General features: G+C 55.4%; 196 protein-coding genes, 6 tRNA genes, 3 rRNA genes, 1 other RNA gene, 5 pseudogenes and 1 other annotated feature (2 of these 212 running past the window's edge). Of the genes and pseudogenes, 132 read left to right on the top strand and 79 right to left on the bottom strand.

Annotated features, from left to right (window positions below):
- Together ACMGGM_RS08470 and srlA are read right to left on the bottom strand one after the other, a co-directional pair.
- Positions 1 to 338 carry the 5' end (the start) of a PTS glucitol/sorbitol transporter subunit IIB gene (locus ACMGGM_RS08470; protein ID WP_014884986.1) on the bottom strand. It extends 622 nt beyond the left edge of the window, so 338 of the gene's 960 nt are visible here — the first part of the coding sequence; the start codon lies at positions 336 to 338; its stop codon lies beyond the left edge, outside the window.
- Positions 335 to 898 (bottom strand): PTS glucitol/sorbitol transporter subunit IIC, encoded by a 564-nt coding sequence (srlA, locus tag ACMGGM_RS08465; protein WP_023331154.1) that lies wholly within the window; start codon positions 896 to 898, stop codon positions 335 to 337. Before srlA ends, ACMGGM_RS08470 begins: the two co-directional genes overlap by 4 nt.
- A gap of 252 nt (positions 899 to 1,150) precedes the next feature.
- Here srlA and mltB point away from each other — a divergent pair, with 252 nt between their 5' ends.
- From mltB to ACMGGM_RS08370, 19 genes are all read left to right on the top strand, one after another.
- The gene (gene mltB, locus ACMGGM_RS08460; protein WP_023331153.1) at positions 1,151 to 2,251 is read left to right on the top strand and encodes a lytic murein transglycosylase B; all 1,101 of its coding nucleotides are present in this window, start codon (positions 1,151 to 1,153) and stop codon (positions 2,249 to 2,251) included.
- Positions 2,252 to 2,516: 265 nt separating this feature from the next.
- The gene (locus tag ACMGGM_RS08455) at positions 2,517 to 3,170 is read left to right on the top strand and encodes a metal ABC transporter ATP-binding protein (RefSeq protein WP_023331152.1); all 654 of its coding nucleotides are present in this window, start codon (positions 2,517 to 2,519) and stop codon (positions 3,168 to 3,170) included.
- Entirely contained in the window at positions 3,167 to 4,027 is an 861-nt protein-coding gene (locus ACMGGM_RS08450; RefSeq protein WP_014884981.1) for a metal ABC transporter permease, read from the top strand. The genes ACMGGM_RS08455 and ACMGGM_RS08450 overlap by 4 nt, the downstream gene beginning before the upstream one ends.
- Positions 4,028 to 4,041: 14 nt before the next feature.
- Entirely contained in the window at positions 4,042 to 4,920 is an 879-nt protein-coding gene (locus tag ACMGGM_RS08445) for a metal ABC transporter substrate-binding protein (RefSeq protein ID WP_032629455.1), read from the top strand.
- Positions 4,921 to 5,050: 130 nt separating this feature from the next.
- Complete coding sequence (pncC, locus tag ACMGGM_RS08440; RefSeq protein ID WP_023331148.1) at positions 5,051 to 5,548, top strand: nicotinamide-nucleotide amidase; 498 nt, start codon at positions 5,051 to 5,053, stop codon at positions 5,546 to 5,548.
- A gap of 89 nt (positions 5,549 to 5,637) precedes the next feature.
- On the top strand, positions 5,638 to 6,696 hold the full coding sequence (recA, locus tag ACMGGM_RS08435; protein ID WP_014884978.1) for a recombinase RecA: 1,059 nt from the start codon (positions 5,638 to 5,640) through the stop codon (positions 6,694 to 6,696).
- Positions 6,697 to 6,764: 68 nt separating this feature from the next.
- Positions 6,765 to 7,265 (top strand): recombination regulator RecX, encoded by a 501-nt coding sequence (gene recX / locus ACMGGM_RS08430; RefSeq protein ID WP_014884977.1) that lies wholly within the window; start codon positions 6,765 to 6,767, stop codon positions 7,263 to 7,265.
- 131 nt (positions 7,266 to 7,396) lie between these two features.
- Positions 7,397 to 10,024 (top strand): alanine--tRNA ligase, encoded by a 2,628-nt coding sequence (gene alaS / locus ACMGGM_RS08425; RefSeq protein ID WP_023331147.1) that lies wholly within the window; start codon positions 7,397 to 7,399, stop codon positions 10,022 to 10,024.
- Positions 10,025 to 10,265: 241 nt separating this feature from the next.
- The gene (gene csrA / locus ACMGGM_RS08420; RefSeq protein ID WP_000906486.1) at positions 10,266 to 10,451 is read left to right on the top strand and encodes a carbon storage regulator CsrA; all 186 of its coding nucleotides are present in this window, start codon (positions 10,266 to 10,268) and stop codon (positions 10,449 to 10,451) included.
- 342 nt (positions 10,452 to 10,793) lie between these two features.
- Positions 10,794 to 10,886, top strand: a tRNA-Ser gene (locus ACMGGM_RS08415).
- 4 nt (positions 10,887 to 10,890) lie between these two features.
- Positions 10,891 to 10,967, top strand: a tRNA-Arg gene (locus ACMGGM_RS08410).
- Between the two features lie 64 nt (positions 10,968 to 11,031).
- Positions 11,032 to 11,108, top strand: a tRNA-Arg gene (locus tag ACMGGM_RS08405).
- 29 nt (positions 11,109 to 11,137) lie between these two features.
- Positions 11,138 to 11,214 (top strand) — tRNA-Arg (locus tag ACMGGM_RS08400).
- 29 nt (positions 11,215 to 11,243) lie between these two features.
- Positions 11,244 to 11,320, top strand: a tRNA-Arg gene (locus ACMGGM_RS08395).
- Between the two features lie 258 nt (positions 11,321 to 11,578).
- Entirely contained in the window at positions 11,579 to 12,145 is a 567-nt protein-coding gene (yqaB, locus tag ACMGGM_RS08390; RefSeq protein ID WP_014884975.1) for a fructose-1-phosphate/6-phosphogluconate phosphatase, read from the top strand.
- A complete protein-coding gene (locus ACMGGM_RS08385; protein ID WP_014884974.1) occupies positions 12,142 to 12,570 on the top strand; it encodes a YqaA family protein in 429 nt (142 codons plus the stop codon). Before yqaB ends, ACMGGM_RS08385 begins: the two co-directional genes overlap by 4 nt.
- An 83-nt stretch (positions 12,571 to 12,653) precedes the next feature.
- Positions 12,654 to 14,198, top strand: coding sequence for a glutamate--cysteine ligase (gene gshA / locus ACMGGM_RS08380; RefSeq protein ID WP_014884973.1), 1,545 nt, complete (start codon positions 12,654 to 12,656; stop codon positions 14,196 to 14,198).
- 152 nt (positions 14,199 to 14,350) lie between these two features.
- Positions 14,351 to 14,866 (top strand): S-ribosylhomocysteine lyase, encoded by a 516-nt coding sequence (gene luxS / locus ACMGGM_RS08375; RefSeq protein WP_014884972.1) that lies wholly within the window; start codon positions 14,351 to 14,353, stop codon positions 14,864 to 14,866.
- Between the two features lie 53 nt (positions 14,867 to 14,919).
- Positions 14,920 to 15,684 (top strand): AraC family transcriptional regulator, encoded by a 765-nt coding sequence (locus ACMGGM_RS08370; protein ID WP_045281713.1) that lies wholly within the window; start codon positions 14,920 to 14,922, stop codon positions 15,682 to 15,684.
- Here the strand turns inward: ACMGGM_RS08370 and leuA are convergent.
- The 13 genes from leuA to ACMGGM_RS08305 form a co-directional block, all read right to left on the bottom strand.
- Positions 15,671 to 17,326 (bottom strand): 2-isopropylmalate synthase, encoded by a 1,656-nt coding sequence (leuA, locus tag ACMGGM_RS08365; RefSeq protein ID WP_414149166.1) that lies wholly within the window; start codon positions 17,324 to 17,326, stop codon positions 15,671 to 15,673. The two genes, ACMGGM_RS08370 and leuA, sit on opposite strands and share 14 nt — an antisense overlap.
- 166 nt (positions 17,327 to 17,492) lie before the next feature.
- Positions 17,493 to 19,040: a multidrug efflux MFS transporter permease subunit EmrB gene (gene emrB, locus ACMGGM_RS08360; protein WP_014884969.1), complete on the bottom strand. Its 1,548-nt coding sequence runs from the start codon at positions 19,038 to 19,040 to the stop codon at positions 17,493 to 17,495.
- A 16-nt stretch (positions 19,041 to 19,056) separates the two neighbouring features.
- Positions 19,057 to 20,229, bottom strand: a complete 1,173-nt coding sequence (gene emrA, locus ACMGGM_RS08355) for a multidrug efflux MFS transporter periplasmic adaptor subunit EmrA (RefSeq protein WP_014884968.1) — start codon at positions 20,227 to 20,229, stop codon at positions 19,057 to 19,059.
- Positions 20,230 to 20,355: 126 nt separating this feature from the next.
- Positions 20,356 to 20,886: a transcriptional repressor MprA gene (gene mprA, locus ACMGGM_RS08350; RefSeq protein WP_014884967.1), complete on the bottom strand. Its 531-nt coding sequence runs from the start codon at positions 20,884 to 20,886 to the stop codon at positions 20,356 to 20,358.
- A 314-nt stretch (positions 20,887 to 21,200) separates the two neighbouring features.
- Entirely contained in the window at positions 21,201 to 22,385 is a 1,185-nt protein-coding gene (locus ACMGGM_RS08345; protein WP_014884966.1) for an MFS transporter, read from the bottom strand.
- Positions 22,386 to 22,606: 221 nt separating this feature from the next.
- Complete coding sequence (gene proX, locus ACMGGM_RS08340) at positions 22,607 to 23,602, bottom strand: glycine betaine/L-proline ABC transporter substrate-binding protein ProX (RefSeq protein WP_014884965.1); 996 nt, start codon at positions 23,600 to 23,602, stop codon at positions 22,607 to 22,609.
- A 9-nt stretch (positions 23,603 to 23,611) separates the two neighbouring features.
- The gene (gene proW, locus ACMGGM_RS08335) at positions 23,612 to 24,682 is read right to left on the bottom strand and encodes a glycine betaine/L-proline ABC transporter permease ProW (protein WP_014884964.1); all 1,071 of its coding nucleotides are present in this window, start codon (positions 24,680 to 24,682) and stop codon (positions 23,612 to 23,614) included.
- A complete protein-coding gene (gene proV, locus ACMGGM_RS08330; protein ID WP_014884963.1) occupies positions 24,666 to 25,877 on the bottom strand; it encodes a glycine betaine/L-proline ABC transporter ATP-binding protein ProV in 1,212 nt (403 codons plus the stop codon). Before proV ends, proW begins: the two co-directional genes overlap by 17 nt.
- Before the next feature lie 333 nt (positions 25,878 to 26,210).
- A complete protein-coding gene (nrdF, locus tag ACMGGM_RS08325; RefSeq protein ID WP_014884962.1) occupies positions 26,211 to 27,170 on the bottom strand; it encodes a class 1b ribonucleoside-diphosphate reductase subunit beta in 960 nt (319 codons plus the stop codon).
- 9 nt (positions 27,171 to 27,179) lie between these two features.
- The gene (gene nrdE / locus ACMGGM_RS08320; RefSeq protein WP_414149165.1) at positions 27,180 to 29,324 is read right to left on the bottom strand and encodes a class 1b ribonucleoside-diphosphate reductase subunit alpha; all 2,145 of its coding nucleotides are present in this window, start codon (positions 29,322 to 29,324) and stop codon (positions 27,180 to 27,182) included.
- Positions 29,297 to 29,707: a class Ib ribonucleoside-diphosphate reductase assembly flavoprotein NrdI gene (nrdI, locus tag ACMGGM_RS08315; protein ID WP_014884960.1), complete on the bottom strand. Its 411-nt coding sequence runs from the start codon at positions 29,705 to 29,707 to the stop codon at positions 29,297 to 29,299. The genes nrdE and nrdI overlap by 28 nt, the downstream gene beginning before the upstream one ends.
- Positions 29,704 to 29,943, bottom strand: coding sequence for a glutaredoxin-like protein NrdH (gene nrdH / locus ACMGGM_RS08310; protein ID WP_014884959.1), 240 nt, complete (start codon positions 29,941 to 29,943; stop codon positions 29,704 to 29,706). The genes nrdI and nrdH overlap by 4 nt, the downstream gene beginning before the upstream one ends.
- 246 nt (positions 29,944 to 30,189) lie before the next feature.
- Positions 30,190 to 30,516, bottom strand: coding sequence for a DUF883 domain-containing protein (locus ACMGGM_RS08305; protein WP_023308924.1), 327 nt, complete (start codon positions 30,514 to 30,516; stop codon positions 30,190 to 30,192).
- Between the two features lie 160 nt (positions 30,517 to 30,676).
- Here ACMGGM_RS08305 and ACMGGM_RS08300 point away from each other — a divergent pair, with 160 nt between their 5' ends.
- A complete protein-coding gene (locus tag ACMGGM_RS08300) occupies positions 30,677 to 31,021 on the top strand; it encodes a DUF2002 family protein (protein WP_006811693.1) in 345 nt (114 codons plus the stop codon).
- A 32-nt stretch (positions 31,022 to 31,053) separates the two neighbouring features.
- Here the strand turns inward: ACMGGM_RS08300 and alaE are convergent, their stop codons facing one another.
- Positions 31,054 to 31,503 (bottom strand): L-alanine exporter AlaE, encoded by a 450-nt coding sequence (gene alaE / locus ACMGGM_RS08295; RefSeq protein ID WP_023331140.1) that lies wholly within the window; start codon positions 31,501 to 31,503, stop codon positions 31,054 to 31,056.
- Positions 31,504 to 31,998: 495 nt separating this feature from the next.
- On the opposite strand from alaE, the gene stpA reads away from it, so the two are divergent.
- Positions 31,999 to 32,403: a DNA-binding protein StpA gene (stpA, locus tag ACMGGM_RS08290; protein ID WP_014884956.1), complete on the top strand. Its 405-nt coding sequence runs from the start codon at positions 31,999 to 32,001 to the stop codon at positions 32,401 to 32,403.
- Positions 32,404 to 32,441: 38 nt separating this feature from the next.
- On the opposite strand, the gene ACMGGM_RS08285 is transcribed toward stpA, so the two are convergent.
- From ACMGGM_RS08285 to ACMGGM_RS08275, 3 genes are all read right to left on the bottom strand, one after another.
- Positions 32,442 to 32,621 carry a hypothetical protein gene (locus ACMGGM_RS08285; protein WP_047343679.1) on the bottom strand — a complete coding sequence of 60 codons (180 nt, stop codon included), beginning with the start codon at positions 32,619 to 32,621 and terminating at the stop codon, positions 32,442 to 32,444.
- A gap of 79 nt (positions 32,622 to 32,700) precedes the next feature.
- Positions 32,701 to 33,222, bottom strand: a complete 522-nt coding sequence (locus ACMGGM_RS08280; RefSeq protein WP_014884954.1) for a rhodanese family protein — start codon at positions 33,220 to 33,222, stop codon at positions 32,701 to 32,703.
- A 9-nt stretch (positions 33,223 to 33,231) separates the two neighbouring features.
- On the bottom strand, positions 33,232 to 33,531 hold the full coding sequence (locus ACMGGM_RS08275) for an ArsR/SmtB family transcription factor (RefSeq protein ID WP_014884953.1): 300 nt from the start codon (positions 33,529 to 33,531) through the stop codon (positions 33,232 to 33,234).
- A gap of 178 nt (positions 33,532 to 33,709) precedes the next feature.
- Here ACMGGM_RS08275 and ACMGGM_RS08270 point away from each other — a divergent pair, with 178 nt between their 5' ends.
- Positions 33,710 to 33,868 (top strand): YqaE/Pmp3 family membrane protein, encoded by a 159-nt coding sequence (locus ACMGGM_RS08270; protein ID WP_014884952.1) that lies wholly within the window; start codon positions 33,710 to 33,712, stop codon positions 33,866 to 33,868.
- On the opposite strand, the gene ACMGGM_RS08265 is transcribed toward ACMGGM_RS08270, so the two are convergent.
- Complete coding sequence (locus ACMGGM_RS08265) at positions 33,865 to 34,794, bottom strand: LysR substrate-binding domain-containing protein (RefSeq protein WP_014884951.1); 930 nt, start codon at positions 34,792 to 34,794, stop codon at positions 33,865 to 33,867. The two genes, ACMGGM_RS08270 and ACMGGM_RS08265, sit on opposite strands and share 4 nt — an antisense overlap.
- Before the next feature lie 320 nt (positions 34,795 to 35,114).
- Here ACMGGM_RS08265 and ACMGGM_RS08260 point away from each other — a divergent pair, with 320 nt between their 5' ends.
- The 7 genes from ACMGGM_RS08260 to ACMGGM_RS08230 all read left to right on the top strand — a co-directional run bounded on the left by ACMGGM_RS08260 (position 35,115) and on the right by ACMGGM_RS08230 (position 43,544).
- Complete coding sequence (locus tag ACMGGM_RS08260; RefSeq protein ID WP_014884950.1) at positions 35,115 to 35,720, top strand: ankyrin repeat domain-containing protein; 606 nt, start codon at positions 35,115 to 35,117, stop codon at positions 35,718 to 35,720.
- Between the two features lie 107 nt (positions 35,721 to 35,827).
- Positions 35,828 to 37,369, top strand: coding sequence for an acyl-CoA synthetase FdrA (gene fdrA, locus ACMGGM_RS08255; RefSeq protein WP_414149164.1), 1,542 nt, complete (start codon positions 35,828 to 35,830; stop codon positions 37,367 to 37,369).
- Positions 37,369 to 38,784 carry a DUF1116 domain-containing protein gene (locus tag ACMGGM_RS08250; protein WP_176690535.1) on the top strand — a complete coding sequence of 472 codons (1,416 nt, stop codon included), beginning with the start codon at positions 37,369 to 37,371 and terminating at the stop codon, positions 38,782 to 38,784. Before fdrA ends, ACMGGM_RS08250 begins: the two co-directional genes overlap by 1 nt.
- A gap of 11 nt (positions 38,785 to 38,795) precedes the next feature.
- Positions 38,796 to 40,349, top strand: a complete 1,554-nt coding sequence (locus ACMGGM_RS08245; RefSeq protein ID WP_048996630.1) for a hypothetical protein — start codon at positions 38,796 to 38,798, stop codon at positions 40,347 to 40,349.
- The gene (locus ACMGGM_RS08240) at positions 40,346 to 41,302 is read left to right on the top strand and encodes a carbamate kinase family protein (protein WP_058690779.1); all 957 of its coding nucleotides are present in this window, start codon (positions 40,346 to 40,348) and stop codon (positions 41,300 to 41,302) included. Before ACMGGM_RS08245 ends, ACMGGM_RS08240 begins: the two co-directional genes overlap by 4 nt.
- Before the next feature lies 1 nt (position 41,303).
- Complete coding sequence (locus ACMGGM_RS08235; protein WP_014884945.1) at positions 41,304 to 42,683, top strand: amidohydrolase family protein; 1,380 nt, start codon at positions 41,304 to 41,306, stop codon at positions 42,681 to 42,683.
- Between the two features lie 126 nt (positions 42,684 to 42,809).
- Positions 42,810 to 43,544, top strand: a complete 735-nt coding sequence (locus tag ACMGGM_RS08230) for a class I SAM-dependent methyltransferase (RefSeq protein WP_014884944.1) — start codon at positions 42,810 to 42,812, stop codon at positions 43,542 to 43,544.
- Here ACMGGM_RS08230 and ACMGGM_RS08225 read toward each other — a convergent pair.
- The gene (locus ACMGGM_RS08225) at positions 43,538 to 44,140 is read right to left on the bottom strand and encodes a short chain dehydrogenase (protein ID WP_014884943.1); all 603 of its coding nucleotides are present in this window, start codon (positions 44,138 to 44,140) and stop codon (positions 43,538 to 43,540) included. The two genes, ACMGGM_RS08230 and ACMGGM_RS08225, sit on opposite strands and share 7 nt — an antisense overlap.
- 97 nt (positions 44,141 to 44,237) lie before the next feature.
- Between ACMGGM_RS08225 and ACMGGM_RS08220 the strand changes: the two genes are divergently transcribed.
- The 4 genes from ACMGGM_RS08220 to ACMGGM_RS08205 all read left to right on the top strand — a co-directional run bounded on the left by ACMGGM_RS08220 (position 44,238) and on the right by ACMGGM_RS08205 (position 47,094).
- Positions 44,238 to 45,125, top strand: a complete 888-nt coding sequence (locus ACMGGM_RS08220; RefSeq protein WP_014884942.1) for a LysR family transcriptional regulator — start codon at positions 44,238 to 44,240, stop codon at positions 45,123 to 45,125.
- Positions 45,126 to 45,145: 20 nt separating this feature from the next.
- On the top strand, positions 45,146 to 46,327 hold the full coding sequence (locus tag ACMGGM_RS08215; protein WP_014884941.1) for a PLP-dependent aminotransferase family protein: 1,182 nt from the start codon (positions 45,146 to 45,148) through the stop codon (positions 46,325 to 46,327).
- 85 nt (positions 46,328 to 46,412) lie between these two features.
- Entirely contained in the window at positions 46,413 to 46,931 is a 519-nt protein-coding gene (locus tag ACMGGM_RS08210; RefSeq protein WP_032629446.1) for a DUF6622 family protein, read from the top strand.
- Between the two features lie 10 nt (positions 46,932 to 46,941).
- On the top strand, positions 46,942 to 47,094 hold the full coding sequence (locus ACMGGM_RS08205; protein WP_226882784.1) for a helix-turn-helix domain-containing protein: 153 nt from the start codon (positions 46,942 to 46,944) through the stop codon (positions 47,092 to 47,094).
- On the opposite strand, the gene nudI is transcribed toward ACMGGM_RS08205, so the two are convergent.
- The 5 genes from nudI to ACMGGM_RS08180 form a co-directional block, all read right to left on the bottom strand.
- A complete protein-coding gene (nudI, locus tag ACMGGM_RS08200) occupies positions 47,057 to 47,482 on the bottom strand; it encodes a nucleoside triphosphatase NudI (protein WP_023331130.1) in 426 nt (141 codons plus the stop codon). The two genes, ACMGGM_RS08205 and nudI, sit on opposite strands and share 38 nt — an antisense overlap.
- 279 nt (positions 47,483 to 47,761) lie before the next feature.
- The gene (locus ACMGGM_RS08195; protein WP_086527819.1) at positions 47,762 to 48,931 is read right to left on the bottom strand and encodes an HlyD family type I secretion periplasmic adaptor subunit; all 1,170 of its coding nucleotides are present in this window, start codon (positions 48,929 to 48,931) and stop codon (positions 47,762 to 47,764) included.
- A 10-nt stretch (positions 48,932 to 48,941) separates the two neighbouring features.
- Entirely contained in the window at positions 48,942 to 51,140 is a 2,199-nt protein-coding gene (locus ACMGGM_RS08190; RefSeq protein WP_250365889.1) for a type I secretion system permease/ATPase, read from the bottom strand.
- Positions 51,137 to 52,540: a TolC family outer membrane protein gene (locus tag ACMGGM_RS08185; RefSeq protein ID WP_250365888.1), complete on the bottom strand. Its 1,404-nt coding sequence runs from the start codon at positions 52,538 to 52,540 to the stop codon at positions 51,137 to 51,139. The genes ACMGGM_RS08190 and ACMGGM_RS08185 overlap by 4 nt, the downstream gene beginning before the upstream one ends.
- A gap of 77 nt (positions 52,541 to 52,617) precedes the next feature.
- Positions 52,618 to 63,255 (bottom strand): BapA/Bap/LapF family large adhesin, encoded by a 10,638-nt coding sequence (locus ACMGGM_RS08180; protein WP_414149163.1) that lies wholly within the window; start codon positions 63,253 to 63,255, stop codon positions 52,618 to 52,620.
- A gap of 764 nt (positions 63,256 to 64,019) precedes the next feature.
- Between ACMGGM_RS08180 and ACMGGM_RS08175 the strand changes: the two genes are divergently transcribed.
- The 3 genes from ACMGGM_RS08175 to ACMGGM_RS08165 are packed head-to-tail and all read left to right on the top strand — an operon-like array spanning position 64,020 to position 65,873.
- On the top strand, positions 64,020 to 64,547 hold the full coding sequence (locus ACMGGM_RS08175) for a tetratricopeptide repeat protein (RefSeq protein ID WP_014884932.1): 528 nt from the start codon (positions 64,020 to 64,022) through the stop codon (positions 64,545 to 64,547).
- Between the two features lie 7 nt (positions 64,548 to 64,554).
- Positions 64,555 to 65,085, top strand: coding sequence for a sigma-70 family RNA polymerase sigma factor (locus tag ACMGGM_RS08170; protein WP_048996643.1), 531 nt, complete (start codon positions 64,555 to 64,557; stop codon positions 65,083 to 65,085).
- The gene (locus tag ACMGGM_RS08165; RefSeq protein WP_176260318.1) at positions 65,082 to 65,873 is read left to right on the top strand and encodes an anti-sigma factor family protein; all 792 of its coding nucleotides are present in this window, start codon (positions 65,082 to 65,084) and stop codon (positions 65,871 to 65,873) included. The genes ACMGGM_RS08170 and ACMGGM_RS08165 overlap by 4 nt, the downstream gene beginning before the upstream one ends.
- Here ACMGGM_RS08165 and ACMGGM_RS08160 read toward each other — a convergent pair.
- The 4 genes from ACMGGM_RS08160 to ACMGGM_RS08145 form a co-directional block, all read right to left on the bottom strand.
- Positions 65,865 to 66,425, bottom strand: coding sequence for a YceI family protein (locus ACMGGM_RS08160; RefSeq protein ID WP_176260319.1), 561 nt, complete (start codon positions 66,423 to 66,425; stop codon positions 65,865 to 65,867). The two genes, ACMGGM_RS08165 and ACMGGM_RS08160, sit on opposite strands and share 9 nt — an antisense overlap.
- A gap of 104 nt (positions 66,426 to 66,529) precedes the next feature.
- Positions 66,530 to 66,886, bottom strand: coding sequence for a hypothetical protein (locus tag ACMGGM_RS08155; protein WP_014884928.1), 357 nt, complete (start codon positions 66,884 to 66,886; stop codon positions 66,530 to 66,532).
- 491 nt (positions 66,887 to 67,377) lie between these two features.
- On the bottom strand, positions 67,378 to 67,845 hold the full coding sequence (locus tag ACMGGM_RS08150) for a hypothetical protein (protein WP_176260320.1): 468 nt from the start codon (positions 67,843 to 67,845) through the stop codon (positions 67,378 to 67,380).
- A 26-nt stretch (positions 67,846 to 67,871) separates the two neighbouring features.
- Positions 67,872 to 68,372, bottom strand: coding sequence for a hypothetical protein (locus ACMGGM_RS08145; RefSeq protein ID WP_176260321.1), 501 nt, complete (start codon positions 68,370 to 68,372; stop codon positions 67,872 to 67,874).
- 175 nt (positions 68,373 to 68,547) lie between these two features.
- Here ACMGGM_RS08145 and ACMGGM_RS08140 point away from each other — a divergent pair.
- Positions 68,548 to 69,053 (top strand): annotated as a pseudogene (locus ACMGGM_RS08140) (phage polarity suppression protein).
- A gap of 261 nt (positions 69,054 to 69,314) precedes the next feature.
- Here the strand turns inward: ACMGGM_RS08140 and ACMGGM_RS08135 are convergent.
- The 4 genes and pseudogenes from ACMGGM_RS08135 to smpB form a co-directional block, all read right to left on the bottom strand.
- Positions 69,315 to 72,527 carry a KAP family NTPase gene (locus tag ACMGGM_RS08135; protein ID WP_261660103.1) on the bottom strand — a complete coding sequence of 1,071 codons (3,213 nt, stop codon included), beginning with the start codon at positions 72,525 to 72,527 and terminating at the stop codon, positions 69,315 to 69,317.
- Positions 72,527 to 73,733, bottom strand: a pseudogene (locus ACMGGM_RS08130) (integrase domain-containing protein). Before ACMGGM_RS08130 ends, ACMGGM_RS08135 begins: the two are co-directional and overlap by 1 nt.
- A gap of 194 nt (positions 73,734 to 73,927) precedes the next feature.
- Positions 73,928 to 74,291: a transfer-messenger RNA gene (gene ssrA / locus ACMGGM_RS08125) on the bottom strand.
- An 89-nt stretch (positions 74,292 to 74,380) separates the two neighbouring features.
- Positions 74,381 to 74,863, bottom strand: coding sequence for an SsrA-binding protein SmpB (gene smpB / locus ACMGGM_RS08120; protein ID WP_008502505.1), 483 nt, complete (start codon positions 74,861 to 74,863; stop codon positions 74,381 to 74,383).
- A 156-nt stretch (positions 74,864 to 75,019) separates the two neighbouring features.
- Here smpB and ACMGGM_RS08115 point away from each other — a divergent pair, with 156 nt between their 5' ends.
- On the top strand, positions 75,020 to 75,457 hold the full coding sequence (locus ACMGGM_RS08115; RefSeq protein ID WP_014832955.1) for a type II toxin-antitoxin system RatA family toxin: 438 nt from the start codon (positions 75,020 to 75,022) through the stop codon (positions 75,455 to 75,457).
- Positions 75,447 to 75,734, top strand: coding sequence for an RnfH family protein (locus tag ACMGGM_RS08110; RefSeq protein ID WP_014884884.1), 288 nt, complete (start codon positions 75,447 to 75,449; stop codon positions 75,732 to 75,734). The genes ACMGGM_RS08115 and ACMGGM_RS08110 overlap by 11 nt, the downstream gene beginning before the upstream one ends.
- A gap of 104 nt (positions 75,735 to 75,838) precedes the next feature.
- Here the strand turns inward: ACMGGM_RS08110 and bamE are convergent, their stop codons facing one another.
- The 3 genes from bamE to nadK all read right to left on the bottom strand — a co-directional run bounded on the left by bamE (position 75,839) and on the right by nadK (position 78,941).
- A complete protein-coding gene (gene bamE, locus ACMGGM_RS08105) occupies positions 75,839 to 76,177 on the bottom strand; it encodes an outer membrane protein assembly factor BamE (RefSeq protein ID WP_014884883.1) in 339 nt (112 codons plus the stop codon).
- Positions 76,178 to 76,315: 138 nt separating this feature from the next.
- Positions 76,316 to 77,977 carry a DNA repair protein RecN gene (recN, locus tag ACMGGM_RS08100; protein WP_063614187.1) on the bottom strand — a complete coding sequence of 554 codons (1,662 nt, stop codon included), beginning with the start codon at positions 77,975 to 77,977 and terminating at the stop codon, positions 76,316 to 76,318.
- 85 nt (positions 77,978 to 78,062) lie between these two features.
- Positions 78,063 to 78,941, bottom strand: a complete 879-nt coding sequence (gene nadK / locus ACMGGM_RS08095) for an NAD(+) kinase (protein WP_008502500.1) — start codon at positions 78,939 to 78,941, stop codon at positions 78,063 to 78,065.
- Positions 78,942 to 79,063: 122 nt separating this feature from the next.
- Here nadK and grpE point away from each other — a divergent pair, with 122 nt between their 5' ends.
- The gene (gene grpE / locus ACMGGM_RS08090; protein WP_014884881.1) at positions 79,064 to 79,657 is read left to right on the top strand and encodes a nucleotide exchange factor GrpE; all 594 of its coding nucleotides are present in this window, start codon (positions 79,064 to 79,066) and stop codon (positions 79,655 to 79,657) included.
- A 51-nt stretch (positions 79,658 to 79,708) separates the two neighbouring features.
- On the opposite strand, the gene ACMGGM_RS08085 is transcribed toward grpE, so the two are convergent.
- Both ACMGGM_RS08085 and ACMGGM_RS08080 read right to left on the bottom strand, forming a co-directional pair.
- Entirely contained in the window at positions 79,709 to 80,995 is a 1,287-nt protein-coding gene (locus tag ACMGGM_RS08085; RefSeq protein WP_032629440.1) for an HlyC/CorC family transporter, read from the bottom strand.
- Between the two features lie 18 nt (positions 80,996 to 81,013).
- The gene (locus tag ACMGGM_RS08080; protein WP_014884879.1) at positions 81,014 to 81,805 is read right to left on the bottom strand and encodes an inner membrane protein YpjD; all 792 of its coding nucleotides are present in this window, start codon (positions 81,803 to 81,805) and stop codon (positions 81,014 to 81,016) included.
- 166 nt (positions 81,806 to 81,971) lie between these two features.
- Between ACMGGM_RS08080 and ffh the strand changes: the two genes are divergently transcribed.
- The 7 genes from ffh (at position 81,972) to ACMGGM_RS08045 (ending at position 87,389) form a co-directional block, all read left to right on the top strand.
- Positions 81,972 to 83,333, top strand: a complete 1,362-nt coding sequence (ffh, locus tag ACMGGM_RS08075; protein ID WP_014884878.1) for a signal recognition particle protein — start codon at positions 81,972 to 81,974, stop codon at positions 83,331 to 83,333.
- A gap of 116 nt (positions 83,334 to 83,449) precedes the next feature.
- Positions 83,450 to 83,698, top strand: coding sequence for a 30S ribosomal protein S16 (rpsP, locus tag ACMGGM_RS08070; RefSeq protein WP_003863133.1), 249 nt, complete (start codon positions 83,450 to 83,452; stop codon positions 83,696 to 83,698).
- A 15-nt stretch (positions 83,699 to 83,713) separates the two neighbouring features.
- Complete coding sequence (rimM, locus tag ACMGGM_RS08065; protein ID WP_003863136.1) at positions 83,714 to 84,253, top strand: ribosome maturation factor RimM; 540 nt, start codon at positions 83,714 to 83,716, stop codon at positions 84,251 to 84,253.
- Between the two features lie 31 nt (positions 84,254 to 84,284).
- Positions 84,285 to 85,052 carry a tRNA (guanosine(37)-N1)-methyltransferase TrmD gene (gene trmD, locus ACMGGM_RS08060; protein WP_014884877.1) on the top strand — a complete coding sequence of 256 codons (768 nt, stop codon included), beginning with the start codon at positions 84,285 to 84,287 and terminating at the stop codon, positions 85,050 to 85,052.
- 43 nt (positions 85,053 to 85,095) lie between these two features.
- On the top strand, positions 85,096 to 85,443 hold the full coding sequence (gene rplS / locus ACMGGM_RS08055) for a 50S ribosomal protein L19 (protein WP_002914145.1): 348 nt from the start codon (positions 85,096 to 85,098) through the stop codon (positions 85,441 to 85,443).
- A gap of 132 nt (positions 85,444 to 85,575) precedes the next feature.
- A complete protein-coding gene (locus tag ACMGGM_RS08050; protein ID WP_176261220.1) occupies positions 85,576 to 85,980 on the top strand; it encodes a DUF2946 domain-containing protein in 405 nt (134 codons plus the stop codon).
- A gap of 38 nt (positions 85,981 to 86,018) precedes the next feature.
- Positions 86,019 to 87,389, top strand: a complete 1,371-nt coding sequence (locus ACMGGM_RS08045) for a PepSY-associated TM helix domain-containing protein (RefSeq protein ID WP_176261219.1) — start codon at positions 86,019 to 86,021, stop codon at positions 87,387 to 87,389.
- 2 nt (positions 87,390 to 87,391) lie between these two features.
- On the opposite strand, the gene ACMGGM_RS08040 is transcribed toward ACMGGM_RS08045, so the two are convergent.
- The 4 genes from ACMGGM_RS08040 to ACMGGM_RS08025 all read right to left on the bottom strand — a co-directional run bounded on the left by ACMGGM_RS08040 (position 87,392) and on the right by ACMGGM_RS08025 (position 90,167).
- Entirely contained in the window at positions 87,392 to 87,877 is a 486-nt protein-coding gene (locus ACMGGM_RS08040; protein WP_023331110.1) for an OmpA family protein, read from the bottom strand.
- 12 nt (positions 87,878 to 87,889) lie between these two features.
- Complete coding sequence (dgcN, locus tag ACMGGM_RS08035) at positions 87,890 to 89,110, bottom strand: diguanylate cyclase DgcN (protein WP_014884873.1); 1,221 nt, start codon at positions 89,108 to 89,110, stop codon at positions 87,890 to 87,892.
- Positions 89,103 to 89,591: a YfiR family protein gene (locus ACMGGM_RS08030; RefSeq protein WP_072169712.1), complete on the bottom strand. Its 489-nt coding sequence runs from the start codon at positions 89,589 to 89,591 to the stop codon at positions 89,103 to 89,105. Before ACMGGM_RS08030 ends, dgcN begins: the two co-directional genes overlap by 8 nt.
- 201 nt (positions 89,592 to 89,792) lie before the next feature.
- Positions 89,793 to 90,167 (bottom strand): DUF2799 domain-containing protein, encoded by a 375-nt coding sequence (locus ACMGGM_RS08025; RefSeq protein WP_045281752.1) that lies wholly within the window; start codon positions 90,165 to 90,167, stop codon positions 89,793 to 89,795.
- 214 nt (positions 90,168 to 90,381) lie between these two features.
- Here ACMGGM_RS08025 and aroF point away from each other — a divergent pair, with 214 nt between their 5' ends.
- The 3 genes from aroF to ACMGGM_RS08010 are packed head-to-tail and all read left to right on the top strand — an operon-like array spanning position 90,382 to position 93,517.
- Positions 90,382 to 91,452, top strand: a complete 1,071-nt coding sequence (gene aroF, locus ACMGGM_RS08020; protein WP_014884870.1) for a 3-deoxy-7-phosphoheptulonate synthase AroF — start codon at positions 90,382 to 90,384, stop codon at positions 91,450 to 91,452.
- A 10-nt stretch (positions 91,453 to 91,462) separates the two neighbouring features.
- Positions 91,463 to 92,584 (top strand): bifunctional chorismate mutase/prephenate dehydrogenase, encoded by a 1,122-nt coding sequence (tyrA, locus tag ACMGGM_RS08015; protein ID WP_023337646.1) that lies wholly within the window; start codon positions 91,463 to 91,465, stop codon positions 92,582 to 92,584.
- A 60-nt stretch (positions 92,585 to 92,644) separates the two neighbouring features.
- Positions 92,645 to 93,517, top strand: coding sequence for an SMP-30/gluconolactonase/LRE family protein (locus ACMGGM_RS08010; RefSeq protein ID WP_023331107.1), 873 nt, complete (start codon positions 92,645 to 92,647; stop codon positions 93,515 to 93,517).
- On the opposite strand, the gene pheA is transcribed toward ACMGGM_RS08010, so the two are convergent.
- The 4 genes from pheA to bamD form a co-directional block, all read right to left on the bottom strand.
- Positions 93,514 to 94,674 (bottom strand): bifunctional chorismate mutase/prephenate dehydratase, encoded by a 1,161-nt coding sequence (pheA, locus tag ACMGGM_RS08005; protein WP_023331106.1) that lies wholly within the window; start codon positions 94,672 to 94,674, stop codon positions 93,514 to 93,516. The genes ACMGGM_RS08010 and pheA overlap by 4 nt on opposite strands.
- A gap of 30 nt (positions 94,675 to 94,704) precedes the next feature.
- Positions 94,705 to 94,830 (bottom strand) — a sequence feature (Phe leader region).
- Complete coding sequence (pheL, locus tag ACMGGM_RS08000; RefSeq protein WP_100249759.1) at positions 94,782 to 94,829, bottom strand: pheA operon leader peptide PheL; 48 nt, start codon at positions 94,827 to 94,829, stop codon at positions 94,782 to 94,784. Its footprint overlaps the feature before it by 48 nt.
- A gap of 103 nt (positions 94,831 to 94,933) precedes the next feature.
- On the bottom strand, positions 94,934 to 95,275 hold the full coding sequence (gene raiA / locus ACMGGM_RS07995) for a ribosome-associated translation inhibitor RaiA (protein WP_045269716.1): 342 nt from the start codon (positions 95,273 to 95,275) through the stop codon (positions 94,934 to 94,936).
- Positions 95,276 to 95,542: 267 nt separating this feature from the next.
- The gene (gene bamD, locus ACMGGM_RS07990) at positions 95,543 to 96,280 is read right to left on the bottom strand and encodes an outer membrane protein assembly factor BamD (protein WP_014884865.1); all 738 of its coding nucleotides are present in this window, start codon (positions 96,278 to 96,280) and stop codon (positions 95,543 to 95,545) included.
- Between the two features lie 131 nt (positions 96,281 to 96,411).
- On the opposite strand from bamD, the gene rluD reads away from it, so the two are divergent.
- The 8 genes and pseudogenes from rluD (at position 96,412) to ACMGGM_RS07950 (ending at position 107,736) form a co-directional block, all read left to right on the top strand.
- The gene (gene rluD / locus ACMGGM_RS07985) at positions 96,412 to 97,392 is read left to right on the top strand and encodes a 23S rRNA pseudouridine(1911/1915/1917) synthase RluD (RefSeq protein WP_014884864.1); all 981 of its coding nucleotides are present in this window, start codon (positions 96,412 to 96,414) and stop codon (positions 97,390 to 97,392) included.
- Positions 97,389 to 98,119 (top strand): annotated as a pseudogene (gene yfiH, locus ACMGGM_RS07980) (purine nucleoside phosphorylase YfiH). Before rluD ends, yfiH begins: the two are co-directional and overlap by 4 nt.
- 130 nt (positions 98,120 to 98,249) lie before the next feature.
- Positions 98,250 to 100,823 (top strand): ATP-dependent chaperone ClpB, encoded by a 2,574-nt coding sequence (gene clpB, locus ACMGGM_RS07975; protein WP_014884862.1) that lies wholly within the window; start codon positions 98,250 to 98,252, stop codon positions 100,821 to 100,823.
- 429 nt (positions 100,824 to 101,252) lie between these two features.
- Positions 101,253 to 102,792: ribosomal RNA gene (locus ACMGGM_RS07970) — 16S ribosomal RNA — on the top strand.
- A gap of 85 nt (positions 102,793 to 102,877) precedes the next feature.
- Positions 102,878 to 102,953 (top strand) — tRNA-Glu (locus ACMGGM_RS07965).
- A 192-nt stretch (positions 102,954 to 103,145) separates the two neighbouring features.
- Positions 103,146 to 106,051: ribosomal RNA gene (locus ACMGGM_RS07960) — 23S ribosomal RNA — on the top strand.
- A 63-nt stretch (positions 106,052 to 106,114) separates the two neighbouring features.
- Positions 106,115 to 106,230: ribosomal RNA gene (gene rrf / locus ACMGGM_RS07955) — 5S ribosomal RNA — on the top strand.
- Together the 16S, 23S and 5S rRNA genes with 1 tRNA gene alongside form the textbook arrangement of a ribosomal RNA operon.
- Positions 106,231 to 106,440: 210 nt before the next feature.
- Entirely contained in the window at positions 106,441 to 107,736 is a 1,296-nt protein-coding gene (locus ACMGGM_RS07950) for an MFS transporter (protein WP_023331104.1), read from the top strand.
- On the opposite strand, the gene ACMGGM_RS07945 is transcribed toward ACMGGM_RS07950, so the two are convergent.
- From ACMGGM_RS07945 to trxC, 5 genes are all read right to left on the bottom strand, one after another.
- A complete protein-coding gene (locus ACMGGM_RS07945; protein ID WP_014884860.1) occupies positions 107,733 to 108,056 on the bottom strand; it encodes a YfiM family lipoprotein in 324 nt (107 codons plus the stop codon). The two genes, ACMGGM_RS07950 and ACMGGM_RS07945, sit on opposite strands and share 4 nt — an antisense overlap.
- 45 nt (positions 108,057 to 108,101) lie before the next feature.
- Positions 108,102 to 109,457 carry a CDP-diacylglycerol--serine O-phosphatidyltransferase gene (gene pssA, locus ACMGGM_RS07940; protein WP_023331103.1) on the bottom strand — a complete coding sequence of 452 codons (1,356 nt, stop codon included), beginning with the start codon at positions 109,455 to 109,457 and terminating at the stop codon, positions 108,102 to 108,104.
- A 110-nt stretch (positions 109,458 to 109,567) separates the two neighbouring features.
- Positions 109,568 to 112,231, bottom strand: coding sequence for a bifunctional acetate--CoA ligase family protein/GNAT family N-acetyltransferase (locus ACMGGM_RS07935; RefSeq protein ID WP_045135189.1), 2,664 nt, complete (start codon positions 112,229 to 112,231; stop codon positions 109,568 to 109,570).
- A 35-nt stretch (positions 112,232 to 112,266) separates the two neighbouring features.
- Complete coding sequence (tapT, locus tag ACMGGM_RS07930; RefSeq protein WP_045135188.1) at positions 112,267 to 112,965, bottom strand: tRNA-uridine aminocarboxypropyltransferase; 699 nt, start codon at positions 112,963 to 112,965, stop codon at positions 112,267 to 112,269.
- A 69-nt stretch (positions 112,966 to 113,034) separates the two neighbouring features.
- Positions 113,035 to 113,454, bottom strand: a complete 420-nt coding sequence (gene trxC, locus ACMGGM_RS07925; protein WP_014884856.1) for a thioredoxin TrxC — start codon at positions 113,452 to 113,454, stop codon at positions 113,035 to 113,037.
- 204 nt (positions 113,455 to 113,658) lie between these two features.
- Here trxC and ACMGGM_RS07920 point away from each other — a divergent pair, with 204 nt between their 5' ends.
- Positions 113,659 to 114,789, top strand: a complete 1,131-nt coding sequence (locus ACMGGM_RS07920) for a tRNA/rRNA methyltransferase (RefSeq protein WP_014884855.1) — start codon at positions 113,659 to 113,661, stop codon at positions 114,787 to 114,789.
- Positions 114,790 to 114,829: 40 nt separating this feature from the next.
- Here the strand turns inward: ACMGGM_RS07920 and ung are convergent, their stop codons facing one another.
- Complete coding sequence (ung, locus tag ACMGGM_RS07915) at positions 114,830 to 115,519, bottom strand: uracil-DNA glycosylase (RefSeq protein ID WP_014884854.1); 690 nt, start codon at positions 115,517 to 115,519, stop codon at positions 114,830 to 114,832.
- A gap of 314 nt (positions 115,520 to 115,833) precedes the next feature.
- Between ung and grcA the strand changes: the two genes are divergently transcribed.
- Positions 115,834 to 116,217, top strand: coding sequence for an autonomous glycyl radical cofactor GrcA (gene grcA, locus ACMGGM_RS07910; protein WP_014884853.1), 384 nt, complete (start codon positions 115,834 to 115,836; stop codon positions 116,215 to 116,217).
- A 52-nt stretch (positions 116,218 to 116,269) separates the two neighbouring features.
- Here the strand turns inward: grcA and srmB are convergent, their stop codons facing one another.
- Entirely contained in the window at positions 116,270 to 117,598 is a 1,329-nt protein-coding gene (srmB, locus tag ACMGGM_RS07905) for an ATP-dependent RNA helicase SrmB (protein WP_014884852.1), read from the bottom strand.
- Positions 117,599 to 117,730: 132 nt separating this feature from the next.
- On the opposite strand from srmB, the gene trmN reads away from it, so the two are divergent.
- On the top strand, positions 117,731 to 118,468 hold the full coding sequence (gene trmN, locus ACMGGM_RS07900) for a tRNA(1)(Val) (adenine(37)-N(6))-methyltransferase TrmN (protein WP_045135187.1): 738 nt from the start codon (positions 117,731 to 117,733) through the stop codon (positions 118,466 to 118,468).
- On the opposite strand, the gene nadB is transcribed toward trmN, so the two are convergent.
- The gene (nadB, locus tag ACMGGM_RS07895; RefSeq protein ID WP_023331098.1) at positions 118,453 to 120,072 is read right to left on the bottom strand and encodes an L-aspartate oxidase; all 1,620 of its coding nucleotides are present in this window, start codon (positions 120,070 to 120,072) and stop codon (positions 118,453 to 118,455) included. The genes trmN and nadB overlap by 16 nt on opposite strands.
- 343 nt (positions 120,073 to 120,415) lie before the next feature.
- Between nadB and rseD the strand changes: the two genes are divergently transcribed.
- From rseD to acpS, 12 genes are all read left to right on the top strand, one after another.
- Positions 120,416 to 120,499 (top strand): rpoE leader peptide RseD, encoded by an 84-nt coding sequence (gene rseD, locus ACMGGM_RS07890; protein ID WP_223605340.1) that lies wholly within the window; start codon positions 120,416 to 120,418, stop codon positions 120,497 to 120,499.
- Positions 120,496 to 121,071 carry an RNA polymerase sigma factor RpoE gene (gene rpoE / locus ACMGGM_RS07885; RefSeq protein WP_006176728.1) on the top strand — a complete coding sequence of 192 codons (576 nt, stop codon included), beginning with the start codon at positions 120,496 to 120,498 and terminating at the stop codon, positions 121,069 to 121,071. The genes rseD and rpoE overlap by 4 nt, the downstream gene beginning before the upstream one ends.
- Before the next feature lie 31 nt (positions 121,072 to 121,102).
- Positions 121,103 to 121,753 carry an anti-sigma-E factor RseA gene (gene rseA / locus ACMGGM_RS07880; protein ID WP_014832926.1) on the top strand — a complete coding sequence of 217 codons (651 nt, stop codon included), beginning with the start codon at positions 121,103 to 121,105 and terminating at the stop codon, positions 121,751 to 121,753.
- Positions 121,753 to 122,706 carry a sigma-E factor regulatory protein RseB gene (gene rseB / locus ACMGGM_RS07875; protein WP_023331097.1) on the top strand — a complete coding sequence of 318 codons (954 nt, stop codon included), beginning with the start codon at positions 121,753 to 121,755 and terminating at the stop codon, positions 122,704 to 122,706. Before rseA ends, rseB begins: the two co-directional genes overlap by 1 nt.
- Complete coding sequence (gene rseC / locus ACMGGM_RS07870; protein ID WP_045135186.1) at positions 122,703 to 123,176, top strand: SoxR-reducing system protein RseC; 474 nt, start codon at positions 122,703 to 122,705, stop codon at positions 123,174 to 123,176. The genes rseB and rseC overlap by 4 nt, the downstream gene beginning before the upstream one ends.
- A 188-nt stretch (positions 123,177 to 123,364) precedes the next feature.
- On the top strand, positions 123,365 to 125,164 hold the full coding sequence (gene lepA, locus ACMGGM_RS07865) for a translation elongation factor 4 (protein WP_014884847.1): 1,800 nt from the start codon (positions 123,365 to 123,367) through the stop codon (positions 125,162 to 125,164).
- Positions 125,165 to 125,180: 16 nt separating this feature from the next.
- Positions 125,181 to 126,155, top strand: a complete 975-nt coding sequence (gene lepB, locus ACMGGM_RS07860) for a signal peptidase I (RefSeq protein WP_014884846.1) — start codon at positions 125,181 to 125,183, stop codon at positions 126,153 to 126,155.
- Between the two features lie 222 nt (positions 126,156 to 126,377).
- Positions 126,378 to 127,058, top strand: a complete 681-nt coding sequence (gene rnc, locus ACMGGM_RS07855; protein ID WP_010434072.1) for a ribonuclease III — start codon at positions 126,378 to 126,380, stop codon at positions 127,056 to 127,058.
- Positions 127,055 to 127,960 carry a GTPase Era gene (gene era, locus ACMGGM_RS07850; protein WP_006176722.1) on the top strand — a complete coding sequence of 302 codons (906 nt, stop codon included), beginning with the start codon at positions 127,055 to 127,057 and terminating at the stop codon, positions 127,958 to 127,960. The genes rnc and era overlap by 4 nt, the downstream gene beginning before the upstream one ends.
- An 18-nt stretch (positions 127,961 to 127,978) precedes the next feature.
- Entirely contained in the window at positions 127,979 to 128,686 is a 708-nt protein-coding gene (recO, locus tag ACMGGM_RS07845; RefSeq protein ID WP_023331096.1) for a DNA repair protein RecO, read from the top strand.
- A gap of 54 nt (positions 128,687 to 128,740) precedes the next feature.
- Complete coding sequence (gene pdxJ / locus ACMGGM_RS07840; RefSeq protein WP_023331095.1) at positions 128,741 to 129,472, top strand: pyridoxine 5'-phosphate synthase; 732 nt, start codon at positions 128,741 to 128,743, stop codon at positions 129,470 to 129,472.
- Positions 129,472 to 129,852, top strand: coding sequence for a holo-ACP synthase (gene acpS, locus ACMGGM_RS07835; protein WP_014884843.1), 381 nt, complete (start codon positions 129,472 to 129,474; stop codon positions 129,850 to 129,852). Before pdxJ ends, acpS begins: the two co-directional genes overlap by 1 nt.
- On the opposite strand, the gene ACMGGM_RS07830 is transcribed toward acpS, so the two are convergent.
- Both ACMGGM_RS07830 and ACMGGM_RS07825 read right to left on the bottom strand, forming a co-directional pair.
- A complete protein-coding gene (locus tag ACMGGM_RS07830) occupies positions 129,849 to 130,109 on the bottom strand; it encodes a YfhL family 4Fe-4S dicluster ferredoxin (protein ID WP_014884842.1) in 261 nt (86 codons plus the stop codon). The two genes, acpS and ACMGGM_RS07830, sit on opposite strands and share 4 nt — an antisense overlap.
- 56 nt (positions 130,110 to 130,165) lie before the next feature.
- A complete protein-coding gene (locus ACMGGM_RS07825; protein ID WP_014884841.1) occupies positions 130,166 to 131,014 on the bottom strand; it encodes a MurR/RpiR family transcriptional regulator in 849 nt (282 codons plus the stop codon).
- Positions 131,015 to 131,132: 118 nt separating this feature from the next.
- On the opposite strand from ACMGGM_RS07825, the gene murQ reads away from it, so the two are divergent.
- From murQ to tadA, 4 genes are read left to right on the top strand one after another with little or no spacing between them, the layout of a single operon-like run.
- Positions 131,133 to 132,026, top strand: coding sequence for an N-acetylmuramic acid 6-phosphate etherase (murQ, locus tag ACMGGM_RS07820; RefSeq protein ID WP_176260677.1), 894 nt, complete (start codon positions 131,133 to 131,135; stop codon positions 132,024 to 132,026).
- Positions 132,027 to 132,037: 11 nt separating this feature from the next.
- The gene (locus tag ACMGGM_RS07815; protein WP_014884839.1) at positions 132,038 to 133,399 is read left to right on the top strand and encodes a PTS transporter subunit EIIC; all 1,362 of its coding nucleotides are present in this window, start codon (positions 132,038 to 132,040) and stop codon (positions 133,397 to 133,399) included.
- Between the two features lie 3 nt (positions 133,400 to 133,402).
- Complete coding sequence (yfhb, locus tag ACMGGM_RS07810; RefSeq protein ID WP_023331092.1) at positions 133,403 to 134,038, top strand: phosphatidylglycerophosphatase C; 636 nt, start codon at positions 133,403 to 133,405, stop codon at positions 134,036 to 134,038.
- 24 nt (positions 134,039 to 134,062) lie between these two features.
- Positions 134,063 to 134,602 (top strand): tRNA adenosine(34) deaminase TadA, encoded by a 540-nt coding sequence (tadA, locus tag ACMGGM_RS07805; protein ID WP_014884837.1) that lies wholly within the window; start codon positions 134,063 to 134,065, stop codon positions 134,600 to 134,602.
- On the opposite strand, the gene mltF is transcribed toward tadA, so the two are convergent.
- Complete coding sequence (gene mltF / locus ACMGGM_RS07800) at positions 134,490 to 136,040, bottom strand: membrane-bound lytic murein transglycosylase MltF (protein WP_014884836.1); 1,551 nt, start codon at positions 136,038 to 136,040, stop codon at positions 134,490 to 134,492. The genes tadA and mltF overlap by 113 nt on opposite strands.
- A gap of 268 nt (positions 136,041 to 136,308) precedes the next feature.
- On the opposite strand from mltF, the gene purL reads away from it, so the two are divergent.
- From purL to glnB, 5 genes are all read left to right on the top strand, one after another.
- Positions 136,309 to 140,196, top strand: a complete 3,888-nt coding sequence (gene purL, locus ACMGGM_RS07795; RefSeq protein WP_023338679.1) for a phosphoribosylformylglycinamidine synthase — start codon at positions 136,309 to 136,311, stop codon at positions 140,194 to 140,196.
- A 532-nt stretch (positions 140,197 to 140,728) separates the two neighbouring features.
- Complete coding sequence (qseE, locus tag ACMGGM_RS07790) at positions 140,729 to 142,156, top strand: two component system sensor histidine kinase QseE/GlrK (RefSeq protein ID WP_014884834.1); 1,428 nt, start codon at positions 140,729 to 140,731, stop codon at positions 142,154 to 142,156.
- 1 nt (position 142,157) lies between these two features.
- Entirely contained in the window at positions 142,158 to 142,895 is a 738-nt protein-coding gene (gene qseG / locus ACMGGM_RS07785) for a two-component system QseEF-associated lipoprotein QseG (protein ID WP_023337635.1), read from the top strand.
- On the top strand, positions 142,882 to 144,219 hold the full coding sequence (gene glrR / locus ACMGGM_RS07780; RefSeq protein ID WP_014884832.1) for a two-component system response regulator GlrR: 1,338 nt from the start codon (positions 142,882 to 142,884) through the stop codon (positions 144,217 to 144,219). Before qseG ends, glrR begins: the two co-directional genes overlap by 14 nt.
- A 65-nt stretch (positions 144,220 to 144,284) precedes the next feature.
- Positions 144,285 to 144,623, top strand: coding sequence for a nitrogen regulatory protein P-II (glnB, locus tag ACMGGM_RS07775; protein WP_003860685.1), 339 nt, complete (start codon positions 144,285 to 144,287; stop codon positions 144,621 to 144,623).
- 82 nt (positions 144,624 to 144,705) lie between these two features.
- On the opposite strand, the gene hmpA is transcribed toward glnB, so the two are convergent.
- Complete coding sequence (hmpA, locus tag ACMGGM_RS07770) at positions 144,706 to 145,896, bottom strand: NO-inducible flavohemoprotein (protein WP_014884831.1); 1,191 nt, start codon at positions 145,894 to 145,896, stop codon at positions 144,706 to 144,708.
- A 304-nt stretch (positions 145,897 to 146,200) separates the two neighbouring features.
- Between hmpA and glyA the strand changes: the two genes are divergently transcribed.
- Entirely contained in the window at positions 146,201 to 147,454 is a 1,254-nt protein-coding gene (glyA, locus tag ACMGGM_RS07765; RefSeq protein ID WP_008502165.1) for a serine hydroxymethyltransferase, read from the top strand.
- Between the two features lie 54 nt (positions 147,455 to 147,508).
- Here the strand turns inward: glyA and ACMGGM_RS07760 are convergent, their stop codons facing one another.
- A complete protein-coding gene (locus ACMGGM_RS07760; RefSeq protein ID WP_014884830.1) occupies positions 147,509 to 147,931 on the bottom strand; it encodes a DoxX family protein in 423 nt (140 codons plus the stop codon).
- A gap of 172 nt (positions 147,932 to 148,103) precedes the next feature.
- Here ACMGGM_RS07760 and ACMGGM_RS07755 point away from each other — a divergent pair, with 172 nt between their 5' ends.
- The gene (locus ACMGGM_RS07755) at positions 148,104 to 149,243 is read left to right on the top strand and encodes a 3-phenylpropionate MFS transporter (RefSeq protein ID WP_014884829.1); all 1,140 of its coding nucleotides are present in this window, start codon (positions 148,104 to 148,106) and stop codon (positions 149,241 to 149,243) included.
- On the opposite strand, the gene csiE is transcribed toward ACMGGM_RS07755, so the two are convergent.
- Complete coding sequence (gene csiE / locus ACMGGM_RS07750) at positions 149,244 to 150,521, bottom strand: stationary phase inducible protein CsiE (RefSeq protein ID WP_023337632.1); 1,278 nt, start codon at positions 150,519 to 150,521, stop codon at positions 149,244 to 149,246.
- 125 nt (positions 150,522 to 150,646) lie between these two features.
- Between csiE and ACMGGM_RS07745 the strand changes: the two genes are divergently transcribed.
- Positions 150,647 to 151,285 (top strand): DUF1007 family protein, encoded by a 639-nt coding sequence (locus ACMGGM_RS07745; RefSeq protein WP_014884828.1) that lies wholly within the window; start codon positions 150,647 to 150,649, stop codon positions 151,283 to 151,285.
- A complete protein-coding gene (locus tag ACMGGM_RS07740) occupies positions 151,276 to 152,256 on the top strand; it encodes a nickel/cobalt transporter (RefSeq protein ID WP_045135180.1) in 981 nt (326 codons plus the stop codon). Before ACMGGM_RS07745 ends, ACMGGM_RS07740 begins: the two co-directional genes overlap by 10 nt.
- A 40-nt stretch (positions 152,257 to 152,296) precedes the next feature.
- Here the strand turns inward: ACMGGM_RS07740 and suhB are convergent, their stop codons facing one another.
- Positions 152,297 to 153,100, bottom strand: coding sequence for an inositol-1-monophosphatase (suhB, locus tag ACMGGM_RS07735; RefSeq protein WP_003860668.1), 804 nt, complete (start codon positions 153,098 to 153,100; stop codon positions 152,297 to 152,299).
- 131 nt (positions 153,101 to 153,231) lie between these two features.
- Here suhB and trmJ point away from each other — a divergent pair, with 131 nt between their 5' ends.
- The 11 genes and pseudogenes from trmJ to sseB all read left to right on the top strand — a co-directional run bounded on the left by trmJ (position 153,232) and on the right by sseB (position 162,040).
- Positions 153,232 to 153,957 (top strand): tRNA (cytosine(32)/uridine(32)-2'-O)-methyltransferase TrmJ, encoded by a 726-nt coding sequence (gene trmJ / locus ACMGGM_RS07730; protein WP_008502159.1) that lies wholly within the window; start codon positions 153,232 to 153,234, stop codon positions 153,955 to 153,957.
- 304 nt (positions 153,958 to 154,261) lie between these two features.
- Complete coding sequence (iscR, locus tag ACMGGM_RS07725) at positions 154,262 to 154,753, top strand: Fe-S cluster assembly transcriptional regulator IscR (protein ID WP_008502158.1); 492 nt, start codon at positions 154,262 to 154,264, stop codon at positions 154,751 to 154,753.
- A gap of 116 nt (positions 154,754 to 154,869) precedes the next feature.
- Positions 154,870 to 156,084 carry a cysteine desulfurase gene (gene iscS / locus ACMGGM_RS07720; protein ID WP_008502157.1) on the top strand — a complete coding sequence of 405 codons (1,215 nt, stop codon included), beginning with the start codon at positions 154,870 to 154,872 and terminating at the stop codon, positions 156,082 to 156,084.
- A gap of 24 nt (positions 156,085 to 156,108) precedes the next feature.
- On the top strand, positions 156,109 to 156,495 hold the full coding sequence (iscU, locus tag ACMGGM_RS07715) for a Fe-S cluster assembly scaffold IscU (protein WP_003860661.1): 387 nt from the start codon (positions 156,109 to 156,111) through the stop codon (positions 156,493 to 156,495).
- 13 nt (positions 156,496 to 156,508) lie between these two features.
- Positions 156,509 to 156,832, top strand: coding sequence for an iron-sulfur cluster assembly protein IscA (gene iscA, locus ACMGGM_RS07710; protein WP_003860659.1), 324 nt, complete (start codon positions 156,509 to 156,511; stop codon positions 156,830 to 156,832).
- Between the two features lie 76 nt (positions 156,833 to 156,908).
- Positions 156,909 to 157,424 carry a co-chaperone HscB gene (hscB, locus tag ACMGGM_RS07705; protein ID WP_003860657.1) on the top strand — a complete coding sequence of 172 codons (516 nt, stop codon included), beginning with the start codon at positions 156,909 to 156,911 and terminating at the stop codon, positions 157,422 to 157,424.
- Positions 157,425 to 157,438: 14 nt separating this feature from the next.
- Positions 157,439 to 159,289: a Fe-S protein assembly chaperone HscA gene (hscA, locus tag ACMGGM_RS07700; protein WP_014884825.1), complete on the top strand. Its 1,851-nt coding sequence runs from the start codon at positions 157,439 to 157,441 to the stop codon at positions 159,287 to 159,289.
- 1 nt (position 159,290) lies between these two features.
- A complete protein-coding gene (gene fdx / locus ACMGGM_RS07695; protein ID WP_003860652.1) occupies positions 159,291 to 159,626 on the top strand; it encodes an ISC system 2Fe-2S type ferredoxin in 336 nt (111 codons plus the stop codon).
- Position 159,627: 1 nt separating this feature from the next.
- Entirely contained in the window at positions 159,628 to 159,828 is a 201-nt protein-coding gene (gene iscX / locus ACMGGM_RS07690; RefSeq protein ID WP_014171178.1) for a Fe-S cluster assembly protein IscX, read from the top strand.
- A 53-nt stretch (positions 159,829 to 159,881) separates the two neighbouring features.
- A complete protein-coding gene (pepB, locus tag ACMGGM_RS07685; protein ID WP_023331086.1) occupies positions 159,882 to 161,168 on the top strand; it encodes an aminopeptidase PepB in 1,287 nt (428 codons plus the stop codon).
- Between the two features lie 96 nt (positions 161,169 to 161,264).
- Positions 161,265 to 162,040: pseudogene (gene sseB / locus ACMGGM_RS07680) on the top strand (enhanced serine sensitivity protein SseB).
- Between the two features lie 16 nt (positions 162,041 to 162,056).
- Here sseB and ACMGGM_RS07675 read toward each other — a convergent pair.
- From ACMGGM_RS07675 to ACMGGM_RS07660, 4 genes are all read right to left on the bottom strand, one after another.
- On the bottom strand, positions 162,057 to 162,827 hold the full coding sequence (locus tag ACMGGM_RS07675; RefSeq protein WP_045135178.1) for a MurR/RpiR family transcriptional regulator: 771 nt from the start codon (positions 162,825 to 162,827) through the stop codon (positions 162,057 to 162,059).
- Positions 162,827 to 163,675, bottom strand: coding sequence for a 3-mercaptopyruvate sulfurtransferase (gene sseA, locus ACMGGM_RS07670; RefSeq protein ID WP_045135177.1), 849 nt, complete (start codon positions 163,673 to 163,675; stop codon positions 162,827 to 162,829). The genes ACMGGM_RS07675 and sseA overlap by 1 nt, the downstream gene beginning before the upstream one ends.
- A 90-nt stretch (positions 163,676 to 163,765) precedes the next feature.
- A complete protein-coding gene (locus tag ACMGGM_RS07665) occupies positions 163,766 to 165,133 on the bottom strand; it encodes a 6-phospho-alpha-glucosidase (protein ID WP_023331083.1) in 1,368 nt (455 codons plus the stop codon).
- Between the two features lie 12 nt (positions 165,134 to 165,145).
- Positions 165,146 to 166,690, bottom strand: a complete 1,545-nt coding sequence (locus ACMGGM_RS07660; RefSeq protein ID WP_023331082.1) for a PTS transporter subunit EIIC — start codon at positions 166,688 to 166,690, stop codon at positions 165,146 to 165,148.
- Between the two features lie 287 nt (positions 166,691 to 166,977).
- Between ACMGGM_RS07660 and ACMGGM_RS07655 the strand changes: the two genes are divergently transcribed.
- The 17 genes from ACMGGM_RS07655 to ACMGGM_RS07575 all read left to right on the top strand — a co-directional run bounded on the left by ACMGGM_RS07655 (position 166,978) and on the right by ACMGGM_RS07575 (position 191,314).
- Positions 166,978 to 171,930: an alpha-2-macroglobulin family protein gene (locus ACMGGM_RS07655; RefSeq protein WP_063614193.1), complete on the top strand. Its 4,953-nt coding sequence runs from the start codon at positions 166,978 to 166,980 to the stop codon at positions 171,928 to 171,930.
- Position 171,931: 1 nt separating this feature from the next.
- Positions 171,932 to 174,259 (top strand): peptidoglycan glycosyltransferase PbpC, encoded by a 2,328-nt coding sequence (gene pbpC / locus ACMGGM_RS07650; RefSeq protein WP_063614195.1) that lies wholly within the window; start codon positions 171,932 to 171,934, stop codon positions 174,257 to 174,259.
- A gap of 88 nt (positions 174,260 to 174,347) precedes the next feature.
- Positions 174,348 to 176,726 (top strand): DMSO/selenate family reductase complex A subunit, encoded by a 2,379-nt coding sequence (locus tag ACMGGM_RS07645; protein ID WP_063614196.1) that lies wholly within the window; start codon positions 174,348 to 174,350, stop codon positions 176,724 to 176,726.
- Positions 176,723 to 177,352: a DMSO/selenate family reductase complex B subunit gene (locus tag ACMGGM_RS07640; protein ID WP_032635853.1), complete on the top strand. Its 630-nt coding sequence runs from the start codon at positions 176,723 to 176,725 to the stop codon at positions 177,350 to 177,352. The genes ACMGGM_RS07645 and ACMGGM_RS07640 overlap by 4 nt, the downstream gene beginning before the upstream one ends.
- Positions 177,345 to 178,133, top strand: coding sequence for a dimethyl sulfoxide reductase anchor subunit family protein (locus ACMGGM_RS07635; RefSeq protein WP_063614198.1), 789 nt, complete (start codon positions 177,345 to 177,347; stop codon positions 178,131 to 178,133). Before ACMGGM_RS07640 ends, ACMGGM_RS07635 begins: the two co-directional genes overlap by 8 nt.
- Positions 178,133 to 179,008 carry a 4Fe-4S binding protein gene (locus tag ACMGGM_RS07630; protein WP_248235095.1) on the top strand — a complete coding sequence of 292 codons (876 nt, stop codon included), beginning with the start codon at positions 178,133 to 178,135 and terminating at the stop codon, positions 179,006 to 179,008. Before ACMGGM_RS07635 ends, ACMGGM_RS07630 begins: the two co-directional genes overlap by 1 nt.
- Before the next feature lie 121 nt (positions 179,009 to 179,129).
- Positions 179,130 to 179,561, top strand: a complete 432-nt coding sequence (ndk, locus tag ACMGGM_RS07625) for a nucleoside-diphosphate kinase (RefSeq protein WP_003860625.1) — start codon at positions 179,130 to 179,132, stop codon at positions 179,559 to 179,561.
- A gap of 169 nt (positions 179,562 to 179,730) precedes the next feature.
- Positions 179,731 to 180,897, top strand: a complete 1,167-nt coding sequence (locus ACMGGM_RS07620) for a bifunctional tRNA (adenosine(37)-C2)-methyltransferase TrmG/ribosomal RNA large subunit methyltransferase RlmN (RefSeq protein WP_014884812.1) — start codon at positions 179,731 to 179,733, stop codon at positions 180,895 to 180,897.
- A gap of 292 nt (positions 180,898 to 181,189) precedes the next feature.
- Positions 181,190 to 182,197: a cytoskeleton protein RodZ gene (rodZ, locus tag ACMGGM_RS07615; RefSeq protein ID WP_023338666.1), complete on the top strand. Its 1,008-nt coding sequence runs from the start codon at positions 181,190 to 181,192 to the stop codon at positions 182,195 to 182,197.
- Positions 182,198 to 182,223: 26 nt separating this feature from the next.
- Positions 182,224 to 183,342, top strand: coding sequence for a flavodoxin-dependent (E)-4-hydroxy-3-methylbut-2-enyl-diphosphate synthase (gene ispG, locus ACMGGM_RS07610; RefSeq protein ID WP_023337626.1), 1,119 nt, complete (start codon positions 182,224 to 182,226; stop codon positions 183,340 to 183,342).
- 80 nt (positions 183,343 to 183,422) lie between these two features.
- Complete coding sequence (hisS, locus tag ACMGGM_RS07605) at positions 183,423 to 184,697, top strand: histidine--tRNA ligase (RefSeq protein ID WP_014884809.1); 1,275 nt, start codon at positions 183,423 to 183,425, stop codon at positions 184,695 to 184,697.
- A gap of 13 nt (positions 184,698 to 184,710) precedes the next feature.
- Positions 184,711 to 185,331, top strand: coding sequence for a YfgM family protein (locus ACMGGM_RS07600; protein WP_014884808.1), 621 nt, complete (start codon positions 184,711 to 184,713; stop codon positions 185,329 to 185,331).
- 10 nt (positions 185,332 to 185,341) lie between these two features.
- Positions 185,342 to 186,520 (top strand): outer membrane protein assembly factor BamB, encoded by a 1,179-nt coding sequence (gene bamB, locus ACMGGM_RS07595; protein WP_014884807.1) that lies wholly within the window; start codon positions 185,342 to 185,344, stop codon positions 186,518 to 186,520.
- Between the two features lie 112 nt (positions 186,521 to 186,632).
- Entirely contained in the window at positions 186,633 to 188,105 is a 1,473-nt protein-coding gene (der, locus tag ACMGGM_RS07590; RefSeq protein WP_014884806.1) for a ribosome biogenesis GTPase Der, read from the top strand.
- 299 nt (positions 188,106 to 188,404) lie between these two features.
- Positions 188,405 to 189,949 carry a peptide MFS transporter gene (locus tag ACMGGM_RS07585; protein WP_023331072.1) on the top strand — a complete coding sequence of 515 codons (1,545 nt, stop codon included), beginning with the start codon at positions 188,405 to 188,407 and terminating at the stop codon, positions 189,947 to 189,949.
- Positions 189,950 to 190,007: 58 nt separating this feature from the next.
- Positions 190,008 to 191,042 carry a hypothetical protein gene (locus ACMGGM_RS07580; RefSeq protein WP_023331071.1) on the top strand — a complete coding sequence of 345 codons (1,035 nt, stop codon included), beginning with the start codon at positions 190,008 to 190,010 and terminating at the stop codon, positions 191,040 to 191,042.
- Positions 191,043 to 191,092: 50 nt separating this feature from the next.
- Complete coding sequence (locus tag ACMGGM_RS07575; RefSeq protein WP_014884803.1) at positions 191,093 to 191,314, top strand: zinc ribbon domain-containing protein; 222 nt, start codon at positions 191,093 to 191,095, stop codon at positions 191,312 to 191,314.
- Here the strand turns inward: ACMGGM_RS07575 and ACMGGM_RS07570 are convergent.
- From ACMGGM_RS07570 to xseA, 3 genes are read right to left on the bottom strand one after another with little or no spacing between them, the layout of a single operon-like run.
- Complete coding sequence (locus tag ACMGGM_RS07570) at positions 191,311 to 191,661, bottom strand: protealysin inhibitor emfourin (protein ID WP_014884802.1); 351 nt, start codon at positions 191,659 to 191,661, stop codon at positions 191,311 to 191,313. The genes ACMGGM_RS07575 and ACMGGM_RS07570 overlap by 4 nt on opposite strands.
- Positions 191,662 to 192,681 (bottom strand): M4 family metallopeptidase, encoded by a 1,020-nt coding sequence (locus ACMGGM_RS07565; protein ID WP_014884801.1) that lies wholly within the window; start codon positions 192,679 to 192,681, stop codon positions 191,662 to 191,664. It abuts the gene before it with no gap.
- 58 nt (positions 192,682 to 192,739) lie between these two features.
- Entirely contained in the window at positions 192,740 to 194,113 is a 1,374-nt protein-coding gene (gene xseA, locus ACMGGM_RS07560) for an exodeoxyribonuclease VII large subunit (RefSeq protein ID WP_023331070.1), read from the bottom strand.
- Between the two features lie 159 nt (positions 194,114 to 194,272).
- Between xseA and guaB the strand changes: the two genes are divergently transcribed.
- From guaB to ACMGGM_RS07530, 6 genes and pseudogenes are all read left to right on the top strand, one after another.
- Complete coding sequence (gene guaB, locus ACMGGM_RS07555) at positions 194,273 to 195,739, top strand: IMP dehydrogenase (RefSeq protein ID WP_014884799.1); 1,467 nt, start codon at positions 194,273 to 194,275, stop codon at positions 195,737 to 195,739.
- Between the two features lie 69 nt (positions 195,740 to 195,808).
- Positions 195,809 to 197,386, top strand: coding sequence for a glutamine-hydrolyzing GMP synthase (gene guaA / locus ACMGGM_RS07550; RefSeq protein WP_006811514.1), 1,578 nt, complete (start codon positions 195,809 to 195,811; stop codon positions 197,384 to 197,386).
- Positions 197,387 to 197,521: 135 nt separating this feature from the next.
- The gene (locus ACMGGM_RS07545; protein WP_063943778.1) at positions 197,522 to 198,880 is read left to right on the top strand and encodes an AAA family ATPase; all 1,359 of its coding nucleotides are present in this window, start codon (positions 197,522 to 197,524) and stop codon (positions 198,878 to 198,880) included.
- Positions 198,880 to 199,827, top strand: coding sequence for a DUF4435 domain-containing protein (locus ACMGGM_RS07540; protein WP_063943776.1), 948 nt, complete (start codon positions 198,880 to 198,882; stop codon positions 199,825 to 199,827). Before ACMGGM_RS07545 ends, ACMGGM_RS07540 begins: the two co-directional genes overlap by 1 nt.
- Positions 199,828 to 200,080: 253 nt before the next feature.
- Positions 200,081 to 200,367: pseudogene (locus ACMGGM_RS07535) on the top strand (DUF3750 domain-containing protein); the annotation flags it as partial.
- Between the two features lie 327 nt (positions 200,368 to 200,694).
- The gene (locus ACMGGM_RS07530) at positions 200,695 to 203,031 is read left to right on the top strand and encodes an SEC-C metal-binding domain-containing protein (RefSeq protein WP_414149162.1); all 2,337 of its coding nucleotides are present in this window, start codon (positions 200,695 to 200,697) and stop codon (positions 203,029 to 203,031) included.
- A gap of 306 nt (positions 203,032 to 203,337) precedes the next feature.
- On the opposite strand, the gene ACMGGM_RS07525 is transcribed toward ACMGGM_RS07530, so the two are convergent.
- Both ACMGGM_RS07525 and ACMGGM_RS07520 read right to left on the bottom strand, forming a co-directional pair.
- A complete protein-coding gene (locus tag ACMGGM_RS07525; protein WP_414149161.1) occupies positions 203,338 to 204,666 on the bottom strand; it encodes an IS4 family transposase in 1,329 nt (442 codons plus the stop codon).
- Between the two features lie 111 nt (positions 204,667 to 204,777).
- A complete protein-coding gene (locus tag ACMGGM_RS07520) occupies positions 204,778 to 205,608 on the bottom strand; it encodes a MurR/RpiR family transcriptional regulator (protein ID WP_008502123.1) in 831 nt (276 codons plus the stop codon).
- Positions 205,609 to 205,886: 278 nt separating this feature from the next.
- Between ACMGGM_RS07520 and ACMGGM_RS07515 the strand changes: the two genes are divergently transcribed.
- The 10 genes from ACMGGM_RS07515 to iolB all read left to right on the top strand — a co-directional run bounded on the left by ACMGGM_RS07515 (position 205,887) and on the right by iolB (position 219,012).
- Positions 205,887 to 207,392, top strand: coding sequence for a CoA-acylating methylmalonate-semialdehyde dehydrogenase (locus ACMGGM_RS07515; protein WP_045268334.1), 1,506 nt, complete (start codon positions 205,887 to 205,889; stop codon positions 207,390 to 207,392).
- Positions 207,393 to 207,403: 11 nt separating this feature from the next.
- Positions 207,404 to 209,329, top strand: coding sequence for a 3D-(3,5/4)-trihydroxycyclohexane-1,2-dione acylhydrolase (decyclizing) (gene iolD / locus ACMGGM_RS07510; protein WP_250365876.1), 1,926 nt, complete (start codon positions 207,404 to 207,406; stop codon positions 209,327 to 209,329).
- 298 nt (positions 209,330 to 209,627) lie between these two features.
- Positions 209,628 to 210,614, top strand: coding sequence for an inositol 2-dehydrogenase (gene iolG / locus ACMGGM_RS07505; protein ID WP_023294280.1), 987 nt, complete (start codon positions 209,628 to 209,630; stop codon positions 210,612 to 210,614).
- 31 nt (positions 210,615 to 210,645) lie between these two features.
- Complete coding sequence (locus tag ACMGGM_RS07500) at positions 210,646 to 211,575, top strand: sugar ABC transporter substrate-binding protein (RefSeq protein WP_008502118.1); 930 nt, start codon at positions 210,646 to 210,648, stop codon at positions 211,573 to 211,575.
- Positions 211,576 to 211,629: 54 nt separating this feature from the next.
- A complete protein-coding gene (locus ACMGGM_RS07495; RefSeq protein WP_014884793.1) occupies positions 211,630 to 213,177 on the top strand; it encodes a sugar ABC transporter ATP-binding protein in 1,548 nt (515 codons plus the stop codon).
- Positions 213,178 to 213,188: 11 nt separating this feature from the next.
- On the top strand, positions 213,189 to 214,217 hold the full coding sequence (locus tag ACMGGM_RS07490) for an ABC transporter permease (RefSeq protein WP_014884792.1): 1,029 nt from the start codon (positions 213,189 to 213,191) through the stop codon (positions 214,215 to 214,217).
- A gap of 8 nt (positions 214,218 to 214,225) precedes the next feature.
- On the top strand, positions 214,226 to 215,359 hold the full coding sequence (locus ACMGGM_RS07485) for a Gfo/Idh/MocA family protein (RefSeq protein WP_014884791.1): 1,134 nt from the start codon (positions 214,226 to 214,228) through the stop codon (positions 215,357 to 215,359).
- 12 nt (positions 215,360 to 215,371) lie between these two features.
- Positions 215,372 to 217,276, top strand: coding sequence for a bifunctional 5-dehydro-2-deoxygluconokinase/5-dehydro-2-deoxyphosphogluconate aldolase (locus ACMGGM_RS07480; protein ID WP_047344887.1), 1,905 nt, complete (start codon positions 215,372 to 215,374; stop codon positions 217,274 to 217,276).
- Positions 217,277 to 217,287: 11 nt separating this feature from the next.
- Entirely contained in the window at positions 217,288 to 218,178 is an 891-nt protein-coding gene (iolE, locus tag ACMGGM_RS07475) for a myo-inosose-2 dehydratase (protein ID WP_023338642.1), read from the top strand.
- Between the two features lie 9 nt (positions 218,179 to 218,187).
- On the top strand, positions 218,188 to 219,012 hold the full coding sequence (gene iolB / locus ACMGGM_RS07470) for a 5-deoxy-glucuronate isomerase (RefSeq protein WP_023331063.1): 825 nt from the start codon (positions 218,188 to 218,190) through the stop codon (positions 219,010 to 219,012).
- A 49-nt stretch (positions 219,013 to 219,061) separates the two neighbouring features.
- On the opposite strand, the gene ACMGGM_RS07465 is transcribed toward iolB, so the two are convergent.
- Genes ACMGGM_RS07465 through ACMGGM_RS07455 form a run of 3 tightly spaced genes read right to left on the bottom strand, consistent with a single transcriptional unit; the run spans position 219,062 to position 221,563 of the window.
- A complete protein-coding gene (locus ACMGGM_RS07465) occupies positions 219,062 to 219,805 on the bottom strand; it encodes an alpha/beta fold hydrolase (protein WP_023331062.1) in 744 nt (247 codons plus the stop codon).
- A gap of 11 nt (positions 219,806 to 219,816) precedes the next feature.
- Positions 219,817 to 220,284: a DUF6130 family protein gene (locus ACMGGM_RS07460; protein WP_014884786.1), complete on the bottom strand. Its 468-nt coding sequence runs from the start codon at positions 220,282 to 220,284 to the stop codon at positions 219,817 to 219,819.
- A gap of 49 nt (positions 220,285 to 220,333) precedes the next feature.
- Positions 220,334 to 221,563, bottom strand: coding sequence for an MFS transporter (locus tag ACMGGM_RS07455; RefSeq protein ID WP_045135495.1), 1,230 nt, complete (start codon positions 221,561 to 221,563; stop codon positions 220,334 to 220,336).
- A 95-nt stretch (positions 221,564 to 221,658) separates the two neighbouring features.
- Here ACMGGM_RS07455 and ACMGGM_RS07450 point away from each other — a divergent pair, with 95 nt between their 5' ends.
- Complete coding sequence (locus ACMGGM_RS07450) at positions 221,659 to 222,549, top strand: LysR family transcriptional regulator (protein ID WP_014884784.1); 891 nt, start codon at positions 221,659 to 221,661, stop codon at positions 222,547 to 222,549.
- Here ACMGGM_RS07450 and ACMGGM_RS07445 read toward each other — a convergent pair.
- A complete protein-coding gene (locus tag ACMGGM_RS07445) occupies positions 222,546 to 222,734 on the bottom strand; it encodes a YfgG family protein (protein WP_028014036.1) in 189 nt (62 codons plus the stop codon). The two genes, ACMGGM_RS07450 and ACMGGM_RS07445, sit on opposite strands and share 4 nt — an antisense overlap.
- A gap of 353 nt (positions 222,735 to 223,087) precedes the next feature.
- Here ACMGGM_RS07445 and ACMGGM_RS07440 point away from each other — a divergent pair, with 353 nt between their 5' ends.
- Entirely contained in the window at positions 223,088 to 225,328 is a 2,241-nt protein-coding gene (locus ACMGGM_RS07440) for an EAL domain-containing protein (RefSeq protein ID WP_014884782.1), read from the top strand.
- A 4-nt stretch (positions 225,329 to 225,332) separates the two neighbouring features.
- Here ACMGGM_RS07440 and ppx read toward each other — a convergent pair whose 3' ends face one another.
- The 4 genes from ppx to purM all read right to left on the bottom strand — a co-directional run.
- A complete protein-coding gene (ppx, locus tag ACMGGM_RS07435; protein ID WP_014884781.1) occupies positions 225,333 to 226,871 on the bottom strand; it encodes an exopolyphosphatase in 1,539 nt (512 codons plus the stop codon).
- Positions 226,872 to 226,874: 3 nt separating this feature from the next.
- Positions 226,875 to 228,935, bottom strand: coding sequence for a polyphosphate kinase 1 (gene ppk1 / locus ACMGGM_RS07430; protein ID WP_014884780.1), 2,061 nt, complete (start codon positions 228,933 to 228,935; stop codon positions 226,875 to 226,877).
- A 200-nt stretch (positions 228,936 to 229,135) separates the two neighbouring features.
- Positions 229,136 to 229,777: a phosphoribosylglycinamide formyltransferase gene (gene purN, locus ACMGGM_RS07425; RefSeq protein ID WP_014884779.1), complete on the bottom strand. Its 642-nt coding sequence runs from the start codon at positions 229,775 to 229,777 to the stop codon at positions 229,136 to 229,138.
- Positions 229,774 to 230,686, bottom strand: the 3' portion of a protein-coding gene (gene purM / locus ACMGGM_RS07420; protein ID WP_023331057.1) for a phosphoribosylformylglycinamidine cyclo-ligase. Its footprint extends 125 nt past the window's final position; only the last 913 of its 1,038 coding nucleotides appear in the window; its start codon lies beyond the right edge, outside the window — the gene reads right to left on this strand; the stop codon is at positions 229,774 to 229,776. Before purM ends, purN begins: the two co-directional genes overlap by 4 nt.

Genomic DNA, 230,686 nt, shown 5'->3' with positions numbered 1-230,686 from the left:
TTCACGCCCGACACATAGATGTCTTCAAGGATGTACTGTGCCAGCGGGCCGGATTTGCCGGTGGAGTGGATATTCACCGTCGGAATACGCCGCTTCGGATAGATGCCGCAGCGCAGCGTGCCGCCGCAGTCGATCACCGCCACGCCGATTTCCGCTTCCGGCGGCTCACCCTCTTTAAAGCCATCGACGGCTTCCCAGCCGGTCAGCTCACGCAGCTTATCGACGATCGCCGGGCGCGTGCCTGCGGTGATGTAAACGATCTTTTTGCCTTCGGTAGCGTCGAACTCCAGCGGGCCGCCCCAGCCACCCGTGCCTTTCTCAATGCGGATCCGGTTCATGCTGTGGCTCCTGAAAGATGGACTTTTTGTTCAAGCTGGATACCCATTTTTTTCTCGAAAATGGCGGTGGTGAGGTCTGTGACCCAGCCGCGGAAGAAGTTGGTCACCAGGCCAACCAGCAGGTAACTGACCGCCAGCGGGCCGAGCGGCAGACCAAGGGTGGTAAGGCCGCTGGCGATACCGAGGTAAACAAACAGCTCTCCTGGGTTGATGTGCGGGAACAGGCCGTTCATCGAATGGCAGCTGTAGGAGGCGGCGGCGTAATAACTCGGCTTGTACTTTTCTGGCATAAAGCGGCCGAGGCTTAAGGTCATCGGGTTGCAGAACACGAAGGTGCCGATGAACGGCAAAATCAGGTAGCGGGACAGCGGGTTCCCGGCGCAGCGCTGAGCGAAGCGTTCAATGCGATGCTGGCCGATAAAGTTAATCAGCGCGTTCATGATCACCAGCAGGCTGATCAGCAGGGGCAGGATCCCGGTCACCATGCCGGTGAACACTTCTCCGCCTTTCTGAAACAGCCCGATGAACCACTCGGCGCCGTGGGTGATGGTTTCTATCATTGTTCTCTCCTGTGGGGCTTTTTTGTTTTGTATTACTGGGGCTAATAATAATCACTTTGAAAGGTTTTAAAGTGTTAGTTGGATCTCACAATGAAAGAAAAATGGATTATTTTGAAAGTTAATTGATGTGATGAATGATTTCCGGTGGAAAAAAGCACGGATTTGCGTCGGGGAGGTGCGTACCGCTTCCTTGAGGTGTTACGGATGCTTTACCATACTGGGTTCTTATCGAACCCGTTAAATGGATGTCTCATGTTCAAGCGTCGTTATGCAGCGCTGTTGCCAGCGCTTATTCTGCTGTCTGCCTGCAGTAGCAAACCTAAGACCGAAGCTGTTCAGCAAACGGCTGGCGCCCCTTCCGGAGGGTTCCTGCTGGAGCCGCAGCACAATATGATGCAGATGGGTGGCGACTTCGCGAATAACCCGGCGGCCGAGCAGTTCATTGATAAAATGGTGAGCAAACACGGCTTTGACCGCCAGCAGCTGCACGAAATTTTGTCCCAGGCAAAGCGTCTGGACTACGTGCTGCGCCTGATGGACAGACAGGCACCGACGGCACAGGTCCCTACCGGGCCAAACGGCGCATGGTTGCGCTATCGCAAACAGTTTATTACCCCGGACAACGTGCAAAACGGCGTGGTGTTCTGGAATCAGTATGAAGATGCCCTTAATCGCGCGTGGCAGGTATACGGCGTGCCGCCGGAGATCATCGTCGGGATTATCGGCGTGGAAACCCGCTGGGGCCGCGTAATGGGCAAAACCCGCATCCTCGATGCGCTGGCGACGCTCTCCTTTAACTACCCGCGCCGCGCGGAGTATTTCTCTTCCGAGCTGGAAACCTTCCTGCTGATGGCGCGCAACGAGCAGGACGACCCGCTCGATCTGAAAGGTTCGTTTGCCGGTGCGATGGGCTACGGCCAGTTTATGCCATCCTCCTATAAACAATATGCCGTCGACTTCAATGGCGATGGTCATATCAACCTGTGGGATCCGGTGGATGCCATCGGCAGCGTGGCAAACTACTTCAAAGCGCACGGCTGGACGCCAGGTGGTCAGGTAGCCGTGCAGGCGAACGGCGAGGCATTTGGTCTGGAAAACGGCTTTAAAACCAAATACAGCGTCGCGCAGCTGACGGCGGCAGGCTTAACGCCAACGCAGCCGCTGGGCAATGTTGACCAGGTAAGCCTGCTGCGTCTGGACGTGGGAACCGGTTATCAGTACTGGTACGGCATGCCGAACTTCTACACCATCACCCGTTATAACCACAGCACTCATTATGCCATGGCCGTATGGCAGCTGGGGCTGGCGGTCTCGCAGGCCCGCGTGCCGGCGGCGTCACCGTTTAGTCAGTAAGTCGCTCTGACGGGCAGGCCTGATGCCCTCACCCTGACCCTCTCCCACGGGAGAGGGTCGTTTTACAGAAACATTTCGCCACACTCCCTTTTCAAACCCGCCATTTACATCTCAATCACCTTTCATTATTGTTATGTTATAACATTTAACGTGGTGTCGAGATGTCAACGTCCCTTTTCTCTCTGTCTGCTCCGGTTCGGCTTTTACTGGCGCTGGTGCTTATTGTTTTTATCGGGCTGGCCGTGCGCTGGGCGGTGGCGCTGCCATGATCCTGATGAACGAACTGGTCGCGGGCTATGACCGCCAGCCTGTAACGCGGCCCCTCTCAGGCACGATTGAGCGCGGCAGTATGACGGCTATCGTCGGCGCCAATGGCTGCGGAAAATCCACGCTGCTGAAAACGCTCGCCGGGTTTATTCCTCCCGTGGGCGGCAGCTTTCGCTGGCAGGGTAAGCGCCCGGTGATTGGCTGGCTGGCACAGCGCCACGCACTCGAGGCGCAATTTCCGCTCACCGTTCAGGACGTGGTGAGTATGGGCTGCTGGCCGGGCATATCGCTCTTATCCGGGTTTCGTCGGGAAACGCGGTTACGCATTGCCAGCGCGCTGGAGCGGGTCGGGCTGGCGTCGATGGCGCTTTCCACCATTGATGAACTCTCCGGTGGGCAGTTTCAGCGCATGTTATTTGCCCGCGTTTTAGTGCAGCAGGCACCGCTTGTGATGCTCGATGAGCCTTTCACCGGCGTCGACGAAGCGACCTGCAACGTGCTGATGGATCTAATGCTGGAGATGTATATGCAGGGCCAGACTCTGCTTGCGGTATTGCATGACAGCGAGCGTGTGGCACGCCACTTCCCGCAAACATTAATGCTGGATGCTGACATTCCCCACTGGAAAACCGAGCGGGTGAGGGTGGCATGATTTGGCATCTCTTTTTCCAGCCGTTTATTGAGTACGGCTTTATGCGTCGTGCGCTGGTGGTCTGCCTGGCCCTTTCTGTCAGTACAACCGCACTCGGCGTATTCCTCCAGCTGCGCCGGATGAGCCTGATGGGTGATGCCCTTTCTCACGCCATTTTACCCGGTGTCGCCGTAGGGTATTTGCTCAGCGGTATGTCGCTGCTGGCGATGAGTATCGGTGGTTTTATTGCCGGCATTACCGTGGCGCTGGTGGCCGGCCTGGTCAGCCGACGCACGCCGCTTAAAGAGGATGCCAGCTTTGCCGGATTTTACCTTGGCTCACTGGCACTGGGCGTCACGCTGGTGTCGCTGCGCGGGTCGAATGTCGATCTGCTGCATCTGCTGTTTGGTTCCATTCTTGCGGTGGACAACGATGCGGCGCTGTTTGTCACGGGCGTTTGCATGTTCACCCTGATAACGCTGGCGATTTTCTATCGTGGGCTGGTGACCGAAGCCTTTGATACCGCCTGGTTGCAGGTCAATGCCCGCGGGTTGCCCGGCCTGCTCCACGGACTGTTTCTGGCGCTGCTGGTGCTTAACCTGGTGGCCGGTTTTCAGGTGCTCGGCACGCTGATGGCCGTCGGGCTGATGATGCTCCCGGCGGTGGCGGCACGCTGCTGGGTGCGCACATTGCCAGGTTTGCTTTTGATGGCCGGCATCAGCGGAATTTTCTGCGCGTGGCTGGGCTTAAGTTTGTCCTGGGCAATCAGTCTGCCCGCCGGACCGTCCATTGTGCTGACCGCCAGCGCGTTGTTCTTTATTTCTGTTTTATTTGGCACGCGAAGCAGGCTGGCTGGCAGTCTGCGCGCGCTTTTTTAAGGCAAGGGGAAACGATGAAACATACAGGATTAGTGATGGCGCTTGCGCTGGGTATGCTGTCGAACGGCGTGATGGCGAAAACGCTGAATGTGGTGACCAGCTTTTCGATACTGGGAGATATTACGCAGGAAGTGGGCGGCGACCATGTGAACGTGACGACGCTGGTCGGGCCGGACGGCGATCCGCATACCTTCGAACCGTCACCTAAAGACAGCGCGGCGCTGAGCAAGGCTGACGTGGTGGTGGTCAACGGCCTGGGGCTGGAAGGGTGGCTCGACCGTCTTGTGAAAGCCTCCGGTTTCAAAGGGCAGCTGGTTGTGGCCTCAACCGGGGTAAAAACGCACACGCTCGAGGAAGATGGAAAGACCGTGACCGACCCGCATGCCTGGAATAGCGCGGCGAACGGTGCGCTGTATGCACAAAATATTCTGAACGGGCTGGTGAAAGCAGATCCAGAGGATAAAGCGGCACTGGAGGCTTCAGGCCAGCCGTATATCGCGCAACTGACGCAACTGGACGGCTGGGCCAAAACCCGCTTTAGCCAGATCCCACAGGAAAAACGTAACGTGCTGACCAGCCATGACGCATTCGGCTATTTTAGCCGCGCGTATGGCGTCACCTTCATGGCACCGCAAGGGCTCTCTTCAGAGAGCGAGGCCAGCGCAGCGCAGGTCGCTGAGATTATCAATCAGATCAAAGCCGATGGCGTGAAAACCTGGTTTATGGAAAACCAGCTCGATCCGCGTCTGGTGAAGCAAATTGCGACGGCGACAGGCGCGCAGCCGGGAGGCGAACTTTACCCGGAAGCCCTGTCGGCAAAAGGTGGGGTTGCTGATACCTACGTTAAGGCATTTCGCCACAACGTGAACACCCTCGCTGACAGTATGAAATAACCTCCCCCATAGCCGGTGCGCCCGCATCGGCTTTTTTCTGAAGCCCCCTCGTAAAACCCGAAGCGCATCCCCATATTTGACGAGAAAGTGCTATCTTGTGCTGCACGTTTTTCTGAAGCCTGGAGCGAGAATGACTGACCATGAATTGATGCAGCTTAGCGAGATAGTCGGACTGGCGCTTAAGCAACGCGGGGCGACCCTTACCACCGCGGAATCCTGCACCGGCGGCTGGGTGGCGAAAGCGATTACCGATATTGCCGGCAGTTCCGCCTGGTTTGAACGCGGCTTTGTGACCTACAGTAACGAAGCTAAAGCACAGATGATTGGCGTGCGTGAATCCACGCTGGAACAGCACGGCGCGGTCAGCGAGCCGGTGGTGATCGAGATGGCCATTGGCGCGCTAAAAGAGGCGCGGGCAGATTACGCGATTTCAATCAGCGGCATCGCGGGCCCGGACGGCGGCAGTGACGTGAAGCCCGTAGGCACCGTCTGGTTTGGTTTTGCGACCTCAAAAGGTGAAGGGATCACTCGCCGGGAGTGCTTTAGCGGCGACCGTGAAAGCGTGCGTCGTCAGGCAACGGAATATGCGTTAAAAACGCTCTGGCAACAATTTCTACAAAACACTTGATACTGTATGACCATACAGTATAATTGCACCAACAGAACAGAAATCCACGGTGAAGCACAGTCGCTTCTCCCGGCATGACAGGAGTAATAATGGCTATCGACGAAAACAAACAGAAAGCGTTGGCGGCAGCACTGGGCCAGATCGAAAAGCAATTCGGTAAAGGCTCCATCATGCGCCTGGGTGAAGACCGTACCATGGATGTTGAAACGATCTCCACCGGTTCGCTTTCTCTGGACATCGCGCTGGGCGCGGGCGGTCTGCCAATGGGCCGTATCGTAGAGATCTACGGGCCAGAGTCCTCCGGTAAAACCACCCTGACGCTGCAGGTGATTGCTGCGGCACAGCGCGAAGGTAAAACCTGTGCGTTTATCGATGCCGAGCACGCGCTGGATCCTGTTTATGCGCGTAAACTGGGCGTGGACATCGACAACCTGCTGTGTTCTCAGCCGGACACCGGTGAGCAGGCGCTGGAAATTTGTGACGCGCTGGCGCGCTCTGGTGCTGTTGACGTTATCGTGGTCGACTCCGTTGCTGCACTGACGCCAAAAGCGGAAATCGAAGGTGAAATCGGCGACTCTCACATGGGCCTCGCGGCACGTATGATGAGCCAGGCGATGCGTAAGCTGGCAGGTAACCTGAAGCAGTCCAACACGCTGCTGATCTTCATCAACCAGATCCGTATGAAAATTGGTGTGATGTTCGGTAACCCGGAAACCACAACCGGTGGTAACGCACTGAAATTCTACGCCTCTGTCCGTCTGGATATCCGCCGTATCGGCGCGGTGAAAGAGGGTGAAAACGTCGTTGGTAGCGAAACGCGCGTGAAGGTTGTGAAGAACAAAATCGCCGCACCGTTCAAACAGGCTGAATTCCAGATCCTCTACGGCGAAGGGATTAACTTCTTCGGTGAGCTGGTTGACCTGGGCGTGAAAGAGAAGCTGATTGAAAAAGCGGGCGCCTGGTATAGCTATAACGGTGACAAAATTGGTCAGGGTAAAGCGAATGCGATTTCCTGGCTGAAAGAGAACCCGGCTGCGGCGAAAGAGATTGAGAAGAAGGTGCGTGAGCTTCTGCTGAGCAACCAGGACTCTAAACCTGATTTCGTGGTGGATGCTGCGGATGCTGAAGAAACCAACGAAGACTTTTAAGTCTCTCGTGTAAAGATGAAGGGCTGCTGATGCGGCCCTTTTTGCATTTCTGAATCTGCAGGTTTTATATGAGTGAACCGACCACACGCCGACCCGCCTACTCGCGCTTGCTGGACCGTGCCGTACGTATTCTTGCCGTGCGTGACCACAGCGAACAGGAGCTAAGACGAAAACTGTCAGCGCCTGTCATGAGCAAAAACGGGCCGGAAGAGATTGATGCCACTGCCGAAGATTATGACCGCGTGGTTGCCTGGTGCTATGAACATCATTACCTCGATGACGAACGCTTTGCCGCCCGCTTTCTCGCCAGCCGCGGACGTAAAGGCTACGGTCCTGCACGCATCCGCCAGGAACTGAATCAGAAAGGGGTAGCCCGGGAATCGATTGAAAAAGCGATGCGTGAATGCGACACAGACTGGTGTGAACTGGCGAAAGAGCAGGCGATTCGAAAGTACGGCGAACCGCTGCCGCGTGATTTTTCAGATAAAGTCAAAATCCAGCGCTTTTTGCTCTACCGCGGCTTTCTGATGGAAGATATTCAGGATATCTGGCGCAATTTTGTGGATTGAACGCATGCGGGATTTTACTTCCCACCAAAGAAAACTTATCTTATTCCCACTTTTTCCAGTAGCTGGTCTGTCCAACGGTTTATCGATACAGGCTGGCTGCGACATTTCGTTAGCTTGATTTCAGGATAATTATGAGCAAGAGCACCGCTGAGATCCGTCAGGCGTTTCTCGATTTTTTCCATAGTAAGGGACACCAGGTTGTTGCCAGCAGCTCCCTGGTACCGAACAACGACCCGACTTTACTGTTTACCAACGCCGGGATGAACCAGTTCAAGGATGTGTTCCTTGGTCTCGACAAGCGTAATTATTCCCGCGCCACAACCTCACAGCGTTGCGTGCGTGCGGGCGGTAAACACAACGACCTGGAAAACGTCGGTTACACCGCGCGTCACCACACGTTCTTCGAAATGCTGGGTAACTTCAGCTTCGGCGACTATTTCAAACACGATGCCATTCAATATGCGTGGGAACTGCTGACCGGTGAAAACTGGTTCAACCTGCCGAAAGAGCGTCTGTGGGTTACCGTCTATGAAACCGATGACGAAGCCTACGAAATCTGGGAAAAAGAGGTCGGTATCCCGCGCGAGCGCATTATTCGCATCGGTGATAACAAAGGCGCGCCATACGCGTCTGACAACTTCTGGCAGATGGGTGATACCGGTCCTTGCGGTCCGTGCACCGAGATCTTCTACGATCACGGCGACCACATCTGGGGTGGACCTCCTGGCAGCCCGGAAGAAGACGGCGATCGCTATATTGAGATCTGGAACATCGTCTTCATGCAGTTCAACCGTCAGGCAGACGGTACCATGGAGCCGCTGCCGAAACCGTCCGTTGATACCGGTATGGGCCTGGAGCGTATTGCCGCCGTGCTGCAACACGTTAACTCCAACTACGAAATTGACCTGTTCAGCACCCTGATCAAAGCCGTTGCGGAAGTGACCGGTGCGACCGATCTGAACAACAAATCGCTGCGCGTGATTGCAGACCACATTCGTTCCTGTGCGTTCCTGATTGCCGACGGCGTAATCCCGTCGAATGAAAACCGTGGCTATGTGCTGCGTCGTATCATTCGTCGTGCGATCCGTCATGGCAACATGCTGGGCGCGAAGGACACCTTCTTCTACAAACTCGTTGGGCCACTGATTGGCGTGATGGGTGCAGCCGGTGACGAGCTGAAACGCCAGCAGGCGCAGGTCGAGCAGGTTCTGAAAACCGAAGAAGAGCAGTTTGCCCGTACGCTGGAGCGCGGTCTGGCGCTGCTGGATGAAGAACTGGCAAAACTGAAGGGCGACACGCTGGATGGCGAAACCGCTTTCCGCCTGTACGACACCTACGGCTTCCCGGTTGACCTGACGGCGGACGTTTGCCGTGAGCGTAACATCAAAGTTGACGAAGCGGGCTTCGAAGCCGCGATGGAAGAACAGCGTCGTCGTGCGCGTGAATCCAGCGGTTTCGGCGCAGACTACAACGCGATGATCCGCGTTGATAGCGCGTCTGAATTCAAAGGCTACGACGCACTGGAGCTGACCGGTAAAGTGACCGCCCTGTTTGTTGACGGTAAAGCCGTAGACAGCATCAGTGCAGGTCAGGATGCGGTTGTCATTCTGGACAAAACGCCGTTCTACGCAGAGTCCGGCGGCCAGGTTGGCGATAAGGGCGAACTGAAAGGCAATGGTTTCAGCTTCAGCGTAAGCGACACCCAGAAATTCGGTCAGGCGATTGGTCACCAGGGCAAACTGGTTTCCGGTTCGCTGAAAGTGGGCGAGGGCGTGCAGGCGAATGTTGATGAAGCACGCCGTGCGCGTATTCGTCTGAACCACTCTGCAACCCACCTGATGCACGCTGCCCTGCGCGACGTGCTGGGCACCCATGTTGCACAGAAAGGTTCTCTGGTTAATGACAAAGTACTGCGTTTCGACTTCTCGCACTTTGAAGCGATGAAACCGTCGGAAATCCGTGCGGTGGAGGATCTGGTGAACGCTCAGATCCGTCGTAACCTGCCGATCGAGACCCATATCATGGACCTCGAGGACGCGAAGAAAAAAGGTGCGATGGCGCTGTTTGGTGAGAAATATGACGAACGTGTTCGCGTACTGAGCATGGGCGACTTCTCGACCGAACTGTGCGGTGGTACTCACGCATCGCGCACCGGTGACATCGGCCTGTTCCGCATCGTTTCCGAGTCGGGTACGGCGGCTGGCGTGCGTCGTATTGAAGCGGTAACCGGTGAAGGCGCAATTGCCAGCCTGCATGCGCAGAGCGATCAGCTGCACGACATCGCGCAGCTGCTGAAAGGCGATAGCCAGAATCTGGGCGAGAAAGTGCGTGTTGCGCTGGAGCGAACCCGTCAGCTGGAAAAAGAGCTCCAGCAGCTGAAAGAACAGGCTGCGGCGCAGGAGAGTGCAAACCTCTCCAGCAAAGCGGTAGACATTAAGGGCGTCAAACTGCTGGTCAGCGATCTGGCGGGAGTTGAGCCTAAGATGCTGCGTACTATGGTCGACGATCTCAAGAACCAGCTTGGTTCTACCGTTATCGTGCTGGCGACAGTGGCAGAAGGTAAGGTTTCTCTGATTGCGGGCGTCTCTAAGGATGTGACCGACCGCGTAAAAGCAGGGGAACTGATTGGTATGGTCGCCCAGCAGGTGGGTGGCAAGGGAGGCGGTCGTCCGGACATGGCGCAAGCCGGTGGTACGGATGCGGCGGCACTTCCGCAAGCTTTGGCCAGCGTAGAAAGCTGGGTGAGCGCGAAACTGTAATAACTACAAAGCACAATCAGACGCCATAGCGGCAACGTTATGGCGTCTTGTTCACTGTGCTATCGATAACGATAAAGTCAGGTTGAGTTTGTGTATATCGGCTAAACTTACGTTTAACAGAATGTGATGCCGTGACTGCTTACACTTTACGTGTTTGTCATCGCTTACTTTTTGGCGTTATATGATGGATAATGCCGGGATACAAGAGACCCGACTCTTTTAATCTTTCAAGGAGCAAAGAATGCTGATTCTGACTCGTCGAGTTGGTGAGACCCTCATGATTGGGGATGAGGTCACCGTGACAGTTTTAGGGGTAAAGGGTAACCAGGTACGTATTGGTGTTAACGCTCCTAAAGAAGTATCTGTCCACCGTGAAGAGATCTACCAGCGTATCCAGGCTGAAAAATCCCAGCAGTCCAGTTACTGATATTGTCGCGTCTCGCTGTCGGGCGAGACGCAACCCTCCTGTCATTTTTCCTGCTCAACGTTACCGTTTCATTTCAACCGCTCTCTTTTTAACCACTCTACTATTCTTAACGCGCCCCAACCCCAGCCTTTCTACAAACGTTTTTTGAGAAGTTCGATGCAAAATCCGCTTATAAAACACCCTCTTTGCGGGTTTTACATGCGAATTGCGTGTGATTTGTGCAAACGATAAAAGCTTTTGGAAAATTGTTTGACTTATAAGTCCCAGAAAGTAATATATGCGCCACGCAGCGACGAGAAGCTCTTAACGAGTTACTCGAAGCACTCGAAAGAGGCGTTGTGTGGTGAGGTGGCCGAGAGGCTGAAGGCGCTCCCCTGCTAAGGGAGTATGCGGTCAAAAGCTGCATCCGGGGTTCGAATCCCCGCCTCACCGCCATTTTGCATCCGTAGCTCAGCTGGATAGAGTACTCGGCTACGAACCGAGCGGTCGGAGGTTCGAATCCTCCCGGATGCACCATCTATTACTTCATATTGCTTTCGAAGTGATATGAATATCGAGCAGTACAGTAGTAAATCCCGATGCATCCGTAGCTCAGCTGGATAGAGTACTCGGCTACGAACCGAGCGGTCGGAGGTTCGAATCCTCCCGGATGCACCATTTACTATTTCTGAAAGCAGTTCCCTGATGCATCCGTAGCTCAGCTGGATAGAGTACTCGGCTACGAACCGAGCGGTCGGAGGTTCGAATCCTCCCGGATGCACCATTTACTGTTTCTTAAAGCATTTCCCTGATGCATCCGTAGCTCAGCTGGATAGAGTACTCGGCTACGAACCGAGCGGTCGGAGGTTCGAATCCTCCCGGATGCACCATATTCTCCGAGATAACAGCCATACTGTTGTTTCAAGGTCTGCGAGTTAAACGCAAGCACCAGGGAGGATAACGTTGCTTCAGCAACGGCCCGTAGGGCGAGGCGTAGCCGAGTAATCCTCCCGGATGCACCATCTCTTCTTATCGTCTCCTTCGATGTTTAGTTCTTAATCACTCTCATTGTTATCACTTCGCAATCAGCGACAAAAACCACCATTTACGATAAAGTAATGCTTTGTTAATCGTTTAGCGAGAGCACGATGTACGCACAGTATGACGGTTTGATCTTCGATATGGATGGCACCCTGCTGGATACCGAACCCACGCATCGTCAAGCCTGGACCGAGGTCCTGGGCCGCTACGGTATGCGTTTCGACCTGCAGGCGATGATAGCCCTCAACGGATCCCCAACCTGGCGTATTGCGCAGGCCGTGATTGAACTGAATCAGGCCGATCTCGACCCCTACCTGCTCGCGCGCGAAAAAACCGATGCGGTTAAAGCCATACTGTTAGACACCGTACAACCTTTACCCCTTATCGACGTGGTTAAAGCGTGGCACGGACGTCGCCCTATGTCTGTCGGCACGGGCAGCGAGAGCGCGATTGCAGAAGCCTTGCTCAACCATCTTGGCCTGCGCCACTATTTTTCAGCTGTCGTCGCTGCCGATCATGTTAAGCGTCACAAGCCAGCACCGGACACCTTCCTGCTCTGCGCAGAATTAATGGGCGTACCGGCGGCAAAATGCGTCGTGTTTGAGGATGCCGATTTTGGTATCCAGGCCGCACGTGATGCCGGAATGGATGCGGTGGATGTGCGCTTACTGTGAGTGACGCATTGTCACTTGCCTCATTATTCGCCAGCAGTTTTTTAAGCGCCACGCTGTTACCGGGAAATTCGGAAGTGGTGCTGGTGGCGATGTTGTTGTCCGGCGTCAGTCAGCCCTGGCTACTTGTATTAATAGCAACAATGGGTAATAGCCTTGGAGGGCTGACTAACGTTATTCTTGGGCGTTTCTTTCCGCTGCGCAAAACGTCGCGCTGGCAGGAAAAGGCAGTTGGCTGGCTAAAACGCTATGGCGCTGCCACGCTGTTATTAAGCTGGATGCCTGTAATAGGCGATTTACTGTGTCTGCTGGCGGGATGGATGCGCATCTCCTGGGGACCGGTGCTCTTTTTTTTGTGCCTTGGCAAGGCGTTGCGCTATGTTCTCGTGGCGTGGGCAACACTACAGGGTATGACGTGGTGGCACTAATTGGTGGAATGAATACGCGACCTTCAATCGTCAACCATTACAATTATGCTGAGTAACATTACTTTGACAGGCGGGAGGTCAATTTGATCCCGGACGTATCTCAGGCGCTGGCCTGGCTGGAAAACCACCCTCAGGCTCTGAAGGGTATTCAGCGTGGTCTTGAGCGTGAAACGCTGCGCGTTAACGCGGACGGTAGCTTAGCGACGACGGGTCACCCGAAGGCGTTAGGCTCGGCGCTGACACATAAATGGATCACAACCGATTTCGCTGAAGCGCTGCTGGAGTTCATCACGCCGGTGGACGGCGATATTGATCACATGCTGACAATCCTGCGCGATATTCATCGCTATACGGCGCGCAATCTTGGTGACGAGCGTATGTGGCCGCTCAGCATGCCGTGCTATATCGAACAGGGCCAGGAGATTGAGCTGGCGCAGTACGGCACGTCAAATATCGGTCGGCTGAAAACGCTCTATCGCGAAGGTCTGAAAAATCGCTACGGCGCATTGATGCAGACCATCTCTGGCGTGCACTACAATTTCTCGCTGCCGATGGCGTTCTGGCAGGCGAAAGGGGGAGAAACGGACAAAGAAGCGATCTCAGCCGGGTATTTCCGTCTGATCCGCAACTATTACCGTTTCGGCTGGGTGATCCCGTATCTCTTTGGCGCGTCACCTGCCATTTGCTCTTCGTTCCTGCAGGGGAAACCCACCACGCTGCCGTTCGAAAAGACCGAGTGCGGCATGTACTATCTCCCGTACGCGACGTCTCTTCGCATGAGCGATCTGGGCTATACCAATAAATCGCAAAGCAATCTCGGTATTACGTTTAACGAATTGCACGAATATGTGGCAGGATTGAAGCGGGCGATCAAAACCCCGTCGGAAGAGTACGCGAAAATCGGCCTCGAAAAAGACGGCAAACGCCTGCAAATCAACAGCAACGTGTTGCAGATTGAAAACGAACTGTATGCGCCGATTCGTCCTAAGCGCGTGACGCGCAGCGGTGAAACCCCGTCGGATGCGCTACAGCGCGGCGGCATTGAATACATTGAAGTACGTTCGCTGGATATCAACCCGTTCTCACCGATTGGCGTTGATGAGCAGCAGGTTCGCTTCCTGGATCTGTTTATGGTCTGGTGTGCGCTGGCGGATGCGCCGGAAATGAGTGCAGACGAACTGCTTTGCACCCGTACAAACTGGAATCGCGTGATTCTGGAAGGGCGTAAGCCGGGTCTGACGCTGGGTATTGGCTGCGAAACGGCACAGTTCCCGCTGACCAAAGTGGGTAAAGATCTGTTCCGTGACCTGAAGCGTGTTGCCCGGACTCTGGACAGCATTGACGGCGGCGACGCCTACCAACAGATCTGCGACCAGTTGGTAGAGTGCTTCGATAACCCGGAACTGACATTCTCAGCACGCATTCTGCGTTCTATGATTGATCAGGGCATTGGTGGTACCGGGCGCGCACTCTCCGCGGAGTACCGTGAGATGCTGATGCAGGAGCCATTAGAGATCCTGCGCGAAGCGGATTTTGAAGCAGAACGCGATGCGTCCGTGGTGCGTCAGAAAGAAGTTGAAGCGGCGGATACGGAGTCGTTTGAAGCGTTTCTGGCGAAACAGGCTTGAACCAAAAGAAAAAGGCCACATCGCTGTGGCCAAAATATACATCTCTGAATTCAGGGATGATGATAACAAATGCGCGTCTTTCATATACTCAGACGCGCATTGTGTAGAAGAGTTCAGTTTATTTTAAAAAAAATCACTATCGGAGGTGACGTATGCCGTTATTAGATAGCTTTACTGTCGACCATACCCGTATGGAAGCACCTGCAGTCCGCGTGGCAAAGACCATGCACACCCCGCACGGCGACACGATCACCGTCTTCGATCTGCGCTTCTGCGTGCCGAACAAAGAAGTGATGCCAGAGAAAGGCATTCACACGCTGGAGCACCTGTTCGCCGGATTTATGCGCGACCACCTGAACGGTAACGGCGTTGAGATTATCGATATCTCTCCGATGGGCTGCCGTACCGGTTTCTACATGAGTCTGATCGGTCAGCCGGAAGAGAAACGCGTTGCAGACGCGTGGAAAGCAGCCATGGAAGACGTGCTGAAGGTGAAAGAGCAGAACCAGATCCCAGAGCTGAACGTTTACCAGTGCGGGACTTACCAGATGCACTCTCTGGAAGAAGCGCAGGACATCGCTCGTCACATCATCGAGCGTGATGTTCGCGTGAACAGCAACGAAGAGCTGGCCCTGCCGAAAGAAAAACTGCAGGAACTGCACATCTAGTGCACCTTTTCCCTCTCCCTCCGGGAGAGGGTAGGGTGAGGGTTGTTTAGCCCATGACCACAACCTCAACGTTCTCCTTTACCCATCGTCCCCTTGTTCCGTTTGCCCATGATTACGTTCATGGCGACAGTGAGCCATGGCACCAGCACGATTGCGCGCAGCTGCTGCACAGCCTGACGGGCGTCGTGCGGGTCGAAACGGCATCTGGCTGTTGGGTGGTACCACCCGGGCGCGGCGTCTGGCTTCCTGCGGGGACACAACACGCCCTGCGCATCACCGGTAGCGTAGCGGCGCGAACGCTGTTTATCGATCCACTGGCGCGAGCCGATCTCCCGGCCACGTGCCAGATCGTGCAGATCTCGCCCCTGTTGCGCGAGCTGATCCTCTCCGCCCTCTCACTGCCTGAATCGTACTCACCGGGAAGCCGTGACGAGCGCGTGTATGAACTCATTCTGGATGAGCTTCGCATCATGCCGGTGCTGCCGTTTCATCTGCCGGAGCCGGAAAGTAAACCGTTACGCCAGCTGTGCCGACAGATCCGTCAGTCGCCAGGAGAGAGCTGGAACAGTCAACAGAGCGCGAGCGCGCTTGGCATGAGCGAGCGCACGCTGAACCGTCATTTTCAGCAGCAGACGGGATTACGCTACAGCGAGTGGGTGAGAAGGGCGCGGCTGCTGGAAGCCTTAGTGCGGCTGGCGCAGGGCCAGCCGGTATTAGGTGTGGCGCTGGATCTGGGTTACGGCAGCCACAGCGCCTTTACGGCCATGTTCCGCCGGGTGATGGGTATCTCACCCAGCGATTATTTTAAGAACGACTGACCGCATTAAAGAGCGCCTGAAGCGATGCGCGTGCAACGTCGCTATCAATGCCTACGCCCCAGCGGCTGGTACCGTCCTGGAACAGACAGCGAATGTATGCCACCGAGCGGCTGTCGCTGCGTTCACCCAGCGTGTGTTCGTGATAATCCTTAATTACAAACGGCGCGTTGATCCAGCGGCTCAGACCATGAGCGGCAGCGGATAGCAAGCCATTCCCGTGTCCCTCAAGCTGACGCGTCCCCCCCTGCGTTGCGACGCTTGCCGTTAAACGCAGCTGGCCATCCTGTTGACTGTCGCTGCGGTACGATTGCAGCGCAAACTGCGGTGTTTCCACCAGACCGTAGCGGGTGCGGAACAGCTGCCACAGTGCATTTTGCGTCATCTCTTTTCCGTGGCGGTCGGTTTCCTGCTGCACGTGCTGGCTGAAATCCTGCTGCAGGGCGCGGGGCAGTTTCAGCCCATGATTTTGCTCGATAAGCCACGCGCTACCGCTTTTCCCTGACTGGCTGTTCACGCGGATCACCGCTTCATAGGTGCAGCCGATATCCTGAGGGTCAACAGGCAGGTAGGGCATCTCCCAGCGCTCGCCAGGCTTGCGGGCATCAAAGCCTTTTTTGATCGCGTCCTGGTGCGAACCGGAGAAGGCGGTGTAGGCCAGCCGTCCTGCCCACGGATGGCGCGGGTGTACCGGCAGCTGGTTGCAGGTTTCCACCACTTCCACCACCCGGTTCATATCGCTAAAGTCCAGGCCGGGGCTAACGCCCTGGCTGTAGAGGTTCATCGCCAGCGTCACCAGGCAGACGTTGCCCGTCCGCTCGCCGTTACCAAACAGACAGCCCTCGACGCGGTCAGCCCCGGCCATGACGGCCAGCTCCGCGCTGGCGACGCCGGTGCCGCGGTCGTTATGCGGATGCACGCTGATGCAGACGTCGGCGCGGCGGCTGAAGTGACGGCAGAAATATTCAATCTGATCGGCATAGACGTTTGGCGTACTGACTTCAACGGTGGCCGGTAAGTTGATGATCATCGGATGCGCATCGCACGGCTGCCAGATCTCTGCCACGGCCTCACAAATTTCCAGCGCAAACTCCGGCTCGGTAAAACAGAAGGTTTCCGGTGAATATTCATACTGCCAGTGGGTATCCGGGTTCTCTTCACACAGCTGACGAATAAGGCGGGTGGAGCGCGTAGCCAGCTCGACGATTTGCGCCTTCTCCATGCCAAACACCAGACGACGGAACAGCGGGGCGGTGGCGTTATAAAGATGTACCGTGGCCTGCTTTGCGCCGCGCAGGGACTCAAAGGTGCGGACGATCAGATCTTCCCGCGCCTGCGTGAGCACCTGAATGGTGACGTCATCCGGGATGCGGTTCTCTTCAATCAGCTGGCGAACAAAGTTGAAGTCCGTCTGTGAGGCGGAAGGAAAGGCGACCTCAATCTCCTTAAAGCCGCAGCTCAGCAGAAGTCCCCAAAACTGGAGTTTGCGGGCGCTGTCCATCGGCTCGGCCAGCGCCTGGTTGCCGTCGCGTAAGTCGGTTGAGAGCCAGCGCGGCGCGCGGGTGATGCGCTGCTCCGGCCAGCGGCGATCGGGCAGAGAGAGAGTAGGGTAAGGCGTGTATTTGTCTGCGGGTGTGTTCAGCATGGTGCGCTCCTGTTGTCTTTTCACTATCGTGACGAGATTTCAGGCGCGCTGCTTTATCGGAAATGACAATTGCTATCGCGTTTTGGACAACCGGGCCTGCGGATGGCGGCCCGGTTATCGTAGGCCGGGTAAGGCGTAGCCGCCACCCGGCAACCGCCGCACAGGACTAGTGCGCGCCACCGCCCCCGCCACCGGCACCAAACGGTGGTCTGGCAAACCACACCAGCCCCAGCAGGACGATGAAGATCCCTGCCGAAATCCAGAAAATCTCGTTGGCCGAGATAATCAGTCCCTGGCTGGTGATCTGCTGGGCAATCCAGCCGGATGCCTGCTGCTCCGTCATCCCCATGCCCTGCAGCTGGCTGTACATCTGCTGGGCATTCGGGTTGTACGGATTCACCGCTTCGGTCAGCTGGGCATGGTGCATCGATTCACGGTTCGTCCACAGGGTGGTGGTGATCGACGTCCCGATGGAGCCCGCCAGCGTTCGGGTGAAGTTCGACAGGCTCGACGCCGCCGCCAGACGCTCAGGGGGTAAGCCGGAGAGCGTGATGGTGGTTAGCGGCATAAAGAAGCACGCGACCGCGAAGCCCTGAATAAACTGCGGCCACGCCGAGGCGCCAAAGTCCATTCCCGGCTCGAAGGTATACGCACGCCAGTAGAAGCACACCGCGTACATGATGAAGCTGAACGTCACCAGACGACGCATGTCGAGCTTATGGGCGAAGCGGCCAATGATCGGCGACAGCAGAACCGGGATCACTCCAACAGGTGCAGACGCCAGCCCCGCCCAGGTTGCGGTATAGCCATACACCTCCTGCAACAGCTGTGGCAGCAGAACAATCGCGCCGAAATAGAGCATATAGGCGAGGCTGATACACAGACAGCCGATGGTGAAGTTTCGCGACTTAAACAGCGAGAGATCGACTATCGGGTTGTCGTCCGTCAGCTCCCAGACAATCAGGAAGCTGAGCGACACCACCGCGACAATGGTCAGGATGACGATCTCCTGCGAGTTGAACCAGTCGAGCTCTTTACCCCGGTCGAGCATGATCTGCAGGCTACCGATACCCAGGATCAGCAGCGCCAGCCCGATGCTGTCGATACGCCGCTGTTCGGTGCGCGTCTCTCGTCCCCGCAGCGATTGCAGCGTCATTAATACCACGACGGCGCCAATCGGTACGTTGATGAAGAAGATCCAGCCCCAGTGATAGTTATCGCTGATGTATCCGCCGAGAATGGGTCCGCAGATAGGCGCGACGATCACGGTCATTGACCAGAGCGCCAGCGCGACGGAGCGTTTCGCAGGGGGATAGTTGCTCAGCAGCAAACTCTGGGAAAGCGGGATCAGCGGCCCGGCGACAATCCCCTGAATGACGCGGAAGAAAATCAACATCGTCAGGCTGTTTGACATGCCGCATGCCCAGGAGGCCAGCACAAACGCCACCGTAGACCACAGGAACAGCTTCACCTCACCGACGCGCTTTGCCAGCCAGCCGGTGATCGGAATGGAGATGGCGTTTGCCACCCCGAATGAGGTAATGACCCAGGTCCCCTGGCTCAGCGACGAGCCAAGGTTACCGGCGATGGTCGGGATCGCCACGTTTGCGATGGTGGAGTCCAGCACCTGCATGAATGTCGCCAGCGACAGCGCAATGGTCATAATGACCAGCTGCGCGCCTTCCAGCGGTTTTTGCGGCTTTTGCTGTTGCATAACGCTCACCTTCGGATTAACCGGCGTTTGCCTTCACGATGTCATCGATCAGCTTGTTGACCGGATCGAGGCTAATTTCACGGGCGTTACTTTCATAAGCCGGGCTGCTACGCACCTGGCTTGCCAGGATCTGACCGTCGCGGTTCGCGGTGTCAACCGTCACAAGCGTTGAGAGGCCGATACGCAGCGGGTGATCCGCCAGCTGTTTTGCATCCAGTTCAATACGCACAGGCAGACGCTGAACCACTTTGATCCAGTTACCGGTGGCGTTCTGCGCAGGCAGCAGGGAGAAGGCGCTGCCGGTACCCATGTCCAGGCCAACCACTTTCCCGGTGTACTTCACGTCATCGCCGTAGATGTCGCTGACAACCGTCGCGGTCTGGCCGATACGCATATGGGCAAGTTGCGTCTCTTTAAAGTTAGCGTCTACCCACAGATTGTCTGCCGGAACGACCGCCATCAGCGGCGTGGTCGGGCTGATCTGCGCCCCAGGCTGAACGGAACGGCGGGAGACATAGCCGGTCATCGGGCTGACGATTTTGGTACGCTGCAGGGCTAGCCATGCGTTACGCACTTCAGTCGCCGCCTGCTGCACGGCGGGCTGGTTTTCAAGGCTGGTGCCCAGCACCATTGCCTGGTTGGCATTGTATTGTTGAATCGCCACATCCAGCTGCGCCTGAGCGCTGGCAACGGCATCGCGGGCGTGTTGCAGCTCTTCACGGCCAATCAGGTTGGCGGTGCCGAGCGGTACGCGGCGGTTGAGGTCGCTCTGCGCCTGGGCGAGTGCAGTTTTCTGCACGTCGATATTGGCCTGCAGCTGTTTGCTGTTGATCATCAGCTGGCGGGTCTGACGAACGCTGGAGGCCAGCGCGGTCTGGGCTTTCTCAAATGCCTGCTGCGCGTCAGTCGGATCGAGGGTGACCAACACATCGCCTTTTTGCACAAAGTCGGTATTGTCAGCCCAGACTTTCGTCACGCTGCCCGACACCTGCGCCATAATCTGTACCTGGTTCCCTGCCACGTAGGCGTCGTCTGTCTCTTCAGCATGACGCAATACTAAAAACCAATAGATCCCATATGCCACGGCAATAATAATAAAGAGCAAGGTCAACAGAAGAAGGGCACTTTTACGTTTGCCTTTCTTGTTGGCCGGTTGCTGCGGGTTAGTGCTCTCCGCATTTGCGCTCATTGTTGTTCTCCACGATCTTCTTATTTTCACATCGGCTGAGCCGACCTGTTGTCAGAAAGGCCAGCAGTGTGACGTGCTGGCCTGTCGGTTTTCTTATGAATCTGGATTGTTGAGCGTGTCGTCGCGTTAGCGCAGCGCCTCAAGAATGGCGCCATCTTCATCCATCTGATCCAGACGGGTGAGCAGCTTGCGCGTGATGTGCTCAAGCTGGTCGCGCTCGGCGGTGCTGAGGGCAGACCAGAGTTTGTGCAGGCAATTGTGCTGAGGTGGCAGTACCTCACGCAGGAATTCGTGACCTTTGTCGGTCAGTTGCAGATGCAGGCAACGACGATCGTTGTCGCTTTCACGGCGTTCAATCCAGCCGCGCTTTTCCAGCTCATCGGCAATACGGGTTGCGTTGGTACGGGAAGAGCCCAGCGCGCAGCTCAGCTCAGAAGGCTGAATACTGTGGTTTTCCTGAGACTCCAGCGTAATCAACGCCATAAACAACGTCTCGTTAATCCCTTGAGCTTTCAGCATCTTATTACGGTTTTCCAGTAGCTTACCCTGCATGTGCATGCACAGGCGAGTCAGCAGGATTTCCTGATACGGGAAGTCCTCATGGCGACTGGCGCGGAATTTAAGCATTTGTTCAATGGGCGTAAACGAACTATCCATTTGGGCATAACCTCATTAATTACAGCCGATATAGTAACGACAGTGACAAATAATGTAAATGAATTATTTGTGCGGTTATATCCGCCAAATGAATGTCACCGTCAGAAAGCGCCGGGTAAGTCCGTGACCCGGTGAGCACAGAAAGAGTAGGGTGTGAACCCGTAGAAGAGAGGATGTGAGGACGGGGGTCTGAACTATTCATGCCAATTGTAGATATGTCACCCACATTAAAATTTCTGGGATAAATGATTACGTTTACATTAACAGACTGCAGGGCCCCTTTATACCCTAAGAGGCCCAAAGCAATGTAAAACTTAGTGAATCGCCTCCTGGCGATGGTAGCCGCGCCACCATACAAGAAGGTTGAGCGCGGCAACGATGGCCCCAATCCCACACACGCCCGACCAGCCAGCATGCTGCCACGCCGACGCTGAAATTAATGAACCGGCAGCACCACCAATGAAGTAGCTGGTCATGTATCCGGCGGTGAGGCGGTTACGCGCTTCGGGTTTCACGCGATAAATCACGGTCTGATTAGTAATGTGGACACCCTGTACGGTGAGGTCGAGTACCAGAATACCGACGATCAGCGCCAGCACCGAGACGTGTCCATACCAGATCGCCGCCCAGGAGAGCAGGAGCAAAACCAGCCCGGCGGTGGTGGTCAAATGTGATTTGCCTTTGTCGGCCAGCCCACCCGCCGGACGCGCGCCCAGCGCGCCCGCAGCACCGGCCAGGCCGAACAGACCAATGACGCCTTCAGAATAGTTAAACGGCGGAGCCGCGAGCAGAAACGCCATTGAGGTCCAGAGAATACTGAAGTTGGCGAAGGTCAAACATCCAAGCAGAGCGCGGGTGCGCAGGAGTTTATCCTGAGTGAACAGGCTGAACACGGAGGCCAGAAGCTGCGGATAGTTAAGATGGTTCTCTTGCTTCACCTTCGGCAGGCCGCGCCACAGCGCCAGCGCCATCACCACCATTAACACGCTCGCCACCCAATAAACGGTGCGCCAGCCGCCGAGGCTTGCCAGTAGTCCTGCCACGGTACGCGCCAGCAAAATCCCCAGCAGCAGGCCGCTCATGATGGTGCCCACTACCTTGCCACGTTTGTCCGGTGAGGCCAGCGTCGCGGCGAGGGGTACCAGGATTTGCGCGACGACGGAGAACAGCCCTGTCAGCGCGGTACCGACGATCATCATCGTCAGCGACTGGCTGCTGGCGGTGATCAGCATGCCACCTGCCGCCAGCAGCGTCATCGAAACAATCAGCATCCGGCGTTCAAACATATCGCCAAGCGGCACCAGGAACAGCAACCCGGCGGCGTAGCCGAGCTGTGCCGCCGTCACGATGAAGCCAGCGGAACTGGCAGAAAGGTTGAACGCGCGGGCGATGGTGTCGAGAAGGGGTTGCGCGTAATAGTTGCTGGCGACGGCCAGACCCGTTGCCACGGACATTAAAAGGATAAGTGCGGGGCTAAGCCCTGGAGTTGTTTTTGTCATGAGTTTCAGGAATCGTTCGTTAAGTGATTATTTTTCCGGAAACCATAATAGCGAATGATTGTTAAGGTGGGGGGATTGTTGGGTGATGGATTGTGCGGTTTAGGGGGATCGTACGGTCTGGTGCCCCCTCACCCCGGCCCTCTCCCCAAAGGGGAGAGGGTGTATCACGTCCCCTCTCCCCTTTGGGGAGAGGGTTAGGGTGAGGGGTAAGGCTTTGTGCTCTACTTCTGCGCCGCAAGCGCCTCTTTCACCCAGCCGTCAAACTGCTGCTGATGGGCTTTGATCCAGCCGTCGACGTGACCTTTGACATCCGCTTCAGACGATTTGCCCGCATGCATCATGGCGTTCTGAGCATTGATATCCGCCAGCGGCAGTTTCATTACCGAGAACAATTTTGCTGCCGCCGGGTTTTTCTCGGCCCAGGCTTTGTTCGCCACAATGTGCATGGTATTCACCGGGAAGCCATAGTTCATGCCGTTCGGCAGTTTGGTGTCGATATTCTTCTGCTCGCCCGGCAGGGAGGAGAATGGCACCTGCAGCCACACCACGTCTTTACCCGGCTTCAGCACGTCGCTCACCCAGTACGGCGTCCAGGTGTAGTAGATCACCGGTTTACCCTCTTTGAAGCGGGCAATGGTGTCGGCCATCATCGCCGAATAGTTGCCGTGGCTGACATCAACCGTCTTCGCCAGATCATAGGCTTTGTTCTGGTGATTAATCACCGCTTCACAGCCCCAACCCGGTGAGCAACCCATCATGTCTGCTTTACCGTCACCGTTGGTGTCGAACAGTTTGGCGATCTTCGGATCTTTCAGCTGTTCAATATTGGTGATGTGGTACTTATCGGCGGTTTTCTTGTCGATCAGATAGCCCTGCGCTGCACCGGTTACGAAGGTGCCTTCACGATAGAATTTCTTGTCGCCACCGGCGGCGGCATACATATCGTCGTGCAGCGGCTGCCAGTTCACCGCGGTAAAGGTGGCATCACCGGAGGCAATCGAGGTATAGCCCACGTTGTAATCCACTTCGCTCGGCGTGTTGACCGTGTAGCCCAGTTTTTCCAGGGCTCGGCTGACGATGAGCGTCTGGAAGCTCTCTTCCGAAATGGTGCTCTGCACCGGCTGCACGGTGATGCCTTTACCCGGCAGGTCAGCTGCAAACGTGCTGGTGGAGACAAGGGTGGCAAACGCTGTGGCAAAAAGTACGTTATGTCGCATCGTTGTTCCTTATTTTGATTTCGTGAAAGGGCGGGTGAATAACCCGACAGGGCCGGTGGTATACCAGCGACGGTTGCCGCGACTGCGTGAATCACGACCGACAGCCTGTGTCAGGCGGTCAAGAATAATGGCGAGGATCACAATGCCCACGCCGCCGACGGTAGCCAGCCCCATGTCGAGACGGCCAATACCGCGCAGCACCATCTGGCCCAGACCGCCCACGGCGATCATTGAGGCAATGACCACCATCGACAGCGCCAGCATCAGCGTCTGGTTAACGCCTGCCATGATGGTCGGCATCGCCAGCGGGAGCTGAACCTTAAACAGCATCTGACGCGGGCTGGCACCAAACGAGCGTGACGCTTCGATCAGATCGGCCGGCACCTGGTTAATGCCCAGGATGGTCAGACGAATAATCGGCGGCAGGGCGAAGATAATGGTTACCACCACGCCCGGCACATTACCGATACCGAACAGCATTACGATAGGCACCAGATAGACGAATGCCGGTGTGGTCTGCATCGCATCCAGCAGCGGACGAATGATCTTCGCCGCCCGCGGGCTACGTGCCAGCCAGATCCCCATCGGCAGGCCGATGACAATACAGAAGAGCAGGGCGGTCAGCACCAGTGCCAGGGTGATCATCGCCTGCGACCAGGCGCCAATGGCGCCAATGGCTATCAGCGAAATCAGCGTGGCGATCCCCATTCCTGCGCTACCGAACTGCCAGGCGATCAGCGAGAACAAAACGATCGCGACCGGCGCTGGCATACCGAGCATCAGCTGCTGGAAGCCGTTGAGGATGTAATCCACCGGGACGCGGATCCCCTGAAAGAGCGGACGAAAATGCGTTACTACCCAGTCGATCCCCTCCGTGACCCAGCTATCGAGTGGGATCAGCGTTTTATGGAACGGATCCATAATGTTGAAGTGTTCTGGCGCAGGCGCAGGTGCGCTGTTGAGCCAGTCCGCCGCGCCACCGCCATCGGCAGGTGCTGGCGTGGAGCCCCACGCATCGGCAGATTGCGCAGCGCTGTCCGCTGCTTCAGTGGTGCCCCACGGGTTAGATTGATCGGTCATTGTTTGCTCCCTCGCGATCTAAAGCCTGCAGCAACATGCGTTTTGAGATGATGCCGACGTACTGTTGTTCTTCCCCGACGACCGGAACGGCACACGGTGCCTGGCCGACGTGGGAGAGCAACTCGCTGAGCGGCGTTTCGGCGTCCACGGCAAGGGGAGCGTCAATTAACGCCGCATCGATTCCCTGATTTTCGCTAAGGGCGGTTTTCAGGGAGTCGATGGAGACAATGCCGACAAATTTATTGCCGCGTTCAACCAGATAACCGTATTCACGGTCTTCGTCCTGCAGAAGCTTAAGCGCGGAGCGTGGGCCGAAACCTGGCGTTTTACGGATAATGCCGTTTGGCGTTCGACGGGCAATATCTTTCGCGCTAAACACATGGCTAATATCCACGCCGCGGAAGAAGGTACGCACGTAATCATTTGCCGGATTATTCAGTATTTCATCCGGCGTGCCGACCTGCACCACCTCACCATTTTGCATAATGGCAATTCGGTCGCCAATACGCATGGCTTCATCTAAATCATGGGAAATAAAGACAATGGTTCGCTGATGTTTTGCCTGTAATTTTACCAGCTCATCCTGCATCTCGGTGCGAATTAACGGGTCGAGCGCGGAGAAGGCTTCATCCATTAATAATATGTCTGGATTAATGGCTAATGCGCGGGCTAAGCCCACACGCTGACGCATCCCGCCGGAAAGTTCATCCGGGTAGGCGTGAGCATAATTTTCGAGCCCAACCTGACGCAGCGCATCAAGCGCTTTTTCCTGACGTTCTTGCGCAGCAACGCCCGCTAATTCCATACCGAAAGCGGCATTATCCAGCACCGTCATATGCGGCATTAGCGCGAATGACTGGAACACCATTGCAATCTTCTTTCTGCGCACCTCGCGGAGCTCTGCGTCTGATATTCTGGCGATATCCACGCCGTCAATCAGCACCTGTCCGCGGGTGGGTTCAATCAGGCGATTGAGAAGGCGAACCATAGTGGATTTACCCGAACCGGATAACCCCATGATGACAAAAATCTCGCCTTCTTCAATGGCCAGACTGGCGTCTTTAACGCCAAGCGATAGCCCGGTTTTTTCCAGAATTTGCTCTTTCGTAAGGCCTTTTTCAATATATTTGAATGCGCGCTGTGGATGCTCGCCAAATACTTTATAAAGATTTTTCACTTCTAATTTAATTGCCATGCAATAGAGAGTGTCCTGTTATTTGTTTATGCCAATATGATTACCATGGTAAATTGTTAACGGGCATAACCCTAACATACTGAGAATCTGAGACAACCCTGCGTTTGCTTATGGTGGGGATTTTCAGGTAAGCGAAACGGCTGAATTTCCCATGAGTAAAGGGCTGAGCGTCATTTGAGTTTTTCTTAAATTTTTGCTGCTGCATCGGGGAATTTCGCCTGAATCGGTATGATTCAGGCGAATATGACGGAGGAATTACAGTGTAGTTCCCAGGGAAATATTCTGGTAGAAATAAAGGGATTTATATTTAATTAATGAACGTTAATTCACTCATTAAAAATCCCAGTCTTCGTCTTTCGTCTCCACCGCTTTGCCCATCACATACGATGAACCGGACCCGGAGAAGAAATCGTGGTTTTCGTCGGCATTAGGCGACAGCGCCGCCAGAATGGCCGGGTTCACTTCCGCCATCTCCGGCGGGAACAGCGCCTCGTAACCAAGGTTCATCAGCGCCTTGTTGGCGTTGTAGCAGAGGAACGCTTTGACGTCTTCTTCCCAGCCCGTTCCGGCGTATAGCTCTTCGGTATAGCTCAGCTCGTTATCGTACAGATCCATCAGCAAATCGAGCGCAAACCCTTTTAGTTCATCGCGTTTTTCCGTACTGATTTTCTCCAGACCTTTCTGGTATTTATAGCCGATGTAATACCCGTGCACCGCTTCATCCCGAATGATGAGCCGAATCAGGTCGGCGGTGTTGGTGAGCTTGCCCCGGCTCGACCAGTACATTGGCAGCCAGAAGCCAGAGTAGAAGAGGAAGGATTCCAGAAACACGCTGGCGACCTTCTTTTTCAGCGGCTCGTCGGCCCGATAATACTCAAGCACCAGCGCAGCCTTGCGCTGCAATGACGCGCTCTCTTCACTCCAGGCGTAAGCCGCATCCACGTCTTTGGTCTGGCACAGCGTGGAAAAAATCGAGCTGTAAGAGCGGGCGTGCACCGCCTCCATAAAGCTGATGTTCGACATCACCGCCTCTTCATGCGGTGTCAGCGCGTCAGCCATCAACGCCGGGGCACCAACGGTGTTCTGGATGGTGTCCAGGAGCGTCAGGCCGGTAAAGACGCGGATCGTCAGCTGTTGCTCGGCGTGGCTCAGGGTTTGCCAGGCCGGAATATCATTGGAGAGCGGGACTTTTTCCGGCAGCCAGAAGTTGCTGGTCAGGCGGTTCCATACCTCCAGATCTTTATCGTCCTGGATTTTGTTCCAGTTAACGGCATTCACGCGTGACAGTTTCATCCTTTCTCCTTACAGCGCGCAGGACACGCAGCCTTCGATTTCGGTGCCTTCCAGCGCAAGCTGGCGCAGGCGAATGTAGTAAAGCGTTTTGATGCCTTTCTTCCAGGCGTAGATCTGCGCTTTGTTGATATCCCGCGTGGTGGCGGTATCCGGGAAGAAGAGCGTCAGCGACAGCCCCTGATCCACGTGTTTTGTCGCTTCGGCGTAGGTATCGATGATTTTTTCCGGGCCGATTTCATACGCATCCTGATACAGCGCCAGGTTGTCGTTGGTCATAAACGGGGCAGGGTAGTAAACGCGTCCGGTCTTGCCTTCCTTGCGAATTTCAATTTTCGACACAATCGGATGAATGCTCGACGTGGCATGGTTGATATACGAGATAGACCCGGTTGGCGGCACGGCCTGGAGGTTCTGGTTATAGATACCGTGGCGCATCACGTCATCACGCAGCTGCTGCCACATCTCGCGCGTCGGCAGGGTTATCCCCGCGCGGGCAAAGAGATCGCGCACTTTTGCGGTTTTCGGCTGCCACTCACCTTCAAGATACTGGTTAAAATATTCCCCGCTGGCGTAGCGCGACTGTTCAAATCCCGCGAACCGCTGGTTGCGCTCGCGCGCCAGCATCATTGAGGTGTGCAGCGCATGCCAGGTGATGGTATAGAAATAGAGGTTAGTAAAATCCAGCCCTTCCGGACTGCCGTAGGCGATGCCTTCGCGTGCCAGGTAGCCGTGAAGGTTCATTTGTCCCAGGCCGATAGCGTGCGATGCGGCGTTACCCGCTTCGATGGAGGGCACGCTGCGGATGTGGCTCATGTCCGATACCGCCGTCAGTCCGCGAATGGCCGTCTCCACCGTGCGGCCGAGGTCAGGGGAATCCATGGTGTGGGCGATATTCAGCGACCCGAGGTTACAGGAGATATCCTTGCCGATAGCCGCGTAGTCCAGGTTCTCGTCGTATGTTGACGCGCTGTTGACCTGCAAAATCTCCGAGCACAGGTTGCTCATGTTGATGCGTCCGGCAATCGGGTTCGCGCGGTTTACCGTATCCTCGTACATGATGTACGGATAGCCAGACTCAAACTGGATTTCTGCCAGCGTCTGGAAGAAATCGCGGGCGTTGATGGTTTTTTTGCGGATGCGCTCGTCGGCTACCAGCTCCTCGTAGCACTCGCTGATGGCTACGTCGCCAAAGGCTTTGCCGTAAATACGCTCAACGTCATACGGCGAAAAGAGCGCCATCTCGGCATTCTCTTTGGCCAGTTTAAAGGTGATATCCGGGATCACCACCCCCAGCGACAGGGTTTTGATACGGATTTTTTCGTCGGCATTTTCGCGTTTGGTATCCAGAAAACGCAGAATATCGGGATGATGCGCGTGCAGGTAAACCGCCCCGGCGCCCTGGCGTGCGCCAAGCTGGTTGGCGTAGGAGAATGCATCTTCCAGCATCTTCATCACCGGGATCACGCCGGAAGACTGGTTTTCAATGCGTTTGATCGGCGCGCCCGCTTCACGCAGGTTCGAGAGCAGAAACGCCACGCCGCCGCCGCGTTTGGAAAGCTGAAGCGCCGAGTTTACCGCACGGCCAATCGACTCCATATTGTCTTCGATGCGCAGCAGGAAGCAGGAGACCAGCTCGCCGCGCTGGGCCTTACCGCAGTTGAGAAACGTTGGCGTGGCGGGCTGGAAGCGCCCGGCGAGGATCTCCTCCATCAGCCGTTCAGCCAACGCTTCATCGCCCTGGGCAAGGGTCAGCGCAACCATCACGACGCGATCTTCAAAATGCTCCAGGTAGCGTTTACCGTCGAAGGTTTTCAGGGTGTAGCTGGTGTAATACTTCCACGCGCCGAGGAAGGTCTGGAAATGAAAACCGCTCGCATGCGCGCGCTCGAAAAGCTTCACCACGAAGGCGCGGTCGTAGCGGGTCAACACGCGCTCCTCGTAATAGCCCTCTTTAACCAGAAAGTCGAGGCGTTCCTGCTGGCTGCCAAAAACGACGCTGTTTGGACGGACGTGGGCGGCGAAAAAGGCCTCCACCGCCTCATGATCTTTGCCAAACTGAATGCGCCCCTCCCGATCATAGAGGTTAAGCATTGCGTTTAATGCGTGGTAATCAGGTGTTGCCTGGATTATCCGTTCTGCGGTTGTCGTTGCCAAAATTCGTTCACTCCTTTTCGCACATTTTCTACGTCCTGCTGTGTCCCCATCAGTTCGAAGCGATAGAGATACGGCACGCCGCATTTTTGAGAGATGACATCCCCGGCGCGGCCAAAGGCATCGCCGAAATTACGATTGCCTGCCGCGATCACGCCACGGATAAGCCTGCGGTTATGCGGATCGTTAAGAAAGCGGATCACCTGGCGAGGCACGGCGCCTGCCGTACCGCCACCGCCATAGCTGGGCACCACCAGAATGTAAGGTTCGTCTACCTGAATACGTTCCCGCTCATTAAGCGGAATACGCACCGCAGGCAGCCCGACGCGCTCGATAAAGCGAAGCGTGTTTTCCGAGCTGCTGGAGAAGTAGACCAGCCCACTCATGCGCTGGCGGCCTGGGCGCTCAGACGGTTAATCATGTCCGGGCGAAAGCCGGACCACCGGGTTTCACCGGCAATGACCACCGGGAGCTGACGGAATCCCTGCGCCCGAAGGGTCTCAGCGGCCTCAGGCTGCTGGTCGATATTCACCATCTCAAAAACCATTCCACGGCTTTCCATCGCCCGTTTGGTGGCGTGGCACTGAACACAATTGTTACGAGTGTAAATAATAATGCTCATGATTCGTATTTCCATTTAAAATGAGAGAGCGGCGCGAGTCATCGCGTCAGGTTGTGTGTGTCTTGCTAAAGGGGATACTAGATGTAGTTATCTTAAGTTTCAACCATACAAGATATGGGAAATTCAGATTGATGTTGCCCTGGTGATGAGCTCAGCGGGGCAGGGCGGGCTGCACGGGTTTTTCAAAGGATAAGGCAAAGAAAAGCCCCGGCGCCTGAGGCCACCGGGGCTGATGAGAAGCCGCACTTATTTTCGCAGGCTGAGCAGGGCGCCGACAAAGATGCCGACCGCTGCGACCGTTCCCAGCGTACACAGTGGCTTTTCACGTACGAAGGTCGTTGCACAGCTTGCCATGTCGCAGGCAGCCTGCGTGGCGCGTGAACGTCCGTTCATTCTGGCGCGGGTTTCACGGAGCAGAGACTGAGCCTTACGTTTTGCGGCATCCGCTTCGTCCTTCGCGTCAGATCCCCAGGACTTCAGCACCTCTTCCAGCGTGTCCGCTAATTGGCTGACATCATTACGAATATCCTGCGCGTCGTCGTTAATATCGTTTCGGTTCGGTCTGTTAAACATACGATCCTCCGTAAATTTGCGTTCCCGATCAGTTTAGTTCAGAAATTTAATATCTGAAGCGCGTCACGCGTTATCCGGCAGTTTATGGACTATTCTGAAAGCCCTGCTAATGCTGAATACTGTAAGGTTGCCGGGCAGGAAAAGATAACGAGGAAAAGATATGTATTTACGACCTGACGAGGTGGCACGCGTTCTTGAAAAAGAGGGATTCACCATGGATGAGGTGACGTCAAAAGCGTATGGATATCGCCGCGGTGAGAATTATGTGTATGTTAATCGTGAAGCCAGAATGGGACGTACTGCTCTCATTATTCACCCGACGCTGAAAGACAGAAGTCTGTCATTTGCTGAGCCTGCCTCGGATATTAAAACCTGCGATCATTATCAGCAATTCCCGCTCTATTTAGGCGGAGAAACGCATGAGCATTATGGTATTCCGCATGGCTTCAGTTCGCGCATGGCGCTGGAGCGGTTTCTGAAGGGACTGTTTGGCGACGTACAGTAAACTGGCGACTGGCATTCGCCAGTCGCTTCACATCACGCTTTCGCCTGGCTGTACTGACTGACTTTGAACAGACGGCGGCAGTAGTCGAGGAAATAGCCGTATACGGCGCCCATCAACATCGAAATAACGATATTCGAACTGACCGCCGCGACGATCTGGTGCCAGTCTGCGCCCACGGTTAACAGAATAGCCACATATACCGGAGACTGGAACGTCACATAAGCCAGCACGTCCGCCAGGTTTTTTACCCAGCCTGCGGGGCTGATACGACGGGCGAAACGCATGACCGCATCGCGGTATAACCCGTATGGCCATGCGATAATAATGTTGACCGGGATGGCCACCAGACGCGAAGAAAGTGACTGCTCAAAGGTCATTCCTGAGAGGAATATTTCAATCAGCATGTTCACGACGGAACAGTAAACAACCATCGCAAAAGTATCCGCCACAGCGTGGCGCAGGCGAGATTGCGGCGAGAACATGTCTGAACTCCTTGAGAAGAACACAGTGGAAACGATTTCCCTTCGGCGATTAGTGCTTTAGGTTGCTTTGTTTGACGTGTATAGCGTATCTCTCTGTGTTTGAACTAACAACTAGTGATTAATTTTTATTTAATCGCCTTTTGTCCACAAAATTCTCTAAAATTGAGTGTTTTTTGTTCTGCTCGTTATAATCTGTCTTGTTAAGGTTCTTTTTCATAAAAAACAAAGGCTTGATTTTCGAGGCGGCCAGGGTGAGTCATCCTTGTCTGGATGGCGGCGCAGTATGCTGTAATTTGAATTAAAGTTGACCATTTATATTGATGTGGTGATTAGATTCGCACCAGGCTCGCCGGCATCCTGCGTTATTATTAACGTTAATATTTAAATATATTTACACTGATGCCCCTGCGGACCCTTGGGTAGATATTCTGGCCGAAATGAATTATTCTGTGGGTGATTTATCTATTTACCCCAAAGAAAAGGTTTTCAAATAATATGTCTTTGACGTTACAGAATCTTAATAATATCCGAACCCTGCGCGCGATGGCGCGTGAATTATCCCTGGACGTTCTTGAGGAAATGCTGGAAAAGGTCAGGGTCGTTACTGAAGAGAAACGCAGTGAGCTGGCGGAATTAGAGCAGCAGCGTGCTGAGCAGCAGGAGAAAATTAATGCCCTGCTGGAGCTGATGAAAGCCGATGGTATTTCACCGACCGATCTGCTGGGTTCCGAGCTGGCGCAGACGGGTAAACCGACTAAAAAGCGTAAACCGCGTGAAGCGAAATATCGCTTTATTGATCAGAACGGTGAAGAGAAAACGTGGACCGGCCAGGGCCGCACGCCGAAGCCTATTGCCAGCGCGCTGGCAGAGGGTAAATCGCTGGATGATTTTCTGATCTAATGCGTAAGCCGGGCGGTAATCGCCGCCCGGTTGTCTGTTCAGCAGACGCCAAAATCACCTTCTTCAGTATACGGCGCCAGATCGGCCGCTTTCAGGGTATATTTTTCGCCTTGTTCATTACTGGCCTGAACCGCCACAACGCTTTCACCATTCACTTCGAGCACTTTCAGCTTCGGGCCGCCTTTACGCGGTTGCACATAATCACCGACAGAAAACATATTACCTCCTCATCGTTTAAGCGATCTTCACCTTAGCCCACGTATGACGCCGGGTACAGTGACTTTCACAGATTACTGCTTATGAGGTACGCCGGTTCCATGGCATCACCTTGAGCAGTCTCGCCATACCGCAAAATCCCGTTACACCGGCGAACAGCAGCCCGGCGCCCACAAAACCGCTGAGCAGGAAAAAACCGCTGGAGACGCTATAGCCCAGCACCACGCCGCAGAGAATCAACAGCCCGGCCGCGATTTGCACCTGACGCATCAGCGGGAGAGGCTGGGATTTATCTTCAACGGTCAGCAGCCCGGCCTGCTTCCAGCCCTGAATGCCCCCCTCGACCACAAATGCCTGAGCGGGTGACGCCGCCTGGGCCAGGCGGTCAGCATTCCCGGACGTCCTGGCACCGGACTGGCAGTGAAAAAGCACTATTTCACCCGCCCGTGCGTTAAGTCCGCCGGGTAAGGTGGCTAGCGGTACTGACTCTGCCCCGGAAATATGCTCGCGGGCATATTCGTCGGTATCACGAATATCTATGAGTCTGGCGCCCTCGGCCACGCGGGCTTTGGCCTGTTGCGGTGTAATCAGCGGAAGTGACATGGCGACTCCTTACGGACAATAAAGGGTTTTCAGGGTGCTGATGAGCTGAAGCACCGCATCGTTTTTAATGAAATAAAGAATGCGCTGCGCCTCACGGGTGCTGTCGATAAGCCCTTCCTCACGCATACGCGCCAGATGCTGCGACGTGGCGGAAGGGCTCAGCCCGGTGGCACGCGCCAGGTCGCCCGCGCGGGTGCCGGGAGCTCCGCATAATGTGCAGAGGATCAGCAGCCGACGTGGATTACTCATCGCTTTCAACAGGGCGGCGGCCTGCTCAGCGCTGGCCTGGAGTTGTTCAAGTTCAGTCATTTTAGTTTAGTATTTACTTAATTAAGTGAATGCTAAACTATTCCGGTGCGTTACACCACTGCCAAAAGCGTAAAAGAGGGTAAATGGGACGGGTCTGGATGGCAGAAGCCGATAAACTGGCTACGCTTAGAGTCATACTCTTATTTATTTTCAACTGGTTAGCTTGTACGGAGTGCTTATGGGTTTTTGGCGTATTGTCTTTACGATTATTCTTCCTCCGCTGGGCGTGCTGCTCGGTAAGGGGTTTGGCTGGGCGTTTATCCTGAATATTCTTTTGACCTTGCTGGGTTACATTCCCGGTCTTATCCACGCGTTTTGGGTACAAACAAAAAGCTAAGCCCGCCAGAGTAAATCGCTGTAGATGTTCGTCAGCACGCCCGCTGGACCAAACTGTTGTTTGATCCAGCGAGTGACCTGGCCGGTCGCCGCATGTTGTGTGGCAAGCAGCATGCGGGAATCCTGACGCGGATTGTTGATGCGTCGGGTGACCAGTAGCCCGTCTTCTACCGCCTCGCGGGCCATGTATTCCGGCAAAAAGCCAATCCCTTCTCCCAGAATCTGACACTGGCACTTGGTGTTGAAATCCGGCACCAGTATCGCCTCCTGCCCGTGCAGCAGCCAGCCGACCTTCTTATTAATGGTGTGCGCGGTATCTTCCACCATGATGTTGGGATATAGCCGCAGCTGGCTCTCCGCAATCGGCTCGGGGACAAAGGCCAGCGGATGTTCCGGTGCGATAGCAAATACCCAGCGGATGGCGCCAATCTCGGTGTAATCAATGCCGCCGCCGTCGAGCAGGGTGTCCGGCGCACCAATCGCGATATTGGCCTGGTTGTTGATGATGGAATCCCATACGCCGTTATACACCTCGGTGGTCACCGTGATCTGGCAGGTGGGAAACTGCTTTTTCAGCACCTGCAGCAGGCGTGCAGTATGGCGTGGAGTATACAAAAGCTGATTGATACAGATACGCACCCGCGCCTCAATGCCCTGCGAAATGGTATCAATTCCGCGCTTGATGGCGTGAAAGTCGTTCAGCAGGTCGGTTGCCTTGCGGTAAAAGTAAAAGCCAGATTCGGTCAGCTCAATGCTGCGCGTGTTACGCACAAACAGCACCACGTCCAGCCCGGTCTCCATGCGTTTAATGGTGTAACTGATGGCCGAGGTGGTCACGCCCAGCTCGGCGGCGGCTTTGCTGAAACTGCCAAAACGTGCCGCAGTGGTGAAGGCCAGCAGGTTCTCTTCGGTAAAGATGGAATTCATATTACGGCTCCTGGTTGCCATCAGTTTTGAACATATTTTAACAGCGCTGTTACATCACATTTGAAGCCGGTCACAGTTCTGACTATTTGCTCAGGGCCGCGCGGTACAAGGCTTTTTCAGCCATAAGGATAATGCAGCCTGAGGCGCTAAAAAGCGGTAAAACATAAGAAAAAGGTTGCACAGACGCACGTTTTAGCTGAACCGTTGAATTTAACTCAACAATGAATTGCCTGTCGATGAATGAATTTTAAGCGGATTCTTTTATCACCAGGCTGTTGCTATTCTCAGGTCATCAGAAATGAAACATAGGGAGTCTGAATATGTCTGCAACTGCACTGGTGACGGAATTTCTGCTGGCGGCAGAAGAGGGGAACGTCGACGCGCTAAAAGCCTGTCTGGAGAAAGGCGTCGATATTAACGCCACCAACCGCCAGAAAAGAACCGCCATTATTATTGCCAGCCTGAAAAAGCATTATGCCTGTGTGGAATTTTTAATTGCAGCCGGTGCGGATATTGATAAACAGGACCAGACCTGTTTTAACCCCTTCCTGATTAGCTGCCTGACCAATGATTTAACGTTACTGCGCATCGTTCTTCCGGCAAATCCGGACCTGGATCGCCTGACGCGCTTCGGTGGCGTGGGGATTACCCCGGCCAGTGAGAAAGGCCACGTTGAAATTGTGCGCGAGCTGTTGGCAAAAACCGATATTAACGTCAACCACACCAACTTTGTCGGCTGGACGCCGCTGCTGGAGGCCATCGTGTTGAATGACGGCGGCGAGAAACAGCAGGAAATTGTGAAGCTGTTACTGGATAACGGCGCGAACCCGCACATGACCGATAAATACGGTAAAACCCCGCTCGAGCTGGCGCGGGAAAAAGGCTACCACGCGATCGCCGACCTGCTGCTGGCGGCCGGCGCGTAAAAACGACGGTCAGCCTGTTCCGGCTGGCCGCTTAATAAAAAAGCATTTTTACCGACGTGCATTTTGCACGACGGCGGCCCCCTTTTATCCGAAAACAGGTGCAAATAATGCCAACGAAAATCGTGATTAAAAAGAACACTTATTTTGACTCCGTCTCATTAATGTCCGTTTCCACTAAAGCCAATAAATTGCCGGGGGTTGAACAGGCCTTTGTGGCGATGGCGACGGAGATGAATAAAGGCGTATTAAAAAACCTTGGACTGCTGACGCCAGAATTAGAAAACGCGAAAAACGGCGATCTGATGATCGTTATTAAAGGCGATGCGGCGAATGATGAAACGCTGGCGGCCATCGAAGCGTTATTTACGCGCAAAGAGCGTGCAGGCTCCCACGAAGCGCGCTACGCCACGATTGCCAGCGCCAAAACCCATCGCCCGGACAGCAACCTTGCGGTGATCTCCGTCAACGGCACTTTTGCCGCCCGCGAAGCACGTCAGGCGCTGGAAAACGATCTTAACGTCATGCTCTTTTCCGATAACGTGTCGCTCGATGACGAGCTGGCGCTGAAGCAGCTGGCCCACCAGAAAGGGCTGCTGATGATGGGGCCGGACTGCGGCACCGCCATTATCAACGGCGCGGGGCTGTGCTTCGCTAACGCGGTACGTCGCGGGACGATTGGGATTGTCGGCGCATCCGGGACCGGCAGCCAGGAACTCAGCGTGCGCATTCATGAATTCGGCGGCGGTGTGTCGCAGCTGATTGGCACCGGCGGGCGCGATCTCAGCGAGAAAATCGGCGGCCTGATGATGCTCGACGCCATCGACATGCTGGAGGCCGATGAAGGCACCCAGGTGATTGCCCTCATCTCCAAGCCACCCGCACCCGCGGTGGCTGAAAAAGTCCTCGCCCGCGCCCGCGCCTGCCGCAAGCCCGTCGTCGTGTGTTTCCTCGGCCGCAACGTACCGCCCGCTGATGAAGACGGCCTGCAGTTTGCCCGAGCCACCAAAGAGGCAGCCCTGAAAGCGGTACTCCTTACCGGCATCGACAAAGCGTCTCTGGATTTGCACCCGCTCAACTGGCCGCTGATTGAAGAGGTGCGCGCCCGCCTGACCCCGCAGCAAAAATACATTCGTGGGCTCTTCTGCGGTGGGACCCTGTGCGACGAAGCGATGTTTGCGGCGCTGGAGAAGTACGACGACGTCTACAGCAACATCCAGCCGGATCCGGCGAAGCGTCTGAGCGACATCAACGTCAGCCAGGCCCATACCTTCCTCGACTTTGGCGATGATGATTTCACCAACGGCAAACCGCACCCGATGATCGACCCGACCAACCGCATCAGCCGACTGCTGCAGGAGGCGCGCGATCCGCAGGTGGGGGTCATCGTTATGGATTTTGTGCTCGGCTTTGGCGCGCATGAAGATCCGGTTGGCGTGATGCTCGACGCGATCAAAGAGGCGCAGGCGATCGCGGAGGCCGACAGCCGTCCGCTGGCGATCTTAGGCTATGTGCTCGGTACCGACCAGGATCCGCAGAAGCTTGCTCAGCAGTGCCAGCTCCTGACCGATGCGGGCGTCATCTGGGCCAGCAGCAGCACCAATACCGGATTACTGGCTCGCGAATTTGTCTGCAAAGGGGAGAACGCATAATGACCACCTTATTTAACCAGCCGCTGAACGTGATTAACATCGGTATCGCGATGTTCAGCGACGACCTCAAAAAACAGCACGTTCCCGTCACCCAGCTCGACTGGACGCCGCCAGGGCAGGGTAACATGCAGATCGTTGAGGCGCTCGATCAACTGGCCGAAAAATCGCTGGCGGAGAAAATTGCCGCCGCTAACCACATCGCGCTTGAGCGCATTATTCAGTCCCACCCGGTGCTGGTGGGCTATGACCAGGCGATTAACGTCGTGCCGGGCATGACCCGCACCACCATCCTGCACGCCGGTCCGCCTGTCTCGTGGGAAAACATGTGCGGGGCGATGAAAGGGGCGGTCACCGGCGCGCTGGTGTTCGAGGGGCTGGCGGCGGATCTGGAGGAGGCTGCAAGGCTCGCCGCTTCAGGGGAAATCACCTTCTCGCCGTGCCACGAGCACGACTGCGTGGGCTCGATGGCGGGCGTCACCTCCGCGTCGATGTTTATGCACATCGTTGAGAACAAAACTTACGGCAACCGCGCGTTCACCAACCTCAGCGAGCAGATGGCGAAGATCCTGCGCATGGGCGCCAACGACCAGAGCGTGATTGACCGCCTGAACTGGATGCGCGACGTGCTCGGCCCGATGCTGCGCGACGCGATGAAGATCGTCGGTGAAATCGATCTTCGTCTGATGCTGGCCCAGGCGCTACACATGGGCGACGAGTGCCACAACCGCAACAACGCGGGCACCACGCTGCTGATCCAGGCCCTGACGCCGGGTCTGATCCAGGCGGGTTATCCTGTTGAGCAGCAGCGTGAGGTGTTCGAGTTTGTCGCCAGCAGCGACTACTTCTCCGGCCCAACGTGGATGGCAATGTGCAAAGCCGCGCTGGACGCCGCCCACGGCATTGAGTACAGCACCGTTGTCACCACCATGGCGCGCAACGGCTACGAGTTCGGTCTGCGCGTCTCCGGCCTGCCGGGGCAATGGTTCACCGGCCCGGCGCAGCAGGTCATTGGCCCGATGTTTGCGGGCTATAAGCCGGAAGACTCCGGGCTGGATATCGGCGACAGCGCAATTACGGAAACCTACGGCATCGGCGGTTTTGCCATGGCGACGGCGCCGGCGATTGTGGCGCTGGTGGGCGGCACGGTGGAAGAAGCCATCGACTTCTCCCGCCAGATGCGCGAAATCACCCTCGGCGAAAACCCGAACGTCACTATTCCGCTGCTCTCTTTTATGGGCATCCCGACTGCCATCGACATCACCAAAGTGGCAGGCAGCGGCATTTTGCCGGTCATTAATACCGCCATTGCCCACAAGGACGCCGGTATCGGCATGATTGGGGCGGGCATCGTTCACCCGCCGTTCAGCTGTTTTGAAAAGGCGCTGTTGACCTTCCGCGATCGCTACGTTTTATAAGGCATGCATCCATGAAAAACATGAAACTGGAGTGGAAAAGAGGTGACTGGGCGGCTTATTTCGGGTTGATGACCAACAACCTGACCAATTTGCTGACCATGATGGGGCTGCTCATTTTTGTCGTCGGCATCCCGAAGGAGATTGTTTATGGACGCATCGCGCCAGCCTTCGGGCTGGCGGTGCTGGTGGCGAGCATCTGTTATGCCTGGTTTGGCCTGCAGATGGCGCGCGCCACCGGGCGCACGGACGTGACGGCGCTGCCGTCCGGCCCGAGCGCGCCGTCGATTTTTACCGTGACCTTCCTGGTCCTCATGCCGGTCTACCAGCAGACCGGGGATGCGGATTTCGCGATTCAGATCGGTCTGGTGTGGTGCTTTGTGGAAGCAATGATCCTCGCGGGCGGTTCGTTCCTCGGGGAGACCATCCGCAAGATGATCCCGCGCACCGTGCTGCTGTCGTGTCTCTCCGGTTTAGGCCTGCTGCTGCTGGCGATGAACCCGATGCTCCAGGCGTTTGAAGCGCCGACCGTGTCATTCATCGTACTGCTGCTGATTTTTATCAACTGGTTCGGCAAAAAGCCGATTTTCGCCAAAATCCCGACCGGTCTGCTGTTGCTGATTGCCGGTACGGCATTAGCGTGGATCTCGGGGCTGCAAAGCCCGGAAGCCATTAAGGCGTCTATGTCATCCTTCGGCTTTAACCCGCCGGAAGTGCACGTCGACAGCTTTATGCAGGGGCTGCCGCACGCGCTACCGTATCTGGCATCCGCCGTGCCGCTGGGGCTGGCGAACTATATCTTTGACCTGGAGAACATCGAAAGCGCCCACGCGGCGGGGGATGAGTACCCGACCCGTAAGGTGATGCTGGCGAACGGTCTGGCGTCGATGCTGGGCTGCCTGATGGGTAACCCGTTCCCGGTCACGGTCTACGTCGGCCACCCGGGCTGGAAAGCGATGGGTGCCAGCATTGGCTACACGCTGGCTTCCGGGGTGACCATGTTCATCGTGCCGCTGTTTGGGCTGGGGGCATTTATGCTCGCCATCATTCCGATGACTGCCATCGTGCCCATTCTGGTGTTTATCGGCGTCGTTACCGCCAACCAGGTGGTGCGGGAAACGCCGAAAGTAGAGGTGCCCGTCATCTTCATCTGCCTGTTCCCGTGGATCGCCAACTGGGCGCTCACCATGATGAACAGCGTGATGAATGCGGCAGGGACCAGCGCAGCGAAAATCGGCACCGACGTGCTGCACAGCAAAGGGATTTACTACGAAGGGCTGATGCATCTCGGCAACGGCGCGCCGCTTGCCAGCATGCTGTGGGGCTGTATCGCTATCTTCGCCATCATCAACAAGCCGCTGCGCGGGGCCGTTGCGGCCGCGGGTGGGGCGCTGCTGGCACTGTTTGGGGTGATCCACGCCCCGGTGGTGGGCTTTGCCGAAGGCAGTTCCCTGATGTTCGTTACGGCCTACCTGATGATGGGCGGCATGTTTGTGGTGAAGCATTTTCTCGATAGCCGCGAAGCGGCGAGCGCTGCGACTGGTACCGTTGCGAAGGAAAACGTATGAAAGAGCTTATGGTCGTCGCCATCGGCGGCAACAGCATTATCAAAGACAACGCCAGCCAGTCGGTTGAGCATCAGGCGCAAGCGGTCAAAGCGGTGGCAGAGTCCGTGCTCGAGATGCTGGCCTCCGACTATGACATCGTACTCACCCACGGCAACGGCCCCCAGGTGGGGCTGGATCTGCGCCGGGCCGAAATCGCTCACGAACGGGAAGGGCTCCCGCTGACGCCGCTGGCAAACTGCGTCGCGGATACCCAGGGCGGAATCGGCTACCTGATCCAGCAGGCACTTAACAACCGTCTGGCGGGGCGCGGGGAGCAAAAAGCGGTCACGGTCGTCACCCAGGTCGAAGTGGATAAAGACGATCCCGGCTTTACGCACCCGACGAAACCGATTGGCGCTTTCTTCAGCGAGGCGCAGCGCAATGATCTGAAGCAGGCGCACCCGGACTGGCATTTTGTCGAGGATTCAGGCCGCGGCTATCGCCGCGTCGTGGCCTCGCCGCAGCCGCTGCGCATCGTAGAGGCAGATGCCATCAAGGCGCTGACGCAAAAAGGTTTTGTGGTGATCGGCGCGGGCGGTGGAGGCATTCCCGTCGTGCGCTCGGAGCAGGGCGACTACCGCAGCGTCGACGCGGTAATAGATAAAGATCTCTCCACCGCGCTGCTGGCACGGGAGATCCGCGCCGACGTGCTGGTCATCACCACCGGCGTGGAGAAGGTGTGCATTCACTTCGGCAAGCCGAACCAGCAGGCGCTGGATACCGTCAACGTGGCGCAGATGACGCGCTACATGGAGGAAGGCCATTTCCCGGCAGGGAGCATGTTGCCCAAAATCGTGGCCTCGCTGGAATTTTTACACCACGGCGGCAGGCGAGTGATTATCACCTCCCCGGACTGTCTGCCCGCGGCACTGCGCGGGGAAACCGGTACCCATATTGTGAATGAAGGAAAATAAGATGAATGATAATAAAAGCCGCCGCGAATTTATCAGCCAGAGCGGCAAAATGGTCACCGCCTGCGCGCTGTTTGGTGCCACCGGCTCCGTTGCGTATGCTGCGGATACCGCTGCGCCCGCCTGCGAGACCGGTAAACCGATGAACATCACCGCGAAGCATTACTATCTGGACAACGTGCTGCTCGAAGCCGGGTTTACTTTCGACGGCAGCGTGGCGACGAGCACTCGCACCGAGCTGAAAACGCTGGAGATTAAAGACGGCAAGATCGTCGCCCTGCGCGATAACATTAGCCACGCCGACGCGTCTCTGCCTCACTATGACGCGGGTAAAAAGCTGATGCTCCCGGCGATGCGCGACATGCACATCCATCTGGATAAAACCTTCTACGGCGGTCCGTGGCGCTCCCTGAACCGCCCGGCGGGGACCACGATTCAGGACATGATCCGCCTTGAGCAGAAGCTGCTGCCGGAGCTGCAGCCCTACACCCAGGAACGCGCGGAGGCACTTATCGACCTGATTCAGTCGAAAGGTTCCACCATCGCCCGTAGCCACTGCAACATTGAGCCGGTTTCCGGCCTGAAAAACCTGGAAAATCTGCAGGCGGTGTTATCGCGCCGCCAGCCTGGCTTTGACTGTGAAATTGTCGCGTTTCCACAGCACGGACTGCTGCTCTCCCATTCTGAAAAACTGATGCGCGACGCGATGCAGGCCGGTGCGCACTACGTGGGCGGGCTGGACCCGACGAACGTCGACGGCGCGATGGAGAAATCTCTCGATCTGATGTTCCAGATAGCGCTGGATTACGACAAAGGGGTGGATATTCACCTGCATGAAACCAGCCCGGCGGGCGTGGCGGCGGTGAATTACATGGTGGAAACGGTGGAGAAAACGCCGGAGCTGAAGGGCAAGCTGACTATCAGCCACGCCTTCGCGCTGGCGACGCTTAACGAGCAGGAGGTGGATGCGATTGCGACTCGTATGGCGGCGCAGCAGGTGACCATCGCCTCTACCGTGCCGATTGGTACCCTCCATATGCCGCTGAAACAGCTGCGTGATAAGGGCGTGTTTGTCATGACCGGCACCGACAGCGTGATCGACCACTGGTCGCCGTACGGCCTGGGAGATATGCTGGAAAAAGCCAATCTTTACGCGCAGCTGTACATTCGCCCGAACGAGCAGACGCTCTCCCGGGCGCTCGGTATCGCGACCGGTGACGTTCTGCCGCTGAACGACAAAGGCGAACGGGTGTGGCCGAAAGCGCAGGACGACGCCAGCTTTGTGCTGGTGGATGCCTCGTGCTCCGCCGAAGCCGTGGCGCGGATTTCACCGCGTACCGCGACGTTCCATAAGGGAAATCTGGTCTGGGGTACTGTGGGCTAGAGGCGAGCCGGGTGACGGCTTCGCCTTACCCGGCCTACTGAAACCCTCAAATCGTAGGCCGGGTAAGCGCAGCGCCACCCGGCAATGTTTTATACTGGGAGTCACATTCTTAAAGAGGGATCTGCCATGGCACAAAATATCTACGACAACCCGGCGTTTTTCGAAGGCTACGCTCAGCTTCCGCGCTCGGTGCAGGGGCTGGACGGTGCGCCGGAGTGGCCTTCGCTGAAAAGCATGCTGCCGGATTTAACCGGGAAATCGGTTATCGATCTCGGCTGCGGCTACGGCTGGTTTTGTCGCGCTGCGCGCGAACTGGGTGCATCTGACATCACGGGTGTTGATATCTCAGAAAAGATGCTCGCCCGGGCTGCGGAGCTTACCGCTGACCCACAGATTCATTATCAGCGTAGCGATCTGGAGTCGCTGGCGCTCAAAGATAACAGCCTCGACCTGGTCTACAGCTCGCTGGCACTGCACTACCTGCCGGAACTGGATACGTTATTCGCCAACGTTCAGCGCGCGCTTAAACCCGGTGGCAGCCTGGTCTTCTCGATGGAGCACCCCATTTACACCTGCGCCACCCGCCAGGGCTGGCTGACCGACGACAACGGCGAGCGGTTCTGGGGCGTGAATCATTATCAGGACGAGAGCCAGCGCGTCAGCAACTGGCTGGCGGACGGGGTCATCAAGTATCACCGTACGCTGGGCACCACGCTCAACGCGCTGATCAAGGCCGGATTAACGATAAGCGAAGTCAACGAATGGGGGCCAACGCAGGGGCAAATTGCGGCCTGGCCCGCGCTGGCCGAAGAGGCAGAGCGCCCGATGCTGGTGCTGATCGCCGCCCGTAAGGCTCAGTAACCAACCTTATACACCCGACCGCTCTGTACCCCTTCCACGCTGCGGCGATAGGCCTGCGCCACGGTTGCAGCGGGGACGCTCTCAAAGCCGGGGAAGAAACCGTCGTACGCTTCAGCGGATTCCGTCAGGACCGTCGGGCTAATCAGGTTAATGCGGATCCCGCGCGGCAGCTCACAGGCTGCGGCGCGAACAAACCCTTCCAGTGCGGCATTCACGGTGGTGGCGTTTACTCCCTGGGCAATCGGCTCGTGCGCCACAATGCCGCTTATCAGGGTGATAGAGCCACCTTCGTTCAGATAGTGCTGGCCGGTTAGCGCAAGGCGCACCTGTCCCAGAAGTTTATCCTGCAGGCCCTGATTAAAGTCGCTGTCTTTCATGGTCGCAAGCGGGCCAAAGTAGAGGCCACCGCTGGCGGAGACAATGGCATCCACCCGGCCAATTTTCTCGAACAGCGCCTGCACGCTCTCCTGCGAGGTGATATCCACCTGATAGTCGCCCTGGGTACGACCCACGCGGATCACCTCATGACGGCGGCTTAGCGCTTCTGTTACTGCCTGACCGACCGTACCACTGGCACCAATAATCACGATTTTCATATCCGACTCCTCATGTTGTGAGCCCTCATTCTTTAATAAATAAAAAGTCAGATAAACTGGGCTAAAGTTAGAAGATTGCTAACCAGGGGTTCGGAATATGGATAAGCTTCGCGGCATGGAGACGTTTATCGCGGTGGTAGAAAGCGGCAGCTTTACCGGCGCGGCCTCCCGCCTTGAGATGTCGGCGGTCATGGTGGGAAAGTATATTGCGTTGCTGGAGTCCCAGCTTGGCACCCGCCTGCTTGAGCGTAACACGCGTCGTCAGAGCCTGACGGATGCGGGCCGCGTCTATTTTGAAGAAGCCAGACGGGTGCTGGAGCAGGTCTCAATCGCCGAAAACGCGGTTGAACGCCTGCGTGCCACACCGGCCGGAACCCTGCGCGTCACGGCGCCTACGTCGTTTGGCGGCTGCGTGATCGCCCCGCTCACCGCCACCTTTTTACAACGTTACCCGCAGGTGCGCATCGAACTGGATCTGACTAACCGAATGGTCGATCTGGTGGAGGAGGGGGTCGATTTGGCCATTCGCATTGGTGATATTCGCAATGACGATCTGGTGGCGAAATATTTGTGCCCCTACAACATGGTGATCTGCGCCGCACCGGACTATTTAGCGCGACACGGTACGCCGCAAACGCCTGCCGATCTGGTGGATCATCTGTGTCTTTCGCACACGGTATGGACCGCGCGTAACGAGTGGCGGCTACCGGGCGTGGAAGGGGAAGTACGCTGGAAGCGTGATGCCATCTTAAGATGTAACGACGGCTATGGCCTGCGTATGGCGGCACGCGCAGGGGCGGGGCTGTTGCTACAACCGGAAGTGCTGGTGGCGGAAGAGCTGGCAAGCGGCAGGTTGATTCGGGTACTGGAGCCGTTCACCCCCGCGCCGAGGCCGGTGCATTTATTGTGGCGCCAGGATTTACGTCCTCTTCCGAAGCTAACGGAATTTATCGCCCATATTCTGCTAAGATTGGGCACAATATAAAAAAAGAAGGTAATCAAAGAATGTCTGCAAACAAACTCGCCAGCAGCGCGCAGGGCCTGCAATCATCTGCCATCCGTGAATTATTAAAACATAGCAAAATGGCTGGCGTGATTTCGCTGGGCGGAGGGATTCCGAACCCCGATTTGTTCGATCACGAAGGGCTTAAAATAGCCGCGGATGCCGTCTTATCGCAACATTTTGGCGAGGCGTTTCAGTATGGTCTGACCGAAGGTTTTCCAGGACTGCGGGAAGAGATCCAACGCATCTGTGAAGGACGAGGCATTGCCTGTAAAGCCGATGACGTGGTGGTGACGTCCGGTTCGCAGCAGTCTCTCGACGTGCTGGCGCGTGCATTAATTAACCCAGGCGATACCGTCGTCGTCGAGCGTCCAACCTATCTTGCCGCGCTGCAGGTTTTCGGCCTGGCGCAGGCGAATTTTGAATCCGTCGGCACCGACGGCGACGGCATGAAGGTCGACGAACTTGAGGCGCTGGTGGCAAAGAAAACCATCAAAGCGGTTTATATCGTCCCGACCTTTGGTAACCCGGGCGGCGTGACGCTCTCTGAAGCGCGTCGTAAACAGCTGGTGGAATTATCGAAACGCTATGATTTCGTCATTATTGAAGACGACCCGTACAGCGAAATTAACTACACCGATGAGGTCTTCCGCCCGTTAATTGCCCATGCCAAAGATATCGGTAACGAAGAGAACGTGGTCTACACCTCAACCTTCTCTAAAATACTCGCGCCGGGCACCCGCGTAGGCTGGGTGCTGGTGCCGGAGTGGCTGAAGCGTGCGGTGGTGAACCTTAAGCAAACCACCGATCTGCACACCAGCACGCTGTCGCAGTTAATGACGTATGAGTACCTGAAAACCGGTCGCCTGGCCGGGCAGATTAAGATGATCCGCGAAGCTTATCGCCAGAAATACCAGACCTTCGCCACCGAACTGGAAGCGGAGCTGGGTGATGTGATGTCGTTCCACAAGCCTAAAGGCGGCATGTTCCTGTGGGCGAAAATGAACAACGGTATGAATACCACCCGCTGGCTGGAAAAGACGTTAAGCAACGGCGTGGTATTTGTCCCGGGCGAGTTTTTCTACTGCAATGAACCGGACCAGACCACGCTGCGCATGTCGTTTGTGACACCAACAGATGAGCAGCTGAAAGAGGCGGTGCAGCGCCTGAAGAAATCGCTTTAAAAGACCTGCGCATAATGGCATTCCTGCCGTTATGCGCAATACGCGTTCAGGGCGGCACGGGCCGCGATCGTTCATGGTGAGTTCCATGTTTGAATTTCTGATCGGTGTTGTTACGCACACGCCCGCCTGGGTGTGGGTGTTGTTTATCTTCCTTATCTCCCGTGGTATCAAAGCCCGCAGGCCCGCCACCGTTACGCTGGAGAGGCTTGCCATTATCCCGGCGATCTTTCTGGTGTGGGATATTTACGATCTGGTGGTCTATCGCACGTTGACCCCTGCGACTGTCGCATTGTGGACGGCGGGGATCTTCGCCGGTGCCGCGCTGGGGTATCTCCTGATTAAGCGGGCGGTTATCACCCGGGCAGATGCGCCGCGTACGCTTTACCGCCAGGCAGACTACACCGCGCTGCCGTTTATGATGCTGGCGTTTGGCGTGAAGTATGTGCTGGGGGTGATGAGCGCGGTTTCGCCTCAGACGATGCAACAACCTGCCATGAGCGCGCTGGCGATCGTCTCCGGGGGCGTGTTTGCCGGCGTATTTATTGGGAAATTTGCGCGGTATGTTGGGGTGTATAATCGTACCGCACTTCGCCGGGCGGAATGAACTTCGTTAACTGGCGGCAGGGAATCCGGTAGGGTGGATTGCGCTGTCCTGCGGCTACAGCAGCGTCAGCGCATTCATTGAGGTTTTCAGAACATGGACCGGTAAAACGCCGGGGCAGTGGGCGATTAAAGAAGACCCTTTTGCGCGAAGGTCATACGGGTAGCTTCGTTGAGATCCAGATCTTTTAACGATTCCGGATTAACCCAGGCGATCTCCTGAAACTCCTCATTAAACGTGACGTCCCGGTTGGCGCTCATGCAGTCGAAGATCAGATAGATCATATAAATCTCCTCGGTGGTGCCATCGGCGTAGGTTTTTACCCTGATGTCATCGCGAAAAGCCCATGGCGTGACCGAGACGATCTCCAGCGCTTCGCCCAGCTCTTCGCGGATCTCACGGCGCAACGCCTGTTCCATGGTTTCGCCCGGTTCCATTCCGCCGCCGGAAAGGGCCCATTGACCGGGAAACACGCCGCGATCGTCGGCCATTTTACACAGCAGATAGGCACCGTCGTTCTGGATGATGGGGCAGACAATGGTTCGTTGGAGCATGATTTCTTCCTGAAAAATGAATTTGGGCTACTTTAGCAGATAAGGCGGGGGAGGTTATGTTAGGGGGGGATTCTCATCCCTCGGTTTTCCACATTTTGTTGCAGATTCAGCCAGAATTCAGCGCTGATATCGAATGCTTTCGCCCGTTTTAACGCCCTATCGGCGGTGAATTTTTTCTGTGTTGCGGTCTGATGCCCTCACCCCAACCCTCTCCCACAGGGAGAGGGAGAAAACCGCATTCCCCTTAGCTTTAGTGTGTAGGACTGGTAAGGCGATTGACTACCGCTCCCGCAGCGCCTCTTTCGCCCGGTTAAACGGCTTAATCAGATAATCCAGCACCGTTTTCTCGCCGGTCTTGATGTCCACTGTGGCAATCATGCCCGGTACAATCGAGAAGTGTCTGCCCGCTTTATTGACCAGGTAATCCTGGCTGGTGCGGATAAACACCCGGTAATAGAACACTTCCGGCTTGGCTTCGTCCTGGATGGTGTCCGGTGAAATGGTCTCTACCACCCCATGCAGCCCGCCGTAGATGGCGTAATCGTAGGCGGTGATTTTGACAAGCGCCTCCTGGTTCGGGTGGATAAAGGCGATATCGCGCGGCGAGAGGCGGGTTTCAATCAGCAGGTGATCGTCCACCGGCACAATCTCCATCAGCTCGCCGTTAGGCGGGATCACGCCGCCGATGGTGGTGACTTTGATGTTTTTCACGATCCCGCGCACCGGGGATTTTACCGTCAGGCGGGTGACGGAATCCTGGCGGCCTTTAAGGACCGCGGAAACCATATCCACTTCCGCGTTAGCCTTGGATAACGCTTCGCGCGCCTGAACGTAATACTGCGAGCGCACGTCGGTGAGCTTCAACTCCAGGTCACTTTTCTGTCGCTGCAGGCGCAGCACCTCCACATGGCTGGCGGCCCCGGTTTTAACCAGCCTTTGGGTGATCGCCAGCTCTTTATTGGCGAGATCTAACGCGGCGCGCAGCTCCCGTTGGGTATCATCCAGCTGCGCACGGCGGGAGTTGTAGAGTCGCGTTTCGGCGGCAATCAGATCCGGCCATTTTGCCAGCGAAGGCGGGAACGTTAGCGGGAGATCGTTCACCTCGGCATTCAGACGTGCGCTGGAAGCCAGTGACGCGCGGTAGCGCGCTGCACTTTCACCGACGTTCGATTCGGAACGCGTCGGATCAAGCCGCGCCAGCACCTGTCCGGCCTGCACCTGATCGCCCTCATGAACGTTCAGCTCGGTGAGGATCCCGCCGTCGAGCGACTGTAATACCTGTTCGCGCGAGCTGGGAATCACTTTCCCCGAGCCGGTTGAGACCTCATCCAGCACGCCAAACCATGCCCAGACGCCCAGGGCCACAAACATCAGCAACGAGAAGATGACGATTCGACGCGCGCCGGTGTAGCCACTTTCGGATTCAAGCGCGTTATCCAGATCGTCCATTGCGGCAACGTCACGCTGACTGATTTTCATTTTTCCACTCCCGTCCGGTTGCTGCCTGCTGCTGCTGTTGCTGAATGCGGCTGTTGTTAAGCGCCTGCGCTTTTGGCGCGTCCATCACCAGCATCCCTTCTTTCAGTACGACCACGCGCTCCACCAGCTCCAGCACCGGCACGCGGTGGGTGGCGACAATCAAAGTACGGTTGCCGAGCCAGTCGCCCAGACGCTGGATAAACTCCCGTTCAGTGTGCTCATCCAGCGACGCGGTAGGTTCATCCATCAGCACGATATTCGGATCGCGCAGCAGCATCCTCGCCAGCAGAATGGACTGCCGCTGCCCGCCGGAAAGCCCCACGCCGTTTTCCATGATCGGGTAGTCCAGCCCTTTGGGCAGTTTCTGCACAAAGCCCGCTGCGCCGGTCAACTCCAGCGCGGCGAAAATTTCTTCGTCGGTGGCGCGTGGCATGCCAAGGGTGATGTTCTCGCGCAGGGTGCCGTAAAACAGCCGCGCGTTCTGGGTCATAAAGCCGACGTTGCGCCGCACGTCCGCCACGTCGAGATGGGGCAGGCTGAGGTTATCAAGCCGCAATTCGCCTGCCGCCAGATCCATCCCGCCCGCCATGGCCTGGAGCAGTGTCGACTTGCCCGCGCCGTTACGTCCGAGGATCGCCACTTTCTCGCCCGGCTTGATCTCCAGACGGTTAATGCGTAGCGCCATGCGCGGATCGTCCGGTTGATAGCGAAATTGCGCCTGTTCGAAAAGATAGTGTCCGCGCAGGACGTCCTGGCGGATCGGCGTCTCTTCGCGCTGGTTCTCGGTCGGCAACTGCATAATGCTGTCCAGCCCCTCTTTGGCGGCCTTCACCTGCTGCCAGCGGGCCAGCACGCCGCACAGCGTCGCCATCGGCGCGATCATCCGGGAGGCCAGCATCGACGCGGCAACCACCGAACCGGTGGTCAGGGTGCCGTCGATCACCATTGGCGCGCCGACCACAATCACCGCGGCGTAGACCAGGCTCTGGATGGTCATCCCCCAGCTGATCAGGTTCTGCGTCAGTTCGCGGGTGCGCAGGCCGGATTCGGCGGTGATCTGGATATAGCTATTCCACTGCTGCAAAAAGCGGTTCTCCGCCTGCATCAGCTTGATGTCCTCCAGCCCCTGCACGCTCTCCACCAGCACCGCGTTGCGCAGGGTTGATTCATGCGCCGACTGCTTCGCCAGCTCCGCCAGTTTCTTCTGCAGCAGCAGGCCGGGCAGGACCATGATCACCGCCGCGACCGGGGCGATCCACGCCAGCTGCGGCGCGATGATCGCCAGCACCACCACAAACAGGAAGAAAAAGGGCAGGTCGACAATGGTCGAGATGGTGGAAGAAGTCACCATCTCGCGGATCTGCTCCAGCTCGCGCAGCTGGGAGATAAAGCTGCCGGTGGAGCGCGGAATGGCGCTGTGGCGCAGCCGCAGGGCGTGGCCGAACACGCGGTCTGAGACCCGCAGATCCGAGCGTTTGCCCAGCAGATCCATAATGTGACCGCGCGCCACGCGCAGCACAAAACCAAACAGGGTGGCGATCAGCACGCCGATGGTCAGGACGTAAAGCGTCGGGTAGGACTGGGCAGGGATCACCCGGTCATACACCTGCATGGAAAAGACAATGCCGGAGAGGGAGAGCACGTTGATGAACAGCGCCGCCAGCATCACCCAGCTGTACGGGCGCAGGTCGCGCATCACCAGCCGGTAGAGCCAGTCCGGGCGGTATTTTGAGATGTAGGCATCCACGCGGCTGTCCTTCAGCGCGGCCAGCGGGCGTAGGGCAATAACGTGGCGGATGGCGGGCAGCAGCGCGCTCATCGACAGACGGTTGGTATGCGTCTTGTCGTCGAAAAAGCTGACGTCCAGCGTGTCTTCCCCGTCGAAGCTCTCGACCACGCCGATTTTGCCGTCGTTCAGTGCCACCACCACCGGCAGACGCCAGCTGTTGATCGACTGCCGATCGGCCGTGAGCAGCTGGAACGTCAACCCGGCTTCCCGGGCAAGCTGCGTCAGGGCAGGTACCATCGGTTTGCCTTTCAGCCAGGGGGCGCCCGCAATCAGCGCTCCGGGCGAGCAGGCGACGCGGTAGCGCGTGGCAACAAAGCCAAACGCCTGCGCCCACTGCGCCAGCGCCTCATCCGTCATTGTTTCTTCTTGCGGAATTTCGCGTTGCTTCATGGCTGGATCTCCACGGTCTGGATGGTGCGGTTATCAAGATCGAACGCATGACGCAATTGTCCGGTGTTATAGAGGCAGTTGAGCTGTAACTGGTGCAACTGACCGAGGGTCTGTTGCTGGGTGAAGCGTGCCTGATAGACCTCCTGCTCGGCGTTGAGCACGTCCAGCAGCGGGCGCGAGCCGAGATCGAGATACTGCTGCTGGTAAAGCTCGCGTGTACGGGCGCTGAGCGCCTCCTGGCGGCCCTGAATTTGCAGCGTGCTTTGCAGGCTCATCACCTGGCTGCGGGCCTCCAGCAGTTTCTGGCGGACATCAAGACGGGTACGCTGAATGGTCGACTGCGCCGCTTCCACCGCGTGTCCGGCGGCGTTACGCCGGGCGGTGAGGCCGCCGCCCTGATAGAGCGGCATTTGCACCTTCACCCAGGCGGAATATTGCGTGCGATCCCGCGTTTCGCTGCCCGCGTAGCGATCGTTCAGATAGTGACGGACCTCCGGCTCCAGCGAGACGGTTGGCGTCATTTGCGCGTCGGCGTAGTCGAGGTTGGCCTGGGCGACGTTGGCCTGGGCCCAGGCGGCAAGGACAGACGGAACCAGACGATCGTCCGGCTCGGCGATGTCACAGCTGCGGGCCAGCTTTTGCGGAAAATCATTGCTGATCGCGTTCAGGCTGTTCCAGCCGAGAAAGCTCATCAGCGTGGCACGGGCGCTGTCGAGGCTGGCCTGATACTGCATCAGCTGCGCGCGCGCCCCTTCAATACGTGCGTCGGTCTGCACCACGTCAGAAAGCGAGGTCGCCCCTTCGTCGTTACGCTGACGGGTCAGTGTGCCTATTGAGGAGAGGGCATCGAGCTGCTCTTTGGCGGTGTCGACCATCTGCTGCCAGGTTTGCACCTGCACCATGGCGATGGCGGTATCGTGGGCGATGGTGTCGATGCTCACCAGCACGTTGGCCTGCTGCTGGGCAACGCCGGCATTTTCGGCCCGTACCTGGCTGGCCACTTTTCCGAAGTCGTAGAGCATTTGTGAAAGAGAGAGCACCAGCGACGGCGTAAAGCCGTTCTGATCGCCGTCGTGGGAGTACCCGTTGTCCATGCCCGCGTTAATTTGCGGATAGTATTTCGATTTGGCGACGTCGACTTCTTCGCTCTGTTCGTAGAGTTTGCCCACGGCTTCACCGATCGCCGGATGCCAGGTAACGGCACGGTTGACGGCCTCGCCAAGCTGTAATGAACCGGGCGCGGCGTTGCCAGCCGCAGGGGCGACACGGCCATTCAGTGAGGGGAGTTCCTGCGTTTCGCGCAGTTGTCCGGTATTGATGGTCGCCGCCGGACTCGCGCACAGAGCGGGCACAGATATCAGGCAGCACGAGAGCCACCAGTAAGGCATCTTCATTCCCATGTCATGTCCCTAATAAAATAAGTGCAGCTTTATTATTAATCCCCGGGCGCTGTGCGCCCGGGTTAGTACTACAGCTGTTATGTGGTAATGATGTGTTGCTGGTTAACGAGCTCGTCGTAGGTGGTTTGAACGCCATCAAGCGTCACGAGCGTGGTATTAGTGTAGGTGCTCCCTGCACCGTCACGGTCGATGGAGATCACGGTATTACCATTACTATTAGTGACATGGAGGTAGTTCCCGAGCGTGGAGGCGCTACCGTTCCAGCCCACCAGCAGGTCGCTAATGTCGATTTTATCCCCCTGCGCCAGCGAGAAGCCGGTCCAGTGGTCGCCCGCGGTGCTGCTGACGTTCCCCCCCGTGGCATTCCCTACCGTATTGTTCAGCACCTGGTAAATCAGCGTGTCGCCGTAGGCGGTGCCGGTAATGACGTCGTTGTGTTCAGAGCTGATGAACTGCGGCGCCATGTTGATGGTCAGCGAGGCGCTGTCCGTCTTCCCGGTGGCATCGGTCAGGGTGTAGTTGAAAGTCTCCTTCGAGGTCATGGATGAGAGCGATACCCCGCTGTTGAGGGTATAGGTGTAATGTCCGTCAGCGGCAATCGCCAGGGTGCCGTAATGGCCGGTGATATTGACGGTGGCGCTGCCGGTGTACGGATCCAGCGTGGTGGTCACGCCGTTGTAGCCGGTAATACTGACGCGTGTATCCACCGAGTGGAGCTGATCCAGCACGCCGCCCGAGTCGGTGCCGTCAAAGATATTGCCGTTGACGGTGTGAGTACCCGTGGCGTCAAAATCAGTCAGCGAGTAAGTGGTGCCGTTGACGCTTGGGGTAATGGTAATGTTCCCGACGCTCAGCCCCGGTACGCTACCGGTATAGCTCAGCGTGTAGGTCCCGGCGTTGAGATCCAGCCCGGTCAGCGGAACGTCAATACTGCCGTTCAGTAACGAAATGCCGCCGAAGGAGCCGCTGCGGATCACGCCCGAGCCGTCGCTGATTGTCCAGTTCACCGTCAGTCCGCCCAGCGACAGCAGCGAGGCCACGTTAAAGTGCAGCGAGGCGTTATGCAGCGCGGTGTTTGGATCCACCACAAAAGTTCCGCTGCCGCTACCCTGGGTTGACGAGAGCAAGGCCGTCGTCCAGCTTGCCGTACCCACGGTGGTATCGGAGTACGCTGACGTATGGTGTACTGACGTTACATCCATCACGGCGCTAACATCGTTCACCGCATTCATCGGCTGGGCGGTTGGAGTGATGTTGAGCGATGCCGTGTCTTTCGTGCCGTTTGGCGCGGTGACGGTATAGACGAAGGTATCCGGCGTGCTGATATGGTCCACACCGACACCACTCCTCAGGGTATAGGTGTACTGACCGGATGAATTAATGGTCAGCGTGCCGTATTCCCCCTGAATGGTGGTGGTGCCAGTGCCGTTGACCGCCACGCCGTTCACTTCGGTAACCAGCGTGCCTGCTGGAACCGGGTCATTCGCCAGCACGTCGCCCGTGGTCGTCTCGCTGATACTCGATACGCTGTAGACATGATCCTGCAGAACGCTCAGCGTGTAGGCCGTCAGGGCGGTGATCCCGGACGCGGTATTCAGCAGGAACAGGTACTCCCCGGCAGGCAATTGCAGCGTCAGCTGAGGTGACGTGCCGCCCAGCAGCGGGGCACGCAGCCAGCCCGACTCGACGCGTACCTGCTCGAAAGTCTGGGTGGCGTTGTTAAATTTATAGACGTACAAATCAAACACCGACGCCAGCGCCACGCCGCCAACGGAGGCCTGGATGGTCATGGTGCGGGTGGTGCCTTCCTCCACGTTATAGATAATGGGGTTGGTCATATCGTCCAGCAGGTTAAGCCCGAGCGTGTTGCCGAGATTGATACCCACCAGGGTAAAGCCGCCCTGAGACGAGGTGCCGTTATTGATTTCGTGCACGCTGGTGTCGAAGGTCAGGGCGTTGGTATCGTCCACGGCGACAATGCCGTTGCTGACGGTTCCCGTTCCGAGCGACACCACCAGCTGTGCCGAGGCGCTGACGCCGTTATGGGTGATGGTGTAGGTGAAGCTCTCTGTCCGGCCAATGACTGCCGCGCTGGTGTCGGTCAGGGTGTAGGAGTAGCTGCCGTCGCGGTTAATGGTCAGCGTACCGTATTGTCCTGGGACCACCGTCCCGTCGGCATTGATGTTGGTGGTAACACCTTGCGCATTCGTAACGGCGGAGATCGTGGTTCCGGCCGGGGCGTTGTCGCTGCCAGCGGTCGGGTCTGTATCCAGAATCACGTTCCCGTTGAGGCTGGTATCGCCCGTGACCGTGCCCGGACCGGTCTCTTTCACCGCCACGTCGAGGCTGGTGTAGGAGCCGGTCGCCAGCAGGTTGGTGTTATAGCTGAGCACACGGTAGTTGCCGTCAGCCAGCCCGGTCAGGTTCAGCGATACGCCGGTGGCACCGAGGGTCAGCAGGTCAGCAAACTGCGGCTGTCCGGTATCCACCACGGTGGTCCAGGCGCCGTTGACGTAGTGCTGCACCACCAGCTCAAGGGTGTTAAGCAGAGAGAGCACAGCCCCCGTGGCGTTGGCGTTCACCACGATATCCGCGCTCCCGCCGTTGCCCACCGTGAAGTTCACCTGCGCGGTGTCGTTCCCGAGCAGCGTCAGGACGTTGCCCACGGCGCCGACCAGCAGGAAGCCGTAGTCGCTGTACTGGCTGTTGGTGACGGTGGCCGTGGTACTGAGATCCAACTCTTCGACGTTATTGCTGGCGGAGAGCGGCACCACCGGCGCGAGCGCCGAGCCGGGCAGCGAGGTGTTGCCCGCCGCGTCGGTGGCGGTGATCTGCAGCGTCTGGCCTTCGGTCTGTTTATTCGTAAAGGTATAGCTGTAGGTGCCGTTACTGCCCGCAATGGCGGTTACCGTTGAGCCGTCCGCAAGGCGGATACTGACGGTGCTGCCGGCTTCCGCATTCCCGGTCAGCACGCTACCGTCGGCGTTGAAGGTCCCGGTAGGGGCCGTTGGGGCGGTCACGTCGACGATAACGGTTGTCGAGAGCGAGATCGGGCTGGTGCCGGCTGAGTTGGTTGCCGTGGCAGTAAAGGCGTGCGATCCCTCGCTTAATGCCGGGGTCGTAAAACTCCAGTTACCGCTGGCATCCGCCACTACCGTACCCATCGACACGCCATTGTTATACAGCGTGACGGTGGCGTTCGGCTGTGCGGTGCCGCTCAGGGTTGGCGTGGTGTCATCGGTGGTTTTACCGTTGGTCAGCCCTCCGGTAACGCTACCGACGTTATCGTCAATGTTGGCGATAACCGGCGCGTTTGGAATGTTGGTTGATGGCGCAACCACCGAGGCGCTGACGCCAGCGTTACCTGCCTTATCGGTCGCGTAGACCAGCAGCGCTTCACCGTTGGTCTGCGCCGTGGTGAGGGTAGCGCTAAAGTTGCCGTTACCGTCCGCCGTCGCGGTACCGAGCACCGTTCCGGTACCGCTGGTGATGGTGACGGTGCTGCCCGCTTCAGCGGTACCGGTGACCTGGGTTCCGTTAGCGATCACCTGCAGGCTGGTCGGTGCGCCCGGTGCCGTCAGGTCAACCAGGATTGTGGTCACGGTCGATGGCGTGCTGGTATTGCCCGCGGCATCGGTGGCGGTGGCGGTGAAGCTGTGCGAACCTTCCGTCAGCGTGGTGGTGGTTTGCGCCAGCGTCCAGTTGCCGTTGGCATCGGCGGTGACCGTGCCAACCAGCGTGCTACCGTCGTAGATACGCACCGTCGCATTGGCTTCGGCGGTACCGCTCAACGCTGGTCGGGTGTCGTTGGTCGGGTTATTGCCCGTCACCGGCCCGGTAACGCTGCCCACGTCGTCTACAATCGCGCTGATTACCGGTGCGGCTGGCGCGGTGGCATCCACGTTGATCACATACCCGGTGGTGGGTGCGCTGGCGTTGCCCGCCGCATCGGTGGCGGTAAACGTCAGGCTGTGTTGACCATCGCTGAGCGCTGGGGATGGAGTAAAGCTCCAGTTACCGCCGGTGGCGACAACGCTGCCAATCTGCACGCCGTTATCGAAGATTTTCACCGTCGCGCCCGTTTCCGCCGTCCCGGTGAGGGTTGGCTGCGCGTCGTTGGTCAATCCGCCATTGGCGACAGGCGTGGCGGCATTCCCGACGTCATCCACAATGCTGCTCAGCACCGGCTGCGCAGGCGGCGTGGTGTCGATGGTCAGGTTGAAGGTCGCTGACGGCGCGCTGGTGTTACCTGCCGCATCCGTCGCCTGAGCCGTAAAGCTATGTAGACCGGTTGCCAGCGAGGTGGTCAGCAGAATGCTCCAGTTTCCGCTGGCATCCGCGGTACCGGTGCCCACCAGCGTCGTTCCTTCATAAATGTTCACCGTGGCAAACGGCTCGCTGGTACCAACGAGACGCGGAAGGGTGTCGTCGGTGCTTTGTCCAGAGCTGACAGGGCCGATGATCGTGCCCACGTCATCAACCGCCTGGCTGATAACCGGCGCGTTAGGCGCAGTGGTATCCACCACCAGCGTAAAGTCAGGCGATGCGGGGCTGACGTTGCCCGCCGCATCGGTGGCCGTGACGGACCAGGTGTGGCTACCATTCGCCAGCGCTGTGGACGGGGTAAAGCTCCACGCGCCGCTGCCGTCAGTCTGGGCGGTGCCGACCTGCTGCCCGTCCTGATAGACAGTGATGGTCGCGTTGGCCGCGGCTGTGCCGCTAAGGGTTGGGGTGGTGTCGTCCGTACTCTGCCCGGAGGAGAGCGGTGTCTGAACGCTGCCCACGTTATCGCTCGCGGTCAAAATGGACGGCGCTGTCGGTGCGGAGGTATCCACCGTCAGGTTAATCGGTGCCGACGTGCTGCCGGTATTGCCTGCAGTATCGGTGGCGTTGAAGGTGATGGCATGTGGCCCTTCCGTGAGCGCGGTACCCGGGGTGAAGGTCCAGTTCCCTTGAGCGTTGACGACCGCGGTACCAATCTCGCTGCCATCAACAATGATGTGCACCGTGGAACCGACTTCGCCCGTGCCGTTGAAGGTGGGTTTTGTGTCGTTGGTGCTGTTGCCGCTGGTGAGCGTCCCGGTGACCGGACCGACATCGTCAATCACGCTGGTGACCACCGGCGCGGAAGGACCTGCGGTATCAACCGTGAAGACGAAGACCGGCGAGTTGGCTGAGACGTTACCGGCGGCATCGCTGGCGTTGATGCGAATGTTATAGCTGCCATCTCCCAGCGCCGGATTAGGGGTAAAGCTCCAGTTGCCGTTACTGTCTACCGGTGCGGTACCGATTTCCACGCCATTGTTCAGGATGTGGATGGTACTGCCGACAGCGCCTGTCCCGCTGAGCGTTGGCGTGGTGTCATTGGTGACCTGGCCGGTGGTGAGATTACCGACAATCCCGCCCGCCACGTTGTCGCTGACGGTTTCCAGCACGGGGACCGTTGGCGCCGTCAGGTCAACCACCACGCTCCAGGCGTTTGACGACAGGCTGACGTTACCCTGCGGGTCAGTGGCCTTGACGGTGAAGCTGTGTGGCCCTTCGACGAGGGCGGTCTCAGGCGTAAAGCTCCACGCGCCGGTACCGTCCGCCGTGACGATGCCAAGCTGCGTATTGCCATCAAAGATCGTCACCACGCTGTTCGCTTCCGCCGTACCGGAGAGGGTAGGCGTTGCGTCGTTGGTAGTATTGCCGCTGACCACGGTCGTGGCGGTGTTGCCGACATCATCGGTGACGTTAACAATCTCCGGGGTGGTGGAGCTGGTGTCAACCACGATGGTGAAGCCTGCCGATGGTACACTCTGGTTGCCCGCCGGATCGGTTTCACGGATGGTCAGGACGTTATTGCCCTCCGCCAGCGCGGACGGCGTGAAGCTCCAGTTACCCGTCTGGCCGACCACGGTGGTGCCCAGCAGGGTGCCGTTGCTGTAAATGGAGATAGTATCGCCCGCCGTGCCGCTACCGGTCAGGGTTGGGCGGTTGTCATTGGTGGTCTGCCCGTCCGTGAGTGGACCGGTGCCCGGGCCGACATCATCAATAACTGCGCCAATAGCAGGCGCATCAGGGGCGGTGAGATCAACAGTGACGGTCGCCACCGGCGAACGTCCGCTGGTTTCGCCATTCAGCGTGGCGGTGACCTCAAAGGTGTGCGCTCCTTCACCCAGCGGCAGAGCTGGCGTATAGCTCCAGTTGCCGTTTGCATCGGCGGTCACGGTTGGCAGCAGAACCTGCACGCCATCCTGATAGACAGTGATTATGCTGCCTGGCTCTGCCGTCCCGACAAGGGTCGGCGTCGTGTCGTTTGTGGTTTTGTCTTTCACATCGCCCGTGACCGGGGTCGTATCGTCGTTGATGACCGTAATGACGGGCACGTCCGGGAGGTTCGGCTGCGTACCGGTGACGGTATAGGAGGCTTCAGGGCTGAGATTCCCTGCGGCATCCGTGGCGGTGATGGTCAGCGCCGCGCCGTCCTGCTGGGCCGGGCTGAGCGCCACGGAGAAGTTGCCGCCGGAGACCACCCCGGTACCGATCATGTTACCGCTGGCGTCTTTGACGATAATGGTGGCGCCCTCTTCGCCGGTACCGGTCAGCGGCGTCCCCTGTGCGGCCACGCTGATATTGTCCGGCGCTGCCGGAAGCACGGTATCCACCGTGACGGCAAGCGGCGCAGAGTCTCCGGAAGCGTTACCTGCCGGGTCGACCGACGAGACGGTGAAGCTGTGTGGGCCTTCCGCCAGCGTGGTGTCGGCGGTCCAGCTCCAGGTCCCATCCGACTGGACGGTGACCTGTACTGTGGATGGCGTACCGTCCACGCTGACAATCACGGTGGAACCCGGCTCGCCGGTGCCGTTGAGGGTTGGCGTACCGTCGCGGGTGTAGAGCGTCCCGTTGGTGAGCTGGCTGTCTTCAACGCTGTTAATCAGCGGGATCTCAGGATCAGTGGTATCGACGGTGACGGTATAGACCGGGCTGAGTGTGCTGAGGTTACCCGCTGCGTCAACTGCCGCAACGGTGATGTTCAGCGGGCCATCCGTCTGTGTGGGCAGGGTCAAAGACCATTCGCCGTTAACCACAACCACGCTTCCAAGCTCGACTCCGTTGTTGTAGACGATCACCGTTTCACCCGTCACACCGGTTCCGCCGACGGTTGGTGTGGTATCTGTAGTAAAACCGCCATTCGGCTCACCGGCGACGGCGCTAATCACCGGGGTATCCGGTGCGATGGTATCGACGGTGATGGTGATCCCCGTAGAAGGGTCAGAGACGTTACCCGCCTCGTCGGTGGCGGTAGCGGTAAATTCGTGGCTGCCCTCGTCAATGGCGCTTTCAGGACGCCAGCTCCAGTTGCCGTTGCCGTCTACCGTGACATTACCCACGGCGGTTGGCGTGCCGCCATCAACGCTGTCGTAAATGGTAATCACGTCATTCGGCGTGCCGGTCCCACTCAGTACCGGACGCGGATCGTTGATGGTTTCGCCATCGGCAACCGGGCCGGTTATCTGGCTGACGCTGTCGGTAATGACCGGGACCGCGGGCGCAGCCGGCGCGTCGGTGTCGATGGTGATAGTCACCGGCTGGGACGGGGCGCTTTCGTTGCCCGCGCCGTCCTTGTTGGTGACGGTCAGGGTAATGTCATAGGTGCCGTTGGGCAGGTCGGTGGATGGCGTCCAGCTCCAGTTGCCGTCGCCGTCCACCACGGCGTCACCGATTTTGTCGGTGCCGTTGTAAATCGTCACCGTATCGCCCGGATTACCGGTACCGCTCAGCGTCGGCGTGGTATCACGGGTGGTTTCCCCCGGGTTCAGCGACGTGGGTGCTGAGCCATCCGGGTTTACGGTGATGGCTGGCGTGTCCGGTGTGGCCGGTGCGACGGTATCAATCACCAGCTCGAACGGATCCGAAATCGAGGTATTCCCGGCGGCATCTGTGGCATGGATCGTCAGCGAATGCGGGCCGTCGGTGAGCGGCGTGGTAGGGGTAAAGCTCCAGCCGCCGCTGCCGTCGAGCGTTGCGGTACCGAGCAGCGTGGTGCCGTCATACACGGTGATGACCGTGCCATCCGGGGCGCTCCCCTGAAGTAACGGCTGGGTGTCATCCGTGGTATCGCCGCTGCTGAGCGGGCCTTTAACGTCTCCGGCGTCGTCGATGACGGTTGCCAGCGTCGCGACCGGCGGTGGGGTGGTATCAACGGTAAAGGTAAATCCACCGGATACCGGGCTGGTGTTACCGGCGACGTCGGTGGCGATCGCGGTCAGGGTATGCGTGCCGTCGCCAACCGGCGTGGTGGGCGTAAAGGTCCACGCGCCGCTGCTACCGACCACCGCGGTGCCAATATCGACGCCATCCAGACGGATGGTGATCGTTGAGCCGGGTTCACCGGTACCGTTGAGCGTCGGCGTTGCGTCATTGGTGGTGTCGTTGACACCCACCGGGCCGGTGCCCCCAGGGACATTATCGACAAGCTGGGTGATGGCGGGCGCATCAGGCGCCGTTCCGTCAATGGTAATGGTCCAGGCGTTTGAAACGTTACCGTTGCTTGATGTCGCCGTCAGTACATGGGCACCTTCGGCCAGCGGGGTGGATGGCGTAAAGGTCCACTGGCCAGATGATGGAACAACAACCGTGCCGAGGACGTCGCCGCCGCTATGGATGGTGATGGTCGAGCCTGGCTCCGCCGTGCCGTTCAGGGTAGGGGTGCGGTCATTGGTAATCCCATTCTGGCTGATGGGGCCTGTGACGCCGGGTTGATCATCCACCACAGAGAGGATATCGGGTGTTGTGTCCGGTGCGGTGAGGGACGCAGCCGGACTCTGGTTGCCCGCCGCGTCAGTGGCTACCACCGAAAGCTGCTCGCCGTTTGTTTGTGCAGGCGAAAGGGTCGCAACAAAGTTACCGTTGCCGTCAGTGGTGGCGCGGCCAATCACGTCGCCGTTGCTGTTGGTGATGACGATTTTGCTGCCTGGCTCGGCGGTGCCGGTAACCTGGGTTCCCACCGGGTTAATGGCAATAACGGGCAGCGCCGGTGGCGTGGTATCCACGGTAAAGTTCACCGGCTGCGATTCTGCGCTCTGGTTGCCCGCCGCATCGGTTTGTTTAATGGTGATTGAGTGCGGGCCTTCCGCGAGCGGGTTGTCTGGCCTGAGACTCCAGGTGCCGTTTGGCAGCACGGTGGTTTGCCCAATTAGCACACCATTGTCATAGACCTGGATTGTGCCGCCAGGCTCTCCCCGTCCCGCCAGCAGTGGTTCAGAGGAGTCGGTGAACTGGCCAGCGGTAATTGCGCCTTTAATGGCCCCGGTCTCATCGCTCAGTACAATCGCCGTGGGCGTTGCCGGAGGGGTGAGATCCACGGTGAGGGTGAATACCGGAGAGGCGGGTCCGGTGTTGCCAGCGGCATCGGTTGCCCGAATGGTGAACTGGTGGGTGCTTTCACCAAGATTGACCGATGGCGTGAAGGTCCACGTGCCGTTGCTGCCGGTGACCGCCGTGCCAATAGCGACAGAGCCGTCATAGATGGTTACGGTGGAGCCTGGTTCGGCGGTACCCGAGAGCTGAGGACGCGGATCGTTAGTGCTGCCTCCGCTGCTTACTGTTCCTTTGCCGGGATCAATATCGTCCGTTGCGCTGCTAATGGTGGGCGCGCCGGGCGCAACCGTATCGACAACAAAACTGACGGCAGTGGATGCCGGGCTGGTATTGCCTGCCGCATCGGTCGCGGTTGTGGTAATGGTGTGGCTGCCGTTGGCGAGATCGGTGGTGGGGGTAAAGCTCCAGCTACCTTTAGCATCCACCGTAGTGGTGCCAATCTGCTTGCCGTTATCGTAGAGAGTGATGGTGCTGCCTGGCTCGCCGATACCGCTGAAGGTCGGGCGGGCATCATCGGTGCGCTGGCCGTTTTCCAGCGGGCCCGCTTTGTCGCCGGCATCGTCATTTACCAGCAGGATGTCCGGGGCATCCGGCGCGGTGGTGTCCGGAGCGGTTACGGTCGTGCCCGGGCTGGTATTCCCGGAGGAATCCGTCGCGGTGGCGGTAATTTGTTCGCCGTTAGTCAGCGGCGTCCCCAGGTCGATGGTGAATTTACCGTCGCTGCCGGTTTTACCGGTGCCGATGACGTTGCCGTCGGCGTCTTTCAGCGTGATGGTACTGCCCGGTTCGGCGGTACCGGAGACGGTTTTACCATCCGGCGAGAACTGAAGGCCGGATGGCGCATTCGGAGGAGTGGTATCCGGATCGGAAGGGTTTGTCGGCGTGCCGGGGTTGCTGCCGTTGTCATCATCGTCACCCCCCCCGCCACCACCACCGGAGCTTGCCGCCGCCGCGATGCCACCGGCGGCAACAATACCACCCAGCGCCCATGGCCAGATGGCCGCGCCACCGGTATCACTTCCGGATGCCGCAAGCAGCACGTCTGTCGACGCGATAGATTCATACGTGGCGGCCCCGGCAGGATCTTCTATCCACCATAACGCACCGTCGCTGTCCTGGAGTACCAGCTGGCTTACGCCCTGCGCGTCCGTGACGTAGAAATTTTTAAGGGTTATTACTTCCCCTGAGTGCAGTGTCACCACCAGATCGTTACCACTTCGCGCGAAATGGGAGACATCAGCTCGCTCTACATGAAGCTCAACGATAGAGGAATGGCTCAGCGTAACCTGTGTGCCTTCCGTCGTAGTTTCCACGCCAGTAAGTTTTGATATAACAGAGATTTGGCTCATTTCGTTATGACTCCAGCAGAGTTACCGTGAACGGCGAGCAAGACGAGCCATCTCTGTAGAAGGTAAAGGGCGCCCCCGGCGGAGTGACTGTTAATTAAACAGTCCTCACCGTCTTTTTTAGAGCGAACGATGCCCGCCAGAATTCAGAGTGGCAACATCAGAGCGAATCTAATTACATATGAAAGAAATACGTTTTATTTGTGTTTTGCGTCTTTTAAAACCCTGTAATTAATAGAGGAATTCGTTTTGAGGAGATAAAAATGATATAGCCAGAAAACTCTGAATGTGCAAATTAAGCTTGCGTAAATAAAGGGGTAAACAATGAAGAGGGCATTAATGTATTGATGGTGTTTATTGATGTGTTTTTCTATCGTTATGTTTTTAATGTCTTTTTATTTTCCGTGTGTTGTGACTTAGTCATCTTGAAGATGCAGTGTAATTATTGGTGGGAGATGTTTTAAATATAATTTAAATTGTGATTATTTAATCGTGCTTAATGTGTGTTTAAGTTAGGGTAACGTTTTTGATATAAGATATATTATATCACCGGTGTAATAAAATATATTCTTGTAGGGGGTTAAAACTCTGCTAGCGGTTGCAGGATAATAATAATGGGAAGATAGATATAAAATAACCTGATTTATTTTCAATGTGATTACGTCGCAGGCATGATTTTCAGGACGGTAAAAAATCGCGGAAGAATGAATAAAAACCGCCGGTCGGGCGTTTACTGACGTCACTCCCTTCTAACCCAGGAGCTTTATATGAACACGACCTCGTTTCGCCTGATCCCGGTGCTGATTTTTTCCCTGCTGTCTCCGCTGGCGCTGGCAATGGGCGATAATAGTACCGAGAGCAAAACGCCCGACTGTCCTTCCGGACAGGTGTATGACAGCGCCACCCAGAAATGCGTGCCGGACAAGAGCAGCAGCCTCAGCGATCAGGACAAAACCAACTATGCGTACCATCTCGCGAAGAAAGGGGAGTACCAGGCGGCGCTGAATCTGCTTGATTCACTGAAAAATAGCAATACGGCTGAAGCGTGGAACTATCGCGGGTTCGCCACGCGCAAACTTGGCCGTACGGACGAAGGCATTGGTTACTACCAGCGCGCGCTGGCTATCGCACCGGATTATGCCAAAGCCCGGGAGTATCTCGGTGAAGCGTGGATGGTAAAAGGACGACCCGATCTCGCGAAAGAACAACTGAAGGTGATTGCCGGTATTTGTGGCCAGTCCTGCGAGGAGTATCGCGACCTGCAGGCCGCCATCAACGGACATCCGGAATCCTGATTTTCTCGTGGAGGGAAAACTCATCGCAACCAGTGAGGTTCGTCAACAGTTAGCCGCACACCTGTCGCGTCTCTGGCGCTATGGACTGGTGTTGTCACGCAACAGGGATATCGCCGAAGAGCTGGTTCAGTCCACCTGCGTGCGTGCGCTTGAAAAAAGCAGCCAGTATACGCCGGGCACACGCATCGACAGGTGGCTGTTCGCGATCCTGCACTCAATCTGGATCTCTGAACTTCGGGCGCGATACGTGCGTCAGGGGCAGGGATTTGTGGCCAGCGACGAACTCCTCGCGCCGGATACCCGCGAACAGGATGAGACGCGCCTGCATTATCTGAAGGTGATGCAGCGCGTTAACGCCTTGCCCGAAGCCCAGCGTAACGCGGTATTTTTGGTTTATGTCGAAGGCTTTACCTACCAGGAGGCGGCGGACACGCTGGCAGTGCCGATCGGTACCGTGATGAGCCGGCTGGCCACGGCACGGGCTCGGCTTGCCAGGTCCGCCGACGCACTGCCTCCGGTAAAGGAGAAACGTTCTTGAACGCGCACCGTTTTGCACCGCCCTATAACGACGACGCTATCGTGGCATGGATAGATGGCGAGATGTGCCGCGCCGACGCACAGCAATTTGAAGAGCATTTAAACAGTGACGAACGCCTCTCCGAGCGAACCGCCGAACTGATGAAAAGCAGCCAGGATTACGCCGGGGCGTTTGCCTCCCTGCTGGATGATGCGCCTCTTGAGACGATGCAGGCGCGTCTGACGGCGCTTCCTGACCCACGGCCCTCCACGCCGGTTGGCGTCAGCAGGCGGGCGCTGATTGCCGCGTCGGTCAGCTTTTTGATGGTCGGCTCCGGGCTGGGCTACCTGTTGCGGCCCGCTTCCGCGCCAGCGGATGAGAACGCCCATATTCGCGACCTCGAAGCGCAATATATGTCCCTGTACAGCGTCGAGACGCTGCTGGATATGGACAGCGCAGCGCCGGTCCTGCAGCGCGGGCTCGAACGGGCGGCGCAGGATATCGGCATGAAGCTAACTATGTCGCAGCTTATTCTGCGAGGGGCTGAGCTTAAAATGGTGCGCATGCTGCGCTATGAAACGACCTCTATCGCGCAGATTGCCTGGCTCAACGCCGACTACGGCCCAATGGCGTTCTGTATCTCGCCTGTCGATGAGAAGGCGACGGCCTCGCTCCGCCAGGAGCAGCGGCACAGCATGAACCTGGCGTGGTGGCAGGATGCGGGCTATCAGTTTGTCCTGATTGGCCGCAATCCGCCGTCTCACCTGCGGGCAAACGCGGAGCAGCTACAGCGCCTCATCTCAGGATGACGGCACATCGTTCGTCTTGATTGCAATGGCAATGGCTATACGATCGTCCACGACCAGCGCAAACTTATCCATTCCATAGGTTGCGCGCGAGATCGCCGTGGTGGCATCAAGCCGGGGGGACTGTGCATGCGGGTCTTTCAACACGGCCTCCAGGATCACCGGCCGGGCAATGTTTCGTACGATCAGCGTGCCGAATACCCTGAACCGCCCGGCGCTCTGAGCGACCACGCGTGAGCTAATGAACTCGATGGTCGGGTAGCGCTCGGATTCAAAAAACATGTCGCTTTTCAGCTGCCAGGTGAGCAATTTGTTAGAAGCCACCAGAGTTGATACGGGAATGGTGACGTGAATATGGTCGTCGACGTCGTTATCCGGGTTGAGCGTCACGGCACCCGTCACGCCGCTGAACGTCGCCCAGGAGAGAATGCCGCCGAAGGCATGCCACGATAGCCGAATAGCGGTGTTATCGCTGTCGATAAGATAGCTTTTTGGGGCGGCGTACAGGGACGGGCATAACAGCAGGGCGGTCAGAATGGCTAAAAGGCGATACATAGTGGTTTCTCCGATAAACGCGCACTGCGTAAACGCCTGAGGGGCTAATTGTATTCGAAGAAATAAAAAAGGCCGCAAGCGCGGCCTTTTTTTGAGCGTAAAGATTACTCAGTGACTTTCTTTTCCAGCTCGCTGGCACCTTCTTTGGTTTTGTTCCAGCCTTTCTCAGCGCCTTCTTTGGTGGCATCCCACCCTTTCTCGGTGCCTTCTTTGGTTTTATGCCAGGCTTTCTGGGAATCTTCGCTGACCTTGCTGCCCAGGCTCTCGCTTTTACCTTCCGCAGCATGCTGCTGTTTCAGCTTCAGCTCTTCACCTTTGTTCTGCTCTTCGTGCAGTTTTTGCTTCGCCTCATTGGCGTTTGCGTTCGCTGCCGCGACGGTATCATCAGTTGCATGTGTGGTCGCAGCAAATACTGGGGAAGCCAGCAGAACGGCAGATAATGCGATAATTGTTTTTTTCATAATATCCTCATTTAACGTTTTCGGTTATGAGCGTGATTCAGCTTGGCACAGGCGAAGCGGGATGGCTTTAGGAAAAAACTGTAATGAGATCAATGCATCCTGACGCGGGGTATTTTGCCTAAGGATTATCCAAAGGATAAAACGCCTATTTCTGCGAGGGCGGCGAGGGTCAGGAGAATGAAAAGTATGACGGTTATGGGTCTGTACATGGTGGGGTTCCTTCCGGGTGGGGGCGGCTAATCCGTAGCGCTGGGTGGTATTTTTTATTCTGAATCGCGGGAGGGGAGGTGTCGTTGATGTGTGTCAAAGGGAAAGGGGAGCGGGGGGGATGGTACTGAACAGCCCGCAGCGGTTATACCGTGTGGGCTTTCAGGATTTCATCAGATGAATGGGGTTATTACCGATTCTGGTTGGCTATCTGTGTCTGCATAATTCTCAGAAGCATTTATCAAGCTCAGCAGAAAGCCTTTTCATTCTGTTAAATAATGACTTCAGCTTACGTTTTCCGACACCGGTGTGGCAGAAATCGTTATGTACTTTTTCAGACCAGACTCCCGTTTAACACCTTTTGGATCGGAAACAAAAGGAAGCCGCAGGCAAGGTGAATCTGATACTTTCAGTGTCCAGATATTGTCCCCAATAAACGTGAAATCTACGCTATCGTCAGTGACCTGGAGATTCGCAAAACTCCCTGTCGAGTACTCATTTCCTATACGAACAATTTCTTTAAGTCCGTCATGAACGTCAATAAGGGCAATCGTCAGGGATTCCTCGAAAATAATGTCATCCGTAAGAAACAGGATGTAACGCTGCTCATTAACCTGGACCGCTGCTTCAAACACTTGCCCCGGTACAATAATGCCGGTGCTTTTACCATTTAGCACAACGTCAGATTGAGCCTGAGATACATCGGTAGCATCGCGAACCTTAACCAAAGATATTGAATTAACCTGTTGCATAATCAATTCCACAAACGTCCCATTTCCTATGCAGCAAGAGCGCCGCCGACGAAGCCACCGATGAGCACACAAACAGGCGCGCCTGGCCCACACATTAATCCGGCCATTGCGCCACCTGCAGCAGCACCAGCAATATCTGCACCGTTAATAGCTATCTGTCTGCCTGATTCAGAAACCTTATCATCAGCGGTATAAATTTCGTAAACAGAAATCGCGATTGAAAGAACAATCAGGCCCCTTCCAATGCGAGAGAGTTGCATCATTTTCATGTTTACTTGCGGGTTAGACTTGCCTGCGGATTCAACGATACTTGCATATATCTGATTTTTCTGTGTTTCCGAAAGGCTGTTAAAGTTTGCCTGAGGGCCGAATAAAGCTTTCGCTTTTTTCGCTACCAACTCATTAAGCGTTTTACCCTCACTTTTATATGTTCGGCCATTGCCCGTCCAAGTGAAGTGCTGCGCGATCTCACCATATCCATTATAAGATTTCTGGTTGTCTGGGCTTCTTGCGCCGCCTTTTCCCATGAGATCACACCTGCATTGGCCTTTGCCCTTAAGTCAGCGTATCGTCAGTGAATGCTCATCGAATGCTTGGCCACGTTTCGCAAGCTTTAATCCTTTGACAGGGTTATACGTTCACCGGCGACCACCTTTAACCGTGCCAGTGTGTAAGCACGGCCAGCTATCAGGAGAAACATACGTGACCACACTGACGCTACAGAAAGCCTTTGAGGTCTGCCAGGCCAATAAATCCAACTGGATGCAATGCAGGGATGAACTGAAGCAGGTCGAACAGGCATACTGATAACAGCTTGCCAGTAGCGGCCATAGCCTGCAAACGCTGCGCGAGATTATCGACGTGAAAAAGTGGGAAATTAATCAGGCTGCCGGGCGTTATATCCGTTCGCAGGAGGAGGTGCATCAGCATCCGCGACCGTTTAAATGATTTTATGCAGGTGTACGGCGCGGAGCTGGCCGCCCGTTCAGCGCTGCGCCATGCAGTACTCACTCGACTATCTAAGGGAGGCGCTACAGCTCTGGCTGGTCGCCGGTGAAAAAATTAATTATTCGGAGCAGGATAATGCCATTTTAACGGCCATCAGATTCAGGCCTGACGCGGCTTCGCGAGATGATAGTCGTGAAAAATTCACGCCAGCACAGAACCTGAATTACACCCGCCGCCGTGCAGAACTGGCCGTGCGGTAGTCCGCTTAAAAATCCCCGAAAATCCCGCCATTTTTACGTATAAAAGCCATGCATGCATAAGGTGCATGGTTTTGCATGGGTTTTACAGACACTGGATCCCCCGCCTGCACCAGCACTGGCGCGCCCTGAGGCCGGTCATGCACCTGCATTAAAAGCGCCCTCTTAAGCGGGCAGGCGTGGCGGGGAAAACATTGCGCGCATGGATAGAAATAATTAATTTTTAATCCCCCTCAATATCTAAGATTGAGGGGGCTATGCCTTTTAGTCGTTCTCTAAGCTCAATTCCTGAATTTTGATTTTAACGGGGCCCTTTTCCTTAAGGCGAGGGAATAACTCAGCGTTACTCGCGATGATAATTACTACAGACTGTTTATCACTGACATTCCATTTCGAAAAATTTATATTTTGCCGGTCTAGCCATGAAGCTATGTCTGGATTAGTGCCAACTTGATTAAATAGACGAGCAATTGCTCTTGAACCTGATGTTGATTCATCATCTGAATAATTCAAGACGTCTGAAAAATACTTTAATAAAGCGAGTGGTCTTTTAACATCAAGGTCTCTCATGTATATCAAATCACTTAGATCTCTTAATGCTATTTCTTTGGTGTTATCTGATAAGGTATCAAAAATGAGGCGAGGGAGCGGTCTGTCTATAGCGTCAATTTTATATGTTTCATAGAAATTAAAAATGAAATCTTTAGCAAAATCGAAATGCTCAGAATTTTTCTTCGAGAACTCTAGGATCTTCGAGTAGGAAGGGTGGTTTTCATTAGCGATTTTATTGAATTTATCTTGTGTGTCTACCTCACCTTTGAAACTTTCAATCAGCGATCTTGTTAATTCATTAGTTTCTGGGTTATTAACAACGTAATCTATTAGAGAATCATCAATGTCTGTAATGTAGGTATTCTCAATTGCATCGCATAAAGCACTACGATTATTTTGTATAAAGCATTCAATGAAATTATCTGAGAGATACTGTGTCATAACTGAGAAGAAGTCAGCCACAATAGGATTTACATCGCTAATTTTTAGCATTTTATTATTTGCTAATAATTCCAAAGAAGGAACCAAGTATTCATTCAAGGTCTCATTGGTTAACGCTTCAAATATGTGCGTGAAATTAGATATATACTTTAGGTAGCAACTGAAGAAGTAAGTTAAATCGTCTTCGACAGAGATATACTGCTTGTAGCTATCTATTGATGCAATATTTTTACTTGCAATCATGTGTGACATCCAATGTGCAAGACAATTGCTCTTCCAATCAATATTATAATTTATAATTCGCGCGTAATGAGGGTTGAGATTGGCAGAATGCCATTGTGGAGTCAGCACCATCATCTCAAATAATAAAATATTTTGAGGTATGCTGACACTTGTAAAACTGTTAAAGATTGACTCCAATCCAGCCTGCAATCCTTCTTTCAAAACCAACTTGATTCCGTCGCTTTCAAATTCAATATGCTTACTTACATTTTTTTCAGTAAGGTTAAAGTCAACTCCACCTGCGAAGAGTGATTGTAGGCCACCAATGAAATCTTTTGATTCTAATTTAATCTGTTCAATCTCCAAACTCTCAAATGATAGGGGTTTATCTTTGAGGTTAAGTATGTAGAAAACAGTTTTGGGGGCACTTGATAGATCATTTAATACATTGTATCCGATTAATTGTGAAAGCAATTCTCCATGATGTAATGCTTGTTGTATTTCCGTATTGTTTTGACCAAGCTCGATCAACTTATCATCATCACAAGTAATATACTTAGCGATATCTTGTACTATTGTTTTTTGGATGTTGCTTAGATATAAACCATGAACATTAAATCCATCTTTTTTCAAAGAGTTTAATGAAGGCAAGAAATTTTCATTATCCAAAGTTGACGCACCTGATATGTCCATGGAATCTAATGCTTTTATAACCTCAGGCAGTATTTCTTTAATAATTTCGTTCTTTTCAGAAGTCATTTTTGAAAGCGTTATGAACCAATCAGTTGGATCTGTTGAGTCAATAACTCTTCTCCATGCTGATACAAAACCAAACATATTGGAAATTCGCGCTAGCTCCTCTGAGTTATACTGAGTTAGTGCGAGTTTAAGAGGTTCATCAATTAACTCTCCTTCAGCGAGTTGAGCGTTAGTTTGGAAATTTATGCATAGCAATTCATCAATCCATTTCTTACGGTCATTATTATAGATTCGTTGAAGTTTTCTAATGCTCTTTTTATACTTATCCCTTGTCTTTTCATCCAGATCGCTGCTTTCAAAATTATCAATTAAAAGGTATTCGAAAGGAAGGTCATTATGCTTCGTAGTTAAAATATAATATGCACATGTTATGTTTCTTACGTCATAAGGGGTTGATAGCGAAGTTATCTGTATGTCATTGATAAGTTTTTTTAAATATCTTGGGGTTATTGGTTGATAAGCCTTTGGAAGCCAGATTTCAATCAGTTCTGATGTGTCATGGTGCAAATTTTCGGATTCACTTGGAAAACTTTGCTGCCAAAAATGAGAAAAAACATTCCGCCATCCAGCTGATAATATTGGTGGGATTTGGAAACTAATAGGTATTCTCTTGGAAATAAACTCTCTTCCCTCATAAATATCTTGTGATAATGATTTTGCTACATGTTCTGATGAATAGGGTATTAATAGTTTTAGTCTTTTTTCAGATGAATTACTGATTAATTCAATGTCGCTCCATAGCTCTTTAACTTTTTCAGATGGAATTCTATCTAGATTGTCAATAATTAAGAGAAATTTTAATCCAGGTGGTATACATTCCTTAAATCCACTAATGGCATTATGCAACTCAATACTACCTACATCCTTTGAAACAAGCATTTTCTCTGAGATTATATCTACAGAATTTTTTTTAATAATATTCCCGAATTTTAAAGATCTATCCCAAAATGAACGAATGAAAAAAATTGCAGACAGAAGCAATGGTGATGTGAGGAATAAAATAAACAAACCCATGAGCCAATAGCTCATGCTTTCTGATGGTTTACCCCACTCAGTCTGAAGTGGCCGAATTGACTGTGTACATATAAAAAGAGAGAATAAAAAAAGTATAGCCCAAGTGCTTATTTCACTATCTTGAGTCTTCTTATAGGTAACATTGTTCCCAAGAGCGTTATCTTTAAACTCTCTCAGGTTTGGCTTAAGTGAATTAGGTATGTTGGGTTCTAAACCATCGTATATTTTTGTTATTAGAGCTTTTTTTGTTGAACCTTGCTGGTATAACTCTGCATCGAAATTAATAAAATGAAAATTACCATTGGGAAGATTTTTCTCAAGAAGTTTTATAACTGTGGATTTCCCTGAGCCTAATGGCCCGTTTATCCCAACGATATTTACGTCATCTCGCATAAGAGTATTAGCAATTTTTAACGAGATATTATTGTGACTGTTACCATCAATAATGTCTTCAGTAGAAGGTGACTCTGTGTGTAAAATAAATGACATTACCATTCTCCATAACTGTTTTTAATCTTAGTGACCCACCATGCCATAAGATCTCGCCTTTGATTCAGGTATGTACTTCTATTATAAGCCTTGCGCACCTCATTTTTGTCTGTGTGCGCTAGAGCTGATTCTATAACATCTCCATTAAATCCTTCTTCGTTTAAAGTGGTACTGGCGATAGAACGCAGACCGTGTGCAACTAACTTACCACCATATACTATACGCTTTAAAGCGGCATTAGCAGTCTGGCTATTCATCGGTTTTTTTGGATCGTTACTACTCGGGAAAACATGTTCTCGGTGACCACTAATGGATTTCATCACTTCAAGAATATCCAATGCCTGAGGAGACAAAGGAACAATGTGCTCACGTTTAGCCTTCATTCGTTCGGCAGGAATCGTCCAGAGCTTTGAACCTAAGTCAATCTCTGTCCATAGAGTACCAGAAGCCTCCGAAGGGCGAACGAGTGTCAGGAGTTGCCATTCAATCAGGCAGCGAGTCGAAACAGAGAGATTCTACATCATCAAAGAGCGCATTAGCTTCGGCAATTCTTCTGGCCGCAGTGTCGGCATATTTTGCTTCTTGGGTTTCTCAAAGGCCATACCTACACCTGATGCTGGGTTTGCATCAATCAGACCCGTGTTAAACGCATAAATCATTATTTCGTTAATACGCTGTACCAAGCGGCGAACAGTCTCCAGTGCCCCTCGCGCTTTGATTGGCTCAAGTGCTTCAACAATCGTTCTGGCCTTTATCTCCTGTACGGGTATCGCACCGATTGCCGGGAACACGTCTTTATCCAAAGAACGCCAAATATCCTTTGCATAATCCTCTGTGACACTTCTGCTTTTTATCTGGAACCAGTTCAGCCACATTTTGAAAAAATGCTGTCTAACTCAATCTGGCGTTGTTCTGACGCTTATTTCTGTTCCTGTTCTTGTTGTGGATCCATGCCTTGCGCGAGCGCGGTTAAGTGCTTGTCGCGTATCTGACGAGCCGCTGCGAATGTAAGGGCAGGGTATGAGCCGAGACTTAAATTGGTTCGGCTACCACTTACCGGACGTTGATAGCGGAAGCGCCAGAGTTTTTTACCGGTGGTTTTGACGAGCAAAAACAGGCCATCACCATCATGGAGGGTGAAGTCTTTTTCGCGAGGTTTAGCTTTCTGAATTTCGTTGTTAGTGAGGGGCGTGTGATGCGCGCCATGTCTGGCTCCCTTCCATAATTGGTACACGTTTAATGGACCTCAGTATAGCGTGTACCTAGACGTGTACCGAATTTTTCTGGGTTTAGCCGGATGCCCTCGGACAACTACAGACACAAAAAAGCCCGCAGGGCTTGCGCCGTGCGGGCTTTCAGGACTTCATCAGTCGACTCTGGTGATCGCTGATGGAGAATTTTGGTGGAGCTGGCGGGAGTTGAACCCGCGTCCGAAATTTCTACATCCTCGGTACTACATGCTTAGTTTGTCTTTACATTCGCACGCCAGCTGCGGACAGACACGCCACTAACGAACTAGCCTGATTAGTTTTAACGCTTCAACCCCAGGCAGGGCTTCCACGCGATCTCTTTTGGGTTTGACCTCTCTTTGATCCCCGTCTTAAGAGCGGAAGCTAGGGAGAGAGGGCTCAGAGCAGGTTATTAAGCTGCTAAAGCGTAGTTTTCGTCGTTTGCGACTATTTTTTTGCGGCTTTTAACGAGGCAAACCGCCCCTCGGCATGCACCTTGGGTTTCGCAAATCCCGTCGAATCCAGAATCAGCCCCAATAGTGTTGAACTGAGTATACCAGATTTCACTTCCTGGATACCAGCCCGGAACGCTAACTTATTGAATAGTACAATAAGTGTGCAGAATCAACGTCCTGCGTTTTTCATGATGCGCGCTTTATCAAGCTGCCACTCGCGCTCTTTCAGGTCAGTACGTTTGTCATGCTGCTTTTTACCCTTCGCGACGCCAACCTTCACCTTGCACCAGGCGTTTTTCCAGTACAGCGACAGGGCGACCACGGTGAAACCTTCGCGGTTGATGCGTCCGTAGAGAGATTCCAGCTCACGCTTGTTTAGCAGCAGCTTACGGGTGCGCGTTGGGTCACACACATAGTGTGACGAGGCGACGGTCAGCGGCGTAAAGTTCGCACCGAACAGGAAAGCTTCGCCATCTTTCAGGATCACGTAGCTGTCGCCGATATTGGCTTTCCCGGCGCGCAGCGATTTTACTTCCCAGCCCTGCAACGCAAGGCCAGCTTCGAATTCTTCTTCAATGAAATACTCGTGGCGCGCACGCTTGTTGAGCGCAATGGTCGCCGAGCCTGGTTTATGTGCTTTTTTCTTCGTCATAAGTGTCGTAAAGCCGTCGGTAATCTGATTTCAAAAAGTCACCTCATTGCGTCCTGTGAGGTCTAACGCGCTATCTTAGCACGAGATGAGGCTTAGCGTTTTTTTAACAGGTGATAAATGTTATTATTTGTCCGTTGTGTGACCATGGAAAATGCTATGCCTCAGATTAGCCGTACTGCGCTTGTGCCTTACAGCGCGGAACAGATGTATCAGTTAGTGAACGATGTTCAGTCTTATCCAGAATTTATTCCGGGGTGTACCGGAAGCCGCGTTCTGGAGTCTGGCCCGACGCAGATGACCGCGGCGGTGGATGTCTCCAAAGCGGGGATCAGCAAGACGTTCACCACCCGCAATACGCTGACCAGCAATCAGAGTATTTTGATGCATCTGGTCGATGGTCCGTTTAAAACGCTGATGGGGGGCTGGAAGTTTACCCCACTGAGCGCGGACGCCTGCCGTATTGAGTTCCATCTGGACTTTGAGTTTACCAATAAGCTGATTGAGCTGGCGTTTGGCCGCATCTTTAAAGAGCTGGCCTCGAATATGGTTCAGGCATTCACGACCCGCGCCAAAGAGGTTTACAGTGTCGCATAAGATTGCTGTGGAAGTGGTGTACGCGCTGCCAGAGAAACAGTATTTGCAGCGCGTGACGCTGGACGAGGGCGCGACCGTAGAAGCGGCTATCCGCGCGTCCGGCATCCTCGAGCTTCGCAGTGATATCGACCTGGCGAAAAATAAGGTCGGTATTTACAGCCGTCCGGTGAAGCTGGGTGATGTGCTGAAAGAGGGCGATCGGGTGGAGATTTATCGTCCGCTGATTGCCGACCCGAAAGAGCTGCGTCGCCAGCGTGCCGAGAAGGCGAGTAAGTAGTGCTTACAACCCCTCACCCTAACCCTCTCCCCAGAGGGGCGAGGGGATCAACAGAAAACAAAAAAGGTGCTCATTGAGCACCTTTTTGCATTTCTGACGCCTGATTATTTGGTCAGGGCAGGTTTGTTGTCTATGTTGGTCAACACACCGGCGCTGCTGAAAGTCAGCGTCAGGGTCTGCTGGGTCACATCTTCATGGCCTGGCTGCTGACGGAATACATAGAACCAGGTGTTAGTGCCGAACGGATCGGACATCATCGGGGTTCCCAGTGCATAAGCGACCTGCTGTTGTGTCATCCCCACACGGATTTTGGACACATCGTTAGGGGTAAGGTAGTTCCCCTGGTTGATGTCAGGACGGTAAACCACTTTCTCCAGAGTGGAACAGCCTGCGGTCAACATCAGAAGAACCGCTGCGGCAGCGGTCAGCATTTTACAACGCATAGTGATTTGATTCCTTTTCGGGCCCGAGCAGAACGCGGCTCATATGTAATATGCCGATGATAATAGACCTTGCCCCACTTTGAAACCGGTCTGGCGGCGTTTTTGTTGTTCTCTATGACCCTGAGATCCCGAAAAAGTTTATGCCGCCAGCAGTTCTTTCGCGTTCGCGAGCGTATTACGCGTGACTTCACTACCGCCGAGCAGGCGTGCCAGCTCCTGCAGACGTGCACGTTTATCGAGCGGCATCATGTGCGTTTCCGTCATTTCGCCATCGGTTTCTTTGCTGACAATAAAGTGATGATGACCACAGCCCGCAACCTGCGGCAGGTGAGTGACGCACATCACCTGCGTTGATTCGCCTAACTGACGCAGCAGTTTGCCGACAACCGCCGCCGTTGGACCGCTGATCCCGACATCCACCTCATCGAAAATCAGCGCCGGGGTTTCCATTTTACGCGCGGTAATAACCTGAATCGCCAGCGCAATACGCGACAGCTCGCCGCCGGAGGCGACTTTGGAGATAGCCTGAAGCGGTTGGCCCGGGTTGGTGGTGACACGGAACTCAATGCGATCCGCACCTTCCGCCGTCAGGTGATTCTCTTCAAAGCGAACATCAATGGTGAATACACCGTGCGGCATTGCCAGCGTATGCATGCTGTCGGTGATGTGCTGGCTGAGTTCCTGAGCGTAATGCTGACGGATTTCATGCAGCTTTTGCGCTGTGGCCAGCGCCTGTTCATGATGCAGGTTCACCGCCAGAGAAAGGGTTTCCTGCGAGTCAGCCTGATCGTCAAGCTGCTGCTGCTCTTCCAGCAGAGCCTGATAGTAGCCCGGCAGCTCTTCCGGCGTAACATGGTGCTTACGCGCCAGGGCGATCTGACGGGAGATGCGCTGTTCCAGTTCAAACAGACGGTTCGGGTCGAGATCCAGACGCTCACAGTAGTGGCGCAGTTCGTCACTGGCTTCTGAGATTTGAATCGCGGCCTCTTCCAGCATATCCAGTACGCCAGAGAGTTTGCTGTCCATGCCAGCCAGCTCGGTGATCAGCTGACGAACGCTATAGAGCTGGCTCTGCAGGTTCGCGTCTTCGCCATCAGCGAGCATATTGAGCGCATTCTGGCTGGTTGAGAGCAGGTGGCCACTGTTGGCGAGGCGCTTGTACTCCTCGTCGATTTGCTCAAACTCACCCGCCTGCGGATTGAATTCGTTCAGCTCCTTAAGCTGGTACGCCAGCAGCTCCGCACGCGCGGCGCGCTCCTGGCTTTGCTGCTGATGCTGAGCCAGCTCCCGGCAGCTCTGATGCCACAGACGGTAGTGTTCTGCCATGAGCTGAGTAAGCGCGTACTCACCCGCATAGCCATCAAGCAATGCTTTCTGCTGTTCTGGTTTGACTAACTGCTGATGCGCGTGCTGACCGTGGATCTGAATAAGCAGCTGGCCGAGTTCGCGAAGCTGAGAGAGGGGGACCGCCGTGCCGTTGATAAAACCACGGGAACGGCCGTCGCTGCTGATCACGCGGCGAAGTAAACACTCACGCCCATCTTCAAGCTGGTTCTGTTCGAGCCAGCGCTGGGCGGCAGGCGTGTCTTTCAGGGAGAAACGGGCGCACAGGTCGGCGCGATTTGCGCCCCTGCGCACCATGTCTCCCTCGGCGCGGCCGCCAAGGCACAAGCCGAGGGCATCAATGGCAATGGATTTACCCGCACCGGTTTCCCCGGTGATCGCCGTCATGCCGCTGTGGAAATCGATCTCAAGCTCACGAACTATGGCAAAGTTGCTGATGGTCAGTTGTGCCAGCATAATTGTTTTCCTGTATGAAAAACCATGACTGTGTTTTCATACAGTATAAACTGGTTTTTTATACAGTAAAGTCCTGGATGTAAAATCAGAACAATTTTTTTGACCAGCCGAGCTTCGAGCTTAATGTGTTGAAATAGCTGTAATCTTTCGGGTGAATCAGGTTCAGGTGGTAATCGCATCGGCGAATGAGGACATCTTCACCTTCCTGGATCGGCAGCGCAATCTGGCTGTCGCAACTGATCTCCAGGTCGTTACGGCGGTGCGAGAAGCGCAGACGTATCGTGCTGTCACCGTTGATGACCAACGGGCGGGCGGAGAGCGTGTGCGGGAACATCGGCACCAGGGTAATGGCATCCAGCGAGGGCGTCAGAATGGGGCCACCCGCAGAAAGTGAGTAGGCGGTTGAGCCGGTTGGAGTGGAGATAATCAGCCCGTCAGAGCGCTGCGAGAAGGCAAAGATTTCGTCGATATAGACTTCGAACTCAATCATATGCGCCACTTTACCGGGGTGAAGTACGACCTCGTTAATCGCGGTGCTGATGCGCTTCTGGCAGTCCTGCTGGCACACCTGCGCTTCCAGTAAGAAGCGCTTTTCGCTGATATAGTGACCTTCCAGCACGTCAGCCAGTTGCTGTTGCGCGTTGTCCGGATCGAGATCGGTTAAAAAGCCGAGATTGCCTCGGTTGATGCCGATAACCTTGATATCATAGCGCGCCAGCGTGCGTGCGGCACCGAGCATGTTTCCGTCACCGCCCACCACCACGGCGAGATCGGCCTGTTGACCAATTTCCGCCAGCGTGCCGGTTTTGACGCTCTTGAGCTGCAGCTCCTGCGCAATCTGCTGCTCGACCATCACTTCATAGCCTTTGCTACACAACCAGCGATACAACATTTCATGTGTCGTCAATGCGGTAGGGTGACGCGGATGCCCGACGATCCCAATACACCTGAAATGATTATTCATTTTCTGGAGGTCCTTGTGCCTGATGAATGATGACAATCTCTCTTGTTCCCTTGAATCCAGGAAACTGATCCCCATAATAAGCGAAGTTAGCGAGATGAATGCAGAAAAACGCGGAGAAATTCATGAGTAGTAAAGAACAGAAAACGCCTGAGGGGCAAGCCCCTGAAGAAATTATCACGGAACAGCACGATGAAGTTGAGGCAGTAGAGCCAGACGCATCTGCTGAGCAGGTGGACCCGCGCGATGAAAAAATTGCGAATCTGGAAGCCCAACTGGTAGAAGCACAGAATCGCGAACGCGAAAGTGTTCTGCGCATTAAGGCGGAAATGGAAAACCTGCGTCGTCGTACCGAGCAGGACGTTGAGAAGGCGCATAAATTCGCGCTGGAGAAATTCGTCAACGAACTGCTGCCGGTGATTGATAGCCTCGATCGCGCCCTGGAAGTGGCTGATAAAGCGAACCCGGACAATGCGGCGATGATCGAAGGTATCGAACTGACGCTGAAATCCATGCTCGACGTGGTGCGTAAGTTTGGCGTGGAAGTGATTGCCGATACCAACGTTCCGCTGGATCCAAACGTCCACCAGGCGATTGCGATGGTCGAATCTGAAGAGATTGAAGCCGGTAAAGTGCTGGGCGTGATGCAGAAAGGGTATACCCTGAACGGCCGTACCATTCGCGCTGCGATGGTGACCGTGGCGAAAGCGAAAGCGTAATTTGCTACCTGTAGTGCCGGGTGGCGGCGTTCGCCTTACCCGGCCTACATTTTATTCGGCAATACTTTCCCGAAGCGGCGTGACGGGCAGAACCTTCACCTGCTTAATCATATTGTCCTGCACGTCCAGGATATCAATATCGTACTGCTCAATGCGCACCCGCGTGCCTGCCGCCGGGATCTCCTCCAGCGCTTCCAGAATCATCCCGTTAATCGTACGCGCTTCATCTTCCGGCAAATGCCAGTTAAAGGCTTTATTGAGTTCGCGAATGTTCGCGCTCCCGTCAATCAGCACTGAACCGTCGTTTTGCGGGGTGACCTCTTCCGCGAGAGAAGGCGACATTGACGTAGTAAAGTCGCCGACTATCTCTTCCAGAATATCTTCGACCGTCACCAGTCCCTGAATGTCGCCGTATTCATTGACGACCAGGCCGACTTTTTTCTTGTTGCGCTGGAATTTAACCAGCTGCGTGCTGAGCGGCGTTCCTTCCGGCACATAGTAAATTTCGTCGGCGGCGCGCAGCATAACCTCTTTGGTGAACTCTTTTTTCTCGGTCATCAGACGATACGCTTCACGCACGCGCAGCATGCTGATGGCGTCATCCAGCGAGTCGCGATAGAGCACGATGCGCCCGTGCGGGGAGTGCGTCAGCTGGCGGACGATGGCTTTCCAGTCATCGTTGATGTCGATACCGACGATTTCGTTCCGCGGCACCATGATGTCGTTCACGCTCACTTTTTCCAGATCCAGCACCGACAGGAGCATGTCCTGATTGCGCCGGGAAATCTGCGTGCGGGATTCGTGCACGATGGTGCGCAGTTCCTCTTTGCTGAGCGCGCTGCTGATGGTGACATCGGCTTTGATGCCCACCATGCGCATCAGTACGCGCGTCACCATATTCAGCAACCAGACCAGCGGCATCATCAGGATTTGCAGTGGCGCCAGCAGGAAGCTGCTCGGGTAGGCGACTTTCTCCGGGTAAAGCGCGGCGATGGTCTTAGGCAGCACTTCAGCAAACACCAGTACCACAAACGTCAGCACACCGGTGGCGATAGCGACCCCGGCGTTGCCGTACAGGCGCATACCGACGATGGTGCCCAGAGCAGAGGCAAGAATATTGACGAGGTTGTTACCGATGAGCACCAGGCTTATCAGTTGATCCGGCTTGCGGAGCAGTTTTTCAACGCGACGTGCGGCACGGTTACCCTGTTTGGCACGATGACGTAACCGGTAGCGGTTTAGGGTCATCATGCCGGTTTCCGAGCCGGAGAAATAGGCGGAGATGACCACCATGACGATCAGGATAACGATCAGCGTGGTGGTAGAGATGTGTTCCAGGGGGAACTCCTTTGTTTCTTAGCCAGCAAATTGCTGTATGAAGCGGCTGCCAAAATAGGCAAGGGTGAGAATGCCCGCCCCCGCGACGTTGAACCAGACCACGCGGCGACCGCGCCAGCCTTCATGATAATGGCCCCATAACAGGACAATATAGACAAACCACGCGATGATGGAGAGCACCGCTTTATCGATATTCTCCACGCTGAACAGGTTCTTCATGTAGAACAGGCCTGTGCAGAGCGTGAGCGTCAGCAGCACCACCCCGACCTGGGTGATGTGGAACATCTTACGCTCAATGACCATCAGCGGCGGCATTTCATGGTTAAACGCCAGCTTTTTGTTTTTCAACTGGTAGTCAATCCAGGCGAGCTGCATGGCGTAAAGCGCCGCGATGATTAACGTCGCGTAGGCAAACAGCGACAGGCCGATATGCACCAGCATCCCCGGGGTCGCTTCCAGATGCGTAATGAATTCATTGGGCATAAAGGTGGCTAAGGCCAGATTGATCAGCGCGAAGGTATAAACAATCGGTAGCAGCAGCCAGCCGCGATTTTTAGACGCCACGATGGTCATTACCGTACAGATCATCAAACTGACCAGCGAGCCGACGTTGAGGACGCTCAGGTTTTGCACGCTGCCGTCGCCGGGGATGATACGTGATTCCAGCGCAAACGCGTGGCTTATCAGTGCGATCACCGCGGAAAGAATAGCCATGCGCCGCCAGCCGCTGTTTTTTTGCAGCAGTCCGGGAACGATCAGCGCGAGGCTGACAGAGTAGGCAACAAGGGCGATCAGTGCGAAAACAGGCATATAGGCATCGACAGTTGTCTTAATAAGAAAGAGAAGCAGTATAACGTTACGTGACGCCTGCTCCAACCGTTGCATAACAACAAAGACGCCTTCATGTTATACTCCAGCAAAATTCTGTGTATGTGTCGCTCAATGCGGCCCAACGTTTCTACTCAGGCGAGAGACAATGTTTGATAATTTAACCGATCGTTTGTCGCGCACGCTGCGCAACATCAGCGGCCGCGGACGCCTTACTGAAGAGAACATCAAGGAAACGCTGCGCGAAGTGCGCATGGCGCTGCTGGAAGCAGACGTCGCGTTGCCGGTTGTTCGTGATTTTATCAACCGCGTTAAAGAGAAGGCGGTTGGTCATGAAGTTAACAAGAGCCTGACCCCGGGTCAGGAGTTCGTCAAAATCGTTCGTAACGAACTGGTTTCGGCGATGGGCGAAGAGAACCAGGTGCTTAACCTGGCGGCTCAGCCACCGGCCGTGGTGCTGATGGCGGGCCTGCAGGGGGCGGGTAAAACGACCAGCGTCGGTAAGCTGGGTAAATTCCTGCGTGAGAAGCACAAGAAAAAAGTGCTGGTGGTCTCTGCGGACGTCTATCGCCCGGCGGCGATCAAACAGCTGGAAACCCTGGCCGAGCAGGTTGGTGTGGATTTCTTCCCGTCAGACGTGGCCCAGAAGCCTGTCGACATCGTTAACGCCGCGCTGAAAGAGGCGAAGCTGAAATTCTACGACGTGCTGCTGGTGGATACCGCCGGTCGTCTGCACGTTGACGAAGCGATGATGGATGAGATCAAGCAGGTGCATGCCTCTATCAACCCGGTAGAGACCCTGTTTGTTGTCGACGCCATGACCGGTCAGGATGCGGCGAATACCGCGAAAGCGTTTAACGAAGCGCTGCCGTTAACCGGCGTGGTGCTGACCAAAGTGGACGGCGACGCCCGCGGCGGTGCGGCGCTCTCGATTCGCCACATCACCGGTAAGCCGATTAAATTCCTTGGCGTGGGCGAGAAAACCGAAGCGCTGGAGCCGTTCCACCCGGATCGTATTGCCTCCCGTATCCTCGGCATGGGCGACGTGCTGTCGCTGATTGAAGATATCGAGAGCAAGGTTGACCGTGCGCAGGCGGAAAAACTCGCCAGCAAGCTGAAAAAAGGCGACGGTTTCGATCTGACCGACTTCCTTGAGCAGTTGCGCCAGATGAAAAACATGGGCGGCATGGCCAGCCTGATGGGCAAACTGCCGGGCATGGGGCAGATCCCAGACAACGTGAAAGCGCAGATGGATGACAAAGTGCTGGTGCGTATGGAGGCGATCATCAACTCGATGACGTTGAAAGAACGCGCTAACCCGGACATCATCAAAGGTTCCCGCAAACGCCGTATCGCAGCCGGTTGCGGCATGCAGGTGCAGGACGTTAACCGCCTTCTGAAACAGTTCGACGACATGCAGCGCATGATGAAGAAAATGAAGAAAGGCGGCATGGCGAAGATGATGCGCGGGATGAAAGGCATGATGCCACCCGGCTTTCCTGGGCGATAATCGCTTTTGAGATTGCTTTTTGCCCGAAAATGAGTAAAATTTTCGGGCTTTTAATATGACACCCGGGCTCCGTTCCTCGATGGGGCCCGGTTGTTTTATTCACACAAGAGGATGTTATGGTAACTATTCGTTTAGCTCGTCACGGCGCTAAAAAGCGTCCGTTCTACCAGGTTGTTGTCACTGACAGCCGTAATGCACGCAACGGTCGCTTCATCGAGCGCGTTGGTTTCTTCAACCCACTGGCCGCTGGCGCAGAAGAAGAAACTCGTCTGGATCTGGATCGTATCGCTCACTGGGTTGGCCAGGGCGCTACTGTTTCCGATCGCGTTGCTACGCTGATCAAAGCAGCAAACAAAGCAGCTTAATCTGTCACGGTGGTCATGATGAGCAATAAAGCACCTGTTGAACCGATCGTATTGGGAAAAATGGGTTCTTGCTACGGTATCCGTGGTTGGCTCAGAGTGTTTTCCTCCACTGAAGACGCTGATAGCATTTTTGATTACCAGCCCTGGTTTATCCAGAAAGCCGGTAAGTGGGAAGAGGTCGAGCTGGAAAGCTGGCGTCACCACAATCAGGACATCATCATCAAGCTGAAAGGCATTGACGATCGTGATGCCGCGAATGCGCTGACTAATTGTGAAATTGTCGTGGATTCGTCGCAGTTGCCGCAGCTGGAAGAGGGCGACTACTACTGGAAAGACCTTATGGGTTGCCAGGTAGTCACTACCGAAGGCTACAGCCTGGGAAAAGTCATCGATATGATGGAAACCGGGTCAAATGACGTTCTCGTCATTAAGGCAAACCTGAAAGATGCATTTGGCATCAAGGAGCGGTTGGTCCCGTTCCTCGATGGACAGGTTATCAAGAAAGTCGATCTCACTACTCAAACCATTGAAGTAGATTGGGATCCTGGTTTTTAAATTCTCCGGATAAACGGTAAAAGACGGCGCTATGTGGATTGGCATAATTAGCCTGTTTCCTGAAATGTTCCGCGCGATTACCGATTACGGGGTAACTGGCCGGGCAGTAAAGAATGGCCTGCTGAGCATCCAGAGCTGGAGTCCTCGTGACTTCACGCATGACCGGCACCGTACCGTGGACGATCGTCCTTACGGCGGCGGACCGGGGATGTTGATGATGGTACAACCCTTGCGGGATGCCATTCACACAGCAAAAGCCGCGGCAGGTGAAGGCGCAAAGGTGATTTATCTGTCACCTCAGGGACGCAAGCTTGATCAAGCGGGCGTGAGCGAACTGGCGACGAATCAAAAGCTGATTCTGGTCTGTGGTCGCTACGAAGGGATAGATGAGCGCGTAATTCAAACCGAGATTGACGAAGAATGGTCTATCGGCGATTACGTTCTCAGCGGTGGTGAGTTACCAGCGATGACGCTGATTGACTCCGTTGCCCGGTTCATTCCGGGTGTACTGGGCCATGAAGCTTCGGCAACGGAAGATTCCTTTGCCGATGGGTTGCTGGACTGCCCACACTATACTCGTCCTGAAGTGTTAGAAGGGATGGAAGTCCCGGCGGTGTTACTGTCTGGAAACCATGCCGAGATACGTCGCTGGCGTTTGAAGCAGTCGCTGGGCCGAACCTGGCTTAGAAGACCTGAACTTCTGGAAAACCTGGCTCTGACTGAAGAGCAAGCAAAGTTGCTGGCCGAGTTCAAAACTGAACACGCGAACCAGCAGCATGAACATGATGGGAAGGCGTAATACGCTCCCGAATATCAGTTTACCCAGGATAAGAGATTAAATTATGAGCAACATTATTAAGCAACTTGAACAAGAGCAGATGAAGCAGGACGTACCTTCCTTCCGTCCAGGTGACACCGTGGAAGTGAAAGTATGGGTTGTTGAAGGTTCCAAAAAACGTCTGCAGGCATTCGAGGGCGTGGTTATCGCTATTCGTAACCGCGGTCTGCACTCTGCATTCACTGTTCGTAAAATTTCCAACGGCGAAGGCGTTGAGCGTGTCTTCCAGACTCACTCTCCGGTAGTTGACAGCATTGCTGTTAAACGTCGTGGTGCTGTACGTAAAGCTAAACTGTACTACCTGCGTGAGCGTACTGGTAAGTCTGCTCGTATTAAAGAGCGTCTGAACTAAGATTCGCTTAAGCGACATCCTGTTAGAAAGGGCTGGCCAAAAGGCCGGCCCTTTTTTTATCGCATCGCACCTCTCGCATTAACCCTTTTGTCATAAATCATTTACAATGCTTGCCTCTTGAATGGAGGGAAAGTGGGCAACGTACTGCATCAGCACAACTGGAAACGCGCAGCGGCCTTGACCGCGCTGTTTGCGATCCTGCTGATCGTGGTAGCGCCGCTTATCTCCGTCTCCTTGCAGAAAGATCCCATGAGTGCCATGCCGGGCATGCATCATGACATGAGCATGATGTCGATGGACGCGCATCATGGCGATACGCCGCATACGATGCCTGTCGACCATGCGGAAGCGTGCGGTTACTGCGTGCTGTTAGCGCATGTACCTGGCATGATGCTGGCGCTGATCGTCCTGCTCTGCGTGGTGCTGCAACGGCTTCGCCTTAAGCCGCCGCGTCAGGCGGTCAGCTACTGGCACTTTTTCCCCTGGCTTTACCCCGATACCCGCGCGCCGCCGCGGCAGTCTGCTTTCTCCCTTTAAAAAAATATCGATAACTTTTTGCCTTAAAAAGGAAAAGTATGACTACCTGCACACCGCGCGCGGCATGGGGAAACCTGCTGCGTCGCCTCCATTTCTACATCGGGCTGTTTGTTGGCCCGTTTATCTTCTTCGCTGCGTTAACCGGTACGCTGTATGTGGCGACGCCACAGCTGGAAAATGTCCTCTATCGGCACGCGATCCACACCGATTCCGCGGGCGAGCCGCAGCCGCTGGCGAACCAAATTGCCGTGGCGGAAAAAATCGTGGGTTCAGATTTCCGTTTGCACGCCGTTCGTCCGGGGCTGGTTGAAGGCGAAACCACCCGCGTGATGTTTGCTGACCCGACGCTGGGGTCATCGGAAAACCGGGCTATCTTTGTCGATCCGGTAAATCTGGCGGTGCTGGGGGATATGACGGTGTACGGCACCAGCGGGATTTTACCGCTGCGCCAGACCATTGATTATTTGCATACCTCTTTGATGCTGGGTGATATCGGGCGTCTCTATAGCGAACTGGCCGCGTCGTGGATGTGGGTTGCCGCATTGGGCGGTATTGCCCTGTGGTTTTATACCCGACCGAAACGGCGAATTAACAACCGCTTCCAGAACCGTCGTCGTGTGCATGTGGTATTAGGCTGGATCCTGCTGGGCGGAATGCTGTTGTTCTCCGCAACCGGCCTGACGTGGTCGCAGTGGGCGGGCGGAAACGTCGATAAACTCCGGGCACAAATGAACTGGCTTACGCCTCAGGTGAACACCACGCTTTCAGGTGCGCCTGCCATGATGGACGAACACGCGGAGCATCGCGGTCACCATGCTGGCATGATGATGCCTGAAATGGCGATGGATCTGACGCAATTTGATGGCGTATTAAACGCGGCGCGTAAAGCGGGGATTGATGCCAGCAAGCTTGAGATCCGCCCGGCGAAAACGGCGGACCGTGCCTGGACCGTGACGGAAATCGATCGCAGCTGGCCAACTCAAGTGGATGCGGTTGCGGTTGATCCCGGTACGATGCAGGTTCTGGATAGAACCCGTTTTGAGGATTTCCCGCTAATGGCAAAACTGACCCGCTGGGGCGTAGATTTCCATATGGGGATTTTATTCGGGCTGGTGAATCAGCTGCTGCTCGTTGCCTTCGGGCTTGCCCTGTGCGTGCTTATCATCTGGGGGTACCGGATGTGGTGGATGCGTCGCCCGGCACAATCGGCAGTCAATCCGGTACAAACGCTTTGTCAGTGCTGGCTGGCGCTGTCAGGATGGGGAAGAGGTGTTACGCTCATCATCAGCGTGCTACTGGGGCTGGCTTTGCCTGTAATGGGGGTGAGTCTGGCGCTGTTTATTCTGATCGACTGGCTACGCTGGCGAGCGGCAACAGGCGTGTCGCTCGCCGAATCATCCGCTAAATAACCCTATGGCGTGCTGATAACCACTGATACCCGGCGGTTTTCAGCGCGCCCTTGCGCGGTACTGTTGCTCGCAATCGGGTATTTTTTGCCTAATCCCCGGGTGGTGAGATTCTCGCGCGGGATATTCGCTCCCTTCGCCCATGCGTCGGCAACGGCATTGGCACGTTTTAACGACAGCGCTTCGTTGTAACTTTCTTCGCCGTAATTATCCGTATGACCATCCATTCGAGCGTGATTCAGGCCGGTTTTCGCCAGACGAGAGGCCATGGATTGGATCTGTGTTTCACTTTCGGAACGGAGTCTGGCGTCATTTTTATCAAACAGAATGGTATCCGATAATCCCAGGGACCAGTCGCCGTTCAGTTCGTTAAAACCGTAGGACTTCATCGCTGCAATTTGTTCTGGCGTGAATTTACCTTCAGGCGGCGACTGACAGCCTGCCAGAACCAGTGAGGCCAGGACTAACGGCGCGAAGTATCGTTTTAACATAGTATATCCTTTCTAACTTATTGTTTTTGTACGCTGGTTTTTGACCTGGTACATATTGCGGTCGGCTTTTTCCAGTAATGCTTCAACGGACGCATTTTCCCACGCCAGAGCAAAGCCAATGCTGAGTGACATCGATGCTTTTTGTCCGTTATGCAGATCAAACGGACGGATAAACTGCTGCGATAACGCAGCACAAATGTGTTGAACTTCAAGCTCAGAATGAACGCCGTACAGCACCATGGCAAATTCGTCACCGCCAAGGCGATAGGACTGATGGCGCTTATCGCCAAATTCCACCATCCTGCTGGCGACTTCAATCAGCACGCAGTCGCCTGCCGCGTGTCCCCAGGTGTCATTGATAAACTTAAAATTATCACCATCAAGGAAGAGCAGGGCCGAATTTATTCTCGCCGAAGGGTCGTTCATCAGTGCCGCAATGCTGTTACGAAACGCTGCGCGGTTAGCAAGGCCGGTGAGCGGATCGTGCATGGCGGTACGCAATAGTTGGGCATTTTTCGCCTGAAGCTTAAGCTGCCACTCCTCCATCTCATCCAGGAGGCTGTTGAAGTCTTCACCAAACTGGTGAAATTCTTCGATACGCCCATCTTTCACCCGTCGGGAGAAATTACGGTTTGTGCGGACGTCATGCACCACATCGGTGATGTTTTGCAGGGCCGTGACCATGCCGTGATGCAGAGAGTGGGTAATGGCGATCGCGACGACGGTGGCAAAAAGAATACAGCCGGTAAGAACGGCAAACGACATCCAGATGAAGTGGCTAATCAGGCTGTCACGCGCGGTAAGGCGAATTTCGCCGATCATCGAACCGTTATGCATGATTGGCTGTGCAATCGGTACAGGGAAAAGCCAGCGGCTGACCAGCGCCCCCAGCGTGTCGTTATTATCCTTCGGATTCCAGGACCAGTATGCAAAACGCTTTTTGTGTACGTTAATGACTTCTGCTACGGCAAACTGCCCCTGCTTACCCAGGGCTGCGAGGGTTTCGTTGGCGGCCAACGAATCGTTGAAAACCAGAGAGGCTTCAAGACTGTGGCTCATGGTGGCGCCGGTTAATTCGAGATTCTTTTGCGCGTATTGTTTTAACGTCACGACGGAAGCAAAACAGAGTAACAGCCATATAAGCGTCATCGTGATGATGACGCTTATCATGCTGTTTCGCCTCAGCGTTCTTTTAAACGTTGGACGTGGCGTCGAGGTGAAATCTTTATCCATGCTGCTTATTCCGTGCAAGCATTAATACATCGGGATTGACCCTGACACCACTGCGCGTCAATGCATCCAGATTGACGGAAAACCGCACCTGGCCACGTTCGATTATCAGGCAAAAAGCACTGCCAATAACACATTCCGGATTTTGCTCTGAGATTAATAGCAATGCTCTGCCCTGATATTGACTTATTAATTCAAGTTGTTTTGCCGGTGGTTCAGACCCGAAATAAACAGCATCGCACGTCGCGTCCAGGGCTTCCCGATCGTTACGGACAATAACGGGAGTGTAGGGTAACTCGGTATGCCCTTCATTGCCGCTGAGTGCGTGCGTGTAGTGAGAGGTGGCATAAATGCAAAGCCTGGGCTGTCCGGAAAGTGACGGCCATCGCGTATAGCTCACAATCCCCGAGACAATCGAACGTACCGATTTATCCGTCTCCGTGAGCGCGCCTGCCGTCGCCGGGCCCACCATAAGAAACAGCATTAACACCAGAGTGAGTCGGAACAAAGAGATCAAGTATGAATTTCTCACCAGAATCCGCCGTACCGCTCCGGAAATAGATGTCCTTAAGAGATGCGGGCAGAATACCATTGTTTGTCTGAGCCGTCATTATGTCAGAAATAGCCTTCGGCTGACCTAAGCTAAATCCTACAGTGGTTTATTTTCCAGGGGATAAACACAGACTTAATTAAGTCTGCTGGAACGCATACTTTCGTCCATTCCTTTTTGCCATGACGCACGGAGTTTCACAGCATTTTCAACGCTATCACAACTGGCTGGATAAGATTTGCCCGCTAATCCCCAGGCATGAATAAAACCTTCTTCGCACACTTTCTTCTGACCATCAGCGTAGCCGCGGAGATATTCGCTACGATCAACATGAGAGTCATTAAAACTATCGGCCAGGGTCTGGTTATCTTTAACCGGCAGGCCATTCATGGCGTCTTCTTTTCCGGCACTGAACCAGTCCGGACTCGTCCAGTGGGGCTGAAAAGTGTAAGGATTAATCTGGCAGCCCGATAAAAACAGCAACAACAGCACCAGAGCAATTGAGCGCATAGCGATTCTCCTTTTTTCTTCAGCATAGCCTGGCGGAAGAAAAGCGGAGTGTAATTTAAAGTTTACGTATTTAACGGCTGTTTTTTGCTAATAATTAGCTTATGTAAAGTAATATTTACGGATTTTGGATTGAAATCTTTACTTGTTGTGGTATCGTTGCTTCACCTCATCGAGGATAACAACTATCGCAAACGAGCATTACAGGATCGCCATCATGCAAAAAGACGCGCTGAACAACGTACATATCACTGACGAACAGGTTTTAATTACCCCGGATCAACTGAAAGCAGCATTCCCGCTGAGTGCCGCGCAGGAGGCTCAAATTGAGCACTCTCGCCAGACCATTTCTGACATTATCGCTGGTCGCGATCCGCGCCTGCTGGTGGTCTGTGGTCCTTGCTCTATTCACGATCCTGAAACCGCCATTGAGTACGCTCATCGATTTAAAGCATTAGCGGAGGAGGTCAGCGATAGCCTCTATCTGGTGATGCGCGTCTATTTTGAGAAGCCACGCACGACTGTTGGCTGGAAAGGGTTGATTAACGATCCGCACATGGATGGCTCGTTTGATGTGGAAGCAGGGCTGAAGATTGCGCGTCGCCTGCTGGTGGAGCTGGTTAGCATGGGGCTGCCGCTGGCAACCGAAGCGCTTGATCCGAACAGCCCGCAATACCTGGGCGATCTGTTCAGCTGGTCTGCGATTGGTGCGCGGACGACGGAATCGCAAACCCACCGCGAGATGGCGTCTGGTCTGTCGATGCCGGTTGGTTTTAAAAACGGTACCGATGGCAGTCTGGCGACGGCGATCAACGCTATGCGCGCCGCCGCAATGCCGCACCGTTTTGTGGGTATCAACCAGGCGGGCCAGGTGTGCCTCCTGCAAACTCAGGGTAACCCGGACGGTCATGTGATCCTGCGCGGCGGTAAAGCGCCAAACTACAGCCCGGCAGATGTGGCGCAGTGTGAAAAAGAGATGGAGCAGGCGGGACTGCGCCCGGCACTGATGGTAGATTGCAGTCATGGTAATTCGAATAAAGATTATCGTCGCCAGCCCGCGGTTGCCGAATCCGTGGTCGCACAGATCAAAGACGGCAACCGTTCGATTATCGGTCTGATGATTGAGAGCAACATTCATGAAGGTAATCAGTCATCTGAACAACCGCGCAGTGCGATGAAGCACGGCGTCTCCGTGACGGATGCCTGCATCAGCTGGGAAACCACCGATGCGCTGCTGCGTGAGATCCATAAAGATTTAAATGGCCAGCTGGCGACGCGTCTGGCTTAAGAGGTTAGCTATGGTTGCTGAATTGACCGCATTACGCGATCAAATTGATGAAGTGGACAAGGCGCTGCTGGATCTGCTGGCGCGCCGTATGGCACTGGTTGCTGAAGTCGGTGAAGTAAAAAGTAAATACGGCCTGCCGATTTACGTTCCGGAGCGCGAAGCCTCAATGCTGGCTTCCCGTCGCAAAGAGGCCCAGTCGCTGGGTGTTTCGCCGGATTTGATTGAAGATGTGCTGCGTCGCGTAATGCGCGAATCCTATTCCAGCGAAAACGACAAAGGCTTCAAAACCCTCTGTCCGTCCCTGCGTCCGGTGGTGATTGTCGGCGGCGGCGGGCAGATGGGGCGTCTGTTTGAAAAAATGCTGACGCTTTCTGGCTACCAGGTGCGCATTCTGGAGAAAGAGGACTGGGCCCAGGCGCCAGAACTGATGAAAGACGCGGGAATGGTTATCGTCAGCGTGCCGATCCACGTGACGGAGCAGATCATCGGAAAACTTCCGCCTTTACCGCAGGATTGCATCCTGGTGGACCTCGCTTCTGTCAAAAATGGTCCGCTGCAGGCAATGCTGGCCGCGCATACGGGTCCGGTACTGGGTCTGCACCCGATGTTTGGCCCGGACAGCGGCAGCCTGGCGAAGCAAGTGGTGGTTTACTGCGACGGGCGTCAACCGGAAGCCTATCAGTGGTTCCTCGAACAGATTCAGGTATGGGGCGCACGACTGCACCGCATCAGCGCGGTTGAGCACGATCAGAACATGGCGTTTATTCAGGCACTGCGCCACTTTGCGACCTTTGCCTACGGTCTGCATCTGGCGGAAGAGAACGTGCAGCTTGAACAGCTGCTGGCGCTCTCATCACCGATCTATCGTCTGGAACTGGCGATGGTTGGACGTCTGTTTGCGCAGGATCCCCAGCTTTACGCCGACATTATTATGTCGTCCGAAAATAATCTGGCACTGATCAAACGTTACTATCAGCGCTTTGGCGAAGCCATTACGCTGCTGGAGCATGGCGACAAGCAGGCGTTTATCGACAGTTTCCGTAAAGTGGAGCATTGGTTCGGTGATTACGCCACGCGTTTCCAGAGCGAGAGCCGCACGCTGTTGCGCCAGGCAAATGACAGTCGCCAGTAATCCGATGATGTATATACTGAAAGCCAGCATTGCTGGCTTTTTTCATTTTGGGGAACTGTCATGGCTGAACCGCAGCTGCTGTTGAATTACACCGGGCACCTGCCTGAGTGTCCGACATGGAGCGCTGAAGAGCATGCGCTCTACTGGGCCGATATCCTGGAAGGCGAAATCCACCGATATCATCTGCCAACGGCAGAACACACCGTGCTCTCTTTCCATGAGGAAGTGGGCTGTTTTGCGTTGCGTGAACGCGGCGGGTTTATCGTGGCCATGCGCAATGGCATCTGGCTTGCCGATAAGCATGGCCTCCTGCAGCGTAAGGTGTGCGATAACCCCTCTAACCCACAGCTGGCGCGTTTTAATGACGGGGGAACCGACAGTATGGGGCGTTTCTATGCGGGGACGTTCTGGGGGCCGGGGGATTACAACGGCGCGTTGCTGATGCGTATCGACAACGATCTGACACCGAAAGTAATCCAGTGTGATATTCACGGGCATAACGGCTTAGCGTTTAGTCCGGATAAGCGGTGGATGTATACCTCCGATACGCCCAATGGGGTGATCTATCGCACTCCGGTTGATGAGCAGGGTGAACCCGGCAGACGTGAGATCTTTCGTCAATTTAAAGAGGGCGAAGGGATACCGGACGGCGCGGCAGTCGATGTGGAAGGCTGCTACTGGAGCGCACTGTTTGACGGCTGGCGTATCGCACGTTTTTCACCGCAAGGGGAGCAACTGGAAGAGTATCGCTTGCCTGTACGTTGCCCGACGATGGTCTGCTTTGGCGGCGATGATATGAAAACGCTGTTCATTACGACCACGCGGGAAAATATGGATGCAGAAGAGGTGGCTGAGTATCCGCTCTCCGGCGCCATCTTCACCCTGCCCGTAAATGTGGCAGGGATGAAGAAAAGTCGCTTTATCGAACGTTAGCTTGGATCGACAGGCACGACGTTTTCGCTCGGATAGCAGCCCAGCACTTTCATGGAACGGGTTATCTCACCCAGTTCACGCAGGGCCTTCTGCATGGAGGCAGACTCCAGGTTGGCCTGGATATCGAGATAAAACATCTCTTCCCACGGGTTACCGTGAATCGGACGCGATTCCAGTTTGGTCATGATCAGGTTGTGGTTGCGCAGCACCAGCAGGGCTTCAACCAGTGCACCCGCCTGTTGTCCGGTCGCCATCAGCAGCGTGGTTTTCGCTGGTACCTGGTCTGACACATTGATGGACTTGCGCGCCAGCACCACGAAACGGGTAATGTTTTGCGTCTGGTTTGCCAGGTTGCGCTCCAGCACCTGTAAGCCATACAACGCGCCACCCGCCTCGCTACCGAGTGCAGCGACGGCTGGCGAGTTAGCCTGCGCCACTTTTTCCATTGCCGCGGAGGTGCTTTCGGTGTACTCGATTTTCCAGTTCGGATAGCGGTTCAGGAACTGGCTGCACTGCTGGAACGGCTGGGGATGACTGTAGACGGTTTCTATCTTGCTCAGATCGGTTGAGCCGGAGACCAGCACGCAGTGATCGATAGGGATCGTCAGCTCGCCAACCAGCGACAGGCTGGTGTGCTGCAGCAAATCGTAAACGTCGTTGATGGCACCCGAGCTGGTGTTTTCAATGGGCACGACGGCGTAATCCGCCTGGCCGGTCTCGACCTGGTTAAAGATATCGGCAAATTTTGCGCAGCCGCTCTCAATAAATTCTTCGAAATGGCGAGCGGCATACTGACGTGCGGCCAGGTGAGAGTAAGAGCCTTTCGGGCCGAGGAAGGCGATACGCGCAGAATGCGGGTTAGTTTTGTTCAGATGCTGCTGGAGCAGCGCTTGCTGAGTGAGAACGGAGTCTTCAATGATGAGCTGGAACAACCGGGTGATGTAATGGGCATCGAGGTGGTGCGCTTTGCCGAGCTGGATCAGACGTTCCAGCAGATCGCGTTCGCGGTCAATATCACGTACCGGACGATGGGAGTCCAGTTTGGCTTTCCCTACTTCAACGGCGAGCATGCGACGTTCGGCCAGCAGTGCCAGTAATTTCTCATCCAGCGCGCTGATTTTTACGCGCAGGTCCAGTAACGGGTTTTCCGGTGTCATAGTGTCGCCTGTCTCATTTTATCGTTATCAATAAAAAAGGCCCCCCGGTGTGGGAGGCCTTGTTGTTCGTCTTCGCATTCTTTATCACACGACGAAACGCCTCCCGGTCAGGGGAAGGTAAAAAAGAATGCGAAGAAGAACGGCGTAAGTTTCATAACATCATCCTGTGATTGATACCGTTAAAGTACCTGTACTGTTTTCACCCTGTCAATAAAAAACGCGCCCGAAGGCGCGTTGGCGGTACACTCAATTTAAAGGATTACTCTTCTTCAACTTCTTCCGCGAAGCTGGCGTCTTTCACCGAGGATGCGGCGCGACGGGCTTCACCTTTGTGTTGCACTTTATTGAGCTGCCGTTCCAGCTTGTTGATCAAATCGTTAATAGCCGTGTACATATCTTCATGTTTTGCGCTGGCGACCAGATGGCCGTTTGGAGTATTGATAGTTGCGTCAGCGATGAAACCCTTTGGCTCCTTAGACAGAATGATATGCGGGTTAATCAGGTGAGTTTGCCATTTATCCAGTTTGGCGAGACGGTCTGCGACGTGCTGGCGAATTGCCGGAGTAATTTCCATTTGTTTACTGGTAATGTTCATTGTCATAAATTTTACCTCTTGTCTTTCCGTCTTGGTGATTCCAGCATACCCGACCTAATGTCAAAATGTGTGATTTAGATCACGTTATTTTGTCGGTTTTTGTCAGGGAATCTTTTTTGTGAGGCAGGGCAGGAAGAGGTGAGATTTACCTTGTGGAAGGCAAAAATTGCGGTCATAGTTGACGGGATGAGTTGAGATAAAGCGCTTCAGCGAATATCAGAAATGGATACAAAAACGGCAGCCTTCGGGCTGCCGTTTTGCATTGAAGCACTATCAGGTGTTGCTGCTATTCGCGGCGATAATTTTCGCCACTTTTTCAGCCTGAGTGGTCATCTGCATCTGACGGTAAGCATTTTCCATCAGCTTCAGGCCGTCACGCGTTGCCTGAGTATCCGGGTAATCACGCAGCATACCTTCTACGCGGTTAACCACGGCAACCCATGCGCCACGGCGGGTATAGTATTCCGCAACGGAGTATTCATACTTCGCCAGGCGATCTTTCAGGAACACCAGACGTTTGGTCGCGTCGGTCACGTACTGACTGTTTGGATAGCCGCGCACCAGTTTGGAGAAGTCATTGAAGGCATCACGCGCATGCTGGGGATCACGATCGGAACGATCCACGCCGAAGAAGCCCTGCAGAGCACTGTCATCCAGCGCCATGTTGGTCAGACCGCGCATGTACATGACGTAATCGATGTTAGGATGAGTCGGATTCAGACGCATGAAACGATCGATAGTTGCCTGAGCCAGCGGCAGGTCGGCATTTTTGTAGTAGGCGTAGATAAGATCTAACTGTACCTGCTGCGAATACGGACCAAATGGATAGCGATTATCCAACGCTTCCAGTTGCGTTATCGCCTGTTTCCAGTTACCGTCCTGCAACTTTTGTTGTGCAGTCGCATAGATTTCATTCGGCGGATTGTCAGGGACCTGTTCATTCGAACCGGAGCAGCCCACCAAAGCCAGGCTCAACGTGGCCGCTGCCACCAGATATTTCATGCGCGTCATGACGTTTTGACTTTCCTCAAATGTTTGTCCGGGAGAAACTCTGTTCCTGCTCCCGATTAAGACCAGCTACAATAGCACACTATATTAAACGGCAAAGCCGTAAAACCCAACGTTAAACAAAGAAGCAGTTTATGGCACAACGAGTAGAACTCACCGCAACAGTCTCCGAAAATCAGCTCGGTCAACGCTTAGATCAGGCATTGGCCGAATTGTTCCCTGATTATTCGCGTTCACGCATAAAAGAATGGATCCTTGACCAGCGCGTGCTGGTAAACGGCAAGATCTGGGACAAACCAAAAGAGAAAGTGTTTGGTGGGGAAGCTGTTGCCATCAATGCTGAAATCGAAGAGGAAATCCGCTTCGAGCCGCAGGATATCCCACTGGACATCGTCTATGAAGATGATGACATTCTGGTAATCAACAAGCCGCGCGACCTGGTTGTTCATCCGGGGGCGGGGAACCCTGACGGTACGGTACTTAATGCGCTTCTCCATTACTATCCACCGATTGCTGATGTCCCGCGCGCGGGTATCGTTCACCGTCTGGATAAAGACACCACCGGTCTGATGGTCGTGGCAAAGACCGTTCCTGCTCAGACCCGTCTGGTGGAATCACTGCAGCTGCGTGAAATTACCCGTGAATACGAAGCGGTAGCCATTGGCCACATGACCGCTGGCGGCACGGTAGAAGAACCGATTAGCCGTCACCCAACTAAACGCACTCATATGTCGGTGCACCCGATGGGTAAACCAGCGGTGACGCACTATCGCATTATGGAGCACTTCCGTATTCATACGCGCCTGCGCCTGCGCCTGGAAACCGGTCGTACGCACCAGATCCGTGTTCATATGGCCCACATTACCCATCCGCTGGTGGGGGATCAGGTATACGGCGGTCGTCCGCGTCCGCCAAAAGGCGCATCGGATGAGTTCATCAGCGTACTGCGCAAGTTCGATCGTCAGGCGCTTCACGCGACCATGCTGCGTCTCTATCATCCCATCACCGGTATTCAGATGGAGTGGCATGCGCCTCTCCCACAGGATATGGTGGAACTGATTGACGCCATGCGTGCTGATTTCGAAGAACATAAGGACCATGTGGACTGGTTATGACCAAACTGATTGTCCCGGAGTGGCCACTACCTGAAGGCGTGGCCGCCTGCAGCTCAACCCGTACTGGCGGAGTCAGCCAGGGCGCGTGGGAGTCGTTGAATCTCGGCGCACACTGTGGCGATAACCTGGAGCACGTAGAAGAGAACCGCAGGCGTCTGTTTGCAGCGGGGAATCTGCCCTCGAAACCGGTCTGGCTGGAACAGGTTCATGGTAAAGCGGTGCTGAAGCTGACGGAGAACCTTACGCTTCTAAACGCGCAGACGCCTCTTACAGCAATACTCCGGGCACGGTTTGTGCCGTTATGACCGCCGATTGTCTGCCGGTTTTGTTCTGTAACCGGGCTGGTACTGAAGTGGCTGCCGCGCATGCAGGCTGGCGTGGATTGTGTGAGGGCGTGCTGGAAGAGACCGTCGCCTGCTTTAACGATGATTCCGCCAATATCATGGCCTGGCTGGGTCCGGCGATTGGCCCTCGTGCTTTTGAAGTGGGGCCGGAAGTTCGCGAAGCATTCATGGAAAAAGATCCGCAAGCCGCTGAGGCTTTTCAGCCTTCCGGTGAAAAATATCTGGCAGATATTTACCAGCTTGCCCGTCAGCGCCTGAATAGCGTCGGTGTCACGCAGATCTTCGGCGGAGATCGCTGTACTTTCACCGAAAAGGGTGATTTTTTCTCTTATCGCCGCGACAAGACTACGGGTCGTATGGCAAGTTTTATTTGGCTGATATAACCTAAAGAATCAAGACGATCCGGAACGTGCCGTTTTCTTTTCACATAATTCAGATCATTAACCTTGAATAATTGAGGGATGACCTCATTTAATCTCCAGTAGCAAATTTGACCTGTTTATGGGAGGAGTTATGCGTCTGGATCGTCTTACTAATAAATTCCAGCTTGCTCTTGCCGATGCCCAGTCGCTCGCGCTGGGGCACGACAACCAATTCATCGAACCTCTTCATTTAATGAGCGCCTTGCTGAATCAGGAAGGGGGATCGGTACGTCCTTTATTAACGTCTGCTGGCATTAATGCTGGCCAGTTACGCACCGCTATCGATCAGGCACTGAGCCGTTTACCGCAGGTAGAAGGTACCGGCGGTGATGTTCAGCCGTCTCAGGATCTGGTGCGCGTGCTGAACCTTTGCGACAAGCTGGCGCAAAAACGTGGGGACAACTTTATTTCGTCAGAGCTGTTTGTTCTGGCGGCGCTTGAATCACGCGGTACCTTAACCGACCTGCTGAAATCTGCCGGTGCAACCACCGCCAATGTGACTCAGGCGATTGAGAAAATGCGCGGAGGTGAAAGCGTGAACGATCAGGGAGCCGAAGACCAACGTCAGGCTTTGAAGAAATTTACGGTCGATCTGACCGAACGTGCTGAGCAGGGCAAACTTGACCCGGTCATCGGCCGTGACGAAGAGATCCGCCGTACGATTCAGGTATTGCAGCGTCGTACCAAGAACAACCCGGTTCTGATTGGTGAGCCCGGTGTGGGTAAAACCGCCATTGTTGAAGGGCTGGCGCAGCGTATCGTAAACGGTGAAGTGCCGGAAGGGCTGAAAGGTCGCCGCGTGCTGGCACTGGATATGGGGGCGCTGGTGGCCGGGGCGAAATACCGCGGTGAGTTTGAAGAGCGTCTGAAAGGTGTGCTTAACGACCTGGCTAAACAGGAAGGCAACGTCATTCTGTTTATTGACGAACTGCACACCATGGTGGGGGCCGGTAAGGCCGACGGCGCGATGGATGCCGGGAACATGCTGAAACCAGCCCTGGCACGTGGTGAACTGCATTGCGTTGGCGCCACGACGCTGGATGAGTACCGCCAGTACATTGAGAAAGATGCTGCTCTGGAACGTCGTTTCCAGAAAGTGTTTGTTGCCGAGCCAAGCGTTGAAGATACCATCGCGATTTTGCGTGGTCTGAAAGAACGTTATGAGCTGCATCACCATGTGCAAATCACCGACCCGGCGATTGTGGCGGCTGCGACGCTTTCGCACCGTTATATTGCTGACCGTCAGTTGCCGGATAAAGCGATCGACCTGATTGATGAAGCGGCGTCGAGCATTCGTATGCAGATTGACTCGAAACCGGAAGAACTGGACAGGCTCGACCGTCGTATCATTCAGCTCAAGCTGGAACAGCAGGCGCTGAAAAAAGAGTCTGATGAAGCCAGTAAGAAACGCCTCGATATGCTCAACGAAGAACTGGACGACAAAGAGCGTCAGTATTCTGAGCTGGAAGAAGAGTGGAAAGCCGAGAAAGCTTCACTGTCTGGCACGCAGACCATTAAAGCGGAACTTGAGCAGGCGAAAATCGCCATCGAACAGGCTCGCCGTGTGGGCGATCTGGCGCGAATGTCCGAGTTGCAGTACGGCAAAATCCCGGAGCTGGAAAAACAGCTTGAGATCGCCACGCAGTCGGAAGGCAAAACCATGCGTCTGTTACGTAATAAAGTGACGGATGCAGAAATTGCAGAAGTGCTGGCTCGCTGGACCGGTATTCCGGTGGCGCGCATGATGGAAAGCGAACGCGATAAACTGCTGCGTATGGAGCAGGATCTGCATCAGCGCGTGATCGGTCAGGACGAGGCGGTTGAAGCCGTCTCCAATGCCATCCGCCGTAGCCGTGCGGGGCTGTCCGATCCTAATCGCCCGATTGGTTCGTTCCTGTTCCTGGGGCCGACCGGTGTCGGTAAGACCGAGCTGTGCAAAGCGCTGGCTAACTTTATGTTCGATAGCGACGATGCGATGGTGCGCATCGACATGTCCGAGTTTATGGAAAAACACTCCGTCTCGCGTCTGGTCGGGGCGCCTCCAGGATATGTCGGTTATGAAGAAGGTGGCTATCTGACAGAAGCGGTGCGTCGCCGTCCTTATTCCGTCATTTTGCTGGATGAGGTGGAAAAAGCGCACCCGGATGTGTTCAACATTCTGCTTCAGGTGCTGGATGATGGCCGTCTGACTGACGGGCAGGGGAGAACGGTCGACTTCCGTAATACGGTCGTCATTATGACATCGAACCTGGGTTCTGATTTGATTCAGGAACGTTTCGGTGAGCTGGACTACGGCCATATGAAGGATCTGGTGATGGGGGTTGTCAGCCATAGCTTCCGTCCAGAGTTCATCAACCGTATTGATGAAGTGGTGGTGTTCCATCCTCTGGGTGAGAAACACATTGCGTCGATTGCGCAGATCCAGCTGCAGCGTCTGTACAAACGTCTGGAAGAGCGTGGATATGAAATTCACATCTCTGACGATGCGCTGAAACTGCTGAGCGAGAACGGTTATGATCCAGTGTATGGTGCGCGTCCGTTGAAACGTGCTATCCAGCAGCAGATCGAAAACCCGCTGGCGCAGCAGATCCTGTCCGGGGAGCTGATTCCGGGCAAAGTTATCCGTCTGGAAGCCAACGACGATCGCATTGTGGCAGTGCAGTAAGTCACAAAACGCAAAAACGAGCCGCTTGCGGCTCGTTTTTGTTTAAAAACCAGGCGAGAATTGAGGTCTGGGAAGCGTTTTGCCTGGAAAATGAGCAGTCAGTAAATAATTTTCACTTTATCCTTGCAGGTTCGGAATTACTCCCTATAATGCGCCTCCACTGACACGGAACAACGGCACATACGCCGCCGGGTCAGCAGAGAAAAGCAAAATAAACGCTTGACTCTGAAAGAGGAAAGCGTAATATACGCCACCTCGCAACGGTGAGCGAAAGCCGCGTTGCACTGCTCTTTAACAATTTATCAGACAATCTGTGTGGGCACTCAAAGTGACATGGATTCTTAACGTCGCAAGACGAAAAATGAATACCAAGTCTCTGAGTGAACATACGTAATTCATTACGAAGTTTAATTCACGAGCATCAAACTTAAATTGAAGAGTTTGATCATGGCTCAGATTGAACGCTGGCGGCAGGCCTAACACATGCAAGTCGAACGGTAGCACAGAGAGCTTGCTCTCGGGTGACGAGTGGCGGACGGGTGAGTAATGTCTGGGAAACTGCCTGATGGAGGGGGATAACTACTGGAAACGGTAGCTAATACCGCATAACGTCGCAAGACCAAAGAGGGGGACCTTCGGGCCTCTTGCCATCAGATGTGCCCAGATGGGATTAGCTAGTAGGTGGGGTAACGGCTCACCTAGGCGACGATCCCTAGCTGGTCTGAGAGGATGACCAGCCACACTGGAACTGAGACACGGTCCAGACTCCTACGGGAGGCAGCAGTGGGGAATATTGCACAATGGGCGCAAGCCTGATGCAGCCATGCCGCGTGTATGAAGAAGGCCTTCGGGTTGTAAAGTACTTTCAGCGGGGAGGAAGGTGTTGTGGTTAATAACCGCAGCAATTGACGTTACCCGCAGAAGAAGCACCGGCTAACTCCGTGCCAGCAGCCGCGGTAATACGGAGGGTGCAAGCGTTAATCGGAATTACTGGGCGTAAAGCGCACGCAGGCGGTCTGTCAAGTCGGATGTGAAATCCCCGGGCTCAACCTGGGAACTGCATTCGAAACTGGCAGGCTAGAGTCTTGTAGAGGGGGGTAGAATTCCAGGTGTAGCGGTGAAATGCGTAGAGATCTGGAGGAATACCGGTGGCGAAGGCGGCCCCCTGGACAAAGACTGACGCTCAGGTGCGAAAGCGTGGGGAGCAAACAGGATTAGATACCCTGGTAGTCCACGCCGTAAACGATGTCGACTTGGAGGTTGTGCCCTTGAGGCGTGGCTTCCGGAGCTAACGCGTTAAGTCGACCGCCTGGGGAGTACGGCCGCAAGGTTAAAACTCAAATGAATTGACGGGGGCCCGCACAAGCGGTGGAGCATGTGGTTTAATTCGATGCAACGCGAAGAACCTTACCTACTCTTGACATCCAGAGAACTTAGCAGAGATGCTTTGGTGCCTTCGGGAACTCTGAGACAGGTGCTGCATGGCTGTCGTCAGCTCGTGTTGTGAAATGTTGGGTTAAGTCCCGCAACGAGCGCAACCCTTATCCTTTGTTGCCAGCGGTTAGGCCGGGAACTCAAAGGAGACTGCCAGTGATAAACTGGAGGAAGGTGGGGATGACGTCAAGTCATCATGGCCCTTACGAGTAGGGCTACACACGTGCTACAATGGCGCATACAAAGAGAAGCGACCTCGCGAGAGCAAGCGGACCTCATAAAGTGCGTCGTAGTCCGGATTGGAGTCTGCAACTCGACTCCATGAAGTCGGAATCGCTAGTAATCGTAGATCAGAATGCTACGGTGAATACGTTCCCGGGCCTTGTACACACCGCCCGTCACACCATGGGAGTGGGTTGCAAAAGAAGTAGGTAGCTTAACCTTCGGGAGGGCGCTTACCACTTTGTGATTCATGACTGGGGTGAAGTCGTAACAAGGTAACCGTAGGGGAACCTGCGGTTGGATCACCTCCTTACCTTAAAGAACCTGCCTTTGTAGTGCTCACACAGATTGTCTGATGAAAAGTAAATAGCAAGGCGTCTTGCGATTGAGACTTCAGTGTCCCCTTCGTCTAGAGGCCCAGGACACCGCCCTTTCACGGCGGTAACAGGGGTTCGAATCCCCTAGGGGACGCCACTTGCTGGTTCGTGAGTGAAAGTCACCTGCCGTCATATCTCAAAACTGACTTGCGAGTCATGTTTGAGATATTTGCTCTTTAAAAATCTGGATCAAGCTGAAAATTGAAACGACACACATGTTATGTGTGTTCGAGTCTCTCAAATTTTCGCAAACCGATGATGAATCGAAAGAAACATCTTCGGGTTGTGAGGTTAAGCGACTAAGCGTACACGGTGGATGCCCTGGCAGTCAGAGGCGATGAAGGACGTGCTAATCTGCGAAAAGCGCCGGCGAGGTGATATGAACCTTTGACCCGGCGATGTCCGAATGGGGAAACCCAGTGTGATTCGTCACACTATCGTTAACTGAATACATAGGTTAACGAGGCGAACCGGGGGAACTGAAACATCTAAGTACCCCGAGGAAAAGAAATCAACCGAGATTCCCCCAGTAGCGGCGAGCGAACGGGGAGCAGCCCGGAGTCTGAATCAGCTTGTGTGTTAGTGGAACGGTCTGGAAAGTCCGACGGTACAGGGTGATAGTCCCGTACACGAAAATGCACAGGTTGTGAACTCGAAGAGTAGGGCGGGACACGTGGTATCCTGTCTGAATATGGGGGGACCATCCTCCAAGGCTAAATACTCCTGACTGACCGATAGTGAACCAGTACCGTGAGGGAAAGGCGAAAAGAACCCCGGCGAGGGGAGTGAAAAAGAACCTGAAACCGTGTACGTACAAGCAGTGGGAGCCTACTTGTTAGGTGACTGCGTACCTTTTGTATAATGGGTCAGCGACTTATATTCTGTAGCAAGGTTAACCGTATAGGGGAGCCGAAGGGAAACCGAGTCTTAACTGGGCGTTAAGTTGCAGGGTATAGACCCGAAACCCGGTGATCTAGCCATGGGCAGGTTGAAGGTTGGGTAACACTAACTGGAGGACCGAACCGACTAATGTTGAAAAATTAGCGGATGACCTGTGGCTGGGGGTGAAAGGCCAATCAAACCGGGAGATAGCTGGTTCTCCCCGAAAGCTATTTAGGTAGCGCCTCGTGAACTCATCTTCGGGGGTAGAGCACTGTTTCGGCTAGGGGGCCATCCCGGCTTACCAACCCGATGCAAACTACGAATACCGAAGAATGTTATCACGGGAGACACACGGCGGGTGCTAACGTCCGTCGTGAAGAGGGAAACAACCCAGACCGCCAGCTAAGGTCCCAAAGTCATGGTTAAGTGGGAAACGATGTGGGAAGGCACAGACAGCCAGGATGTTGGCTTAGAAGCAGCCATCATTTAAAGAAAGCGTAATAGCTCACTGGTCGAGTCGGCCTGCGCGGAAGATGTAACGGGGCTAAACCATGCACCGAAGCTGCGGCAGCGACGCTTATGCGTTGTTGGGTAGGGGAGCGTTCTGTAAGCCGTTGAAGGTGGCCTGTGAGGGTTGCTGGAGGTATCAGAAGTGCGAATGCTGACATAAGTAACGATAAAGCGGGTGAAAAGCCCGCTCGCCGGAAGACCAAGGGTTCCTGTCCAACGTTAATCGGGGCAGGGTGAGTCGACCCCTAAGGCGAGGCCGAAAGGCGTAGTCGATGGGAAACAGGTTAATATTCCTGTACTTGGTGTTACTGCGAAGGGGGGACGGAGAAGGCTATGTTAGCCGGGCGACGGTTGTCCCGGTTTAAGCATGTAGGCGGAGGTTCCAGGTAAATCCGGTACCTTATTAACGCTGAGGTGTGATGACGAGGCACTACGGTGCTGAAGTAACAAATGCCCTGCTTCCAGGAAAAGCCTCTAAGCATCAGGTAACACGAAATCGTACCCCAAACCGACACAGGTGGTCAGGTAGAGAATACCAAGGCGCTTGAGAGAACTCGGGTGAAGGAACTAGGCAAAATGGTGCCGTAACTTCGGGAGAAGGCACGCTGATATGTAGGTGAAGCCCCTGCGGGTGGAGCTGAAATCAGTCGAAGATACCAGCTGGCTGCAACTGTTTATTAAAAACACAGCACTGTGCAAACACGAAAGTGGACGTATACGGTGTGACGCCTGCCCGGTGCCGGAAGGTTAATTGATGGGGTTAGCGGTAACGCGAAGCTCTTGATCGAAGCCCCGGTAAACGGCGGCCGTAACTATAACGGTCCTAAGGTAGCGAAATTCCTTGTCGGGTAAGTTCCGACCTGCACGAATGGCGTAATGATGGCCAGGCTGTCTCCACCCGAGACTCAGTGAAATTGAACTCGCTGTGAAGATGCAGTGTACCCGCGGCAAGACGGAAAGACCCCGTGAACCTTTACTATAGCTTGACACTGAACACTGGTCCTTGATGTGTAGGATAGGTGGGAGGCTTTGAAGCGTGGACGCCAGTCTGCGTGGAGCCGACCTTGAAATACCACCCTTTAATGGCTGGTGTTCTAACGTAGACCCGTAATCCGGGTTGCGGACAGTGTCTGGTGGGTAGTTTGACTGGGGCGGTCTCCTCCCAAAGAGTAACGGAGGAGCACGAAGGTTAGCTAATCCTGGTCGGACATCAGGAGGTTAGTGCAATGGCATAAGCTAGCTTGACTGCGAGAGTGACGGCTCGAGCAGGTGCGAAAGCAGGTCATAGTGATCCGGTGGTTCTGAATGGAAGGGCCATCGCTCAACGGATAAAAGGTACTCCGGGGATAACAGGCTGATACCGCCCAAGAGTTCATATCGACGGCGGTGTTTGGCACCTCGATGTCGGCTCATCACATCCTGGGGCTGAAGTAGGTCCCAAGGGTATGGCTGTTCGCCATTTAAAGTGGTACGCGAGCTGGGTTTAGAACGTCGTGAGACAGTTCGGTCCCTATCTGCCGTGGGCGCTGGAGAATTGAGGGGGGCTGCTCCTAGTACGAGAGGACCGGAGTGGACGCATCACTGGTGTTCGGGTTGTCATGCCAATGGCACTGCCCGGTAGCTAAATGCGGAAGAGATAAGTGCTGAAAGCATCTAAGCACGAAACTTGCCCCGAGATGAGTTCTCCCTGAGACTTTAAGTCTCCTGAAGGAACGTTGAAGACGACGACGTTGATAGGTCGGGTGTGTAAGCGCAGCGATGCGTTGAGCTAACCGATACTAATGAACCGTGAGGCTTAACCTTACAACGCCGAAGCTGTTTTGGCGGTGAGAGACGATTTTCAGCTGATACAGATTACAGAATTTGCCTGGCGGCTTTAGCGCGGTGGTCCCACCTGACCCCATGCCGAACTCAGAAGTGAAACGCCGTAGCGCCGATGGTAGTGTGGGGTCTCCCCATGTGAGAGTAGGGAACTGCCAGGCATCAATCAAGAAGAACCCCGTACCGTAAGGTGCGGGGTTTTTTGCTTTGGGTTTTTTTCCCCTGGCCTTTCTCTTAATCTCTTACCCTGCTAATGGAATGTGTGATCCCTGTCTCAATGTTATTTATAACAAAATTATAACATTTCATTTACGAGGTAATTGAGTCTCCTGGCTCAATACACCGCTGTTTATGGCAGGAGCATAATCACAATGACAGAAAGTATTACATCAAACGGGACGCTGGCTAACAGTGATACCCGAAGAAGGGTATGGGCAATCGTCAGCGCCTCTTCCGGGAATCTGGTTGAATGGTTTGACTTCTACGTCTACTCATTCTGTTCACTCTACTTCGCACATATCTTCTTCCCGTCCGGCAACACCACAACACAGCTACTACAAACGGCAGGGGTATTTGCCGCCGGATTCTTAATGCGACCCATTGGGGGCTGGCTGTTTGGGCGTATTGCGGATCGTCGCGGGCGCAAGGCCTCCATGCTGATCTCGGTTTGTATGATGTGCTTTGGATCTCTGGTGATCGCCTGCTTACCAGGGTATGAATCGATCGGGACATGGGCGCCTGCGCTGCTTTTGCTGGCTCGCTTATTCCAGGGACTATCGGTGGGCGGTGAATACGGTACCAGTGCGACCTACATGAGTGAAGTTGCCCTGGAAGGCCGCAAAGGTTTTTACGCCTCATTCCAGTACGTCACACTCATTGGTGGTCAATTGCTGGCGATTCTTGTGGTGGTGATCCTGCAGCAGATCCTGACAGACGAACAACTTCACACATGGGGATGGCGAATTCCTTTCGCACTGGGCGCAGCACTGGCGATTGTCGCACTTTGGTTACGCCGTCAGTTAGATGAAACCTCGCAGAAAGAGGTCAGGACGCTAAAGGAGGCGGGAACATTCAAAGGATTATGGCGAAACCGCAAAGCTTTCCTGATGGTGCTGGGCTTCACTGCGGGCGGCTCTCTCAGTTTTTACACTTTCACCACCTATATGCAAAAGTATCTGGTGAACACCACCGGAATGCACGCAAACGTCGCCAGCGTTGTTATGACAGTGGCACTTTTTGTCTTTATGCTCATACAACCGATTATCGGTGCGCTTTCCGATAAGATTGGTCGCCGTACGTCAATGCTGATCTTTGGTGGGCTGTCAGCGCTGTGTACTGTCCCTATTTTGACAGCCCTTCAGCATGTCTCCTCGCCATATGCCGCATTTGCACTGGTGATGCTGGCGATGGTGATTGTCAGTTTCTACACCTCGATCAGCGGAATACTGAAAGCCGAAATGTTCCCGGCACAGGTACGAGCGCTAGGGGTAGGGCTCTCTTATGCGGTAGCCAATGCGCTGTTTGGCGGATCGGCGGAGTATGTAGCGTTGTCTCTTAAATCATGGGGAAGTGAAACGACATTCTTCTGGTACGTGACGGTAATGGGGGCGCTGGCCTTTATTGTCTCCCTGATGCTGCATCGCAAAGGGAAGGGCATTCGTCTTTAATAATGCGCCATCTGCCAGACGGCATAGCCGGTGGTTGCACCGGCGACGTCCCAGGCGAAATCTTTCCAGCTCCAGCCGCTCCCCGCGGGGCGGCTATCCCACAGTTCTTTTGATGCTCCAAGGCTTACTGAGAACATCAATCCTATCGCTGCGCTCCGGTCCCGGCTGTATCCCTGATGCTGTGCATATTCGTTACCGGCTGCAGACAGCATTGCGGAGGCGAGGAAGTGCTGAGCCTTATCCTGTCCGGACCAGCTATCGTTGGCCATATGGCTGCAGCCACTCAGAAAGAGGACGCTCAGTAGCAGAGAAGTACGCATCAACGGGCTCCATAAAAAAGCCCTGCGGGTGACAGGGCTCTGACATTACAGAATACGGCTGATAAGTCGGTCGATACGGATACGACGTAAACGGCGGATCAACTTACGGACTTTCACCGGATAATCGGCAATGCTCTGTAGTTCGCGGTAATGGTTAACCACCGTAGTATGCGTGCGAATCAACTCCAGCTCACGTTCACGCTGGGCGGCTAACTCATGCTGCGGGTCATGGATGAGAATGGCGTTTTCCAGATCCAGTCTCCAGGCGCGTGGGTTAAGGTTGTTACCGGTCAGCAGCATCCACTCATCGTCGACCCACATTCCTTTCAGGTGGTAACTGTTGTCTTCATCTTTCCACAGACGCACAACCAACTGGTCAGTGTTGACGTAGTACTGTAAACGGCTCAGGAAACGACGCAGGTTAATCTCATAAAGATAAGGCAGCGCACCGATGATTTTGAACGGCTGGTCTTCAGGGATGAAAAAGTCGTTTGCTGTTTTATCGCCGACGATAATTTCCACTTTTTTACCGTCGCGCAGTAGCTGAATGATATTTCGCACCAGCACGGCAGGAAGGTTGAAGTATGGCGTACAGATGGTGAGTTTCTGCTCTGCGCATGGCATCAAATGGAAGATCGTTTTGTTCAGCAGGCTTGATTTGCCGAGCCCTACCAGCGGGGTAACAGATAACTCTTCGTTGTTCGCATCGCCCTGAAAATGGTAGACCGCATCGCGCAACTCCTGGCGGAAAGCGCGAACATCATTTTTGATCTCCGGGCTTTTAGGACGCTCAGGATCGTCAAGGCGATTAACCCCACGACCGTGTACCAGGTTTTTATCAACCCAGTTGAACATGATATCGGCCATCTGTGGATTACGAATCAGGTGGTAGCGGTCGTAGCGATATTTATCGAGCTGATGAAGGTAGACATCATTCAGGCTTGCGCCGCTGTACAGGACGCTGTCATCAATGATGAACCCTTTAAAATGAAGGACACCGAGTGCTTCACGGGTATTAACGGGTACGCCATAAACAGGGACATCGACGCCAGGATTTTCCTGCGCCGTGCGGCAATACCAGTCTGCATTAGTATTGGAAGCGGCTGCGCCGATACGGCCACGCTGAGCGCGATGCCAGTCAACCAGTACGCGAACATCCAGTTCCGGACGCTGACGTTTAGCTTCATAGAGTGCGTTGAGGATCGCACGACCGCCTTCATCTTGTTCAAGATACAGGGCCACAATGCAAATGCGTCGCGTGGCGCTGGCAATCTTTTCCAGAAGCGTTTCCCGAAAATGAGCGGGAGCATAAAAGAACTCTACATCATCAACTGACTGAGAAATCTTCGGTAGTTGAGCAAGGTGTTGTTGATGTTTATTACGCTTAAATTTTGACAACATCACAGTGCGTTTCTTCTCTGTTCATTGAAGGGTTGTCTGTACCATGCAAACAACATAAGCGGACAATGATACCACCAGTCCCGTCCAAAGTGGGTAACATTTCCAGTAGGTTACTCGTGTTTGTCTGCTGATGTCAGGACGAGGGACAAGGCAACAATACCTTCCTCCAGCTGAATATCAACGTCAAATCCGAGTTTTCGCGCCAGGGTCACCATACCGCGATTGTTTGGCATAGTAATGCCATTCAGGCGCAACAATCCGTGATCTCGCGTATAACTGATGAGTTTTTCCAGCAGTCGTCTACCCAGCCCCAGGCCTTTAAGATCGGAGCGCACCAGCACGGCAAACTCCGCATCGACATTATCCGGGTCAGAAATGGCTCGCGTGACGCCGAGGATCTCATCATCATGACCTGCACGACGCACGGCAACAAACGCCATTTCTCGATCGTAGTCGATCTGGGTCATATTGGCTAAATCATCGTGGGTAAATTCGTTGATTTCGCTAAAATAGCGGTAGTAGAGATCTTCTTTTGTAACCTGAGAGATAAAGGCCCGCAGCTGGGGTTCATCTTCCGGCAGAATTGGGCGGAACAGGACGCGTTCCCCGTTTTTCATCTCTACCCACTCCTCCAGATGCAGAGGATATGGACGGATTGCCAGGCGGCTCTCTCTGTCCCCTTCGAAGGGCGCGATATCCAGCGTCACGTCCAGCGCCGTAAACTCATTGCCGGAAGCGAGTAGCGGATGGATATCCAGCCGCTGGATCTCGGCACAATCCACGATCAGATTAGAAACCTGCACCAGGAATTGACTTAACCCGGCAATATCGAGCGGACGCAAGGCACTGCGGCCACGGATCTTTTTGCTTTTAATCGCCTGAATGATCAGATAGCGCGCGAGGTTCATGTTCAGCGGCGGTAAAGCAACGACAGCCTGTTCCTCCGGGTGCCACTCTACGCCACCTTCTCCCAGCATAATAAGCGGGCCGAAGACGGGATCGTGCTCTACCACGACTCGTAGTTCCTGAGCGCCTGCGCGGTTAGCCATGCTTTGTACCAGCAGTCCGTGGATCCGGGCCTGCGGCCAGGCCATCTTAACGCGATCAAAAATGGCATCAGCTGCCTGCTGTACCTCCGTTGCCGTACGCAGATACAGCATGACACCCTGAACATCTGATTTATGCGGTATATCGGGAGAGCGCAGCTTAAGAGCGACCGGATAGCCAATCTGCTCCGCAATATGTACTGCCTCGGCGCTGTCGCTGGCGATCCAGGTTGGCAGGGTTTGCATCCCGTAGCTGCCCAGAATGGGCTGCACTTCATGCGTATCAAGCGATGTCGCGCCCTCTTCAATAGCCTGCTGCAAGAGTCGATGAACGTCGACGGTATTCGCCGTCAGGTTACCAGGTAGCGCCGGGGTTTCGCGTAGCTGCTTCTGATTGCGGCGATATTCCACCATATGCATAAATGCGGTGATAGTCCCTTCCGGCGTACGGTAGGTTGGCAGACCGGCTTCGCTGAACAGACGTCGTGCCTCCTGAGATGAAAACTCACCGCACCAGTTTGTCAGCAGAGTGACATATTTGCCGCGCGGATGGTTGCGTACAGCTTCAATTAACGCGCGCGCACTTTCACTGCCCGGCGCGACTGCGCTGGGGGAGTGGATAATCATCAATGCATCGAAGTCCTGACTATCCAGCAAAATTGAGATAGCCCGAATATAGCGATCGCTGCTGGCGTCATCGCGCAAATCAAGCGGATTGCCGGGCATCACGCTTGTCGGAAGCACCTCTCTGAGGCGTCGAAGTGTCTCTTCACCCAGCGTTGCCAGCTTTCCGTTGCGCAGCCACAGTTCATCCAGCGCAAGCGCAGCAGGGGCCGCACCATTGCTGACAATCATTAACTTCTCGCCACGCAGTGGGCGCATGTGGCTGAGTGTCTCAACGGCGGAAAAAAGCTCGTGCGTATCCTGCACCCGCAGTAACCCCGCGCGTTGGATGGCGGCATCCCAGGCGGGATCCATGCCGGAATGAGACTGCAGGAGACGCTGGGCAGCAGGACTGCGACCGCTTTTGATAACCAGGATCGGCTTATTGCGCGAAGCACTTCGTGAAGCCGATACAAAACGACGGGCGTCGCTCAGATGCTCAAGATAAAGGAGTATCGCGCTGGTTTTGCTGTCACGAGCCAGGAAATCCAGAAGCTCATCAACGTCGATATCCAGGCTGTCGCCCAGGGCAATGAAGTAGGAGAAACCCATTTCGCGCTGTTGCGCCCAGTCGAGGATAGTGTTCGATACTGCAGCCGACTGCGAGATAAACGCCAGTTTGCCTTTGCGGATCGGTACCGGGGAGAAACTGGCATTCAACCCCTGCCAGGGGGCGAGCAGGCCCAGGCTATTCGGGCCAAGGATACGCATCTGGTAGCGGCTGGCGTAGGCGAGCAGTTCGGGTTGCTGTTCAGGTGGAGACGAGAGAATAATGCAGGTTTTACACCCTTTCTTGCCAAGTGCTTCCAGCAGTTCCAGATTGCGTTTCGCATTCGTACACAGCACGGCGAGGTCCGGCACAAAAGGCAGGCTCTGCACATCTGGCCATGCCAGCACCCCCTGAACGGCCTTATAAGCCGGCGTGACGGGCATGACGGGGCCATTAAATCCTCCCGCGAGCAGGTTGCGCATCATCAGATAGCCTGCCCGATCCGGTTTCACGGATGCGCCGATAACGGCAATGGATTTAGGACGTAATAGCGCTTCTAACCCTCGCTGGCTCATGCAAGTCTCCCGTGATTGCAAGCGACCTGATGATTTTAAACGCTTTCTGACTCTGTTGCTGTGATGCTGCCCTTATGAATGGTTTTTCCCGCCAGATAGCGTTCCCGGAAACAAGAGAAATGGTTGCCCAGGGCGCCTGCTGCTGCGGTATCCCCGGCTAAATCCAGCAGCGCGATGGCCACCTCGGCGGTGCAATATTGTCCGTCAGCATGCGCTTCACGCAGGCGATAAGCCGAGACGCGGGAAAGATCGACAGAAATGACCGGCAGCGCGTCAAGGTAAGGGCTTTTGCGAAACATTTTCCGCGCTTCGGTCCATGTGCCGTCCAGCATAATAAACAGCGGTGGCTTACCGGATGGTGGCGCCGAAAGCACCTGACGATTGTCGCCTGCGTAAGAGGCCGGGAAAACGACCATCGGCTGATAGTCCGGGTTTGTCACCAGATCGAGCAGGGCCTGTGGCGGCTCGGTGCGGGACCATTGAAACGCGGCAGTATCCGGCAGAATATCGGCAATCAGCCGCCCTGTATTACTGGGTTTCATCGGCTCGGTATCAAACATGACCAGACAAAAACGGCTTTTAGCCGTACTGGGTGCCAGCGTTTCGCACAGGCAAACTTTAAGCGGAAGCAGGCAGCGCTGGCAGCGACGAATGCGATTGCCACGGGCAAGAAAAGGACGAGTGGCGCGCGCAAGGCGTTCGGCGCGTAACAGGAGGACAGCGTTATCGGTCATGGGCGAAGTGAAGGAAAAACGCCATTTTCGCAGAGGCGGGAGCGGGGCACAAGATGTGCCCCGTGAAAGTTACAGTGATTCGTTTAACCAGCTGTCAAACGGCGCTTTCGGTACTGCGCCATTGAGCATGTCGACGACTTCACCGTTTTTAAAGATCATAATGGTCGGGATGCTGCGAATGCGGAAACGTGCGCTAAGCTCGCGTTCCGCCTCGGTATTCACCTTAACAAAACGCATCTTACCGCTGCGCTCTTCGGCCACGTCTTCAAAGATTGGCGCGAAGCTTCGGCATGGACCGCACCACGGTGCCCAGAAATCGACCACCACCGGGAGATCGTCCTTGAGGAGTTTGTCCAGCGTAGCACCCGTCGCGTTAATGACATCGCCATCAAACAGTTCGTGGCCACAACGTCCGCATTTCGCACCATCGTCAATCCGATCGTCCGGAATGCGATTAAGAGCCTGACAGTTGGCACATACGGTATTCATAACTAACCTCTGATAGAGCCGTGGGACAGCGGCAGAACGCCGATAATGTTTCTAATATGTTACATATTATCAATGAGCCTGTTTGAAACAACAATGCGTTTTATTCAATGAGAACAATAGTCACAGGCTTTTGTACGAAATTATGGCTATGCGCTGGCACATCGGGTAATCTGCGCGCTTTGCGCAGCGCTGGTGGAGAAAAGCATGAACGACGAAATGAAAAATAAAAGCGGCAAGGTCAAAGTGATGTATGTCCGCAGTGATGATGACTCTGATAAACGCACCCAAAATCCGCGTACCGGAAAAGGTGGCGGGCGTCCGGCGTCTTCTCGTGCAGACGGTGGCCGTCGCCCCGCCCGCGATGACAGAAACACCCGCGGTGATGACCGCAAACGTGACGATCGCAAACGCGATGACCGTCCGCGTTCCGACCGCCCACGCAGTGACCGTCCACGCGACGATCGTCCGCGTGATGACTTCTCGCGTGACAACGCCTCCCCGTGGCGCACCGTTTCTCGCGCCCCGGGCGATGAGACGCCAGAGAAAGCCGATCACGGCGGTATCAGCGGCAAAAGCTTTATCGATCCGGAAGTGCTGCGCCGTCAGCGTGCGGAAGAGACCCGCGTGTATGGCGAGAACGCCTGCCAGGCGCTGTTCCAGAGCCGCCCTGAGTGTATCGTCCGCGCCTGGTTTATCCAGAGCGTGACCCCGCGCTTTAAAGAAGCACTGCGCTGGATGGCCGCGAATCGTAAAGCCTACCACGTGGTGGATGATGCCGAGCTGACCAAAGCGTCCGGTACCGAGCACCACGGCGGCGTCTGCTTCCTGATCAAAAAACGTAACGGCACCACCGTGCAGCAGTGGGTCAGCCAGGCGGATGCCGATGACTGCGTGCTGGCCCTGGAAGATGTAGGCAACCCGCACAACCTGGGCGCGATGATGCGCAGCTGCGCACACTTTGGCGTGAAGGGTGTGCTGTTACAGGATGCCGCACTGCTGGAATCTGGTGCCGCGATCCGCACAGCAGAAGGCGGAGCGGAGCATGTGCAGCCGATCACCGGCGACAGCGTGCTGGACGCCCTTGAGCAGTTCCGTAAAGCGGGTTATTCCATCGTGACCACGTCGAGCCATGCTGGTACGCCGCTGTTTAAAGCGACGCTGCCGCGTAAAATGGTGCTGGTATTAGGTCAGGAACGTGACGGTCTGTCTGACGCGGCGCTTTCCAGTGCTGATCTGAGCGTCTCTATCGACGGGACAGGTAATGTAGAAAGTTTGAACGTGTCCGTTGCGACCGGCGTACTGCTGGCGGAATGGTGGCGTCAGAATAAGGCATAAGCCTCTCAATGTGCCGGGTCTGACCCGGCACATTCAAATCCTACTCGCTCTCTGCCGGTAACACTGGCATCCAGTCAATTGGCGTTTCGCCACGTTTTTCCAGCCATTCATTCGCCAGAACAAAGTGATTACTGCCGAAGAAACCGCGATGTGCCGACAGCGGAGACGGGTGCGGCGCTTTTAAAACGTGATGGCGCTGACGGTCGATAATCGCCCCTTTCTTCTGCGCGTGAGAACCCCACAGTAAAAACACCACGCCTTCACGATGTTCGTTGATCAGGCTAATAACCTTATCGGTAAAGGTTTCCCAGCCCAGGCTGGCGTGAGAATGTGCCTGACCCGCCCTTACAGTGAGTACCGTATTTAACAGCAGCACACCCTGATGCGCCCAGCTTTCCAGGTAACCGTGGGTGGGGCGGGTGAAGCCAGGAACGGTTCCCTCAAGCTCTTTATACATATTGAGCAGAGAAGGGGGGATAGCCACGCCCGGACGGACGGAGAACGCCAGCCCGTGTGCCTGACCCGGGCCGTGATACGGATCCTGGCCAAGAATGACCACCTTCACATCGCTCAGCTCAGTGTAACGAAAGGCGTTGAACACATCTTTCTGCGGCGGATAAATCGTCTGCCCGGACTGACGTTCAGCTGCAACGGTGCTGAGTGTATTGATAAAATAGGGTTGTTGTTTTTCTTCTGCCAGCACATCGTGCCATGTCAACGGTGTGGTCATCTCGCTCTCCTGCGAATCTCATTCTGTGTCTAGCTTACCTGTTAAACGCCAGTGAGCAAAATGACGCGCTGAAACGTGCGCTAAGTAACTAAATTTATTTTGAAAAGATACACAACCAGTTGAATTGGTAAGGTGCTGAAATTGATCTAAAACAATAAATTCAAACCACACTCTTTATGTGGTTGGTGTTTTTGTTGATTTAAATCAATAAATCGCCGGGGTGCGAGTGATATATATACACACAAGAAACAATGGTTTTACCAATTGGCCGTGTGAGGCCGACACCAGTTAATGTAGCCTAAGGGAGGCAACACATGATTACAGGTATCCAGATTACTAAAGCTGCAAATGACGATCTGCTCAATTCTTTCTGGCTGCTGGACAGCGAGAAAAACGAAGCACGCTGCGTGGTTGCAAAAGCCGGTTTTACTGAAGATGAGATCGTGCCAGTGAGCAAACTGGGCGAAATCGAATATCGTGAAATCCCAATGGAAGTGAAACCGGAAGTGCGCGTGGAAGGCGGTCAGCACCTGAACGTTAACGTTCTGCGTCGTGAAACGCTGATGGATGCCGTTGAGCACCCTGAAAAGTACCCACAGCTGACTATTCGCGTGTCTGGCTATGCGGTTCGTTTTAACTCACTGACCCCAGAGCAGCAGCGCGACGTTATCGCGCGTACCTTTACTGAAAGCCTGTAAGGTTCCAGTTTCGGGGGTGAATAAAAAAGCCGGGGAAATCCCCGGCTTTTTCTTACTCTTCAGTTTTCGTATCCTGCGCGGCAGCGCTTGGCTTACGACGCTTACCAATGTTTTTGGTATCGCGGTGGCGTTGCTTAACGCGCGGCTTCTCTTTTTCTTTCTCTTTTCTCTCAGCGCGTTTTGCGAGTGCTTTCTTGGACGGTTTGCCCGTCATTTTTTCACTCGGCGCGCGGGTAGTTGGGCGCAGGCCGTCAATGACGCGAGATTTCAGCGGCTCATCAACATAGCGACCAATTTTTTGCAGCAGCAGGTGATCGTGCGCTTCAACCAGTGAAATCGCAGTACCTTTACGTCCGGCGCGACCGGTACGGCCAATGCGGTGCAGATAGGTATCACCACTGCGCGGCATATCGAAGTTGATCACGTGGCTCACGTCCGGAATGTCGATCCCGCGTGCGGCAACGTCTGTCGCCACCAGCACGTTCACGCGGCCATCGGTCAGGCGTTTGATGCCTTCGGTACGCTTAACCTGCGCCATCTCACCTTCGAGGTAGCAGTTATTAATGCCCGCATTACGCAGCATTTCTGCCAGCTCGTGCACGCGCTCGCGTTTACGCACAAAGACGATGGTACGCAGAGCATCTTCCTGCTTCAGCAGGTGCTTCAGTAATTCGACCTTGTGCTCAAGGTTGTCCGCACGGTAATACCACTGGTGGATCTTCTTGCGCTCACGCGTAGAGGGCGTCGCAGAGACTTCAACCGGATCTTCCAGCAGACGCTCGGCGAAATCTTTAATCGCGTCCCCTTCAAGGGTGGCAGAGAACAGCATCGTCTGGTTACGCCAGCGCGTCTCGCCCGCAATATGTTCGATATCCTGTGCGAAGCCCATGTCCAGCATACGGTCGGCTTCATCCAGAATCAGCGTTTCTACCGCGCGGCAGTCGAAGTTCTCTTCTTTAATGTACTGCAGCAAACGGCCCGTCGTCGCAACAACGATATCCTGGTTTTCGCTGAACACTTCGGCGTGGTTCATATACGCCACGCCGCCGGTAATAGTGGCGATATCCAGATGGGTGTTAGCCGCCAGCTCACGCGCGTGATCGGCAACCTGCATGGCCAGCTCGCGCGTAGGCGTCAGGATCAAAATACGCGGTGGGCCTGATTTTTTTCGTGGAAAGTCGAGCAGGTGCTGCAACACAGGCAGCAAATAGGCTGCTGTCTTCCCCGTGCCGGTTGGCGCAGAACCGAGCACATCGCGGCCCTCAAGCGCAGGCGGAATGGCCGCTGCCTGAATGGCGGTCGGGCGTGTAAAGCCTTTGCTCTCAAGTGCATTGAGCAGGCTTTCATCGAGTTCAAGTTCGGAAAAAGTCGTTACAGTCATGTTCTACCTCTGTGTGGGGCGCTGATTATAGACGTTACGGCTGTAATCTTCATCTGTTTGTATGGATATCGCTTTGCGGTGCCTTCGCTTTCCCCTATGCTACTCCAGTTTCACTTAGAAGGTTGCCCTGACATGTCTCAACTCAAAGCGCAGTTGCGCCGCGATGGTTTTACGTTTAAACAATTTTTTGTCGCCCACGATCGCTGTGCCATGAAAGTCGGCACCGACGGTATTTTACTGGGAGCATGGGCCCCTGTCGCAGGTGTTAAACGTATTCTTGATATCGGTACCGGCAGCGGGCTGGTGGCGTTGATGCTGGCCCAGCGTACGGAAGAGCATGTCACGATTGATGCCGTTGAGCTCGATGCGCAGGCTGCAGGGCAGGCGAGTGAAAATGCGGCCGAATCCCCCTGGGCAGACCGGATTCGCGTTCAATGTGCGGATGTGCTGGTCTGGGCGCCTGAACAAACTGCGCGTTACGATCTTATCGTCAGCAACCCTCCTTACTACGCGCCCGGTGTCGAGTGTGGTACCCCTGAACGTGAACAGGCGCGTTATACCGGTTCACTCGATCATAAAGCACTGCTTACCAGCGCGGCTGAACTCATCTCTGAAGAGGGATTTTTTTGCGTAGTGTTGCCAGAAAGCACGGGTAATACATTTATTGGTCTGGCGCAGGAGATTGGCTGGACATTACGTTTGCGAACTGACATTTCTGATACGGAAGGACGACTGCCGCACCGCGTGCTGCTGGCGCTCTCGCCAAAAGAAGGTGAATGCTTTAATGACCGTATGGTGATTCGAGGGCCAGACCAGCATTATTCCGAAGATTACACTGCTCTGACCCAGGCATTTTATCTGTTTATGTGAACCTGCGGAGCCAGTATCGACGGGCCGGATTCAGCAAGCTGATCCGGGTAGTCCAGGGTGTAGTGCAAGCCGCGGCTCTCTTTACGCATCATGGCACAGCGAACAATCAGCTCGGCAACCTGCACCAGATTGCGCAGCTCCAGCAGATTATTGGATACGCGGAAATTGGCATAATATTCATCAATTTCCTGCTGCAGCATAGTAATGCGGCGCAACGCACGTTCCAGACGTTTTGTGGTGCGCACAATCCCTACGTAGTCCCACATAAACAGCCGTAGTTCATGCCAGTTGTGCTGGATCACGACCAGCTCGTCCGGGTTATCCACGCGGCTTTCATCCCAGGCAGGTAAGTGCTCAGTCTCGCGGGCGTAAGGCATGCGTTTCGTGATGTCTTCCGCCGCTGACCAGCCGTACACCAGACACTCAAGCAGCGAGTTCGACGCCATACGGTTCGCGCCGTGAAGGCCGGTATAACTCACCTCGCCGATAGCATACAGACCTTCTACGTCGGTGCGCCCGTGATCGTCAACCATCACGCCCCCGCAGGTATAGTGGGCCGCAGGCACAATGGGCACCGGATCGCGGGTCAAATCAATCCCCAGGTTCAGCAGCTTTTCGTAAATCATCGGGAAATGCTGGCGAATGAATGCGGCTGGCTTATGGCTGATATCGAGATACATGCAGTCCACGCCCAGACGTTTCATTTCATGGTCGATGGCGCGGGCAACGATATCGCGAGGGGCCAGCTCGCCACGCGCGTCAAAGTCCGGCATAAAGCGGGTACCGTCAGGGCGTTTCAGATAAGCGCCTTCACCGCGCAGAGCTTCCGTCAGCAGGAAGTTGCGCGCCTGAGGGTGGAACAGGGCTGTTGGGTGAAACTGATTAAATTCGAGATTCGCCACGCGGCAGCCTGCGCGCCAGGCCATGGCGATACCGTCTCCGGAAGCGATGTCCGGGTTAGTGGTGTACTGATACACCTTTGAGGCGCCGCCCGTCGCCAGTACAACGGCCTTCGCCTGACAGGTTTCAACCTTCTCTTTATTACGGTTCCAGACCCATGCACCCACCACGCGACGCGGACCAGGCAGGCCAATCTTGTCGGAAATAATCAGGTCAACGGCATTACTGCGCTCAAGAACCCGAATATTAGGATGGTTAAGCGCTTTACCCACCAGCGTGGTCTCCACCTCTTTACCGGTGGCATCCGCTGCGTGCAGGATGCGGCGGTGGCTATGGCCGCCTTCGCGCGTCAGGTGGTAGCTCTCTTCACCGTTAGGCTGAATCTGGGTATCAAATAATACGCCCTGATCGATGAGCCACTGAACGCAATGGCGGGCATTGCTGGCAACGAACTCTGCGGCGTGCGCATCCACGATCCCGGCGCCGGCAATCAACGTATCTTCTACGTGCGACGCTATGCTGTCGGTCTCGTCAAACACGGCGGCAATACCGCCCTGGGCATAAAATGTGGAACCTTCACTTATCGGTCCTTTACTCAGAACGATAACGTTTTGATGTTCGGCAAGGCGCAGCGCCAGAGAGAGACCGGCAGCGCCGCTACCGATGATCAGGACATCACAATGGAGTTCAGATGTTGTGTTCATGATTGTTGTTTAATTTACTAAACAGTGTTGGGTCAGAATAGCACCTGAGTGCGATTTATCGCACGTTTTTTTTAGAGGTTGTTGCAATGGCTAAACGCGTAAGGCGGAGTAAATAGCGGGTAAAGGAATGAAATTATTTTGCGAAGCAGATCGTTAGCGTCAGATTTTGTGATGAAATAAAGACTGGGTTGCGTTACTCTTCTCGCGGGAAAAAGATGTTTCTTGTCAGAAAGTGGTGCGTATCGTGAACAGACTTATAATGAGAGAAAATGAACAGTCTGCGGCGCGATGAACAAAAACAAAGGCGTTACGGAACTTATTGACGATCGGACACTCTAACTCGGTGCTTGCTCAAAGTGCGGTGTTTTTAGAGTGGCGTTTCGATAACGCGTGGAATTTAGGTTTGGGGAGACATTACCTCGGATGAGCGAGCAGTTAACGGACCAGGTCCTGGTTGAACGGGTCCAGAAGGGAGATCAGAAAGCCTTTAACTTACTGGTGGTGCGCTACCAGCATAAGGTGGCGAGTCTGGTTTCCCGCTATGTACCGTCAGGTGATGTGCCTGATGTGGTGCAAGAGTCTTTTATTAAGGCCTATCGCGCGCTGGATTCTTTCCGGGGAGATAGTGCTTTTTATACCTGGCTGTACCGTATTGCTGTCAATACGGCAAAGAATTATCTGGTTGCTCAGGGTCGTCGTCCGCCGTCCAGTGATGTAGACGCTATCGACGCCGAAAACTTCGAAAGTGGCGGTGCGCTGAAAGAAATTTCGAACCCTGAGAACTTAATGTTGTCAGAAGAACTGAGACAAATTGTTTTTCGCACGATCGAGTCGCTCCCGGAAGATTTACGCATGGCAATTACGTTACGGGAGCTTGATGGTCTGAGCTATGAAGAGATAGCCGCTATCATGGATTGTCCGGTCGGTACGGTGCGTTCACGAATCTTCCGTGCGCGAGAAGCTATTGATAATAAAGTTCAACCGCTTATCAGGCGTTGACGATAGCGGGATACTGGAAAAGGTATTAGGCATGCAGAAAGAAAAACTTTCCGCTTTAATGGATGGTGAGACGCTGGATAGTGAGCTGCTCAACGAGCTGTCTCATTCTCCCGAAATGCAAGAGACCTGGGAGAGTTACCATCTCATCCGTGACACGCTGCGCGGCGATACCGGCGAGGTTCTCCATTTCGATATCTCTGCCCGCGTGATGGCGGCCATTGAGAATGAGCCTGTTCATCAGACCACTCCGCTGATTCCTGAAGCTCAACCTGCACCTCACCAGTGGCAGAAAATGCCGTTCTGGCAAAAGGTGCGTCCGTGGGCCAGCCAGCTCACCCAAATGGGGGTTGCTGCATGCGTATCGCTTGCAGTTATCGTTGGCGTCCAGCACTATAATACTCAGTCTGAAACTAATCAGCAGCCAGAAGCGCCAGTGTTTAACACACTGCCGATGATGGGCAAAGCGAGCCCGGTTAGCCTGGGCGTACCGGCTGATGCTTCCGCCAGCGGCGGTCAGCAACAGCAGGTGCAGGAGCAGCGCCGTCGCATTAATGCGATGTTGCAGGATTACGAGTTGCAGCGTCGTCTGCACTCTGAACAGCTTCAGTTTGAGCAGGCCCAAACCCAGCAAGCTGCTGTGCAGGTGCCCGGAAACCAAACTTTAGGAACGCAATCGCAGTAATGAAGCAACTTTGGTTCGCCATGTCTCTGATGGCGGGTAGCCTGTTCTTCTCTGCCAACGCCTCGGCTGATGTTTCATCCGGGGCGTTGTTGCAGCAAATGAATCTGGCCAGCCAGTCACTCAATTACGAGTTGGCATTTATCAGCATTAATAAGCAGGGCGTCGAGTCGTTACGCTATCGTCATGCCCGTCTTGATAATCAGCCACTCGCCCAGCTTTTACAGATGGATGGTCCGCGTCGGGAAGTTGTCCAGCGAGGCAACGAAATCAGCTATTTCGAGCCCGGCCTGGAGCCTTTCACGCTCAATGGCGACTATATCGTTGATTCTCTGCCGTCACTCATCTATACCGACTTCAAGCGGCTGGCCCCTTACTACGATTTTATTTCGGTAGGGCGTACGCGCATCGCAGACAGACTGTGTGAAGTGATCCGCGTGGTTGCTCGCGATGGCACGCGCTACAGCTATATCGTCTGGATTGATGCGGAAACCAAGCTGCCGATGCGTGTGGACCTGCTTGACCGCGACGGTGAAACGCTTGAACAGTTCCGCGTGATCTCCTTCAGCGTGAACAATCAGGTTGGCAACAGCATGCAGAATCTGGCCAAAGCCAGCCTGCCGCCGCTGCTTTCTGTTCCGGCAGGGGATTCCGTTAACTTCAACTGGGTTCCTTCCTGGATCCCGCAAGGCTTTAGCGAAGTGTCCAGCAGCCGTCGTCAGTTGCCAACTATTGACACGCCCGTTGAGTCGCGCCTCTATTCCGACGGTTTGTTCAGTTTCTCGGTGAATATCAACCGCGCAACGGCAAACAGCTCTGAGCAAATGCTTCGTACCGGACGTCGCACGGTCAGCACCACGGTACGTGATAACGCAGAGATCACGATTGTGGGTGAATTACCTCCGCAGACGGCGAAGCGCATTTCAGACAGCATTAAATTCAGGGCCGCGCAATGATTAAAGAGTGGGCAACCGTCGTCTCGTGGCAAAATGGCGTTGCGCGAGTCAGTTGCGATGTCAAAGCCTCATGCAATAGCTGCGCATCCCGTGCCGGGTGCGGCAGCCGCGTGCTGAATAAGCTCGGGCCGCAAACGTCGCATACTATCTCTGTGCCAAGTGAACAGCCGCTGGTGACGGGGCAGAAGGTTGAACTAGGGATTGCGGAAGGCAGTCTGCTCGGTTCCGCGATGCTGGTCTATCTCTCTCCGTTGGTCGGGTTATTTATCATGGGCGGCCTTTTCCAGACCCTGTTTGGTTCCGATGTGGCCGCCATGTGCGGTGCCGCGTTGGGGGGCATCGGGGGATTCTGGCTTGCTAAGGGTCTCTCACCGAAGCTTGCCGCGCGCGAAGAGTGGCAGCCTGTCATTCTCAGCGTTGGGTTGGCACCAGACCAGCTTCGTGTCGAGACGCTCTCTTCTGAGGCCTGATGATCCATCGGGCTTTATCAATTTTTACGCCCTAATACAGAAAACGCCCTTTCTTCACGCTATACCTGTCTCTAAGTGCATTTCCAGGTAGCGAGGATGTAGTGTAGAATGCTGCGTTTTCGCACTGAAAAACGTCAGGCTAAGAACAGCGGCCTCCAGGAATTCGTAAGGCATAATTATTTAACTATATGAAGAACATACGTAACTTTTCGATCATTGCTCACATTGACCACGGTAAGTCGACGCTGTCTGACCGTATTATCCAGATTTGCGGTGGCCTGTCTGATCGTGAAATGGAAGCCCAGGTTCTGGACTCCATGGACCTGGAACGCGAACGCGGTATCACCATTAAGGCGCAAAGCGTTACGCTGGATTACAAAGCGGCTGATGGTGAAACCTATCAACTGAACTTTATCGACACCCCAGGCCACGTTGACTTCTCCTATGAAGTATCACGCTCGCTGGCGGCCTGTGAAGGTGCGCTGCTGGTCGTCGATGCCGGGCAGGGTGTTGAAGCCCAGACCCTGGCAAACTGCTATACCGCGATGGAAATGGATCTCGAGGTTGTGCCGGTTCTGAATAAAATCGACCTGCCAGCTGCCGATCCTGAACGCGTCGCGGAAGAGATTGAAGATATTGTCGGCATTGACGCGACGGATGCCGTGCGCTGCTCCGCGAAAACCGGTGTGGGCGTGACCGATGTGCTGGAACGCCTGGTGCGTGACATCCCGGCCCCGGAAGGTGACCCGGATGGCCCACTGCAGGCGCTGATCATCGACTCCTGGTTCGATAACTACCTTGGTGTTGTCTCTCTGGTGCGTATTAAAAACGGCACCATGCGTAAAGGCGACAAAATCAAGGTAATGAGTACTGGTCAGGTTTACAACGCTGACCGTCTGGGTATCTTCACGCCAAAACAGGTTGACCGTACCGAGCTGAAATGTGGCGAAGTAGGCTGGCTTGTCTGCGCCATTAAAGACATCCTCGGCGCGCCAGTGGGCGATACTCTGACCGGAGCACGTAACCCGGCAGATAAAGCGCTGCCAGGCTTTAAAAAGGTGAAACCGCAGGTTTACGCGGGTCTGTTCCCGGTCAGCTCAGATGACTATGAAAACTTCCGTGATGCGCTCGGTAAATTGAGCCTGAACGATGCTTCCCTGTTCTACGAGCCAGAAAGCTCAACGGCGCTGGGCTTCGGTTTCCGCTGTGGCTTCCTCGGCCTGCTGCACATGGAGATCATTCAGGAGCGTCTGGAACGTGAATACGATCTGGATCTGATCACCACCGCACCGACCGTTGTGTATGAGGTAGAAACCACCTCGAAAGAAGTGATCTACGTCGATAGCCCGTCCAAGCTGCCGCCGCTGAACAATATCCACGAACTGCGTGAGCCGATTGCAGAGTGTCACATGCTGCTGCCACAGGAGTTCCTGGGCAACGTCATTACACTGTGTATTGAGAAGCGTGGCGTGCAGACCAACATGGTCTACCACGGTAACCAGGTGGCGCTGACCTATGAAATCCCGATGGCGGAAGTGGTACTCGACTTCTTCGATCGCCTGAAGTCTACCTCCCGTGGCTATGCGTCCCTGGATTACAACTTCAAGCGTTTCCAGGCCTCCAACATGGTGCGTGTGGACGTGCTAATCAACGGTGAGCGTGTGGATGCGTTGGCCCTGATCACCCACAACGACAATGCGCCGTACCGTGGTCGCGAGCTGGTTGAGAAAATGAAAGATCTGATCCCGCGTCAGCAGTTCGACATCGCGATTCAGGCGGCCATTGGTAACCATATTATCGCGCGTTCTACGGTGAAACAGCTGCGTAAAAACGTTCTGGCGAAGTGCTACGGCGGTGACGTCAGTCGTAAGAAAAAGCTGCTGCAGAAGCAGAAAGAAGGTAAGAAGCGTATGAAGCAGGTCGGTAACGTTGAGCTGCCACAGGAAGCATTCCTTGCCATTCTTCATGTTGGTAAAGACGGCAAATAACCTTTAAGGAGTTGGCATGGCGAACATGTTTGCCCTGATCCTGGTCATTGCTACCCTGGTGACAGGTCTGCTGTGGTGTCTGGATAAGTTTATCTTCGCCCCAAAACGCCGTGAGCGTCAGGCTGCCGCACAGGCAGCCACTGGCGATCAGCTGGATGCGAAAACCCTGAAAAAAGTCGGCCCGAAACCGGGCTGGCTGGAAACGGGCGCCTCGGTATTCCCGGTGCTGGCCATTGTGCTGGTGGTGCGATCGTTTATTTACGAGCCGTTCCAGATCCCATCCGGTTCAATGATGCCAACGCTGCTGATTGGTGATTTTATTCTGGTAGAGAAGTTTGCCTACGGCATTAAAGATCCTATCTACCAGAAAACGCTGATCGAAACCGGTCATCCGAAGCGTGGCGACATCGTGGTGTTCAAATACCCGGAAGATCCGCGTCTGGACTACATCAAGCGTGCGGTTGGCCTGCCGGGTGATAAAGTGACCTACGATCCGGTCGCCAAGGAAGTTACCGTTCAGCCCGGCTGCAGTTCTGGCACCGCGTGTGAAAACGCACTGCCCATCACCTACTCAAACGTTGAGCCGAGTGATTTTGTGCAGACCTTTGCCCGTCGTAACGGCGGTGAAGCGACCAGCGGGTTCTTCCAGGTGCCAAAAGGCGAAACCAAAGAGAACGGTATTCGTCTGGTCGAGCGCAAAGAGACGCTGGGTGATGTGACTCACCGTATCCTCACGGTGCCAATCGCGCAGGATCAGGTGGGTATGTATTATCAGCAGCCGGGTCAGCAGCTGGCGAGCTGGATTGTACCGCCGGGACATTACTTCATGATGGGGGATAACCGCGATAATTCTGCGGACAGCCGTTACTGGGGATTTGTGCCTGAGGCGAATTTGGTCGGTAAAGCCACCGCAATCTGGATGAGTTTTGAGAAACAGGAAGGCGAATGGCCTACCGGTGTACGCCTGAATCGCATTGGCGGAATCCATTAATTCTCAATAAATGAACGCGTAGCCGCTTTAATTAGCGGCTACGTGAATTATTTCCTCGATAAATCTCTTTGAACTAACGACATCCCCTGTCGTTGTGTATAGAATATTCCCCCGAAGTTTAAGGTTGGCCCTGCAAGGGTGCCACGGCACACGAAACCGCGTTGGTTTTCTCAGGTCGGTTTCGTGTGCTGCATTTTTGACGCATTCATTTATTGGTATCGCATGAACCCCATCGTAATTAATCGGCTTCAACGGAAGCTGGGCTACACTTTTCATCATCAGGAGTTGTTGCAACAGGCATTAACCCACCGCAGTGCCAGCAGCAAGCATAATGAGCGTCTTGAGTTTTTAGGCGACTCAATTTTAAGTTTCGTGATTGCGAATGCGCTTTATCATCGTTTCCCGCGTGTTGACGAGGGGGATATGAGCCGCATGCGTGCCACGCTGGTTCGGGGGAATACCCTTGCGGAAATCGCGCGCGAATTTGAACTGGGCGAATGTCTGCGTCTTGGGCCGGGTGAACTGAAAAGCGGCGGCTTCCGTCGTGAATCTATTCTTGCCGATACGGTCGAAGCATTAATTGGTGGTGTGTTCCTGGACAGCGATATCCAGACCGTAGAAAAGCTGATCCTCAACTGGTATCAGAGCCGTCTGGACGAAATCAGCCCGGGCGATAAACAAAAAGATCCGAAAACGCGTCTGCAGGAATATTTGCAGGGCCGTCATCTGCCGCTGCCATCTTATCTGGTGGTGCAGGTACGTGGTGAAGCGCACGATCAGGAATTTACCATCCATTGCCAGGTCAGTGGCCTGAGTGAACCGGTGGTGGGCACAGGTTCAAGCCGTCGTAAGGCTGAACAGGCTGCCGCCGAACAGGCGTTAAAAATGCTGGAGCTGGAATGAGCGAAGAAAAAACGTATTGCGGATTTATTGCCATCGTCGGACGTCCGAACGTCGGCAAATCCACCCTGCTGAATAATCTGCTTGGGCAGAAGATTTCTATTACCTCGCGTAAGGCGCAGACCACGCGTCACCGCATTGTCGGCATCCATACTGAAGGCGCGTATCAGGCGATCTACGTCGATACTCCGGGCCTGCACATGGAAGAGAAGCGTGCCATTAACCGTCTGATGAACAAAGCGGCGAGCAGCTCGATTGGTGATGTAGAACTGGTCATTTTCGTTGTGGAAGGCACCCGCTGGACACCGGACGACGAAATGGTGCTGAACAAGCTACGTGACGGCAAAACGCCGGTCATCCTCGCGGTCAATAAAGTTGACAACGTGCAGGAAAAGGCTGACCTGCTGCCGCATCTTCAGTGGCTGGGCAGCCAGATGAACTTCCTCGATATCGTTCCGCTGTCTGCAGAGACTGGCCTGAACGTCGATACCATCGCGGGCATCGTGCGTAAGCATCTTCCGGAAGCGATTCATCACTTCCCGGAAGACTACATCACCGATCGTTCTCAGCGCTTTATGGCGTCTGAAATCATCCGTGAAAAGCTGATGCGTTTCCTGGGCGCGGAACTGCCGTACTCTGTGACGGTGGAGATCGAGCGTTTCCAGACCAACGAGCGCGGCGGCTACGACATTAACGGCCTGATCCTCGTTGAGCGTGAGGGGCAGAAGAAGATGGTGATCGGCAACAAAGGTGCCAAGATCAAAACCATCGGTATTGAAGCCCGTAAAGACATGATGGAGATGTTTGAAGCGCCGGTTCACCTGGAGCTGTGGGTGAAAGTGAAATCTGGCTGGGCCGATGATGAGCGTGCTCTGCGCAGCCTCGGTTACGGCGAAGACCAGTAACCTAAGACGACGAGTATGATGGAAGGATGGCAGCGCGCCTTCGTCCTGCATAGTCGTCCCTGGAGCGAAACCAGCCTGATGCTGGACGTCTTCACGGAAGAGTCCGGTCGCGTGCGCCTTGTAGCGAAAGGCGCACGTTCCAAACGTTCTAATCTGAAAGGTGCCCTACAGCCTTTCACGCCGCTGCTGGTCCGCTTTGGTGGGCGAGGGGAAGTGAAAACCCTGCGCAGCGCTGAAGCCGTCTCCCTGGCGCTTCCTCTTTCTGGTATCACCCTGTACAGCGGTCTGTATGTCAATGAACTCATCTCGCGGGTTCTTGAACATGAGACTCGCTTCTCTGAACTTTTCTTTGATTATCTGCACTGTATCCAGGCCCTCGCTGGGGCAACCGGCACGCCTGAACCTGCCTTGCGACGTTTTGAACTGGCGCTGCTGGGGCATCTGGGATACGGCGTCGATTTTCTGCATTGTGCGGGAAGCGGAGACGAGGTCGAAGACGCGATGACCTACCGCTATCGGGAAGAAAAAGGGTTTATCGCCAGTATCGTGATTGATAACAGTACCTTTACCGGGCGCCAGCTTCGGGCGCTTTATGCGCGCGAGTTTCCCGATCAGGACACCCTGCGCGCAGCAAAACGCTTTACCCGGATCGCCCTCAAGCCGTATCTTGGCGGCAAGCCCTTAAAGAGCCGCGAATTATTCAGGCAGTTTATGCCGAAACGTTAACGTTGCCCTCTCCCGGAGAAGGAAGGGAAATGAACCAAAATACCGAGGATTGTCATGGCTGAATTACTGTTAGGCGTCAATATTGATCACATTGCCACGCTGCGTAACGCACGCGGCACGGCTTATCCCGATCCGGTTCAGGCGGCATTTATCGCCGAACAGGCTGGCGCCGACGGCATTACCGTTCACCTGCGTGAAGACCGCCGCCACATCACCGACCGCGACGTGCGTATTCTGCGTCAGACGCTGGATACGCGCATGAATCTGGAGATGGCGGTCACGGAAGAGATGCTGGCCATTGCCTGCGAGACTCAACCCCATTTCTGCTGCCTGGTGCCGGAAAAGCGTCAGGAAGTGACCACCGAAGGCGGTCTGGATGTGGCTGGGCAGATCGATAAAATGCGCGATGCCTGCAAACGTCTGGCGGATGCCGGTATCCTGGTTTCCCTGTTTATCGATGCCGACTTCGCGCAGATCAAAGCCGCAGCGGACGTTGGCGCGCCGTATATCGAAATTCACACTGGCTGCTATGCCGATGCCAAAAACGATGCTGAGCAAGCCAAAGAGCTGGAGCGTATTGCCAAAGCGGCCACCTACGCGGCGAGCCTGGGGCTGAAGGTTAACGCCGGACACGGCCTGACCTACCATAACGTTAAGGCTATCGCTGCCCTGCCGGAGATGCATGAGCTGAATATCGGTCATGCGATTATTGGTCGTGCGGTGATGAGCGGCCTGAAAGAGGCGGTCTCAGAAATGAAACGCCTGATGCTGGAAGCGCGTCAGTAATGGCCATTCTGGGCTTAGGCACTGATATCGTTGAGATAGCCCGCATAGAAGCGGTGATCGCCCGTAGCGGCGAGCGCCTGGCAAGACGCGTGCTCAGCGATAACGAATGGGCCATCTGGGAAGCGCATCAGCAGCCGGTGCGCTTTCTGGCAAAACGTTTTGCGGTAAAAGAGGCGGCAGCCAAAGCGTTCGGTACGGGCATTCGTAACGGCCTGGCGTTTAATCAGTTTGAAGTATTTAACGACGAACTGGGCAAGCCGCGCCTGCGGTTATGGGGCGAGGCGCAAAAGCTTGCGGAGAAACTGGGCGTGAATCACATGCATGTGACGCTCGCGGACGAACGTCACTACGCCTGCGCAACGGTGATTATTGAAAGCTAGAGTTTGTCCGCGTGGTGCAGCAGGACAAACTTATCCCACAGCTGCTCTTCACTCTCAACGTGTGCCGGATCCTTCAGGATGGTATTCGGGATCGGGCACACTTTCTGACAGGTCGGCGTTTCATAGTGGCCGACGCATTCGGTGCAGCGGTCGCTGTTAATCTCATAAATGCTGTCGCCCATCGAAATCGCCTGGTTCGGGCATTCCGGTTCGCACATATCGCAATTGATGCATTTTTTGGTAATTAACAGCGCCATCAGGAAATTCTCAGAAACATCACAAACAGGGCGGGCATTATACGCTCATTCCTTACTCAGACCAGTTTTTTTACCAGCTCTTCACTATGGCGAATGCGCTCTGGCGCCCGCTCTAAATCCTGCTGCACCAGCGCCATAAACAGCAGGTCCGTCAGCATCATTTGCGCACTGGTTGACGAGATCGCCGCGCTGCGCGTGGCCTGCTCTTCGGCAATGGTATACAGACAGCGCGTGGCCCGCTGTTGCAGGGCATTCGGGGTGAACCCGGTGATGGCGAGGATTTTGCCGCCGACGCGCAGCACTTCGTCCGTTGCCATGTTAATCTCGCGGCGCTCACCGGAATAGGAGATGGCCAGCAGCAGATCTTCAGGATCCATCGCCTGCACGGTCGCCAGCAGGGCGTGCATATCCTGCTCGACAATCGCGTTAAAGCCGATTTTGGTCAGCTTCCAGCCAAAATTACGCGCCACCAGGCCGGATGCGCCAATACCGGTTAAAATAATACGCCGCGCCGCTCGCAGCATCGCCACGCTTTCCAGTAACTTCTCTTCGGTATTCACGTCGAGGGTGGCATGCATGGCCGCAACGTTCTCTTTAATCAGCTTTTCCCCGACCACACGCATTGGATCATCCCCGCGGATCTGGTTATGCACCGGCATAGATTGCGGGTTGGGATTACTCACCAGCGCTTCGCTAATTGCCAGCTTAAGGGCAGGGAAGCCTTTAAAACCGATCTTCTGGGCAAATTTCACCACGCTTGACTGACTTACCCCGGCTTCGCTTGCCAGCTGTTGCGAGCTGAGATGACGGGCGCGGTCAGGCTGAGAAAGCAGAAAGTCCGCCAGTTTTTTGTCGCTTTGAGCAAAGCCGGCGTAGCGCTGGCGAATGCGAATTAAACAGTTCATAAGTACTCCCGGCGGAAATGTGATTGTCTACGCAAATACGAATTTTGCTCGCCTGAATGAATTTTATATTCCATTATAGTGTGATTATTATGAATTAAAAATTCTTGAGGTACAAAAAATGAATCTTGGCTCACTTGTTTCTGAAACGCGTAACCCGCAAACCATGGATCTGGATGCGCTCTCTACTCTGGAGCTGGTTAACCGTTTTAATCAACAGGATACGCTGGTCGCTCAGGCAGTGAAAGAGACATTACCTGAGGTAGCGAAAGCGGTCGATGCGGCGGCGGAAGCCCTCAAAGCAGGTGGCCGCATTATCTACATGGGTGCCGGTACCAGCGGCCGTCTCGGCGTGCTGGACGCCTCCGAATGTCCGCCAACGTTTGGCGTGCCGCATGGGCTGGTGGTCGGGTTGATTGCGGGGGGGCCTGGTGCACTGCTGAAAGCCGTTGAAGGGGCGGAAGATAACAAACAGCTGGGTGAGGATGACCTTAAGTCGCTTAATTTGACGGCGAAGGATCTGGTCGTCGGGCTGGCGGCATCCGGGCGCACGCCGTACGTCATTGGCGGTCTGGAATACGCCAACCAGACCGGCTGCACGACGGTCGCCATCTCCTGTAACCCCGGCTCTCCAATCGCTCAGGTGGCCGCCATCGCCATCTCCCCGGTTGTCGGGCCAGAAGCGCTCACCGGCTCCACGCGCCTGAAATCCGGTACCGCGCAAAAGCTGGTGCTCAATATGATCTCCACCGGTGCGATGGTGAAGTTCGGCAAGGTGTATCAGAACCTGATGGTGGATATGCAGGCCACTAACGTCAAGCTGGTGGACAGAGCCTGCCGTATGGTGATGGAGGCGACAGGCGCAAGCCGTGAAGAGGCACAAGCGGTACTCCAACAGACCGATCACGATGTTAAACCCGCCATATTGATGATCTTAAGTGGGCTGGATGCGGCGGCCGCGCGAGCCAGACTCGATGCGCATAATGGCTTCTTACGGGCGGCATTAGAAAACTAACAGAGGCGTGTATGGACAAAACAGCAGCGCTCGCCAGCGATATCCTGCGAGGGATCGGCGGAGAAGAGAATATTCAGCGTCTGGAAAACTGCATGACGCGCGTGCGCGTCGAGGTGCATAACGACGACCAGCTGGATGTGCCGGGCCTGAAGAAGCTTTCCGGTGTCAGCGGTTACGTGAAGCAGGGGCAGCAACACCAGCTGATCGTCGGGCCGGGGAAAGCGGCGCAGGTGGTTGATGCCATGCGCGCGCTGATGGGCGGCGGCGCGAGTGTGACGCTCGACGATGCTGCGCGCACCAAAGCGCAGGCGAAGGCGAAATACAAAGCCCCCATGAGCGACGCGCTACGACAGCTGGCAAATGTCTTTATCCCGCTGATCCCGGCGTTTATTGCTTCCGGCTTGATCACCGGGATTATCAATATTCTCAAGCGTCCGGATATCGTCGGGGACTTTGCCACCCAGTATCCGAACCTGTTGGGTATTCTGGGGATCTTCGGCAGCGCGGTGTTTGCCATTATGAACATTCTGGTCGGGGTGAATACCGCCAAAGTGTTTGGCGGTTCGCTGGCGATGGGGGGCGTGATGGCGGGCATTCTCTCCAGCCCGCAGCTGGCGCAAATTACGCTGTTTGGCGAGGCGCTCCAGCCTGGTCGCGGCGGGGTGATTGCCGTGCTGCTGGTGGTCATCCTGATGTGCTGGATTGAGAAAAGACTTCGCGCGGTATTGCCCGGCTCGATTGAACTCATCCTCAACCCCCTGCTGACCACGTTAATTACCGGTAGTGTGGCGATTGTGGTTCTTCAGCCATTAGGGGGATGGATCTCTGATGCCATCGCTCATGGCGCGTCTCTGGCCATTGACCGCGGCGGTTTGTTAGTGGGGGCAGTGCTGTCAGGCACCTTCCTGCCGCTGGTGCTGACCGGTCTGCATCAGGGACTGGTGCCGATCCACGTCGAACTGGTGCAGGCGCACGGTTACAACGCGCTGTTGCCTATACTCTCAATGGCGGGGGTGGGGCAGGTCGGTGCGGCGATTGCCGTACTGCTGAAAACCCGCAACGCACGCCTGAAAAAAGTGATTAAAGGCGCGCTTCCGGTTGGATTGCTCGGCATTGGCGAACCGCTGATTTTTGGCGTCACGTTGCCGCTGGGTAAACCGTTCCTGGCTGCCTGTCTGGGCGGCGCGGTCGGCGGGGCGCTCATCAGCTACTGGAAAGTTGCTACCGTCATTACGTTTGGTCTCTCCGGTTTGCCGCTGGCGTTAACTATCGTGACCGGAAAAGTGATGCTCTATCTGTTAGGCTATTCTGTAGCGGTGATCGCCGGGTTCCTGTTTACCTGGCTGTTAGGATTCAACGACCCAGAGGAGTAAGGTTTGGCAAATCACGAGCGTCGCGTTGTCTTTTTCGATCTGGATGGAACGCTGCATCAGCAGGATATGTTTGGTACGTTTATGCGCTACCTGCTGCGGCGCCAGCCTCTGAATGCGCTGCTCGTCTTACCGCTGTTACCGGCGATCGGCATCGCGCTGCTGGTGAAAGGCCGGGCGGCGCGCTGGCCGATGAGCCTTCTGCTCTGGGGATGTACGTTTGGCCACAGCGAAGCGCGGCTCAAACAGCTAGAAAAGGAGTTTGCGCACTGGTTTCGCGGTCATGTCGCCGCGTTCCCGGTTGTACAGGCGCGCCTCACCAGTTACCTCGACGCCAACGATGCCGACATCTGGTTGATCACGGGCTCCCCGCAGACGCTGGTTGAACAGGTTTATTTTGATACGCCCTGGCTGCCGCGCGTGAATCTTATCGCCACACAAATTGCCCGTGGTTACGGCGGCTGGGTACTGAGTATGCGCTGTCTGGGGCATGAAAAAGTGGTGCAGCTGGAGAAACGCATCGGCACGCCGCTGCGTCTTTACAGCGGCTACAGCGACAGCAAACAGGACAACCCGCTGCTCTATTTTTGCCAGCATCGCTGGCGCGTCACGCCCGCAGGCGAACTTCAGCAACTCGAATAGTCTTATCTATAGCGGGTGTGTATAATGCCGCCCGCTTTTAGACTGGAGTATCAACCGTTGTGCAACCCTGAACGCGATCATGAATACTGGATGCGCCATGCGCTTACGCTTGCCCAGCGCGCCTGGGACGAGGGAGAAGTGCCCGTGGGTGCCGTGCTTGTCCACAATAACCAGGTGATAGGGGAAGGGTGGAACCGCCCGATTGGCCGTCACGATCCGACTGCGCACGCTGAAATCATGGCCCTTCGTCAGGGCGGAATGGTGCTGCAAAACTATCGTCTGCTTGATACCACGCTGTATGTCACGCTTGAGCCGTGCGTGATGTGTTCCGGCGCGATGGTGCACAGCCGGATTGGTACGCTGGTCTTTGGCGCGCGGGATGAAAAAACCGGTGCGGCCGGTTCTCTGCTGGACGTGCTGGGTCATCCAGGGATGAATCACCAGGTGAAAACTATCGGTGGGGTACTTGCACCAGCGTGTTCGGCGCTATTAAGCGATTTCTTTCGAATGCGCCGTCAGCAGAAAAAGCAACAAAAGGCAGAATTGAAGTTGTCGGACGATTAAGCTCGTCCGGCGCCACAACCGGATAACTCTCAGCCAGCTGTCTTGCCTCTGTCGCCTCTTTTTCTTTCTCGAGCAGATAGCCGACCAGGCTAATCTGATACTTACGGATATTTTCCACGTAGGCGTAGGCTTCATGTCCGCGCGCGTAGCCGTAAGTCAGCTTGTTATACCACGGCTTCTGGCTTAGCAGCGGTAGACGTTGCTTTACGTCTGACCAGCTGTCCGGGTTACCTTTCGTTTTCGCGGTCAGCGCCCGCGCGTCAAGCATATGCGCGTAGCCCATATTGTAGGCTGCCAGCGCAAACCAGATCCGTTCCTCTTCCGGCACCGTTTCCGGCACTTTGGCCATCATATCCTGAAGATAGCGAGCCCCGCCGCTGATGCTCTGTTCCGCATCGGTACGGTCATTCACGCCCAGGCTCAGCGCGGTATTTTTGGTTAACATCATTAAGCCACGCACGCCGGTCGGGGAGGTGGCCTGGGTGTCCCAGTGGGACTCCTGATACGAAATAGCCGCCAGCAGTTTCCAGTCAATCTCCTGGGCGTATTTTTCGAATAATGGCTGCAGGTCTGGCAGGACGCTATCTACCGCGCGCAGGAAGCTGCGGGTGTCAACATAGTCAAAGTCATCACCGTGGCCGAGATATTTTTCCTCCAGCCGCGCCAGCGTGCCGTCTTCATTGATGGTGTTATAGAAATCGAGCATGGCCGCAGAAAGAGTCTGATCGTCATCGAGCTGACTAAACCAGGTCACCGGCTGCTCGTCGGTAACGTCGAGCGCTACGGCAATTTCAGGATGCACGCGCTGGAACAGACTGATCGCAACCGAATCGGCAATGGTGTAGGGCAGTTTCTGATCTTTTACCTGCTCCAGCAGCTCCGTTGTGCCCAGTTTCGGATCAACCTTCCAGCTCAGGTCGGGGTATTTCTTCTCTTTCAGCTCACGCAGATCCTCAATCACCACATGGCCGGGCGCAATGGTCAGCTGTTGATCGTTAATGGAGGCCAGCGTGCGTGGCCGCAGACTCCCGACGCGATAGACCAGCTGTTGCGAAACGGAGTAATAGGTCGGGCCCGGTTGATAGTTTTTGCTACGCTCACTGTTATAGACCAGACCGGCTGCCAGTATGTCGGCATCGTTGTTATCAAGGTCGTCGAACAGCTGGTTGATATTCTGGCGAACGGTAATTTTAAGCTTCACGCCAAGATAATCGGCGAACTGCTGCGCCAGTTCATAATCAAGGCCAATAATTTTGCCGTTAATGTCGCTGTAAATCAGCGGAGAGTTGAGCGTACTGACGCGCAGCTCCCCCCGCTCCTGAATGGCGGCGATACGGTTTTCGGCTTTACCGAACCAGGGGATGGAAGGCCAGAGGGCCACTGCCAGCAGCAACGTAACAATGCCGATGAGCAGATAATTAATCTTTAATTTTTTCAATTAGTTAATTCTCTGCGACGCCGGTTGCCTCAGTATGCTGTAGCCATGTTTGATAATCAGGTTTGCCATTGAATGAGCGGCATTTTGCGTAAACTTGCGCCACTTGGCAACCAATTAGAGAGACAGGTCACATCTATTGCTAAATGTCTCCGCCAATTTTATTTCCACGCAAACGGTTTCGTCGGCGCTCAGGATTCTCTATAATGACGCCCGTTTTCCCCCCTTGCGCACACTGAAAGCGCCCCGGCGCTTCGAAGACGAGAGACTTATGATGGAAATTCTGCGTGGTTCGCCTGCACTGTCTGCCTTCCGTATTAATAAACTGCTGGCACGTTTTCAGGCGGCCGACCTTCCGGTAAGCAATATTTACGCTGAGTATGTCCATTTTGCTGACCTGAATGCCCCCCTGAATGCAGAGGAGCGCGTACAGCTGGAACGCCTGCTCAAGTATGGCCCAAATCTGAGTAGCCATACGCCAACCGGCAAACTGATCCTTGCGACGCCGCGTCCGGGCACCATCTCCCCCTGGTCTTCTAAAGCCACCGACATTGCCCACAACTGCGGCCTGAGCCAGATTAACCGTCTGGAGCGCGGCGTGGCCTACTACGTTGACGCCTCGACCCTGAGCGACGCGCAGTGGCAGGCGGTTGCCGCCGAGCTGCATGACCGCATGATGGAAAGCGTGTTTGCTTCTCTTGATGACGCACAGAAGCTCTTCTCCCACCATCAGCCTGCGCCGGTACAAAGCGTAGACCTGCTGGGGCAGGGCCGTCAGGCGCTGATTGACGCTAACCTGCGTCTCGGCCTGGCGCTGGCAGAAGACGAAATCGACTACCTGCAGGATGCGTTTGTTAAGCTGAACCGCAACCCGAACGACATCGAGCTCTACATGTTCGCGCAGGCCAACTCCGAGCACTGCCGCCATAAAATTTTCAACGCCGACTGGATTATTGACGGCGAACAGCAGCCTAAATCGCTGTTCAAAATGATCAAAAACACCATGGAGCAAACCCCCGACCACGTGCTGTCTGCCTATAAAGACAATGCCGCGGTGATGGAAGGCTCCGAGGTTGGGCGCTATTTTGCCGACCACGCTACCGGTCGTTACGACTTCCATCAGGAGCCTGCGCATATCCTGATGAAAGTGGAAACCCACAACCACCCGACGGCAATTTCCCCGTGGCCGGGTGCGGCCACCGGTTCAGGCGGTGAAATCCGTGATGAAGGTGCAACGGGACGTGGTGCGAAACCAAAAGCGGGCCTGGTTGGTTTCTCCGTCTCCAACCTGCGCATCCCGGGCTTTGAGCAGCCATGGGAAGAGGATTTCGGCAAGCCAGAGCGCATTGTGACCGCGCTGGATATCATGACCGACGGTCCACTGGGCGGCGCGGCATTCAACAACGAATTTGGCCGTCCGGCACTGAACGGCTACTTCCGTACCTATGAAGAGAAAGTGGACAGTCATAACGGCGAAGAGCTGCGTGGCTATCACAAACCGATCATGCTGGCGGGTGGGATCGGCAATATCCGTGCCGATCACGTCCAGAAAGGCGAGATCGTGGTTGGCGCGAAGCTGATCGTGCTGGGCGGCCCGGCGATGAACATCGGCCTGGGCGGCGGCGCGGCATCCTCCATGACCTCCGGTCAGTCAGATGCGGATCTCGACTTTGCTTCCGTTCAGCGCGACAACCCGGAAATGGAGCGTCGCTGCCAGGAAGTCATCGACCGCTGCTGGCAGCTGGGCGACGCGAACCCGATTCTCTTTATCCATGACGTGGGCGCGGGCGGTCTGTCTAACGCCATGCCGGAGCTGGTGAGCGATGGCGGACGCGGTGGCCGCTTCAACCTGCGCGATATCCTGAGCGATGAGCCAGGCATGAGCCCGCTGGAAATCTGGTGTAACGAATCCCAGGAACGTTATGTTCTGGCGGTTGCAGCGGATCAACTGCCGCTGTTTGACGAGCTGTGCCGCCGTGAGCGCGCGCCGTATGCCGTCATCGGCGAAGCGACCGAAGAGAAGCACCTGACCCTGAGCGACACCCATTTCGACAACCAGCCGATCGATCTGCCGCTGGACGTTCTGCTCGGTAAAACGCCGAAGATGACCCGCGACGTGCAAACGCGTAAAGCAGCGGGCAAAGCGCTGGATCGCCAGGGCATCACCGTTGCAGAAGCGGTCAACCGCGTGCTGCACCTGCCGGCGGTGGCAGAGAAAACCTTCCTGGTCACCATTGGCGACCGTACCGTAACCGGTATGGTCTCGCGCGATCAGATGGTCGGCCCGTGGCAGATCCCGGTCGCGAACTGTGCCGTAACCACCGCGAGTCTCGACAGCTACTACGGTGAAGCGATGGCCCTGGGCGAACGCACGCCTGTGGCGCTGCTGGACTTCGCCGCGTCCGCCCGTCTGGCTGTGGGTGAAGCGCTGACCAACATTGCCGCGACGCAGATTGGCGATATCAAACGTATCAAGCTCTCCGCTAACTGGATGGCCGCTGCCGGTCACCCTGGCGAAGATGCGGGCCTGTATGAAGCCGTGAAAGCGGTGGGCGAAGAGCTGTGTCCTGCGCTTGGGCTGACCATTCCGGTGGGCAAAGACTCCATGTCGATGAAAACCCGCTGGCAGGAAGGCAACGAGCAGCGCGAGATCACTTCTCCGCTGTCGCTGATCATCTCCGCCTTTGCGCGCGTGGAAGACGTACGTCACACCGTGACGCCGCAGCTTGCGACCGAAGACAACGCCCTGTTGCTGATTGACCTGGGTAAAGGTCACAACGCGCTGGGTGCCACGGCGCTGGCGCAGGTTTATCGTCAGCTGGGTGATACACCGGCCGATGTGCGTGACGTGGCCCAGTTAAAAGGCTTCTACGATGCAATTCAGGCGCTGGTGGCGCAGCGTAAGCTGCTGGCCTACCACGACCGCTCCGACGGCGGCCTGCTGGTCACGCTGGCAGAGATGGCCTTCACCGGCCACTGTGGTTTGGAGGCGAATATTGCCTCTCTGGGTGAAGACCGCCTGGCAGCGCTGTTCAATGAAGAGCTGGGCGCGGTGATTCAGGTGCGTGCGGCAGACCGCGATGCGGTTGAAGCCATTCTTGCGCAGCACGGTCTGGCAGACTGCGTACATTATCTGGGTAAAGCCGTACAGGGCGACCGCTTTGTCATTGAAGCTGACGGTCATGCCGTCTTCAGCGAAAGCCGCACCACGCTGCGTATGTGGTGGGCGGAAACGACCTGGCAGATGCAGCGCCTGCGTGATAACCCGGAATGTGCCGATCAGGAGCATAACGCGAAGGCTAACGACAGCGATCCAGGCCTGAACGTGAAGCTCTCCTTCGACATCAACGAAGACATCGCCGCGCCGTACATTGCGACGGGTGCACGTCCGAAGGTGGCCGTGCTGCGCGAGCAGGGCGTTAACTCCCACGTTGAAATGGCGGCTGCCTTCCACCGTGCGGGCTTTGACGCCATCGACGTTCACATGAGCGATCTGCTGGCCGGGCGTACCGGTCTGGAAGATTTCCAGGCGCTGGTGGCCTGCGGTGGTTTCTCTTACGGTGACGTACTGGGCGCCGGTGAAGGCTGGGCGAAGTCCATTCTGTTTAACAGCCGCGTGCGCGACGAGTTCGAAACCTTCTTCCACCGTCCGCAAACGCTGGCGCTGGGCGTGTGTAACGGTTGCCAGATGATGTCCAACCTGCGCGAGCTTATCCCGGGCAGCGAAGCCTGGCCGCGCTTTGTGCGTAACCAGTCTGACCGCTTTGAAGCGCGCTTCAGCCTGGTGGAAGTGACACAAAGCCCATCTCTGCTGCTGCAGGGCATGGTCGGATCACAGATGCCAATCGCCGTGTCCCACGGTGAAGGTCAGGTAGAAGTGCGTGATGCAGCACATCTGGCTCAGCTTGAAAGCAAAGGTCTGGTGGCGCTGCGCTTTGTCGATAACTTCGGCAAGGTCACCGAAACCTATCCGGCTAACCCGAACGGCTCGGTCAACGGTATTACGGCAGTCACCAGCGAAAGTGGTCGTGCAACCATTATGATGCCGCACCCGGAGCGCGTGTTCCGTACCGTGAGCAACTCCTGGCACCCGGAAAACTGGGGCGAGGACAGCCCGTGGATGCGTATCTTCCGCAATGCGCGTAAACAGTTGGGTTAAGATGTAAAGCAGGTACCTTCCAGGCCCGGTAAGCGTAGCGCACCGGGCTTTTTTATGTGTGTCGCAAAATTGCGACAAAGACGGTTTGCGACTGTCTCCAAAAGGAGACATTTAACTCATTGATTTATATATGGCAGAACAGGTTCCTGTTAAGGTGTTGCTTAATAGCGACACTTAGCCTGGAAATCATTCAAACGATAATGAACAGGTGAAGTTGGTAAAATGTTTATATATCAATGTGTTAATGTTTTGTTTTGCATTCTGGCACGGGTGTTGCATAATATTAACCGGTGGCTCATTCACCTTCTTATGTCAGCCCCTTCGGGACGTGCTACATAAACTTCGAATGACGCACAAAAAGGTGCCTGCCGTCCAACTACTGATCATAGCGATGCTTTATCAGGCCAGGGCGAAACGTCGAGTTAGGCACCGCCTTATTCCATAACAAAGCCGGGTTTTTACCCGGCTTTGTTGTATCTGAAGGGCAGACTCAGTTACGCTCTGCGTAAACCCCCATGAAGAGAGTAATGCGTTGAAACGCTGGCCCGTTTTTCCCCGCTCCCTGCGACAGCTCGTGATGATGGCCTTCCTGCTAATCCTGCTGCCATTGCTGATCCTCGCCTGGCAGGCGTGGCAAAGCCTTAACGCGCTGAGCGCTCAGGCCGCACTGACTAACCGCACCACGCTTATCGACGCCAGACGCAGTGAAGCGATGACCAACGCCGCGCTGGAGATGGAGCGTAGCTATCGCCAGTACTGCGTGCTTGACGATCGGACGCTGGAAAAGGTTTACCAGAGTCAACGCAAGCGCTACAGCGAGATGCTGGACGCGCATGCGGGCGTGTTGCCCGACGACAAGCTGTATCAGGCATTGCGTCAGGATCTGAACGATCTTGCGCAGCTGCAATGCCACAATAGCGGGCCGGATGCCGCCGCCGCCGCGCGTCTTGAAGCGTTTGCTGCCGCCAACACCGAGATGGTGCAGTCAACCCGCACGGTCATTTTCTCTCGCGGTCAGCAGCTGCAGCAGGAGATAGCCGAACGCGGGCAGTTCTTCGGCTGGCAGGCACTGGTGCTCTTCCTGGTGAGTCTCGGGCTGGTTCTGCTCTTTACCCGTATGATCATCGGCCCGGTGAAGGGCATTCAGCGTATGATCAACCGTCTTGGAGAGGGGAAATCGCTCGGGGATTCGGTTTCCTTTAAAGGCCCGCGCGAGCTGCGCTCCGTTGGTCAGCGTATTATCTGGCTGTCTGAGCGTCTGGCGTGGCTGGAATCCCAGCGTCATCAGTTCCTGCGCCATATTTCCCATGAACTGAAAACGCCGCTCGCCAGCATGCGTGAAGGAACGGAGCTGCTGGCAGACGAGGTGGCAGGGCCGCTAACGCCAGAACAGAAAGAAATTGTTGAGATTCTGGATGCCAGCAGCCGCAACCTGCAAAAGCTGATTGAACAGCTGCTGGATTACAACCGCAAGCTGGCTGACGGGGCGGTCGTTCTTGAAGAGGTCGAGATTGCGCCGCTGGTGGATATGGTGATCTCCGCCCATAGCTTGCCAGCAAGAGCTAAAATGATGCATACCGGGGTGGAGTTGAGTGCGCCTGCCTGTCTCGCTGAACCGATGCTTTTAATGAGCGTTCTGGATAATCTTTACTCCAATGCGGTGCACTATGGTACTGAATCCGGTAACATTTATATCCGAAGTTATACGATGGGTTCCCGGGTGTTTATTGACGTCGCTAACACCGGCACCCCGATCCCTGATGACGAAAAAACCATGATCTTCGAACCCTTTTTCCAGGGGAGTCATCAGCGGAAGGGTGCGGTAAAAGGAAGTGGTCTGGGCTTAAGCATCGCCCGGGACTGCATACGACGCATGCAGGGTGAGCTAAACATTGCCACGGACGAACGTGCGGATGTTTGCTTCCGTATTGAACTGCCCCTGAGCCGGAAAAACCAATAAAATGAATCTAAGTCTGGTGAGTATGTCACACGTCTTTTTCCGCGCCGTACGTGCGGTGTTTTCCAGCAACACATTTCGCCTGGGTTTACCTTGTTTATTTCTGGCAGGGTGCGTTTCCCATGCGCCACAAAGTGCGATAAGCGGTAAACAAGAAGATAAATGGCCGGATAACCAGCTGGCGGATTTCCTCTCTACCCGCTGTGACGACATCTGGAATTTGTCAGGGCATGATGTCGAAAATAATCCGCTGTTCTGGCTGCGCGGAATAGATTGTGCCCAGCGTCTTGCGCCGGTGGACGCCCGTTCGAAAGCGGCGATGCTGGATGACGACACCTGGCAGGACGCTTTCAAGCGGGGAATTCTACTGGCCGATGCGAAAATCACCCCCGTCGAACGCCGGGCTAATGTGACCCGGCTGGATACCTTTACGATCGCGCTCCCGGTACAGGTACGACCGGTATACCAGCTCTGGCGGGATGGTCAGACCTTACAGCTTCAGCTGTCTGAAGAGCGTTCTCGCTACAGCAAGCTCCAGCAGTCCACCGACAGCGAACTTGATACGCTGCGTCAACAGCAACAGCATTTACGCACTCAGCTGGATACCACGACGCGCAAGCTGGAAAACCTGACCGATATCGAAAGACAGCTCTCGTCGCGCAAATATCAGCCTGGTAGCGCATCCGCAGCACCGGACAGCGACACGCAGAAACAAGAGGATGTGAAGCATGACGAGCCGTAAACCTGCCCATCTCTTACTGGTGGATGACGATCCCGGGCTGTTAAAGCTGCTGGGGATGCGTCTGGTGAGTGAAGGCTACAGCGTAGTGACTGCGGAAAGCGGACAGGAAGGGCTGAAAGTCCTTAGCCGCGAGAAAATTGATCTGGTCATCAGCGATCTGCGGATGGACGAAATGGACGGTCTGCAGCTGTTCGCGGAGATCCAGAAGCAGCAGCCGGGCATGCCGGTGATTATCCTGACGGCACACGGGTCAATTCCGGATGCCGTCGCCGCAACCCAGCAGGGCGTATTCAGCTTCCTCACCAAGCCGGTAGATAAAGACGCACTCTACAAAGCCATCGACAGCGCGCTGGAGCACGCGGCACCCTCTGGCGACGACGCATGGCGTGAATCCATTGTGACCCGCAGCCCGATCATGCTTCGTCTGCTTGAGCAGGCGCGGATGGTCGCCCAGTCCGACGTCAGCGTGCTGATTAACGGCCAGAGCGGAACCGGGAAAGAGATCCTGGCGCAGGCGATCCACAACGCCAGCCCGCGCAGCAAAAATGCCTTTATTGCCATTAACTGCGGCGCGCTTCCGGAACAATTGCTTGAGTCCGAACTGTTTGGTCATGCCCGTGGCGCCTTCACCGGCGCGGTAAGCAGCCGGGAAGGGCTGTTCCAGGCCGCGGAAGGCGGCACGCTGTTCCTCGACGAGATTGGTGACATGCCTGCGCCGCTACAGGTCAAACTGCTGCGCGTGCTTCAGGAGCGTAAAGTGCGCCCGCTGGGCAGCAACCGCGATATTGATATTAACGTACGAATTATTTCCGCCACCCACCGCGACTTACCAAAAGTGATGGCGCGCAACGAGTTTCGTGAAGACCTCTACTACCGTCTGAACGTGGTGAATCTCAAAATCCCGGCACTGGCAGAGCGTGCTGAAGATATTCCGCTGCTGGCGAATCACCTGTTGCGTCAGGCGGCCGATCGCCATAAACCATTTGTCCGCGCGTTTTCCACCGATGCGATGAAACGGCTGATGGCGGCCAGCTGGCCGGGTAACGTTCGCCAGCTGGTAAACGTGATTGAGCAGTGTGTGGCGTTGACGTCATCGCCCGTTATCAGCGATGCGCTGGTGGAGCAGGCGCTGGAAGGGGAAAACACGGCCTTGCCGACTTTCGCCGAAGCGCGTAACCAGTTCGAGCTGAACTATCTGCGCAAGCTGCTGCAGATCACCAAAGGCAACGTGACCCACGCAGCGCGAATGGCCGGACGCAACCGCACCGAGTTTTACAAGCTGCTCTCACGCCACGAGCTGGAAGCAAACGATTTTAAAGAGTAATGCCGTATGGTACTGTGAGCAATCGATTACGAGGCAGCTTACAGGCAAGCGTTTAAGGACCCACCATGAAAAAGATTGATGCGATTATTAAACCTTTCAAACTGGATGATGTGCGTGAAGCGCTGGCGGAAGTCGGCATCACCGGGATGACCGTGACGGAAGTGAAAGGTTTTGGTCGTCAGAAAGGCCACACCGAGCTTTACCGTGGCGCAGAGTACATGGTCGACTTTCTGCCGAAAGTGAAAATTGAAATCGTGGTCAGCGATGACATCGTCGATACCTGCGTGGATACCATCATCCGCACGGCGCAGACGGGCAAAATTGGCGACGGTAAAATCTTCGTCTTTGACGTGGCGCGCGTAATCCGTATCCGTACCGGCGAAGAAGACGACGCCGCGATTTAACGATGCCAACGGTTTTGAAGGCCGGGTAAGGCGTAGCCGCCACCCGGCGAAAAAAAGCCCCTAGTTCGAGGGGCTTTTTGCATTACAGCACTTTATGCGGGCCGAAACATTCGTAATGAATGTTGTCTTTATTCACACCCAGCGCCACCAGCTGCTTCGCGGCATATTGCATAAACGCCACCGGTCCGCAGACGTAGAACTGCATATCCGGCGCGCTGAACGCCCCTTCATGCTGGCTTAAATTCATCAACCCTTCGCTGTCAAAACGTGCGGCTGCGCGGTCTGCTTCCGTTGGCAAGCGATACCAGGTATGCGCGGTGAAGCGGGGCAGCGTCGCGCCCAGCGTTTTCACTTCGTCCGCAAAGGCATGCACCTCGCCGTTCTCTGCGGCATGGAACCAGTTGACCTGTGCGCTGTGGTTTGCTTTCGCCAGCGTATCCAGCATCGCCAGCATTGGCGTTTGGCCGACACCAGCCGAGATCAGCGTTACCGGGGTAGTAGCGTCTACCGCCATGAAGAAGTCACCCGCCGGTGCGGCCAGGTGAACGACGTCACCCACGCTGGCTTCGTTATGCAGCCAGCTGGAAACCTGGCCGCCGTCCTCGCGTTTCACCGCAATGCGATAGCCTTTGCCGTCGGGTTTGCGGGTCAGGGAATACTGGCGGATCTCCTGATGCGGAAAACCTTCAGGCTTCAGCCACACGCCGAGATATTGGCCTGGCTGATAATCCGCTACCGGCTGACCATCCACCGGTTCAAATTCAAAACTGGTGATCAATGCGCTGCGCGGTGTTTTCTCAACGATGCGGAAGGCGCGAGTGCCTTCCCAGCCGCCGTTCTTGCTGGCGTTTTCACTGTAGATCTGCGCTTCACGGTTGATGAAGACGTTTGCCAGCACGCCGTAGGCTTTACCCCAGGCGTCCAGTACCTCCTGGCCCGGGCTGAACATTTCGTCCAGCGTTGCCAGCAGGTGGCCGCCGACAATATTGTACTGCTCGGGTTTGATCTGGAAGCTGGTGTGCTTCTGCGCGATTTTTTCCACCGCAGGCAGTAATGCCGCCAGGTTTTCAATGTTGCTGGCGTAGGCCGCGATGGCGTTGAACAGGGCTTCACGCTGATCGCCATTACGCTGGTTACTCATGTTGAAAATCTCTTTCAACTCTGGGTTATGCGTGAACATGCGATCGTAAAAATGAGCGGTGAGTTTAGGACCGGTTTCCACCAGCAGGGGGATGGTGGCTTTAACGGTAGCGATGGTTTGAGCGTCGAGCATGAGCGCGTCCTTTTGATGTGACTTTAATGATGTATTTTAAATGCATCTTATAAAAAATACCCCTGCGTTGTAAATGGTTCTTTGCAAGATGAAAAATATGCATCACAAACCTGAAAAGAAATCCGTTGAAACAGGGGAGCGCTTTATTCCTCAAACCCTTGCGTGGCGTGAAGGAAAACGTTTGCGTAAAATCGTTTGTCAAGACCTGTTATCACAGAACTATTCAGTTATACTGTTGCCCGTCGTCCAACAGGACTGCCTTTTCAGGCCAAAATTTACTTGTTAGCTGAGTCAGGAGATGCGGATGTTAAAGCGTGAAATGAACATTGCCGATTATGATGCCGAACTGTGGCAGGCTATGGAGCAGGAAAAAGTACGTCAGGAAGAGCACATCGAACTGATCGCCTCCGAAAACTACACCAGCCCGCGCGTCATGCAGGCACAGGGTTCTCAGCTGACCAACAAATACGCTGAAGGTTATCCAGGCAAGCGCTACTACGGCGGTTGCGAGTACGTTGATATCGTTGAGCAGCTGGCAATCGACCGTGCGAAAGAACTCTTTGGCGCTGACTACGCGAACGTGCAGCCGCACTCCGGCTCTCAGGCTAACTTCGCCGTTTACACCGCGCTGCTGCAGCCGGGCGATACGGTGCTGGGTATGAACCTGGCGCAGGGTGGCCACCTGACTCACGGCTCCCCGGTGAACTTCTCCGGCAAACTGTACAACATCATCCCTTACGGTATCGATGAGTCCGGTAAAATTGACTACGAAGACATGGCGAAGCAGGCTAAAGAGCATAAACCGAAGATGATCATCGGTGGCTTCTCTGCTTACTCCGGTATCGTTGACTGGGCAAAAATGCGTGAAATCGCAGACAGCATCGGTGCTTACCTGTTCGTCGACATGGCGCACGTAGCGGGTCTGATTGCCGCTGGCGTTTACCCGAACCCGGTTCCGCACGCTCACGTTGTGACCACCACTACCCATAAAACCCTGGCGGGTCCACGCGGTGGCCTGATCCTGGCGAAAGGCGGTGACGAAGAGCTGTACAAAAAACTGAACTCTGCCGTGTTCCCAAGCGCGCAGGGCGGCCCGCTGATGCACGTTATCGCGGCAAAAGCGGTAGCGCTGAAAGAAGCGATGGAGCCAGAGTTCAAGGTTTATCAGCAGCAGGTTGCTAAGAACGCCAAAGCGATGGTGGAAGTGTTCCTGAACCGTGGCTACAAAGTGGTTTCTGGCGGTACTGAAAACCACCTGTTCCTGCTGGATCTGGTTGATAAGAACCTGACCGGTAAAGAAGCTGACGCTGCACTGGGCCGCGCTAACATCACCGTGAACAAAAACAGCGTGCCAAACGATCCGAAGAGCCCGTTCGTGACGTCCGGTATCCGTATCGGTTCTCCGGCTGTGACGCGTCGCGGCTTTAAAGAAGCGGAAGTGAAAGAGCTGGCTGGCTGGATGTGTGACGTTCTGGACAACATCAATGACGAAGCGGTTATCGAGCGCGTCAAAGGTAAAGTTCTGGATATCTGCGCACGCTTCCCGGTATACGCATAATTCCTCTGCTCAGCAGAACGTTAAAAGGCCGCGCGTGCGGCCTTTTTTTATGGCTTAACGGCGGTCAAGGGATATTGCGCCTGGACCTACAATCGCCAGCAATATAAATGCGCCCGCAATACTGACATTCTTGTAGAAATTAATCATATTCGGTACGACCGCGTCACCGGTCATATTCCAGTAATGGTGACCAATCACCGCCGTGCCCAGCGTGTAGAACACAAACAGCACGGCAAGAGGGCGGGTGAAAAAGCCCAGTACGATCAGGATGGCGGCTGGCACTTCCATCACCACCGCAATAATGGCCGCCAGCATGGGCATCGGTGTCCCCAGCGAGGTCATATATTGTACGGTGCCGCTAAACCCCGTCAGTTTCGGATAACCAAAGATAATAAACAGGACGACAAGCGCGATACGGGCAATCAACAACAACAGATGGCGTGACTGACCAAAATCGAGATAACGTAGTGAGTTCATGGCAGAAAACCTCTGCAAGTGGAGTAATTTAAACGTAATACACATTTTCATTCCCTGCCATAAGCCTGACGACTGCACGATATGTTAATTTTTCGTTAATTTATAGCAGGCTATCTACTTGCTTAATTTTTCTATTCTCGCCAGACTATGGCCTCCATTTCGGGAGGGATTCATGGTCTTGCATTCCACGCGCTGGCTGGCGCTCAGCTATTTCACCTATTTCTTTAGCTACGGTATTTTTCTGCCATTCTGGAGCGTCTGGCTCAAGGGAATCGGCCTGACTCCAGAGACCATCGGCGTTCTGCTGGGGGCCGGACTGGTGGCGCGTTTTCTTGGCAGCCTGCTGATTGCCCCGCGCGTCAGCGATCCCTCTCTGCTGATCAAGGCTGTACGCATTCTCGCGCTGCTCACCCTGGTCTTTGTCGCCTGCTTCTGGGTAAGCCATCAGTTTGCCTGGCTGATGGTGGTGATGGTCGGCTTTAACCTGTTCTTCTCTCCGCTGGTTCCTCTGACGGATGCGCTGGCGAACACCTGGCAAAAGCAGATCACCATGGACTATGGCCGCGTGCGCCTGTGGGGCTCTATTGCTTTTGTTATCGGTTCCGCGCTGGTTGGGAAACTGGTCAGCCTCTACGACTACCGTGCGATTCTGGCTCTGCTGAGCATCGGGATAGCGTCGATGCTGCTGGGAATGCTGTTACGTCCATCCGTGATGCCGCAGGGAGAAAGTCGCCATCAGGAGAGCGCGGGTTGGCCAGCCTGGCGGAGCCTGGTCGCACAGAGCTGGCGCTTTCTGGCGTGCGTCTGTCTGCTTCAGGGGGCGCATGCGGCGTACTATGGCTTCAGCGCTATCTACTGGCAGGGGGCGGGCTACTCTGCCTCTGCGGTCGGTTACCTCTGGTCGCTGGGCGTGGTGGCCGAAGTCATTATTTTCGCCCTGAGCAAAAAGCTGTTCCGCCGTTTTGGCGCGCGCGATCTGCTGCTGCTTTCGGCGATTTGCGGCGTGGCACGCTGGGGTATTATGGGCTGGACGACGGATCTGCCATGGCTGATCTTGGCGCAAATTCTGCACTGCGGCACCTTCACCGTATGTCACCTGGCGGCGATGCGCTATATCGCTGCGCGTGAGGGCGGGGATGTGATTCGTCTGCAGTCGGTCTATTCCGCGGTAGCAATGGGCGGCAGTATTGCGGTGATGACGGTCTTTGCCGGTTTCCTGTATCAACACCTCGGGCACGGCGTCTTCTGGGTAATGGCGCTGGTGGCGCTACCGGCGATGTTTGTTCGACCAAAAGTGGCCGCACGCGCGTAACTACGACTCCAGCATCGCGCGAATATGCTCTTGCTGCTGCGCATTCAGTGATTCAACCGCGTGGATCAACGGCGGCGAGAACAGCGGCAGGGCAACAGGATAGGGGGTGACCACCAGCGCGGCTTCGCGCGGCGCGCCCTCTTTCTGAAAAGCCTGCAACGTCAGATAGCGAATATTGAGCGGCAGCAGCGTCAACTCGCGCAGCTGCTGTTCAATCAGCTCCTCACAGGATTTATCTTCCCCGGTCAACAGCACCACCTGCTTTTCATGGAGATCGGACTCCTGCATCAGCCAGGCGCCGAAAATCACCGCGACCAGGCTCATCTCTTCATCGGAAAAACGCAGGCCAAACTCCGCTTCCAGCTCAAACAACGCCTCTTTCGTGGTGCGTAACAGCCGGGGATAGAGACGATGGATCTCCTCTGGCAGGCTGTTGTCGATGCCAATTTCAAACAGGGAACGGTCCAGCGCCTGAGACAGATGGATATACAGCTGATCGGTCAGCCCTTGCTCGTCGCTGAAGTTCATCCCGGTCTGCGAGCGAAAACGGGCCACCATGCGCACGATGGCGCGACGCAAACGCTCATCCTGCTGGTGCTTATCCAGCACCGGATCGGGCGTGCGGAGCATCATAAACAGCAGCGCCAGAAACAACTGCTCATCCACATGCGCGCCCTGAGGAACGCGCCGCTTCCAGTGACGGACGATCTCCTGCGCCGTAAAATACTCTCCCCGCGACTGCGTCCAGCTGCGCTGGGCATGGGAAAATTGTGGCGTATTCCCCAGGTGGTGCTGGATAAGGCAGTACTGTAAGTAGAGCTGTAAGAACTGGATGTCGCGACACTCAAACTGCCGCTGCAGCTTGCGCGAGCAGAAGTTGATTAACGCCCGCAGGTTAGCATCGTCGTAAAGTGGCCGCGCGATGCCGTGTTGTTTAAGCGCGGTTTTTAACGCTGGCGTAAACTGGTGCGAGACAAACTGCGGGCAAAGGCGGAGCGCCCTGCGCAGCCAGTGCAGCAGGCATAAACGCTGGTTCAGGGCAGTGCCTTCAATCCGGTAGCTGCCGTCGTGGTGCGTGACGATATCCAGCCGGTGATAGCGCTGGATTTCATCGCGCGTCTCGGCTATATCTTGCCGTGCCAGGACGTCGTCCACGCCGTTGGCTGCGATTATGCTCTGTGCGGTGACGGCAGCATCGGGCAGGTAAAGCATTAAAAGCACCTGGCAACGGCGCTGCGAACTGGAAAGCACAGATGGAATTTCAAGCGTCGTCATCATCTGTCGGGTATCCAGTGTGAATGTTTGATAAGAATAGCTAAAGGATGGGGGCTGAAAAGCGCACCGGCAGGCCTTTCACTCAGGATTGCTGGAGAACATCACAGAATTTTTGACGTGAGGAATTGATGCAGACAGTTAAACACAGTGCGATGGCGTTATTTTTGGCGGTTATCTCCTTCACCACCTGCGCACATCCTCACAGTTTTATCAGCCTGAAAACCGAACTGGTCACCGACGGCACGCAGTTAAGTGGCCTGAAGATGCGCTGGACGATGGATGAAATCACCTCGGCTGACCTGCTTTATGATGCGGGAAATGCGAAGCCCGGCGATGAAATCTGGAAAAAGCTGGCGGCGGAAGTGATGGCTAACGTGCTGGGTCAGCACTACTTCACCGAGTTCTGGCATAACGGCCAGAAGGTGAAGTTTCTTAACCGACCCACGGAGTATGGTATGTCACGCGACGGGCATCAGGCGGTGCTGACGTTCGTCCTTCCGCTGGCGCACCCGCAGCCGCTGGCAGGGCAAAAATATACTTTTTCCACTTTTGACCCCACCTACTACGTCGACATGCACTACGCCGACGAGAGCGATGTACAGCTGCCGGCCTCGTTGCAGAAAACCTGCAAAATGGCGGTTCACACCCCGAAGCCCAGCGAAGAGACGCTGAACTTTGCCGTCTCTCTTGATAAAGAAGATGCGCCACCGGAGGACATGGAGTTGGGTAAACAGTTCGCGCAGGAGGTGACGTTACAATGTCAGTGATCGCTTCTCCGTCCCGCAAATCTCGCCGCTGGCTTCATCTTTGGCCGCTGGCGCTTTTTATACTGTTAGCTATTGGCGGTTCGCTCTGGCTGTGGCAGGCCTGGCCGCAGGTGATGATGAAAAGCATCATCTGGCAACGCGAGGTGAACCAGCAGATGAGTGGTTTACTGAAAGCGGTGGCGGAGAACCCAACGAAAGCGGGCGGTTCCCTGCTGGCGTTCAGCTTTATCTACGGGGTGCTGCATGCGCTGGGGCCTGGGCATGGCAAAATCGTTATCACCACCTGGCTTGCGACCCATCCGTCGAAGCTGAAATCGAGCATGGGTCTTACGCTGGCCTCCTCGCTGCTTCAGGGGGGCGTGGCGATTGGGCTGGTTGTCGTGGTGCTTTCACTTCTTCAGCTTCCAGCCCGGCAGCTGCACATGAGTAGCTTCTGGCTGGAAAAGGGGAGCTATGCGCTGGTGGGCGTGCTGGGGCTGATCCTCTGCTGGCGAGCACTGAAAAAACTGCGCGCGCTGTTGCAAAAACCGCAATTCAGGACTTTTACGCCGCATCACGTTCACGATGAAAACTGTGGCTGCGGACATCAGCATCTGCCGACGCAGGAACAGCTACAGAACGGTGATGACTGGCGTGCGCGGCTGATGATTGTGCTCTCGATGGGGATGCGCCCGTGCTCGGGGGCAATCATGGTGTTGTTGTTCAGCAAGGTGATTGGCGTGTTTGGCTGGGGAATGCTTTCTGCGCTGGCGATGGCGGCTGGAACGTCACTGACGATTTCTTCGCTGGCGTTGCTGGTGCACAGCTTCCGTCAGCTGGCGGTTAAACTCAGCGGCAATAAAACGCCGGTGCTGTGGCGACAGGTCGGATGGACAACGCTCGCGCTGGCGGGCGGGGTGATTCTGCTGGTGGCGGCGGTGACGATGTGGAACAGTGTGGTACCGGTGGGAAGGGGATTGCGGCCGTTTTAGTTGGGATTCCCTCTCCCACAGGGAGAGGGAATGACCGGGATTAACGCTTCAGCGCGTCGCTCAGTTCATCACGCATGTTTGCCAGCATGGCTTTAACGACGCGTGGGTTACCGGCAACGATGTTGCCGGTAGACATATAGTTATGGCCGCCGGTGAAATCACACACGATGGCACCTGCTTCACGTGCGATCAGCTCGCCCGCGGCAAAATCCCATGGCTTCAGAGACAGCTCGAAGTATCCGTCAACGCGGCCGGTCGCCACGTAAGCCAGATCCAGCGCAGCAGAACCGGTGCGACGGAAGTCCGCGCATTCGGTGAACAGTTTGCCCAGGATATTCATGTAGGTGGTTGCGTGCTGTTTCGCCTTGAACGGGAAACCGGTCGCCAGGATGGTGCCGTCCAGATCGCGAGCGTTGCTGCAGCGCAGACGGTAGCCGTTCAGCTGTGCGCCTTGACCGCGGGTAGCGGTGAACAGTTCGTTACGCATTGGATCGTAGACAACAGCGACTTCAGTACGGCCTTTGATGCGTACGGCGATAGACACAGAGAAGTGTGGCAGGCGTTTGACGAAGTTGGTGGTGCCATCCAGTGGATCGATAACCCATTGAACATCCTGATCGGTACCTTCATGTTCACCGCTTTCTTCGGTGATGATGGTGTGCTGCGGGTAAGATTTGCGGATCGTTTCGATAATAATCGCTTCTGCGGCTTTATCGACATTCGTCACGAAATCATTGCTGCCTTTCTGGCTGGTTTCTACGGAGTCTGGCGTTTCGTAGTGTTTGGCAATTACATTACCCGCCTTGCGCGCTGCGCGCACGGCGATGGTCAGCATCGGATGCATCGGTCTCTCTCACTGGATGTTAAAGAACAGGAAAATCGGCGCAGAGTATAGCAGCGGGATCGGATTATGTCTCTCGTTTATGATAATATGCCCGAATATTCTTCAGACGCTGAATTCAGACACTAAAAATTATGCTGCAAAACATTCGAATCGTGCTGGTCGAAACATCGCACACCGGCAACATGGGCTCCGTTGCCCGCGCTATGAAAACCATGGGCTTAACGAACCTGTGGCTGGTTAACCCGCTGGTGAAGCCAGACTCACAGGCCATCGCCCTGGCCGCCGGAGCCAGCGACGTGATTGGCAACGCGCAGATCGTCGATACCCTCGACGAAGCGCTGGCAGGCTGCAGCCTGGTAGTCGGCACCAGCGCTCGCTCCCGCACATTGCCGTGGCCGATGCTGGACCCGCGCGAATGCGGTCTGAAGAGTGTCTCTGAGGCAGAACAGGCGCCGGTTGCGCTGGTGTTTGGCCGTGAGCGTGTTGGCCTGACCAACGACGAACTGCAGAAATGCCACTACCATGTGGCGATTGCCGCCAACCCGGAATACAGCTCGCTGAACCTGGCGATGGCAGTGCAGGTGATCGCCTACGAAGTGCGTATGGCGTGGCTGGCGACGCAGGAGAAAGAGGTAGAGCCTAAAGAAGAGACGGCCTACCCGCTGGTGGATGACCTGGAGCGTTTCTATGGTCACCTGGAGCAGACGCTGCTTTCGACCGGCTTTATTCGTGAAGGCCATCCAGGCCAGGTGATGAACAAGCTGCGTCGTCTGTTCACCCGCGCGCGCCCGGAAAGCCAGGAGCTGAACATCCTGCGCGGCATTCTGGCGTCGATTGAGCAGAAGAATAAAGAGTAGTGTCGTCTGTTTGCCGGGTGGCGCTTTGCTTACCCGACCTACCACGCATTCTCCCTCTCCCCGTGGGAGAGGGCTGGGGTGAGGGCATCAGGCAGCACCCTTGTGATACGACACGGTTTTGTAGGTCGGGTAAGCGCAGCGCCACCCGACAAAAAACGGCACAGAAGGTTAAATACCTGACTAAAACAGTCAAGTAAATAGTTGACCATTTTAGTCAGGAATGTCAGACTTGGCCCTGCTATGCAATACCCCCATTTTACAATAAAAAACCCCGGGCAGGGGCGAGTTTGAGGTTAAGTAAGACATGAGACTGACATCTAAAGGGCGTTATGCCGTGACCGCGATGCTGGACGTTGCGCTCAACTCCGAAGCGGGCCCGGTTCCGTTGGCTGATATTTCTGAACGACAAGGGATCTCCCTCTCCTATCTGGAACAGCTGTTCTCCAGACTGCGTAAAAATGGACTGGTTTCCAGCGTTCGTGGCCCGGGCGGCGGTTATCTGCTGGGTAAAGACGCGGGCAGTATTGCAGTGGGTGAAGTGATTAGCGCAGTTGACGAATCCGTCGACGCGACCCGTTGCCAGGGTAAAGGCGGCTGCCAGGGCGGCGATAAGTGCCTGACCCACGCGCTGTGGCGCGATCTGAGCGACCGTCTGACCGGCTTCCTGAACAACATCACCCTCGGTGAGCTGGTGAATAACCAGGAAGTTCTGGATGTATCAGGCCGTCAGCACAGCCATGATTCCCAACGCAGCACCCGCGCGCAGGACGCCATCGACGTCAAACTGCGCGCGTAATAAAACGATAAGTATTTCAGAATCAGGCCGGGGCACCGCGCCCCGCGTACTCGGTCGTACATCCAGCCGGTTGCCTGATTCCTTGCATTGAAGCGATGTACGGAGTTTATAGAGCAATGAAATTACCGATTTATCTCGATTACTCCGCAACCACGCCGGTGGACCCGCGTGTTGCCGAGAAAATGATGCAGTGTCTGACCCTGGACGGAAACTTTGGTAACCCAGCTTCCCGTTCACACCGTTTTGGCTGGCATGCTGAAGAGGCGGTTGATATCGCCCGTAATCAGATTGCTGACCTGGTGGGTGCCGACCCGCGTGAGATTGTTTTCACCTCCGGTGCGACCGAATCCGACAACCTGGCGATCAAAGGTGCAGCCAACTTTTATCAGAAAAAAGGCAAGCACATTATCACCAGCAAAACCGAACACAAAGCCGTGCTGGACACCTGCCGTCAGCTGGAGCGTGAAGGGTACGAAGTGACTTACCTGGCGCCGCAGAGCAACGGGATCATCGACCTGAAAGAGCTCGAAGCAGCGATGCGTGATGACACCATTCTGGTCTCCATCATGCACGTCAACAACGAAATCGGCGTCGTTCAGGACATCGCCACCATCGGCGAAATGTGCCGTGCGCGCGGTATTATCTACCACGTAGATGCGACCCAGAGCGTGGGTAAACTGCCTATCGACCTGAGCCAGCTGAAAGTGGACCTGATGTCCTTCTCCGGCCACAAAATCTATGGCCCGAAAGGGATCGGCGCGCTGTACGTTCGTCGTAAGCCACGTATCCGCATCGAAGCACAGATGCACGGCGGCGGTCACGAGCGCGGCATGCGTTCCGGTACGCTGCCTGTACACCAGATCGTGGGCATGGGCGAAGCCTACCGCATTGCGAAAGAAGAGATGGAAACCGAGATGGCACGCCTGCGCACGCTGCGTAACCGTCTGTGGGACGGCGTGAAGGATATGGAAGAAGTGTATCTGAACGGCGATCTCGAGCAGGGCGCGCCAAACATCCTCAACGTCAGCTTCAACTATGTTGAAGGCGAGTCGCTGATCATGGCCCTGAAAGACCTGGCCGTTTCTTCCGGTTCTGCCTGTACGTCTGCAAGCCTGGAGCCATCCTACGTGCTGCGCGCGCTGGGTATGACTGACGAGCTGGCACACAGCTCTATCCGTTTCTCTTTAGGTCGTTTCACTACCGAAGAAGAGATTGACTACACCATCAAGCTGGTTCGTAACTCCATCGGCCGTCTGCGTGACCTTTCTCCACTGTGGGAAATGTTTAAGCAGGGCGTGGATCTGAACAGCATTGAATGGTCACATCACTAATCGGTACATAAGGAGAATTCAATCATGGCATACAGCGAAAAAGTCATCGATCATTACGAAAACCCGCGCAACGTTGGCTCTTTTGACAACAGCGACGAATCTGTTGGTAGCGGCATGGTCGGTGCACCGGCGTGTGGCGACGTGATGAAGTTGCAGATTAAAGTCAACAATGAAGGTATCATTGAAGACGCGCGCTTCAAGACCTACGGCTGCGGTTCTGCCATTGCGTCCAGCTCCCTGGTCACCGAATGGGTGAAGGGCAAGTCTCTGGACGAAGCACAGGCAATCAAGAACACGGATATTGCTGAAGAACTCGAACTGCCACCGGTGAAAATTCACTGTTCTATTCTGGCAGAAGACGCGATCAAAGCCGCCATTGCGGATTACAAAAGCAAACGTGAAGCAAAATAATTGAGGTTTGAGTATGTCGATTACCCTTAGCGACAGCGCTGCCGCGCGAGTAAGCTCTTTTCTGGCGAACCGTGGTAAAGGCTTTGGCCTGCGACTGGGCGTACGTACCTCCGGCTGTTCTGGTATGGCTTACGTACTGGAGTTTGTTGACGAGCCGGCGTCTGATGACACCGTGTTTGAAGACAAGGGCGTGAAGGTGGTGGTCGATGGCAAAAGCCTGCAATTCCTCAACGGCACTCAGCTGGACTTCGTCAAAGAAGGCCTGAACGAAGGGTTCAAATTCACGAACCCGAACGTCAAAGACGAGTGTGGTTGCGGCGAAAGCTTCCACGTTTAACCGCGCGTCATCCGAAACCCCACCGTGGCTTTGCTGCGCGTGGGGTTTGTTCTAACAGGCTACCCCTGAGATTGTTATGGATTACTTCACTCTCTTCGGACTACCCGCTCAATACCCGATCGATCTTCAGGCGCTGACGGTCCGTTTTCAGGATTTGCAGCGTCAGTACCATCCGGATAAATTCGCCAGCGGGACGCAGGCCGAGCAGCTGGCTGCAGTTTCGCACTCTGCCACCATTAACCAGGCCTGGCAGACGCTGCGTCATCCGCTGGCGCGTGCTGAATATCTGCTCTCGCTCCACGGTTTTGATCTGGCGAGCGAACAGCATACCGTTCGCGATACGGCGTTTCTGATGGAACAGCTGGAGCTGCGCGAAGAGCTGGATGAGATTGAACAGGCTAAAGACGAAGCGCGCCTGGAAAGCTTTATCACGCGCGTGAAGGGTATGTTTGATACCCGCCATCAGCAGATGGTGGAGCAACTGAACAACGAGACCTGGGACGTGGCGGCAGACACTGTGCGCAAACTCCGTTTTCTCGATAAACTGCGAAGCAGTGCTGAACAACTCGAAGAAAAGCTGCTCGATTTTTAATTTCGGAAGCAATTATGGCCTTATTACAAATTAGTGAGCCTGGCTTAAGTGCCGCACCGCACCAGCGTCGTCTGGCGGTGGGTATTGACCTGGGCACCACCAATTCTCTCGTGGCGACCGTGCGTAGCGGCCAGGCGGAAACGCTGGCTGACGAGCAGGGCCGCCATCTGCTGCCTTCCGTGGTCCACTACCAGCAGCAGGGTCACGCGGTAGGCTACGACGCGCGCGCCAACGCCGCGCGCGATCCGGCCAACACCATCAGCTCGGTTAAGCGCATGATGGGCCGTTCGCTGGCTGATATTCAGACCCGTTACCCGCATCTGCCGTATCAGCTTCAGGCCAGTGAAAACGGCCTGCCGATGATCGCGACCGAGGCTGGTCTGCTGAACCCGATCCGTGTTTCTTCGGACATCCTGAAGGCGCTGGCAGCGCGCGCTACGGCGACGCTCGGCGGCGATCTCGACGGCGTGGTGATTACCGTTCCGGCCTATTTTGACGATGCACAGCGTCAGGGCACCAAGGATGCCGCCCGTCTGGCGGGCCTGCACGTATTACGCCTGCTGAACGAACCGACGGCGGCGGCCATTGCCTATGGTCTCGACTCCGGTCAGGAAGGGGTGATTGCCGTTTACGACCTCGGCGGCGGTACCTTTGATATCTCCATCCTGCGCTTAAGCCGTGGCGTATTTGAAGTGCTGGCGACCGGCGGGGATTCCGCGCTGGGCGGCGATGACTTCGACCATCTGCTGGCGGATTACATTCGTGAGCAGGCGGGGATTGCCGATCGCAGCGATGCGCGCGTCCAGCGTGAACTGCTGGATGCCGCCATCGACGCCAAAATTGCCCTCAGCGATGCGCAGACGGTTACCGTGAACGTAGCGGGCTGGCAGGGGGAAATCTCCCGTGACCAGTTTAACGATCTGATCGCACCTTTGGTGAAACGCACGCTGCTGGCCTGCCGTCGCGCATTGAAAGATGCGGGCGTTGAGGCTGACGAGGTGCTGGAAGTGGTCATGGTCGGCGGTTCTACCCGTGTGCCGCTGGTGCGCGAACGTGTAGGTGAGTTCTTTGGCCGCACGCCGCTGACCGCCATCGATCCGGACAAAGTGGTTGCCGTGGGCGCGGCCATTCAGGCCGATATTCTGGTCGGCAACAAGCCGGACAGTGAAATGCTGCTGCTGGACGTTATCCCGCTGTCCCTTGGTTTAGAAACCATGGGTGGCCTGGTGGAGAAAGTCATCCCGCGTAACACCACCATTCCGGTGGCGCGCGCGCAGGAGTTCACCACCTTTAAAGACGGCCAGACTGCGATGTCCATCCACGTCATGCAGGGCGAACGCGAACTGGTGCAGGACTGCCGCTCTCTGGCGCGCTTTGCACTGCGCGGTATCCCGGCATTACCAGCGGGCGGGGCGCATATTCGCGTTACCTTCCAGGTTGATGCGGACGGCCTGCTGAGCGTCACGGCGATGGAAAAATCCACCGGCGTGGAATCGTCCATCCAGGTGAAGCCGTCCTACGGCCTGACCGATGGCGAGATCGCCTCCATGATTCAGGACTCAATGAGCTACGCCGAGCAGGATGTGAAGGCGCGTATGCTGGCGGAACAGAAAGTGGAAGCCGCACGCGTGCTGGAAAGCCTGACCGGTGCACTCAATGCCGATGCCGCGCTGTTAAGCGCCGCTGAGCGTCAGGTGATTGACGAGGCTGCCGCGCACTTAAGCGTCGTCGCCATGGGCAATGATGCTGACGCAATAGAAGAAGCCATTAAAAACGTTGATAAACAAACCCAGGACTTCGCCGCTCGCCGCATGGACAAATCCGTCCGCGTCGCGCTGAAAGGCCAGTCCGTGGACGAGGTTTAATATGCCAAAGATTGTTATTTTGCCTCATGCGGACCTTTGTCCGGATGGCGCTGTTCTGGAAGCGAAGACCGGCGAAACCATTCTCGATGTTGCCCTGCGCGCAGGTATCGAAGTGGAACACGCCTGTGAAAAATCCTGTGCCTGCACTACCTGTCACTGCATCGTGCGTGAAGGTTTTGACTCGCTCGCCGAAAGCACCGAAGACGAAGACGACATGCTGGATAAAGCATGGGGTCTGGAGCCAGACAGCCGCTTAAGCTGCCAGGCCGCGGTGACCGACGAAGATCTGGTCGTGGAATTCCCACGCTACACCATCAACCACGCACGCGAGCATTAATATGGGACTGAAGTGGACAGACAGCCGTGAGATCGGCGAAGCGCTCTACGACGCGAACCCGGATCTCGATCCGAAAACCGTACGATTCACCGACATGCACCAGTGGATCTGCGATTTAGACGATTTCGACGACGATCCAAACGCATCCAATGAAAAAATTCTGGAGGCGATTCTGTTAGTCTGGTTAGATGAAGCAGAGTAAATCACTTAACGGGCTGCCTTCAGGCGGCCCGTTTGCTAATAAGGATAAATAAAATGACCGAAGCGATGAAGATTACGCTCTCTACGCAGCCTGCCGACGCGCGCTGGGGCGAGAAAGCCAGCTACAGCATCAATAACGACGGTATTACCCTGCACCTGACGGGCAACGATGATTTGGGCCTGATCCAGCGCGCCGCGCGCAAAATCGACGGTCTGGGGATCAAACATGTCTCGCTGGAAGGCGAAGGCTGGGACACCGACCGCAGCTGGGCATTCTGGGCGGGGTACAAAGGTCCGAAAGGCACCCGCAAAATTGAGTGGGCAAACCTCGACGAAGCCGGTCAGAAAGAGCTGGAAAGCCGCCTGCAGATCATCGACTGGGTACGCGACACCATCAACGCCCCGGCGGAAGAGTTAGGTCCTGAGCAGCTGGCGCAGCGCGCCGTTGACCTGCTGTGCGGCGTGGCGGGCGACAAAATGTCCTACCGTATTACCAAAGGTGAAGACCTGCGCGAGCAGAACTATATGGGTATCCACACCGTAGGCCGTGGCTCTGAGCGACCTCCGGTCCTGCTGGCGCTGGATTACAACCCAACCGGCGATAAAGAAGCTCCTGTCTTTGCCTGCCTGGTCGGCAAAGGCATTACTTTTGACACCGGCGGCTACAGCCTGAAGCAGAGCGCGTTCATGGACTCCATGAAGTCCGACATGGGCGGCGCGGCAACCATCACTGGTGCGCTGGCGTTCGCGATTACCCGCGGCCTGAACAAGCGCGTGAAGCTTTACCTGTGCTGCGCCGACAACATGGTCAGCGGCAATGCCTTCAAGCTGGGTGACATCATTCGCTATCGCAACGGCAAAAATGTTGAAGTGATGAACACCGATGCCGAAGGCCGCCTGGTGCTGGCTGATGGCCTGATTGACGCCTCTGCGCAGAAACCTGAGCTGATTATCGACATGGCGACCCTGACCGGTGCGGCGAAAACCGCCCTGGGGAACGACTACCATGCGCTGTTCAGCTTCGATGACAAGCTGGCCGCACGCCTGCTGGCAAGCGCCGCGGCGGAAAACGAGCCATTCTGGCGTCTGCCGCTGGCCGAGTTCCACCGCAGCCAGCTGCCGTCCAACTTTGCCGAGCTGAATAACACCGCAAGCGCGGCGTATCCGGCAGGGGCAAGTACCGCAGCAGGCTTCCTGTCTCACTTCGTTGAGAACTATCACGAAGGCTGGCTGCACATCGACTGCTCCGCAACCTACCGTAAAGCAGCGGTAGAACAGTGGTCCGCGGGTGCGACCGGTCTGGGCGTGCGTACCGTGGCGAACCTGCTGACGGCTGAGTAACCTTTTTTGCCGGGTGGCGCTACGCTTACCCGGCCTACAAAACCCGTAGGCCCGTGCAAGCGTAGCGCCGCCGGGCAATTGTGAAGTAGCCAAACTATGTCCGAAACCAAAAACGAATTAGAAACTCTGCTGGAACAGGCGGCCACCGAGCCCGCTCACCGTCCGGCATTTTTCCGCACGTTGCTGGAATCTACCGTCTGGGTGCCAGGCACCGCGGCGGAAGGTGAGCAGGTTGTGGAAGACAGCGCGCTGGATCTGCTGCACTGGGAGAAAGACGACGGCTCTTCAGTGATCCCGTTCTTTACCTCACTGGAAGCGCTGCAGGAAGCTGTGGAAGATGAACAGGCATTCGTGGTGATGCCGGTGCGTACGCTGTTTGAAATGACGTTGGGCCAGACCCTGTTCCTCAACGCCAAACTGCCAACCGGGAAAGAGTTCACCCCGCGTGAAATCAGTCACCTGATGGGTGAAGAGGGCAATCCGCTCAGCACTCAGGAAGTGCTGGAAGGGGGGAAACGCTGCTGCTCTCCGAAGTGGCCGAGCCGCCCGCGCAGATGATTGATTCCCTGACCACGCTCTTCAAAACGCTCAAGCCCGTCAGGCGCGCATTCCTCTGCTCCATTAAAGAGAATGCCGACGAGCAACCGGTGCTGCTGATCGGTATTGAAGCAGATGGCGATATCGACGACATCATTCAGGCGGCGGGAAGCGTGGCGACCGACACGCTGCCGGGCGATGAGCCGATTGATATCTGCCAGGTGACGAAAGGTGAGAAGGGCATCAGCCATTTTATTACCGAGCACATCACGCCGTTTTATGAGCGTCGCTGGGGCGGGTTCCTGCGCGATCTCAAAACCAACCGCATTATCTGATGACGCGGGGTGAACTTCACCCCGTTGCTTCCAGCAGCAGTAAATCCATCAGCAGCACCAGATTCGACTCAAATGACGTCACGCCTGCTGCTTCAGCAGCGAAATGTACCGCTTCGTCATAGAGGGCAAAGTGTACGTCCGCCATCCCCGCCAGCGTATTGGCCGAGGCGCGGGTAAACGCGACGACGGTCATCCCGACGTTTTTGGCAATTCGCGCTTTATCCAGCACCTGCTCCGTTTCGCCGCTGCGTGAAACGGCAATGAACACCTGATAGCGGGCGGCGTTGCTGAGAAAAATGTTCCGGCTGTCCCCCGGCCCGGAGATAAATGCCGTTTTGCCCAACACCTGCAATTTCTTGGTCAGGTACTCGGCAAACAGATAGGAAAACCCGGCACCGTAGAGAAAAAAGCTCTCTTTCTGGCGCAGCAGGTTGGTAAACTGCTGGCGTTTGTCCTGGGTGACCCACTGAAAAGTTTGCTGATAGTTGGCGATGAATTGATTAAAAAGGGCAGGCAGCTCAGGGAGCGATTGCCCCTGCACGGCGATATGCGGCGTGTCAGAAAGCAGCTGCTTGCAGTGCCAGATAAACTCGCTAAAACCGCTGAACCCCAGCTTCTGACACAGCCGCATAATGGTGGCGGTAGAAACAAATGTCGCCTGCGCCAGCTCGCGCACCGTGATATTGCCCACCAGCAGCGGATGCTCCGTGAGGTGGGCGAGGACGCGATACTCCGCGCGGGTCAGTGACGCCCCGCGCGTTAACAGCGTGGCCAGGCGGTTATCCATTATTTTGCCGGTTCAACCGGCAGATCGTCTCGCGCACCCCATTCGCTCCAGGCGCCGTCGTAAAGAGTGACGTCGGTAACCCCGAGGGTGGCAAGTGCCAGAATCACCACGCAGGCCGTTACGCCGGAACCGCAGCTGGCAATGATCGGACGATGTAAATCCACACCCGCACGGTCAAAAATGGCGCGCAGTTCATCGGTGGTTTTCAGCTCCCCTTCAAAAACCAGATCGCCCCACGGCACGTTCAGCGCGCCCGGAATATGTCCACGCTTCAGACCCGGACGCGGTTCATCCGCTTCGGCATTAAAGCGAGGAGCAGGACGGGCATCGACAATTTGCGCCGTCTTCTCGTGGCTAACGACCAGTACGTCAGTCAGACGTTTGACGACGTGTGCGTCAAACGTGGCATCGAAATCGCCTTCCGGCAGCGTGACATCACCCTGCTGAAGCGGCAGGTCATCACGCTTCCAGCCCGCCAGACCGCCTGCCAGAATTGACACTTTCTCTACGCCAAACTGTTTTAACATCCACCACGCGCGCGGTGCGGAAAAGAGGTTGCCCTCATCGTAAACAACCAGATGCTTGTCGCGGCTCACGCCCAGCTCGCGCATCGCCACGGAAAAGGCTTCCGGGCGCGGCAGCATGTGCGGCAGGGGAGAGTTGTGATCGGAGAGGGCTTCAATATCAAAAAACACCGCATCAGGCAGATGGCCGGCACGGTATTCAGCGAGCATATCACGAAGATGTTCCTGCCCGGCTGGGGCCATCCGCGCGTCAATAATCTGGACTTCCGGGTCGTCGCCGTGCTCAATCAGCCAGTCGGCGGCGACAAAATATGAGGTGGACATGGGATGCCTCCATTCTTTTCCGTAAAAAAGGATTGTCGGTGTTTTTTATGACACCGACAAGCAAACCACGTTCAACTCGCGAGCAAGCCCCTATTTTTTCACCGTTTCGCCATTCTGCCAGGCCTTTTGCAGCGCGGGCCAGTAGTCGCGGTTGGCTTCGATCATCTCATCCAGAATTGCTTTCGCGTGCGCCATGGTCGGCACGGTGCGGTTCAGGGTGAAGGCCTGCAGGGCTTTCTCATAACTGCCTTCGATGGTCGCCTCCACCAGCAGCTGTTCGGATGCCAGCTGCTGTTGCAGCAGGGTCTGATGGAACAGCGGCACCCGACCGATGCGCACAGGCTCTGGTCCTTCGGAGGTGATATAGGCGGGCACTTCCACCATCGCATCGTATGGCAGGTTGGTAATCGCCCCGCGGTTTTCCACCATCACCAGATGGCGGCTGCGCAGGTTAAAGGCCAGCGAGCAGGCCACGTCGACGATAAACTCGCCGTGGACGCCCACGTGGAAAGCATCCGGCAGGATCCCGGTGCGCTTGTACTCTTGCGCAGCAGCAAAGAGTTTTTTCTCACGCCCGTCCATCACTTCGTTAGCGCGGGTATAGTCCGGGTTCTGATGCTCCACAATCTGGTTTGGCATCAGGTAATACTGCAGATACGGGTTTGGCAGGTACTCCGGGAAGTTATCCATGACGGGCTTGATGTTGCGCCAGGTCTTCACCCAGGAGGGATCGGAATGTTGCGGATCGGTTTTAGCGGCGTCTTCCGTCAACAGGCCAAACTTCGCGATATGTTTGCGCAGTTCGGGCAGCTTGTCTTCGCCGTCCACCAGCACGCGGGTAAACCAGCCGAAGTGGTTCAGGCCGAAATAGTCCACCTCCAGCTTGTGGCGATCCACGCCCAGAATGGCGCCCATATTGCGCATTGCGGCGACGGGCATATCGCAGATGTTCAGCACCCGCGCGTTCGGGCGTAGGCGGCGCACGCCTTCCGCCACGATCGCTGCCGGGTTGGAGTAGTTCACGATCCAGGCTTTTTCATGCGCGTAGCGATCCACCCGATCGATAAGCTCGACCATCGGCAGGATCGTGCGTAGTCCGTACGCCAGCCCGCCGGGACCGCAAGTCTCCTGGCCGACCACGCCGTGCCGCAGTGGGATCTTCTCATCCTGCTCGCGCATTTTGTACTGACCGACCCGCATCTGGGCGAAGACGAAATGCGCGCCGCTGAACGCCACTTCCGGGTCAGTGGTGACGGTGAATTTGATGCTTTCACTGTGGTCACGAATCACTTTCTCAACCACCGGCGCGATGGTGTTCTGACGCGCCTCGTCGATGTCATAGAGACGGATTTCGGCCAGCGGGAAGTCATGCAGACGTACCATCAGGCTTTTCACAATACCCGGCGTGTAGGTGCTGCCGCCACCGGCAATCGACAGAATAAAGGGGGGTGTAAACATCTTTAGCTCCTTTCAGAGAAACGTCTCAACGGCTTCTCGCATTTTTTTGACATGCAGCCCGTAGACCACCTGAACGTTGTTACCTTGTTTGATGACCCCTTTCGCGCCGGTCGCTTTCAGGCGCGGCTCGTCGATGATGTCGACGTCCTTCACCGTGACGCGTAAGCGGGTATAGCAGTTATCCACAACCTCAATATTCTCCCTGCCGCCGAGTCCCACTACGATGGACTCACCCAGCCCGTCGTTATTGCCCCTCGCCTGGTACTCCTGCTCGCTGTAGAGACGTGTCTCCTGATCCTCATTCTCACGGCCTGGGGTCTTCATGTTGAAGCGCAGAATAAGGAAGCGGAACACCGTGAAGTAGAGGGAAAACATGATCAGCCCTACCAGGATGTACATTGGCCAGTTAGATTTCTCCGTGCCGAGCGGCAGGTTGTAGAGAATGAAATCAATGATCCCGTTGGCACCGATGGCGTGAACGCCAAATAGCGAGAACAGCATCATGCCGATGCCGGTCAGCACCGCGTGAACCACGAACAGCAGCGGCGCGACGAACAGGAAGGAGAACTCAATCGGCTCGGTGACGCCGACCAGCAGCGAGGTCAGCGCCGCCGGGATCAAAATGGCTTTCGCAACGGCTTTGCGTTCCGGTTTTGCGGTCATATACATCGCCAGCGCGGCGGCGGGCAGGCCGAACATTTTGCTGATGCCGCGCGCGTCCCACACCACGGTGCTGCTGAGCTGCTTCACCTCCGGGCAGGCCATTTCGGCGAAGTAGATATTGCGCGCGCCCTGATAGGTTGCGCCGCACACCTCCTGCGTCCCCCCGAGTTCGGTATAGAGGAACGGGGTATAAACCAGATGATGCAGGCCAGTCGGTACCAGAATGCGCTCAAGGAAACCGTAAATGGCTACGCCGAACGGACCTGAGCCTTTAATGGCCAGCGCCAGCGCGCTAATCCCGTGCTGAGCGTAGGGCCAGATTTCGCTCATTACCACGCCGAGCAGCATGGAGACGGGCAGCATCACAATCGCGACAAAGCAGTGGCCGGAGTAAATCGCCATCGCACCGTTAAACTGTACGCCGGAATATTTGTTGTAAAGGTAGCCGGAGAGCGCCCCGGTCAGGATCCCGGCGAAAACACCCATCTCCAGCACCTGAACGCCCAGCACCATGCTTTGACCCGCGGCTTTCATCTGCCCGGCAGGCGCCAGCTCATCCTGAAGCTGTAACGTTACGTTCATGGCGTTGATAAACACCACGAAGGTCACCAGACCAATCAGCGCCGCGTAGCCTTTATCGCGCGTTGCCAGCCCAATCGGGATCCCGACGGCAAACACCAGCGCCAGGTTGACCAGCACTGACACGGCGGATTTGGCGATCAGCTGGCCGATACTCTGAATGAGCGGATGGCCAAGAAACGGCAGGTACTCGGCCATGTTGCCGTTACCCAATACGTTACCAAAGGCGATAAACAGACCGACGATCGGTAAGATAAGTACGGGGCCGTACAATGATTTTCCGAAATTTTGTAGGGCGTTCACGGCTCGTTTCATGGCTTTCTCTCTTATTGAACCGCGCACTCGGGGTGCGTCATGGTCATAAAACTAGCAGGCTCCTGATGCTTTTATCCAGCTATCTTATTGTTTTAAAAACAAATGACGTGAAAGGTAACATGTGACGTTATGCTCTGTGATCGCGGTTCCACCTCCACGCCGCCGGATATGACGATTCTGCGAGGCGCTTTCCAGATTCTAAAATTGGACTTTTTGTATTAACGAAACTTGCGGATAATACTTATCCGGACGACGACCAACAGGCCCCCTCAGGCCAGGGACAAAGGATGAAACCGTTTCGCTTAGCCGCGATCTCTCTCGCGCTGCTTACCACATTTACGCTTGTCGGCTGTGACAACAGCGACGATAAATCTCAGACTGCGGCTCCCGCAGCATCCACCACATCAACCCCGAAAGCGGCTGAAAAGCCTGATGCAGAAAAACTGGCAAAACTGGCGGCACAGAGCCAGGGCAAAGCATTAACCCTACTGGATGCCTCTGAAGTACAGCTGGACGGCGCCGCCACGCTGGTGTTGACCTTCTCTGTTCCGTTGAATCCCGACCAGGATTTCGCGAAAACAGTGCATGTCGTGGATAAGAAAAGTGGCAAGGTTGACGGGGCGTGGGAACTTGCGCCTAACCTGAAAGAGCTTCGACTGCGTCATCTGGAGCCCAACCGTAATCTGGTTGTCACCGTCGAACGTGGTTTACAGGCGCTGAACAAAGCAACGTTCGACATTGATTATGAAAAAGCGATCACCACCCGGGATGTCGAACCGACGGTCGGTTTTGCCAGCCGCGGATCGCTGCTGCCGGGCAAAGTGGTGGAAGGGCTGCCGGTGATGGCGCTCAACGTCAACAATGTGGACGTCAATTTCTACCGCGTGAAGCCGGAATCGCTGGCTTCCTTTGTCAGTCAGTGGGAGTACCGTAACTCCCTGACCAACTGGGAATCCGACAACCTGCTGAAGATGGCGGAACTGGTTTATACCGGTCGCTTTGATCTCAATCCGGCGCGCAATACCCGTGAAAAACTGCTCCTGCCGCTCAAGGATATCAAGCCGCTCCAGCAGTCTGGCGTCTATATCGCGGTCATGAACCAGGCCGGACACTACAACTACAGCAATGCCGCAACCCTCTTTACCCTGAGCGATGTCGGGTTATCCGCTCACCGTTACCACAACCGCCTGGACATCTTTACCCAGAGTCTGGAAAACGGTGCGGCGCAGTCCGGTGTCACCGTCACGCTGCTGAATGACAAAGGGCAGACCCTTGCCGAGGCGAAAAGCGATGCGGACGGTCATGCAACGCTTGAAACCGACAAAGAGGCCGCGCTGATTCTGGCGAGCAAAGATGGCCAGACTACGCTGCTTGATCTCAAACTTCCGGCGCTCGATCTGGCTGAGTTTGATATCGCCGGTAATCCGGGCTACAGCAAGCAGTTCTTTATGTTTGGTCCGCGCGATCTCTATCGGCCGGGTGAAACCGTGATCCTCAACGGCTTACTGCGCGACAGCGACGGAAAGCCGCTCCCCGACCAGCCTGTGAAGCTTGACGTGTTGCGTCCGGATGGACAGGTGGCGCGCACGATGGTCGTTAAGCCAGAAAACGGGCTCTATCGTTTTAACTATCCGCTGGATAGCGGTGCGCAGACCGGCATGTGGCATATCCGCGCGAACACAGGTGATAACCAGCAGCGTCTGTGGGATTTCCACGTGGAAGATTTCATGCCTGAGCGTATGGCGCTGAATCTGACGGGTCAAAAAGCACCGGTTTCCCCGCAGGATGACGTGGACTTTAACGTAGTGGGCTATTACCTGTACGGTGCGCCCGCTAATGGGAATTCACTGCAGGGCCAGCTTTTCCTCCGCCCACTGCGTGAGGCCGTGCCTGCACTGCCAGGCTTCCAGTTTGGGGACATCGCTGAGGAAAACCTGAGCCGCAGTCTGGATGAAGTGCAGCTTACGCTGGACGAACAGGGCCGCGGGCAGGTTACGACTGAAAGCCAGTGGAAAGAAGTGCATTCGCCGCTACAGCTGATCCTGCAGGCCAGCCTGCTGGAATCGGGCGGTCGCCCGGTGACGCGTCGCGCTGAGCAGGCCATCTGGCCGGCGGCTGAACTGCCGGGTATCCGTCCTCAGTTCGCCAGCAAGGCCGTATACGACTACCGCACGGATACCACCGTCAACCAACCCATTGTTGACGAAAACGGTAATGCAAGCTTTGACATCGTTTATGCCGATGCCAGCGGGGCGAAAAAAGCGGTATCCGGCTTACAGGTGCGCCTGATCCGCGAGCGCCGCGACTACTTCTGGAACTGGTCTGAGAGCGAAGGCTGGCAGTCTCAGTTCGATCAAAAAGATCTGGTTGAAGGTGAACAGGAGCTTAGCCTCAAGGCCGATGAGACCGGCAAGGCCACTTTCCCGGTGGAGTGGGGCTCATACCGTCTGGAGGTGAAAGCGCCTGATGAGATGGTCAGTAGCGTGCGCTTCTGGGCGGGATACAGCTGGCAGGATAACAGCGATGGCACGGGGGCAGCACGCCCTGACCGCGTGACGCTGAAGCTGGATAAACCCGCTTATCAGCCAGGCGATACCATCCAGCTGCATATCGCTGCACCCGCCGCAGGCAAGGGCTATGCCATGATCGAATCCAGCGAAGGGCCGCTGTGGTGGAAAGAGATCGACGTACCGGCAAACGGGCTCGATCTCTCCATTCCGGTCGATAAAGCCTGGAAACGTCACGATCTCTACCTCAGCACACTGGTGGTGCGCCCCGGGGATAAATCGAAATCCGCTACGCCGAAACGCGCGGTTGGTCTGCTGCATCTGCCGATGGGAGACGAAAATCGTCGCCTGAACATTGCGCTCGATAACCCGCAGAAAATGCGGCCAAATCAGACGCTCTCTGTGAAGGTGAAAGCCAGCGTGAAAGAGGGGGCGGTTCCACAGAAAGTGAACGTGCTGGTTTCGGCAGTGGACAGCGGCGTGCTGAACATTACCGATTACGTTACGCCAGATCCGTGGCAGGCGTTCTTCGGCCAGAAGCGCTACGGCGCGGATATCTACGATATCTACGGCCAGGTCATTGAAGGACAGGGCCGCATGGCGGCGCTGCGCTTCGGTGGTGATGGCGATGAACTGAAGCGCGGCGGCAAACCGCCGGTGAACCACGTCACCATTATTGCTCAGCAGGCTCAGCCGGTTATGCTGGATGCTAACGGGGAAGGTACCGTTACGCTGCCGATTGGGGACTTCAACGGCGAGCTGCGCCTGATGGCACAGGCCTGGACGGAAGATGATTTTGGCAGCAGTGAAAGCAAAGTTGTGGTGGCCGCACCGGTCATTACCGAGCTGAATACCCCGCGTTTCCTGGCGAGTGGAGATACCTCGCGCCTGACGCTGGATCTGACCAACCTTACCGACCAGCCGCAAACGCTGAACGTTGCCCTGACTGCGACAGGCAAACTGTCCCTGGAGGGCGCGCCGCCGCAGCCGGTTCAGCTGCCGCCGGGCGCGCGTAGCACCCTGTTTATTCCAGTACGTGCGCTGGAAGGCTATGGCGACGGTGAGGTGACGGCACAGGTTAACGGCCTGCAGCTTCCGGGCGAAACCTTCGCACAGCAGCAGAAAAGCTGGAAAATCGGTGTACGTCCGGCATTCCCGGCACAGACGGTCAATACCGGAGCGATGCTGAACCCGGGTGAATCCTGGACCGCACCGGCGCAGCATAGTAGCGGTTTCTCTCCAGCCACTCTGCAGGGGCAACTCCTGCTGAGCGGTAAACCCCCGCTCAACCTGGCGCGCTATATTCGTGAACTGCAGGCGTATCCGTATGGCTGTCTGGAACAAACCACGAGTGGCCTGTTCCCGTCGCTCTACACCAACGCGGCGCAGCTCACCGCGCTTGGTATTAAGGGCGACACGGATGACAAGCGCCGTGCTGCCATTGATATTGGGATCTCGCGTCTGCTGCAGATGCAGCGCGAGGAGGGCGGTTTTGCGTTGTGGGATAAAAACGGCCCGGAAGAGTACTGGTTAACCGCCTATGTCACTGACTTCCTGGTGCGTGCAGGCGAGCAAGGCTACAGCGTGCCTGCCGAAGCCGTGAATAACGCCAATAGCCGCCTGCTGCGCTACCTGCAGGATCCGGGCATGATGTCCATTCGCTACAGCGACGACACCCAGGCCAGCAAATTTGCCGTACAGGCTTATGCCGCTCTGGTGCTGGCGCGCCAGCAAAAAGCACCGCTGGGTGCGCTGCGCGAAATCTGGGATCGTCACGCTCAGGCTGCTTCCGGGCTGCCGCTGATGCAGCTGGGTATAGCGCTCAAACTGATGGGCGATGCCCCACGCAGCCAGCATGCACTGGACCTGGCGCTCAAAACGCCGCGTAACGACAGCAAAAACTGGATGGCCGATTACGGTAGTCAGTTGCGCGATAACGCGTTGATGCTCTCCCTGCTGGAAGAGTACAAGCTGCTGCCGGATGCGCAAAATACGTTGCTGAATGCGCTGTCTGAACAGGCTTTCAGCCAGCGCTGGCTGTCTACTCAGGAGAGTAATGCCCTCTTCCTGGCCGGACGTTCGCTGCAAACTCTGTCAGGTGCATGGCAGGCGAAAACCTCGCTGTCTGATACCGCCTCAGGCGGTGATACATCGCTGGTACAAAACGTCAACGGCGACCAGCTTGGTGCGCTGCAGGTGACCAATACCGGCACTTCGCCACTGTGGGTTCGCCTGGACAGCACGGGTTATCCGGAATATGCGCCTCAGCCGAGCTCGAACGTGCTGCAGATTGAACGTCATATCCTGGCAACCGACGGCAGCAGTAAATCGCTCTCATCTCTGAAGAGCGGTGAACTGGTACTGGTGTGGCTTGAGGTGAAAGCCAGCCAGAACGTGCCGGATGCGCTGGTGGTGGATCTTCTCCCGGCGGGTCTGGAGCTGGAAAACCAGAACCTGGCGAGCAGCAGCGCCAGCCTGCAGGACAGCGGCAGCGAGGTGCAAAACCTGCTGAGCCAGATGCAGCAGGCGGATATTCAGCATATGGAGTTCCGCGACGACCGCTTTGTGGCCGCTGTGCCGGTCAACGAAGGTCAGCCGGTCACGCTGGTTTACCTGGCGCGCGCCGTCACACCGGGAACTTACCAGGTGCCGGTCCCGATGGTGGAGTCTATGTACGTTCCGCAGTGGCGGGCAACGGGTGCGGCCAGCGGCCCGCTGATTGTTGTTCCGTAATATGCTGAAAGCACGTCTGACACGCTCCCGCTGGCTCTGGCTGGCGGGAGCGCTTCTCATTTTATGGGGGCTGGTTTTCGCCGCCGACCGCCTGTGGCCGTTACCTCTGAAAGAGGTGAACCCCGCCCGGGTGGTGGTGGATGAGAACGGCACGCCGCTGTGGCGTTTTGCTGACGCGGAGGGCATCTGGCGCTATCCGGTGACCATTGAAGAGGTCTCTCCCCGCTATCTTGAGGCGCTAATCCAGTATGAAGATCGCTGGTTCTGGGATCATCCCGGCGTAAACCCACTCTCTGTCATGCGCGCCGCCTGGCAGGATCTCACCTCCGGGAGAGTGGTCTCGGGGGGAAGCACGCTTACCATGCAGGTGGCGCGCCTGCTGGATCCGCATCCGCGCACCTTCGGTGGAAAGATCCGTCAGCTCTGGCGGGCGATGCAGCTGGAGTGGCATCTCTCCAAACGCGATATTCTTACGCTGTATCTCAACCGTGCCCCGTTTGGCGGCACGCTGCAGGGGGTAGGGGCAGCAAGCTGGACCTATCTGGGGAAACCACCTTCGCAGCTTAGCTACTCCGATGCAGCGCTGCTGGCCGTACTGCCGCAGGCACCAAGTCGTCTGCGCCCGGACCGCTGGCCGGAGCGGGCCGAAGCGGCACGCAATAAAGTGCTCGACCGCATGATGACCCAGGGCGTCTGGTCAGAAAAACAGGTAAAAGAGTCCCGTGAAGAGCCGGTATGGCTGGCTCCCCGTCAGATGCCGCAGCTGGCGCCGCTTTTTGCTCGCATGATGCTCGGCAAAAGCCGCGACACAAAAATTGTCACCACGCTGGATGCCGGACTACAACGACAGCTGGAAGAGCTTGCGATGAACTGGAAATCCCGCCTGCCGGCACGCAGCTCGTTGGCGATGATCGTCGTGGATCATACGGATATGAAAGTGCGCGGCTGGGTCGGTTCGGTGGATATTAACGACGACAGTCGATTTAGCCATGTTGATATGGTCAATGCGATCCGATCGCCGGGATCGGTGCTGAAACCCTTTATTTACGGTATGGCGCTGGATGATGGCCTGATCCATCCCGCCTCATTGCTTCAGGACGTTCCTCGAAAAACCGGTGATTATCGCCCCGGAAATTTCGACAGCGGCTTCCACGGGCCGGTCAGCATGAGTGAAGCGCTGGTACGCTCCCTCAACCTGCCGGCGGTGCAGGTGCTGGAAGCCTACGGGCCAAAGCGTTTTGCCGGAATGCTGAGCAATGCCGGGCTGCCGCTGATCCTGCCTGCGGGGGCACAACCGAATTTGTCGCTGATTTTGGGAGGTGCAGGCGCGCGGCTGGCCGATATCGCCGCTGCCTATAGCGCCTTTGCCCGACACGGCAAGGCGGGAAGGCTGCGCTTCCAGCCTGGCGACGCGCTTGTTGAACGCCCGCTGTTATCGGCAGGTTCAGCGTGGATTATTCGCCGTATTCTCGCCAACGAGGCGCAGCCGCTGCCGGACAGTGCGCTACCGCAAATTGCGCCGCTGGCGTGGAAAACCGGCACCAGCTACGGCTACCGTGATGCCTGGGCAATAGGTCTGAACGCCCGTTACGTCATTGGCATCTGGACCGGACGACCGGACGGTACGCCCGTGGCCGGGCAGTTTGGTTTTGCCAGCGCGGTGCCGCTCCTGAATCAGGTAAATAACCTGCTTCAGTCTCGCTCGACGGTAGACGAAGCCCGCCTGCCGCGCGATCCGCGTCCGGAGAGCGTCGGGCAGGGTGTGATCTGCTGGCCTGGCGGTCAGTCGCTGCCGGAAGGCAGTGAAAACTGTCGGCGTCGCCTTTCCACATGGTTGCTGGAAGGAAGTGAGCCGCCTACGCTGCTTTTACCGGAACAGGAAGGTATTCGCGGCATTCGTTTCCCGGTCTGGCTTGATAAAACGGGTAAGCGTGTTGCAGCAGATTGCCCGGATGCCACGGAGAAAATCCTCGATGTCTGGCCGCTGCCGCTGGAGTCGTGGCTGCCAGCAGCAGAAAAAAGGGCGGCGCGTCTTCCTGCGAAATCAACAGTCTGTCCGCCTCTGGATAATAACAATGCGGCACCGCTGATGATTTCGGGAATCAGAGAGGGAGCTGTGATTAAGCGACTCCCGGGTGAAGGAAATGTGACGCTTTCTGTCAGTACGACAGGTGGAGAAGGTGAGCGCTGGTGGTTTTTAAACGGAGAACCGTTAAAAGGACGGAATTATAATTATTCATTAAAATTATATTTGCCGGGTAATTATCAATTATTTGTGATGGATGGGGCTGGACAAACGGCGACGGTAAATTTCGAGCTGGGCCGTTAAGTTTTACCCCTAAAGCGTTAGCTTGATAATTATCAACATTCGTTCCTGAAAAAAAACGAGAATGCGTTTTTATTTGAAGGAACGAGCAATGAAAAAAAATAAAAATCAGGGAGAGGGTTTTATTCCCGAGATATCCCGGCGTCAATTTATTCAGGCAGGATCGGCGCTCGCCGCCCTTCCGCTTGTTGTGACAACCCGCAACGTGCAGGCGCAGGACGCCGCGGCAACACGTGCGGCGCCGGAAGAAAAAGTGGTGCAAACCTGCAGCACGTTTGACTGCGGGGGGAAGTGTGATATTCGAGCTCACGTCAGCGAAGGCGTTGTCACCCGTATTTCCACGCGCCCGGATAATGCATTGGATCCGCAGATGCCGGTTATGCGTGCCTGCGTTCGTGGCAGAGCGTATCGGAAATTTGTTTATCATCCCGATCGGCTTAAATATCCAATGAAGCGTACAGGTAAACGTGGCGAAGGGAAATTCGAACGTATTACCTGGGATGAAGCCACGACGCTAATAGCGAATCAATTAAAAACGATTACGCAAAAATACGGTGCGGCTTCACGCTATGTTCATGTGGGCACCGCAGTTTCTGGCGGAACGTTTTCCGGCGATAAAATGGTTCGTCGTCTGCTCAACTTAACCGGCGGCTACCTCGAAAGCTATCACTCGGTCAGTATGGGCAACACGGCGGCAGCCACGCCGTATACCTATGGCACCGCCGCCAGCGGCAGTTCTCTGGACACGCTGCTTGATACGAAACTGGTCATCCTCTGGGGGCATAACCCGACGGAGACGATCTTTGGTCACAGCAACTACTTCTTCCAGAAGATGAAGCAAAACGGCACCCGCTTTATCGTTGTCGATCCGCGCTATTCAGACACGGTTTCCTCCCTTGCCGATCGGTGGATCCCGCTGCTTCCTGCCACCGACAACGCCCTGATGGATGCCATGATGTACGTGATCGTCACAGAGAATCTGCACGATCGCGACTTCATTCAGCGCTATACCCTGGGCTTTGACGAAGCATCAATGCCGGAAGGCGTTCCGGCCAATGAATCCCTGATGGCTTACCTGAGCGGGGCAAAAGACGGCGTGGCGAAAACCCCTGAGTGGGCAGAGAAAATTACCCATGTGCCTGCGCAGACTATCCGTCAGCTGGCTCGCGACTACGCAAATACTAAACCTGCTGCACTGATCCAGGGTTGGGGGCCGCAGCGTCACAACTGCGGCGAGCGCACCGCGCGCGGCTCAACGTTACTGGCGACGCTAACGGGTAACGTCGGCGTCAAAGGCGGCTGGGCGGCAGGCTATGGCGGCTGCGCTAACCGCAAATTTGCCGTTGGGCCCGAAATGCCGGATAACCCGGTAAAAGCCAAAATATCGGTGATGAACTGGGTGCAGGCCGCCGACGATGCTTCTCAGGTGACGGCGGATGTTGGTCTGAAAGAGGCTGACAAGCTGGACAGCAATATCCGCATCCTGTTCTCGCTGGCCGGCAATTACCTGGCTAACCAGAATCCGGATCTCCATCAGGCGACCCGCGTGCTGGAAGACGAGTCGAAAATCGAGTTTATTGTCGCAAGCGATCTGTTTATGACGCCGAGCGCCAGATACGCCGATCTTCTTCTGCCGGAAACCAGCTTTATGGAGCGCTGGAATATTGGCGAAACCTGGGGGACCGCGAGCTATCTGATCCTGTCGGAAAAGCTGATTGAGCCTGAGTTTGAGCGCCGTTCAGATTACGACTGGCTGCGTGAGGTTGCCGCGAAGCTCGGCATTGAACCCGCGTTCAGCGAGGGCCGTGACGAAAAAGCGTGGATTGAGCACATCTGGGAGCAGACGCGGCTGGCGATGTCGGAGGAAAATCTGCCGGACTTCACGACGCTACAGAAAACGCGTCAGCATCTTTTCAAAAGCGCGCCGTACGTTGCCTTTGAAGACAACATTCGCGATCCGCAAAATCATCCGTTCCCGACGCCGTCCGGGAAGATTGAGATCTTCTCGAAGCGTCTGTACGACATGCATCACCCGGAAATTCCGGCGCTATCGCACTACGTTCCCGCTCATGAAGGCCCGGAAGATGAACTGGCGAAAACTTTCCCGCTTCAGCTGATTACCTGGAAAGGGAAAAACCGTGCCAACTCAACCCAATATGCTAACCCGTGGTTAATTGAAGCCCAGCAGCAAAAGCTGTGGATTAACCCTCAGGATGCGCAAAAGCGCGGCATTGCGCAGGGCGATACCGTGCGCATCCATAACGCGCGCGGCATTTGTGAAATCCCGGCCGAGGTGACGCCGCGCATCATTCCAGGCGTCGTTGCCATGCAGGCTGGTGCCTGGTGGCAGCCGGACGAGCAGGGTATTGATAAAGGCGGTTGCGCGAACGTCCTCAGTTCAGCCCGTATTACCGCGCTTGCGAAAGGGAATTCTCATCAAACCATGCTGGTGGAGGTAGCGAAAGCATGAGTCAGTTTAAACACTACGCGCCGGTGAGCGATAAACAGCTGGGTTTTTATATCGACTCCTCCCGCTGTTCGGGCTGCAAGGCCTGTCAGGTGGCGTGCAAAGATAAAAATAACCTTGAGGTTGGACGTCGTTTCCGCCGCGTTTATGAAGTCAACGGCGGAAATTTCATTCCAACCGGGCAGGGGGGCGTCAGCAATAACGTTTTTGCTTACACGCTCTCTATTTCTTGTAACCACTGTGCGGACCCGGTCTGCACCAAAAACTGCCCGACTACCGCGATGCACAAGCGTCCGGGCGACGGCATCGTGCGCGTCGATACGGACAAGTGCGTTGGCTGCGGCTACTGCGCATGGTCATGTCCTTACGGCGCGCCGCAGCTCAATGAGCAGACCGGACAGATGTCGAAATGCGATTTTTGCGTGGATCTCCAGGCAAAGGGGGAGCAGCCAGTCTGTGTGGCGACTTGTCCGCTCGAAGCGATCAAATTCGGACCCATTGATGAACTTCGGGAGAAATACGGCGCGGTCTGCGATGTGAAAGGTTTGCCTGATTCTTCCATCACACAACCGAACCTGGTAATCAAAGCGCATCAGGGTGCAGAGAAAGAGGGGAAGCGTCATGCATGAGTTACCGTTGCTGATATTTACGCTGTTCCTGCAGGGATCGGTAGGCGTGACCCTCTGGCTGGCGTTTGGCGAGGCGCGTGCATCGCACTCTCGTCTGCTGCTGCCCGCTGCCGGGGCGTTTGTCCTGGCCAGTCTGGGGCTTCTCTCCTCGGCGCTGCACATGGGCTATCCGCTCAACGCCTTTAACGCGCTGCGCCACGTTTCCAGCTCCTGGCTGAGCCGTGAGATCGTCTTTGCCAGCCTTTACCTTGCGGCACTGGGCCTTGCGACGCTGCTGATGTTTGCCAAAAAACCAGGCTGGAAGATGCTGTTGGTTGTGGCCGGTGTTGCCGGGCTGGTGGATGTGTTCTGCATGGCGCAGATCTACATGCATACGTCGGTGGTGACCTGGCAGCACATTAACACTCTGGTGCTGTTCATCGGCTCAGTGGGGATCATAGGTTCTGCCTGCATGGCCGTTGGGCTGCGCTGCCAAACTTCCGTGCGTGCGGCGGTTGTCATTGTCGCGCTGCTGGTGCTTGTGCGTCTGGTCATGCAGCCCGTCTGGCTGGCAGACATTGCGACCATGGATAACACCGTGGTGACGTTCCCTCACGCACCGTTGCAGATGCTGGAGCAACTGCGCACGGTACATCTGCTGAGCTGGTGCGTTTCGGTTGCAGGTATGTTGTGCTTTGCCGCGGGCGGTCTGAAAGCGGCGCGAGGCCCAATGCTGCTGGGCAGTGCGCTGTTGATCGTGGGTGAGCTTATGCTGCGCTTCGTTTTCTTCAGTATTGGCTGATGGGCGAATTGTCATTATCCCCGGCGATAGAGGTGACGCATGCGTGTGCGCGTTGCCGTTTTCGCCATGCTGCCTGCAGTGCCTGCGCGGACGTTTGTCCCGCGCAGGTTTTTTCTTTTACTGAAATGGGCATCTCGGTTGATGAACAGCGCTGTATAGGCTGCGGTGATTGCCTGTTCGTCTGTCCCACCGAGGCCATTACCGACATCACGCCGCGAAAACGCTTTCTGCGTGGCGATACCCTCGTTGGGCCTTTTACTGAACATGCCCCAGGGGTGAATGAGCTGCTGCTATGGCACGCGCAACACGGCGTGCGTTTTATCAGTATTGAAGCGGAACACTACCCGGCCTGGTTACTGGCGCTTGCCCGGCTCAATCTTGTGCTTCGTCGACGGGGTGAAGCGGTATGGGCTTTTAAGCCTGACCCGATCAACGAGGTGAATATTGCCCGCCGTGCGCTTATGTATGTTCCGCGGGAGGATGTGCGCCGCTGTAACGTCGTGCCGGGCCAGCGTCAGCTGCGCAGGGCATTCGCAGAATTTAGCGAGTCAGATATCGTTCTCGACATCGGAAAATGTATGTTGTGTGGGGCATGCTGGCGAAGCTGCACGGAAAACGCAATTCGTTTTGAGAATGCCACGCTGGTGGTGGAAACCGGACGCTGTACCGGGTGTGGGGGGTGCGAAGCGGTGTGTCAGCATGGCGCGATAAGCATAACGCAGACAGAACAGAGCGCGAAAAGCAGCGTGACGCCTGCCTGTGAGGCTGTTTGCCTGACGTGTCATCGTCATTTCTGGTCATTCAGGATGGATGAAAAGCACTGCCCCCTCTGTTCACGCCATCACTTCGCTATGCGCGATTCGGCCTGTTGCTAATCTTCGTCTCATTTTAAAAAAATGTTATGCAGAACCATAGGCAATGGCGCTATTGCTCATTATAATCCGCGCCACACCATACTCAGGTATGCAAAACAACAGAACATTGACAGAGGTTATCATGGCTATTGAACGTACTTTTTCCATCATCAAACCAAACGCGGTGGCAAAAAACGTTATTGGCAGCATCTTCGCTCGCTTTGAATCAGCAGGGTTCAAAATTGTTGGCACCAAAATGCTGCACCTGACCGTTGAGCAGGCTCGCGGTTTCTACGCTGAGCACGAAGGCCGTCCATTCTTTGACGGTCTGGTTGAGTTCATGACCTCCGGTCCTATCGTGGTATCCGTGCTGGAAGGCGAGAATGCAGTACAGCGCCATCGCGATCTGCTGGGTGCAACCAACCCGGACAACGCGCTGGCCGGTACCCTGCGCGCTGACTACGCGGACAGCTTCACCGAGAACGGCACCCACGGTTCTGACTCCGTTGAATCTGCTGCACGCGAAATCGCCTTCTTCTTCGCAGAAGGCGAAGTGTGTCCACGCACCCGTTAATTTAACGGTTTCGTTTACACATTAATTTCGTAAATGCCACGTGCAAACGTGGCATCCCTGCGCCAGACTTTGTACAATGCAACGCCCCGGATGAGCAGACCGCTGTCCGGGGCGTTTCTATTCAACCCTCCAGGGGCCACAACGTGTAACAACGAGGCCGGAAAATATTATGTCTGAATTAGTGAATACCTCCGAAGTCGCCATTCCTGCGGTTCCCAATAAAAATGGAAAAATTAACCTGCTGGACCTGAACCGTCAGCAGATGCGCGAGTTCTTTAAAGATATGGGTGAGAAGCCGTTTCGTGCCGATCAGGTGATGAAATGGATGTACCACTACTGCAGCGACAACTTTGATGAAATGACTGACATCAACAAAGTGCTGCGTAACAAGCTCAAAGAAGTGGCTGAAATCCGCGCCCCGGAAGTGGTGGAAGAGCAGCGCTCTGCCGATGGCACCATCAAATGGGCGATTGCCGTAGGCGATCAGCGCGTTGAAACCGTCTACATCCCGGAAGAAGACCGCGCCACGCTGTGTGTCTCCTCCCAGGTGGGCTGCGCGCTGGAGTGCAAATTCTGCTCTACCGCACAGCAAGGGTTCAACCGTAACCTGCGTGTCTCTGAAATTATCGGCCAGGTCTGGCGTGCGGCGAAAATCGTCGGTGCGGCAAAAGTGACCGGTACGCGTCCTATCACCAACGTGGTGATGATGGGGATGGGTGAGCCGCTGTTGAACCTGACTAACGTGGTACCGGCAATGGAAATCATGCTGGATGACTTCGGTTTTGGCCTGTCCAAGCGTCGTGTGACGCTGTCGACGTCAGGCGTTGTCCCTGCGCTGGATAAGCTTGGCGACATGATTGACGTTGCGCTGGCTATCTCTCTGCACGCACCAAACGATGAAATTCGTGACGAAATTGTACCGATCAACAAAAAGTACAATATCGAAACCTTCCTCGCTGCCGTGCGCCGTTACCTGGAGAAATCCAACGCCAACCAGGGCCGCGTCACCATCGAGTACGTGATGCTTGACCACGTTAACGACGGTACCGAGCACGCGCATCAACTGGCTGAGCTGCTGAAAGATACGCCATGCAAAATCAACCTGATCCCATGGAACCCGTTCCCGGGGGCGCCGTATGGCCGTAGTTCGAACAGCCGTATCGACCGTTTCTCCAAGGTACTGATGGAGTATGGTTTCACCACTATCGTGCGTAAAACCCGTGGTGATGATATTGATGCAGCGTGTGGACAACTGGCTGGCGATGTCATTGACCGAACCAAACGTACCCTGCGTAAACGCATGCAGGGTGAGACGATTGCGGTCAAAGCTGTTTGATTATTATGCACTCACGGCGCATTATCTGCGCCGTGATGCATAATCTTACTGAATAATCAGTCAGATTCGTGAAGACTGATCAATAATTACGGTGCGTTTCATCCGACTTTCGGGCAGTATGTAACGACGTAACAACAGTTTAGCCGTTCGGGCAGGGCTGTACTGTCATCTCCGGGCTGACAGTCTTATACTGTCTGTTCAAGGTTAACTGACCTGAAGTTTCGCGGTGCGGGTGGCATTGTGACTCACCGGCACCTGAACCCTTTTTTTCACGTACCAGTAGTTGTAGCGAATGAATACTGAAGCCACTCACGACCAACATGAAGCACTCTCCACTGGCGTTCGTCTTCGCAACGCCCGTGAACAACTCGGACTCAGCCAGCAAGCCGTTGCAGAACGCTTGTGCCTGAAGGTTTCCACGGTTCGCGATATTGAAGAAGATAAGGCGCCTGCCGATCTGGCTTCAACATTTCTGCGCGGTTATATCCGCTCTTACGCAAAACTGGTGCACATCCCCGAAAACGAATTACTGCCAATGATGGAGAAGCAGGCACCGGTTCGCGCAGCGAAAGTGGCGCCGATGCAAACTTTCTCCCTGGGGAAACGTCGTAAAAAACGTGATGGCTGGCTGATGAGCTTTACCTGGCTGGTGCTGTTTGTGGTGATCGGCCTGACCGGCGCGTGGTGGTGGCAAAACCATAAGGCGCAGCAGGAAGAGATCACCACCATGGCCGATCAATCCTCTGCTGAACTCAATCAGGCAGGGAATGGTGGCGCTCAGAGCGTCCCGCTGAACACCGACGGTGCAGCCACCTCAAGCGAGCCGCAAACAACGGCTCCGGCAACCGATGCGGCGCAGGCTCCGGCAGCCACGGCTAACACCGCTGCGCCTCAGGCTCAGGATCAGAACGCGGTCGTTGCCCCTTCTCAGGCGAATGTTGATACTGCGGCGAACGCGCCTGCGGCGACTCAGCCAACGGACAATACCGCGGCATCCCTGCCAACCGACCCGGCGGCTACTGCCGCACCAGCAGCCGATCCAAACGCGCTGGTGATGAACTTCACTGCCGACTGCTGGCTGGAAGTCACTGACGCGACAGGTAAAAAACTGTTTAGCGGCCTGCAGCGGAAAGATGGCACGTTAAACCTAACGGGTCAGGCACCTTACAAACTTAAAATCGGCGCTCCGGCAGCGGTACAGATCCAGTATCAAGGAAAACCTGTCGACCTGAGCCGCTTTATCAGAACTAACCAGGTTGCACGTCTTACCGTTAATGCCGAACAATCAGCAGCACAGTAACAGACGGGCAACGCGGGAGATTTTTCATGCATAACCAGGCTCCGATTCAACGTAGAAAATCGAAACGGATTTACGTTGGGAATGTGCCAGTCGGCGATGGGGCACCCATCGCCGTTCAGTCGATGACCAACACGCGCACCACGGACGTGGAAGCAACGGTCAATCAAATCAAAGCATTAGAGCGTGTAGGCGCGGACATTGTTCGCGTCTCCGTGCCCACCATGGATGCCGCAGAGGCGTTCAAGCTGATCAAACAGCAGGTCAGCGTTCCGCTGGTAGCGGATATCCACTTCGACTACCGTATCGCGCTGAAAGTCGCCGAATACGGTGTTGATTGCCTGCGTATTAACCCGGGCAACATCGGTAACGAAGAGCGCATCCGCATGGTGGTGGACTGCGCCCGTGACAAAAATATCCCTATCCGTATCGGCGTCAACGCGGGATCGCTGGAAAAAGATCTGCAGGAAAAATACGGTGAACCCACGCCGCAGGCGCTGCTCGAATCCGCGATGCGCCATGTCGATCATCTCGATCGTCTTAACTTCGATCAGTTCAAAGTTAGCGTAAAAGCGTCTGATGTATTCCTCGCGGTGGAGTCGTACCGCCTGCTGGCAAAACAGATCGATCAGCCTCTGCATCTCGGGATTACCGAAGCGGGTGGCCTGCGTAGCGGTTCTGTCAAATCCGCGATCGGTCTGGGACTGCTGCTCTCTGAAGGGATCGGTGACACCCTGCGCGTTTCGCTGGCGGCCGATCCGGTAGAAGAGATCAAGGTCGGTTTCGATATCCTGAAATCACTGCGTATTCGTGCGCGTGGGATCAACTTCATTGCCTGCCCAACCTGCTCGCGTCAGGAATTTGATGTGATCGGTACGGTGAATGCCCTGGAGCAGCGTCTGGAAGATATCATCACCCCGATGGACGTCTCCATCATCGGCTGCGTGGTGAACGGTCCGGGTGAAGCGCTGGTGTCCACATTGGGCGTGACCGGCGGTAACAAGAAAAGTGGTCTCTATGAAGATGGCGTTCGTAAAGATCGTCTGGATAATAGTGACATGATCGACCAGCTCGAAGCTCGCATCCGCGCTAAAGCCGCGATGATGGACGAGACACAGCGTATTAGCGTTCAGCAGGTTGAAAAATAACGTGATGGGAAGCGTGCCGCTTCCCATGTATGATTGAACCCATTCTTTGGGTTTTTTTTGTATATAGAAAGAGAATAAACGTGGCAAAAAACATTCAAGCCATCCGCGGCATGAACGATTACCTGCCTGGCGAAACCGCCATCTGGCAGCGCATTGAAGGCACACTGAAGCAGGTGCTCGGCAGCTACGGTTACAGCGAAATCCGTTTGCCGATTGTAGAGCAGACCCCGTTATTCAAACGCGCGATCGGCGAAGTGACCGATGTGGTTGAAAAAGAGATGTACACCTTTGAGGACCGCAACGGCGACAGCCTGACTCTGCGTCCGGAAGGGACGGCGGGCTGCGTACGCGCCGGCATCGAACATGGTCTTCTGTACAATCAGGAGCAGCGCCTGTGGTATATCGGCCCGATGTTCCGCCACGAACGTCCGCAGAAAGGTCGTTATCGTCAGTTCAACCAGCTGGGTGTGGAAGTGTTTGGCCTGCAGGGTCCGGACATCGACGCCGAACTGATTATGCTGACGGCCCGCTGGTGGCGCGCGCTCGGTATTGCTGAGCACGTTTCGCTGGAGTTGAACTCTATCGGTTCTCTGGAAGCGCGTGCGAACTATCGCGATGCGCTGGTTGCATTCCTGGAACAGCATAAAGACAAGCTGGACGAAGACTGCAAACGCCGCATGTACAGCAACCCGCTGCGCGTGCTGGATTCCAAAAACCCGGATGTGCAGGCGCTGCTGAATGATGCACCTGCGCTGGGAGACTACCTGGACGACGAGTCTCGCGAACACTTTACCGGCCTGTGCAAGCTGCTTGAAGCAGCGGGCATTGCCTACACCGTGAACCAGCGTCTGGTGCGCGGCCTGGACTACTACAACCGCACCGTGTTTGAGTGGGTGACCACCAGCCTCGGTTCACAAGGCACCGTGTGTGCCGGCGGTCGTTATGACGGTCTGGTTGAGCAACTGGGTGGCCGTGCGGCACCTGGCGTTGGCTTCGCGATGGGCCTTGAGCGACTTGTTTTGTTAGTTCAGGCTGTTAATCCGGAATTTAAAGCAGATTCCGTTGTCGATATATACCTGGTGGCCTCAGGCGCGGAAACGCAGTCTGCGGCGATGCAGCTTGCCGAACGCGTGCGCGATGCGCTGCCGGGCGTTAAGCTGATGACCAATCATGGCGGCGGCAACTTCAAAAAACAGTTTGCTCGTGCCGATAAGTGGGGCGCAAGTATTGCACTGGTGCTGGGTGAGTCCGAAGTGGCTAACGGCGAAGTGGTAGTTAAAGACCTGCGCTCTGGTGAGCAAACAACGGTAACGCAGGACGGCGTTGCGGCGCATTTGCGCACTCTATTGGGCTAAGGAGAAAGACTGCGTGGAAATTTACGAGAACGAACACGATCAGGTCGACGCGATTAAACGCTTCTTTGTTGAGAACGGCAAAGCGCTGGTTGTTGGGGTGATTTTAGGTGTGGGCGCGCTGATTGGCTGGCGTTACTGGAACAATCATCAGGCGGATACCGCGCGCGGCGCGTCTCTGACCTATGAAAATACCGTGAGCGCGATCCGTGCCGATCAGCCACAAACGCTGGTTGCGGCAGAGAAATTTGCTGCTGACAACAAAAACACCTACGGCGCGCTGGCTGCGCTGGAAGTGGCTCAGCAGTACGTTGATAAGAACGAACTGGATAAAGCTGTTGCTCAGTTGACTCAGGGTCTTGCTGCTGCCAGCGATGAAAACCTGAAAGCAGTGATTAATCTGCGCCTGGCACGTATTCAGGTTCAGCAGAAAAAAGCTGACGATGCGCTGAAAACGCTCGATACCGTTAAAGGCGAAGGTTTTGCTGCCATCGTTGCCGATCTGCGCGGTGAAGCGCTGCTGAGCAAAGGTGACAAAGCGGGCGCGCGTAAAGCGTGGCAAGCTGGCGTGGATAGCAAAGCTTCACCTGCGCTGAGCGAAATGATGCAGATGAAAATAAATAATTTGTCCGTCTGAGAGGGACCCGATGCAATTGCGTAAATTACTTCTGCCAGGACTGCTTTCTGTTACGTTATTGAGTGGTTGTTCACTGTTCAGTGGCGAAGAAGACGTTGTAAAAATGTCCCCACTGCCGACGGTTGAAAACCAGTTTACCCCTTCTACCGCGTGGGATGTCTCCGTTGGTAATGGTATTGGTGACTTTTATTCCAACCTTCATCCGGCCTTTGCGGACAGCGTTGTTTATGCCGCCGATCGTAAAGGTACCGTGAAAGCGGTCAATGCTGATGACGGAAAAGAAGTCTGGTCTGTTAACCTGGCGGAAAAAGATGGCTGGTTCTCCCGTAAACCTGCACTGCTGTCTGGCGGCCTGACGGTTGCCGGTGGTCATGTCTACGTGGGTAGCGAAAAGGCGCAGGTTTATGCCCTGAACACCAGCGACGGCTCCATTGCCTGGCAAACTACCGTGGCCGGTGAATCCCTGTCTCGCCCGGTCGTGAGCGACGGCCTGGTGCTGATTCATACCAGCAACGGCCAGCTGCAGGCGCTGAACGAAGCGGACGGTCTGGTGAAATGGACCGTCAACCTTGACATGCCTGCGCTCTCTCTGCGCGGTGAATCTGCGCCTGCTACCGCATTCGGTGCAGCAATTGTAGGCGGTGATAACGGTCGCGTGAGTGCCGTGCTGATGCAGCAGGGTCAGATGATCTGGCAGCAGCGTATCTCTCAGGCTACAGGCTCAACGGAAATTGACCGTCTGAGCGACGTCGACACAACGCCGGTCATCGTAGACGGTGTGGTTTACGCGCTGGCCTATAACGGTAACCTCACCGCGCTGGATCTGCGCAGCGGCCAGATCATGTGGAAACGTGAACTGGGTTCTGTAAATGATTTCATCGTGGACGGTAACCGTATCTATATGGTTGACCAGAACGACCGTCTGCTGGCGCTGAGCACTGAAGGCGGCGTGACCCTGTGGACGCAAAGCGATCTGCTGCACCGTCTGCTGACCGCGCCAGCACTGTACAACGGCAGCCTGGTGGTAGGCGACAGCGAAGGGTATATGCACTGGATTGATCCGGATAACGGCCGCTTTGTTGCACAGCAAAAAGTCGACAGCTCTGGTTTCCTGACCGATCCGGTTGTGGCTGACGGCAAACTGCTGATTCAGGCAAAAGACGGTACGCTGTACGCGATCACGCGTTAATTACCCGGCGGTTGTAGTATACTAAACGGCTCCTGTTCACTCAGGAGCCGTTTTGACATTTTTAAAAACGCCGCGAATGCGACGTTTATTTGAATTTTATGAGGCTTCAAACATGGTACCTGTGGTCGCGCTTGTCGGGCGCCCTAACGTTGGAAAATCCACTCTTTTTAACCGTTTAACACGCACCCGTGATGCGCTGGTTGCGGATTTCCCGGGGCTGACGCGTGACCGTAAGTACGGTCGTGCAGAGGTGGAAGGACGCGAGTTCATCTGTATTGATACCGGTGGTATTGACGGTACAGAGGACGGCGTTGAAACCCGCATGGCGGAACAGTCATTGCTGGCGATTGAAGAAGCGGACGTGGTGCTGTTTATGGTGGATGCGCGCGCTGGACTGATGCCGGCAGATTCCGCCATCGCCAAACACCTGCGCTCGCGTGAAAAGCCCACTTTCCTGGTGGCGAACAAAACTGACGGTATCGATGCCGATCAGGCCGTTGCGGACTTCTGGTCTTTAGGCCTGGGTGAAATCTACCCCATTGCGGCATCGCACGGTCGCGGCGTGACTAGCCTGCTGGAAACCGTTCTGCTGCCATGGGTTGATGAAGTTAACCCGCCGGAAGAGGTGGACGAAGACGCTGAATACTGGGCGCAGTTTGAAGAGGGCGTTGAGGGCGAAGAAGAGCCTGAAGACGACTTCAATCCGCAGGATCTGCCAATCAAGCTGGCTATCGTGGGGCGTCCAAACGTAGGTAAGTCTACACTTACTAACCGTATTCTGGGTGAAGAGCGCGTGGTCGTTTACGACATGCCTGGCACCACGCGCGACAGCATCTACATCCCGATGCAGCGCGATGAGCGTGAGTATGTCCTCATCGACACCGCCGGGGTACGTAAGCGCGGGAAAATCACCGATGTGGTGGAAAAATTCTCCGTTATCAAAACCCTGCAGGCGATTGAAGATGCCAACGTCGTCATGCTGGTCATTGATGCACGCGAAGGAATCTCCGATCAGGATCTCTCTCTGCTCGGCTTTATCCTCAATAGTGGGCGTTCACTGGTTATCGTGGTCAACAAATGGGATGGCCTGAGCAATGAAGTGCGCGAGCAGGTGAAAGAGACCCTCGACTTCCGTCTGGGCTTTATCGACTTTGCGCGCGTGCACTTTATTTCTGCCCTGCACGGCAGCGGCGTCGGTAACCTGTTCGAATCCGTGCGTGAAGCCTATGACAGCTCCACCCGCCGTCAGAGCACCGCCATGCTGACCCGCATCATGAATATGGCTGCGGAAGACCATCAGCCGCCGCTGGTACGCGGTCGCCGCGTGAAGCTGAAATATGCTCACGCCGGGGGGTATAACCCGCCAATCGTGGTGATCCACGGCAACCAGGTGAAAGACCTGCCGGATTCCTACAAGCGCTATCTGATGAACTACTTCCGTAAATCGCTGGACGTGATGGGCACGCCTATCCGCATCCAGTTCAAGGAAGGGGAAAACCCGTTCGCTAACAAGCGCAACACCCTAACGCCGAACCAGATGCGTAAGCGTAAGCGCTTGATTAAGCACATTAAGAAAAGCAAATAAGCTTTGCTGAACTCACAAAAGCCCGCGCATGTCGCGGGCTTTGTTTTGCCCAATCATACCGCCGGTTTTCTCTGTGTGATGTCAATCACTATTCACTTTTAACCATGTTTAAAACTAAGAAAGTAGACAATCGTCGAATTTTCGTCTTAAAGTCCCGGGCCCGGTACTAGACAAAACTAGCATCTGGTTATCAAATGGTTAACTAACTTTTCGCCGCATGTAAAAAATCGGTCAGATACGTAACTGGCCGGCGTACTTGCTGGTGTTTACAAGCACGACACATACCTTTCGGGAGAATTATGCAATCCTCTGTTAATCAAAAAGAGAGCCGAACGTTCTTCGGCCATCCGTATCCGCTCGGTTCACTGTTTTTCACCGAGATGTGGGAGCGTTTCTCGTTTTACGGCATTCGTCCGTTACTGATCCTGTTTATGGCCGCCACCGTCTATGACGGCGGGATGGGCCTGGCCCGTGAAAACGCCTCGGCGATTGTCGGTATCTTTGCCGGGACCATGTACCTGGCCGCGTTGCCGGGGGGCTGGCTGGCGGATAACTGGCTTGGGCAGCAGAGAGCCGTCTGGTACGGTTCAATTCTGATTGCGCTCGGCCACCTGTCGATTGCGCTGTCGGCCATCATGGGTGACAACCTGTTCTTTATCGGCCTGATGTTCATCGTGCTCGGCTCTGGCCTGTTCAAGACCTGTATCTCGGTCATGGTGGGGACTCTGTATAAAAAAGGCGATGCGCGTCGTGACGGCGGTTTCTCGCTGTTCTATATGGGCATTAACATGGGCTCGTTCATTGCCCCGCTGATTTCCGGCTGGCTGATTAAAACCCACGGCTGGCACTGGGGCTTTGGTATTGGCGGCATCGGGATGCTGGTGGCGCTGATTATCTTCCGCGTGTTTGCGGTTCCGGCGATGAAACGCTACGACAGCGAAGTCGGTCTGGATTCCACCTGGAACAGTCCGGTGGTGAAGCGTAATGGCGTGGGCATCTGGCTGCTGGTGCTGGCGGCAGGTGTGGCAACGCTCGTGACGCTGATTGCGCAGGGCGTGATTGTGATTAACCCGGTCGCGGTAGCCAGCGTGCTGGTCTACGTGATTGCTGCGTCTGTTGCCCTCTACTTTATTTATCTGTTTGTTTTTGCTGGCCTGAACCGTAAAGAACGCGCCAGACTGCTGGTGTGCTTTATTCTGCTGGTCTCCGCGGCGTTCTTCTGGTCTGCGTTTGAGCAGAAGCCAACCTCGTTCAACCTGTTTGCCAACGACTACACTAACCGCATGATCGGTGATTTTGAAATCCCGGCGGTTTGGTTCCAGTCGATTAACGCGCTGTTCATCATCCTGCTGGCCCCGGTGTTCAGCTGGGCATGGCCGAAACTCGCGACGAAGAACATCCGCCCGAGCAGTATCACCAAATTCGTGATCGGTATTCTGTGTGCGGCAGCGGGCTTTGGCCTGATGATGCTGGCGGCACAGAATGTACTGAGCAACGGTGGGGCGGGGGTGTCGCCGTTCTGGCTGGTGGGCAGTATCCTGATGCTGACGCTGGGTGAACTGTGCCTGAGCCCGATCGGTCTGGCGACCATGACCCTGCTGGCGCCGGAAAGAATGCGCGGCCAGATGATGGGTCTGTGGTTCTGCGCCAGTGCCTTGGGTAACCTGGCGGCCGGCCTGATCGGCGGTCACGTGAAGGCCGACCAGCTGGATATGCTGCCGGATCTCTTCGCCCGCTGCTCCATCGCGCTGCTGATTTGTGCCGCGGTGCTGATCGTCCTCATTGTTCCGGTGCGTCGTATGCTGGAAAATGCGCAAACGAAACCAGCAGCTAGCGCCTCATAAACCTCAGCGTGCCGGGGCTGGCGTTACGCCCCGGCACGTTATTCCCTGAGGTGAAAATATGCAGTTAGGATTTGTTGGTCTTGGTGCGGTAGTGGAGACAGCGTATCTGCCCGCATTGCGTAACCTGTATGGCCGCCCGGTTCGTTGTTTCGGGTTTGATGTTCTCCCGGCAAAGCACCCTGAAGGCGTGATGCGCTGCGCCTCGCTTGCGGAACTGCTTGCCACCCCGCTTGATACCCTGTTTATCACTACCGCATCGCTGCACCATCTTGAGGTGCTTGAGCAGGCAATCGCCTCACCGATCTCCCGGATTGTGATAGAAAAACCGATTGTCGCCACGCTTCCCCAAATAGATAAGCTTAATGCGCTGCTGGCCACGCCCGGTGCGGCATCCCGCGTGCTGGCGCTCGACCACTGGATGGCGCGCATCGAAACGGTGAAGCGCTCGCTGGTCGATCATTTTTCTGACGTCGTCAGAATTGAAGGCTTTTTGCAGGAGCCAAGCGGGTATAACGCTGTCGGCGAACCCATCGCGCTTAATTTCTCCACCGGTGAACCGGATACCAGAACGCTTCGTCACCCTGATGGCGTGATTCTGGATATCGGTACGCATGTGCTGGCGATGCTGCGTGAAACGATGTGCTTTCTGGGGGGCGATGACGAGATGACGCTACAGGTCGTTGCCGCTAAAGACCGTCTGGGCCGCGCTATTGCAAAAGGAGACCTGACCACGGCGGAAGGTGAGGCGCATCTTCAGGGAAGCATCAGCGGCGTACCGGTGGACATCTGGCTTAACAAATACGCAGGACCTGCGGGCGGGCAAAAAGGCTTGCGTCTGCATCTGCGTGACGGGCGCACCATCAGTCACGACCGGCGCGGCGCGGAAGATGTGCTGGAGGTCATTGAGGGGGATGATATCCAGCGCTGGTCTCTCCCCGGCACAATCTACGAGCACTGTCTTGCGGGACATATTCTTGGCGATAAAAGTCTGTTTGAGCGGGATCCGCAGGAGGTGAGCCGTACTACGCGCCGTCGGATCGAGGAAGTTGCGCTGCTGCTGACCTTGCAGCAACAGTTGCGTGGTCCGCACTGAACGCAACGTGGTAAAATTACCCCATACCTGAATGCTTTGAAGGAGTCACCATGACGATTACCTGCCCGGATTGCCAGGCAACGCTGGAGCCCCAGAATGGGGTGGCGCACTGCGAGAACTGTAACAAAGACATTGCGCTTGAAGCCCGTTGCCCGGAGTGCCATCAGCCGCTCCAGGTTTTAAAAGCCTGTGGCGCGGTGGATTATTTCTGCCAGAACGGCCACGGCTTAATCTCTAAAAAGCGCGTGGAGTTTATTCCGGCAGAACGTTAATCACACACGCAGCCTTCGCCTTTCTGCCACAGTTCGACCAGCGACTCGGGTGCTTCCTGCTCGGGCACCAGCACGATGATATCGGCATAATGTGCCTGATTCTGCCCGGTCCAGATAATCTGGATGCGGAAATAGCGCTGGTCACCGCTGCCGGGTGACGTGGCTTGCCCGGGCGGCTGGCCGCGTGGAAACGCCTGCTCCAGGATGCTCACCAGGCGCTGGCGCTGGGCTTCATTGAGCGAGGACAGCGCGATGGTGCGCTGACCGCTCAGCTTAGGAATAAAAGCGACGCCGCCTTCCCGGGCCAGCTCAACTACGGCGTCATCCGTCAGTTCCGGAACCTGCATTTACAGCACTCCCACCTGTTCCCAGGCTTGTTTTATGGCCGCTCCGACGTCGCTACCGGAGCGTTTCTCTCCGTGCGCGATCGTTAGTTTTGCAAAGGCCTCAAAATCTGCATCCTGCGCCAGATTGCGATCGCAAACTGTGTCGTACCAGGCATAACCCGCTTTTTCCCATGCGTGACCGCCGATCGCCGTCGCGGCCAGATAAAACGCCCGGTTGGGGATACCGGAGTTCAGATGCACGCCGCCGTTATCCTCGCGCGTTTTAATGAAATCTTTCATGTGCGCGGGCTGCGGATCTTTGCCGAGCAGCGGGTCATCGTAGGCGGTGCCGGGTTCAGACATCGAGCGCAGCCCTTTGCCGTTAATTCCTGCGGCTAGCAGCCCTTCACCAATCAGCCAGTCTGCTTTATCGGCGGTTTGCTTCAGATGATACTGTTTCACCAGCGAGCCAAACACGTCAGAGAGAGACTCGTTTAGCGCGCCCGACTGTTCAAAATAGATCAGTCCGGCCTCGGTCTCGGTTACGCCGTGGCTCAGTTCGTGCGCCACCACGTCAATGGCAATCGTGAAGCGATTAAATATTTCCCCGTCGCCGTCGCCAAATACCATCTGCTGACCATTCCAGAAGGCGTTCTGATATTCCCGGCCGTAGTGAACGGTCCCGGTCAAAATAAGCCCTTTATTATCGAGTGAATCGCGCTGATATTCTTTCCAGAAGAAATCATGGGTAATCCCTAAATACGCGTAGGCTTCATCGACTGCGACATCGCCATTCGACGGCTGACCCTCATAACGTACCTGGGTACCCGGCAGCTCCTGGGTTTGCTTCGCATCGTAAATATCGCGCTCCAGCTGACCGGCTTTATTCACGTGCGGGGCGGCGGGCTTGCCCGGCATATGGGCCATTAACGTCTGCACGTGGGTTAAGGTCTGACGGGCGCAGCGCTGCTGCGGCTCGGAGCCCGTTTCGATAATACGACGCAGAATATAAGGGGGAATAACGCTATAAAGATGGGTCATGCAGCTCTCCTTATCAAAAAAGGGAATAGCTGCAGTATAGTAAGTAACCGGCGAAGAATTATCCGGTTTTGCGCTGACGCGTCTTTTTCACCGGTTTAATTGATTTCACTTCGCTTTCTACCCAGCCGTCAGACAGGCGGGTGGTCAGCACATCCCCGGCTTTGACCTGTTTGGTTTGTTTCAGCACTTTCCCGTCCGTCGCGGTGGTGACGCTATAGCCGCGCGCCAGCGTGGAGAGGGGGCTGACCGCTTCAAGATGGGTCACCGCATTGCCAAAACGTTCGCGGGTGGTACTCAGCCGGGCGCGGAGAGTCTCCGCCAGACGAAACTCCAGCTGCTGAATCCGCGTTTGCGCGCGGTAAATTTTCGGCTGCGGATTTTGCTGGTTAAGGCGCTGCGTCACGCGCTGCTGGCGCGAAACGGCGCGTTTCAGCTGAGTATCCAGCGCGATATTCATACGCTGGCGCAGACGATCCAGCACCGTCTGTTGACGCGCCAGGCGCAGCTGCGGGTGCTGCTGCTGCAGACGATGATGAAGCTGGGTAAAGCGACGGGTACGGTTGGCGAGGAAGTAGTCCATCGCCATTTCAAGGCGCTGCTGGCCGTTCTGGATCTGACGCAGCAGCTCCAGCTGGTTACGACTCACCACTTCTGCCGCCGCGGAAGGCGTAGGCGCACGTAAATCCGCGACAAAATCGGCTATCGTTACGTCAGTTTCATGCCCGACGGCACTCACGACGGGGATAAGGCTGGCAAAGATTGCCCGCGCCACGCGCTCGTCGTTAAAGCTCCACAGGTCTTCCAGCGAGCCGCCACCGCGCCCGACGATGAGTACGTCACACTCCTGGCGCGCGTTGGCCAGCGCAATGGCGCGCACAATCTGGCCCGGCGCATCGTCGCCCTGCACGGCGGTCGGGTAGATGATGACGGGCAGGGAAGGGTCGCGACGCTTGAGGACGTGTAAAATATCATGCAGTGCCGCACCGGTTTTTGAGGTGATGACCCCAACGCAGTGGGCAGGAGAGGGCAGCGGTTTTTTAAACTGCTGGTCGAAAAGCCCCTCGGCAGAAAGCGTTGCTTTTAACTGCTCATACTTCTGCTGCAACAGCCCTTCGCCCGCAGGCTGCATACTCTCGACGATAATTTGATAATCACCGCGCGGTTCATACAGGGTAATATTGGCGCGAACCAGAACCTGCTGGCCGTGCTGCGGACGAAACGTCACGCGGCGGTTGCTGTTGCGGAACATCGCGCAGCGCACCTGGGCGGTGTCGTCTTTTAAGGTAAAGTACCAGTGGCCGGAAGAGGGCTGCGTGAAGTTAGAGATCTCACCGCTGATCCAGACCTGCCCCATTTCCTGCTCAAGCAGCAAACGCACCGTCTGATTCAGGCGGCTGACGGTATAAATTGAGGGGGATTGAGAGGATAACATGTGAGCGGGATCAAATTCTAAATCAGCAAGTTATTCAGTCGATAGTAACCTGCTGAGAGGCAATCGCAAGCATTTTTTTTAAAAAAGTGTAGATGCAATCGGTTACGCTCTGTATAATGCCACGGCAATATTTAACCACCCAGGTCAGAGATATTGCCCATGCTACGTATCGCTAAAGAAGCACTGACGTTTGACGACGTCCTCCTCGTTCCCGCTCATTCCACCGTTCTGCCGAATACTGCCGACCTCAGCACGCAGTTGACGAAAACCATTCGTCTGAACATTCCTATGCTCTCCGCGGCAATGGACACCGTGACTGAAGCGCGCCTGGCTATCGCCCTGGCACAGGAAGGCGGCATTGGCTTTATCCATAAAAACATGTCTATCGAGCGTCAGGCGGAAGAAGTTCGCCGCGTGAAGAAACATGAATCCGGCATTGTGTCTGACCCTCAGACCGTTCTGCCAACCACCACTCTGCACGAAGTGAAAGCCCTGACCGAACGTAACGGCTTCGCCGGTTACCCGGTTGTGACCGAAGATAACGAGCTGGTTGGCATCATCACCGGCCGTGACGTGCGCTTCGTGACTGACCTGAACCAGCCTGTCAGCGTCTACATGACGCCAAAAGAGCGTCTGGTGACCGTTCGCGAAGGTGAAACCCGCGACGTAGTGCTGGCGAAAATGCACGAAAAACGCGTTGAGAAAGCGCTGGTTGTCGATGCGAATTTCCATCTGCGCGGCATGATCACCGTGAAAGATTTCCAGAAAGCAGAACGTAAACCTAACGCCTGTAAAGACGAGCATGGCCGTCTGCGCGTGGGTGCAGCGGTGGGTGCCGGTGCCGGTAACGAAGAGCGTGTTGATGCGCTGGTGGCTGCGGGCGTTGACGTCCTGCTGATCGACTCCTCACACGGCCACTCTGAAGGCGTTCTGCAGCGTATTCGTGACACCCGTGCTAAGTACCCGGACCTGCAGATCATCGGCGGCAACGTGGCAACAGGCGCAGGCGCTCGTGCGCTGGCAGATGCCGGCTGCAGCGCGGTGAAAGTAGGTATCGGTCCAGGCTCTATCTGTACTACCCGTATCGTCACCGGCGTGGGCGTTCCGCAGATCACCGCTGTGTCTGACGCGGTTGAAGCGCTGGAAGGCACCGGTATTCCGGTTATCGCTGACGGCGGTATCCGCTTCTCTGGCGACATCGCTAAAGCCATCGCCGCGGGCGCTGCTGCCGTGATGGTGGGCTCCATGCTGGCCGGTACCGAAGAATCCCCGGGTGAAATCGAACTCTACCAGGGCCGTTCATACAAATCCTATCGTGGGATGGGCTCCCTGGGCGCGATGTCCAAAGGTTCCTCTGACCGTTACTTCCAGACCGATAACGCCGCTGACAAACTGGTGCCGGAAGGTATCGAAGGCCGCGTTGCTTATAAAGGCCGTCTGAAAGAGATCATTCACCAGCAGATGGGCGGCCTGCGCTCCTGTATGGGTCTGACCGGCTGTGGTACCATTGACCTGCTGCGTACCAAAGCGGAATTCGTACGCATCAGCGGTGCGGGTATCCAGGAGAGCCACGTTCACGACGTGACGATCACCAAAGAGTCCCCGAACTATCGTCTGGGCTCCTGATTTTTCTTCGCCCGACCTCGTGTCGGGCGATTTATTTAATCTGTTTCACTTGCCTCGGAATTAGCGTCAATGACGGAAAACATTCATAAACATCGCATCCTCATCCTCGATTTTGGTTCTCAGTACACTCAGCTGGTGGCGCGTCGCGTACGTGAACTGGGCGTTTACTGCGAACTGTGGGCGTGGGATGTCACGGAAGCACAGATTCGCGAATTCAATCCAAGCGGCATCATCCTGTCCGGCGGCCCGGAAAGCACCACCGAAGAGAACAGCCCGCGCGCGCCGCAGTACGTGTTCGAAGCAGGCGTGCCGGTATTCGGTGTCTGCTACGGTATGCAGACCATGGCCATGCAGCTGGGCGGCCACGTAGAAGGCTCTAACGAGCGTGAGTTCGGCTATGCACAGGTAGAAGTCGTCACCGATAGCGCACTGGTGCGTGGTATCGAAGACTCCCTGACCGCTGACGGCAAACCGCTGCTGGACGTGTGGATGAGCCACGGCGACAAGGTCACCGCTATCCCGTCTGATTTCGTAACCGTTGCCAGCACCGAAAGCTGCCCGTTCGCGATCATGGCGAACGAAGAAAAGCGCTTCTACGGCGTGCAGTTCCATCCGGAAGTGACCCACACCCGTCAGGGTATGCGCATGCTGGAGCGCTTCGTGCGCGACATCTGCCAGTGTGAAGCGCTGTGGACCCCGGCAAAAATCATCGACGACGCCGTGGAGCGTATCCGCCAGCAGGTTGGTGATGACAAAGTGATCCTCGGCCTCTCCGGCGGCGTCGACTCCTCCGTGACCGCGATGCTGCTGCACCGTGCCATCGGCAAAAACCTGACCTGCGTCTTCGTGGACAACGGTCTGCTGCGTCTGAACGAAGCCCAGCAGGTGATGGACATGTTCGGTGACCACTTCGGTCTGAACATCGTTCACGTGGAAGGCGAGCAGCGCTTCCTGGACGCGCTGAAAGGCGAGAACGATCCGGAAGCCAAGCGTAAAATCATCGGCCGCGTATTCGTGGAAGTGTTCGACGAAGAAGCGCTGAAGCTGGAAGACGTTAAATGGCTGGCACAGGGCACTATCTATCCTGACGTGATTGAATCAGCTGCTTCAGCAACCGGTAAAGCACACGTCATCAAATCTCACCACAACGTGGGCGGCCTGCCGAAAGAGATGAAGATGGGTCTGGTTGAACCGCTGCGCGAGCTGTTCAAAGATGAAGTACGCAAGATCGGTCTGGAACTGGGTCTGCCGTACGACATGCTCTACCGTCACCCGTTCCCGGGCCCGGGGCTCGGCGTGCGCGTACTGGGTGAAGTGAAGAAAGAGTACTGCGACCTGCTGCGTCGCGCAGACGCGATCTTCATCGAAGAGCTGCACAAAGCTGACCTGTACAACAAAGTAAGCCAGGCGTTCACCGTATTCCTGCCGGTTCGCTCCGTCGGCGTCATGGGCGATGGCCGTAAGTACGACTGGGTTGTTTCCCTGCGTGCGGTAGAAACCATCGACTTCATGACCGCGCACTGGGCGCACCTGCCGTATGACTTCTTAGGCCGCGTGTCTAACCGCATCATCAACGAAGTGAACGGCATTTCCCGCGTGGTGTATGACATCAGTGGTAAGCCACCGGCTACGATTGAGTGGGAGTAATTTTCCAGCTTCGTAGTTGAATCACTAAAGCCCGTGTAACTGCGGGCTTTTTTATGCTTCTTTTCTTGCCTTCATGTATTTTTTGTATAAATATATGATGCTTACACTTATTTCTTATAATAAAAGGAGTTTGAGATGGTTCCACCAATTGAGTATTTTTTTATTGGAAATATGCATGGATACAAAGATGTTAGATTAGATTTTTATGATTTATATAAAATACTGCTATCTGAAAATGGCCAAGGTAAAACAACTATATTAAAAATCATTGATGCAACATTAAACGGGAATATTAAAAAACTTAGAGATGTTAATTTTGGTAGTGTAGAGATAAAATTCGCGAGTTCATCTGAACCAATTTCCATTATGAAATCAGATTTGGACTATGATTGGGAGTCAAAGGCTTATCGACATGTTTCTGAAAGGGTTTCTCAAGAAGAGCTTTCAATAATAATTGACATAATAATGTCAGAAAATAGCCTTAATACTGTTAGGAATAAAATTAAAAATTATTACGAAGTGAATTCTAAATCTCAACTAAGTCATCCAGACGCAATCAGATCTTCTTTGCCTTTTAGTATGATGGCGTTAAGAGATCTTTTTGAGGAAAAAGAATCGCTCTTTTTGGGTGTTAAGAAAATGGATTTTTTTCAACAAATAGAAGAGAGATTTACTCTTAAGACATTGTATCTTCCAACTTACAGGAGAGTAGAAGATTTATTGTCTTCTTTGAATGTGGATAAGGATAAACAAGGTCAGGATTATATTCAGTTTGGTTTGACTGATGTAGAGGATAAGTTAGAGTCTATAAAGAAAGAAATACTCACTTCATCAAACGATTCAATGTCACGTATTAACAGTGAGATTTTAAATAGGCTTGTCAACGGCCTAACAGTTAATGATGATGATAGATCTATTATAATCAATAATTCTAATGATATTGAGCTTTTACTTAATCGATTTGGTCGTTCATTAACGCTATCTGATAAGAATAAAATAATAAGTTTAGTAAAGAATGAGTATGAAGTTGGAAAAAAGGAAAACGACACTCTCATTTATTTTCTTTCAAAGATGTATAATGCTTTTTTTGAACAGCAAACTAAAGATAAAGCTTTAACAAGATTTGCGGAAGTTTGCTCTAAATATTTTAAGAACAAAAAAATGACCTATGATGCAACATCGATTAGTGTTGTCATTACTTCATTAGAAAGAGATGAGCAAATAAAATTTGGTGAGTTATCTTCCGGTGAAAAGCAGATCGTTTCTTTGTTTTCGACGCTAATCCTTGAAAGAGATAGTCGATACTTCATATTATTTGATGAACCTGAGTTGTCTCTTTCAGTAGAATGGCAGAAAATTCTTATCAAAGATGTTATGGAATGTGAAAGTTGTTCAATGCTGTTGGCTATGACACATAGTCCTTTTATTTTTTCTGGGCTCACAAAGTATACGTCTGACCTCCAATCCTACTTTTTGGAAAAGGAGGGGGAGTAATGTCACGCGTAGAATACCTGACAGAAAGTATGGATGATACTGAAGTGTTCTTTTTGGAGTACTCTAGGGTTAGGGGAAGTGCGCAGTTGATATTTATAATTGAAGGCAAAGATGATCCTAAGTTTTATACATCTAAGATAGCAAATTTTTTTTATGATAAATGGGATTTTCTCTCTGTTGGTGGGAAAAGTAAAGTCTTAGAGTTACGACTTGCTATTAAAGATAATCCTATATATTGCAAGGATAATACTTTTTTTATGATTGATAAAGATTTTGATGAGGAAATCCTCGAGAAAGATATTTATACCACACCTTCATATTCCATTGAAAATATTTATTGTGAACCAGAGACGGTAAGGAAGATGCTGGTTGGTGAATGCGGTTTAAGTAACTATAAAATTAAACATCGCAGTGCAATTTTAGAATATCTTACGATGAGATATCTTGAACTTCAGTCATTATTCCACAAAAACAAAAGGCTCATTATTGCAAATATTATATTTCTATATGCTAGAAAAGGATCTCTCGAAAAAAAAGTGAGCCTTGATAAAATATTAAAAATAAATATTGATATTGAAAAAAATGGTGTTTTAATTAAAATAAATTGGAAGGGTGAGTTTAGTAAATTAAAGAGCAATGAGAGAGGGAATTTTATTAATTTTGTGAAAAATAATGCTCAGGTTAAAGAAATTTTGAATAATCCCGGGGCAAGGTTTAGAGGCAAGCAGGAGATAGGTTTTTTAAAGGAGTTTGTGAAGCTCCTTAAAGATAATACTTTTCTCACTAAAGAGATTGAAGAATACTTTTCTTACAGCTTAAAACTTGATAATCCTTCATTGCATGATCATATGCTTTCTTCTTTGGCACAGTACGTAAGAACGCCAGATTGCCTTATTAATTTCTTCGAGAGTATTAAAAGTGATATCAGAACATTATCCAAAGTGTAAAAACTTGAATGATTTTTATTTAATATTTGAAATGACTTTTAATTGATGAAGATGTTTAAAAAAATTCTATATATTGATACTTTAAATTACTTGTTTTGATAATATAACTTACCCCGTCTCGATCCGAAAGGCGGGGGAAAATATTACTCATCAGGATACTTTCTATGTTGACACTGAAGCCTTCCTACTCGCTTTTCTTGTCATAGTGCAGCTGTCGCTGGCGACCAGCCTGGCGCAGGCCACGTGCATCAGCGATAAAGTGCGGCTGAATCGCAACCTGCTGGAAGGTTACTGGTACGGCGCGCGGCCTCGGGGGGAGGGGGGGGCATCGCGGTGCTGCCACGCAGGCGATGATCCCACAGATTGAAGCGGCGATAAAATCCTACTCGAGGGTGGCCCACCACTTATCATGTGTGACCGGGGCCCATCAGCAATACGTTTCTTGCGCTCATTGCTCATTAAATGCCGGTGCTGAAACTGGATTTACCGGTGAACGCTCTTAGTAAAGATTATCGCTCGCTGCTGCATCCGCTGGGTTTGTAAGTATCCAATATAATCATGCTATTCCGATTACAACATCATTTGGCCGGGATCTCAAAAAGAGCGTGGAACTAAAATGGTCTATTTACAATATCGCCACTATGCAGATGGTCATATTCAGTGTGCAAACACAAGCTAGCCCCCCTGACAAAAATCATTCACTACAGTCAGTGCTCGGAACCTCTACGTAACCAGATTGAGGATGATATATAAGAAAGCCGATTATTGTGAACAGCGTAAAGCCAAGATGCTGGACTGAGCTGATATGATTGACGAGTGGGCATTATAGTGCTCGAAAGATCAGTGGCTCAAAACGGGGAGATAAGGATGAATATGGAAGAAGATCGAAAGAAGGCTGTTGCTTCTTTATTAAAGGATATGGAATCCACTGCTGCCCGAATGCGTGAGTTGATTGTCAAAATGCCTCCGCATGATTTGCTCGGGTACATCTACGCTCAGCACATGATGAAAACAATGGGAAACCAAATTGGGGGCGAAAAGCAAGGCCAAGAGGGTAGCCCAGATGACGTGGTTAATGAAACCCAGTTCTTACTAGAGTATGTTCACGCGGTTCTGGCATCTGATGCCGCACCTGTGGAGATGAAATTCGACGAAGCAATGTGCACTGAGCTGTTTGAACGTAGCCGAAAACTGAGAGAGCAGGCCATGTTCTTTGCTATGGGCACCTCCGTCGGTACCAAAGATGGCATCTTCGGTCCTAACACGGCCGACATTGAATTCCGTGCGAAATCCACTTGGGTCATGATACGCGGGAATCGTTATCAAGTTTTGGAGAGCGAGTTCTATCGCTACGTTCTGGCGCCTCACAATGATGTTTTGGAGGTGGTGTACGGCATTGATGCCAACGATATTGCGGAAGGCTTTCAGGCCATGGCCGACGCCATTCGTACCGGGCACGCCAACGCAATTATGGAGTTGAAGAAGCAGTTTGAGGCGGCAAGGACCTTTTTTATAGAGCAAGGTAAGTCTATGGAAGATGCCATGAAGGCATGGATTGCAGAAAATGAGGAGCAGTCCAAAGTGGCCCGGGGAGCTATGGAGGATATGCTTCGCGGCGGTATTGCCAATGTAAGCCGTCACACGAAGTTGCCACCGACATTGCTAGCAGACTTGTCATACCTGCGAGGAGAAGAAACTGAGTTCTTCGCAGCGGGCGATTTTAAGGGGACACCCTTTCGGACATTGCCAGCGCGTAAGAAACCTCTAATTCAACTTGGGTCGGACTACTACGCGGTCGATCCCTGTTTTGCTCGCGATGCGGGGTATCGTGCGCTCCTATTTAACCTCCTTCAGCGAAAGCCGGATTACCATAAGGCCTTTAAAGATCGGCAGAAAATGATGAGCGAAGCAGCCTTTGCCGACATTCTTTATGCCCAACTTCCGGGAGCCACAGTTCTCCAGGAAGTTTACTACAAGGATCCTGACAGCAAGCAGTGGTCCGAAAACGATACTCTAATCCTGGTCGATGATGTGCTGTTACTAGTTGAGGCCAAGGCTGGTGCAGCTGCCACCATTGCATCACCGGCGCTTGATTTTGGCCGCCATGCTCAATCAGTGCAGGACTTAGTCCTCAAGGCATATAAACAATGTGCGCGCTTCTTCAATTATATGAATTCGGCGGATGAAGTGTCCCTCTATCACCTCGTGAATGGCAAATACGAAGAGTGTTGTCGTGTGCGCCGCTCTGACTACCGGGTGATGGTGCCGATTGGGTTGACAGTCGAGTCGTTCTCGCCCTTTTCCACGTACTGTAAAGAATTACCGCAGGTTGAGCCTTTACTTGGAAAGCATGCTTTCATTTCACTGTCCATCGACGATTTGTTTGTGCTCAAGCGACTCTTGCCCACACCCGGGGAGTTCGCCCATTACTTGGAGGTGCGGCAAGCCGTGGCCGGAATACGCGGGGCTCATCTCTTCGACGAGTTCGATCACTTGGGTGCTTACCTGAAGAATAACCGTTTTGATCAGGATATTATCGAGCAGTTGAAGGAAGAGAAAGCGAACATGGTTATCTGGGATGGCATGAGTGACATCGTCGACAGGACCTTCGAAGGTGAGGAGTGGGAAAGCAAACCGTTCCCAAGTCAGAAGTTCCCAGAGGAGGTTCTGAAGCTGCTTGGAGCACTCGATAGCACGCGAGCTAGCGGCTGGCTTTCAGCAGAGAGTCATATCCGTGACCTAGGAGAGGATGGCCGGAATAATCTGGCCAAGATGCTGTCCGACCTTCGAAAAACACTGATTCAGCATCCTGTTCGTTACTTTGTTCTGGGCGGGGACGGTGTACCGCTCTTCGTTTGGCTTCAACGGCAAGGTCATCCAATTGACTGGACTAAGGTGAACAATAAGGCCAGTGCAGTTGCGTTGAGCGCCAAGGCTACTAATGTCATTGGCGTTGTGGCTGAAGTTAGTGCCGATGGCACTTATTTCCAGGCGCGGTCTTTCAAAATTTACATACCAACGGAGCAAGCAGCAGAAAACGCACACATTTATGAAGACGCGGCGAGAATGGCCAATTCTGTACGTACGGTCAATCTCGAACGGGAAAAACAAGTCCACTTTGGTCGCAAAAGCAAAAAGATTGGCCGTAATGTCCCTTGTCCATGTGGCAGTGGCATGAAATACAAGAGATGTCATGGGCGGTAAAATCTGCTTAGGAGTTCAAACGGAGGTTGTGCATAAATTTGTGTAACATAATGATTTTTATCTTTAATTTTAGATTCAGTTCATGTTTTGCGAGAGACTTCTCAGCATTAGCCTGAGCTTAATAAACGTCGATGAGCAGAAAAAATAAAAAAAATCTCCGCATGGTATAGATTGTGGTATCGAGAAAGATCGGCTTTATAAGTAACTGTTATTTCGATTAATTTTAATTTAATTGATAATTGAGCGAGAATAATCTCCCTCTGAATTAACACCCAAACCCTCTGCCTATGCAGTAATGCCAGTCAGTTAAGAAACTGACTGGCTCTTTTTCGGGGCTGTGGGGTATCTCCAGGGCCTTTCCTTTACCATTCTCGGGAAGGCCCTTTCCCTTCTTGTCGGTAATTTTACCCGTTGCCCCATGCTTTCAAGATCATGCATCAGCTCCGGGATACGCCCCGGTGAAGCGCCCTGAAGAGTCATTAACATTCGCATTACCATTCCGCATGACTCTGTGAAGCTCAGCTGATTCGGCCAGTATCCTTTCAGATGGCCCGCCATTTTAATCATCTGATATCTCACCAGATTATACACCAGTAACACGCCACATAACTCCTGCTCCACAAGCTCCGGCTTTTTGCTTCTCAGCGTCAGTCTGCTCAGCTGCATCGTCTGTTTTATCTCCCTGTATCCCAGTTCGATTTCCCAGCGATGGCTGTACAGATCTGCCATTTCTCCGCCGGGATAACGCATGGCATCCGTCATCGACGTCAGCAGATGACAGACTTTCCCTTTGCGCGTCACGGTCAGCAGGCGGGCTGTCATCTCATTTCCCAGACCCGGCCATTTTTTTCGCGCCTGAGGGCTGGTTTTCAGCTTCACCAGATGGTCACCTTTACCCAGTTTTCTCACCTCTTCATACTGCGCTCCCTTTCTGAGCGGTATCATCCAGTGACGGTGCTCTCCCGCCTGGCTCCAGGCATTTAACAGCCCCAGTGAGTAATAACCTTTATCCATTAACGTCAGGGTGTTATCGCCGGTCTGCTCTATAAGCTGCTCAGCGAGCTCGTTTTCACTGTTTTTCATCGTACCGAAGGCTGTCGCTGTCAGCAGATGGCTGGTCAGCTCCATCTGACAGACCATTTTGACCTGCGGGTAGAGCGCCGGGTTTCCGCCATGTGTCTGCCGGGGGAAAGCGTTATCATTTTCTGGCGTGTCCGGTGTTCGCCAGAACACACCATCGATGGCCAGCAGAGTCAGGCCGCACCAGTGCGGATGCGGCGTGGCCTCATGCCAGAGCTGCGCTGTTTGCGTGAACACACGGCGGACGGCTTCGCTTCCCAGTCGCTGGCGGGCCTGGATCACGGCGCTGGGCGCCACGAACGGACGATTACCGGGTAACATGATATCCAGCCGGTTAACGATCTGATGAAGCGGCTCCTTGCGCTCAAGAGCCATACCGACAATGCACCTGACCATCATTTCCAGCGGCAGACGACGCCTGCGCAGGGTGACGGTGCCGGATTCTTCAAGGCAGCGGGAAATCAGTTCCGGGTCAAGATAGTCGCCAAGAGAAGTCAGAGGGTTACGCAGAGAATCGTAACGGGATACCAGATCAAGAGCCTGTCCAATGTGCATAAAAAAATCCGGAAACGGTGAGCATTTCCGGATTCTTACACAGCCACTGGCTCGGTCAACCGATCTTTAACTGATCGGCATTACTGCCTATGCAGGGGGTTTTTTATTGCCTTATTTCCCTTCACCCAACCTATACGCCAGCGCCACCACCAGCGACTGCACCAGGCACAGCGTTGCTGACTGGGACCGAAACGCGTCCACCTGTGCCTCTTTCACTACAAAGCAAAGATCGCTGAACGTCGCGAGCGGGCTGATCTGGCTGTCCGTAATCACAATCTGCCGCGCCCCGACGCTGGCGGCGGTTTCGCTGACCATCACCGTCTCTTCCGCATACGGCGAGAAGCTGATCGACACCACAATGTCGCGCGCCTTAATGCGGCTGATCTGCTCGCGCAGCATGCCACCCATACCGTCGAGCAGAATAGGGCGGCACTCCAGGTGGCTCAGGGCATAGGTGAGGTAGGCCGCGACGCTAAAGGAGCGGCGCAGTCCGGCGATGTAGATGGTGTCGGCGTCGGCCAGCAGCTGTACCGCGCGCTCCAGCATTTCCGGTTCGGCGCGGGCGGCCAGCTGCTGTAGCGCCTGGGCGTTTGAACGGGCGAACTCCTGCAGGATGTCGAGCGGGGTTTCGGGCACGGCCTCGCTCTCCATTTCGCGGAACAGCCGGGCACGGTCGCTGTAGCTGGCGGTCTCCTCCACCAGGTTCATGCGAAACAGCTGTTTCATTTCGTTGAAGCCGGTGAAGTCAAAGGCGTTGGCGAAGCGGATCAGCGTCGAGGGCGGCACGTCGGCGCGCTCGGCAATCACGGCAACCGTATCAAAGGCCACGCTGTTCGTATTATCCAGCACATAGCGGGAGACCTGCTGCAGCCTCTTGCTCAGGCTATCGTAGCGATCGCGGATTTGCTGCTGCAGTTCGTTCAGGCTGGTTGCTGTCGTCATGTTATCCCCCAAATACAGTCCTGTGATTCTAAACGCAAAACCGCGTCTTTTAAATGTCGGCCATCCATCTGGCAGCAAAAATGAAACAGAAGCTTCAGTCATTCCCACGCCCGAAATGCCTTAATAGCGCACGCTGCGTCAGTATTGTTGGCTGTTAACATAAAAATCCATCCTTGATCACAATAATCATCATTTATTTTATTTCAACTTAAAATGGAATATTTGTTTCATATATAGTGTTCAGGTAACAGTCACGTATCAACAGCGAGAGGTTAAGGATGGAGACGGTAGCGAATTTTATTCACGGCGAATGTGTCACCGGTTCAGGCCAGCGCGTTCAGGCGATCTTCAACCCGGCCACCGGCAAGCAGATCCGCCAGGTGGTGATGAGTACGGCACAGGAAACGGAGCAGGCAATTGCCGCCGCGCAGCAGGCGTTTCCTGCGTGGGCACGTCATGCTCCGCTTAAGCGCGCGCGCGTGATGTTCCGCTTCAAGGCGCTGCTGGAAGAGAACATGGATCGCCTGGCCCGTCTCATCAGCGAAGAGCACGGCAAGGTCTTCTCCGACGCGGTGGGCGAACTCACCCGTGGTCTGGAAGTGGTGGAATTTGCCTGCGGTATCCCTCATCTGCAAAAAGGTGAGCACTCAGCCAACGTCGGCACCGGCGTTGACAGCCACTCGCTGATGCAGCCGCTCGGGGTCTGCGTTGGGATCACGCCGTTTAACTTCCCGGCGATGGTGCCGATGTGGATGTTCCCGATTGCGCTGGCGACCGGAAACACCTTCGTGCTGAAACCGTCAGAAAAAGATCCCTCCCTGGCGCTCGCGCTGGCGCAGCTGCTGAAAGATGCTGGCCTGCCGGACGGCGTGTTCAACGTGGTGCAGGGTGACAAAGAGTCCGTTGACGTGCTCCTGACCGACCCGCGCGTGCAGGCGGTGAGCTTTGTCGGCTCGACGCCGATTGCCGAATACATTTACCAGACCGCGTCCGCCCACGGAAAGCGCTGTCAGGCACTGGGTGGCGCGAAAAACCACTGTATTCTCATGCCGGATGCCGACATGGAGATGGCCGCCAACGCCATTATGGGCGCAGGCTTCGGTGCGGCGGGGGAGCGCTGCATGGCGCTCTCGGTGGTGCTGGCGGTGGGGGATAAAACTGCCGATGACCTCTGCGCCCGGCTGGAAAAACAGATTGCCGCCCTGCGCGTCGGGCCGGGTCTGGACCAGACGCCGGAAAACGAAATGGGGCCGCTCATCTCCTCGGCGCACCGTAGCAAGGTGCTGGGCTATATCGACAGCGGGGAAGCGCAGGGCGCGACACTTCGCGTGGACGGTCGCAGCTTCAGCGTGCAGGGGCACGAGCAGGGCTATTTCGTCGGGCCGACGCTGTTTGATAACGTCACCCCGGAGATGACCATCTATAAAGAAGAGATTTTTGGCCCGGTGCTTTCTGTGGTGCGCGTAGCAGATTACGCCAGCGCGGTGGACCTGATTAACCGCCATGAATATGGTAATGGTTCGGCAATCTTCACCCGTGACGGCGGCTGCGCGCGTCGCTTCTGCGAAGAGGTGCAGGCGGGCATGGTCGGGGTCAATGTGCCGATCCCGGTGCCGATGGCATTCCACAGTTTCGGTGGCTGGAAGCGCTCTATCTTTGGTGCGCTCAACGTCCACGGCAACGACGGCGTGCGTTTCTACACCCGAATGAAAACCATCACCGCACGCTGGCCGGAAATGCAGCAGGAGACAGGCGCTGCGTTCTCCATGCCAACGCTGGGCTGACAGGAGGCGTTATGCAAACCGAACGTATGACTATGGCCCAGGCGCTGGTCCGGTTCCTTAATCAACAATACGTCAGCGTGGATGGCGACGAAATGCCCTTCGTGGAGGGCGTGGCGACTATTTTCGGGCACGGTAACGTGCTCGGCATCGGCCAGGCGCTGGAACAAGATCCGGGCCATTTGCAGGTTATGCAGGGCTGCAACGAGCAGGGCATTGCCCATATGGCGACGGGATTCGCCAAACAGCACCGCCGTCAGCGCATTTTCGCCGTCACCTCCTCCGTCGGGCCGGGCGCCGCCAATATGGTGACCGCGGCGGCAACCGCTACGGCGAACCGCATTCCGCTGTTATTGCTGCCGGGCGATATCTACGCCAGCCGCCAGCCTGACCCGGTGCTGCAGCAGATCGAGCAGTATCAGGATCTCAGCATCAGCACCAACGACTGCTTTCGTCCGGTCTCTCGCTACTGGGACCGTATCAACCGTCCCGAGCAGCTGATGAGCGCCATGCTAAGCGCGATGCGAACGCTTACTGACCCCGCCAATACCGGGGCGGTGACCCTCTGCCTGCCGCAGGACGTGCAGGGGGAAGCCTGGGATTATCCCCTGAGCTTCTTCGCGCGCCGCGTGCACCACATCGAACGTCGTCCGCCTGACCCGCAGCGTCTGGCGCAGGCGCGGGCGCTGATCGCCCGCAAGCGTCGTCCGCTGGTGGTGTGCGGCGGCGGCGTGCGCTATTCCGGCGCGCATGAGGCGTTTCGCGAATTTGTCGAGACGCTGCAGCTGCCGTTTGCCGAAACCCAGGCCGGGAAGGGGGCGCTGGTAAGTGACCACCCACTTAACCTGGGTGGCGTTGGGGTGACGGGGGGACTGGCGGCCAACCAGCTCGCGCCCCAGGCGGATTTAGTGATTGGCATCGGCACGCGTCTTACTGACTTTACCACCGGCTCCAAGGCGCTCTTTTCCCATCCGGACGTCGAATTTCTGCTGCTGAACGTGGCGGAGTTTGACGCCCTGAAGCTGGACGCCACCGCACTGATCGCTGATGCTCAAACCGGACTTCAGGCCTTAACCCACGCGCTCAGGGATTATCGCAGCGGCTGGGGAGACGCGATCGCCGAGGCGAAATCCGCGTGGCGCGACGAGTGCCGTCGCCTGTGGGATCGCCAGTGGCATCCTGCTGATGCGCCCGAAGTGGCAGGGCACCTGGATAGCCAGTTGGTGGAATATGGCGAAACGCTCAACACTCGCCTGACCCAGACGCGGGTGCTGGGGCTGATCAACCAGCATATTGAAGATAGCGCCATCGTGGTGGGGGCGGCCGGATCGCTGCCGGGCGATTTACAGCGGCTCTGGCAGGTGAAAACGCCGGACAGCTATCACCTGGAATACGGATACTCCTGCATGGGCTACGAGATTGCGGCGGCCATCGGTGCGAAGCTCGCCAGACCCGACCAGCCGGTGTACGCCATGGTGGGGGATGGCTCGTACATGATGCTGCACTCCGAGTTGCAAACCGCGGTGCAGGAGGGGATTAAGGTCACCGTTCTGCTGTTTGATAACGCCAGCTTTGGCTGCATTAACAACCTCCAGATGGGGCACGGCATGGGGAGCTTTGGTACCGAAAACCGCCATCGCAACCCGGAAACCGGACGGCTGGACGGGCCGCTGGTGAAGGTCGATTTTGCCCAAAACGCGGAAAGTTACGGCTGCCGCGCGTGGAGGGTAAACGATGAGCAAAGCCTGCTGGTGGCGCTGGAGGCGTCACGCGCGCATCCGGGCCCGACGCTGCTGGACATCAAGGTGCTGCCGAAGACCATGACCCATGACTACGCCTCGTGGTGGCGAACCGGCGACGCGCAGGTGGCGGCGTCTTCTGCCGTGCGTGAAGCCGCTCTGCAAACGCAGGCGAAGGTGAAAAAAGCCCGCCAGTATTAAATTTTTCCGCCGTAACGAAATTTTCATTTCATTTTCCCCTCACCCTAACCCTCTCCCCAAAGGGGAGAGGGGATGGTGTGGTGCACTCTTCTCCCTCGCCCCTTTGGGGAGAGGGCAGGGGTGAGGGGTTAGCAGCACCTTCTCCTATGTTGTGAGATTGATAACAAAATTTATCTCATTCATCTCAAAAGTGTTAACCCGCACTCAAAAACATAATTTTCACTATTTATAAAAATGAAATAAATGTTTTATTTATAGGGTCGTTAGTTCACAGCATTCACCAACACCGGGAGCCGTTATGTTTAACATTGCTTTACTGGGCGCTGGCCGAATTGGCCAGGTACATGCAGCTAACATCGCCAGCCACGGCGCGACCACGCTCTGGTCCGTGGTTGACCCGAATCAAGAATTTGCCACCCGTCTCGCCACGCAGTATCAGGCCCGTCAGCAGAGCCTGGATGAAGCGATGACCGACCCTAACGTTCACGCCGTGCTGATTGCCTCCGCGACCGACACCCACGCCGATCTGATTGAAATGGCCGCCCGCCATGGCAAAGCCATCTTTTGCGAAAAGCCGGTACACCTCGACCTTGCCCGCGTGCGCGACTGCCTGAAAGTGGTCAAAGAGTACGATGTGCCGCTGTTTATCGGCTTTAACCGCCGCTTTGACCCGCAGTTCCGCCGGGTGAAAACCGACGCCCAGGCCGGGCGCATCGGCAAGCCGGAATCGCTGCTGATTATCTCCCGCGACCCGTCTCCGCCGCCTGCAGAGTACGTGCGCGTCTCCGGCGGCATGTTCCGCGATATGACCATTCACGACTTTGATATGGCGCGCTTCATCATGGGCGAAGAGCCGGTGTCGGTCTATGCCCAGGGCAGTAACCTGGTCGATCCGGCGATTGGCGAGGCGGGGGATATCGACACCGCATTTATCGTTCTGAAATATGCCTCCGGCGCGATGGCGACCATTGTCAACAGCCGCCGCTCATCTTACGGATACGACCAGCGCCTGGAGCTGCACGGCTCCGAAGGGCTGCTGTGCGCGGGCAATATTCTGGAAAACCAGGTGCAGCACTACGGCAAACAGGGCTGCACCAGCGCGCTGCCGGAACACTTCTTCCTGCAGCGCTACAAATCCGCTTACGCCGCGGAATGGGAACACTTTGTTGCGGTCCTGCGCGGCGAAGCGGTGCCTGACTGCAGCGGTGATGATGGTGAACGTGCGCTGTACCTCGCGGATAAAGCGCTGGAGTCGCTGCGTAGCCAGCGCGAGATCGTCCTCTAAACACAACCACCCTACACAGAGAGACATAATAATGAAAAAACTGATCGTAGCCGCCCTCATCGCCATGACGTCCGGGGCTGCCCTCGCCGAAAACGAGCAAATTGTTTTCAGTACGCCAAACCTGGCCATGCCGTTTGAAGTACACATGCAGCGCACGGCGGTGAAAGCCGCAAAAGAGATGGGCGTGAAGCTTCAGGTGCTGGACGGGCAGGGCAGTTCACCGAAACAGGTGGCTGACCTGGAAAATGCCATCACCCGTGGGGCGCAGGGCTTTATCGTCTCCCCGAATGACGTAAACGCTGTCTCCAGCGCGGTAGATGAAATTCAGGATGCGAAGCTGCCGGTGGTGACCCTTGACCGCTCCGTCGACAGCCAGAAAAAAGTGCCGCACTTCGGGGCTAACAACTACAAAGGCGGCCAGGCGATTGGCGACTTCGTGAAAACCAAATTCCCCGACGGGGCGGAGATTATTCTGCTGACCGGTCAGCCGGGCTCCTCCTCCAATATTGAACGCACCAAAGGGATCCGCGACAGCCTGAAGGCGGGTGGGGATAAGTACAAGATCGTCGCCGATCAGACCGGAAACTGGATGCGTTCGGAAGGGATGCGCATCGTGGAAAGCGTTCTGCCTTCTCTGCCGAAGCGCCCGCAGGTGATCCTCTCCGCTAACGACGATATGGCGCTGGGCGCGATTGAAGCGCTGCAGAGCCAGGGCGTGAAGCCGGGCGAAATTCTGGTCACCGGTTTTGATGCGGTACCGGAAGCGCTGGCCCGCGTGCGCGACGGCTGGCTGGCGGTAACGGCGGATCAGCGTCCGGGCTTTGCGGTGCAGACGGCGATGAGCCAGTTGGTGGCCAACGTGCGCGAGAAGAAAGCCATCACCGGGGCCGACTACCCGCCGACGCTGATCACCAAAGAGAATCTGCAGCAGGCTGAACGTATCGGTGAGGCCGGTAACTGACGTATCCGCAGCCGCCGCGCGAGCGGCGGCGCACTCTAAAGGAGGAGCAGACCGATGTCGCAACCCTTACTGAAAGTGACCGACCTGGCCAAAAGTTTTTCCGGCGTCTGGGCGCTGAGCAGCGCTCAGCTGACCGTCGGCGCGGGGGAGATCCATGCCCTGCTGGGGGAAAACGGAGCGGGAAAATCCACGCTGCTGAAGGCGCTCGCGGGCGCGCAGCCGCAAACCCGGGGGGATATCTGGTTTAACGGCGAAATGCTGCCGGTGGATGATTCCCCCGTTGAGCGGCAAAACAAGGGCATTATCACCATCTATCAGGAATTTAACCTGCTGCCCAATATGACCGTCGCGGAAAACATGTTTCTCGGGCGCGAACCGCGCAAACGTAATCTGATCGTCGACGAAAAAGCGGTTAACCAGGAGGCGCAGGTCATTCTCGATTACCTGCAGCTGAACGTTGCGCCAACCACGCCGGTGGCCCGCCTGAGCGTCGCCCAGCAGCAGATGGTGGAGATTGCCCGGGCGCTGACCCTCAACGCCAGGCTGATTATCATGGATGAACCTTCTGCCGCGCTGAGCGACAGCGAGGTGGAAAGCCTGCACCGCGTGGTGCGTGAGCTGAAAAACCGCGGGGTGAGCATTATTTACGTTACCCACCGTCTGCATGAAGTTTTCCAGCTCTGCGACCGCTTCACCGTTTTCCAGGACGGCCGTTTCACCGGTACCGGTGCGGTGGCGGAAACCAACGTTGAGCAGCTGATCCGCCTGATGGTCGGGCGCGACGTGGCCTTTAATCGTCGTCCGGCCAGCGAAACGCATCATGAAGACAAACCCGTCCGCCTGGCGGTGAAGGGGCTGAGCCGCGAGAAGCCGCCGCTCGATCCCCACGGCATTGCCCTGCACGACATCAGCTTCCACGTCCACGCCGGGGAAGTGTTAGGGATTGCTGGCCTGGTGGGCGCGGGGCGTACCGAAGTGGCGCGCTGTCTGTTCGGCGCAGATGCCTTTACCTCCGGCAGCTTTGAGCTGGACGGCGTGCCGTACCAGCCGCGCGACCCGCTCTACGCCCTCGATCAGGGCGTGGCGCTGGTACCGGAAGACCGTAAAAAAGAGGGGGCGGTGCTGGGGCTGTCGATTCGCGACAACCTGTCGCTCTCCTGCCTCTCCTCGCTGCTGCAGTGGCGCTGGTTCGTGAATACCCGCAAAGAGGACGATCTGATTGAGTCCTACCGCCAGGCGCTGCAGATCAAAATGGTTAACAGCGCGCAGGAGGTGCGCAAGCTCTCCGGCGGTAACCAGCAAAAGGTGATCCTCGCGCGCTGCATGGCGCTCAATCCTCGCGTGCTGATTGTCGATGAGCCGACGCGCGGTATCGACGTGGGCACCAAATCGGAAGTGCACCAGGTGCTGTTTGAGATGGCGAAAAAGGGCGTGGCGGTGATCGTGATCTCCTCCGATCTGCCTGAAGTGATGGCGGTATCTGACCGGATCATCACCCTCAGTGAAGGGCGGGTGACCGGCGAGATCCACGGTGACGACGCTAACGAAGAACGGCTGATGACGATGATGGCCATCAACCACAACGCCCTGAACGCGGCATAACGGAGTTTCTCATGACGCAGATGATTTCTAAAACGCAGGCCCCGGTCAAACGCGCCGGACGCATCGATCCCATCGCCTTCTTCGAGCGATTCGGGGTGCTGATTTTCATGATCCTGCTGCTGATCTTCTTCCAGTCGCAGAACAGCAACTTTTTCTCTGAACGCAATATTTTCAACATTTTAACCGAAGTCTCCATCTACGGGATCATGGCCGTGGGGATGACTTTCGTCATCCTGACCGCCGGGATCGACCTTTCCGTCGGCTCCATTCTGGCGGTGTGCGCCATGACTGCGGCGTACGTGATCAAGGGCGACAACTTCACCACCGTCGACCCGAACGCCTGGGGTGGCATGAGCTGGCTGATTGGGCTGGGGATTTGTCTGGCGATGGGCACGGCAATTGGCTTCCTGCATGGTCTGGGCGTCACGCGCCTGCGCCTGCCGCCGTTTATTGTCACCCTCGGCGGGATGACCATCTGGCGTGGCCTGACGCTGGTGATTAACGACGGCGCGCCGATTGCCGGTTTCGACCCGGGTTACCGCTGGTGGGGGCGCGGGGAATTGCTCGGCATCTCCATTCCTATCTGGATATTCGCCCTCGTCGCCCTGGGGGGGTATCTGGCGCTGCATAAAACCCGCTGGGGCCGTTTCGTCTACGCCATTGGCGGAAACCCTGAGGCGGCACGCCTGGCGGGGGTGAACGTCAAGCGCGTGCTGGTCAGCGTCTACGTGCTGATTGGCTGTCTGGCGGGGCTGGCGGGCTTCATTCTGAGCGCGCGTCTGGGAAGCGCCGAGGCGGTAGCCGGTATCTCCTTTGAGCTGCGCGTCATCGCCTCGGTGGTGATCGGCGGTACCTCGCTGATGGGCGGTTACGGGCGTATTGGCGGCACCATTATCGGCTCCATCATCATGGGCATTCTGATTAACGGCCTGGTGCTGATGAACGTCTCAGCCTACTACCAGCAAATTATCACCGGATTAATTATCGTTCTGGCGGTGGCGTTTGACACCTACGCCAAGAGCCGTCGCGGCGCACTGTGAGGATCATGATGAAAGAGGTTCGTATTGGATTGATTGGCACCGGGTATATCGGCAAGGCGCACGCCATCGCCTATGCCCAGGCCCCGACGGTGTTCAACCTGCGTGGCAGGCTGGTGCGCGAGATGGTGGCGGAAGTTACGCCGGAACTGGCGGCAGCGCGGGCGCAGGCGTTTGGCTTCAACCGCTCCACCGGGGACTGGCGGGCGCTGGTGGCCGACCCGGCCATTGACGTGGTGGATATTTGCTCTCCCAACCATCTGCATAAAGAGATGGCGCTGGAGGCGATCCGTCACGGCAAACACGTTTACTCCGAAAAGCCGCTGGCGCTCAACGCCCATGACGCGCGTGAAATGGTCGACGCCGCAAAGCGGGCAGGGGTGAAAACGCTGGTGGGGTTCAACTACATGAAAAACCCGACCGCGCAGCTGGCGAAGGAGATTATTGCGCGCGGCGAGATTGGCGAGGTGATCCACTTCTACGGCACTCACAACGAAGATTATATGGCCGACCCGCTCTCGCCCATTCACTGGCACTGCTTCAAAGAGACCGCAGGCCTGGGGGCGCTGGGTGACCTCGCGGCGCATATCGTCAATATGGCCCAGTACCTGGTGGGAGATATCGAGCAGGTCTGCGGCGACCTGAAGATCGTGGTCCCGGCACGTCCGGCGAAGGCGGGTTCGGCAGAAATGATTGCCGTCGAAAACGAGGATCAGGCCCACGCGATGGTGCGTTTTGCGGGCGGGGCGCAGGGCGTCATTGAAACCTCTCGCGTCGCCTGCGGCCGCAAGATGGGGCTGTCGTATGTCATCACCGGGACGAAAGGTGCCATCAGTTTCACTCAGGAGCGCATGGCCGAGCTGAAGCTCTATCTGCATGACGACCCGGTGAACCGTCAGGGATTCCGCACGCTGCTCGTCGGCCCGGCTCACCCGGACTACGGTGCGTTCTGCATGGGGGCAGGCCATGGGATTGGCTTTAACGATCAAAAAACGGTGGAGGTGCGTGACCTGGTGGACGGGATTGCCGCCGACGCGCCGATGTGGCCGGACTTCGAAGAGGGCTGGAAGGTGTCTCGCGTGCTGGACGCGATAGCACTCTCACACCTGGAAGGCCGCTGGCTGAACGTGAACGACATTGTCTGAAGAGGGTTCAACGTGGAAAAGCAGTTTGATGTGATATGCATGGGCCGCGTGGCGGTAGACCTCTACAGTCAGCAAATTGGCGCCCGTCTGGAAGATGTGTCGAGCTTCGCCAAATATCTTGGCGGGTCGTCCGGCAACGTGGCGTACGGCACCGCGCGCCAGGGGTTACGCTCGTCGATGCTGGCGCGCGTCGGCGATGAACATATGGGCCGCTTCCTGCGGGAAGAGTTAAACCAGGTGGGCTGCGATACCAGCCATCTGATTACCGACAAAGAACGCCTCACGGCGCTGGTGCTGCTCGGCATTAAAGACCGGGACACTTTTCCTCTGATTTTTTATCGCGATAACTGCGCGGATATGGCGATTACCGCCAGCGATGTGGACGAAAGTTACATTGCCTCCGCACGGTGTCTTGCCATCACCGGGACTCACCTTTCTCATCCCCAGACCCGCGAGGCGGTGCTGACGGCGCTGGGCTATGCCCGCCGCCACGGCGTGCGCACGGTGCTGGATATCGACTACCGTCCGGTGCTGTGGGGGCTGACCTCCTTAGGCGACGGGGAAACGCGCTTTATCGCCGCCGATAAGGTCACCCGCGAGCTGCAGGAGGTGCTGCACCTCTTCGACGTGATTGTCGGCACCGAGGAGGAGTTCCACATTGCGGGCGGCAGCACCGATACCTTGCAGGCGCTGGGGCAGGTGCGTGGCGTGAGTCAGGCTACGCTGGTCTGCAAACGCGGCGCGCTGGGCTGTTCGGTCTATACCGATGCCATTCCGCCTCGTCTGGACGACGGCCTGACGGTGACCGGCGTGCGCGTCGAGGTGCTGAATGTCCTCGGCGCAGGGGACGCGTTTATGTCCGGCCTGCTGCGCGGTTACCTGAACGACGAAGGCTGGGAGCAGGCGTGCCGCTATGCCAATGCCTGCGGTGCGCTGGTGGTCTCCCGCCACGGCTGCGCTCCGGCGATGCCGAGCAAAACAGAGCTGGATGATTATCTTTCCCGCGCCGCACGTGTTCCGCGCCCGGATCTTGACCCGCGTCTTAACCATCTCCACCGGGTGACGACCCGCCGCCGCGAATGGCCGGAGCTGTGCGTGATGGCTTTCGACCATCGCAGCCAGCTGGAAGAGATGGCGCTGCAGTGCGGTGCGTCGATCGGGCGCATTCCGGAACTGAAGCAGCTGATCCTCCAGGCCAGCCGCGAGGCGGCAAACCGCGCCGGGCTGGAGGGTAAAGCCGGTCTGCTGTGCGACGGCACCTTTGGTCAGGATGCGCTAAACGCTATCACCGGGGAAGGGTGGTGGATTGGTCGTCCCATTGAGCTGCCGGGCTCCCGGCCGCTGGAGATGGAGCACGGTAACATCGGCACCCAGCTCATCAGCTGGCCGCAGGAGCACGTGGTGAAATGTCTGGTCTTTTTCCATCCGGAAGATGCCCACGGCCTGCGCCTTGAGCAGGAGCAGAAAATCGCCGAGGTGTACCACGCCTGCTGCCAGTCCGGGCATGAACTGCTGCTGGAGGTGATATTGCCCGCCAGCATGCCGCGCAGCGACGCGCTCTACCTGCGCGCCATCTCCCGTTTCTACAACCTGGGGATTTACCCTGACTGGTGGAAACTGCCGCCGCTCTCAGCCAGCGGCTGGACGGCACTGAACGAGATTATCGAACGTCGGGACCCGCACTGCCGCGGGGTGGTGATCCTCGGTCTGGATGCCCCGGCAGAGCAGCTGCGTGCCGACTTCAAAGCCGCCGCAGGGCAGACGCTGGTTAAAGGCTTCGCCGTGGGGCGCACGCTGTTTGGCGACGCCTCCCGCGCGTGGCTGAAACACGATATTGACGATGCGCAGCTGGTGGCGCGCATCCGGGACAACTACCTGCAGCTTATCGCCTGGTGGCGCGAGCGCGGACACGCATAATGGAGACGACAATGAGTGTACAACTGGGCATTAACCCGCTGACGTGGACGAACGACGATCTGCCTTCCCTCGGCGCGGAGACGTCGCTGGAGACCTGCCTGAGCGAAGGCAAAGAGGCCGGTTTTGCCGGTTTCGAACTGGGCAATAAATTCCCGCGCGAGGCGCGCCTGCTCGGCCCGATTTTACAGCGCCACGACCTGAAGCTGGTCTCCGGCTGGTACTCTGGCCGCCTGCTGGAGCGCAGCGTGGAGGAGGAGATCGCCGCCGTGCAGCCCCACCTGACGCTGTTGCGCGAGCTGGGGGCGAAGGTGCTGGTCTTTGCGGAAGTGAGCGGCTGTATTCACGGCGAGCAGCAGACCCCGGTGCATCTGCGCCCGCGCTTCCCGCAGGAACGCTGGAAGGAGTACGGGGAGAAGCTCAGCGAATTTGCCCGCTATACGCAGCAGCAGGGGGTGCAGATTGCCTACCATCACCATATGGGCACGGTGATTGAGTCCGCCGACGACGTGGACAACCTGATGACCCACACCGGTGAGGAAGTGGGGTTACTGCTGGATACCGGCCATCTGACCTTTGCCGGAGCCGACCCGCTGGCGGTGGCGCAGCGCTGGGCGTCGCGCATCAACCACGTTCACTGCAAAGACGTGCGTGCCGACGTGCTGGCGGACGTTAAAAACCGCAAAACCAGCTTCCTCGATGCGGTGCTAAGCGGCGTATTTACCGTACCGGGTGACGGATGCGTCGATTACCCGCCGATCATGCGGCTGCTGAAAGCGCAGGATTATCACGGCTGGCTGGTGGTCGAGGCGGAGCAGGATCCGGCGATTGCCCATCCGCTGACCTATGCCCGTCTGGGGTATAACAACCTGAGCCGCCTGGCGCACGACGCCGGGCTTATCTGAGGAGGTGACATGTCACGTCTGTTATCACGCTGGCAACAGCCGAATGCTGAGGGGCGCACCCAGTCCGTTACGCCGGAAAGTGCGGGATGGGGATATGTCGGTTTTGAGGCATATGAATTGCAGGAGGGGCAGGTGCTGACGCTGCCCGCCATCAACGAAGAGCGCTGCCTGGTGCTGGTCGCCGGACGCGCCTCCATCAGCACGCCCTCCGCGCAGTTTAACGATATTGGCGAGCGGATGAGCCCGTTTGAGCGCATTAAGCCGTGGGCGGTGTACGTCACCCCGCAGGAGACGGTGCAGGTGACGGCGCTGACGACGCTGGAGCTGGCCGTCTGCGCTGCGCCGGGCAAAGGCACATACCCGACGCGGCTGATTGCGCCGCAGGACATCGACGGCGAGGCGCGCGGCAAGGGGCACAACCAGCGCTATGTGCATAACATTCTGCCGGAAGGTAAATCTGCCGACAGCCTGCTGGTAGTGGAGGTCTGGACCAACGAAGGGTGTACCAGTTCCTACCCGAGCCACAAGCACGACACGGATAATCCGCCGCAGGAAACCTATCTGGAGGAGACCTACTACCATCGCCTCAACCCGGAGCAGGGGTTCTGCATGCAGCGCGTCTACACCGACGACAGAACGCTGGACGAGTGCATGGCGGTCTACGACCGTGATGTGGTCATGGTGCCGAAGGGATATCACCCGGTGGCGACGATGGCCGGGTACGACAGCTATTACCTCAACGTGATGGCCGGCCCGGTACGCAAATGGATGTTTACCTGGGAAGAAGACCACGCGTGGATTAATCAGGATTATCCCGCTACAGGCAAGCACTGAAGCGGGTTTTTTGCCGGGTGGCGCTGCGCTTACCCGGCCTGTGAAACGCTTACCTTGCTTCTAACGCCTGCTCAATCGTTCGGGCGATGGCCTCTGGCTGGCTCACCATCGACACGTGACTCGCCGCGACCCCGGTGGTTTTCGCGTGGATCGTCTTCGCCATCGCGCGCTCAAGCGCGGGGTTAATCATCCGGTCATTCTCACTCACTACATACCAGCTCGGTTTATCGTGCCACGCGGCGTGAGTGACCTTTTCGCCAAATGCATCGGCTTTAATTGGCCCCTGCGTGGCGGCGATGGTCAGTTGTTCAGCCGGTTTCACATCCGGTGCGAAATCCTTCCTGACGGCTTCGGTCGGCAGGTATAAGTCGCCGTCAGCCGTTTTAGCGATGCCTGCACTTCCGGGCGGGGCCGGGAAGGTATTCGCCAGCTCTGCCGTCGACTGGCCGGAATCCGGCGCGAACGCCGCCACGTAAACCAGCGATTTAACCCGTGCATCGTTGCCCGCTTCGCTAATCACGGTGCCACCCCAGGAGTGACCGACCAGCACGACGTCCCCCTTAGCACGGGCGATGGCGCGCTGGGTGGCCGCAACGTCATCTTTTAGCGACGTAAGCGGGAGCTGAACGGCGATGACCTCGGTATGGTGTTTTTGCAGCCGGGTAATCACCTTATTCCAGCTGCTGCCGTCGGCAAACGCGCCATGTACCAGCACGACGCTGGTTTTATTCTCCGCAAAAGCGCTGGCCGAAAGCGCCAGCAGGCCTGCTGTCAGTACAGACAGTGCTTTCATCTTCAGACTCCTTAAAAATGGTGGATCGCCGCGTGGGGCGGCACGGTGAATTCGATGGTTTTGTGATCGAGGGGCTTATGCGTCGGATCGGCCAGAATAATCGTCACCTTGTGCTTACCGGCGGGCAGACCCACCAGAATCACCGGCTCTCCGCTGGCGTCAGCCCAGTGCCACGGCGCGTCATCTACCACGACGTGGATGTGGCCGATGCGAGGTGTGACTTTCAGCGCGTCGGGCCCAAATACAGGTTCAATGCGCAGGTTTTCGGCCCGGTACTGAATAAACACCGCGCCTTTGCTCAGCGGCCCGGCAAGCGGTGGATCGACTATCAGCTTTGCGGGCGGCTGCGGCTGTGCCAACGGCGCAACGGCGGCTGGGCCATTAACATCGGCGGCGCTGAGGTTGCCCAGCGGTGTGGCCTGGACATGCGCTACAGATGCCAGGGCGAGTACGGGTAAAAGTACATATCGACGAATCATCGGTCTCTCTCCTCCGGTTATGAATGACGACAGGGAAAGAAAACCATTTTTATGTATCGGTGATATTTGCCTGAGGCGGTGTTTTGTACCCGTTTGTCTGCGTGGTGCGCTGGATACAGTGCGTTACAGTTTGCCTGCCGGGACGGCGCACAATCGCTATCGCCAGCCCGGCAATCACCAGCGTCAGTCCCGTTGATACCCACATTGTTCCGGCGATCCCCAGCGTTTTGTTTAACCATGCACAGGCAAACGGTGAAGCCGCTGCTGTGAGCTGGCCAGGAATAAGCAGCATACCGGTGCGGCGGGCATAGCTCTCCACGCTAAACAGCTCCAGCGGCAGGTTCGCTTTGACTATCGTCATTAGCCCGTTGATGGCACCAAAACCCAGCACAAACCCGGCGGCACACCAGGCAAACCGGGTGCTGCTTAGCCCAATCAGAAAGCAGACCGGCATGGCAAGGGTGGTAAAAAGGGTCAGTTTGAACGGAGTTAAGCGGGCACCCGCCAGCACCTCCAGCGAGCGAGCCCCCGTCTGGCCTATCCCCCACAGGATGCCGATCGTGACCGGCAGGCCAAAGCTGGCGATAAACTCCGGCAGATGGGTAGACGTACCGCTGGAGACAAAGGTGAAAAGGGCGATGAAGGCTGCATAAAGCCAGCCGTTTCGTCGTTCGTTGCGCAGAGGTGGCGCGGTGACCTTTGTCGTCACCGTTAGCCGCTGCCGGGGAAGCGAGCGGATCAGCGCCGCGCTCAGCAGGCCAAAGAGGGCATAAACCCTTAGCGCCTCTTGCCAGCTCATAAGGTGGAGCAGGCCATCACCCAGCGGCCAGAAGACGGCGGATGCCAGCCCGCCCGCCAGCGTGACGCGTGAGATTGTTCTTCGCGCCTGCTGACCGTAGAGGTTCACCAGCGCGGCGAACAGCGCATCGTACAGCGACAGGCGCATCCCGATGCCGGTGATCAGCCAGACGCAATACCAACCAAATAACGTCTGGGTATATGCCATACCCGCGCAGCCTGCGGCGATCAGCAACGTGCCACTCATCACCACCCTCTGGCCGCCAAAGCGTGCCAGCAGGTGGGCGACGAAAGGGGAAGCCGCCGCCATCACCAGCATTGCCAGCGTCAGGCCGAGGTAAATCTGTGGTGATGACCACCCCCGATCGGCTGATATCGCCAGCGCGAAGGTACCGGGCATATAAAACGAGATCCCCCAGTTGATGAGTTGATGACATCCGGCAGTGAGGGCGAGTCGACGAGGCAGGGCAGGAGTTTCCATTGTTTCATTCCGTTATGCAGTTGTCCCCAGCATAGCGAGCGAGGTATTGTGCAAACAGGTCTGCAACCTTATGCGCGGTATAAGAGAAACTTTGAATGACGACGCTTAATCTGGGCTATCTCGCGACGTTCCGGCTGGTGATCCAGCGCGGCAGTTTTTCCGCTGCGGCGGATCTGATGGGCATTTCCCAGCCCGCTGTCAGCATGCAGGTACGTCAGCTGGAGCAGTTTTTGCAAACGCGCCTGGTGGAACGTACCGGGCGAGGCATTAAGGCGACGGCCGCCGGAGAGGCCCTGCTGGCCCACGGGGAACGCATTCAGCAGGTGGTGGATGAAACCCTCCAGTCCGTGGGTGCGTTCAGACACGATGTTAGCGGGACCATTACGCTTGGCACGGGGGCGACGGCCTGTATCCATCTTTTGCCGCCGTTACTGGAGCAACTGCGCCGCGACTATCCGCTCCTGCGGGTGGGCGTAACCACGGGCAACACGCTCGACATCGTCCGGGCTATCGAAGAGAACCGTCTCGATATGGGGCTGGTGACGCTGCCGGTCAGCGGCAAAGCGCTGGACGTCATGCCGGTGATGGACGAGGAGTTTGTCTTTATTGCTTCGCAGGCGCAGCAGGACGCTTTCAGGCACTTAACCCCGGAGGTGCTCCATGCTCAGTCGCTGATCGCCTTTGAGTCAGGCAGCAGTACCCGGACGCTCATTGATGGCTGGTTTGCTGCCAGCGGATTAACGATCGCACCGGTGATGCAGCTTGGCAGCATTGAGGCGATTAAGCGTATGGTTCGCGTGGGGCTGGGCTACAGTATCGTTCCAGGAATGGCGGTAGCGCATGAGGCTGACCGTGAAGGGCTGTGCGTGATGTCGCTGACGCCCATGCTGCAGCGGCAGCTGGCTATCGTAATGCGGCAGGATAAGATCCTTAGCAAAGGGATAGCAGGAATTATTCGGCTGGTGCAAAACCATCCGGCGGGCTAGCGGTCAGCGGCGTCGACGTTCAGGCTGGACTGCTGCGACTGGATCTTGTCCTGATGGTGATACCAGGCGCCAATGGAAGAGTAAACGAAGCGGCCAAAGAAAAACAGAAAGCTGATGAGCAGTATGATGCGGGTCATTCGGGTGTTAAAACGGTGTCGTTTGCGCATACGCGTGGCCTGACTCACTCTCTTTTTCCTGGGCATGCCCTTTTGGGCGATGGGGATATTAAGGCACAGCGGAAAGACAGGGTCAATTCCGCAATGTGTAAATAACCGTCAGTGTTTACATTAATTATTGTTATTGAAATTGATTGTTGCATTTACCATATTGATAATATGAGGAAAATTATTTCAAAAAAAACGCATGTAAGGCTTATTTGCATAAAATAGTTTGATTTAAGTCAACGGATTCCCGGCTCTGGTATTTAAAATCCCTCCTCCACACTGTTCGCCCTGCACATCACCGGGGCAGCGTCAGGTCAGGTTGGATGCCTGTCTTTATTTTCCCTCTGGAGTAAAAGGGGTTTAACCGGGCATCTATGAACATTTTCGCTTTTCTTAAAAACAATAAAAACCGCTGGTGGGCATTGCCGCTTATTTTGCCGGTGGGGTTACTGCCCGTGCTGAGCGTGGCGAATACGTTCACGCAGCTGGGCGACGGCATTGCGGCGCTCTATTATTTACCGCTCTCTTTTTTGCTTTCGCTGATGATGTTTTTTGGTCTGGAAGCCCTGCCCGGTATTGTACTGGCGCTGTTTATTCGCTATTACCCGTCGGTCGGGCTGTTCGAAACCGTCGCCGGTGTGTTCCATTTTATCGTCCCGTTAGTGCTCAGCTGGGGCGGCTATCGGGTTTTTGCGCCCAGACGAAATATGACGGCCTATGGCGACGTGCGGCTGATGGCGCAGCGTATGTTCTGGCAGGCCTTCTGCCCTGCGACGCTGTTTCTGGTGCTGTTCCAGTTTGCGGTGTATCTCGGCATATATGAGAGTCGTCAGAGCCTGGCGGGGCTGAACCCTTTTAATATTCGCACGCTGATCAACTATCAGGCCCTGCTGGTCAGCGGGCTGACGGGCGTGCCGCTATGTTATCTGCTGATCCGCCTGATTCGTCATCCGCGTTATCTCAACAGTCTCATCTCGCAGATCCGTAGCCAGATAGACGCAAAAGTGACGCCCGCTGAGTTTCTGATTTGGGCTGTTGCGCTCGGCGGGCTGATTTCGCTGCTGCTGCTCCCGATGAATGAAAACAGTTCCATTTTCACCACCAACTATACCCTGTCGTTGCTGATGCCGGTGATGCTCTGGGGGGCGATGCGCTTTGGCTATAAGCTGATTTCGCTTATCTGGACGCCGATACTGCTGGTGTCTATCCACTATTTTTACCGCTATATCCCAATCAACCAGGGATACGACATTCAGCTGGCGATCACCTCTTCCAGTTACCTGGTCTTTTCGTTCGTGGTGATTTACATGTCGATGCTGGCGACCCGGCAGCGCGCGGTGAACAAGCGTGCCCGCAGGCTGGCGTTACTCGACCCGGTTATGCATATGCCTAACCTGCGGGCGCTGTCGCGCGATCTGGCGAAAAACCCGTGGTCGGCGCTCTGTTTAGTGCGTATTCCTGAGCTGGAGATTCTGGGGCGTAACTATGGCGTGTTGCTGCGCATTCAGTACAAACAGCGGCTGGCGCAATGGATTAATGCCAGGCTCCAGTCCAACGAAAAGGTTTATCACCTCACGGGCTGTGACCTGGCGATTCGCCTTAACGCGGAATCGCACCAGCAGCGGATTGAAACTCTGGACGAGCATATCAAACAGTTCCGCTTTATCTGGGATGGCATACCGTTGCAGCCGCAGGTGGGCGTGAGCTACTGCTATGTACGTTCGCCCGTCAACCACCTCTATCTGGTGCTGGGCGAGCTGGGGGTAGTGGCTGACCTGTCGCTCTCCTCTAACCACCCGGAAAACCTTCAGCAACGTGGTGCCGTCCACCTGCAGCGTAGCCTGAAGGATAAAGTCGCGGTGATGAGTCGCCTGCAGCGTGCGCTGGATAACAACGAATTCACGCTGCTGGTTCAGCCCGTGCGCGGCCTGCGGGGGGACAGCTATCACGAAGTGCTGCTGCGCATGACCGATGCAAACGGGCTGTTAATCTCGCCTGAACAATTCCTGCCCGTTGCCCAGGAGTTTGGACTCTCTTCGCGGGTGGATTTGTGGGTACTGGACCACACGCTGCGCTTCCTTGCAGCGCACCGCGAGAAACTGCCCGGCCAGCGCTTTGCCATTAATCTGGCCCCTTCAACGGTGTGTCGGGTGCAGTTCCCGCTCGAGGTGAGTCGTCTGCTGACCCACTATGCCATCGAGCCGTGGCAGCTGATCTTTGAAGTGACGGAGTGCAGCACCTTCTGCAACGCGGAACAGGCGCTACACATCCTCAGGCAGTTGCAGAAAATGGGGGTACGCATTGCGATTGATGATTTCGGTACCGGTTATGCGAGCTATGCGCGGCTGAAAAGCGTGGATGCCGACATTCTCAAGATTGACGGCAGCTTCATCCGTAATATCGTCAACAACAGTCTGGACTATCAGATTGTGGCGTCTATCTGCCATCTGGCACGCATGAAGAAGATGCTGGTGGTGGCGGAGTATGTCGAGACCGAAGAGATACGTAGCGCGGTTCACGCGCTAGGCATCGATTATGTGCAGGGTTATCTGATTGGCAAGCCGGTTGCGCTTGAGTCACTGGCGGAAACTGAGGCGTCCACCGCGGACGCCTGAGTCATCATGCGGCGACGTCGGCGCTCTCTTCCTTGATTTTGAGCATCCAGCCGGTGACCGCTTCCCAGTACTGCTGCTCTTTTTCCAGATCCAGCAGGACCAGCGCGTTCTGGCTGAACCAGTCGTGCGGGAAGCTCAGCGTCCAGTGGTGATCGTCGGTTGTCAGCTTCAGCGTCGGCGGCGTCGTGGTGGCCTGACGCTGGTTATTGAGGAGCACGCCCAGACGCAGCAGCTGGATGAGCGGCAGGAACTGCTTCTTCTTGAACAGCGTGAAGCGCGGCAGATCGTCGAGCTTGATGGCCTTGCGGTGATAACGCACCAGCGTCGCCATCATGGTTTGCTGCTCCTGGTTAAAGCCAGGCAGATCGCTGTTTTGCAGAATATAGGCCGAATGGCGGTGCATTCCGCTGTGATTAATGTTCAGCCCCACCTCGTGCAGCATCGCGGCCCATTTCAGCAGGGCGGCAAGCTGCGGGTGCGCGAGCTTAGGATTCTGTTCTTCCCACTGTTCGTACATCTGGACCGTTGTTTCCAGCACGCGCTTCGCCTGCTCGCGGTCGATGTTGTACTGGTTGGCCAGGCTTTGCGCGGTGCGGCTGCGAATGTCCTGATGGCGGAAGCGACCTTCCATCTCATACAGCACGCCTTCACGCAGCGCACCGTCGGAGAGACGCAGCTCCTTAATGGCAAGCGCATCAAACACGCCGCAGAGGATAGCCAGACCCGGTACAAATACCGCCTTACGTTCGTCAGAAAGACCCGGCAGGCTTAGGGCGTCAAAACTTTTATGCTTCAGCACTTCTTCGGTCAGCAGGGTCAGGCGTTCAGGCGTGATAAACCCGTCTTTTTCACCCATTGCCAGCAGGACTTCATGCGCCGCCTTGATGGTACCCGACGCGCCCAGCGCCACGTTCCAGCCCTGAATACGGTACTGCCAGGCCAGATTTTCCAGCTTCTGGACCGCGGCCATACGCGCCCGCTGGAAGTTTTCACGGGTGATGGCGCCGCCCGGGAAATACATCTGCGCGAAGCTGACGCAGCCCATACGGCGGCTTTCCACCAGACGCGGCTCAAAGTCTTCGCCGATCACCAGTTCCGTAGAACCCCCGCCAATGTCGATAACCAGCTTGCGCCCTTTTTCCGGCTGGGTGTGCTCAACACCCATGAAAATCAGACGCGCTTCCTCGTTACCGGAGATGATCTCAATCGGGTAGGGGATCACTTTTTCGGCTCGCTTGAGGAACTCCGGGGCGTTCAGCGCCTGGCGCAGCGTGTGGGTCCCCACAATGCAAACGCTGGAAGGCGAGAAGCCCTGCAGGCGCTCAGCAAACAGGGACAGGCAGTTTAAGCCGCGCTCCATCGCCTCTTCGCTCAGCATGCTGCGTTCATCAAGACCATCCGCCAGGTGTACGCGCTGCTTCAGACGACCGATGATCTGCAGCGCGCCATCCACCTCACGGGCGATGACCATGTGGAAACTGTTAGAGCCAAGATCGACCGCGGCGAATTCCTGCGGGCGTGGGGTCTTATCATTTATCGGCATAGGTTAATCGGGTTGCTCGAGTGATTTGATATAGTCGTAAATCGCCAGTTGCGACCGCACTTTACGACGATTGCCGCGCGGTACATAGCGGTTACTGAGTTCTTTGTCGATATAGCGCGCTTTCACCGTATCGCTGAACAGGATCTCGATAATGTCGAGGATACGCTGTTTCAGACGCGGATCCAGCAGCGGGGTCGCGACTTCAATTCGATAGTCAATATTGCGCGTCATCCAGTCTGCCGAAGAGAGATAGACCTGTTTATCACCCGCATTATCGAAAATATAGACCCGATCGTGTTCCAGGTAGCGATCAACAATGCTGATAACGCGAATATTGTCGCTGATGCCTTCCAGTTCCGGGATCAGCGAGCACATGCCGCGGATCAGCAGGTTAACCGGCACGCCGGAGCTGGACGCCGCATACAGACGGTCCACCAGACCTTTATCGACCAGGTTGTTAAGCTTCAGCGTGATGCCAGATGACAAACCTTTCTGGGCATTGGCGATCTCTTTATCGATCATATCGTACAGCAGGCGGCGCGAGTTCTGCGGCGAGACCAGCAGATAGTCAAAGCTCACCGGGCGGTACGGGTTCTCAATAAAGTTAAATACACGGCGCACTTCGTTAGTGATGCGGGCGTCGGCGGTGAGCAGCGAGTAGTCGGTGTAAATCCGCGCCGTTTTTTCGTTGAAGTTCCCGGTTCCGATGTGGGCATAACGCACCACGTCTTCGCCCTCTTTACGGGAGATCAGGAACAGCTTGGCGTGAATTTTCAGCCCTGGTGCGGAGAAGATGACGTGCACACCCGCTTCCGTCAGACGGCGCGCCCAGTGAATGTTGGCTTCTTCATCGAAACGTGCCTGCAGCTCCACGACCACGGTCACTTTTTTGCCGTTGTGCGCCGCATGGATCATCGCGTCGATGATGCGGGAATCTTTTGCCACGCGGTAGATGTTGATTTTGATCGCCAGCACGCTCGGGTCGAAAGAGGCCTGACGCAGCAGTTCAAGCACGTGTTCAAACGTGTGGTACGGATAGTAGAGCAGGACGTCACGTTCGCGAATGGCGTCAAACCCGTTGCGGAATTTATCAAACCAGAGATGGCGCAGGCGCGGCAGCGGCTTGTTCACCAGGTTGGCTTTGCCAACGTTCGGGAAGCCAATAAAGTCTTTAAAGTTGTGGTAACGGCCACCGGGTACGATGGAGTCATAGCGCGAAATGGTCAGTTTCTCGCGCAGCATCTCCACCATGGCGTCCGGCATATCGCGCTGGTAAACAAAGCGGACCGGCTCGGCCGTCAGGCGCTGTTTCAGGCTGGAGGACATCAGCTCCATCAGGCTGGCTTCCATCTCGTGGACCAGGTCGTATTCGGCGTCACGGGTCATCTTCATCGAGTAGGCGTTTAGCGCATCGTAGTCGAAGAAGCCTTTGAAGATGTCGTCCAGACAGTAACGCAGGATGTTATCCAGCAGGATCATTGGCTTGCGTCTGCGCGGGGTTTCCGGCGGCAGATTCACAAAGCGCGGCACCTTGTCAGACGGGATCTCCAGCAGCGCGTAGCTGATGGACTCACCGCGAATAATTTCCACGGCCAGATAGGTGTAGTCATCCTTCAGGAACTGCACCAGGTCGGTTTCGCGGTTAATCAGAATCGGGGTAATGTGCTGGCGGAGATAATGTTTGAAGTAGTGGCGCAGCCAGTTTTGTTGGTTAACGGAAAGCTGACGTTCGTTAATCAGGAAGATTTGATTGCGTGCCATCTCCAGCAGCAGTTCGTTATACAGGCCGTCAAACTCCTGATCGGCTTTCAACACGCGGGACTGGATTTTACCCAGCAGATGACGCGAGTGAGAATTTAAGCCCTGTTCTTCGCTGATGATGATCCGTCTTTTCAGCTCGGCAAAGCGAACCTTGTAGAACTCATCCAGGTTGTTGGAATAAATGCCCAAAAAACGCATGCGTTCGATCAGCGGGTTACTTTTGTCGGCCGCTTCCTGGAGTACACGTTCGTTAAATGCTAACCAGCTTAGCTCTTTCTCGATATATAACTTTTCCTGACCCATTACAGCTCACACTCCAGTTCAATCACAGGACGTGGTAAATCCGTCTCGTCCTTATTATGGCGAGCATTTCCACGATATGTCCAACAGTGCCAGAAAAGTATGACAGTTATTTTTTTTGTTGGGGATTTTAGAGAGTTGGGGGAGGCAATATCGGGTAATGCAATAAGTCGGGTAAGCGTAGCGCCACCCGACATAACAAACTACTCTTCGGCCGCATAACCCTGAGGCGGAAGCTTAACGCCGTCCAGCCAGGCTGCACCGTCGCGCATTTCAAGACGCCCGTCAACAAACCAGCTGACCACCAGCGGGTAGATGGCGTGTTCCTGAGTTTGCACGCGCTCGGTCACGTCGTCTTCGTTGTCGCCATCAAAGACCGGGACTTTCGCCTGCAGGATCACCGGGCCACCGTCCAGTTCGTCAGTGACGAAATGCACAGAGGTACCGTGCTCCTCATCGCCATTTTCCAGCACCTGACGGTGTGTGTGCAGGCCGGGATATTTTGGCAGCAGGGAAGGGTGGATATTCAGAAGTCGCCCGGCGAAGTGTTCGACAAACGCCGGGCTCAGAATACGCATATAGCCCGCCAGTACGACCACGTCCGGTGCATAGGCATCAATCTCGTTAACCAGTTCGCGGTCGAAGGCTTCACGCCCGGCGAACTGGCTGGCTTCCAGCGCGTGCGCGGGAATGCTCTCTTGCCGCGCGCGCTCAAGGCCGAACGCGTCGGCCTTGTTGCTGAATACTGCCCGAATGGTGCCGTTAATTTTCTTCTGTTTACAGGCGTCTATGATGGCCTGCAAATTACTTCCGTTGCCGGAAATGAGCACCACGATGTTTTTCATTCAATGACCACACGCTCTTCGGAATCGGAGGCTTTAATCGTACCGATTTTCCACGCGTTTTCACCTTTCTCGGTCAACAGCTTAACCGCTTTATCGGCTTCGCTTGCTGGCAGGGCGATAACCATGCCCACGCCGCAGTTAAAGGTGCGGTACATTTCGTGAGAACTCACGTTGCCTGCGGTCTGCAGCCAGTTAAAGACTGCCGGCCACTGCCATGAGGATTCGTCGATCACCGCCTGGGTGTTATCCGGCAGGACGCGCGGAATGTTTTCCCAGAAGCCGCCGCCGGTCAGGTGGGCAATGGCGTGAACGTCAACGTTCTCGATAAGCTCCAGTACGTTTTTCACGTAGATGCGGGTCGGGGCCAGCAGATGGTCAGCCAGCGGTTTACCTTCAAGCTCAGTGGTTTGTGGGTCGCAGCCGCTGACTTCGAGAATTTTACGCACCAGAGAGTAGCCGTTGGAGTGTGGGCCGCTGGAAGCCAGCGCAATCAGCACATCACCATCAGCCACTTTGCTGCCGTCGATAATTTCTGATTTTTCTACTACACCGACGCAGAAGCCTGCGACGTCATAATCTTCGCCGTGATACATGCCAGGCATTTCCGCGGTCTCACCGCCCACCAGCGCGCAGCCGGACTGCAGACAGCCTTCGGCGATACCGTTAATGACGCTGGCTGCGGTGTCCACATCCAGTTTGCCGGTCGCGTAGTAATCGAGGAAGAACAGGGGTTCTGCACCCTGAACTACCAGGTCATTCACGCACATCGCAACCAGATCGATACCGATCGTGTCGTGACGTTTTAAATCCATCGCCAGGCGCAGTTTGGTGCCTACGCCGTCAGTTCCCGAGACCAGAACAGGTTCACGATATTTTTGCGGCAGCGCGCACAGTGCGCCGAATCCACCC

This window comes from Enterobacter sp. BNK-14, from assembly GCF_047456095.1.
Lineage (GTDB): Bacteria > Pseudomonadota > Gammaproteobacteria > Enterobacterales > Enterobacteriaceae > Enterobacter > Enterobacter kobei.
This window is presented reverse-complemented; position numbering and strand designations above follow the sequence as displayed.

Excerpts from the sequence above, each read along its gene's own strand:
- ACMGGM_RS07760 (WP_014884830.1), bottom strand. The coding sequence starts at position 147,931 with ATGAACTCACTACGTTATCTCGATTTTGGTCAGTCACGCCATCTGTTG.
- tapT (WP_045135188.1), bottom strand. The coding sequence starts at position 112,965 with ATGACCGATAACGCTGTCCTCCTGTTACGCGCCGAACGCCTTGCGCGC.
- ffh (WP_014884878.1), top strand. The coding sequence starts at position 81,972 with ATGTTTGATAATTTAACCGATCGTTTGTCGCGCACGCTGCGCAACATC.
- bamD (WP_014884865.1), bottom strand. The coding sequence starts at position 96,280 with ATGACGCGCATGAAATATCTGGTGGCAGCGGCCACGTTGAGCCTGGCT.
- ACMGGM_RS08275 (WP_014884953.1), bottom strand. The coding sequence starts at position 33,531 with ATGACTGAACTTGAACAACTCCAGGCCAGCGCTGAGCAGGCCGCCGCC.
- dgcN (WP_014884873.1), bottom strand. The coding sequence starts at position 89,110 with ATGGATAAAGATTTCACCTCGACGCCACGTCCAACGTTTAAAAGAACG.
- luxS (WP_014884972.1), top strand. The coding sequence starts at position 14,351 with ATGCCGTTATTAGATAGCTTTACTGTCGACCATACCCGTATGGAAGCA.
- trmJ (WP_008502159.1), top strand. The coding sequence starts at position 153,232 with ATGCTGCAAAACATTCGAATCGTGCTGGTCGAAACATCGCACACCGGC.
- purN (WP_014884779.1), bottom strand. The coding sequence starts at position 229,777 with ATGAAAAACATCGTGGTGCTCATTTCCGGCAACGGAAGTAATTTGCAG.
- trxC (WP_014884856.1), bottom strand. The coding sequence starts at position 113,454 with ATGAATACCGTATGTGCCAACTGTCAGGCTCTTAATCGCATTCCGGAC.
- ACMGGM_RS08235 (WP_014884945.1), top strand. The coding sequence starts at position 41,304 with ATGAATGATAATAAAAGCCGCCGCGAATTTATCAGCCAGAGCGGCAAA.
- ACMGGM_RS07950 (WP_023331104.1), top strand. The coding sequence starts at position 106,441 with ATGACAGAAAGTATTACATCAAACGGGACGCTGGCTAACAGTGATACC.
- ispG (WP_023337626.1), top strand. The coding sequence starts at position 182,224 with ATGCATAACCAGGCTCCGATTCAACGTAGAAAATCGAAACGGATTTAC.
- ACMGGM_RS07500 (WP_008502118.1), top strand. The coding sequence starts at position 210,646 with ATGAAAAAACTGATCGTAGCCGCCCTCATCGCCATGACGTCCGGGGCT.
- rseA (WP_014832926.1), top strand. The coding sequence starts at position 121,103 with ATGCAGAAAGAAAAACTTTCCGCTTTAATGGATGGTGAGACGCTGGAT.
- ACMGGM_RS08010 (WP_023331107.1), top strand. The coding sequence starts at position 92,645 with ATGGCTGAACCGCAGCTGCTGTTGAATTACACCGGGCACCTGCCTGAG.
- ppx (WP_014884781.1), bottom strand. The coding sequence starts at position 226,871 with ATGCCGATAAATGATAAGACCCCACGCCCGCAGGAATTCGCCGCGGTC.
- ACMGGM_RS08160 (WP_176260319.1), bottom strand. The coding sequence starts at position 66,425 with ATGTATCGCCTTTTAGCCATTCTGACCGCCCTGCTGTTATGCCCGTCC.
- ACMGGM_RS07745 (WP_014884828.1), top strand. The coding sequence starts at position 150,647 with ATGCAGACAGTTAAACACAGTGCGATGGCGTTATTTTTGGCGGTTATC.
- iscR (WP_008502158.1), top strand. The coding sequence starts at position 154,262 with ATGAGACTGACATCTAAAGGGCGTTATGCCGTGACCGCGATGCTGGAC.
- raiA (WP_045269716.1), bottom strand. The coding sequence starts at position 95,275 with ATGACAATGAACATTACCAGTAAACAAATGGAAATTACTCCGGCAATT.
- ACMGGM_RS08455 (WP_023331152.1), top strand. The coding sequence starts at position 2,517 with ATGATCCTGATGAACGAACTGGTCGCGGGCTATGACCGCCAGCCTGTA.
- qseG (WP_023337635.1), top strand. The coding sequence starts at position 142,158 with ATGAATCTAAGTCTGGTGAGTATGTCACACGTCTTTTTCCGCGCCGTA.
- ACMGGM_RS08040 (WP_023331110.1), bottom strand. The coding sequence starts at position 87,877 with ATGTTAAAACGATACTTCGCGCCGTTAGTCCTGGCCTCACTGGTTCTG.
- aroF (WP_014884870.1), top strand. The coding sequence starts at position 90,382 with ATGCAAAAAGACGCGCTGAACAACGTACATATCACTGACGAACAGGTT.
- ACMGGM_RS07660 (WP_023331082.1), bottom strand. The coding sequence starts at position 166,690 with ATGAAACGAGCCGTGAACGCCCTACAAAATTTCGGAAAATCATTGTAC.
- srlA (WP_023331154.1), bottom strand. The coding sequence starts at position 898 with ATGATAGAAACCATCACCCACGGCGCCGAGTGGTTCATCGGGCTGTTT.
- pdxJ (WP_023331095.1), top strand. The coding sequence starts at position 128,741 with ATGGCTGAATTACTGTTAGGCGTCAATATTGATCACATTGCCACGCTG.
- ACMGGM_RS08370 (WP_045281713.1), top strand. The coding sequence starts at position 14,920 with ATGACCACAACCTCAACGTTCTCCTTTACCCATCGTCCCCTTGTTCCG.
- ACMGGM_RS07815 (WP_014884839.1), top strand. The coding sequence starts at position 132,038 with ATGGACAAAACAGCAGCGCTCGCCAGCGATATCCTGCGAGGGATCGGC.
- guaA (WP_006811514.1), top strand. The coding sequence starts at position 195,809 with ATGACGGAAAACATTCATAAACATCGCATCCTCATCCTCGATTTTGGT.
- iscU (WP_003860661.1), top strand. The coding sequence starts at position 156,109 with ATGGCATACAGCGAAAAAGTCATCGATCATTACGAAAACCCGCGCAAC.
- pbpC (WP_063614195.1), top strand. The coding sequence starts at position 171,932 with ATGCTGAAAGCACGTCTGACACGCTCCCGCTGGCTCTGGCTGGCGGGA.
- ACMGGM_RS08145 (WP_176260321.1), bottom strand. The coding sequence starts at position 68,372 with ATGGGAAAAGGCGGCGCAAGAAGCCCAGACAACCAGAAATCTTATAAT.
- ACMGGM_RS08240 (WP_058690779.1), top strand. The coding sequence starts at position 40,346 with ATGAAAGAGCTTATGGTCGTCGCCATCGGCGGCAACAGCATTATCAAA.
- yqaB (WP_014884975.1), top strand. The coding sequence starts at position 11,579 with ATGTACGCACAGTATGACGGTTTGATCTTCGATATGGATGGCACCCTG.
- trmN (WP_045135187.1), top strand. The coding sequence starts at position 117,731 with ATGTCTCAACTCAAAGCGCAGTTGCGCCGCGATGGTTTTACGTTTAAA.
- srmB (WP_014884852.1), bottom strand. The coding sequence starts at position 117,598 with ATGACTGTAACGACTTTTTCCGAACTTGAACTCGATGAAAGCCTGCTC.
- proV (WP_014884963.1), bottom strand. The coding sequence starts at position 25,877 with ATGGCAATTAAATTAGAAGTGAAAAATCTTTATAAAGTATTTGGCGAG.
- purL (WP_023338679.1), top strand. The coding sequence starts at position 136,309 with ATGATGGAAATTCTGCGTGGTTCGCCTGCACTGTCTGCCTTCCGTATT.
- mprA (WP_014884967.1), bottom strand. The coding sequence starts at position 20,886 with ATGGATAGTTCGTTTACGCCCATTGAACAAATGCTTAAATTCCGCGCC.
- ACMGGM_RS08305 (WP_023308924.1), bottom strand. The coding sequence starts at position 30,516 with ATGTTTAACAGACCGAACCGAAACGATATTAACGACGACGCGCAGGAT.
- ACMGGM_RS07455 (WP_045135495.1), bottom strand. The coding sequence starts at position 221,563 with ATGGAAACTCCTGCCCTGCCTCGTCGACTCGCCCTCACTGCCGGATGT.
- ACMGGM_RS07450 (WP_014884784.1), top strand. The coding sequence starts at position 221,659 with ATGACGACGCTTAATCTGGGCTATCTCGCGACGTTCCGGCTGGTGATC.
- ACMGGM_RS07440 (WP_014884782.1), top strand. The coding sequence starts at position 223,088 with ATGAACATTTTCGCTTTTCTTAAAAACAATAAAAACCGCTGGTGGGCA.
- glnB (WP_003860685.1), top strand. The coding sequence starts at position 144,285 with ATGAAAAAGATTGATGCGATTATTAAACCTTTCAAACTGGATGATGTG.
- rimM (WP_003863136.1), top strand. The coding sequence starts at position 83,714 with ATGATGAGCAATAAAGCACCTGTTGAACCGATCGTATTGGGAAAAATG.
- ACMGGM_RS07635 (WP_063614198.1), top strand. The coding sequence starts at position 177,345 with ATGCATGAGTTACCGTTGCTGATATTTACGCTGTTCCTGCAGGGATCG.
- bamE (WP_014884883.1), bottom strand. The coding sequence starts at position 76,177 with ATGCGTTGTAAAATGCTGACCGCTGCCGCAGCGGTTCTTCTGATGTTG.
- recN (WP_063614187.1), bottom strand. The coding sequence starts at position 77,977 with ATGCTGGCACAACTGACCATCAGCAACTTTGCCATAGTTCGTGAGCTT.
- ACMGGM_RS08115 (WP_014832955.1), top strand. The coding sequence starts at position 75,020 with ATGCCTCAGATTAGCCGTACTGCGCTTGTGCCTTACAGCGCGGAACAG.
- rodZ (WP_023338666.1), top strand. The coding sequence starts at position 181,190 with ATGAATACTGAAGCCACTCACGACCAACATGAAGCACTCTCCACTGGC.
- ACMGGM_RS08450 (WP_014884981.1), top strand. The coding sequence starts at position 3,167 with ATGATTTGGCATCTCTTTTTCCAGCCGTTTATTGAGTACGGCTTTATG.
- iscA (WP_003860659.1), top strand. The coding sequence starts at position 156,509 with ATGTCGATTACCCTTAGCGACAGCGCTGCCGCGCGAGTAAGCTCTTTT.
- glrR (WP_014884832.1), top strand. The coding sequence starts at position 142,882 with ATGACGAGCCGTAAACCTGCCCATCTCTTACTGGTGGATGACGATCCC.
- fdrA (WP_414149164.1), top strand. The coding sequence starts at position 35,828 with ATGCCAACGAAAATCGTGATTAAAAAGAACACTTATTTTGACTCCGTC.
- rluD (WP_014884864.1), top strand. The coding sequence starts at position 96,412 with ATGGCACAACGAGTAGAACTCACCGCAACAGTCTCCGAAAATCAGCTC.
- ACMGGM_RS07545 (WP_063943778.1), top strand. The coding sequence starts at position 197,522 with ATGGTTCCACCAATTGAGTATTTTTTTATTGGAAATATGCATGGATAC.
- rpoE (WP_006176728.1), top strand. The coding sequence starts at position 120,496 with ATGAGCGAGCAGTTAACGGACCAGGTCCTGGTTGAACGGGTCCAGAAG.
- ACMGGM_RS08135 (WP_261660103.1), bottom strand. The coding sequence starts at position 72,527 with ATGTCATTTATTTTACACACAGAGTCACCTTCTACTGAAGACATTATT.
- suhB (WP_003860668.1), bottom strand. The coding sequence starts at position 153,100 with ATGCATCCGATGCTGACCATCGCCGTGCGCGCAGCGCGCAAGGCGGGT.
- ACMGGM_RS08175 (WP_014884932.1), top strand. The coding sequence starts at position 64,020 with ATGAACACGACCTCGTTTCGCCTGATCCCGGTGCTGATTTTTTCCCTG.
- ACMGGM_RS07570 (WP_014884802.1), bottom strand. The coding sequence starts at position 191,661 with ATGCAGGTTCCGGAACTGACGGATGACGCCGTAGTTGAGCTGGCCCGG.
- iolB (WP_023331063.1), top strand. The coding sequence starts at position 218,188 with ATGTCACGTCTGTTATCACGCTGGCAACAGCCGAATGCTGAGGGGCGC.
- ACMGGM_RS08270 (WP_014884952.1), top strand. The coding sequence starts at position 33,710 with ATGGGTTTTTGGCGTATTGTCTTTACGATTATTCTTCCTCCGCTGGGC.
- alaS (WP_023331147.1), top strand. The coding sequence starts at position 7,397 with ATGAGCAAGAGCACCGCTGAGATCCGTCAGGCGTTTCTCGATTTTTTC.
- ACMGGM_RS08225 (WP_014884943.1), bottom strand. The coding sequence starts at position 44,140 with ATGAAAATCGTGATTATTGGTGCCAGTGGTACGGTCGGTCAGGCAGTA.
- recO (WP_023331096.1), top strand. The coding sequence starts at position 127,979 with ATGGAAGGATGGCAGCGCGCCTTCGTCCTGCATAGTCGTCCCTGGAGC.
- ACMGGM_RS07920 (WP_014884855.1), top strand. The coding sequence starts at position 113,659 with ATGAACGACGAAATGAAAAATAAAAGCGGCAAGGTCAAAGTGATGTAT.
- csrA (WP_000906486.1), top strand. The coding sequence starts at position 10,266 with ATGCTGATTCTGACTCGTCGAGTTGGTGAGACCCTCATGATTGGGGAT.
- nrdF (WP_014884962.1), bottom strand. The coding sequence starts at position 27,170 with ATGAAACTGTCACGCGTGAATGCCGTTAACTGGAACAAAATCCAGGAC.
- sseA (WP_045135177.1), bottom strand. The coding sequence starts at position 163,675 with ATGTCCACCTCATATTTTGTCGCCGCCGACTGGCTGATTGAGCACGGC.
- rnc (WP_010434072.1), top strand. The coding sequence starts at position 126,378 with ATGAACCCCATCGTAATTAATCGGCTTCAACGGAAGCTGGGCTACACT.
- ACMGGM_RS08245 (WP_048996630.1), top strand. The coding sequence starts at position 38,796 with ATGAAAAACATGAAACTGGAGTGGAAAAGAGGTGACTGGGCGGCTTAT.
- ACMGGM_RS07740 (WP_045135180.1), top strand. The coding sequence starts at position 151,276 with ATGTCAGTGATCGCTTCTCCGTCCCGCAAATCTCGCCGCTGGCTTCAT.
- glyA (WP_008502165.1), top strand. The coding sequence starts at position 146,201 with ATGTTAAAGCGTGAAATGAACATTGCCGATTATGATGCCGAACTGTGG.
- nrdH (WP_014884959.1), bottom strand. The coding sequence starts at position 29,943 with ATGAGCATTATTATTTACACTCGTAACAATTGTGTTCAGTGCCACGCC.
- ACMGGM_RS08080 (WP_014884879.1), bottom strand. The coding sequence starts at position 81,805 with ATGCCTGTTTTCGCACTGATCGCCCTTGTTGCCTACTCTGTCAGCCTC.
- recA (WP_014884978.1), top strand. The coding sequence starts at position 5,638 with ATGGCTATCGACGAAAACAAACAGAAAGCGTTGGCGGCAGCACTGGGC.
- ACMGGM_RS07935 (WP_045135189.1), bottom strand. The coding sequence starts at position 112,231 with ATGAGCCAGCGAGGGTTAGAAGCGCTATTACGTCCTAAATCCATTGCC.
- ACMGGM_RS07830 (WP_014884842.1), bottom strand. The coding sequence starts at position 130,109 with ATGGCGCTGTTAATTACCAAAAAATGCATCAATTGCGATATGTGCGAA.
- nudI (WP_023331130.1), bottom strand. The coding sequence starts at position 47,482 with ATGCTCCAACGAACCATTGTCTGCCCCATCATCCAGAACGACGGTGCC.
- ACMGGM_RS07515 (WP_045268334.1), top strand. The coding sequence starts at position 205,887 with ATGGAGACGGTAGCGAATTTTATTCACGGCGAATGTGTCACCGGTTCA.
- clpB (WP_014884862.1), top strand. The coding sequence starts at position 98,250 with ATGCGTCTGGATCGTCTTACTAATAAATTCCAGCTTGCTCTTGCCGAT.
- ACMGGM_RS07755 (WP_014884829.1), top strand. The coding sequence starts at position 148,104 with ATGGTCTTGCATTCCACGCGCTGGCTGGCGCTCAGCTATTTCACCTAT.
- ACMGGM_RS07565 (WP_014884801.1), bottom strand. The coding sequence starts at position 192,681 with ATGACCCATCTTTATAGCGTTATTCCCCCTTATATTCTGCGTCGTATT.
- ACMGGM_RS08030 (WP_072169712.1), bottom strand. The coding sequence starts at position 89,591 with ATGCTGTTTCTTATGGTGGGCCCGGCGACGGCAGGCGCGCTCACGGAG.
- alaE (WP_023331140.1), bottom strand. The coding sequence starts at position 31,503 with ATGTTCTCGCCGCAATCTCGCCTGCGCCACGCTGTGGCGGATACTTTT.
- ACMGGM_RS08025 (WP_045281752.1), bottom strand. The coding sequence starts at position 90,167 with ATGCGCTCAATTGCTCTGGTGCTGTTGTTGCTGTTTTTATCGGGCTGC.
- bamB (WP_014884807.1), top strand. The coding sequence starts at position 185,342 with ATGCAATTGCGTAAATTACTTCTGCCAGGACTGCTTTCTGTTACGTTA.
- der (WP_014884806.1), top strand. The coding sequence starts at position 186,633 with ATGGTACCTGTGGTCGCGCTTGTCGGGCGCCCTAACGTTGGAAAATCC.
- ACMGGM_RS07525 (WP_414149161.1), bottom strand. The coding sequence starts at position 204,666 with ATGCACATTGGACAGGCTCTTGATCTGGTATCCCGTTACGATTCTCTG.
- hscA (WP_014884825.1), top strand. The coding sequence starts at position 157,439 with ATGGCCTTATTACAAATTAGTGAGCCTGGCTTAAGTGCCGCACCGCAC.
- csiE (WP_023337632.1), bottom strand. The coding sequence starts at position 150,521 with ATGATGACGACGCTTGAAATTCCATCTGTGCTTTCCAGTTCGCAGCGC.
- ACMGGM_RS07945 (WP_014884860.1), bottom strand. The coding sequence starts at position 108,056 with ATGCGTACTTCTCTGCTACTGAGCGTCCTCTTTCTGAGTGGCTGCAGC.
- rseB (WP_023331097.1), top strand. The coding sequence starts at position 121,753 with ATGAAGCAACTTTGGTTCGCCATGTCTCTGATGGCGGGTAGCCTGTTC.
- rplS (WP_002914145.1), top strand. The coding sequence starts at position 85,096 with ATGAGCAACATTATTAAGCAACTTGAACAAGAGCAGATGAAGCAGGAC.
- guaB (WP_014884799.1), top strand. The coding sequence starts at position 194,273 with ATGCTACGTATCGCTAAAGAAGCACTGACGTTTGACGACGTCCTCCTC.
- ppk1 (WP_014884780.1), bottom strand. The coding sequence starts at position 228,935 with ATGGGTCAGGAAAAGTTATATATCGAGAAAGAGCTAAGCTGGTTAGCA.
- ACMGGM_RS08150 (WP_176260320.1), bottom strand. The coding sequence starts at position 67,845 with ATGCAACAGGTTAATTCAATATCTTTGGTTAAGGTTCGCGATGCTACC.
- pssA (WP_023331103.1), bottom strand. The coding sequence starts at position 109,457 with ATGTTGTCAAAATTTAAGCGTAATAAACATCAACAACACCTTGCTCAA.
- ACMGGM_RS07620 (WP_014884812.1), top strand. The coding sequence starts at position 179,731 with ATGTCTGAATTAGTGAATACCTCCGAAGTCGCCATTCCTGCGGTTCCC.
- proX (WP_014884965.1), bottom strand. The coding sequence starts at position 23,602 with ATGCGACATAACGTACTTTTTGCCACAGCGTTTGCCACCCTTGTCTCC.
- ACMGGM_RS08445 (WP_032629455.1), top strand. The coding sequence starts at position 4,042 with ATGAAACATACAGGATTAGTGATGGCGCTTGCGCTGGGTATGCTGTCG.
- ACMGGM_RS07530 (WP_414149162.1), top strand. The coding sequence starts at position 200,695 with ATGAATATGGAAGAAGATCGAAAGAAGGCTGTTGCTTCTTTATTAAAG.
- iscX (WP_014171178.1), top strand. The coding sequence starts at position 159,628 with ATGGGACTGAAGTGGACAGACAGCCGTGAGATCGGCGAAGCGCTCTAC.
- ACMGGM_RS07675 (WP_045135178.1), bottom strand. The coding sequence starts at position 162,827 with ATGGATAACCGCCTGGCCACGCTGTTAACGCGCGGGGCGTCACTGACC.
- stpA (WP_014884956.1), top strand. The coding sequence starts at position 31,999 with ATGTCTTTGACGTTACAGAATCTTAATAATATCCGAACCCTGCGCGCG.
- ACMGGM_RS07495 (WP_014884793.1), top strand. The coding sequence starts at position 211,630 with ATGTCGCAACCCTTACTGAAAGTGACCGACCTGGCCAAAAGTTTTTCC.
- grcA (WP_014884853.1), top strand. The coding sequence starts at position 115,834 with ATGATTACAGGTATCCAGATTACTAAAGCTGCAAATGACGATCTGCTC.
- iolD (WP_250365876.1), top strand. The coding sequence starts at position 207,404 with ATGCAAACCGAACGTATGACTATGGCCCAGGCGCTGGTCCGGTTCCTT.
- ACMGGM_RS08045 (WP_176261219.1), top strand. The coding sequence starts at position 86,019 with ATGACTACCTGCACACCGCGCGCGGCATGGGGAAACCTGCTGCGTCGC.
- iolG (WP_023294280.1), top strand. The coding sequence starts at position 209,628 with ATGTTTAACATTGCTTTACTGGGCGCTGGCCGAATTGGCCAGGTACAT.
- ACMGGM_RS08210 (WP_032629446.1), top strand. The coding sequence starts at position 46,413 with ATGTTTGAATTTCTGATCGGTGTTGTTACGCACACGCCCGCCTGGGTG.
- ACMGGM_RS07640 (WP_032635853.1), top strand. The coding sequence starts at position 176,723 with ATGAGTCAGTTTAAACACTACGCGCCGGTGAGCGATAAACAGCTGGGT.
- ACMGGM_RS07645 (WP_063614196.1), top strand. The coding sequence starts at position 174,348 with ATGAAAAAAAATAAAAATCAGGGAGAGGGTTTTATTCCCGAGATATCC.
- recX (WP_014884977.1), top strand. The coding sequence starts at position 6,765 with ATGAGTGAACCGACCACACGCCGACCCGCCTACTCGCGCTTGCTGGAC.
- ACMGGM_RS08230 (WP_014884944.1), top strand. The coding sequence starts at position 42,810 with ATGGCACAAAATATCTACGACAACCCGGCGTTTTTCGAAGGCTACGCT.
- pncC (WP_023331148.1), top strand. The coding sequence starts at position 5,051 with ATGACTGACCATGAATTGATGCAGCTTAGCGAGATAGTCGGACTGGCG.
- ACMGGM_RS07575 (WP_014884803.1), top strand. The coding sequence starts at position 191,093 with ATGACGATTACCTGCCCGGATTGCCAGGCAACGCTGGAGCCCCAGAAT.
- proW (WP_014884964.1), bottom strand. The coding sequence starts at position 24,682 with ATGACCGATCAATCTAACCCGTGGGGCACCACTGAAGCAGCGGACAGC.
- lepB (WP_014884846.1), top strand. The coding sequence starts at position 125,181 with ATGGCGAACATGTTTGCCCTGATCCTGGTCATTGCTACCCTGGTGACA.
- iscS (WP_008502157.1), top strand. The coding sequence starts at position 154,870 with ATGAAATTACCGATTTATCTCGATTACTCCGCAACCACGCCGGTGGAC.
- ACMGGM_RS08250 (WP_176690535.1), top strand. The coding sequence starts at position 37,369 with ATGACCACCTTATTTAACCAGCCGCTGAACGTGATTAACATCGGTATC.
- emrA (WP_014884968.1), bottom strand. The coding sequence starts at position 20,229 with ATGAGCGCAAATGCGGAGAGCACTAACCCGCAGCAACCGGCCAACAAG.
- tadA (WP_014884837.1), top strand. The coding sequence starts at position 134,063 with ATGCCGCCCGCTTTTAGACTGGAGTATCAACCGTTGTGCAACCCTGAA.
- ACMGGM_RS07490 (WP_014884792.1), top strand. The coding sequence starts at position 213,189 with ATGACGCAGATGATTTCTAAAACGCAGGCCCCGGTCAAACGCGCCGGA.
- ACMGGM_RS08285 (WP_047343679.1), bottom strand. The coding sequence starts at position 32,621 with ATGTTTTCTGTCGGTGATTATGTGCAACCGCGTAAAGGCGGCCCGAAG.
- ACMGGM_RS08195 (WP_086527819.1), bottom strand. The coding sequence starts at position 48,931 with ATGGACGATCTGGATAACGCGCTTGAATCCGAAAGTGGCTACACCGGC.
- ACMGGM_RS07630 (WP_248235095.1), top strand. The coding sequence starts at position 178,133 with ATGGGCGAATTGTCATTATCCCCGGCGATAGAGGTGACGCATGCGTGT.
- rseC (WP_045135186.1), top strand. The coding sequence starts at position 122,703 with ATGATTAAAGAGTGGGCAACCGTCGTCTCGTGGCAAAATGGCGTTGCG.
- ACMGGM_RS07465 (WP_023331062.1), bottom strand. The coding sequence starts at position 219,805 with ATGAAAGCACTGTCTGTACTGACAGCAGGCCTGCTGGCGCTTTCGGCC.
- nrdI (WP_014884960.1), bottom strand. The coding sequence starts at position 29,707 with ATGAGTGGGCTGGTCTACTTCTCCAGCAGCTCGGAAAACACGCTTCGC.
- ACMGGM_RS08280 (WP_014884954.1), bottom strand. The coding sequence starts at position 33,222 with ATGTCACTTCCGCTGATTACACCGCAACAGGCCAAAGCCCGCGTGGCC.
- ACMGGM_RS07540 (WP_063943776.1), top strand. The coding sequence starts at position 198,880 with ATGTCACGCGTAGAATACCTGACAGAAAGTATGGATGATACTGAAGTG.
- ACMGGM_RS08185 (WP_250365888.1), bottom strand. The coding sequence starts at position 52,540 with ATGGGAATGAAGATGCCTTACTGGTGGCTCTCGTGCTGCCTGATATCT.
- ACMGGM_RS08155 (WP_014884928.1), bottom strand. The coding sequence starts at position 66,886 with ATGAAAAAAACAATTATCGCATTATCTGCCGTTCTGCTGGCTTCCCCA.
- acpS (WP_014884843.1), top strand. The coding sequence starts at position 129,472 with ATGGCCATTCTGGGCTTAGGCACTGATATCGTTGAGATAGCCCGCATA.
- trmD (WP_014884877.1), top strand. The coding sequence starts at position 84,285 with ATGTGGATTGGCATAATTAGCCTGTTTCCTGAAATGTTCCGCGCGATT.
- ACMGGM_RS07485 (WP_014884791.1), top strand. The coding sequence starts at position 214,226 with ATGAAAGAGGTTCGTATTGGATTGATTGGCACCGGGTATATCGGCAAG.
- ACMGGM_RS08265 (WP_014884951.1), bottom strand. The coding sequence starts at position 34,794 with ATGAATTCCATCTTTACCGAAGAGAACCTGCTGGCCTTCACCACTGCG.
- lepA (WP_014884847.1), top strand. The coding sequence starts at position 123,365 with ATGAAGAACATACGTAACTTTTCGATCATTGCTCACATTGACCACGGT.
- ung (WP_014884854.1), bottom strand. The coding sequence starts at position 115,519 with ATGACCACACCGTTGACATGGCACGATGTGCTGGCAGAAGAAAAACAA.
- ACMGGM_RS08345 (WP_014884966.1), bottom strand. The coding sequence starts at position 22,385 with ATGACAAAAACAACTCCAGGGCTTAGCCCCGCACTTATCCTTTTAATG.
- tyrA (WP_023337646.1), top strand. The coding sequence starts at position 91,463 with ATGGTTGCTGAATTGACCGCATTACGCGATCAAATTGATGAAGTGGAC.
- ACMGGM_RS08190 (WP_250365889.1), bottom strand. The coding sequence starts at position 51,140 with ATGAAGCAACGCGAAATTCCGCAAGAAGAAACAATGACGGATGAGGCG.
- smpB (WP_008502505.1), bottom strand. The coding sequence starts at position 74,863 with ATGACGAAGAAAAAAGCACATAAACCAGGCTCGGCGACCATTGCGCTC.
- fdx (WP_003860652.1), top strand. The coding sequence starts at position 159,291 with ATGCCAAAGATTGTTATTTTGCCTCATGCGGACCTTTGTCCGGATGGC.
- era (WP_006176722.1), top strand. The coding sequence starts at position 127,055 with ATGAGCGAAGAAAAAACGTATTGCGGATTTATTGCCATCGTCGGACGT.
- xseA (WP_023331070.1), bottom strand. The coding sequence starts at position 194,113 with ATGTTATCCTCTCAATCCCCCTCAATTTATACCGTCAGCCGCCTGAAT.
- ACMGGM_RS07580 (WP_023331071.1), top strand. The coding sequence starts at position 190,008 with ATGCAGTTAGGATTTGTTGGTCTTGGTGCGGTAGTGGAGACAGCGTAT.
- pheA (WP_023331106.1), bottom strand. The coding sequence starts at position 94,674 with ATGACACCGGAAAACCCGTTACTGGACCTGCGCGTAAAAATCAGCGCG.
- nadB (WP_023331098.1), bottom strand. The coding sequence starts at position 120,072 with ATGAACACAACATCTGAACTCCATTGTGATGTCCTGATCATCGGTAGC.
- emrB (WP_014884969.1), bottom strand. The coding sequence starts at position 19,040 with ATGCAACAGCAAAAGCCGCAAAAACCGCTGGAAGGCGCGCAGCTGGTC.
- ACMGGM_RS07655 (WP_063614193.1), top strand. The coding sequence starts at position 166,978 with ATGAAACCGTTTCGCTTAGCCGCGATCTCTCTCGCGCTGCTTACCACA.
- leuA (WP_414149166.1), bottom strand. The coding sequence starts at position 17,326 with ATGCTGAACACACCCGCAGACAAATACACGCCTTACCCTACTCTCTCT.
- ndk (WP_003860625.1), top strand. The coding sequence starts at position 179,130 with ATGGCTATTGAACGTACTTTTTCCATCATCAAACCAAACGCGGTGGCA.
- nadK (WP_008502500.1), bottom strand. The coding sequence starts at position 78,941 with ATGAATAATCATTTCAGGTGTATTGGGATCGTCGGGCATCCGCGTCAC.
- pepB (WP_023331086.1), top strand. The coding sequence starts at position 159,882 with ATGACCGAAGCGATGAAGATTACGCTCTCTACGCAGCCTGCCGACGCG.
- ACMGGM_RS08180 (WP_414149163.1), bottom strand. The coding sequence starts at position 63,255 with ATGAGCCAAATCTCTGTTATATCAAAACTTACTGGCGTGGAAACTACG.
- ACMGGM_RS08300 (WP_006811693.1), top strand. The coding sequence starts at position 30,677 with ATGTATTTACGACCTGACGAGGTGGCACGCGTTCTTGAAAAAGAGGGA.
- grpE (WP_014884881.1), top strand. The coding sequence starts at position 79,064 with ATGAGTAGTAAAGAACAGAAAACGCCTGAGGGGCAAGCCCCTGAAGAA.
- ACMGGM_RS07520 (WP_008502123.1), bottom strand. The coding sequence starts at position 205,608 with ATGACGACAGCAACCAGCCTGAACGAACTGCAGCAGCAAATCCGCGAT.
- ACMGGM_RS08215 (WP_014884941.1), top strand. The coding sequence starts at position 45,146 with ATGTCTGCAAACAAACTCGCCAGCAGCGCGCAGGGCCTGCAATCATCT.
- ACMGGM_RS07665 (WP_023331083.1), bottom strand. The coding sequence starts at position 165,133 with ATGTTTACACCCCCCTTTATTCTGTCGATTGCCGGTGGCGGCAGCACC.
- hmpA (WP_014884831.1), bottom strand. The coding sequence starts at position 145,896 with ATGCTCGACGCTCAAACCATCGCTACCGTTAAAGCCACCATCCCCCTG.
- murQ (WP_176260677.1), top strand. The coding sequence starts at position 131,133 with ATGAATCTTGGCTCACTTGTTTCTGAAACGCGTAACCCGCAAACCATG.
- ACMGGM_RS08260 (WP_014884950.1), top strand. The coding sequence starts at position 35,115 with ATGTCTGCAACTGCACTGGTGACGGAATTTCTGCTGGCGGCAGAAGAG.
- ACMGGM_RS07825 (WP_014884841.1), bottom strand. The coding sequence starts at position 131,014 with ATGAACTGTTTAATTCGCATTCGCCAGCGCTACGCCGGCTTTGCTCAA.
- rpsP (WP_003863133.1), top strand. The coding sequence starts at position 83,450 with ATGGTAACTATTCGTTTAGCTCGTCACGGCGCTAAAAAGCGTCCGTTC.
- iolE (WP_023338642.1), top strand. The coding sequence starts at position 217,288 with ATGAGTGTACAACTGGGCATTAACCCGCTGACGTGGACGAACGACGAT.
- mltB (WP_023331153.1), top strand. The coding sequence starts at position 1,151 with ATGTTCAAGCGTCGTTATGCAGCGCTGTTGCCAGCGCTTATTCTGCTG.
- hscB (WP_003860657.1), top strand. The coding sequence starts at position 156,909 with ATGGATTACTTCACTCTCTTCGGACTACCCGCTCAATACCCGATCGAT.
- ACMGGM_RS07460 (WP_014884786.1), bottom strand. The coding sequence starts at position 220,284 with ATGATTCGTCGATATGTACTTTTACCCGTACTCGCCCTGGCATCTGTA.
- ACMGGM_RS08220 (WP_014884942.1), top strand. The coding sequence starts at position 44,238 with ATGGATAAGCTTCGCGGCATGGAGACGTTTATCGCGGTGGTAGAAAGC.
- ACMGGM_RS07585 (WP_023331072.1), top strand. The coding sequence starts at position 188,405 with ATGCAATCCTCTGTTAATCAAAAAGAGAGCCGAACGTTCTTCGGCCAT.